Here is a 219,119-nt window from a genome sequence, read left to right as displayed (position 1 = left end):
CCCGTGGGAAAGGAGCCGGCTCGTCGCCCACGGCGCCGACATCGCTCTGCTCGACAGCGGTCGGGTGTGCGCGGCGATGCGCGGGGCGACGGAGACGGCGGACACGAAACGGGCCCAGGAACACCAGGCGGACCGCCGCCGCGCCGAGCGCGGAGCAGTGCTCGGCCCGCTCGATGCCGCCCTCCTGAGGTACACGGGCCGGTACGCGCACGGCGCGACGATCCCGAAGCGGTTGCCCGACGCCGTCGACGCAGCGCTGCTGCCCGAAGTCATGCGCGTGATCGCCACCGCCGAGCGGGCGTGCGCCGGAATGCGGATCGGCCGCGATCCGCGCCGGGGGAAGCGCGCCACGGACAGGAGCGACTGGGAGCGGATGGAGACGGCGGTCGGGACGGCCGTGCGCCGTGCGCACCCCGAGCTCGTCGACGACGGGGTGCGCACCGTGAGCATCCTGATGTGCTCGGAGGCCGCGAGCCGTGCCAGGAACGCACCCGTGGAGGACGACGAGGAGCCCGCGGGTCACCGCTGCGACCTCGGCGGGAGCGCGAGGAAGACGGCCCTGTCGTTCACCGACGACAAGGACGTCGAGAAGAAGTGGCGACAGGGCGGCCCGCGCGGCGCCGCCGCGGAGTTCTGGGAGTTCGTCGCCGATCGCGCAGGCTCCCACAACGAGGTGTTCACCATCGAGGACGAGGAGATGGGCGAAGGGATCCAGCTCCACTTCTACGCGGACTCCCTGGCCCGGATCACGACGCTGCGGGAGGGTGACGGGACGTCGGACCCGGAGTACCGGGTCGAGTACACCCTGGTCGACGGACTCGCCGGGTACCGGACCCTGGTGAGCGCCTTCACCCGCGGCGGTTGCGCCGCACTCGAACAGCACGGCCCCTGGATGTCGGACGTCGCCGAGTTCGAACGCGCCCGCCGCCGACGCCGCGGCGCCGGCTAGGCGGTCCCCTCCGGGCGGGGCGTGACCTCCCGCGTACAGGGAGCCCAGGAGCGGCGGGGCCCCTGCGCGGACGTCCTCCGGGGGCGCCCGTTACGTGGGAGGTAATCGACCCCGTCCCGGGTCGGCGGCACAGTGGGGGCATCGGGTTCCGGGGGCGCGCACTCGCCTCCGGGATCCGGCACCCCGCCCCGCGCGTCCGACTCCGATGGAGGCCCACCGCCATGTCCGCGACCCTGTTCGGCAACATCGCCCGTACCACCGTCCCGCAGACCGCCCTGCGCCGCTTCCTCGCGCTGGACGCGGTCGTCACCTCCGGGAACGGGCTGGCGTACGCGGCGTTCTCCACCCCGCTCGGCCGGCTGCTCGGCGTCGACGCGACGCTCCTGCTCGGCCTCGGGGTCTTCCTCCTCCTGTACGGCGCGGGCGTGGGCCTGCTCGCCTCCCGACCGCGCCCGGCGGCCTTCCCGGTGAAGGTCGTGATCGAGGCCAACTACGCCTGGGCGGTGCTCAGTCTCGTCGCGCTCTTCGTCGGCCCGGCCCCCACCGTCGCGGGTGCGGTGTGGATCCCGGCGCAGGCGTTGACCGTCGCCGCGTTCGCGCTGCTCCAGCAGCTGGCACTGCGCGCCTCGGGCTCAGGAGCCCGTTGAGCGCAGGTACTTCGCCGTCGCCGCGTCGGCCGGCAGGAGCGTTTCGATGGCCAACTCGGCGACGGTCACGTCCATCGGCGTGTTGAAGGTGGAGATGGACGACACGAAGGACAGGATCTCCCCGTCGTGTTCCAGCCGCAGCGGCAACGCGATGTAGGGGGTCGACTCCCGGGCCTCGGCGTCGCCGGGGCGGTCCGCCACCGGGTACGCGGAGACCTCGTCGTACAGGTCGCGCAGCGCGGGGGAGCGGGCCAGGGAGATCTGCCGCTCCATCTGCTCCAGCAGGTGACCCCGCCATTCGCGCAGGTTGTGGATCCGTCGGGCGAGGCCGTCCGGGTGCAGCGTGAGCCGCATGACGTTCAGCGGCGGGACGAGCAGGTGTTCCGGCATCCCGTCGAGGAGCATCATCACGGCCCGGTTCGCGGCGACGACGTCGTAGGTGGCGTCGACCACCAGTGCGGGGTACGGGTCGTAGGCCGTCATCAGCCGTTCCAGGCTCTCGCGGAGCACCTCCATGGCGGGGGCGTCCAGCGGGGTGTGCGCGTACCGGGGGGCGTAACCGGCCGCGACGAGCAGCGCGTTGCGGTCCCGGACCGGTACGTCGAGGTGCTCGGCCAGCCGCAGCACCATCTCCTCGCTCGGCCGGGACCGGCCGTTCTCCACGAAGCTGATGTGCCGTGACGAGGAGTCGGCCCGGCCCGCCAGTTCCAACTGGCTGATTCCGCGCCGCTCCCGCCAGGTCCGCAGCAGGTTTCCCACAGTCGCCGTCGTCATGGCTCCGACGGTAGCCGAGGACGGCTGCGGCGAGAGAGCCCCCGGGGACACGCACGCACCGCGCCGCGAAGGGGCCGCCGCGCACGGTGCTGTGCGAACCTTGACCCCACGTCACGGACGTACGACGGGCGTACCCGAGGGATGAGGAGCCGGTGCATGCCGAGTGAGCCGCTGTCGCAGAAGGAGATCGAGGACCGCCTGCGGGAACTTCCGGGCTGGGCCTTCGAGGACGACCGGATCGTCCGCACCTACCGGTTGGGCACGCACTTCGCGGCCAGTGCCCTGGTCGCGCACATCGCGGCCGTCCAGGACGAGTTGAACCACCACTCCGACCTCACCCTCGGCTACGACACCGTCCGGCTGTCGGTCAACAGCCACGACGCCGGCGGCGCCGTCACCGAGACCGACTTCGCGCTCGCCGAACGCGTCGAGACCCTCGCCCCGGCCCACGGCGCGCGCTGAGCCCTCCGCGGGGGCCGGGGGCCGGGGCCCGTTCCACTACACCGGCTCCAGCCGCCACCACTGGGACGGGGAGTCGGTGTCCTCCCCCTGGCGGGCCCGGCCCTCGTCGTCGGCCTCCAGGGGCAGCCCGCTGATGCAGGCGATCAGCGACACCACCCCCGGGTCGTCCAGGTGCTGCTCGACGAGCCACTCCTGGGCGCCGAAGGCGTTGGCCCACCACACCTGCACCCGCGCGCCGCTGTCGGTCGAGGCGTTGGCGACGTCCAGGCGCCGCTCGTTGTCCTCGCTCACCACATGGAAGATCCCGCCGCCGCTGTGCACGGGGGAGATCCGCCAGCGACGGGCGGGCGCGGGCGCGGGAGGCCCGTCGGGGCCGACCCGCACCCGCGAGGCGCCCTCCAACTGGAGCACCAGCCCGCTCTCGACGTTCCTGATCCGGTAGGTCCCGTCGGGAAGGTTCACGCCGGCGCCCTCAGACGTCGAAGACGGCCGGGTCCGGACCGATGCGACGGCCGGCCGCGGTCGCGCCCAGGGCGTCCAGCGCGGCGAGGTCGGCGGCGTCCAGCTCGAACCCGAAGACATCGAGGTTCTCCCGGATCCGGGAGGGGGTCACGGACTTCGGGATCACGACGTTGCCCAGCTGGAGGTGCCAGCGCAGCACCACCTGGGCGGCGGTGCGGCCGTGCCGGGCGGCGATCTCCGCGACCGCCGGCAGCGTCAGCAGCTCCTTGCCCTGGCCCAGCGGGGACCAGGCCTCGGTGACGATGCCCAGCTCCGCGTGCAGGGCGCGCAGCTCCTCCTGCGGGAACAGCGGGTGCAGCTCGATCTGGTTCACGGCGGGTACCAGGGCGCTCACCTCGCGGAGCCGCTCCAGATCCTGCGGACGGAAGTTCGACACGCCGACCGCCTTCGCGCGGCCGTCGGCGGCGATCTCCTCGAAGGTCTTCCAAATGGTGAGGAAGTCCTCGCGCATCGGGCGCGGCCAGTGGATCAGGTACAGGTCGACGTGGTCGACGGCCAGCTTGGAGAGCGATTCCTCGAACGCGCGCAGCACCGCGTCCCGGTCCCAGGTGTGCGACGGCCCGTTCCACAGTTTGGTGGTGACGAACAGCTCCGCGCGCGGTACCCCGGACGCGGCCAGCGCCCGCCCGGTACCGGCCTCGTTGCCGTATACGGCGGCCGTGTCGATGCTGCGGTAGCCCGCCTCCAGCGCGGTGCCGACGGCCTCCTGCGCCTCGGCGTCCGGGATCTGCCAGACGCCGTACCCGAGTCGGGGCATGAGCGTGCCGTTGTTGAGCTTGACGGTGGGGACCTGGTTCACGTCGGTCGATTCCCTCGGGTCGGTGCGGTCGGTGCGGTCGGTGCGGTCGGTGCGGTCGGTGCGGTCGTGGCCGCGCCGCGGTGTACGAGGGGCGACAACCGGCCCCCCGCACACCGTATTCCCGCCACCGGACGCGAGGCCCGCCGGCCGTCCGACCCGCGCGTCGTGTCACGTCGTACCGAGGTACGCCTCCCGCACCGCAGGGTTCGCACGCACCTCGGCCGGCGTCCCCTCCGCGAGGACCGCGCCGAGGTCCAGTGCGACGACCCGCGCGCACACGTCCATCACGAACGCCACGTTGTGCTCGACCAGCAGCACCGCGCAACCCTCCTCCTCCGCCAGGCGCCGCACCACCGCGGCGAGCTGCTCCCGTTCCGGCGCCGACATCCCGGACGCCGGCTCGTCGAGCAGCAACACCTTCGGCGGGTCGGCCACGGCACGGGCCAGTTCCGCCATCCGGGCCCGGCCGACGGGCAGCCCGCCGGCGTACTGGTCCCCGAGCGACCCGATCCCGCAGGACGCCAGGACCCGTTGCCCCCGCTCGCGCCGCTCCCGCTCCCGGCGGCGGCGCGCCGGGAGCGCCAACAGGTCGGCTCCGAGACCACCCCCGCCACCGCGCCACTCCTGTGCGACGAGCACGTTGTCCGCCACGCTGAGCTGCCCGAACAGCTGCTGGCGCTGGAACGTGCGCCGCATCCCGTGCCGGGCACGCCACACGGGGGAGCGGCGCGTGACGTCCGCCCCGTCGAGCAGGATCCGGCCGCGGTCGGGCCGCCGGATCCCGGACAGGACGTCGAACAGGGTCGTCTTCCCGGCCCCGTTCGGCCCGATCAGCCCGCACACCTCCCCGGCGCGGACCCCCACGTCCACGCCGGTCAGGGCCCTGACCCCGCCGAAGCGCACGTCGATCCCGCTCGCCTCCAGCACCCAGCCGCCGCTCATGGCACCATCCCCAGGTAGGCCTCGGTCAGCCGATCGGTCTCCACCTCGGCCCTGGGGCCGCACCAGGAGACCCGGCCCTGCGCGAGGTAGGCCACGGTGTCGGCGATCCCCAGGATCTCCGCCGCCTTCTCCTCGACCAGCAGCAACGCGGTACCGGCGTCCCGGATCTCCGTGAGGAGCCCGTACACCTCGTCCACCACGCGCGGCGCGAGGCCGAGCGAGGGCTCGTCCGCGATCAGCACCTGCGGCGGGCGCTCCAACAGCGGGGCGAGGGCCAGCATCTGCTGCTCCCCTCCCGACAGGGCCCCGGCCACCACCGCCCGGCGCTCCCCGAGTCGCGGGAAGCGGTCGTAGACGGCGGCCCGGGCGGCGGCCTCCGGGAGGTACAGGGCCAGGTTCTCCTCGATGGTGAGCGCGGGGAAGATGCCCCGCCCCTCCGGAGCCAGCAGCACCCCGGCCCGGGACCTGAGCACCGCCCCGTCCCCGGTGGCGTCCCGCCCGCCGACCAGGACCGTCCCCCCGGTGACGGGAAGCAGGCCGGCGGCGACCCGGCAGGCGGTGGACTTCCCGGCCCCGTTGGGCCCGAGCACCGCGAGGATCTCACCCCGACGGACCGTGAGCCCGACCCCGTGGAGGACGAGCCCTCCGTCGTACCCGGCGGTCACATCGAGCAGCTCCAGCGCGGGCACCGCCCGCGCACCAGCCCCGCCGCCTGCCGCCGCCCCGCGGCGTGCGTCGGCGGTCGTGCCGGGTGCCGCGCCGGTCCGCGCCCCGGGCCGGGTCCCCGGCCGACGGGCGGCCGGCACGGTCCCCGCCCCCGACGTCCCGCCGGCGGCCCCCGCCCCCGTCTCCGGCCCGGCCTTCGGCACGGTCCCGGCTCCCGGATCGGGCCCGGCCGTCGACGACGGAGCAGGCCCGGCCGGGACCCCGACGCCCGCGCTCGCAACGGCCGCCCGCCGGGCGCGGCGCACCGGAACGGCGGCGCAGTACCCGTCCGGATCGTTGGCGAGTGCCAGTCCCGCCAACCCGAACAGGATCACCGGAAGGTGCGCCGATTCCGTCACCCAGTCGGCCAGTACCCGCGGAGCCACGGCGAAGACCAGGCCCGCCACCACCGCGTACTGCGGCCGGCGGACCCCGGCCGCCACGACGACGGCGAGCCACACCAGCCCCGTCATGGCCGTGAAGTCGGTGGCCGTGATCCGGGTGTTGAACGAGGCGTACATGACGCCGCCGAAGCCCGCCAGTCCCGCCGACAGCATGAACAGCATCAGCTTCGTGCGCAGGACCGACACCCCGGACGCCATGGCCGCCGCGGGCGCCGACCGTACGGCGAGCATCGCCCGCCCCGACGGCGAATCGCGCAGCGCGCCCAGTGCGGCGGCCACGACGGCGGCCAGGACGACGAGCGCCACCCCGAAGGCCCGGTCGTCCGACAGGTCCAGCGGGCCGATCACCGGACGCGGGACGGACCAACCGGAGTCCCCGTTGCGCAGCCACCGCAACTGGAACAGCACCTGGTCGGCGAGGAAGGCCAGGGCCAGCGTGGCGAGCGCGAGGGAACGTCCGCCGAGCCGCAGCGCGGGCAGCGCGACCAGCGCCCCGAGCACGGCCGCCACGCAGGTGCCCACCGCCAGCGCCGCCACGAAGGGCCAGCCCCGGCTCATCAGGAGGCCCGCGACGAGCGCGGCCCCGGTGACGAAGGTGGCCTGGGCCAGCGAAACCATCGAGCCCAGCCCGGTCACCACGGTGAACGACATGAACACGAGCGCGATGGCCAGGCCCTGCGCGAGCAGCCCGGTCCAGAAGGGGGTCGTGACGGTGTAGAACGCCACGCACAGCAGGGCGGCGGCCACGGCCCACCCGCCCCACCGGCGCGTCCAGGACGCGCCCGCGAGGTGGTCCGGCGCCGGCACCTCGACGGCGGAGACCCCCGCGGCGCGGGCCCGTCGGGTCAGTACGAGCAGCCCCCCGAACAGGATCAGGAACGGTACCGCCGTGCGGAACCCGGTGATGCCCTCCGCGAAGGAGGCGTAGCCCGCGACCAGGTTCTGCAGGACGCCGAGCCCCAGCCCGCCCGCGAAGGCGAGCGGTACGGACGCGAACCGGCCGATGACGGCGGCGGTCGCCGACACGAACAGGAACAGGGTGAAGTCGTGGGCGGAGAGCCCCAACAGCGGGGTCGCCAGCACCCCGGCGAGGCCCGCCAGACCCGACGAGATCATCCACGCGATCGACGACAGCGGGTCGGCGCTGATGCCGCGCAGCTCGGTCAGCGAGCGGTTGTCGACGGCTGCCCGCAGCCGCAGGCCCAGGCGGGTGTGCCGCATCAGCACCCACAGGGCGACGGCCACCACGGCCGTGACGACCCAGGTGATCAGTTGGTCGGAGTCGACGCCGACGCCGTCCGCGAGCTGCCAGGACCTGGCCGGACTCGGGCCCACCCCGGGCAGCCCGAACTGGTTCTCGGCGGGCTCGACCGGCGCGCCCGCGTCGGCCAGCAGCTCCACCGTCCACAGTCCGGCGGCGGGCAGCGCCACGAGCAGTCCGATGGTCGCCACGATCTGGGCGGTCTCCCCGACTTTGGCGAGCCGCCGGAACATCAGCCGGTCCAGCCCCCAGCCGAGCCCGGGCGCCAGGACGCAGACCACCAGCAGCGCGGCGGGAACGGCCGGCCAGCCCAGCCCGGAGTGCAGCTCGTAGAAGGTGAGCGCGCACAGGTAGGCGGTCGCGCCGTGCGCGAAGTTGAACAGCCCGGACGCCGAGTACGACAGCACCAGCCCGGTGGCCAGCAGTGCGTACAGGGCGCCGGACACCAGGCCGCTCAGTACGAAGACGAGCAGGTCTTCCATCCCGCTGCCCCGGCCCTCAGGTGAAGGGGATCGGTTGGTGGCACTTGAACGGCACGGACACCTTGTACGTGCCGTCCTTCAGCTGTACGAGCGCCCCGCAGCCGAAGCTGTCCTTCTGCCCCTTCGGCTCCGACCGGTCGCCGACGAGGGTGCCGGTGTCGGAGAAGCCCTGCGCGGCGGCCTGGAACGAGGTGACGGTGAGGTCCTTCCCGGCCTTCTGCGCGATGGCCAGGAAGAGGTCGGCGGACATGTACCCGGTCAACATGTGCATGTTGAGGGGGACGTCCTGGCCGCCCGCCGCCGCCTTGATGTCCGCCTTGAACCGCGCCATGCCGGCGCTGTCCGACTCGAAGGGCTCGAACTGGAGCAACACGTGCACCCCGTCCAGGGCCTGCTTGGTGGCGTCCTTGGCGAGCAACCCCGGGTCGTAGTCCGTCGGGTCGGACAGCAGCCCCTTGTAGCCGCCGCGCTTGAGCGCGGTGAACAGGCCGATGTTGTTGGGGGTCTGCATGACGGAGACGACGGCGTCGGGGGCCTTGCCGCCGTTGCTGCCGAGGATGTCCTTGACGTACGCGGACCAGTCGCTGGGCACGGCGGTCGCCGGGACCGAGGCCTTGGCGTAGGACACTGTGAATCCGGCGCTGGTGAAGCCCTGCTGGAAGGTGCGGATGCCGAACTTCCCGGCGTCGCTGTCGTTCGCGATGATCGCCACGGACTTGCCCTGCTTGCCGCCGAGGACCTGGCCGATGCCCTCGGGCCAGGTCTGGTTGATGGTGCCGCCGGGGCTGGGGACCAGGCAGCCGTTGAACCCGTAGATGTGCTTGGGGCCGCAGAAGGACGGCAGGGTGCCCCAGCCGAAGGTGGGGACCTTCTCCTGTTCCAGGAAGTCCGCCCCGGAGAAGGTCACCGAGCTCATGGGGGAGACCGCGAAGACCTTGTCCTGCTGGACGAGTTTGCGGGCGGCGGCCAGGTTCTTGGCGGGGTCCTGGCCGTCGTCCTCGGCCCCGATGTAGTCGATCCGCCGGCCGTGGACGCCGCCCTCCGCGTTGGCCCGCAGGTAGCGGGCCTTGGCCCCGAGGTCGGTGTCCTTCTTGCTGTAGCCGCCGGCGCTCGTCATCGAGACGATCCCGCCCACTTTGATGGAATCGGCGCTCACCCCGCGAACGGTCGGATTTCCGCCGCCGGGCTTGCCCGGGTCGGTCCGGTCGGAGGCGGAGTTGCAGGCGGAGACGAGCGCGAGGGCGGCCGCCACTGCGGCCAGGGCGCGGATGGATCGAGGCATGGGTGGATCCCCCTCGGGTCGGAATCCCCGCATTCTGTGCGCGACCTGACGCACCGTCAATATCAATCACCAAGTAAAATGACGGACCGTCAGGTATGTCGTCCGGTACTCCCGTCACGCCGGGTACAGGCCCTCGACCTCCCGTGCGTACACCTTCTCGATCGCCCGGCGCTTCAGTTTCAGGGACGGGGTCAACAGCCCGCGCTCCTCCGTGAACTGCTCGGCCAGCACCCGGAAGGTCCGGATCCCCTCGGCCTGCGAGACCAGCGTGTTGGCCGCCACCACGGCCCGCCGCACCTCGGCCGCCAGCTCCGGATCCCCCACCACCTCGGTCGCCGTCAGTTGCGGCAGCCCCCGCAGCGACAACCAGTGCGCGACCCCCTCCATGTCCAGGGTCACCAGCGCCGCGATGTACGGCCGGTCGTTGCCCACCAGCACGCACTGCGACACCAGCGGATGCGAGCGCACCCGCTCCTCCAACGCGGTCGGCGCCACGCTCTTCCCGTTGGAGGTGACCAGGATCTCCTTCTTCCGGCCCGTGATGGTGAGGTACCCGTCCCGGTCGAGCCGGCCCAGGTCCCCGGTCGCCAGCCATCCGCCCCGCAGCACCTCCGCCGTCGCCCGCGGATCGTTCAGGTACCCGGAGAAGACGTGCCCGCCGTACAGCCACACCTCCCCGTCCTGCGCGATGTGGACCGAACTGCCCGGGATCGGCTGACCCACCGTCCCGTACTTCGTCGCCCCCGGCGGGTTCGCGGTCGCGGCCGCGGACGACTCCGTCAGGCCGTACCCCTCGAACACCCTGATCCCCGCGCCGTCGAAGAACAGCCCGAGCCGGCGCGACATCGCCGAGCCGCCCGACATCGCGTGCCGCACCCGGCCGCCCATGGCCTCCCGGACCTTCCCGTACACCAGCCTCTCGAACAACTGGTGCTCCATCCGCAGCCCCGCCGAGGGTCCCGACCCCGTCCCGAAGGCCTTCTCCTCCCGAGCCTCCGCGTACCGCACGGCCGTCTCCACCGCACGGTCGAACGGCCCGGCGCGTCCCTCCGACTCCGCCTTCCGGCGGGCCGCCGCGAACACCTTCTCGAAGACGTGCGGCACCCCCAGCACGAAGGTCGGCCGGAACGCGGCCAGGTCCGGCAGGAGCTCCGCCGCCGCCAACGCCGGCTGGTGCCCCAACTTCACCCGGGCCCGCACCGCAGCCACCTCGACCATCCGCCCGAAGACGTGCGCCAGCGGCAGGAACAACAGCGTCGACGGCTGCTCGCCCGGCCCCGCCCGGAACACCGGCTCCCAGCGCGCCACCATCGTGTCGGCCTCGTACATGAAGTTCGCGTGGGTGAGCACACAGCCCTTGGGTCTGCCCGTCGTCCCCGAGGTGTAGATGACCGTCGCCACGGCGTCCGGGGTGACGGCCCGCCGGTGCCGGTGCACCACGTCGTCGGCCACCGTGCGGCCGTCCGCCACCAGTTCCTCGACCGCGCCCGCGTCGAGCTGCCACAGGCGACGCAGCCCGGGCAGCCCCTCGATGCCCGATCCGACCGTCATCGCCTGGTCCTCGTCCTCCACCACGCACCCGACGCAGTCCGCGTCCTGGAGGATCCACTGGACCTGGTCCGCCGACGACGTCGGGTAGATCGGCACCGGCTGCGCCCCGATCGCCCACAGCGCGAAGTCGAACAACGTCCACTCGTAGCGCGTTCGGGACATCAGCGCGACCCGGTCCCCGAAGCGCATGCCCTGCGCGAGCAACCCCTTGGCCAGCGCGAGCACCTCCTCGGCCAACTCCCGCGAGGTCACGTCACACCACACCCCGCCCGCCTTGCGGCCGAGCACCACCCGGTCCGGGTCCTGCCCGGCGTACTCGAAGACCACGTCGGCCAGACCGCCGACCGGCACGCTCGTGACCACGGGTGGGACGGTGAACTCGCGCAACATCCCGCTCCTCTCCCTGGGGCGCCGCGACGCTACCCCACCGGACCCCGCGCCCGGCAGACCCCGGGAAACCTCCACAAGATCCCTACGGCCCGCCCGAGCCCCCGCCCGACGCCCCGGAAAACCGCTCCCGACCCGCTGCACACCACCTCGACCCCGCCGCCCCCGGCGAGGGCCCCGACGGCCGGTCCGCCGTCGGTCTAAGCCGGCCTGCTGAGGCGGTCCCCACCCGCGAGGACGGCGGCCGCCAGAGCCTCACCGGCCGGGGTCGGCCGCCGCCCCTGGAGCAGCGCGAACTCCACCGGCCCCAGCTCCGGCAGACCCCCCACCCGGGCCAGCCCGGGCGGGATCAACCCCTTGGCGTGCGCCATCACCCCCAACCCCGCGCGGGCCGCCGCGACGAGACCGCTCAGACTGCCGCTCGTACAGGCGATGCGCCAGGCCCGGCCCTCCCGCTCCAGCACCTCCAGCGCCCGGGCCCTGGTGATGCCCGGCGGAGGGAAGAGGATCAGCGGCACCGGACGCTCGGGATCCACCCGCAGCCCCTCCGCCCCGATCCACACCATCCGGTCCCGCCACACCAGCCGACCCCGCTCGTCCCCCGGTCCGCGCCGCTTGGCCAGCACCAGGTCCAGCCGCCCCGCGTCGAGCCGCTCGTGCAGCGTGCCCGACAGCTCCACCGACAGTTCCAGATCCACCTCGGGGTGCTCGTGCCGGAACCCCTCCAGGATCTCCGGCAGCCGGGTCAGGACGAAGTCCTCCGAGGCTCCGAACCGCAGCCGCCCGCGCAACCGGGTCCCCGTGAACCAGGCGGCCGCCCGCTCGTGCGCCTCCAGGATGGTCCGCGCGAACCCCAGCAGCGCCTCGCCGTCCTCCGTCAGCGCCACGCTGTGCGTGTCCCGGACGAAGAGCGCCCTCCCGGTGGCCCCCTCCAACCGCCGCACGTGCTGGCTGACCGTGGATTGCCGCACCCCGAGCCGGTCGGCGGCCTGCGTGAAGCTCAGCGTCTGGGCCACCGTGAGGAACGTACGCAACTGAACGGGGTCGTACATGCGGCCATGCTAGGGGCTGTCGTCAACAGCGCGTCGTCGCCCGGAGGGCGGCCCCGAGGCGTCGGGGCCGCTCGACCACGGTCATCGGATCACGTGATGACAGTCAGAGCAGTGTGCGGGTTTCGCGATGAGTAGGGATTCGCGACCATGGGCACGGGGCCCGCGCCGAATCCGACGCCGAGCCCCGCCGGCCCGGTCCGGCCCCGCCCGGACCACCCCCGACAGCAAGTGAGCCCCGCATGCGCCGCCCCCGACTGCCCTCCCGGCTCCCGCTGGACCCGTACATCCTCGCCCTGCTCGGGACGGTCGGCCTGGCCGCCCTGTTCCCCGCCCGGGGCGCGGCGGCCGGCGTCGCGAACGGAGCCGCGACCGGCGCGGTGGCCCTGCTCTTCTTCCTCTACGGAGCCCGCCTGTCGACCCGCGAGGCCGTCGAGGGGCTGCGCCACTGGAGGCTCCACCTCACCGTGCTGGCCGGCACCTTCGTCCTCTTCCCACTGCTCGGCCTGGCCGCCGGATTCCTCGTGCCCGGCCTGTTGACCCAACCCCTCTACAGCGGTCTGCTCTTCCTCTGCCTGGTCCCCTCGACCGTCCAGTCGTCCATCGCCTTCACCTCCATCGCACGCGGCAACGTCCCCGCCGCGATCTGCGCCGGATCCTTCTCCAGCCTCATCGGGATCGTCCTCACCCCCCTGCTCGCCGCCGCCCTGCTCGACAGCGGCTCGGGCGGGTTCTCCCTCGATTCCCTCCTGAAGATCGTCGTACAACTCCTGCTGCCGTTCCTCCTCGGCCAGCTCCTGCGCCCCTGGGTCGGAGGTTTCCTCGTCCGCCGTCGGCAGGTCCTCGGTTACGTCGACCGCGGCTCGATCCTGCTCGTCGTCTACGCCGCCTTCAGCGCGGGGATGGCGGCCGGGATCTGGCACCAGGTCAGCCTCCCGCGGCTCGGCGCGCTGATCCTCGTCGAGGCCGTGCTCCTCGCGGTGATGCTGCTGGTCACCTGGTACGGCTCCGAGCGCCTCGGGTTCGACCGCGAGGACCGCATCGCCATCCAGTTCGCCGGGTCGAAGAAGAGCCTCGCCGCCGGGCTGCCCATGGCCAGCGTCCTGTTCGGGGCCCAGGCCGGTCTCGCCGTACTGCCGTTGATGCTGTTCCACCAGATGCAGTTGATGGTCTGTGCGGTCCTGGCCCGACGACGCGCCCAGGACCCGGTGGCCGATGTCCCCGTCGATGTGGCGGAGGTCTCCCGCGCCGTCCAACACCCCGCCCCGCAGGGCCGGTAACGTGCATCGGTGACCTGGATACGCCCGCTCGCCGCCCACGCCCCACGCCCCTGCACCCTGGTGGTCTGCCGGGGTTGCTGCTGCGGGGACCCGCGCAAGAACCCGGGCTCCGACCACGCCGGCCAACTCGCCCGGCTGCGCGAGGCGGCCGACGCATCGGAGGGCCTGCTGGCCGTCCGGACGAGCGAGTGCCTCGGACCGTGCGCCCAGGCCAACGTCATCGTGGTCCAACCCACCACCGAGAACCGCCGCCGGGGCGCGCGCGCCGTCTGGTTCGGTTTCGCCCTGGACGACACCGCGACGGACGAGATCATCGCCTGGGCCGAGTCCGGCGGACCGGGCGCCACCCCGCTGCCGGCCACCCTCGACCTCCACCGGATCGACCCGCCGGAACCGAAGCCGGCCCCCACCTCGCGCCGCGGTCGCCGCCGTTAGGGTCCGCGACCATGCCCGTCGTCGCCCGGCGGGCACCGGCCCGCTACGCGTCCGGCAGGACGATCCGTTGCTCACCCGCGTACACGTTCATGTCCCGGCCCCGCAGGAAGCCCACCAGGGTCAGCCCCGATTCCAGGGCCAGGTCCACCGCCAACGAGGACGGCGCCGACACCGCCGCCAGCACGGGTATCCCCGCCATCACCGCCTTCTGCGCCAACTCGAAGGACGCCCGGCCCGAGACCAGCAGCACCGCCCCCGTCAGCGGCAGCCGGCCGGCCTGGGCGGCCCGTCCGACGATCTTGTCCACGGCGTTGTGCCTGCCCACGTCCTCCCGTACGTCGAGCAGCTCGCCCTCCGCCGAGAACAGCCCGGCCGCGTGCAGTCCGCCCGTCCGGTCGAAGACCTTCTGCGCCGCCCGCAACCGGCCCGGCAGTTCGGCGAGGACCTCCGGGGTGACCCGTACCGGATCGGCGGCGAGGTCGGGGAAGTGCGTCGCCGTGCGCACCGCGTCCAGGCCGGCCTTGCCGCACAGACCGCACGAGGAGGTCGTGTACACGTTCCGCTCCAGCGTGATGTCCGGCAGCGGCACTCCTGCCGTGAGCTGCACGTTGACCACGTTGTAGGTGTTGGAACCGTCCTCCGCGGCACCCTCGCAGTAGGTCACGGCCCTGACGTCCGAGGTGCGGGCGATCACGCCCTCGCTCACCAGGAAGCCGACGGCCAACGCGAAGTCGTCACCCGGCGTGCGCATGGTGATGGCCAGCGGTTTCCCGTTCAGCCGGATCTCCAGCGGCTCCTCCGCGACCAGCGTGTCCGGGCGGACCCCGATCACCCCGTCCCGGATCCGTACGACGCGGCGCCGCTCGGTCACCCGTCCCATGGCGTTCGACCACCCGTTCTGTCCTCGTCGTGCACCTGACGAGGACATTCTCGCGGATCTGCGGCGTACGGAGCCCCCGGCAGGAAGTTGCTCGGAATTCTCCAAACATCGGTGTGAGATTCCTGTCGGGTCACGCGCCCCTGTACCGACCGGTAGCAGGTCAAGCTGAGGAATCCTGACTTCCGTACAGAGGGGGACCCCGCCCATGACCGGTTCACGCGTGGTGGCGCTAGGGCACTACCAGCCCGCGAAAGTGCTCACCAACGAGGACCTCGCGGCCATGGTCGACACGAACGACGAGTGGATCCGGTCCCGGGTCGGCATCCGGACGCGTCACGTCGCCGGGCCGGAGGAACCGGTCGACGAGCTGGCCTACCAGGCCGCCGGGAAGGCGCTCGCGAACGCCGGACTGATCCCCGACGACATCGACCTCGTCCTGGTGGCCACCTCCACCGCCATCGACCGCTCGCCGAACATGGCCGCCCGCGTGGCCGCCAAGCTCGGCATGGGCGGCGGGCCGGCCGTCATGGACATCAACGTCGTCTGCTCGGGCTTCACGCACGCCCTTGCCACCGCCGACCACGCGATCCGCGCGGGCTCCGCCACCCGCGCCCTGGTCATCGGCGCCGACAAGATGACCGAGATCACCGACTACAACGACCGCGCCACCTGTGTGCTCACCGGTGACGGCGCCGGCGCTGCCGTCGTCGAGGCGTCCGAGGAGCCGGGCATCGGCCCAGTCCTGTGGGGTTCGGTACCGGAGATGGGTCACGCGGTGCGCATCGAGGGCACGCCCCCGGTCTTCGCACAGGAGGGCCAGTCCGTCTACCGCTGGACCACCAGCCAGCTGCCGCCGCTCGCCCGCAAGGTCTGCGAGAAGGCCGGGATCACCCCCGAGGAACTCGCCGGGGTCGTCCTCCACCAGGCCAACCTGCGGATCATCGAGCCCCTCGCCGCCCGGATCGGCGCCGTCAACGCCGTCGTCGCGCGTGACGTGGTCGACTCGGGGAACACCTCGGCGGCCAGCATCCCGATGGCCCTGTCGAAGCTCGTGGAACGCCGCGAGATCCCCGTCGGAGCCCCCGTCCTGCTGTTCGGCTTCGGCGGCAACCTCTCGTACGCGGGCCAGGTCATCCACTGCCCGTAGGAGCCGGCCGGCGGCACCCCTCCGTGTCCCGTCCCGACGTGGACCGGCCCGGGGCGCGACCGACCGCACCCCCTGCGCGAGACGCTCCGTCCCGCCACCCGGTGTCGGGCATGCGCGCAGGTCAGCGCGGCGTGGCGGAGGAGGGGCGCCCCGGATATGTGGTCGGAACCCCGCCGATCCTTTGCTATTGTTGTCCATGTCGCCGCGGGAAACCGGGGCCGACCACCTGGTCCGGGTGGCGGAATGGCAGACGCGCTAGCTTGAGGTGCTAGTGCCCTTTATCGGGCGTGGGGGTTCAAGTCCCCCCTCGGACACGAGCAAGAGCCCCACACGAAAGTGTGGGGCTCTTCTGCGTTCCCGGGCCTCCCCGTGTCGGGGAGGCCCGGGCGTCACATCCGCAGCACGACCAGGCCGTCGGGCGGCGGGAGGGTGCCCGGCACGACCTCGGTGAAGGTGCGGGGGAGCGAGAGGCGCGGACCGTCGGGGGTGCCGGGAGACGGGGCGTCGAACAGGTAGGCCGTCGCCGCTGCGGGGTCGCTGACCAGGTGGGGGCCGTCCGGGGTGGCCGTGGCGCAGGTGATGCGGGTCAGCGGGGTGCGGAACAGCCGGCCCAGGTGGCGCAGCGTCTCCGGGGTCATCCGGGTCGAGGGGGGCCCGGCGTCGGGAGCGGGGTCGGCGGGCGGGGCGTCCGGCGGGATGGCGCCCGACAGCAGCAGGGCCAACAGCACCGGGACGGCCTTGCGGCGCAGGGCCTCGGTCGCCGGGCGCAGGCGGTGGGCGTGGGCGGCGGGCAGGGACAGGGCGAGGCTGCCCGCCGAGTCGCCCGTGGCGATCGGAACGGCCGCGCAGACGACACCGGGGGAGTACTCGCGCAGGTCGAAGACGGGGGCACCCGGGGTGACCGCGTCGAGGGCGCTGAACAGGACCCGGCTGTCGGTGATGGTGCGCGGGGTGAGCCGGGCCGGTCGGTGACGGGCGACGTGGTCGGCTCGGCCGTCGTGGTCGAGCTGCGTCAGCAGGCACTTGCCGACCGCGCTGGCGTGCGCGGCCGCGCGGAAGTCGACCCACTCGCGCACCGGCGGAGCGCCCGGCCCGTCCGCCATCTGGGTGATGCGGACCTCGCCCTCGGCGTACCGGCTCAGGTAGACGGCGGCGCCCGCGCTGTCACGGGCCAGGGCCAGGGTGCGTTGGAGCTGCCCCGCCAGGCCCTGTCCGCCGGGGGTCGCGAGCCGGTCCAGGGCCGGTCCGCGCCCGTAGACCCCCACCCCCGGGCGGTAGGCGTACTCCTCCTCGCACAGCAGGGCGAGCAACGGGCCCAATTCCGCCTCGGCCAGGCCCGTCTCCCGGCTCAGCCGGCCGACCCGGACGCCGAGCGGGTGTCGCTCCAGGACGCGTACGACGGCCAGCGCGCGGAGCGCCTGCGCCATGGCCTCGCCGGTGTCGGCCCCGGGTGTCGATCCCCGTGCGGCGGACGTGAGAGAGGGGTGGCGCAGGGGTCCCGCGGCGGGGCGGGGTCGGGGGGCGCGCAGGGGAGGCGGCGGCAGGAACGCGGCCAGGACGGGCACCAGCCCGGGCTTCGGCAGCGGTACCGGGCCCAGGTCGGGATCGTCCGTCTGGTCGACGTAGCGCAGGACGGCGGCCTGGGCGCACAGCCGCACCTCGCGCAGCTCGCGGCGGCCACCCGGACGGAAGCCGCGCAGGGCCAGTTCACGCGCCCAGACCCGGGCGTCGTGGTGCTCGCCGCGCCGGGAGTGGTCGAGGAAGAGGCAGTAGGCGGCGGACGCGGTGCGCGCGGTGCCCGCGCCGGCCGCGAACTGCCACCAGAACCGGGATCCTTCGCGCAGGCCCGCCAGGTGCAGGAGGCAGCCGAAGACGACCGCGCCCGGCAGGTCGGTGTGTCGACGGTCGAGGAAGCGGCCGAGGTCGTGTTCCGCACGCGGATCGCAGACGACGCCGAGGCAGAGGGCCTTCAGGTCGCGGCGGGCCCGTTCGGCGTCGAGGGGGCAGTCGCGGGCGGGATCGCTCCAGCCGAAGGGGCGGCGCCGGACCCGGCCGACGGTCGCCACGACCCCCGGTACGAGGGGGACGCGCAGCAGCCGGGCCTCGGCGGCGCCCAGGTCGTAGTGCGGGTAGCGGTCGCGGACGCCGGCCCGGTCCAGGAACTCGGCCAGCGCGCGCGGGTTCCCGTCGCGGTCGTGGCCTTCCGGCGGCCTCATGATTCCGCGGCCGCGTCGAGCAGCCGGGCCAGCCGCCGGTGTGCCTGGCCGAGTTGCGAGCGGACGGTGGCCTCGTCGACGCCCATCACGTCGGCGGCCTCCCCGGGGGTGCACTGGAGTCCGTAGCGCAGCATCACGGTGTCCCGTTGTCGTTCCGCGAGGCGGGAGACGGCGGAGTAGAAGCGAATCGTGTCGGTGAGCACCTCGTACTGGTCGACGTGCGCTTCCTTCAGGGCGGCCTCGAAGGCGCTGATGTCCATCGGCTGGGGCTGTCCGAGCCGGGGATCGCGTCGACGCTGCCCGTCGACGATGCGCTGCTTGAGGACGGTCCAGGCGTAGGCGTCGAGACGGTCCATGTGGAGCATCCGGAGCCACTCGTTCATGATCGAGTCGAAGGTGGCGTCCACGGCGTCCTCCGCGGCGGCGTCGGAACCGAGCTGGAGGTACGCGAAACGCATGTACGCCGGCCGCCGGTTCGCGTGGAACGCCCAGTACGACAGGCGTGCGGTCGGATCCCACTGGCTCATCGGTGTCGGCTGCCGGCGCCGACTCGGCAGCCCCACGGCCCCACCGGACTCCTCCGGTCCGCCATCGTTCACCGTTCCCCACCTCATCCCCTGGTGCGGGGGACATCAGATCAGCGCGGGCGCACTCGGAGGGCGCAGAGAAGAAACCTGGAAATATTACGTTCGGTGATGATCGATTGTTGATCGACGTTGATCGTGCGGCGGCTTGACCAGCGCAGATGCATATGCCGGATGCGATCCCGGACCCGACGGGCCTCCAGCGGCACGTCCACGGCGTGTGACCATCCCAAGATTCACTCGTTTGTCTGAGCGTGGCCACCTCACAGCGATTCGGCTCCACCGCCGTCGAACAGGCCGAGGCGGTGCTCGTCGAGCACTACCCCCATCTGGTCCGCCTCGCGTACGTCACCCTCCCCGACTCCCTGGGGCGACACACCCGGGTACTCCTGGCACACCGGGTCGTGCAACGGGCCCTGCCCCGAGCCGGTGGTGGCCCCGACCCCGGCGGACCGGGCGGCCCCGACAGTCCGGGCGGCCCCCTGGGCGGCGTCCGGGTCCGGGTGCTGCGCGCGGCCCTCGCCCCCGCCGGGCGGGCGCGCGCCCTCCTCGTCCGGGTCGGATGGCCACCGGCGCCCCCCTTCGTCTGGGGACTGCGCCTCTGGCCCCCGGCGGGCGGCATCGACGAGGCGGCCCGGCTGCTCGTCGGCGCGCCCGCGCCGGTCCGGGCCGCCTTCGTCCTGAGCCGGCTGGACGGACTGCCCGAGGAGGCCGTCGTGCGGCTGCTCGGCGCGGCCGGCGCCCCCGACGCCGCCGACGGGCTCCGCGAAGCCCTGGGCGTACCCGTCGACGAGACGCTCCTGCGGACGCTGCGCACGACGGAATTCGACTCCAGCGTGGTCAGCACCCGACCCACCGACCTGCTGCGCCGCCGCCGCAGGGTCCGCGCCGGGTGGGCCGCCGTGGCGGCACTGGCCCTGACCGGTGGGGTCCTCGTCGCCCACGGAACTCCGGCCGGAGCCCCGACCGCACCCGCGGCGGGACCGGTCGCCGCCGGGGTGCTCGACCCCGCCCGACTGGTCAAGGTCCCCGCCGAGGCCTGGGCCGACACCGCCCGGGTCGACTTCACCGCCTGGCCCGCCCGCGGCGCCCGCACCGCCGACCGGTCCCTCCTCGCCCGGGCACTCGGCGCCTGGGCGGCCCGGCCCGGCGGCGTCACCGTCTCCGCGGCCCCGGGCACCGCCACCGACCCGCCGGCGCACCACCCCCACCTGCTGTACGCCGGGAACGTGCCGGGCGTCGACCCGGGGCAGGACGGGCGGGACCGGGCGGTGGTGCTGCTCCTCGACGGAGACCGCGTCGTCCGCTACACCGAAGCCGCGGCCGGCCCCCGCGGGCGGACCCTGGACTTCGCCCGCACCGACGAGGCCGGGGTCACCACCGCCGCGGCCCTCGCCCTCGGGACCAACACCGAAGGCCGGCCCGCGCGCTACCTGGTCGCCCCCTGGATCGCCACCGCCGGGACCCGCGACCTGCTCCGCCCCGGGGACGGCACCACCGCGCTGGCCGTCGGCGCCGACGGGGTCACGGCCCCGGCCGCGGTGCCCCGTACCGTCGGGAGCTGCGACACCTGGCCCGCGCTCGAACTGACCTCCTCCGCCCGGATCGTGGAGAAGCACTCCTTCGTCCTCGCCGACCTGGGCACGCCCACACCCGTCCACCTCACCTACACCCCGCTCCCCGACGGCCCCGGAGCCGTCGCCGCCCGCCAGCCCCGCGAGGCCACCGGCGCCGCCGCCCGAGCCGCCTGGGCACCCGTGGCCTGTCGGCTGCGGGAACTGCGCGGAGGCGGCGTACGGGCCGTCAACGTCTGGGACTTCGCCGCCTCCGAACTCCCCGACGGCGCCGGCCGGGCGGTGTGGACCTGCACCCGCGCCTCCGGATGGGCCGGACCGGGCGACGTCCTCGTCCAACTGCGGCTGCCCGCCGGGCCGCCGCAGGACGTCACGCGGGCCCGGTCCACGGCCGCCTGCGGACGCTTCGGCCAACACCTCCTCGCGGGCACCCGCTGGCGCTCACCGGCGGGCCGCTGGTACCTCCTCGCCGCCGGGAGCCGGGAGGTCGCCGGCATCACCGCGTCCGGCGCGGTCCGCGCGGAGGCGAACGGCCGCACCCTGACCGCCCCGGCCGCGGCGGAGGGCGCCCCCGTCTCCCTGACGGCCCGGCTCCTGAGCGGCGGTCGGATCACCGCACTCGACGGCGCCGGGGGCGGCCGGGACTGAGGCACCGGCGGCGGGCCGGACCGGATGCCGACGGCGGGCCCGACCGGGCGGTCCGACCGGGGCCGTCCGCCGGCGCCCCGGTCACGGCCGTCCGCCTCCCGGACGACGGTCGGTGGCTTGGTCCACCGCCTGTAGCATGGGCCCATCGCGAGGGCCGTGACGGAGAGGTCACGACCCTCGCTTTTGCGTTACGCCCACCCCGACAAAATGCGGCGCGTGCCCTTTCGGCGGTTCGATACGATGAACCCCATCACAATCCGTCACCGGCACATCGTCACCGCATGAACGAAATGGAGCATCCGAGGATGGCTCGACACCTGATCACCAGCGCGCTTCCCTACATCAACGGGATCAAGCACCTGGGCAACATGGTCGGGTCGATGCTTCCGGCGGATGTGTACTCCCGGTACCTCCGCCAGCGCGGCCACGACGTCCTGTACATCTGCGCCACCGACGAGCACGGCACGCCCGCCGAACTCGCCGCCAAGGAAGCCGGCATCTCCGTCGCCGACTTCTGCGCGCAGGCCCACGACGCCCAGAAGGCGGTCTACGACGGCTTCGCGCTGTCCTTCGACTACTTCGGCCGCAGCTCCTCCCAGCAGAACGCCGAGATCACGCAGCACTTCGCGCGGAAGCTCCAGGAGAACGGCTTCATCGAGGAGCGGGCGATCCGGCAGGTCTACTCTCCCGCCGACGAGCGCTTCCTGCCGGACCGCTACGTCGAGGGCACCTGCCCGCACTGCGGCTACGACAAGGCCCGCGGCGACCAGTGCGAGAACTGCACCCGCGTCCTGGACCCCACGGACCTGATCGAGCCCCGCTCGGCCATCTCCGGCTCCACCGACCTGGAGGTCCGCGAGACCAAGCACCTCTTCCTCCTGCAGTCGAAGCTCCAGGTCGAGGTGGAGGCCTGGGTCGCCGAGCACGAGGAGGAGTGGCCGCAGCTGGCGTCCTCCATCGCCCGCAAGTGGCTGACCGAGGGCCTGCACGACCGCGCGATCACCCGAGACCTCGACTGGGGCGTCCCCGTCCCGGCCGACACGTGGCCCGAACTGGCCGCCGACGGCAAGGTCTTCTACGTCTGGTTCGACGCCCCGATCGAGTACATCGCGGCCACCAAGGAGTGGGCGGACGCCGAACCGGCCGACCGCGACCACACGTCCTGGTGGTACGAGGCCGATGACGTGCGCTACACGCAGTTCATGGCCAAGGACAACGTCCCGTTCCACACGGTGATGTTCCCGGCCACCGAGCTGGGCACCCGCGAGCCGTGGAAGAAGGTCGACTACGTCAAGGCCTTCAACTGGCTGACGTACTACGGCGGCAAGTTCTCCACCTCGCAGAAGCGCGGCGTCTTCACGGACCAGGCCCTGGCCATCCTCCCGGCCGACTACTGGCGCTACTTCCTGATCGCCAACGCCCCCGAGTCCGACGACTCGTCCTTCACGTGGGAGCACTTCGCCGCCACGGTCAACAAGGACCTCGCCGATACCCTCGGCAACTTCGTCAACCGCGTCCTCTCCTTCTCCCGCAAACGCTTCGGCGACGACGTCCCCGCGGGCAACCAGGCCGGAGAGGCCGAGGCGAAGCTCGGCGGGCAGATCGCCGAACTGCTGGCCGAGTACGAGGGCCACATGGAAACCCTCCAGTACCGCAAGGCCGCCGCCGCGCTGCGCGCCCTGTGGTCGGCCGGCAACTCCTACCTGGAGGAGAAGGCCCCCTGGCTGGAGATCAAGACCGACCCGGAGGGCGCGGCGCTCACCCTGCGCACCGCGATGAACCTCATCCACCTCTACTCGGTGGTCTCCGAGCCCTTCATCCCCACCTCGGCGCACGCCATGCGCTCCGCCTTCTCCCTCGCCGACGACACCGCGACGTGGGTGACGCCGGAGCAGGCGAAGGCGCTGGACGCGGTACCGGCCGGAACCCCGTTCACCGTGCCGCCGGTGCTCTTCGCGAAGATCACCGAGGAGGACCTGGAGTCCTACCGCGAGCGCTTCGGCGGCGCCCCGGAGGCCTGAGGTCCCGGGGCCCGAGGGCCCCGCGCACGACCGCCCGGAGGGGCGCGTCCCGATACGGGACGCGCCCCTCCGGCGCGTCCGGACCACGGCGGGAGGTAGGGGAAACCCCACCACGAAGAGGCCACTTGGGCGTGCAGACCCGAAGGGGGCCGCGCGGCTGGAATGGACCCATGATCCCTTCCCGAACCGCCCGATGGACCGCCGGCTGGCTGCTCGCGGCCGGCTGGGCGTCCTCGTTCCCGCTGTTCTCCTCGCTCGGGCCGCACCGGCTGTGGGGCTGGTGCGCCGGCGCCGGATACCTCGTGGCCGCCGGTGCCACGCTCCTCGGCCGGCGCCGCGCGGCCCTCGGCGCGGCCCTCCTCGGGGCGGTCGCCGTACCACTGGTGTACCTGGTGCTGACGGGCCAGGGGCAATCCGAGGTCGGCGTGATCGAACGGGCGGGGCGGCTCCTGCTGCGGACCGGACGCGTCTACGCGGACCGGCCCGCCGGAGTCGAGGAGTACACCCCCTACCTCCCCGGCATGGCGCTCCTCGGTGTGCCCCGCGCCCTGCTGGACGGAGCCTTCGGCACCGGCGGGAGCTGGGCGGTGCGGCCGTTGGGCGACGCCCGGATCTGGTGCGCCGCCGTGCTGTTCGGTGCGTTGTGGGTCGGCCGCAGGCTCCTCGGCGGGACCCGCTCGCCCCTGCTGCCGGTCCTGGTGGCCTCGCCGGTGGTGGCGCTTCCGCTGGTGGTGAGCGGCGTCGACCTGCCGCTGGCGGGCCTGTGCTGCCTGGCGCTCGCCGCCGCCGGTTCCGGGCGGCCCGGGGCTTCCGGGCTGGCGCTCGCCGCGGCCTGCGCCCTCAAATGGACCGCGCTGCCCGCCGTCGCGGTGGCCGTCGCGCTGCTCGGCTCCCTCCGGGGTGCGCGGGCCGCCGTGCGCTGCGCGGCCGTCGCCGCGCTCGGCACGGCAGCCCTGGTACTGCCGGGCCTGCTGCTCCAGCCGGCGGAGATGTGGCGGCAGGTGTTCGCCTTCCCCACGGGCCGCGCCGACGTACCCACCCCGGCGAGCAGCCCGCTGCCCGGGCACCTGCTGGCCGGGGTCGGGCCCTGGGGCTGGTACCTGACGGTGGGCCTGTTGGCGCTCGGAGGACTGGCCGTCGCCGTCTCGCTGGTGGCGCGCCCGCCGCGTACGGTCGTATCCGCCGCCCACCGGCTCGCCCTCGGACTCACCCTGGCCTTCCTGTTGGCCCCGGCGAGCCGCTTCGGCTACCTGGCGCTGCCCGTCCTGCTGGTGGCCTGGGCCCGTTCCGTGGCCCCGGAGGCCGCGTCCCGCGTGGTGGCCCGCTCCCGGACACGGGTGGAGCCCGCCGAAGTGCGGTGAGGGCCCGCGGCGCCCCCGATCGGCGCGTCGGGCCGTTCCCGGCGGAACGGCTCAGGCGCCGGCGCGGTCGCGGAGGTGGGCGAGGACCGCCAGGACGCGACGGTTGCCCTCGGCGGGGTCCAGCTCCAACTTCGAGAAGATGCTTCCGGCGTGCTTGACCACCGACGCCTCCGTGATGAAGAGGCGCTCCGCGACCGTCTGGTTGTTGAGCCCCTCGGCGATCAGCGCCAGGACCTCCCGCTCGCGCGGGGTGAGCCGGCCCAGGGGCTGGTCCCGCGGGGCGGGGGCGAGCAGCACCCGGACCACCTCCGGATCGATGACCGTCTGCCCGGCGTGGACCCGCCGCAGGGCGTCGAGGAACTCGGTCACCTCGCCGACCCGGTCCTTCAACAGGTAGCCCAGCCCGGCCGCCGGACCGGCGGCGAACAGCTGGGTCGCGTACGCCGTCGCCACGTACTGGGACAGCACCAGCACCGGCAACGAGGAGTCCCGGGAGCGCAGTTCCAGCGCCGCCCGCAGTCCTTCGTCGCGCAGGCCGGGCGGCATCCGTACGTCGGTGACGACCACGTCCGGCCGCTCGGCCGCCACGGCCCGCAACAGCTCGGGGGCGTCGCCGACGGCCGCCAGGACCCGGTGGCCGCCCAGTGTCAGCAACTCCGACAACCCGGCCCGCAACAGCACCGAGTCCTCGGCGAGAATCACCCGGAGCACGGCACCTCCACCCGGAGCTCCGTCGGCCCGCCCTCCGGACTGGACACCATCAGCCTGCCCTGCAACATCGCCACCCTGTCCGCGAGACCCGCCAGGCCCGCCCCCGCGCCGGGATCCGCCCCGCCGCGGCCGTCGTCGCTGATGGTGAGGGTGAGCCGGCCGTCCTCGACCCTACCGGCGACATCCACGTGCGAGGCGCCACTGTGCTTCGCGGCGTTGGCGAGTGCTTCCGTGACGGTGAAGTAGGCGGTGGTCTCGACCGGTTCGGGCAGCCGGGGCACCGGCAGATCGACCGTCACCGGCACCGGATGGCGCAGGGCCACCTCGGCGACGGCCGCCGCCAGACCGTGGTCGGTCAACACCTGCGGGTGTATCCCCCTTACCAGGTCGCGCAGTTGCTCCAGGGCGAGCTTCGCCTCGCCGCGCCCACGGCTCACGAGTGCCGCCGCCGCGGCCGTTCCGGACACCCCGCGCAGTTCCATCTCGGCCAGCCCCAGCGTCATGCTGAGCGCGACCAGTTGCTGCTGCGCCCCGTCGTGCAGGTCCCGTTCGATCCGCCGCCGTTCCGCCTCGAAGGCGTCGACGAGGCGGACCCGGGAGCGCGTCAGCTCCAACACCCTGCCGTCCTCCGCGCGCGGTCCCAACAGCAACCGGGCGACCTTCACCTGCGCCCCGGCGAGCAGCGCGCCCGCGTACGCGGCGACGACGAGGCCCACCAGACCCACCGCGGTGCCGGCCAGCCCCTCGACGGGATCCGCCACCGCGCGGCCGGGTATCAGCATCACCGAGTCCGGGGCGATGGCCCACACGATGACGGGCGTGGCGACCAGGATCCAGGAGCCCGCCAGCAGCGTGATCACCCCGAAACCGGCCACACCGAAGAGGGGCCCCAGCAGCGCGGCGTATCCGAACTCCCGCCAGGTGGCGCGCTCCCGCAGCCGCGTCCGCAGCCAGGCGGGCGCGCCGGCCCCGCCCAGGGACGTGTGCGGATCCGCGACCCGGTCCGGATCGACCCAACGAAGTCGCCACCGCTCCAACGTGCCGAGCGGGACCGCGCCCGCCACGGCCGCCACCAGCAGCACCAGCCCGAGCCCGACCACGGACAACAGCACCCCGAGCCCCACCAGTGCCGCCAGTACCAGCAGCACCAGGTAGCCGAGCACGGCCCCGCTCCCGAGATACGCCCAGCAACGCCACGGCCACCACGACCCGAGGAACACGCGAGGTCGCCGCATCACGCCCCACACGGTGACGGGCGGGCCGCCGTCGCCCACGGAGGCCACTACGCGCGGACGGCCGCGTCGGGGACCGCCGCGGCCGGCAGGGGGGACGGCGCCCCGTGCCAGGAGACGGCCGGCGCGTCCCGGGCCCTCGTGCAGGCGACGAACGACAGGCAGTGCTCGGCGGTCAGGTCGCTCCGGTGTTGCAACGGGTCCACCTGCGCGGGCGTGACCTGCGGCGGGAACGGCACCACCCCGTCCGCGACGCCCACGACGGCCACGCAACGGAATTCGAGCCCCTTCATGGTGTGCATCGTCGCCACCCGCACCCCGCTCACCGACGGCCCGGTGGCGTCCTTCACGGCGACCGCGGCGATGCCGTCCCGCCGAAGCCGCCCGATCACCGCGTCGACCGGGGTGTTGAAGTGGGCGCACACCGCGATGTCGGACGGATTCACGTGATTCTCCAGCCCGTCGTACTCGTCGAATGACTCCTCCGAGATGGCGAGCCGGGGCATGGGACTCCTCTGTGCGGCGGTGTGGAGCGGGCTGGAGCAAGCCTACGTACACGACGGCGGTGCGGGCACGCGGCACCGGTGTCGGAGGAGACGCACGGTCTGTGGAACGAAGGGCTCTGGTGGGCACTGTGGTTCAGCCAGGACGTCCGTGACGCGCTTCGGCATGGCCTCCGCGCGGTGCCGATCGGCGGGGCACGCGCCGCCGGCGGGTGGCTCCCGCCCCTGGCTCACAGGGCGGCGCCCAGGGCGAGGAAGCCGCAGATCAGGGCGAAGAGGATCGCCAGCAGCGGCCAGACGAAGCGCAGGTACTTGTCGTAGCCGACCTTCGCGAGGGCGACGCCGCCGATGGTGACGGCCGTGGTCGGCACCCAGAGGTTCATCCAGCCGCTCGCCGCCTGCCATGCCGTCACCACGATCGCGCGGGACACGCCCGCGAAGTCGGCGAGCGGGGCCAGGATCGGCATCGCGAGGGTGGCGTGACCGGAGGTGGAGGGGATCAGGAAGGCCAGCGGCAGGTTGACCACGAAGACGATCACCGCGAAGAGGCTCGAAGAAGTCCCCTTCACCACGCCCTCGATGGAGTGCAGGACGGTATCGGTGATCTTCGAGTTGTTCATGATGACGGTGACGCCCCGCGCCAGCATGATGACGAGGGCGGGGGACATGAAGTCCGCCGCGCCCTGGATGATCGTGGAGCTGAGCCGCGCCTCGCCCATCCGCGCCACCACTCCCACGAGCACCGCCGCGCACAGGAAGAGCGCGGAGAGCTGCGGGAACGACCAGTCCAGTTCCCAGGACCAGGGTCGCGCGTCCGCCTTGCCGGTGAGCGCGCCGGACCACGGCACCACCGAGAAGATCATGAACGCGAAGACCAGGACGAGCAGTACGAGGACCGCCTTGTGCAGCCGTGACAGCGCGGGTTCCTCGGCGGAGTCGGCCGAGGCCTTCTGCATGCGGTCGCCCGGCAGGAACCCGCACAGGGACTTCGAGGGGTCCTTCCGGACGCGCCGCGCGTAGCGGATGACGTACAGGACCGTGACCGTGGTCAGCACCACCCACATCACGGAGCGCAGCAGGATCCCGTCGCCGAGGGAGATGCCGGCGGCCGAGGAGGCCACTCCGGTGGCGAACGGGTTGACGGTCGAGCACAGCACGCCGATGCCGGCGCCCAGGATCGAGGAACCGACGGCGACGAGCCGGTCGTAGCCGAGGGCCAGCATCATCGGCACCAACAGGCCGTAGAAGCCGAGGGTCTCCTCGGCGAAGCCTTCGACGGTGCCGAGGACGGAGAACACCACCATCACGGCGGCGATCAGCAGTGCGCCGCGGTCGCGCAACCGGTGGGCCAGGCGGGCGATGCCGCGGTCGAGGGCGCCGGTGGCGAAGACGACGGTGATGAAGGAGCCGATCGCCAGGACGAAGAGGAAGACGCCGGCGCTGCCGTACAGCGCGCCGGTGAAGCTCGGCCCGACCTCGCCGGTGGTGGTGTCCTGGATGCCGTAGAGGCCGTTGACGGGGGCCAGGAAGAGGTCGGTCAGCCGGTCGGTGAGGCTCCTGGTGTCGTCGACCCGGTGGTAGGTGCCGGAGACCGGGGCGCCGTCCTCGCCCCGGGCGTACTGTCCGGCCGGGACGAGGAACGCCAGCAGCCACACCGCCACCGTGACCAGGGCCAGGACGGTCAGGGCACTGGGGAAGGCGAACCGGCCGGTCGGGGCGGGCGGCTCGTCGGGGCCGGGCGCTTCCGCCGCGTGGGCCCCGTGCTCCGGTGCTGCCACCCGCCACCGTCCCTCCACCACCGTGCGATCCCGGCCGAGCTGCGGATCCGCTCCTCCGATCATGGGCGGGGCGGTCGGGAGCGGCGTGGTGTGGTGGGCCGGCAGGGTGAGGGGCGGACGGGAGGCGGATGGTCGGGAGGGGGCCGCGCGGGCCGCCTCCGGGTGACGAAGGGGCTCCGACGGCAGGGTCCGGGCCGCCCCGGAACGAACCTTCGGACAAAGATCTTGACCTGTCCGCCGCGTGTCGAACTCGCCCCTTGATCGTTTCTTCAGCCGTAACCCTCATGTGGCTGCCGATCGGGAGGACAGCGGTGACGGCTTGGCAGTACTTCGCCGGGGCGGGCCTGGTGGCCGCGCTGTGCCCCCTGCACGGTCACGTGGCCGTCGCGGGTGACGGCAACGGCCGCGGCGCCCGGGTCGACGTGTGCGTGCCCGGCGGGACGGTACGGCCCCCTACGGGTCGGCCGCGGCCCGCGGACCCGCCCGTCGTGCGGCCCCCGGCGCCGTCCCCGGTGACGCCCTCCCCCCGGGTCACGGTGTCGCCGTCGGGGCGGCCCACCGTCCACCATCCCGGCGTCGCCCCCGGCCTCCCCGCGCTCCCCGCCCCGGCGGTTCCGTCCGGCCCGCCCGGGGCCCCGGCGCCGGGCGACGACGCGAAGCCCGCCCCGGTTCCGCCGGCCGCCGCGGCGGAACCGGAGACCGCGTCGGCCGAAGCCCCCGCTCCGCCCGCGCCGGGAGCCGCCGCCGGCTTCGCCAGCGCCTTCCGCATGCGCCCGTACCACTCGGCGGCCTTGGAACGGCGCGGCCCGGACGGTCTCGGCACCATGACGCTCATGGCCGTCGTCACCACCCCCGCCGTGCTGGCGGCCGCCGCGTTGCGGCCCCGCTCCAAGGGCCGCGGCTAGGGCCTGTCGTCAAAGTCCCGTCTGCCTCGCGGGCGACGACGGGACTTTGACGACAGGCCCTCGCAGCCCCGCCACCCGCGCACCCCTCGTACCACCGCACCCACGAACGGGAGATCCCTCGTGTCCGAATGGCTGGTCCTGGCCATCGCCATGGCGCTCGTCTGCGCCCTCGTCCTCACCATCACCACGATCCGGCACCGTCGGGTCGCGGACGACGAGGACACCAGCGAAACCCCCGACGTGATCGAGTACATGACCATGATGGTCGGGGTGGTCTACGCGATCGTCCTGGGCCTGGCCATCGCCGGGGTCTGGGAGGCGCGCGGCGCTGCCGAGGACAGCGTGCGCCGCGAGGCCCAGTCCCTGTACGAGGTCACCCAGCGCGCGGACGTCTACCCGGCCGCCGTCCGCGACCGGATCCGCGGCGAGGTGGACGCGTACGTCTCCCACACCGTGGACGTCGACTGGCCGCTGCTGACGTCCGGAGAGGCGTCCTCCGCCGAGGGCGGCGTGCTCCTCGGCAAGCTGCGCACGGACGTCACCCACCAGAGCCCGGCCACCGAGCTCCAGGCACAGGCCTACCAGCCGCTGCTCGACCACATCGCGACCGCCGACGACGCCCGGCACTCGCGCACCCAGAGCTCCGGTTCCACCCTGCCCGGGGTGGTCTGGTTCGGGCTGCTGGTGGGCGGCATCGTCACCATCGGGTTGATCTTCACGCTGCAGATCCGCCGCTCCGGGCGCGAGTTGCTGCTGGCGGGCCTGTTCAGCGCGCTGATCGTGTTCCTGCTGTTCATGGTGTGGAGCTTCGACGCACCGTACGGGCGGGACGGGGTCGACTCCGCGGGCCCGTTCCAGGACCTGTTCCCGGCGGTGTCGGTGACGGCCTCCCACTGAACCGGGCCACGGCCGGGCAGACCCCTCGGGCGGGGGTCAGGTCCCCGGTACGGGCGTGCGCCGGCGGGCGGCGGCCACCAGCGGCGAATGCCGCAGCGCGTGCGAGATCCGTACGAGGTCGCGCGGCCCGTCGGCGACGATGAGCACGTGGTCCTCCGAGTCCGCGTCGGCGTCCCCCGGGCCGTCGGGATCGACGGCGCCGGCCCGGACGGCGGCCGCCACCATCGCGGCGTCGGCGATCGCGCGGGCCGTCGCCTCGTCCGCCCCGTCCGCCAGCGCGAGTTCGAGGACGTCCTCCCGTTGCCTGCGGTCGAAGCAGGGTCCGAGTCGCAGGAACCCGTCATGGATGTCGGACTCCCGCTGGATCACCCGGATCTCGGCGGGGGACCACCAGGACATCCGCACGGAGGGGGTCCCGCTGGGCGCGGTGCTCTGCACCTCGTGCCACAGCGCGCCGAGTCGCCGGTACCTCGCCCAGGTCGCCCAGTGGTCGGACGCCCGCTGGCACACCAGCGGTATCACGAAGCCCACGGCGCTGACCAGGGCTCCGGCCGAGGCCAGCGGCGGGGCGGCGTAGGTGCTCAGGGCGTCCAGGTTGTTGCCGGTCCAGCGGGCGATGACCGCCGCGAACTTGGTGGCGTCGTAGGTGATGCTGAAGGCGTAGCCGGACACGATCGTCACCAGGCCGGTCCGCAGCCAGCCGCGCACCTGGAGGGACCAGCGCCAGCACATCGCGACCATCGTCACGGCGGCCACGTTGTGGGCCAACAGGTACAGGGCGATCATCACGCGGATGTACGGGGTGTTCGCGTAGTGCGTGTCGAAGTCGCGCAGCCGTTCCTCGGGCACGTCGCCGAGCACGAACAGCACGATGATCGCCACGATCACGACGGAGTAGCCGGCGATCCAGCGGCGCGAGGTGCGCCGCGTCTCCTCCGGGGGACCGCCCCGCCAGTTGACGATCAGGATCAGGCAGGACGCGCTGAAGGCGGTGATCAGGCAGTACACCAGCGGCGCGGAGAGGTTCGGGATCCCCGTCCAGCGGTTGACGGCCGCGATGGTGGGCGGGGCTGCGAAGGTGAACACCGCTCCGGCGAGGACGAGCAGGACGCAGACGGACCGCAGGAGCGGATCACGCCAGTTGGCGCGCAGCGCCGGCAGCTTGAAGACGAGGGAGATCGCCATCGCGGCTGCCGGGATGTAGTAGTCCTGACCGTTCAACGGTGGTTCCTGTTCAACGTTCTTTCCTGTGCCCCCGGTAGCCGAGGGACGTCTCGATCCGACCCGCCAGCTCATCGCGTTGGGCAGGGGCCCGGTGCCCGGCGGCTCCGGCGAGCCAGGTGCGACACCGGCTGCCCAGGAGCAGGCCGAAGGTCTCCGCCTCCGTCTCCTCCTGGACGTCGGCGCGGGTGCGCGCGGCGACCCGGCGGACGGTCTCGCCGAGGTCGGCCTCGTCGGTGAGCATGCGGGCGGCCACGGCGGCGCCGTCGACGTGGTGGCTGCAGTGGCCGGCCTTCATGTGCCACAGCTCGTGGCCGAGGATCACCAGCTGGTGGTCGGGGGCGGTGCGTTCCTCGATGACCACCAGGTCGCGGTCCGCCATGTCGAGCCACAGGCCACTGGCCGTTCCCTGCGGGAAGGCGGCCATACGGAAGTCCACCCGGCGACCTCGGTGCCTGCTCATGCCCTCGCAGAGGGCGGCGTAGAGGTCGACGGGTTCCACGGGGGCGGTGAGCCTGATGCCGGCCACCAGCTCCCCGCACAACCGCCGCTGCGCTCTGCCTATGCTCACCGTTCTCCCCGTCGGCGTGGATCCGGATCAGGATTCAAGGATCAGATCCAGAGTTTCGACTGGGTCATGATTCGTTCGGTTTGACACTTTCGAGAAGCATGTCCAGCCATTCGGTCACCTTGTCCCGGTGCTTGTCACTGGGCAGTTGGGCGGCGCGCCAGGCGATGCCCCGTACTCCGTGGTCCTGCAGGAGTCTTGCCAGCGGATCGCCGGCCGAAGCGGCTTCGGCCGGTACGGTTTGCCGCTCGCGTCCGGCGAAGTCCTGGAGCAGTTGCTGCTCGGTGCGCTGGAGGGCGTCGGTGAGGGCGTCGGCGTCGTGGGCGGTGAGGAAGCCGGCGTGCACCCCGAAGAAGCGCTGGATCGCGTCACAGTGTTCCATCGTGGGCCGCCGGTCGCCGTTGATCAGTGCGCCGGCCTGCTGCCGGGACATGCCGGCGCCGTCCGCGATCTCCTGCTGGGTGTAGCGGCGGCCGTTGGGTTTGACGCGGGTGCGCCGGAGCAGGTCGAGCCGCTGGAGGAAACGGGCCTGGAGGTCGGGTTCGCCGGCGGGTCGGCCGTCGAGGAGGGTTTTGATCACGTCCGTCGGTACCCCGGACGCGTCCGACAACCGGCGCAGGTCGAAGACCTGGTTCAGGGTGCGGCCCATTTTGTTCGCGAGTTCGGCGACCCGCGTGACGGTCGCTGCCAGGGGCGCGTTGGCCACCGCGACGGGAGCCGGGAAGCCGTCTGTCACCAGTGGTTCTCCTAGATCGCGCGAGGTCAGTGGGCACGTGGTCGGCCTCAGGGAATCTATCCGGTCTGCCTCGGGAGAGCTAGAACTTGCCACAGCTGTGGCGGGAATGAGCTGTCGCCAGGCTGGAATTGCCACAATAGTTGACACTCGAATGAAGTCGGTAGCAGGATCGCCACACGTAAATGAAGATCCAGACCGTGAGGAGGGGGAGCTCTCGGTGCCACATCTCGCAGCGGTGGGCCCGTCTGATGGCCTCGTCCGAGCCGGTGAGGAACGCCTGGCGGGCGAAGAGTCCGCGCGTGGCGCAGTGCGGTCGGAACGGCGCAAGGAGATTTTGCGCCAGCGCCGTGAGGAACTCGGGCTGAGCCAGGAGGACCTCGCGTCGCGGCTGCGCATCAGCGTGCGCGCCTACGGAAACTGGGAGCGCGGACTCGTCAAGGAGTGGACGGACCGCAAGCTCCTCGCCCTGGCCGAGGCCCTGGAGATGAGCGAGAGGCAGTGCTTCTGGCTCTTCCGGGTCATGGTCGACCGGGATCCGCCGCCCACGTGGCGCGCGGCCGAGGAGAGCCGACTGCCCCAGGACCCGGCCCAGCGCGACTACCTGTGTGATTACGCGGCCCTGATGGAGGCCGTTCCCTACCCGAGTTTCCTGGTGGACCACAGATGGGACGTGGCGCTCACCAACTCCGCCTTCGACCAGCTGTTCCAGTCGGTGCGCCCGCACCCGACGGCCCTGCCGGACGACAACTTCCTGCGCTTCGTGCTGTTCCACCCGGACGCCGCGGCCGTGCTGGAGGACCACGAACCGGCCTGGTGCGTACCGCTGCTGGCCCAGTTCGCGACGGCCCTGTCGGCCGCTCCCGAGGACGACGGGCTGCGGAGCATCCGGCAGGAGGTGGCCCGTGACCCGTTCATGGAGGCCGCCTACCGCTACGGCGTCCCGCACTGGCTGAGCACCCACGGCGAGGCGGCGGCCGAACAGGACGGAGCGGTACGAACGGTCCGCCATCCCGACCCGGGATGGGGCGTGGTGCGCTGCCGCATGGTGGCGGAATCCAGCCGAATGTTGGACGCGATGGGCCTCACCCGCATCACCCTCGTGCTCTCGGCCCCGCAGGGCCTGCCCAGGGGACCCGTGCGCGGCGGGGGCGGTGTCCCGCAGCAGCAGGGGGCGCGGCTGCGGGCCGTGCCGTCGCTGGGGGACTGACCGGCCGGGGGCACGGGCCCTCGGCCACGGTGTCGCGGTGGGTACCGCCGTGTGGATGCCACGATCCGTGCCACGATCCGCGTCATGCGCGGATGTCACGGGCCGTGGCATCGTTCGTGTCCGGGGCCGCGGCACGGGCCGCGGGTTCCGATGGGTCGGGGGTTCCGGGGGGACCCACGGGTCCCCCCGGGGACCGGGCGGTTCCGACGGGTTCCGGCGGGTTCCGGTGGTGACGGCGAAAGGGCGGTAAGAGGCGTGCGGTTGACCATCCTCGGCGGGGGCGGATTCCGTGTTCCGCTCGTTTACGGAGCACTCCTCGGGGACCATGCCGAGGGCCGGGTGTCACACGTGACCCTGTACGACGAGGATCCCGACCGGCTCACCGCCATGGCCCGGGTGCTCGCCGGGCAGGCCGCCGGCGTCCCGGACGCCCCGACGGTCACCGCCACCCGGGACCTGGACGAGGCCCTGCGGGGGGCCGACTTCGTCTTCTCCGCCATCCGCGTCGGCGGCCTGGAAGGCCGGGCCGCGGACGAACGGGTGGCCCTGGCCGAGGGAGTGCTGGGTCAGGAGACGGTCGGCGCGGGGGGTGTCGCGTACGGCCTGCGGACCGTGCCGGTGGCCCGGGAGATCGCGCGCCGGATCGCCCGTACGGCGCCCGAGGCCTGGGTCATCAACTTCACCAACCCGGCCGGCGTGGTCACCGAGGCGATGGCCCGGGAACTGGGCGACCGGGTCATCGGCATCTGCGACTCGCCGGTCGGACTCGGCCGCCGGATCGCCCGGCTGCTCGGCGCCCGCCCGCAGGACGCCTGGATCGACTACGTCGGCCTCAACCACCTCGGCTGGGTGCGCGGCCTGCGAATCGCCGGTCGCGACGAACTGCCCCGGCTGCTGGCCGACACCGAGGCGCTGGAGTCCTTCGAGGAGGGCCGGCTGTTCGGGGCCGACTGGCTGCGCTCCCTCGGAGCGATCCCGAACGAGTACCTGCACTACTACTACTTCAACCGTGACACCGTACGGGCGTACCAGGAGGCCAAGCAGACGCGCGGTGCCTTCCTGCGCGACCAGCAGCGGGGCTTCTACGCCGAGGCGGGGCGCCCCGGGACGTCCCCCGGATCGGCGCTCTCGGCCTGGGACCGGACCCGGGCCGAACGGGAGGCCACGTACATGGCCGAGAACCGGGAGGCGGCCGGCGTCGGCGAGCGCGACGGGAGCGACCTGGAGTCCGGCGGCTACGAGAAGGTCGCCCTCGCCCTGATGCGGGCCATCGCCCGGGACGAACGCGCCACCTTGATCCTCAATGTCCGCAACCGGGGCACGCTGTCCGTCCTCGACGCGGAAGCGGTCATCGAGGTGCCGTGCCTCGTCGACGCGAACGGCGCCCACCCGGTCGCCGTCGCCCCGCTGCCCCTGCACGCGGTGGGCCTGGTGACCTCGGTCAAGGCGGTGGAACGGGAAGTGCTGGCCGCCGCGGAGAGCGGCTCGCGCGCGGACGCCGTCAAGGCCTTCGCCCTGCACCCGCTCGTCGACTCCGTGACCGTGGCCAGGAAGCTGCTCGACGGCTACGCGACGGAGCATCCCGGCCTCGCCCACCTGCGCTGATCCCGGACCGGGATCACCCGTACGGCCCCGTGCCGCATGCGGGACGGCGGGTGCGCTGTGAGAGTGCGAGAGTGACCACAGCCCCCGCCACGGCCGCCGCGCCCCCCGTGCTCGACCGGCGGCGGCGCAATGTCATCTTCGGCACGATCATGCTGGGTGTGCTGCTCGCCGCACTCGACCAGACGATCGTGGGCACCGCGCTGCCCACGATCGTGGCGGACCTCGGCGGCGGCGACCACATGTCGTGGGTGGTGACCGCCTACCTGCTCGCGGAGACCGTCTCGACGGTGCTGGTCGGCAAGTTCGGTGACGTCTTCGGCCGCAAACTGATCTTCCAGATCTCGGCGATCGTCTTCATCACCGGTTCCTTCCTGTGCGGCTTCGCGAGCAACATGACCCTCCTGATCCTGTGGCGAGGCGTCCAGGGCATCGGGGCCGGCGGTCTGATGGTCACCGCGATGGCGCTGATCGCCGATGTGGTGCCGCTGCGCGAACGGGGCAAGTACCAGGGCGCCATCGGCGCCGTCTTCGGCGTCGCCACGGTCATCGGGCCGCTGCTGGGCGGGCTGTTCACCGACTCCCTGAGCTGGCGCTGGTGCTTCTACGTCAACGTGCCCATCGCCATCCTCGTGGTGATCGCGGCCGCGCGGACCATCCCCTCGGTCCGGGCGTCCGGCAAGACCGTGATCGACTACCTCGGCATCGCGCTGGTCTCGGTCGGCGCGAGCGCCCTGATCCTCGCCACCAGCTGGGGCGGCAACGAGTACGCCTGGTCCTCCCCGATGATCATCGGCCTGTTCGCGGGCGGCGTCGTGGCCCTGGCCCTGTTCTGCCTCGTGGAGCTCCGCGCCCTGGAACCGATGCTCCCCATGAGGCTGTTCGGGAACCCGGTCTTCTCGATCTGCTCCGTCCTCAGCTTCGTCGTCGGTTTCGCGATGCTCGGCGCGATGACCTTCCTGCCGACCTACCTGCAGTACGTGGACGGGGACTCCGCCACCATCTCGGGCGTACGAACCCTGCCGATGGTCATCGGGCTGCTCATCGCCTCCATCTTCAGCGGCAACTTCGTCAGCAAGACCGGCCGCTACCGGATCTTCCCCATCGTCGGTTGCGCGGTGATGGGCCTGGGGCTGTACCTGCTGTCGATGATGGGGCCGGGCACCAGCGCCTGGCTGGCGTCCCTCTACATGTTCGTGCTGGGCACCGGGATCGGCCTGTGCATGCAGGTGCTGACCATCGTCGTGCAGAACACCGTCGACTACGCCGACCTGGGCACGGCCACCTCCGGCGTCACGTTCTTCCGGACGCTCGGCAGCGCCTTCGGGACCGCGGTGTTCGGCACCATCTACGCCAACACCCTGGCTCCCGCGCTGAAGACGGCCGTCGGCGAGGCGGCCCGCGGCACCGGGGAGGACCCGGCGCGCCTGGCGGCGGCGGCGCAGAGCCCGCAAGGCGTGCGCGGACTCGACCCGGACGCGGCCGGCCCGGTCATCGCGGCGTACGCGGACACCCTCCAGACGGTGTTCCTGTGGACGGTACCGGTGGCCGCGGTCGGCTTCGTGGTGGCGCTCTTCCTCAAGGAGGTCAAGCTGCGGGACTCGGCCCGGGCCGGATCGACCGACATGGGCGACGGCTTCGGTTCGCCCGCCACGGCCTCCGGGGACTCCGCCAAACTGTTGGAGTTGGCCGTCGGCAAGATCGTACGGAACATGGGCGCGAAGGACGCGCGCGGCATCGTGCACGCCTCCGACACCCGATTGGACATGGGCGGCGCGTGGGCGGTCATGCAGGTCGAACGGATGACCCGCACCATCGGCCACGCGAGCCTCGGCCTCATCGCGGGGCGACGCTCCGTACCGCCCGAGGTCCTGCTCCCGGTCTACGACCGGATGGTGGAGGAGGGCTACCTCACCCGCGACGGCCACTTCTTCTCCCTGACCCGGGCCGGTCAGCGGGAGGCCGACGTCATCTCCGAGGCGTGGGCGAAATGGCTCGGGGACCAGTTGGAGAAGGACCGCGGACGGCCGCGCAGTGCCGAACTGCGGGTGGCGGCCGACGCGATCGCGAAGCGACTGCTCGCGGAGGACCTGGCGGACGGCAACTTCGCACCACAGGTCGGGCGCCGGGCCTGAACCGGGCCTGAACCGGGCCTGAACCGGGCCTGAACCAGGTTCGAACCGGGCCTGAACCAGGTTCGAACCGGGGCTGAACCGGGGCTGAACCGGGGCAGAAGGGGTCGCTCCGCCACTGGGCCGGAACTCGTGTGCGAGGGGGCGGAACTCCAGGTGGTCGCCGGACGTCCTAAGGGGTGAGACGGTCACGGGGCGAGGGGGAACGGTCATGGCGATCACGCTGGCCGAGGAGATCATGTTGTTGTCCCTGGACGACGAGTCCGGGGTGGCGAGGCAGCGGCAGGCTGCGGGATGGGCCGTGGCGGGCGCCATCCTGCTCGAACTCGTCATGGCGGAGCGGGTGTCGGTGGAGGGCAAGTTCCTGACGCTCGCCGATCCCACCCCCACCGGCGAGAAACTGCTCGACGGCAGGCTGCTGTTGATACGGACCTGGTTGGGGAACCGGGATCGGCGCCGGGCCACGCAGTGGCTGACCAAGGACAGCACCAAGGCGGTGGGCGCCGCCCTGGAGAGCCTGGCGGCTCGGGGGCTGGTCGTCGAGGAGGTGCGAAAGTTCCTCGGGGTGTTCCCGCATCGACGCCATCCCGAGGTCGACGGATCCGTGGAGCGCGCCCTGCGGGAGCGGCTCGCCGCGGTCGTCCTGGAGGGCGCCGAGCCGGACGAGCGGACGGCGGGGCTGATCTCCCTGCTGCACTCGGCGAAACTGCACCGGTTGGCCTTCCCGGGAACGCCGGTCAGGACCGTGACTCCCAGGATGAAGGAGATAGCCGCGGGTCAGTGGGCCGCCGAGAGCGTCCGGATGGCCATCCGCGACATGCAGGCCGCGATGGTCGCGGCCACCGTCGCCACCGCCGCGGCCGCCACCGCCTGAGGGGCGGCGCGGGACGGGGACCCGGGCACGCCGGAGCCGCCGGGGGAAGGCCCTGCCCGGGTCGAGGGCCTTGGGCGGACTCAGGAACCGGCGGTCGGCGCGGCGCGGCAGGGGTACGAGGCGCCCTGTGGCCCAGGCGTGAGGTCGGGGCGCCAACTGTGCAGCACCGCGGCCGTGGGGGCGTAGAGCTCCGCGGGGATCCCGGCCGGGGCGAACCACCGCCAGCGGACGATCTTGTGGGGTTCGGTGACGCGGGGCGTCCCGGTGGCGGCGCGGGTCACGGCCGCCGCCGTCAGCCGGGTCACTCCGGATGCCGAGTCGATCCCGACGGAGAGCACTTCGACGTCCTCGGGTGCGGCTCGCAGGTCCGTCTCCTCGGCCAGTTCGCGGGCGGCTGCCTGCTCGAAGCCCTCCCCGGGATCGACCTTGCCGCCCGGGAGTTCCCAGCGGCCGTCGTGTGCCTGGCCGAGCAGGATCCGGTCATCGGCCCCGATCACGATCAATCCGACGCCGACCACGGCGTGGGGGCGGGGCGTGGCTCGCTCGGGGCGTTCGTTCCCGTCGGTCATGGTTCCATTTGCCGGTTCGGCAACGTGATTTGTCAAGCGCCACCGTCCGGGCACACCCTCACGGCCATGGACAACGTGAAGCGGGACGCATACGACGTGGCGATCGTGGGCGGCGGGGCCGCCGGCCTCGCCGGGGCGCTGACCCTGGCCCGGGCCCGCAGATCGGTGCTCGTGCTCGACTCCGGGACCCCGCGCAACGCCCCCGCCGCCCACATGCACGGCTACCTCGGGCAGGACGGGGAGAGCCCCGCCGCTCTGTTGGCCCGGGGTCGGGAGGAGGCCGCCCGGTACGGGGCGCGGTTCCGGTCCGGGCGCGCGGGGACCGCCGTCGCCGCCGACCGCGAACAGGACGCCGGCTTCCTGGTGCGCTGCGCGGACGGTTCGTCCGTCCGGGCGCGGCGGCTGCTCGTCGCGACGGGGCTGGTGGACGAACTGCCGGAGTTGCCCGGCCTGCGGGAGCGCTGGGGGCGGGACGTGCTGCACTGCCCGTACTGCCACGGCTGGGAGGTGCGGGACCAGCCCTTGGCGGTCCTCGCGACCGGTCCGCTCGCGGTGCACCAGGCGCTGCTGTGGCGGCAGTGGAGTCCCCGGGTGACCCTCGTCGCGCAGGGCCACGGGCCCGGCCCCGAGGACCTGGAGGCGATGGCCGCCCTGGGCATCGTCGTGGTCGAGGGGGAGGCGACGGGCCTGATCGTCGAGGGGGACCGGCTGACGGGGCTGGAACTGGCCGGCGGGGCCACGGTGGAGTGCCGGGCGCTGGTGGTGGCTCCGCGGTTCACCGCCCGTTCGGGGGTGCTCACCGGTCTGGGCCTGCCGACGACGACGCTGGAGCGCGACGGGGTGCCGATCGGCACGTGCGTCGAGTCCGAGCCGGCGACCGGAGCCACAGCCCTGCCGGGCGTGTGGGTCGCCGGGAACGTGACCTCCCCGGTGGAACAGGTGTCCGGTGCGGCTGCCCAGGGCGTCCGCGCGGCCGTCGCGATCAACGCCGACCTCGTCGGCGCGGGGACGCGCGACGCGGTCGCGGCGTGGCGGGCCGCTGCGGGGGCGGGCGTCCAGGACGGGGCCGCGGGCGCTGCGGGGCGGGCCGGCCGGTAGCCGTGCCCGGAGCGGAGGATTGACCGGGGCCGGGCCGAAAACGCGGCGATTCGGACAAGCGTGCGGGTTTCGTTCGAGGCTCGTCCGTGCAGGCTCTGGCGGTGTGATCGTCGTACGGTTCATCGGCCGCCAGGGGGACGCAATGGCACATGTGCTGGTCATCGGCGGAGGCATCGCGGGGCTGGCCACCGCGCTGCTGGCGGCGCGCCGGGGACACACCGCCGAGCTGTTCGAGCGGGACACCCGAGCCCCCGGCACCGCCCTCGACCGGGACTTCTTCCGTTGGCGGCGCCCCACCGTCCCGCAGGCGGCGCAACCGCACGTGCTGCTCGGCGCGGCACGCAAGGTGCTGCTCGACGAACTGCCCGACGTGCACGCCGAGATGCTCCGGCTCGGGGCGCGCGAGCGGCACGAACTGGACTGGTTCGACGCCCGCCCGCCCGCACTGCCCGGCGACGAGGACCTCGTCATGCTCCAGGCGCGCCGCATCGTGCTGGAGAGCGCCCTGGCCACGGCGCTGCGCGCCGAACAGGGCGTGGTGACCCGGTACGGGGAACCCGTGGAGGGACTCGTCACGGTCGGCGACGCCGGAACAGGGGCGGGGGACGGTTCCCGAACCGGACCCGCACCCGGACCGGGGGCCGCATCGGGATCGGGGATCCGGGTGACCGGGGTGACCGCGGGCGGCGGGGCCTACGCGGGTGACCTGGTCGTGGACGCGGCCGGGCGGCGCGGCGGCGTCGAACGCCTGCTGGCGGCGGCCGGCTGCCGGCCCGCCGCCGTCGAGCGGCACCGCACCGGGCTCGCGTACTTCTGCCGCTGGTACCGGCTGCCCGACGGCATGGAGGAGGGACCGCGCCGGCCGTGGACCGTGACGGGCGGATCCTTCGCGGGCTGCGCGGTCTTCCCCGCCGACAACAGGATCTTCGCCGTCACCCTGTTCGTGCACACCGACGACCCCAGCCGTGGCGCACTGCGCACCCCGGCCGTCTTCGACGCCGCAGCCCGCGCCTTCCCGCCCGGCGCCGCCTGGTTGGAGACGGGCGCCGAACCGCTGTCCGGCGTACTGGCCATGGCGAGCCTCGACAACCGGTGGAGCGCCCTGGCGGACGAGCGGGGCCCCGTGGTGAGCGGACTCGTCCCCGTCGGGGACGCCCTCACCCACACCAACCCGACCCTGGGGCAGGGGACCTCGCTGGCCCTGTGGGCCGCGCACCGGGTGGCCCGGTCGGCGCACCGGGATCCGGGAACGGCCCGGTTCGCCACCGACTACCACGACTGGGCCGTCCGTACGCTGAAGCCCTGGTTCGACTTCCAGGTCGTCGCCGACACGGCCATCGGGGAGCGCTTCGCGACCCGTGCGGGGCGTACGGGAACGGCGCGGGAGGTGTCCGCGTTGTTCGACTGCGCGCTGGAGGACCCGGAGGTGATGCGGGCGCGCGCGAAGGTCCGGCACCTGGCCGAACCCCCCGAACGGGCGTACGCGGACCCCCGGATCCGGGCCAGGGTGGCCCGGTGGCTGGCGGCCCGGCCGGACTACTCCCCGAACGCGGTGGGCCCGGACCGGGCGCGCTGGGAACGACTGACGGCGGTCTGAGGGCTACCGGGTGCGGGGTGTCCGGTGGAGGGATCGCCCCGGGGTGTCAGCCGCCGGCGCCCAGTACCTCGGCGAGGTCGTAGCCGATGACCTCCTCCAACTGGGCGTAGGTGCAGCTCTGCGGGGTCCGGTCCGGGCGCCAGCGGCGGAACTGGGCCGTGTGCCGGAAACGGTCGCCCTCCATGTGGTCGTACGCCACCTCGCAGACGCGCTCGGGGCGCAGCGGCACCCAGGAGAGGTCCTTCTTGCCGGTCCAGCGGCTCTGGGCGCCGGGCAGGCGGGCGCTCTCGTGCGCGGATTCCTCGGCCCACGCCGCCCAGGGATGGTCGTGCGGGTCGTCCATGCGCAGCGGGTCGAGTTCCTCGACCAGTTCGGCGCGGCGCTTCATGGGGAAGGCGGCGCAGACGCCCACGTGCTGGAGGGTTCCGTGCCGGTCGTGGAGCCCGAGGAGGAGCGATCCGATGATCGGACCGCTCTTGTGGAAACGGAAACCCGCGACGACCACGTCGGCCGTACGCTCGTGCTTGATCTTGAACATGAGGCGGGCATCGGGCCGGTACGGGAGATCGAGGGGCTTCGCGATCACCCCGTCCAGGCCGGCGCCCTCGAACTGCTCGAACCACTCCCGCGCGAGCGCGGGGTCGGTGGTCGCGGGCGCGAGGTGGACGGGGGGACGGGCGGTGGAGAGGACCTGGACGAGGGCGCTGCGGCGCTCGGCGAGCGGGGTGTCGAGGAGGGCGTCGTCGCCGAGGGCGAGCAGGTCGAAGGCGACGAAACTGGCGGGTGTCGTCCCGGCGAGGAGCTTCACGCGGGAGGCGGCGGGATGGATGCGTTCGGTCAGTCGATCGAAGTCGAGCCGCCCGTCGTGCACGATCACGATCTCGCCGTCCACCACGCAGCGATCCGGCAGGTTGTCCTGCAAGGCTGTCACCAGCTCGGGAAAGTACCTGGTCAGGCTCTTACCGGTGCGGCTGCCGATCTCGACCTCGGCGCCGTCGCGGTACACGACCGCCCGAAAGCCGTCCCATTTGGCCTCGTACTGCATGCCGGCCGGGATCGTGGACACGGACTTCGCGAGCATCGGCTTCACGGGGGGCATCACCGGGAGATCCATACCCAGGATTCTGCGGTGGTGCGTCCGGCTCCGCCCGGTATGCGCACCCGGCCGAGCCCGCCTACCGTGGCGCACATGGGTGCTGCCGGTGGTGCGATCGAGCTCGAAGCGGGCGGGCGGGCGGTACGACTGTCCAGTCCCGACAAGATCTACTTCCCCGAACGGGGACTCACCAAGAGGGACGTCGCCGAGTACTACCTGGCCGTCGCCGACGGCATCACGCGCGCCCTGCGCAACCGCCCCACGACCCTGGAACGCTTCCCGGAGGGGGTGGAGGGCGAGTCCTTCTTCCAGAAGCGCGCGCCCAAGAACCTGCCCGACTGGATCCCGACCGCCCACATCGCCTTCCCCAGCGGGCGCACGGCGGACGAGATCTGTCCGACCGAGCCCGCCGCTGTCCTGTGGGCCGCCAACCTGGGCTGCCTCACCTTCCACCCCTGGCCGGTGCGCCGCGACGACACCGACCGGCCCGACGAACTCCGCATCGACCTGGACCCCCAGCCCGGCACCGACTACCACCACGCGGTGGCCGCCGCCCACGAACTGCGTGCACTGCTGGAGGAACTGGGGCTGCGGGGCTGGCCCAAGACCTCGGGCGGGCGAGGCCTGCACGTGTTCGTGCCGATCGCACCCCGCTGGACGTTCACCGAGGTCCGGCGATGCGCCATCGCCCTGGGCAGGGAGTTGGAGCGGCGGATGCCGGGCAAGGTCACCACGGCCTGGTGGAAGGAGGAACGCGGCGAGCGCATCTTCGTGGACTACAACCAGACGGCGCGCGACCGGACGATCGCCTCCGCCTACTCGGTCCGTCCGCGCCCCCACGCCCCGGTCTCCGCACCGTTGCGCTGGGACGAGGTGGACGACGCCGAACCGCGCGACTTCGACATCGTGACGATGCCGGCCCGGTTCGCCGAACTCGGCGACCTGCACGCCGATATGGACGACCACGCCTTCTCGCTCGACACGATCCTGGAACTCGCCGACCGGCAGGAGCACGAGCACGGGCTCGGGGACATGCCCTACCCGCCGGACTACCCGAAGATGCCCGGCGAACCCAAGAGGGTCCAGCCGAGCCGAGCCAAACACCAGGACCCTCCGGGCGCCACCGACACCGACTAGGAGTCGGGTTCGGCGCCGGGGCGGGCGGCGCCCGATCCGTCCAGGGTCGGGGGCGGGGCGTCGGCGGACAATCCACGTGCACCGGTCCCTCACTTCGGGAAACACTGTGCTGATGAGCTCCGCCACCACCCCGACAGCACAGGAACGCGCCCTTCGCCACGTCGCCGGACTGGCATCGGGTCCTCCCGTGGACCCGAAGCTGCGGGTGACCCTCAACTTCCACCCGGACCGCCCTTGGCGGGGCCGGCCGATCCTGGACGCCCTGGCCGAGTCCGGTGTCTACCACTCGCAGTTCGTCACGGGGACCAGCAACGGCGGCCTGACCGCCCACGCCGGTGGCGACCGGTGGCGTTGGGAGAGCCGGATCTTCGACGGTGCCTACGACACCGCGAGCCCTCATGCGCGCCCCGTTTACGGTGCGTTGAACTTCCGGCACAAGCCGGTCGGCGGGGCGGCCCGCTTCGGGTCCGCCCACTTCCGCCTGTCGACCGAAGCGATGTCGCGGACCACGTTCTGCTACCCGGACAGCTTCCTGGAACCCTCGGATTTCGGGGTCGCGGCGCGCATGGGACTGCTCGGGATCGCCCTCGCGGACGAGCAGGACGAGCTCGACGACTACATCGAGGCCCAGGTCCACGGCCCGGTCCGGCCGCGCCACCATGCGGAGGCGCTTGTCCTGGACCCCTGCTACCGGGGAACGGAGGTGGAGGCCGCGGCCCTGCGCCTCGGCTGCCCGGTGGAGTGGCACCCCGGCTTTCGGCTCGGTGTGGACGAACTCCGACGTCACCCCGACTACCGCGGCCGGGAACACGTCGAGCTGGGAGCCCGGATCGCCGTCGACGGAGTGCTCGATCCCCGGATCATCGGCGACGCCGCACGGGCCGGCCGCCATGACCCCCAGGCGCTGAAGAAGGTGTGGCACTGCCTGGCGCGGTTCGGGGCGCCCGAGCGGCCCGCCGACGAACCGGTGGCCCCGACCATGCCGGAAGGTTCCGCACCCGACGGCGGCCGGTCGACCCGGGGCGGCGCCCGTGGCTGACGCACCTGCTCGTCCGCTGCTGTTCCTGGATGTCGACGGGCCGCTGATTCCCTTCGGCGGAACGGGCTACCGCACGTACCCGACGCCGTGGGAGGCATCCGGGAATCCGCTGCTCGCCCGGCTCGACCCCGCCATCGGGGCACGACTGTTGGCGCTCCCGTGTGATCCGGTGTGGGCCACGACATGGGGCGGGGAGGCCAACGAGACCGTCGCCCCCCTCCTGGGACTGCCCGAACTACCGGTGGTCGAATGGCCCGAGCCGCCGGGCGACGGGCATCGGGACGGGACGCACTGGAAGACCCGTCCGCTCATGGCCTGGGCGGGGAATCGCGCGTTCGCCTGGTTCGACGACGAGATCACCCCGGCCGACCGCGCCCGGGCGGCCGCCCACCATCCGCGGCCCACCCTCCTCCACCGGGTCGACCCCCGCACCGGCCTCACCGAAACCGACTTCGACGCCCTCACCCACTGGCTGACCCACCTCCCCGCGCCCTGACGCCACCGACCGGGTGGGCCGGCGCCGAGAGGGGCGCGACGAGGAGCCCGGTCACGCGGGGGCCGCCGCAGCCCGGCCCCCGCCGCCGAGGTCATGCCCCGCAGCCGGTCAGCCCGACAGGCGGTCGAGGGCCAGCGCGTGGGCGCGGGCGAGGGAGTCGGCAGCGGCGCAGGGAACGTCCGGCTGCACCCCGACGCCCTCCCAGTTCGTCCCGGAGACGGGGTTGACGGCGCGGCCGACGGGGATGGTGGCCTCCAGATGCGGGTGCACCGTGAAACCCTGGCACGGGTGCGCGCCGCCGCGGGTGCCCTCGCCGACGACCACGGCGCGGCCGAGCTGCTGGAGGTCGTAGGCCAGTTCTTCGGCGGCTGAGAAGGTGCTCTCGCCGGACAGCACGTACAACGGCTTGCTGCCGCCGAAGCGGGCGCCCGGAACATGCGGCGGGCTCCAGGACTGCTCGCTGTCGCGGCTCCGCCAGTGCATCGTGTTGAGGTGGGTGCGCTCGTCGAGGAGGTAGCCGCAGACGAAGGCGACCGTGTCCGGGTCGCCGCCCCGGTTGGTGCGGAGGTCGACGATCAGCGCCCGTGCGCGGGAGACCAGGGTGAGCGCGGCGCTGAGGGGTTCGGCGGCCCACGGCAGCGGAAACAGCATGGGTGCCAGCTCCAGCACGGCCACCTCCCCGTCGAGCAACTGCACCCGGGGCACACCGCCCAGCGTCGTGTCGAAGTCCCGGCGCATCGCTTCCAGGGAGGCCGCGCCCCGCTCCGGGGACACCGGTTCGGCGTGGTGCTTCAGCCTCAGGTGCCGGTCACCGTTGACGGACTGCAGATCCGCGGTGACCAACCGGGAGAGCTCCTCGGCGTCGTCGACGGCGTAGGCGCCCTCGGAGAGGCGTCGTTGCAGCAGGACGCCGAGCTGCTCGGCCGGCTCGGGGAAGACGTAGTGCTCGGTCAGGAGCCGGGTCGTCTCGTCGACGACCAGGGCCGGTACCAGCTCTGTTGAGGTGCTCATGGCAGGGAGTAGAGCACCGCTCTCGCTCGGACGTCAAAGGGTTTGGATGCCTTGTGGCATGTCTGATCAGCTCTTTCGTCCCGGGTGGGCGTCGACCCGACATGATCGGACGACTTGCGGGGGTTTCGGGGCCGCGAGTTTCAGGGCCGCGAACGGGGTGGCCCGGCGTGCGCACTTCGCTACGGCGGCGCCCGGTGTTCGCCCCTCAATAAACACGAACGATCGTGCTAACATTTTTTCATGGTCCTGCCGACGTCTGTCGGTGCCGCGAAGATCCGGAGGAGTGGGCATGCGTCCCATGGCTGCACTTGTGAGCGTCACCCTCGACATCGCCGCCAGGGTGGCCCCGGGACAAGCGGGGAAGGCCGCGTTCGCGCTGTTCATCCGCCCCCTCGGGCGACCTCCGCTGCGGCCCGAGGAGGTCGAGCCGATGGGGCGGGCCGAGAGGGGGTCGCTGACCGTCGACGGCGCGTCCGTCACCACGTACCGATGGGGCGACGGACCGCGCCCGGTGCTGTTGGTGCACGGCTGGTCCTCGCGCGCCTCGCGGTTCGCCGCCTTCGTGACGGCGCTCCGCGCCGAGGGGCACACCGTGGTGGCCTTCGACGCCCCCGGGCACGGGGAGTCCGGCGGTCGGGCCGCCTCGGTACGCGACTTCCGCGACATCATCCACGAACTGCACCGGGAACACGGCGAGTTCTCCGCCATCGTCGCCCACTCCATCGGGGTCCTGTCCAGCCTGTTCGCGCTGCGGGACGGCATCCGGGCTGAGCGCGTGGTCGGTATCGGGGGCGTCGCTCACTTCGACCCCGTCATCGAGGGGTTCCGTCGCTCCCTGCCCGCCGGGCCGGCCGTCGTACGGGCGCTGCGCGACCACATCGAACACCGGCTCTTCGCGGGAGTGCCGGACATCTGGCGCCGACTGGATGCCCGGGTGGACCCGGGCCCGGCTCCGGAACGCATCCTGCTCGTGCACGACATCGAGGACGACACGACCGCGCCCGCCCAGTCGCGGGCGCTCGCGGAGGCCTACGGGGAGCGAGCCCGGCTGATCGAGACCCATGGCCTCGGTCACCGACGCATCCTTCGCGACCCCGAAGTGGTCGCGGCGACGGCCGGGTTCCTCGCCGGGATGCGGACGGCCGCGGTCCACTGAGCCGCCCGGCCGCGTCGGGGGCCGGTCCCGTCGGGCCCCGGCGGCGACCGGTCCGCCGGTCCGTGGCAGGGGCCCCGGCCCGGCCGGCTCCGACGGTGGTCGCGTCAGGCGGCTCCGACAGCGGTGGGTGGCCGTTCCGGTAGTCCTTCCGGGGCGACCGCGGCGGCCCTCAGTCGATCGAGGATGCCCCGGGCGGCCCGCTCGTAGGCGGCGGAGTCCTCCAGCAACAGCGAGTGGGCGTTGGCCAGTTCCATCAACGCGATGATCTCGAAGGCCAATTGCGGCACCTCCGCCGCACCGAACGCATCACGGAACGCGCCCGCCAGCCGGGCCTCGTCCAGGACCCGTTCCACGTAACGCGTCCAGTCGGACCGCGCCTTGGCGATCTCGTCGCGGACCGGACCGGGCCGGGCGTCGAACTCGGCCGACACCGTGGCGAAGAAGCACCCGCCGGGAAAGACCCGCCCCGCCGAGTACGCGAGCCAGCGCTCGCACAGCAGCCAGGCCTTGGCGACGCCCGTGGGCTCCCGGTGCACCGGGCGCACGACGTGCTCCACGAACACGTCCACGGCGGCGCGGACGGTCGCGAGCTGGAGGTCCTCCTTCGAGCCGAACAGGGCGAACACCCCGCTCTTGCTCAACCCCAGATCGGTGGCGATCCTGCCCAGCGACAGGCCTTCGAGCCCGTCCACGGAGGCGACCCGCACGGTCCGATCGAGGACCGTCCGCCGCGTCTGGTTACCGCGCTCCACGCGCCCGTCTGCCATGCCCCCAGCTTACCGAACGCACGATCGTTCACTCTGTGCGGGCGCCGGAGCCGTGTGCCGGTGTTGATCGTGCGTTGATGAGACGTACATCGGAGGGAGCCAGCATCGGCGCATGTCGATGAACACCACCACCAGCACCACCCCTGCCTGGTACGCCCTGGCCCTGTGCGCCCAGACGGGCCCGAGCTTCTTCTTCCCCGAGCCCGGCTCCTCGCTGCGGGACGCGAAGCGGCTGTGCGGGGCGTGTGAGGGGAGGGCGGCCTGCCTGGAGTACGCCCTGACCAACGACGAGCGCTTCGGCGTCTGGGGTGGACTCTCGGAAGCGGAACGCCAGGCCCTGCGCCCGCGCGGCTGACGGGCCACCCCCGCTCGGGCGCCTGCCGCCGCACGACGAAGCCCCGGGGAGCGTGGCTCTCCCGGGGCTGTCGTCGTGGTCCGCCCGACGGGCGGGTGGTCCCGGTCAGCCCTTGCGGGCGGCCAGGCGGGCGGCGCGGGCGGCGAGGCGCTCGTCGAATTTGCGGGCCTCGCTGTCGAGCCCGTCCATGAACAGGCCGAGCTCCTCCTGGGCCTGCTGCCCCTCGGGGCCCAGACCGTCGATGCTCATGATCTTGAGGAAGCGGATCACGGGGCTCAGTACGTCGTCGTGGTGGATCCGCAGGTTGTAGACCCCGCCGATCGCCATCTGCGCGGCCATCCGCTCGAAGCCGGGCATGCCGTGACCGGGCATCCGGAAGCCGACGACCACGTCCCGCACGGCCTTCATCGTCAGGTCCGGGGCGATCTCGAAGGCCGCGCCCAGCAGGTTGCGGTAGAAGATCATGTGCAGGTTCTCGTCCTGCGCGATGCGGGCCAGCATCCGGTCGCAGACGGGGTCGCCGGACTGGTGACCGGTGTTGCGGTGCGAGATGCGGGTCGCGAGCTCCTGGAAGGCGACGTACGCGACGGAGTGCAGCATCGAGTGGCTGTTGTCGGACTCGAAGCCCTCCGACATGTGCTGCATGCGGAACGCTTCGAGCTTGTCCGGGTCCACGGCGCGCGAGGCCAGCAGGTAGTCGCGCATCACGATGCCGTGGCGACCCTCCTCGGCGGTCCAGCGGTGCACCCAGGTGCCCCAGGCGCCGTTCCGGCCGAAGAGCGTGGCGATCTCATGGTGGTAACTGGGGAGGTTGTCCTCGGTCAGCAGGTTGACGACCAGCGCGATCTTGCCGATGTCGGTGACCTTGGACTGCGCCGGGTCCCAGGCCTCGCCGTCCTCGAAGAAGCCGGGGAAGTTGCGGCCGTCGCTCCACGGGACGTACTCGTGGGGCATCCAGTCCTTGGTGACCTTCAGGTGGCGGTTGAGTTCCTTCTCGACCACCTCTTCCAGCGCGAACAGCAACTTGGCGTCGGTCCACGCCTCCGAGCTGCCGAGGTGGGGAGAGGTGATCGTCACGGGTACTCCTGGGTGCAAAGCGAATTACCTACGGTTCCGTAGCCTACGGAGTCGTAGGTTAAGCGCGACATCAAGGCGAGCCAAGCCCCAAAGGTCGGTACGCCCCGTTACATCCGGTTATTTACGCAGTTTGAAAGCGCGCCAAGTGGGTTTAATGGCTTGAGATTCACGCCGACAAGTGATCGCTGGCCTCCGGTCCTGGCGTAGGGAGTGCCCGACGGGGCGGCGGCCGAGGTGGTCGGAACGGGTCACGAAATACCGCGGGAAAAGATCATCTAGGCGTACAACCGGTGGCACCGGTGACCCCGATTGCGCTACGTTCGGTAGCGCGGATCTCACGCGGGGCGACCCCGGGCCGTACGGCTGTCTGCCCGCCACCGGCACTCACCGGTGCGCCCGGCCGGAGCCCGTGACGCGCACCGCTTCGCACCGCACCGCTCCGCGCACCGCACCGCCACCTCGTACGTACGACACCACCTCGTACGTACGACACCACTTCGCACCCGGAACCACCCCACCTGCGGCACCGCCGCACCCCCTGCGCACAGCACCGCACCACCCCGTGTACATCGCACCGAGGACATCACAAGTGGGAGCAGCACGATGACGGGCACCCTCCGCGGCCTGCGAGAGGTCCGCGACTTCCGGCCGGCTCCGCCCCTGGCCGAGAAGCTCGGCCATTCGGTGCGGCTGCCCGGCGGGCCCCGTGGCGCGGGCGCCGCCCGGGCGGCCGTACGGTCACTGCTGCTGCGGCACGGACTGGCCGAGCTGTGCGGCACCGCCGCCCTCGTCACCTCCGAGCTCGTTTCCTGCGCCGACCGGTTCACGCCCGGTCTGGACATGACGCTCACGGTGCACTGGCGGTTCGACGCCTTGCGGATCGTCCTCTACGACCAGCACCCCGCGCACTCCTCGCCGGAGGAGGGCGAGGAGTGCCGGCAGCTCCGCAGCCGCGCGATGTGGCTCCTGGCCCGGGCCGTGGAATCCGGCGACGGGGACTGGGGGCTCACCCCCGTACTGACCCCGCGCGGCGGCACCAAGTCCTGGGCACTGCTCTCCCGTTGAGGGGCTCCGGGCCCGGTCGAACCCGGCCCGGTCGAACCCCGGCCCCGTCGAACCCGGCCGGGGTGAGCCCGTCCGGGCCCGCCCGATCGGCCGGACCCGGACCGCCCCGGCGGTCAGTGCTCCCAGCGGGACTCCCTGACCTCCTCCGCGGTCGTCGACCGCAGCTCACCGTCGAGCAGCAGCCAGCGCGTGATGCCGATCGACTCCAGGAACGGCACGTCGTGGCTCGCCACCACCAGTGCGCCCTCGTACGACTCCAGGGCACCGGTGAGCTGTCGAACGCTCGCCAGGTCCAGGTTGTTCGTCGGCTCGTCCAGCATCAGGAGCTGAGGAGCAGGCTCCGCCAGCAGCAGGGCGGCGAGCGCCGCCCGGAAGCGTTCGCCGCCCGACAAGGTGCCCGCGGCCCTGTCCGCACGGCCCCCTCGGAAGAGGAAGTGCGCGAGCCGTGCCCGGATCACGTTGTTCGTGGCGTGCGGGGCGAACCGTGCCACGTTCTCCGCGACCGTCCTGGCGTCGTCCAGCACGTCGAGGCGCTGCGGCAGGTACCGCGTCGGGACGTGCGTGACCGCCTCACCGGAGGCGGGCGGGGCGAGCCCCGCGATCGTCCGCAGCAAGGTGGTCTTGCCGGACCCGTTGCCGCCGACCAGAGCGATCCGCTCCGGCCCGCGCAGCTCCCACGTGCCGCTCACGCGGGCCCCGTGGGGCAGGTGCAGATCGGTCAGGGTCAGCACCCGGCGCCCGGGCGGCACCTGGGTGGCGGGCAGCTCGATCCGGATCTCGTCGTCGTCGCGCACCGCCTCCACGGCCTGGTCCAACCGCTCCCGGGCCTCGGTCAGTTTCTCCGTGTGCATGATGCGGTGCTTGCCGGCCGATTCCTGGGCGGCCCGCTTGCGGGCACCCATGACGATCTTCGGCTCGCGCTTGTTCTCGTACATCTTCTGGCCGTACCGCTTGCGTCGGGCCAGCTTCATGTGGGCTTCGGAGAGTTCGCGCTTCTGACGCTGCACGTCGCCCTCCGCGACCCGGACCATCCGCTCGGCGGCCTCCTGTTCGGCGGCCAACAACGCCTCGTAGTCCGTGAAGTTGCCCCCGTACCACCGGACTTCGCCCTCCCGCAGATCGGCGATCTGGTCTACGCGGTCCAGCAGCTCACGGTCGTGGCTGACGAGCACCATCACCCCGGTCCACGATTCGACGGCCGCGTACAGGCGGCGTCGGGCCCGTAGGTCCAGGTTGTTGGTCGGTTCGTCGAGGAGCAGGACGTCGGGGCGGGCCAGCAGCAGGGCGGCCAGCCGCAGCAGGACGCCTTCTCCGCCGGACAGTTCACCGACGGTGCGGTCCAGGCCGATCCGGGCGAGACCGAGCTGGTCGAGGGTCGCCAGAGCGCGCTCCTCGACGTCCCAGTCGTCGCCGACCGCGGCGAAGTTCGCCTCGGTGGCCTCACCCGCCTCGATGGCGTGGAGGGCGGCGCGGGTGTCGCGGATGCCGAGGACCTCGTCCACCCGCGCCCCGGTGTCGAGGGTGACGTCCTGCGGTAGGTATCCGACCGATCCGGCGACGGAGATCTGGCCACCGGCGGCCCGCAGTTCACCCGCGATCAGTTTCAACAGGGTGGATTTGCCGCATCCGTTGAGGCCGATCAGGCCGGTGCGGCCGGGGCCGACGGCCCAGTGGAATCCGTCGAGGACGGGGGTTCCGTCGGGCCATTCGAAGGAGAGGTCGGAACAGGTGACATGGGTAGGGGCATGACTCATGGAGGCCTCCAGGTTGCGTGGATGGTGCGTGCAACGCGGGGAGACAGCCGACTGTCACGTGGTCGTGTCGGTGGTCGGTGTCTCGGACCTCAGACGAGCAATGTCCTACTCCGTTTCGGCGGCAATGGGGCGCTCATGACGCTACGGAAAGCCGCCGCCGGCCGCAATCGATTAAACGGCCGGGGGTCAGCGGGAGCCGCGCATCAGCTCGGCCAGGCCGTGGTCCATGTCGAGGTAGTGGTGCTCCAGACCCGACGGCACGAGCGCGGCGGCGCGGTCCAGGAACCGCTGGAGTTCGGCCGTCACCATCAGGACGATCGCCACCCCCTCGGCCGCGTGGAACTCGATCGTCGTCCGGTCCCCGTCGTACGGGCGCACGCGCACGTCGCCGCTGCCGGACGGCTGTCGGACACCGGCCGCCAGCAGCTCGCGGGCGAAGGTCCACGAGACCTCGACGCCTTCCAGGGTGGCGAGCGCGGGGAAGGCCATGCGGACGGCGAAGGGATCAGCCCGGTCGTAGCAGAGGGTGACGGGCACGGTCTCGACCTTCGGCGCGGTGGCGATCAGTCGGGCCTGCACGGCCTGCTCGATGACAGTGATCAAGGCTCGCTCCCTTGCGGCGGATCTGCTGCCGGCCTGTGGGGTGGAGTCCGGCAACCGGATAGACGCCGGAATCGGCACATCCGTGCATGCGGGATGACGTGAGCTGTGTCACCGATTGGCCGGATCTCGCCCGTGTGATCGCACAGAGTGACGGCACGTGGACGGTGGGCCAAGGATCGGCGGCCGGGCTCCCTGATCCCGGGCGCCCGGATTACGTCCGGTTCCCGCTCACTCCACGGGACCAAGGCCGCCCGGAGGTGCCACGGACGGCCCAGTGATGCGCCCTGGACGGAGATCGCGGGGTGCGTTAGCTTCCGGCGCCATGAGACTTCTGGGAGTTGGCATGTGCGCGGCAGCCCTCTTGGTGGGGGCGGTGGCCGCTCCGGTACAGGCGGACACCGGCGCCCCGGCGTCCGCCGGACCGGGCCTACGGGACCTCGGGTGGTCCGTGAAGGCCACCGACAAGGACTCCCGATTCCGCGGCCTGGCCGCGGTCGACCGGAGCACCGCCTGGGTCGCCGGATCGAAGGGCGTGGTGCTGCGCACGGTCGACGGCGGCCGCAGCTGGCGCGACGTGTCGCCGCCCGGGGCCGTCGCCGAGGGCCTGGAGCTGCGCGACATCGAGGCCTTCGACGCCCGCCGGGCGGTCGCCCTGTCCATCGGGGAGGGCGAGGCGTCCAGGGTGCTGCGGACCGAGGACGGCGGCGCCACCTGGACCGAGGCCTTCCGCAACCCCGATCCGCGGGCCTTCTACGACTGCCTGACCTTCTTCGACTCCCGGCACGGGCTGGCCATGAGCGACCCGGTGGACGGCAAGTTCCGCATCCTGGCCACCGATGACGGCGGCCGCAACTGGCGGGTCCTGCCGGACATCGGAATGCCGGCCGCGCTCCCCGGCGAGGCGGGGTTCGCGGCGAGCGGCCAGTGCCTGGTCTCCTCCGGCCCGCGCGACGTCTGGCTAGCCACCGGCGGCGGTGCGACGGCCCGCGTCCTGCACTCCGCGGACCGCGGCCGGACCTGGCGGGCCGCCGACGCCACGGTCCCCGCGGGCGACCCCGCGCGCGGGGTCTTCGCCCTCGCCTTCCGCGACCGTACGACGGGCCTCGCGGTCGGCGGCGACTACCGCACCGACCAGGCCTCGCCGCAGGCCGCCGCCCGCTCCGCCGACGGGGGTCGCGGCTGGCGCCGGGCCGCGACGCCGCCGCCCGGCTACCGGTCGGGTGTCACCTGGTACCCGTACGGGCGGTCCACCGCCCTCGCGGTCGGCCCCACCGGTACGGACGTCACCACCGACGCGGGCCGCACCTGGCGGGCGCTCGACGCCGGCTCCTTCGACACCGTCGACTGCGCGTCCGACGGCGGCTGCTGGGCCGCGGGGGAGAAGGGGCGGGTGGCCCGACTGGAGCGGCGCTGACGGCCCGTACCCCGTCCGCGGGCCGGTCCGTGAGATCGGGGCCGCGGGGCCGGTGAACACCTCCCTGCCAAGGCGGCGGGCCGCGGAGAACCCAGCGGCCGTGCGGAGGGGCGCGCCGTCGGAACCGGCGTGGAACCGGGCGGGCCCGCGCGGGTCGGGTCGGCCCGGTGCGCGGGTCCCGGCGGCGGTCAGGTCGCCGGGTTCTCGCGGACCGTGGCGAGGTCCGCCGAGGTCCTCGTGGCGAGGAACTCGGTGATCCGGTAGGCGCAGACACCGGAGACCGCGAAGGGGTCCCCGGACGCGATCTCCTCGATCTCGGCGCGCGAGACGCCGCCGGCCAGGATGACGCCGCCGTCGCGCGGCACCTTGCGGCCGGAGGCGAGGAAGACGCCGGCCGCGTAGTGGCCGTCCAACCAGGCGATGTGCGCGTCCATCTGCTCCTCGACGGCTTCGACGGGCGCGGTGTAGGTGAGCTCCATGACGAACATGATCGCCAGGCTACTCTCGGACCATCATGACGATTGTGAAGACCCCCGCCGACGAGGCCGAGGCCCGGGCGATACAGGACGAACTGCGCCATCGGGTCGTGCTCACCGAGACCGGCCCGCCACCCGGCGCGGGCCTGGTCGCCGGAGTGGACGTCGCATACGACGACGCGCGGGACCTCGTCGCGGCCGCGGCCGTCGTCCTGGACGCCGGCACCCTCGCGGTCGTGGCCGAGGCCACCGCCGTCGGACAGGTCAGCTTCCCGTACGTTCCCGGACTCCTCGCGTTCCGTGAACTGCCCACCGTGCTCGCCGCGCTGGAGTCCCTGCCCGTCACCCCCGACCTCGTGGTCTGCGACGGCTACGGCCTCGCCCATCCACGGGGCTTCGGACTCGCCTGTCACCTCGGCGTGGTCACCGGGCTGCCCAGCATGGGCGTCGCCAAGAACCCCTTCACCTTCACGTACGAGGAGCCGGGCGCCCGCCGCTCCGAGGCCGCCCCGCTGCTGGCGGCGGACGGAGCCGTGGTCGGCCGGGCCCTGCGCACCCAGGACGGGATCAAGCCCGTCTACGTGTCCGTCGGACACCGGGTCACGCTGGACAACGCCTGCGCCCACGCCCTGGCGCTGAGCCCCCGCTTCCGGATCCCGGAGACCACCCGGCACGCCGACTCGCTGTGCCGCCGCGCCCTGCGCGCCGCGACCGACTGACGGGCCGGCCGGAGCGGCGGACCGAACCGGCCGCCGCAGCCGCCCGACGGACCGCCCGACGGACCGGCCGAATGGTCGCCCGACGTGTCCGCCGACGGGCCGGCCCGTGTCGCGCCCCCGGCCCGGGCCGGCTCAGTCCTCCGCCGCCACCCGGAAACGGATCCCCGCCTTCTGCAGCCGGTCCAGCAGGGCGTCGCCCATCGCCACCGTGGTGGTCAGCTGACCGGCCGCCTCCGGCAGGGCGTCGTGGGCCAGGCACAGCGCGGACTCGGCCAGCATCTTCGCCGTCTCCCCGTAACCCGGGTCGCCGCCGGAGACCTCGGTGAACACCCGCCGCCCCCCGCCCTCCCCGACGAAGCGGACGGTGAACCAACTGCGCGCCCGCCGCTCCGCGTCCGGGCCGCTCCCCGGCTCCCAGCGGCCCATCAGCCACCGGCGGGCCGCCGGGACCTGCGCCAGCGCCGCCACCGCGCCCACGGCGGCCGTGCCGCCCACCGCGACCGGCAGGTGCCGCACCGCGGCGAAGTGCCGGTAGCGGAAGTCCGGCCCGTACCGGGCCAGCGCCGCCGCCGACCGGGCCACGACCGCCGGGTCGAGGGTGGGCAGCGGCAACGCCCAGGAGCCGGTCTCCCGACTGAACCGGGGCGCGCCCACGGGTCCCCGTACGCGCCGCCCCGGCAGCCGGTGCTCGTGCAGCCGGCGGGCCCGGGCCGCGGCCACGGTCTGCGGGCCCCGGCCCAGGGCGGTCAGCGCGGAGGCCAGGGTGCCGCCGGAGAACAGGGCGTTGGAGCGGACGAAGCCGTCCACCCGCAGCGGCACGCCCTCCGGCAGACGGTTCACGGTGAACCAGGCACCGAGGTCGGCGGGGATCGAGTCGAAGCCGCACGCGTGCACCAGCCGCGCCCCCGTTTCCCGGGCCCGCGCGTCGTGGGCCACGTACATCCGGTCGACGAACTCCGGCTCGCCGGTGAGGTCGACGTAGTCGGTGCCCGCCTCGGCGCACGCCTCGACCAGCTCCGCCCCGTACCAGACGTACGGGCCCACGGTCGTGGCCAGCACCCGGGTGGAGGCGGCCAGTTCGCGCAGGGCCGGGCCGTCGGAGGCGTCCGCCCGCAGCAATGGCAGGTCCGCGCAGGCCGGATTCAGGGCGGCGAGGCGCTCGCGCAGCCGTTCCAGCTTGCCGAGGTCGCGCCCCGCGAGTGCCCACCGGCAGTCGGTCGGGGCGTGCGCGGCGAGGTACTCGGCGGTCAGGGCTCCCACGAAGCCGGTCGCGCCGAAGAGTACGACGTCGTGGGCCCGTTGTGGACGGTCGTTCGGGACGTGCTCGTTCATGAACCGCTCCTCCCAGCTGGTATCGGTGGCTGAGGCTAGCGTGGGAACCGACTGTCCGTACGAGCAGGTGTGACCTGCGGTAAGTGGGAGGCGTCGATGAGGGCTGCGGTGCGCAGGTGGGAGGCGGTGCGGGAGTTCGCGCTGGGGCTGCCGGAGGCCGTGGAGGAGCACCCGTGGGGCCCCGAGGACGCGGTGGTGAAGGTCAACAGGAAGATCTTCGTCTTCCTGGGGAACACGGACGGCCCCGGCGCTCCCGGCGTGTCCGTGAAGCTCAAGGACGAGGCGCTGCACGGTCACGCGATGACGGCGCCGGGGGCGGAGCCCACGGGGTACGGGCTGGGTCGGGCCGGCTGGGTCTCGGTGCCGCTCGGGGAGAAGGGGGCGCCGACGGCCGAGGTGCTGTGCGAGTGGGTGGAGGAGAGCTACCGGACGGTCGCGCTCAAGCGGCACGTGAAGGAACTGGACGCGCGGATCGCGGAACGGGCCGGAGGCCAAAACGACTAAGCGCTTGCTCTTGTGCTGAGTGGAACACGTTCCTAGCATCGCTGGTGTTACATCGGTTGTGTCACACACTCGCACCAGGGACGCTGGGGGCTCGATGGCAGTGACGGGGTCAGGAACGGAACCGGGCGTGACGCCGGGCGCGGGCCCGATCGCGGAGCCCGAGGCGGGGCCGGGGGGCGGTCCGGCCGCCACCGGCGGCCCGCTCGCGGGCGTGCGCGTCGTCGAACTGGCGGGCATCGGCCCGGGCCCGTTCGCCGCCATGCTGCTGGCCGACCTGGGCGCGGACGTCGTGCGGGTGGACCGGCCCGGTGGCGGTGGCCTCGCGGTCGACCCGGCGTACGACGTCACCAACCGCAACAAGCGGTCCGTGCTGATCGACCTGAAGTCCGACGAGGGCCCCGCCCGGGTGTTGGACCTGGTCGAGCGCGCCGACGTGCTGATCGAGGGGTTCCGCCCCGGGGTCGCCGAGCGGCTCGGGGTCGGCCCCGCCGACTGCCACGCCCGCAACCCGGCCCTGGTCTACGGTCGGATGACGGGTTGGGGCCAGGAGGGGCCGCTCGCCCACACCGCCGGGCACGACATCGCGTACATCGCCGTCACCGGTGCCCTGGGCATGATCGGTCGCCCCGACGAACCCCCGGCCGTACCCGCCAACCTGGTCGGGGACTACGCGGGCGGCTCGCTCTACCTCGTCATCGGCGTCCTCGCGGCGCTCCGGCACGCCCGCACCCCCGGCGGAGCCGGCCAGGTGGTGGACGCCGCTATCGTCGACGGCACCGCCCACCTCACCGCGATGATCCACGGCATGGTCGCCGCGGGCGGCTGGCAGGACCGGCGCGGGGTCAACCTCCTCGACGGCGGCTGCCCCTTCTACGGCACCTACGAGACCTCCGACGGCGGCCACATGGCGGTCGGCGCGCTGGAGCAGCAGTTCTACGACACCTTCGTCGGCCTCCTCGGGCTCGGCGACCGGGCGCCCGCCCGCAAGGACCTCGCCCGCTGGGGCGAGTTGCGCGAGGCGGTCGCCGCCCGCTTCAAGTCCCGGACGCGCGCGGAGTGGACCGCGGTCTTCGAGGGCACCGACGCCTGCGTGGCCCCCGTGCTGTCCCTGCGCGAGGCGCCCCACCACCCGCACCTCGCCGCCCGCGGCACCTTCACCGACTTCGGCGGAATCACCCAACCCGCCCCCGCGCCCAGGTTCTCCGCCACCCCCACCGCCGTCACCTCGGGTCCGGCGCGGCCGGGCGCCGACACCGGGTCGGTGGCCGCCGACTGGGACGTACCGGGCCTGCTCGGGAAGGAATCCTGATGGAACTCTCGATGATGCTCGACTACGCGGGTGATCCGCGGCGGGCCGCCGACGGGGCCGCCGCGCTGGAGGCGGCCGGTCTCGACGCGCTGTGGGTCGCCGAGGCCTGGGGCTTCGACTCCCCGACGATCATGGGGTACCTGGCGGCGCGGACCGAGCGGATGAAGATCGGCTCGGCCATCGTCAACGTCTACTCCCGCACCCCGGCCCTCATCGCCCAGACGGCCGCCGGCCTCGACGCCCTCTCCGGCGGCCGGGCCCTGCTCGGCCTCGGGGCGTCGGGCCCGCAGGTGGTGGAGGGCTGGCACGGCAGGACGTACGACCGGCCGCTCGGCCGGACCCGGGAGACCGTCGAGCTGTGCCGGCGGATCTGGCGCCGCGAGACCATCGACCACCACGGCATCACCGACATGCCGCTGCCGCCCGAGAAGGGCGGCCGGCACGGCAAGCCGCTGAAGATCCTGACCCGGCCCGTCCGTGACCGGATCCCCGTGTACGTCGCCTCGCTCGGCCCGGCCAACGTGGCGATGACCGCCGAGATCGCCGACGGCTGGCTGCCGACCCTCTTCGTCCCGGAGAAGGCCGCGTCGGTCTGGGGCGGCCCGCTCGCCGAGGGCACGGCCCGGCGGGCGCCGGAGCTCGGCCCGCTGGAAACCGTGGCGGGAGGCCTGCTGGCCATCGGCGAGGACGCCGCCGCCGCGCGGGACCTCGCCCGCCCGCAGATCGCCCTGTACGTCGGGGGCATGGGCGCGCCCGGCAAGAACTTCTACAACGACCTCGCCGTCGCCTACGGGTACGGCGACGAGGCCCGCAGGATCCAGGAGCTGTACCTGTCGGGCCGCAAGCGCGACGCGGCCGCAGCCGTCCCGGACGAGTTCTGCGAGCTCATGACCCTGTGCGGACCCGAGGGCTACGTGCGCGACCGGATCGAGGCCTTCCGTGAGGCGGGCGTCACCATGCTCAACGTCACCCCCGTCGGCCCGGAGCCGGCCCGTCTGATCGAAACCGTCAAGAACTGGCTCTAGGAGGCCCCCTGATGAAGCGCCGGATCTTCGACGCCGACCACGAAGCGTTCCGCGGGACCGTCCGCACCTTCCTGGCCAAGGAGGTGCTGCCGCACTACGAGCAGTGGGAGAAGGACGGCATCGTCAGCCGCGAGGCCTGGCTGGCCGCGGGCCGTCAGGGGCTGCTGGGACTGGCGGTCCCGGAGGAGTACGGCGGCGGCGGCAACACCGACTTCCGCTACGCCGCCGTGATCGCCGAGGAGTTCACCCGGGCCGGGACCCCGGGGCTCGCCATCGGACTGCACAACGACATCATCGGCCCGTACCTGACCTCGCTGGCCACCGAGGAGCAGAAGCGCCGCTGGCTGCCCGGTTTCTGCTCCGGCGAGACCGTCACGGCCATCGCCATGACCGAGCCGGGCGCGGGCTCCGACCTCCAGGGCATCCGCACCACCGCCGAGGACCGGGGCGACCACTGGCTGCTGAACGGCTCCAAGACCTTCATTTCCAACGGCATCCTCGCCGACCTGGTCATCGTGGTCGCGAGGACGACCCCCGAGGGCGGCGCCCACGGGCTGTCCCTGCTGGTCGTCGAGCGCGGCGCCGAGGGCTTCGAGCGCGGCCGCAACCTCGACAAGATCGGCCAGAAGGCCCAGGACACCGCCGAGTTGTTCTTCCACGACGTCCGCGTCCCCAAGGAGAACCTGCTCGGCGAACCGAACGGCGCCTTCCTCCACCTGATGACCAACCTCGCGCAGGAGCGGATGGGCATCGCCATGGCCGGCATCGCCGCCGCCGAACACCTGCTGGAGATCACCCGCACGTACGTGAAGGAGCGGGAGGCCTTCGGTCGCCCCTTGTCCAAACTCCAGCACATCCGCTTCGAGATCGCGGAGATGGCCACCGAGTGCGCCGTCACCCGTGCCTTCCTCGACCGCTGCATCACCGACCACTCCAACGGCGAACTGGACCACGTCCACGCCTCCATGGCCAAGTGGTGGGCCACCGAACTCCAGAAGCGGGTGGCCGACCGCTGCCTGCAACTGCACGGCGGCTACGGCTACATGACCGAATACCGGGTCGCCCGGGCCTTCACCGACGGCCGCATCCAGACCATCTACGGCGGCACGACCGAGATCATGAAGGAGATCATCGGTCGTTCCCTGCTGGACTGAACCCTCCCCTTGGAAACCTCCGAAAGGCTTGACCAGTGAGCACCGAAGCTTACGTATACGACGCGATCCGCACCCCGCGCGGCCGCGGCAAGGCCAACGGCGCCCTGCACGGGACCAAGCCGATCGACCTGGTCGTCGGCCTCATCCACGCCCTGCGCGAACGCAACCCCGGCCTGGACCCGGCCACCATCGACGACATCGTCCTCGGTGTCGTCGGCCCCGTCGGCGACCAGGGCTCGGACATCGCCCGGATCGCGGCCATCGCCGCCGGACTGCCCGACACCGTGGCGGGCGTACAGGAGAACCGCTTCTGCGCCTCCGGCCTGGAAGCCGTCAACACGGCCGCCGCCAAGGTCCGCTCCGGCTGGGAGGACCTGGTCCTCGCGGGCGGCGTCGAGTCCATGTCCCGCGTCCCGATGGCCTCCGACGGCGGAGCCTGGTTCGCCGATCCGATGACCAACTGGGACACCGGCTTCGTCCCGCAGGGCATCGGAGCCGACCTGATCGCCACCATCGGCGGATTCTCCCGCCGCGACGTGGACGAGTACGCCGCGCTCTCCCAGGAACGCGCCGCCGCGGCCGTCAAGGCAGGACGCTTCGCGAAGTCCGTCGTCCCGGTCACCGACCGCAACGGCCTGGTCGTCCTCGACCACGACGAGTTCATCCGCCCCGGCACCACCGCCGACAGCCTGGCCAAGCTCAAGCCCTCCTTCGCCGACATCGGCGACCTCGGTGGCTTCGACGCCGTCGCGCTGCAGAAGTACCACTGGGTGGAGAAGATCGACCACGTCCACCACGCCGGCAACTCCTCCGGCATCGTCGACGGCGCCTCGCTCGTCGCCATCGGCTCCCGCGAGGCGGGGGAGAGGAACGGGCTGAGCCCGCGCGCCCGCATCGTGTCGGCCGCTGTGTCCGGCTCGGAGCCCACCATCATGCTCACCGGCCCCGCCCCCGCCACCCGCAAGGCCCTCGCCAAGGCCGGGCTCACCATCGACGACATCGACCTCATCGAGATCAACGAGGCCTTCGCCGGCGTCGTGCTGCGCTTCGTCGCGGACATGGGCGTCTCCCTCGACAAGGTCAACGTCAACGGCGGCGCCATCGCGCTCGGCCACCCGCTGGGCGCGACGGGCGCGATGATCCTCGGCACGGTCATCGACGAACTGGAGCGCCAGGACAAGCGCTACGGGCTCGTCACCCTGTGCGTCGGCGGCGGCATGGGCGTCGCCACCATCGTCGAACGCCTCTGACCCGTCCTGTACCCACGCCCCCCGGACCTCCCGAAACGAAAGCAGTGACCATGAGCGAGTCCACCACGATCCGCTGGGAACAGGACGAGACCGGCGTCGTCACCCTGATCCTCGACGACCCCGACCAGTCCGCCAACACCATGAACCAGGCCTTCAAGGACTCCATCGCCGCGATCGCCGACCGCGCCGAGGCCGAGAAGGACTCCATCCGCGGCATCATCTACACCTCCGCGAAGAAGACCTTCTTCGCGGGCGGCGACCTCAAGGACATGATCCGGCTGCGGCCCGAGGACGCACGGCTCGCCTTCGACACCGGCACCGAGATCAAGCGCTCGCTGCGCCGCATCGAAACCCTGGGCAAGCCCGTCGTCGCCGCGATCAACGGAGCGGCCCTCGGCGGTGGTTACGAGATCTGCCTCGCCTCCCACCACCGCGTCGCGCTCGACGCGCCCGGCTCCAGGATCGGTCTGCCCGAGGTCACCCTCGGCCTGCTGCCCGCCGGCGGCGGCGTCACCCGTACCGTCCGCCTCATGGGCATCGCCGACGCGCTGCTCAAGGTCCTGCTCCAGGGCACCCAGTACAACCCGGCCCGGGCCCTGGAGAACGGGCTGGTCCACGAACTGGCCGCCGACCGCGAGGAGATGCTGGCCAAGGCCCGCGCCTTCATCGACGCCAACCCGCAGTCGCAGCAGCCGTGGGACGTCCCCGGCTACAGGATCCCCGGCGGCACCCCGTCCAACCCGCGGTTCGCCGCCAACCTCCCGGCCTTCCCCGCCAACCTGAAGAAGCAGCTGAACGGCGCCCCGTACCCGGCGCCGCGCAACATCCTGGCCTGCGCCGTCGAAGGCTCCCAGGTGGACTTCGAGACCGCGCTGACCATCGAGGCCCGCTACTTCACCGAGCTGGTCACCGGGCAGACCGCCAAGAACATGATCCAGGCGTTCTTCTTCGACCTCCAGGCCGTCAACGCCGGCCGTAGCCGCCCCGACGGCGTCGAGCCCCGCGAGGTCCGTAAGGTCGCCGTCCTCGGCGCGGGCATGATGGGCGCCGGCATCGCCTACTCCTGCGCCCGCGCGGGCATCGACGTGGTGCTCAAGGACGTCACCCCGGAGGCCGCCGCCAAGGGCAAGGCGTACTCCGAGAAGCTCCTCGACAAGGCGCTCTCGCGGGGCCGCACCACCGAGGCCGAGCGCGCCGAACTCCTCGCCCGGATCACCCCCACCGCGGACCCCGCCGACCTGGCCGGCTGCGACGCCGTGATCGAGGCCGTCTTCGAGGACACCTCCCTCAAGCACAAGGTGTTCCAGGAGATCCAGGACGTCATCGCGCCCGACGCGCTGCTCTGCTCCAACACCTCGACCCTGCCGATCTCCGGACTCGCCGAAGGCGTCAAGCGGCCCGCCGACTTCATCGGCCTGCACTTCTTCTCGCCCGTCGACAAGATGCCCCTCGTCGAGATCATCAAGGGCGAGCGCACCGGCGACGAGGCCATCGCCCGCGCCTTCGACCTGGTCCGCCGGATCAACAAGACGCCGATCGTCGTCAACGACTCGCGCGGCTTCTTCACCTCGCGGGTCATCGGCCAGTTCATCAACGAGGGCGTCGCGATGGTCGGGGAGGGCATCGAGCCCGCCTCGATCGAGCAGGCCGCCGCCCAGGCCGGCTACCCGGCCAAGGTGCTCTCCCTGATGGACGAGCTCACCCTCACCCTCCCGCGCAAGATCCGCAACGAGACCCGCAAGGCCTTCGAGGCCGAGGGCCGCGCCTGGGCCGAGCACCCGGCCGACACCGTCATCGACCGGATGGTCGACGAGTTCTCCCGCCCCGGCCGCAGCGGCGGCGCGGGCTTCTACGAGTACGACGACGCCGGCAAGCGCGCCCGCATCTGGCCCGGCCTGCGCGAGCACTTCACCAAGGACGGGTACGAGATCCCCTTCGAGGACATGAAGGAGCGGATGCTGTTCTCCGAGGCCCTGGACACCGTCCGCTGCCTCGACGAGGGCGTGCTCACCTCGATCGCCGACGCCAACATCGGCTCCATCATGGGCATCGGCTTCCCCGCCTGGACCGGCGGCGTGATCCAGTACGTCAACGGCTACGAGGGCGGCCTGCCCGGCTTCGTCGCCCGCGCCCGCGAACTCGCCGAGAAGTACGGCGAGCGCTTCACCCCGCCCGCCTCCCTCGTGGCGAAGGCCGAACGCGGCGAGACGTACGCCGACTGAGCGCCGCCGGCGCGCACGGCCGTCCCCGTCCCGACCCCGGGACCGGGACGGCCGCCGGCGGGCCGGCCCAGGTCGTCTCCTCGGATCCTGCCGGGCGTCGCGGGCCCGGCAGGAGGCGGCCTACCGGGCGTCGCGCAGCACCGCGAAGGCGCCGCGCCGCTCGCCGCCGTCCGGGGCGGACCAGCGGGCCAGTACCTGCCCGCGCACGTCCTCCCCGGAGGCGGCCCCCGGACGCAGCACCCGGCTCAGGGTCAGGGTCACCGGCGCCCCCTGCGCCGCCGCGAGGACGGTGGCGTCGGCGCTCTCCGTCACCCGCGCCGGCGCGGCGGGGACGGCGGCGACGGTGCGCACCTCCACCGTCGGGTCGGGGGAGTCGCTCTCGCTCTGCGCCTGCGCCTCGACGCGGCCCGCCAACAGTGCGAACAACTGGGCGACCAGCACGGGATCGTGGGCCCCGTCGTAGACCCAGCGCTTGCCGAGCACGCCGTGCTCCAACGTCCCGATCAGGCCCGCTTCCCCGCCGTCGAGCGGGGCTCCGCGGTAGGTGAGCGGCGTCAGGTAGGCCGGCGCGGCGCCGTCGGCGCCGTCCGTGACGACCAGGAACTCGATGCCGACCTCGCCCTCGGGGTCGTCGAGCCGGAACCCGCCCGCCCTGGCGAGCTCCGGGGCGACCGCGGCGCCCCGGTACCAGGGCCGCGTCGGGAGCCAGGCGGCGAGGAGTTCGACCTTGGTCGGGGTCAGTGTGGTGTGGTGGATGACTGCCATGATCGCGAAACTACTCGGGCCACCGGGTCCGCGCGAGGGCCTTGTCCTCAGTCCGACCCGGGGGCGAACGCCGCGCGCAGCTCCTCCTTCAGGGACCGTTGGAAGGCCGTCACCAACGCCTGCACGACCATCGGCTGCATGTGCGCGGACAGCGCCTTCATCGACTCCACCCGCTCGGGATCGCTCTCGCCCTCGGTGAACGGCCCCCACACCTCGTCGCGGAACAGCGTCGTCAGCTGGTGCGCCGCCGTCCGCGCGTGCTCCAGCAGCAACGTCCGGGCCACCAGGATCGTCTCGTGGGCGATCGGCACGTCGAGGAGCGCCACCCCCAGCCGCAACAGGCCCGGATCGACGCGGAACCCGTCGCCCGAGGCGGCCACCACGTTCATCGCGGCCAGCCGGCGCAGGTCACCGTCCGTCAGGTCCCGGCCGGCCCGACGCTCCAGCTCGCCGCGCGACACCTCCTCGGCCGCGTCCGGGGCCCAGGTGGCCACCAAGGCCCGGTGGATGGCCAGGTCGTGCGCGCTCAGGTCGTCGGGCAGTGCGTCCAGGTAGCGCTGGATCGCGGACAGGGTCATGCCCTGGTGCTGCAACTCCTCGATCAGCGCCAGCCGGGACACGTGCTCCGGGCCGTAGTGCCCCACCCGACGGGGTCCGATCACGGGAGGGGGCAAAAGCCCGCGCGTGCTGTAGAACCGTACGGTGCGGACGGTGACGCCGGCCTTCGACGCCAGCTCGTCGACGGTGAGCATCGGCTCGGTTGCCCGGTCGGCCATCGTCTGCGCCTCGCTCTCTGCTCCACAGCTTGGGTTCAACAGTATTGCTGTCGCACCAACGATGTGAAACGGCCAGGAGCTGCCCATGACCACGAACCTGCGACTGCCCGGACAACCCGGGGAGATCACCCTCCCCGCCCTGCTCGCACGCAACGCCGCCGATCACGGCTCCCTCGCCGCGCTGTCCTGGCGCGAGGGCACGCAGTGGCGGACCCTCACCTGGAGCGAGGTCCGCCGCAAGGTCGCCGTCCTCGCCTCCGGGTACGCCGCCCTCGGCGTCGAGCGCGGCGAACACGTGCTGCTGATGATGGGCAACCGGCCCGAGCACTGGCTCACCGACCTCGCCCTCGTCCACCTCGGCGCCGTGCCCGTCACCGTGTACGGAACCTCCGCACCCGAACAGATAGCCCACATCGCCCGCCACAGCCGGGCCCGGCTGGCCGTCGTCGAGGGCGCACGCGAACTCGCCCGGTGGGAACCGCTGCTGGCCGACGCCTCCGTCCCCCTGGAACGCCTCGTGGTCGCCGAGGCCGCCCAGGCGGGCCCGCACCGCACCTACGGATCGCTGCACGCGAGCGGCGCCCGCCTGCACAGCGCCGACGCCTTCGAGAAGGCCTGGCGGGAGACCCGCCCCGAGGACCCGTTGACCGTCGTCTACACCTCCGGCACCACCGGGGACCCCAAGGGCGTACGCCTGACCCACCGCAACATCATGCTCCAGGCCGTCCGCCTCGACCGGAACACGGACCTGCCGGAGCACGCCGAGCACATCTGCTACCTGCCGTTCGCGCACATCGCGGAGCGGATCCTCGGCATCTACCTGCCGCTGCTGCGCGCCGCCCACGTCCGGCTCGTCGGCGACCCCACCGCCGTGGCGGCCGCCGTCCGCGAACTGCACCCCGTGCAGTTCTTCGGGGTGCCCCGGGTGTGGGAGAAGCTCGCCGCCGGAGTCCGGGCCGTCCTCGCCCAACTGCCGCAGGAGCAGCAGCGGGCCATCGACGAGGCGGGGGACCTGGCCCGGGCGCGGGCCGGCCACCGCGAACGCGGGGAGGACGCGCCGGCCGCGCTCGAAGCCTCGTACGCCGAGGCGCGCGAGCGGGTCCTGGAACCGCTGCTGCGCCTGGCCGGGCTGGACCGGCTCGTGTGGACGGCCAGCGCCACCGCGCCGATGCCGATCGACGTGGTGCGTTTCTGGGCGGGCTGGGGGATCACCATCATGGACGCCTGGGGGCTGACCGAGACTTCCGGCGTGTGCACCGTCAACAGCCCCGACGACTTCCGGCTGGGCTCGGTGGGCCGTCCCATCGAGGGGCTGGAACTGCGTGTCGCCGAGGACGGGGAGATCCTCACCCGGGGCGAGACCGTCTTCGCCGGCTACCTGCGGCCCGACGGATCGGTGGAGGACGCGTCCGACGCCGACGGCTGGTTCCCGACCGGGGACATCGGCCGGATCGACGCGGACGGCTTCCTGTGGCTGACCGACCGCAAGAAGGAACTGATCATCACCTCGAACGGGAAGAACGTGTCCCCGGCCCTGGTGGAGAACACCGTCAAGGAGCATCCGCTGATCGGCCAGGCCCTGGTGCACGGCGACGGCCGCTCCTACCTCGTCGCCCTGCTGGTCCTCGACCCCGAACTGGCGCCGGGCTGGGCCGCCGCCCGCGGGATCGACGCCCCTTCCCTCGACGCGCTCGCCGCCCACCCGGCCGTCCTGGACGAGGTCGCCCGCGCCGTTGAGGCCGCCAACGCCCGCCTCAACCGCACCGAGCAGATCAAACGGTTCCGGCTGCTCGCCGCGGAATGGGGGCCGGAGTCCGGTGAGCTGACGCCCTCGCTGAAGCTGCGCCGCCGTGTCGTCCGGGAGAAGTACGGAGCCCTGATCGAGGGGCTGTACGAGACGCCGTAGCCCGGACGGCCCACCCGGTGGGCGGGCCCCCGCCCACCGGGCGACCGTGGGGTAATGTCGACACGTTCTCCCGGGCCCCCGGGCCCGCCCATCGGGACGGGGTGACCGTCCGTGGGAGTGCTGCGTGACCATCCCGAACTGGCCCTGTTCCTGTGCCTGGCGGCCGGCTACCTCCTGGGCAAGCTGCGGGTCGGCCCGATCACGCTCGGCGGCATCTGCGGCACGCTGATCGTCTCGCTGCTGCTGGGCGCCTGGGCCCACATCGAGATCTCCGCCGACGTCAAGACGATCTTCTTCGCCCTGTTCATCTTCGCCCTCGGCTACCTGGCGGGCCCGCAGTTCTTCGCCAACCTCAACCGCAAGAGCATGCGCTTCTTCGCGCTCTGCCTCATCGAGCTGGTCTGCGTCCTCGGCCTCGCCTACCTGCTGGCGAAGGCCTTCGACCTGGACGTCGGCACCGCCTCCGGCATCCTGGCCGGCGCCGCCACCGAATCGGCCGTCGTCGGCACCGCCACCGAGGCCATCGCCAAACTGCCCGGCCTGACCGCGGAGCAGATCACCACCTACCAGGGCCACGTGGCCACCGCCTACACGGTCTGCTACCTCTTCGGCCTGGTCACCATCGTGATCTACACCAGCCAGATCATGCCGATGCTGCTGCGCGTCAACCTGCGCGACGCCTCCCGCGAGCTGTGGGAGCGGATGCGCGGGGGCGGGGCTGCCCTGGAGAGCGACGAGCGGGAGGCCCTGCCCGGCCTGGTCGGCCGGACCTACCTGGTCACGACCGCCGACGGCCGCACGGTCGGCGACCTGGAGGCCGGCTTCGGCGGCCGGGTCACCGTGGAGGCCGTCAAACGGGGCTCCAGGACGCTGACCCCGGCACCGGACCTCGCGCTCACCCTCTCCGACCTGGTCCTGATCGTCGGCCGCCGCTCGAACACCATCGAGGCGGGCCGCGCCATCGGCCCGGAGACCCCCGGCATCCCGGGCGTGGACACCCCGCTCGTCACCAGCCAGATCGCGGTGACCGACCGTTCCGTGTCCGGCAAGACCATCGACCGGATCGTCCACGAGCACCCCGAGTTCTCCCGCAGCGGCGTGTACGTCACCGACGTGCTCCGCGGCGACCAGAACCTGCCCGCCACCCCCGAGACGGTCATCGAACGCGGCGACGTCGTCACCCTCGTCGGTGCCCGCTCCGGCCTGAACAAGATCGTCGCGAAGATCGGGACCGTCGCGAAGAACGACTCCACCGACTTCGTCTACCTCGGACTCGGCATCGCCGCCGGCTCCCTCCTCGGTCAGGTCGTCGTCCGCTTCGGGGGCGTCCCGCTCTCGCTGGGCACCGGCGGCGGCTGCCTGGTCTCCGGACTGCTCTTCGGCTGGTTCCGGTCCCGCCGCCAGACCTTCGGCGCGTTCCCTCCCCAGGCCGCGACCACCATCAAGGACATGGGCCTCGCGGTGTTCATCGCCTGCACCGGCCTGACCTCCGGCCCGCAGGCCTGGCCGCTGCTCAAGGAGTACGGGGCGCTGCTGCCCTTCGCCGGGATCGCCATGGTCCTCGTACCGGCCACGCTCTCGCTCGTCATCGGCCGCAAGCTCCTGAAGATCGAGCCACCTCTGCTGATCGGAGCGATCGCGGGCCAGCAGTGCTCCACCCCGGCCATCACCTCCGTCACCCAGGTGGCGCAGAGCTCCGTACCGATGCTCGGCTACACGATCACCTACGCCCTGTCCAACTTCCTGCTGCCCCTGACCGGTCCGATCCTCGTCGGGATCCTCGGCGCCTGAGCCCCGTACACCAACGGATGGCACCCACATGATCGATTTCTTGAACCGGAACATCTTCCAGCCCCACCCCGAGCTGCTCGTCTTCCTCACGGTGGCCGTCGGGTTCCTCGCCGGCAAGCTCCGCTACAAGGCGATCGCCCTGGGCGCCGTGACGGGCTGCCTGATCGTGGGCCTGGTGTTCGGAGCGCAATTCAAGATCACCATCGACGGGACCGTGAAGAACCTCTTCTTCACGATGTTCCTCTTCGCACTCGGCTACAAGGTCGGTCCCCAGTTCTTCCGGGGCCTGAAGAAGGACGGCCTGCCCCAGGTCATCAACGCCGTCATCGTCTGCGTGACCGGCCTGCTGGTCTGCTGGGGGTTCGCCTCCTTCCTCGGTTACGGGCCGGGCCTCAGCGCCGGCCTGCTCGGCGGGGCGCTGACCCAGTCCGCCGTCATCGGTGTCGCACAGGACGCCATCGGCAACCTGCCGGGCCTGTCGGCCGACCAGGTCAAGGAGCAGGAGAACCTCGTCGCCGTCGGCTACGCGGTCACCTACCCGCTCGGCACCATCCTCTGCGCGATCCTGCTGGCCTCGATCCTGCCCCGGATCTACCGCCGGGACCTGGCCGCCGAGAGCGCCAGGCTCGCCGTCGAGATGGACGCGCCCGCCGACGACCCGGACCTGCACGAGGGGTACTACGAGGTCGTCCTGCGCGCCTACACCATGGTCATGCCGGACCTGGTGGGTCGCACCATCGAGGACTTCGAGCAGCAGCAGAAGGCGCTCGGCCGCCGCATCTACCTCACCCGGATCCGCCGCGACGGCGCGATCATCGACCACACCCAGCGGACCGCCCTGCGCGAGGGCGACGTGGTGGCGGTCTCCGCCCTGCGCGACTCCCTGGTGGCGTTCGACGCGCGCAGCCACATCGGCCCCGAGACCGACGACGTCGAGCTGTTGGGCTACCAGACCGAGACCCTGCACGTGGTGGTCTCCGAGAAGGCCCAGTTGGGCCGGACCATCGCCGAACTGCGTGCCGAACCGTTCATGGTCGGCGTGTACATCGACAAGCTGTACCGGGCGGGCGCCGAGTTCCCCTACCGGCTCAGCACCCCCGTCGAGCGCGGTGACACGGTGATCCTTTCGGGGCCGAAGCGCCTCGTGGACCCGGCCGGCGCCGCCCTCGGCAAACCGGTTCCGACGAGCTTCGCCACCGACATGATCTGGGTGGGCCTCGGCATCTTCCTCGGCGGCTGCCTCGGCATCCCCGCCCTCACGGCCGGCGGCGTACCGATCTCCCTGTCCACCTCGGGCGGCGCACTGATCATGGGCCTGGTGTTCGGCTGGATCCGGGGCAAGTACCCGACGTACGGGAACGTCCCGCCCGGAGCCCAGTGGTTCATGGACACCTTCGGACTCTGCCTCTTCGTCGCGGTCGTCGGCATCAACGCCGGGCCCAGCTTCACCAGCGGACTGGCCCTGGCCGGCTGGGGCCTGCTGATCTTCGGGGCCGTCGCCACGCTGATCCCGCTGCTCGTGGGCTTCCTCGTCGGCCACCACATCCAGAAGATCCGCTTCCCGATCCTGATGGGGGTCCTCGCGGGCGGCCAGACCACCACGGCCGCGATCGGCGCCGTGGTCGAACAGTCCAAGTCCCAGGTGCCGGTGCTCGGCTACACGATCCCCTACGCCATCAGCAATGTGCTGCTGACCATCTGGGGCGCCGTCATCGTCCTCCTCCACCACTGACCCCGCACCGGCCCGCGCGCCGTCCGACCGACGCGCCGTCCGACCCGTACCGCCGTCCGACCCGTACCGCCGTCAGAGCCGCACCGCCTACGTAAGGAACCACCGTGCCGGAGACCAGCTTCAGCCGCGAGGAGATCCAGTCCTTCGCCCAGCTCAGCCCCTTCGAGCTCAAGGACAAGTTCATCCAACTGGCCACGGCGGCCCAGGAGGGCAAGCCCGGCCAGAAGGAGACCACCGCCCGCGCCATGCTCAACGCGGGCCGCGGCAACCCCAACTGGATCGCCACCGGACCGCGCGAGGCGTTCTACGCGCTCGGCTACTTCGCCCTCGACGAGTCCCGTCGGGTCTGGACCGCCGACAACCTCGGCGGGATGCCGGAGAAGAAGGGCATCGGCGGTCGCTTCGAGTCCTGGGTGCGCCGTCACCCCGAACTCCCCGGCGTCGAGATGCTGTCCGCCTGCGTCCAGTACGCCCTCACGCGCTGGCCGTTCGACAAGGACGCGTTCATCCACGAGCTGACCGACGCGATCACCGGCGACAACTACCCGGTCCCGGACCGGATGCTGACCCACGCCGAGCACATCGTCCGCGGCTACGTCTCCGACGAGATGTTCGACGAGCGCCCGCCGCACGACACCCTCTCGCTCTTCGCGACCGAGGGCGGTACGGCAGCCATGTGCTACATCTTCGACTCCCTGATGAAGAACGGGATCCTCCACAAGGGCGACAGGATCGCCCTGCTGACCCCGGTGTTCACCCCGTACATCGAGATCCCCGAACTCGACACCTTCGAGTTCGACGTGGTCAACGTCTCCGCGAGCCTGTTCGCCGAGACCGGGGTGCGCCAGTGGCGCTACCCGGAGGAGGAAATCGCCAAGCTCGCCGACCCGTCCGTCAAACTCGTCTGCCTGGTCAACCCGAGCAACCCGCCGTCCCTCGCGCTCAGCGACCGGGTCACCGACCAGATCAAGGAGATCGTGGCCGGCCCCAACCCCAACCTGCTGATCGTCACCGACGACGTCTACGGCACCTTCGTACCCGGCTTCCGCTCCCTCGCGGCCGAACTCCCGCGCAACACGCTGCTCGTGTACTCGTACTCCAAGCACTACGGCTGCACGGGCTGGCGCCTCGGAGTCATCGGCCTGCACGACGACAACGTCATCGACGAGATGATCGCGGCGTTCCCCCAGGACCGGAAGGACCGCCTCGCCAAGCGGTACGGGACCCTGACCCTGGACCCGGGCTCCATCCGCTTCATCGACCGGTTGGTCGCCGACTCCCGGTCCGTCGCCCTCAACCACACCGCCGGCCTGTCGCTGCCGCAGCAGACGATGATGGTGCTCTTCTCCCTCTTCGACATGCTCGACGAGGGCCAGGCCTACAAGGCCCGCATCCGACAGATCGTCCACCGACGCCTCGACCTCCTCCTGGAGGGCGCCCAGATGAAGATCAGCGAGGACGACAAGCGGGCCGGCTACTACATCGAGCTGGACCTGCTCGCCGAGGCCGAACGGGTCCACGGCAAGGACTTCGCCGACTTCCTGGAGAAGAACTACGAACCGGTCGACCCGCTCTTCCGACTCGCCGAACAGACCTCCGTCGTCCTCCTCAACGGCGGCGGGTTCGACGGTCCCCAATGGTCGGTCCGGGTCTCCCTGGCCAACCTCGACGACCTCGACTACCTGAAGATCGGCCACCACCTGCGGGCGATCTTCAACGACTACGCCGAGGAATGGCAGCGCTCCAAGTCCGCCGGCTGACCGCCGGGGGTGCCCGCTCCCGGGCGGGCACCCGTACGGGTGCGGCCGGCCGGCGGCCGATCACCGGGTCGGGGCCCGACGTCTTCCACTCCCCAAGGGGGCACTCAGGGGTACGCGACTCTGGGGGAGGCAACGCCCCGACCGGCCGGCGGGGGGACTGCCGGTCGGTCGGGGCGGGCGGAGCGTCAGGCTGGGGTGTGAGCCTTCTCGGTGGAGCCACCGCCCTGGCACGCCAGGCACGGCTCGCTGTACACGACCTGCTGCTCACCGTCGACGAGGATCGTGCGCCGGATGCCGCGGCACGCGACGCACCCTCTCATCTCAGTGCGGCGACGCGGAACGTTGCCCTTGCGGCGCAGCTCCCGGAGGTGGTTGATGAGCGGTCCGTGATCAGGGCTCTCCCACGAGGTCATGACCGGTCAGCGTAGCTCAGTTCGGGTGGTCGTCGCGGCAGTTGCCGGAGCAGTCCGTATCGCCGCAGTTGCTGGAGTGCTCGCACTGCGCCGCGACCGGCATGCCCGTGAGTGGTCCCCGCCAGAGTGCGGCGTCGGTAGCGAAACCGGCCTTGGTGATGCGCCGTTGCGTACGGTCGAGGGCGCCCGGGTTGTGCCGGGTGTGGTCGGGCGGCTCCGGCATGTGGTGTACGAAGCGGCCGAGGTCGTGACACAGCTTCGCGTAGATCCTGGTGTGCAGGATGAGCGCGTGCCATCCCTCGTCCACGGTCCGGGACGGCCGCATGCCCCCTGGGAACCGGGCTGCGGCCGCGACGAATTTGATGGCTTCCAAGGTGATGCGTTCCGCGTCTGCCTGCGCGATGTCCGGGTTGTTGCTGCCGACCGTCGCGGCGACGGCCTCGAACTCGGCGCGGGTGATGAGGGTGCGGGGGTCCCGAACGGTGAGGGGCATGGTGCCTCCAGTGCTCATGGGGGCGGGGGTGTCCGGGCTGGTCCGGCAGAGGGGAGGTACGGGCGTGGACATGCGTCTCCCTTGGACGTGTGCAGGACAGTGCAGGAGTGGGGAACCCGGCCGCCGGTGACGGCGGAGCACCGGTGACCGGGAGTTCAGTGGCCGCGCTCGCGTTCGGCCGCGGTGACCGGCCGGCAGGCCGGGTCGGACTTCCGGTGCAGGATGATGTCCGGCCGGGCGCCGGATGGCGAGTGACGACGACAGTCTCGAAGTCGCTGTCAAGGGCGCGTTGGCAGCGTGCGCAGATCCGGCCCGCGGTCACGCCGGCTCCACGTTCGAGACGACGGTCGAGAACTCGCGGCCGGACGCGGGTCGAACGTACGCCAGGTCCACCCACCGATCGACGCCGGTGTCCGACACGTTCTCGTGGACGACAGCCATCAACACGCCCTCGACACCGGACGCGATGTCACGGACCCGTTTGCGCAGGAGGGCGTGCTCGACGTACTCGTACACCTCGGCCATCTGTCCGGCTCCCCAGCGTCGTCAGCGGATGGTGACACCAGCCTGACGGCCCGGGAAGCCGTGAACGCTCACAGAATTGTGAGTGCCTGCAAGCGTTAGAGCCCGATCCAGCGGGCCATGCCGCCCAGACCGTCCGGCGCCCGCCTCGACATGTGCACCAGCCCACGGATCGTGGTCCGCGTGCCCGGCAGGTGCCGAGTCTGCTCCGGCGCCACACGGCGGGCCTGCGCCAGGTACCGCAATGACGCCTTCGGCGAGCCGGCCTCCATCTCCACGAGCGCTCGATCCACCATGTAGCGGGCTCGTCGGGACGTCAGCATCGCGTCCGGCACGGTCAGCGCCCGCGCCTGCCCGAGGGCCGTGTCGAACTGCCTCATGGCGATGGACGCGCCCAGCTCGTGCAGCCGCACGTTCATCGCCCCGAACGACAGCCAGTGCACGTCTCCGGCCTCGCCGCCTACGCGGCCGGCCAGAACCCGGGCGGCTTCCAGGTGTGACTCCACTGCGGCCGCGTCGCCGTCCTTGGCGGCCACGGTGGCGAGGCCCAAGTGCAGCTGCCCGGTGACCGCAAGGGCCTCGCGGGTCGACCGCCCCTCCAGCAGAGCTTGACCCGCGATGATGAGGTGCGTGCTTGTCGAGCACCGCCACAGGGTGGCCCGCTTGTACCGCTGGACGGCCTCGACACACGGGTCCGAGGCATGGCCGGCGGCCCAGCCCATCCGGTCGAGGGCGACACGAGCAAGGTCGGGATGATCCAATTTCAGGGCGACGTCGTGCGCGGTCCGGTAGGCGGAGGCCAGGGCCCGCCAGGCCTCCGTCGACGGCGCGGCGTAGACGGTGTGCGTCAGCTCCAGGACCAGAGCGGGCAGGGCGCGGGCAGCAGCGCGCAAGTTGGTGGCACGAACCTGCCGGCACAGCGCGTCCGCCGCAGTCGCCAGCTCGCGCACCGGGCGGACTGCGGGGAGGTCGGCGTTCGGGCCGAGGTCGAATCGGTCGAGGGCTTCGCGGATGGGGGCGACCAGCGCGACCAGGCGGTCAGGCGGCAGCGACGTCACAGCGGGGGGTCCTACCAGATCGGACGCGTTCACCCCGATGGCCTGAGCCACGGCTGCCACGAGACCAGCCGAGGCGCGGCGGGCACCGCACTCGACCTGATTCAGGAGGCTGAGGCTGTACGGGATCCGGTCGGCCAGCTGTCGCTGCGTCAGGTGGTGCAGTCGCCGCTGCTCGCGGATCCGGGACCCGGTGTAGTCATCGTCAGGTAGAGGCACACTGGTCTCCGTCCAGGACTCGTCATCAAGGACGGTACCGCCGATCGCCCCGACTCCACCCGAATCGGAAGCGGTTGCGTAGGGTCGGGCGCATGACGACGAGGACCTTGTACCTGCTCTGCTCGGCGGCCCCGCCCGTCTTCGGCATCGCCGAAGTGGTCGAGGAGGCGCAGGCCCGCGGCTGGGACGTCTGCCTTGGGCTGACACCGGCTGCCGCCGAGTGGCTGGAGGACGACATCGACGCGTTGGCGACGTTGACCGGGCGCCCGGTCCGCTCGCGGTACAAGCGGCCCGGTCACCCGGACGTGTGGCCGCCGGCCGACGCGGTACTCGTCGCTCCGGCCACGATGAACACCATTAACTCGTGGGCTCTCGGCATCACGGGGACGTGGCTCGTGGGGTTCGTCGCCGAAGCGATTGGCAAGAGGATCCCGCTCACGGCCATGCCGTGCGTGAACAGTGCGTACGCCCAGCACCCGCAGTTTGAACCGTCGCTGAAGACGCTGCGTGAGGCAGGAGTTCAAGTGCTATTCGGCCCCGATGGGTTCGAGCCGAACGCTCCCGGCGAGAAGAAGTCCTTCCCGTGGGCCGTTGCGCTGGATGCCATTGAGGAGCATCGCGGATAGCCGGCCGGGCCCGGAACGCACGAAAGCGCCCCACCCCGTCGAGAAGGGGGCGCCGTGGGGGCGACGCGGTGCCCGCCCCCGTACGGGGGCGGGGTGGTCAGCGGCCGATGACCGGGTAGTGGTCGGAAAGGTTGTCGTACGTGTAGGAGGTGCCCCAGCTGGAGACCGTCCACGGCGTCGACTGCTCCTTGACGACGTTGTTCTCCCAGCCCGCCGGGCGGGCGTTGCCCTTGCGGTGGAGGACGTGGTCCAGGTCCTCGCGCGGGTCCGTCGGGTAGCGGTACCGCGCGATCGAGTTGAGCGCCGTGTCGAAGGAGTACGTGTGCCCCGTGCGGGTGTCCGCGCCGGCCAGGTCGGCGTCGGCCAGCATGGAGGCGTACTCCGGGGTCCGCGAGTCGACGTTCATGTCGCCCGCGACGATGACCTGTTCGGCCGCCGGGATGTTCTTCGCGTCGAGGAAGGCGTCGATCGCCTTGAACTGGCGGCTGCGCATCTGCGCCGCCTCGCCCGCGCCGCAACCCGGGTCGGTGGACTGGGCGTGCGTGCCGACCACGTGCACCTTGGCGCCGTTCACGTTCAGCACGACGTAGGCGAAGCCCTTGTTGGACCACCAGTCGGCGCCGCAGGCGTCCTTGTAGACCACCTGCTCCTTGCGGACGATCGGCCACTTGCTCAGGACGGTGACGCCGCCGTCCTCCGGCGTCGTCGCCGAGTAGGCGCCGCCGGTGGCGTCCCAGCCGCTCTTGCTGCGACCCACGACGGGCGTCTGGTAAGGGTACTTGGCGGCCGAGTTGGCCTTCAGCGCGTCCGACGCGGAGTTGTCGAAGGCCTCCTGGAGCACGACCACGTCGTGCCCCTGGTAGAAGGAGGCCTTGGGGATCTCGGCGGCCCGGTGGTCCTGACCCCAGTTCGGGTACAGGTTCTTGCTCATCAGGAACACGTTGTACGACAGGACGCTGAGCCGCGGGGCCGCGGCGCCCTCCGCGGCGGTCGCGGCCGGCGCGGTGGTGACGGTCAGGGCGCCGACGGCGACCGCCGCGACGGCCGTGGCGGCGGCGCGGCGCGAGCGGGGCGAGGTGTGCAGCATGAGGGTCTCCATCATTCCTGCGGGGGAAGTGCGGGGAAGATCGACGCCGTCATACAAGCAGCACCAGTTACCTCTGGGTAACACCCGTGCATCGACTTTCTGTCCGGAGCGAGACCGTTCGGGGCTCGCATACTTGTGTCATGGAGACGCCGCACCACGCACCACCGGCCGGGCCCCGCCCCGACCCCGAGCCCCCCGCCCCCGGTGGGGTGCTGTGGACCATCGCCGGGGACGTCCGCGCCCTGCTGATGCTGCCCGCCGCCTTCACCATGCAGGTCGCCCACCCCGCCATCGGGGCCGGAGTCGACGCGTACTCCGTCTTCCGCACCGACCCCTGGGGGCGCGGGGAACGCTCGCTGCGCTCCGTCCAGCTGTGGGTGTACGGCGGCGCCGGAGCCGCCGAGGAGGGGCGTCGGGTGCGCCGCCTGCACAAGGAGATCCAGGGGATCGACACCCGGGGCCGCCGCTACCACTCGCTCGACCCGGCCTGCTACTCCTGGGTCCACGCCACCGGCTTCCCCGTCTACCTCCACGCGGGGCGCTACCTGCTGCGCCGCTTCACCCCCGCCCAGGAGCGGCAGCTGTACCGGGAGTGGCTCCAGGTCGGCCGGATCCTCGGCATCCACGACCGGGACATGCCGCAGAGCATCGAGGAGTACTGGGTCTACTACCGCCGGATGCTGGCGCAGGAGATCGAGCCGACCGCGGTGGCGCGGGAACTGGTCGCCACCGACGTGGCCCTGCCCCGGCCCGAGGTCGGGTCGGCGCCGGTCCGGCTGCTGCTGCGGCTCACGTGGCCGCTGCTGCGCAAGGCGTTCCTGCACCTGCGGGCCTTCGTCAGCGTCGGCTACATGCCGCCCGAGGCGCGGGACGCCATCGGCCTGCGGTGGACCCCCGCCCAGGAACGCAGGCTCCGGCGGTTCAGCACCGCCGTGCGGCTCCTCGTGCCGCTGCTGCCCGAGCGCCTGCGCTATCTGCCGATCGCCCGCGCCGCACGGGCACGCCGGCGCGCCGGCGCCCGCTGAGGGGCGCCGGCGCACACGGGGCAGCGGCCGGAGCGATCAGTGGCCGTGCTTGTGGCCCTGCTCCTGGCCGTGGTCGTGGACCGTGTTCGTCGCGGCGATCTTCTTCCAGGACTTCGGCTCGACGGTCGGCCCGGCCGGGGCCTGGAGGGAGCGGGCCCCGGCCTTGGCGGCCGGCGGGGCGAAGGCCGGCTTGCCCGGGGTGTACAGCCAGGTCTCGAACAGCTGCGCCAGGGGCTTGTTGGAGACCTTCTCCGCGTAGCGGACGAAGTCGCCGACCTTGGCGTTGCCGTGGGCCCGCTCGGTCGGCCAGCCCTTGAGGATCCGGAAGAACTTCTCGTCGCCGATCTCGTTCCGAAGCGCCTGGAGCGCAATGGCCCCCCGGTCGTACACGGCGCCGTGGAACTGGTTCTCCGCACCCGGGTCACCCGGCTTGACCTGCCAGAACGGGTCCTCGGCGGGACGGGAGGCGTACGTCCAGTCGGCGAGCTCCTGCGCGGTGCCCTCGCCCTCCTTCTCCGACCACAGCCACTGGCTGTAGCGGGCGAAGCCCTCGTTGACCCAGATGTCCTTCCAGTTGTCGACGGAGACGCTGTCCCCGTACCACTGGTGGGCGATCTCGTGGACGACCACGGAGACGTTCGCCCCGTTCTGGAACTGGCGGGGCCCGTAGAACGGCCGGGTCTGGGTCTCCAGCGCGTAGCCCGCGTTCACGTTGGGGACGTAGCCGCCCAGCGCGTTGAACGGGTACGGGCCGAAGATCCCCTCCAGCCACTCCGCGACCTCACCGGTCCGCTCCACGCTGGCGCGCGCGGCGCCCGCGTTGTCGCCGAGGTCCTTGCTGTAGGCGTTGAGGATCGGCAGGCCGCTCGCCGTCCTGTCCGTGGTGATGTCGAACTTGCCGATGGCCAGGGTGGCCAGGTACGTGGCCTGCGGCTTGTTGGAGCGCCAGTTGAAGCGGGTCCAGCCGAGCTTCGAGCTCTGCGACTGGAGCACGCCGTTGCTGATCGCCTGGGTGCCGTCCGGGACGTTGACGGAGACGTCGAAGGTGGCCTTGTCCAGCGGGTGGTCGTTGCTCGGGAACCACCAGATCGCCGAGTCCGGCTCCTGCGCCGCCACGCCGCCGTCCGGGGTGCGCTGCCAGGCCGTCCAGCCGTCGACCTTGAACTCCGACGGCTTGCCCGCGTACTTGACGACGACCGAGGACTGCTTGCCCTTCGGCAGCGGCTGCGCGGGGGTCACCTCCAACTCCTGGGTGCCGGTCGCGGCGAACTTCGCCTTCACCCCGTTGACCCGGACCTCGCTCACCTTGAGGCCGAAGTCGAGGTTGAACCGGGACAGGTCCTGCTTGGCGGTGGTCAGCAGGGTGGCGGTGCCCTCCAGCAGGTCCGTCTTCGGCTGGTACTGCAGGCGCAGGTCGTAGTGGGAGACGTCGTAGCCGCCGTTCCCGCTGGCCGGGTAGTAGGGATCGCCGATACCCGGGGCGCCCGGACCCGCACTGGCCGCCGACGCCGGGATCACCAGCAGGAGGGAGGCGGCCAGGACGCTCGGGGCGATGACTTTGCGGTGCACGAAGAGCTCCAAGTGGTAGGGGAGACAGATCGGTTCAAGGTCTCGTCGGTCGACCGTATTCACCCGCGCCGTGCCACGTCATGTCCATGGCCCCTGCTGTCACACGATCGCCATTCGGCCGTCACACCCCGCTGAGCGGACGCGCCGGTCGGTGAGCGCGCCCCCGGTGGCGTGGGCACGGGCGCCCGCACGGGCCCGGCGGGCCCGGCGCACCGGGTACGGAGTCCCGTGCGCGGGCGCCGGGCGCCCCGCGCGCACCCCTCGGCCCGTCCCGCACCACCCGTACGAGAAAGGCCGGAAAGCTGCGGGCGCGGGACGCGGCGGAACGGACCGCGGGACGGATCCGCCCGGGCCGCGACACCTCCGGGCGGGCAGGGCCCGAGGGGTTCCCGCCGTCCGCCGCGGTCACCTGCCACAATTGGCAGCCTTCCACGCAAACGAAGGCAGGCGGGACCGCACAGTGACGATGTCCATCGAAGGCAGGATCGCCGAGGAGCTCGGCGTACGGGAACGGCAGGTCAAGGCCGCCGTCGAGCTGCTCGACGGCGGTTCCACCGTCCCGTTCATCGCGCGCTACCGCAAGGAGGCGACCGAGGAGCTCGACGACGCCCAGCTGCGCACCCTGGAGGAGCGGCTGCGGTACCTGCGCGAGCTGGAGGACCGGCGCGCGGCCATCCTCGAATCCGTACGGGAACAGGGCAGGCTCGACGAAGCCCTGGAGGCCCGGATCAACGCGGCCGACACCAAGGCCCGACTGGAGGACATCTACCTCCCGTTCAAGCCCAAGCGCCGCACCAAGGCCCAGATCGCCCGTGAGGCAGGCCTGGAGCCGCTCGCCGAGAGCCTGCTGGCCGATCCCTCGGTCGAGCCCGCCGCCGCCGCGGCCGCGTTCGTCGACGTGGACAAGGGCGTAGCCGATCCGGCCGCCGCGCTGGAGGGTGCCCGCGCCGTCCTCACCGAGAAGTTCGCCGAGGACGCCGACCTGATCGGCGAACTCCGCGAACGCATGTGGGGCCGCGGCCGGCTCGCCTCGAAGGTCCGCGAGGGCAAGGAGGAGGCCGGCGCCAAGTTCGCCGACTACTTCGACTTCGCCGAGCCGTTCACCGCGCTTCCCTCGCACCGCGTGCTCGCGATGCTGCGCGGCGAGAAGGAGGACGTCCTCGCCCTGGACCTGGAGCCGGAGGAGCCGTCCGAGGTGCCCGGGCCCTCCACGTACGAGGGAATGATCTCCCGCCGCTTCGGGGTCGCGGATCGCGGTCGCCCCGGCGACAAGTGGCTGGCCGACACCGTCCGCTGGGCCTGGCGCACCAAGGTCCAGGTGCACCTGGGCATCGACCTGCGGTCCCGGCTGCGCGCCGCCGCCGAGGACGAGGCCGTACGTGTCTTCGCGGCGAACCTGCGCGACCTGCTGCTCGCCGCCCCCGCCGGCACCCGTGCCACGCTCGGCCTCGACCCCGGCTTCCGCACGGGCGTCAAGGTGGCCGTCGTCGACGCGACCGGCAAGGTCGTCGCGACGGACGTCATCCACCCGCACGTGCCCGCCAACCGGTGGGACGAGTCCCTGGCCAAGCTGGCCCGCCTCGCGAAGGAGCACGCGGTCGAGCTCGTCGCCATCGGCAACGGCACGGCCTCCCGCGAGACCGACAAGCTCGCCGGCGACCTCATCGCCCGCCACCCCGAGCTGGGCCTGACCAAGGTGATGGTCTCGGAGGCGGGCGCCTCCGTGTACTCGGCCTCGGCCTTCGCCTCGCAGGAACTCCCCGGTATGGACGTGTCGTTGCGAGGCGCCGTCTCCATCGCCCGTCGGCTCCAGGACCCGCTGGCCGAGCTCGTCAAGATCGACCCCAAGTCGATCGGTGTGGGCCAGTACCAGCACGACCTGTCCGAGGTGAAGCTCTCCCGCTCCCTCGACGCGGTCGTCGAGGACTGTGTGAACGGCGTCGGAGTGGACGTCAACACCGCCTCCACGCCGTTGCTCTCCAGGGTGTCGGGCATCAGCGGCACCCTCGCCGAGAACATCGTCGCCCACCGCGACGCCAACGGCCCCTTCCGCAGCCGCAAGGGCCTCAAGGACGTGGCCCGCCTCGGACCGAAGGCGTACGAGCAGTGCGCCGGCTTCCTGCGGATCCGCGACGGGGACGACCCGCTCGACGCCTCGGCCGTGCACCCCGAGACGTACCCGGTGGTCCGGGCGATGGGGAAGACCGCCGGCGGTGACGTGGCCGCGCTGATCGGCAACACCGCCGTCCTGCGCTCCCTGCGGCCGGAGGAGTTCGTGACCGCGGCCTTCGGCCTGCCGACGGTCGGGGACATCCTGCGCGAGCTGGAGAAGCCGGGCCGCGACCCGCGCCCGGCCTTCAAGACGGCCACCTTCAAGGAAGGCGTCGAGAAGATCGGCGACCTGGCCCCCGGCATGATCCTGGAGGGCGTCGTCACGAACGTGGCCGCCTTCGGCGCCTTCATCGACATCGGCGTCCACCAGGACGGCCTGGCCCACGTCTCGGCCCTCTCGAAGACCTTCGTGAAGGACCCGCGGGACGTGGTCAAGCCGGGTGACATCGTCCGCGTGAAGGTCATGGACGTGGACATCCCGCGCAAGCGGATCGCACTGACCCTGCGCCTGGAGGACGAGGCCGGTGCCGAGCGCGGCGCCGGCGCGCCGAGGCAGCGCGAGGAACGCCGGGGCGGCGGCCGACCCCCGCAGCAGCGCGGCACGGCCGACCAGGGCAACGGCGGCCGGGCAGGCACCGGTCAGGACCGCCGGGGCGGCCAGGGTCAGGGCGGCCAGGGGCAGCGCGGCGGAACGGGACAGCGGCAGGGCGGCGGCTCCGGCGGCGGGCAGGGGAACCGGCGCGGCAACGCCCCGGCACCGGCCAACAGTGCCATGGCCGACGCCCTGCGCAAGGCCGGTCTCACCGGCCCCGACGGCCGCGGCAAGCGGAGCTGACGGCCGCCGCCGGCGGCCCCGACCGGTGCCCCGGGCGGCCGTGACGCCGCCGCGGCCCGGCTGCCGGGAATGGCCGGATAGGCACCCCGGTCGGGGGTGCGCCTTGCCAAGCCCCGAGCGGAATCGGTAGGGATGGTGGAACACCCCTTCGTCCTGTACGGACGGGTGTTCCGTCTTCCCCTCCGGGACCGCCCCCCGAGGCCGCCTCAAGGCACAGGACCCTATGCCGATGCCCCCGCACGCCTACCGACGCTGCCCGAGAAAGGGTTCGAAGAGGGACCACATGCCCCATGGGGATCTCAGCCTCCGCAAACGGTGCGAGTTGATTCTCGGCCATCTGGACCTGCCCCATCCGTTTTCACTCGACGGACTGTGCGCACGCGTCGCCGAACAGCGCGGCCGGCCCATCCGACTGCACCCGCTGCCCCCCGAGGCGGCCGAATCGGGTGTGTGCGGCCTGTGGGTGGGAACCGCGAGCGTCGACCACGTCTTCTACGAGGCCCGCACCACCCCCCTGCACCGGGAACACATCGTGCTCCACGAGCTCGGGCACATCCTCTTCGGCCACCACTCCCTCGACGGCGAGGACGCCGACGGCCCGGCGCCCGTGGTCCTGGGCCGCACCAACTACACCAGCCTCCAGGAACGGGAGGCTGAACTGCTCGCGAGCATGATCCGCACCCGTGTCCCCGGCCCCCGCCGACCGCGCCCGGCCGGCGCGCCCCGGGGCGCCCTCGCCCGGCTGGAGTCCGCCATGGGGTACGAGCGGGGTCCGCGCGATGGCGACTGACCTCGCCGCCCTCGGGGACTGGCTCGCCGTACCGAGCGTGGCCTGCCTGTGGGTCGCCGTCCTGCTGCGCGCCCCCGGAGCACTGCGCTCGCCGCAGCAGCGCGGACTGTGGCTCGCGGTGGCCACCGCGGCCGCCGCGATGACCCTCAACCTGCCCGAGGTCGTCGCCCACGCCATGAGCCGCGACCCCGGGTACGCGCACACCGTCGGCCTCGTCCGCAACCTCATCGGAGTCCTGTCCGCCGGCGCCGTGCTCTACTTCGTGGCCGCCGCCACCGGTGGACGCGTCCTCCAACGCGCCGCCCGGGCCGGAACACTGGTGTGGTCGGCCGCCCTCCTCGTCCTGGACGCCGCCGCGCCCGAGCACGCGAGCCACACCATCCCGCCCACCGGCGACCCGGTGCCCTCCCTCGCCTACTGGCTCGTCCTGATCTCCGCCCACCTGATCGCCAACACCGTCTGCGTGTCCGTCTGTCTGCGCTACGCCCGCCGGACGGAGAGCCGCGCCCTCGCCGCCGGACTGCGACTGTTCGGCCTCGGCACCGCCCTCGCCGGGCTGTTCTGGTTCGCGTACCTGCTGAAGGCCCTGTTCGGGAGCACCTGGGCGATGCCCGTCCTGCCGCTGCTGATGAACCTGCACGGGCTGCTGCGGGCCGCCGCGATCCTCGTGCCGACCCTGTGCACCCTGCGCCGCACCACCGCCGACGTCACCACCGCCTGGCGGCTGTGGCCGCTGTGGCGGGACCTCGTCGAGGCCGTCCCGCACGTGGTGCTCTCCCCGCCCCGCACCGGCCGGGTGCTGGAACTGCTGTGGCCGCCCCTCCCGCGCGGCCTGCTCGTCTACCGCAAGGTCATCGAGACCCGCGACGCGATCCTGGTGCTCGGCGAGTACGTGGACCGGGGCGTGCCCGAGCTCGCGCGCAGCCACGTCGCCGGGAGCGGGATCCCCGAACAACGACGGACGGCCGCCGCGCTGGCCTGCGTACTGAGACAGGCCCGGCAGGCGAAGCTCGCCGGACTGCCCGGCCGGCCGGGCACCGGATCCCTGGAACTACCGGCCGAGATCCGGACCTCGGCCGAGGGCGGGGACCTGGAGAGCGAGGCCGGGTTCCTGGTGGACGTCGCCCACGCCTGGGACGCGCCCGGCACCGCCGCGTTCACCGCGGCCCCGGCCGCCGGTACCCACGACAGCCCGAACCCGTAGGAAGTGGAGCAGTCTTGACCACCGTATTGATCACCGGAGCCAGCGCCGGACTCGGTGCGGCCTTCGCGCGCGGCTTCGCCGCCAAGGGGTGCGACCTGATCCTCGTCGCCCGAGACAAGGCCCGGCTGGAGTCCCTCGCCGCGGAGCTCGCCGGCGAGTTCGGCGCCGCCTGCGAGGTCCTGCCCGCCGACCTGCTGGACGCGCGGCAGTGCGCGGCCGTCGCCGAACGGCTCGCCGACCCGGGCCGGCCCGTCGACGTACTCGTCAACAACGCCGGATTCGGGCTGCCGGCGCCCTTCCCGTACAACCCCGTCGAGGACGAGGAGCGGATGCTCGACCTCCTCGTCAAGGTCCCGCTGCGGCTCACGCACGCCCTGCTGCCCGGCCTGCGCGCCCGCCGGCGCGGCGCCGTGCTCAACGTGGCCTCGGTCGCCGCGCTGCTGCCGACCGGGACGTACGGGGCCGCCAAGGCCTGGGTGACCGCCTTCAGCGAATCGCTGCGGGTCGACATGGAACCGTACGGGGTGCGCGTGCTCGCGGTGGTGCCGGGCTTCACCCGCACCGAGTTCCAGGAGCGCGCCGGCATGGACGTCAGCGCGCTGCGCGACGCCGTCTGGCTGGAGCCCGAGGCCGTCGTCGCCAAGGCCCTGCGCGATCTGGCCCGGCGCCGACCGGTGAGCATCACGGGCCGCCGCTACCAGGCGTACGCCCTCGCCGCCCGCCACCTGCCGCGCGGTTTCGTGGCCCGCAGGATGGCCCGCACCCGCCGGCCGCCCGTCGGATCCGACGCGTGAGCGGGTCCGTGGAGCGGGCCCGCGAGGCCCTGGCGTCGGGGGCGCCGCCCGCCGAGGTGTGCGCCGCACTCGCGGCCGACACGCACGACCTGCGGGGCGCGGCGCTCGCCGTGTGCGAGGCGCTCGGCATTCCGCGCACGGACGCCGAGAAGAGGCTGGGGGAGGGCGCCGATCCGGGGGCCGGGTTCGGCCCCGGAGCGGAGTCCTCCTTCGCCGGGTTCCTGGACCTCGCCGAACTCCTGGACCTCACCGGGACGTTCGACGTCCCGGTCACCCTGGACGAGCCCGGCGAGCACATCCGCGCACTCATGGGCCGTGCCTTCGGAGCGCTCGGCGGCGTGCCGAGCGGGGCGGCCCTCGGCATTCACCGGCGGCTGTACACCGGCCGCCTGCCCGAGGCGTACGCCGCCCTCGTGCGCCTACGGGTCCGAGAGCGCGGCGACCCGGTCCGGTACTGGACGACGCTCGCCTCGGTGGGCGAACTGCTCGCCGCGTGGCTGCCGCCCGACGACCGGGAGGCAGCCGAACGGGTGCGGGAAGCCCGTGAGCGCTGCGCCCGTGAGGCCGCCGCCGCTACAGCTCGGTGACCTTTCCGTCGACGACCTCCAGACGGCGGGTCACGTGCACCGCGTCCAGCATCCGGCGGTCGTGCGTGACCAGCAGCAGGGTGCCCTCATAGGCGTCCAGCGCCGCCTCCAACTGCTCGATCGCCGGCAGGTCGAGGTGGTTCGTCGGCTCGTCGAGCACGAGGAGGTTCACGCCGCGCCCCTGGAGCAGCGCCAGCGCCGCCCGGGTGCGTTCGCCGGGGGAGAGGGTCGCCGCGGTCCGCAGGACGTGCGCCGCCTTCAGGCCGAACTTGGCCAGCAGCGTCCGTACCTCCGCCGGCTCGGTGTCCGGGATCGCCGCGCAGAACGCCTCCAGCAACGGCTCGTCGCCGAGGAACAGCCCGCGGGCCTGGTCCACCTCACCGACCAGCACGCCGGAGCCGAGGGTCGCGGCGCCGGAGTCCGGCGCGAGCCGCCCCAGCAGGACCGCGAGGAGGGTGGACTTGCCGGCGCCGTTGGCCCCGGTGATCGCGACCCGGTCCGCCCAGTCGATCTGCAGGCTCGCGGGGCCGAACGCGAAGTCCCCGCGCCGCACGGCCGCCTCGCGCAGGGTGGCCACCACCGAACCGGAACGCGGGGCCGCGGCGATCTCCATCCGCAGCTCCCACTCCTTGCGGGGCTCCTCGACGACGTCCAGCCGCTCGATCGCGCGCTGCGTCTGGCGCGCCTTCGCGGCCTGCTTCTCGCTGGACTCGCCGCGCAGGTTCTTGCCGATCTTGTCGTTGTCGGAGGACTTGCGGCGGGCGTTGCGCACGCCCTTGTCCATCCAGTTGCGCTGCATCTGCGCGCGGCCTTCGAGGGCGGCCTTCTTGCCCGCGTACTCGTCGAACTCCTCGCGGGCGTGGCTCCGGGCCCGCTCGCGCTCCTCCAGGTACGAGTCGTAGCCACCGCCGTAGAGGTTGATCTGCTGCTGCGCCAGGTCGAGTTCGAGGACCTTGGTGACGGTCCGCGTGAGGAACTCGCGGTCGTGGCTGATCACGACGGTGCCCGCGCGCAGCCCCTTGACGAACTGCTCCAACCGCTCCAGACCGGCCAGGTCCAGGTCGTTGGTCGGCTCGTCCAGCAGGAACACGTCGTACCGGGACAGCAGCAGCGACGCCAGACCGGCACGGGCCGCCTGGCCACCGGACAGCGCCGTCATCGGCAGGTCCAGGCCCACGCCGAGGCCGAGCTCGCCCGCCACCTCCTCGGCCCGCTCGTCGAGGTCGGCGCCACCGAGGTTCAGCCACCGGTCGAGGGCGTCCGCGTACGCGTCGTCCGCGCCCGGGGTGCCGTCCACGAGCCCCTGGGTGGCGGCGTCCAGCTCGGCCTGCGCGGCGGCGACACCGGTACGGCGGGCGAGGAAGTCCCGGACCGACTCGCCGGGACGCCGATCGGGCTCCTGGGGCAGGTGCCCGACGGCGGCGCCGGGCGGGGAGAGCCGCAGCTCACCGGTCTCCGGAGCGTCCAACCCGGCGAGGAGCCGCAGCAGGGTCGACTTCCCGGCGCCGTTGACGCCGACGAGTCCGATGACGTCGCCGGGCGCGACGACGAGGTCGAGATCGGCGAAGAGCGTGCGCTCACCGTGCGCGGCGGTGAGCTTCTTGGCGACGAGGGTTGCAGTCATGATGCCCCGATCCTATCCGCGCCCGCGGGGGCCTCAGGTGCCGATCAGTCGGAGCCCCGCCCACAGGGCCGCGACGGCCGCGACCAGGCCCGCGGGGGTCGTGAGCAGCCCGAGCCGGGTGAACTCCCCGAGCCCGACGCGTTCGCCGTGCGCCTGCAGGATCCGCCGCCACAGCAGCGTGGCCAGCGAACCCGCGTACGTGAGGTTCGGGCCGATGTTGACCCCGATCAGCACGGCCAGCACCGGTCCGGCTCCGCCCGGGGCGGCCAGCGGCAGCAGCGCGAGCACCGCGGGCAGGTTGTTGATCAGGTTGGCGAGGAGGGCGGCCACACCGGCCACGGCGAGCAGCGCGGGCAGCGAGTCGCCGGCCGGCAGCACCCTCTCCAGACCGTCACCGAGGCCGTGGTCCACGACGGCCCGTACGACGACGCCCAGCGCGAGCACGAACACGCAGAAGGCGGGCGCGGCCGCCTTCACCAGTCGGACCGGCGTGGTCTCGCGCCGCCGCAGGGCCCGCACGGCCAGGGCCACCGCCCCGGCCAGCGCCGCCCAGGCGGGGCTCGCCCCCGCGAAGGAGGTCACGACGAAGCCGGCCAGCGTCAGGACCAGCACCGCGAGTGCGAAGCGCGGCATCGCCACCCGCTCCACGGCGTCCGGGGCGTGCTCGGGCGGGGACTTCAGATCGGTGCGGAAGAAGCGGCGGAACACCACGTACTCCACCCCGATCGCCACCGCCCACGGCAGGGCCATCAGCGCGGCGAACCGGGTGAAGGAGAGGCCGCTCGCGGCGAAGGCGAGCAGGTTGGTCAGGTTCGACACGGGCAGCAGTAGCGAGGCCGAGTTCGCCAGGTGCGCGGTGGCGAAGACGTACGGTCGCGGTCGCGCCCCGAGGTGGGCGGCCGTCGCCAGGACCACCGGCGTCAGCAGCACGACGGTGGCGTCCAGGCTCAGCGCGGCGGTGACCAGCGAGGCCACCACGAACACCGGGCCCAGCAGCGTTCCCGGCTCCCGCCCCGCCGACCGCCGGGCCACGGTCGCCCCGACGGCCCGGAACAGCCCCTCGTCGGCGCACAGCTGGGCGAGGACGAGGATCACCGCGAGGAACCCGACCACGGGCAGCAGCTCGCGCAGCTGCCCCCAGGCGTCGGCGGGGGAGACGACGCCGAGGGCGACGAGCAGCGCGGCGGCCGGCACCGCGGCAGCCGCCTCGGGCAGCCCGCGCGGGCGCAGCACGGCGAAGGCCAGCACACCGAGGAGGGCGGCGACCGACAGGGACTCGGCGAGGACGGTGTTCAGGGCGGGACTCCGGGACGGGGGCGGCCGGGATCCCGGGGGGACCTGCGGCGGGGCGTCCCGGAAGGATCGCACGGTCGACGGCATGGCCGGATGGGTGGGATGCCCGTCATTGCGGCCACCCGCCCGAGGTCACACCATGGAGGCATGCCGCTGCGAAACGTGCTGGTGGTCCTCTACGACGGGCTCCAGAGCCTGGACGTGACCGGTCCCGTCGAGGTGTTCAGCGGCGTCGACCGGTGCCCCGGGGAGGGCGGGTACGCGATCACCACGGTGTCCCCGGGCGGCGAGGCCGTCCGGACGAACAGCGGACTGACCCTGGTCCCGGACGGGGACCTGGAGAGCGCCCGGCCCGGCCCGGGCACCACCCTGCTGGTGCCCGGCGGGCAGTACTCGGCGCGCTTCGAGCCCCGGCTCACCGACTGGCTCCGCGCGTACGGGGGCGGGGCGGAGCGGCTCGTGGCGGTGTGCTCGGGCGGCCTGCTGCTCGCCGAGGCCGGGCTGCTCGACGGCAGGCGGGTCACCTCGCACTGGGACGTGTGCGAGCGGATGGCCCGGGACTACCCGGCGGTGAGGGTGGACCCGGACCCGATCTTCGTCCGCGACGGCCCCGTGGCGACCTCGGCGGGGGTGACCGCGGGGATCGACCTCGCACTCGCGCTCGTGGAGGAGGACTTCGGTCTGGACGTCGCCCTGCTCATCGCCCGGCACCTCGTGGTGTTCCTGCGCCGCCCCGGCACCCAGGCCCAGTTCAGTGCTCAGCTCGCCGCGCGGACGGCCCGCAGGGAGCCGCTGCGGGACGTCCAGCAGTGGATCACCGAGCATCCCGCGGAGGACCTCGGGGTGGAGGCGCTCGCCGCCCGCGCCGCCCTTTCACCGCGGCACTTCGCCCGGGCCTTCCGGGCGGAGACCGGGGTGACGCCGGGGCGTTACGTCGAGCGGGTCCGGGTGGAGCACGCCCGACGGCTCCTGGAGGACGGCCGGGACGGGGTGGCGCAGATATCCCCCGCGTGCGGCTACGGCACCCCCGAAGCTCTCCGCCGGGCGTTCGTCAGGGCCCTGGGACAACCCCCGGCCGAATACCGGCGCCGCTTCGGCCCGCAGGCCCACGACCGGTCCCCGAGCCCCTGACGCCCCCCGATCACCGAGCACCACGCAGTCACCGACAGCCCACAGCCCACAGCCCCCAGCCCGTAGCCCCCAGCCCGGACCCGGAACGGGTCGGCCCGATCACAGCTCCGGAGGAGCCATGCAGATCGCCGTACTGCTCTACGACCGCTTCACCGCACTCGACGCCATCGGCCCCTTCGAGACCCTGGGCCGGCTCGACGGCGCGGAGACCGTCTTCGTGTCCGAACGGCCCGGCCCGGTGCGGACCGACAGCGGTTCGCTCGCCCTCGTCGCGGACCGGGCCCTGGGCGAGGTGACCCGGCCCGACATCGTCGTCGTGCCCGGCGGACCGCACCCCGAGGTGGAGATGAAGAACCCGGTGGTCCTCGACTGGCTGCGCGGGGTCGACGCCACCACCACCTGGACCACCTCCGTCTGCACCGGCTCCCTGCTGTTGGGGGCCGCCGGCTTGCTCGACGGACGCCGGGCCACGAGCCACTGGCTCTACCTGGACCGGCTGACCCCCCTCGGCGCCGAGCCGACCGGGGAGCGGGTGGTCTACGACGGCAAGTACGTCACCGCCGCCGGCGTGTCGTCCGGCATCGACATGGGGCTCGGTCTGCTGGGCCGGATCGCCGGCGACACGTACGCGCAGACCGTCCAGCTGATGTGCGAGTACGATCCCCAGCCGCCGTACGATGCCGGCTCCCCGGACAAGGCGCCGGCCGAGATCGTCGCCCGGCTGCGCGGCTCTAATCCCCTGACGGCCGACTGAAGCTCGGCGCGCGGCGCTCCAGGAACGCGGCGACGCCCTCCGCGGCGTCGCCGCTCGCGGCGGCCCGCTCGGCCCAGTGGACGTCCCGGTCGGTGCGGCCGTCGACGAACTCCTTGGCCGCCGCCTGGGTCAGCCAGGACCGGGTGGTCAGGACGCGGGTGAACTCGGCGACCCGCTTGCCGAGTTCACCGGCGGGCAGCAGCTCGTTCAGGAAGCCGGCCCGCAGGGCCTGCTCGGCATCGATCAACTCGGCGGAGAACAGAAGGTACTTGGCCCAGGCCGGGCCGACCACCGAGGCGAGCCGCCGGGTGGAGGAGGCCGGATAGACGATGCCCAGCTTCGCCGGGGTCACCCCGAAGGACGCCCCCTGCTCGGCGAAGCGCAGGTCGCAGGCCGCCGCGAGCTGGCTCCCGCCGCCCACGCAGTACCCCCGGATCGCCGCGACCGTCGGCTTCGGGAAGGAGGCGAGGGCCTCCTCCGCCGCCACCGACAGGGCCTGGGGGTCATCGTCGCCGGTGAGCGAGGAGATGTCGGCGCCCGCGCAGAACGTGGCACCGGCCCCGGTCAGCACCAGCACGCGTACGGCCGGATCGGCGGCGAGCCCCGGCAACAGGTCGGGCAGGGCCCGCCACATCGATGCCGTCATGGCGTTCCGTTTGGCCGGGTGCGAGATGACGACGGTGGCCACCCCGTCGGCCACGGTGTGGGAGAGGGCTGCGTCCCGGGCTGCGTCCATGCGCCGGATGCTATCCGGGCCCGCCGATCCCGTGACCGACGGGGAGTCCGCTCCGGGGGTGCGGAACGCCGGGGGTGCGGAGGACGGGGTGCGGTAGGGCGGCACGTCTCCGCGCGCGGAGCGGACCGCCCCGGAGCGCGTGATCGGCGGGCTGGTCAGGGAGGACGAGGTGGCGGGCGGGCGGGTCGGACGCGGCGGACGGGACACGGGAGGCCGTCCGCGGAGCGCCCGAACCGGATCAGGAACGGTCCAACAACTGACTCTGTCATACGCCAGTGGTCAAAAAGTGTCCGATTGACGCTGACTTCTGGTCAGCGGTTCGGTCCGGACCAGGCTGTTCCCCACTCTGGACGCGTGGAGACGATCGAGCGCGAAGACGGGGGCCGGAAAATGACAGACAGCGGGAACGTCCCGCCAGCCGGGGGAGGTGAGGCGCCTGCTCCGGCGGACCCCCTCGCTTACGAGGGAGTGTGGCGCTTCACCGCGCCGGCGGTAGAAGAATCCGTTCCGCAGGCCCGCCGCGCGGTCCGTGACCTGCTCGGCCGGCAGGGGGTGCCGGCCCATCAGGACCTGGTGTACTCCCTGCTGCTGATCGTCTCCGAACTGGTGACGAACTCCGTGCGGCACGCGGCCCTGCTCTCCCCGGAGGTGGCCGTCGAGGTCGCGGTGGGGCGCGAGTGGGTGCGGGTGGCCGTCGAGGACAACCACCCGTACCGCCCCAAGGCGCTGGAGGCCGACTTCGGCCAGACCGGCGGCCGGGGCCTGCTCCTCGTCCGCGAGGTGACGCAGGAGGCCGGTGGGGTCTGCGACGTCGAGCACACCTCCACGGGCGGCAAGGTGATCTGGGCCGCGCTGCCGCTGACCGCCCCGCGGAACCCCACGCCCTGACCGGCCCGAACCGAACGACGGGCCGGCGACCCGCGACGTCCACCGCACGGACGTCACGCCGTCCGCGGCCGTACCGGCCCACGGGACGCGCCCGCCGGCTCGTGGACGTCCTACCAGCCCGCGTTGTCGCCGGTCAGCTCACGGATCGCGGGCCTCGCCGCGTCCAGCACGGTCATGAACCAGGCCGAGAACGGCACCTCGGCGTGCCGCTTCGCCAGTTCCTCGGCGGTGACGAACGCGGTGTCGCCGACCTCCTCCGGATCCGGCTCCGGTCCGGCCTGCGCGAGTCCCACGAACAGGTGGTTGTACTCCTGCTCGACCAGCCCGGACGCGGGGTCCGGATGGTTGTAGCGCACGGTCCCGGCCTCGGCGAGCAGCGACGGGGACAGCCCCAACTCCTCATGCGTCCGCCGGGCCGCGGCCGCGAACGGGGACTCGCCGGGGTAGGGGTGACCGCAACACGTGTTCGACCAGACGCCGGGGGAGTGGTACTTCCCGAGGGCCCGCTGTTGGAGCAACAGCCGGCCCTGCTCGTCGAAGAGGAACACGGAGAACGCCCGGTGCAGCAGGCCGGGGGCCTGGTGGGCGGACAACTTCTCCGCCGTACCGATGGTGTTGCCGGCTTCGTCGACCAGTTCGAGCATGATCGCTTCCGGAGTGCCGGCGCCGGGGAACCCGCTCTGCGCGGCGGTGGCTGGTGTGGTCGGCATACCCATCCTTCGCTTCGGACTTCGACCTTCAGTCTGCCGTACAAAACGGGCTCATCCCCACTTCGCGTGATCCACGCATGTCCGCCCCCCATCGCGTGATAGGTGAGGGGGGGCGGAGCATCAGCTCGTCACGCGCGGCGGATCAGACGCCGAACGGGGCGGGATAGCGGATGGTGCCGGCCGGGACCGGGACGCCGTCGTCCAGCACGAGCGCCATCATGGCCTCGTCCGGCACGTCGAAGGGCGCCCGGATCCCGAACCGCGACGCCGGCACGAAGCCGAATCGCGCGTAGTACTCGGGATGCCCGAGGACTAGGACCAACGCCTCCCCCCGCTCCCGGGCCGCCGCGAGCAAGGCCCGGACGACGCTGCTCCCGGCCCCCGAACGCTGCACCGCGGGATCGGCCGAGACCGGGGCGAGCGCGAGCGCCGGCACGCCGTCCACCTGGCAGCGGGTCAGCAGGGCGTGCGCCGCCACCGCCCCGTCGGGTGCCTCGGCGACGTACGAGAGCCCCGGCAGCCAGGACCCGTCGGCGCGCAGCGCGTCCACGAGGTCCGCCTCCGAGGGGCCCTCGAAGGCGGCCAGGTTGACGGCGCGTACGGCGGCCACGTCGGCCGGGGTCTCCGGCCGGGCCGGCCACCGCCCGTCGCCGCCGGCGGTCAGTGCCCGCAGGACGTAACCCGTGTACCCGTACTCGTGCCCGTGCCGCTCCCGTACGTCGAGTTCCTCGCGCACGGCGGCCAGCGCCACCCGCGCCGCGGCGGTCGTGGCCTCGGTGGTCCGCACGTGTTCGCCGAGCGGGCCGTAGTACTCGGCCCAGTCGGAGTCCGGTTGGGGGTGGACGCCCAGCACGCGGTACCCGGCCGCCTGGGCGGCGGCGAGGTTCCGGGCGGGGAGGCGCAGCGGGTACTGCGGGTCCCAGAAGGCCCGCGCCCCGGCGGACGGTCGCGCCGCGGTCCACTCGCACTCGCTCAGCACGAGAGTGCCGCCGGGTGCGAGCAGTCGCTTCCACAGCGCGAGTGCCCGGTCGAAGCCGATGACGTAGGCGGAACCCTCCGCCCACACGAGGTCGAACGAGCCGTCCTCGTAGGGGAGTGCGCCCATGTCGGCCTTGACGGCCCGGACGCGGTCGCCGAGTCCGCGGGCCGCGGCGGCGGTGCGGAGCTCGTCGAGGAACGGTTCGTGCAGATCGACGGCGGTCACCTCGGCGAGGCCCGCGCCGCCCGCTTCGGCGGCGAGCAGCAGGGCGCTGCGGCCGGGGCCGCAGCCGATGTCGAGGACGCGCGGCCGCTCGGGCAGCGGTCCGCACAGGGACAGCAACCGGCGGGTGGACGCGTCGGAGCCCGGGGACTGCCGGGGCAGACCGCGGTGCAACTCCATGAAGGCCGCGAAGACGGCCTCGTCGGAGGCGCCCGAAGGGACGGCGGGATCGGAGGCCGAGGAGGCCTCGGAAGAGGAACGGGTGTTACTGGTGTGGTCGGTCAACGTGAACCCTTGAAAAGGGGCTCCGGCCGACGGGGTCGATCGGTGCGATCAGACCCGGCCGGACGCCCGGAAGGAAGAGGGGATGTCCCGGAGTTCGCCGCGCATGGCTGCGACCACTACGACGGTCATCAACCCCACCTCTTTCCCGCTCGTGTGCCGACCAGATGTCCACGGACGCGTTTACACAAGTCGAACGCGTCTTCGTCCACCGTAACATCCGGCCGTAAACAGCTGATGAATGCCGGCTTCCATTCATCCGATAGCCTCTGCCGACGTGCCGCCGCCCCTCGCGGCGGCCGTCCCGTACGCGCTGCAAGGAGTGAGTTCGTCTGCCGACCGTCATCCTCACCGGCCCGCCGGTACCCGGATCGCCGCTTGCGGACGAGCTGCTGTCGCTCGGCTTCGACGTCCGCCCGGTCACCGGTCCCGAAGACGCCGCCGCGGCCCTGGCCGACGTACCGGCCGACCAGCGCGTGGCCGTCGTCGACAGCGCCTTCGTCGGGCACGTCCACGCCCTGCGCCTCGCACTGACCGACCCGCGCTTCGACGCCTGCGCGGTGACCGGCGCGCTCGCCGTGCGCGGCGCAGCCCGGGCAGCCCTCGACGAGGCCGTGGCCCTCGCGCCCGAGGCGCTGGGCACCGGGTCCTACCCCGACCGGCTCGCCGTCGCCGTCGAAGGCTCCGGCACCACGGTCCAGCGACCCGAACTCGGCACGCTCGTCGCCGCCGTCCCCGCCGGGGACGCGGAGCGAGCGAGCGCCACCGCGGCGGTCGCGGCCGTGGACGACGAGGCCGTCCGGTTGCGGACCGCCGTCAAGTCCCGCGACGGCTTCTTCACCACCTTCTTCATCAGCCCCTACTCGCGCTACATCGCCCGCTGGTGCGCGCGCCGCGGCCTCACCCCGAACCAGGTCACCACGGCCTCGCTGATCACCGCGCTGATCGCGGCGGGCTGCGCCGCGACCGGCGACCGCTGGGGCTACGTCGCGGCAGGTGTGCTGCTGCTCGTCTCCTTCGTCCTGGACTGCACCGACGGGCAGCTCGCCCGCTACTCGCTCCAGTACTCGACGATGGGCGCCTGGCTCGACGCGACCTTCGACCGCGCGAAGGAGTACGCCTTCTACGCGGGCCTCGCGCTCGGAGCGGCCAGGAACGGCGACGACGTCTGGGGCCTGGCCCTCGGTGCGATGGTCCTCATGACCTGCCGGCACGTCGTCGACTTCTCCTTCAACGAGGCGAACCACGACGCGACCGCCAACACGAGCCCCACCGCGGCCCTCTCCGGCCGGCTCGACAGCGTCGGCTGGACCGTCTGGGTCCGGCGGATGATCATCCTGCCGATCGGTGAGCGCTGGGCGATGATCGCGGTCCTGACCGCCGTCACCACCCCACGGATCGTCTTCTACGCGCTGCTCATCGGCTGCGCCTTCGGAGCCCTCTACACGACCGCCGGGCGGGTCCTGCGCTCCCTGACCCGCAAGGCGACCCGCACCGACCGGGCGGCGCGGGCCCTCGCGGACCTCGCCGACTCCGCGGTGCTCGCCTGGACCCGCGGCCCCAGGGGTCGGCGGCCCGACCGCGCCGCGGTGTGGTTGGCCGGCCTCGTGTCCCTGCTCATGGCCGGCGGCGCCGTCACCCGCGATTTCGGTGACCCGTGGTTGATCGGGACCGCGGCCCTCTACGTCCTCCTCGCCGGCGCGGCGGTGGAGCGGCCCCTGAAGGGCCCCCTCGACTGGCTGATCCCGCCGTTCTTCCGGTTCGCCGAGTACGTGACGGTGCTCGCCCTCGCCTGGAAGGCGGACGTCCCCGGGGCCCTTCCCGCCGCATTCGGACTGGTCGCGGCGGTCGCCTACCATCACTACGACACGGTCTACCGCATCCGCGGCGGCTCGGGCGCGCCCCCGTACTGGCTGGTGCGGACGACCGGCGGCCACGAGGGCCGGGTCCTGCTGACCGTGGTCCTGGCCACCGTCCTCGCCCGTGACGCGTTCCCCGTCGCGCTCACGGCCATGGCCGTGTTCGTGGCACTGGTGGTGCTCGTGGAGAGCATCCGCTTCTGGGTCTCCTCCGGAGCACCCGCCGTACATGACGAAGGAGAACCAGCATGATCGGCCTTGTACTCGCTGCCGGTGCCGGACGCCGTCTGCGTCCCTACACCGACACCCTGCCCAAGGCCCTCGTGCCCGTCGGCCCCGAGGGTCAGGAGGAGAGCCTGACGGTCCTCGACCTGACGCTCGGCAACTTCGCCGAGGTCGGCCTGACCGAGGTCGCGATCGTCGTCGGCTACCGCAAGGAGGCCGTGTACGAGCGCCGCGAGGCGCTGGAGGCCAAGTACGGCGTCAAGATCACGCTGATCGACAACGACAAGGCCGAGGAGTGGAACAACGCCTACTCCCTGTGGTGCGCACGTGACGTCATCAAGCAGGGCGTGATCCTCGCCAACGGTGACACCGTCCACCCCGTGTCGGTCGAGAAGACCCTGCTCGCCGCCCGCGGCGAGGGCCGGAGGATCATCCTCGCCCTCGACACGGTCAAGAGCCTGGCCGACGAGGAGATGAAGGTCGTCACCGCCGAGGGCGAGGGCGTGCGGAAGATCACGAAGCTGATGGACCCCGCCGACGCGACGGGCGAGTACATCGGCGTCACGCTGATCGAGCCGGAGGCCGCCGAGCAGCTGGCCGAGGCGCTGAGGACCACCTTCGAGCGCGACCCCGACCTCTACTACGAGGACGGCTACCAGCAGCTCGTGAACGACGGATTCACCATCGACGTCGCTCCCATCGGTGACGTCAAGTGGGTCGAGATCGACAACCACGACGACCTCGCCAAGGGCCGGACGATCGCATGCCAGTACTGACGCGGCTGATCCCCTCGCCCGTTGTCGTCGACATCAGCCGAGGGGCGATGGACGACCTGGCCGGCCTCCTCGCCGACCAGCGCATCTCCGCGTCCGGCAAACTCGCCATCGCGATCAGCGGGGGCTCCGGTCAGGCGCTGCGCGCCAAGCTGGAGCCCGTCCTGCCGCACGCCGACTGGTACCCGGTCGTCGACGGCACCATCGACTCCGCGGTCAAACTGGCCGACGACATAAAGGGCCGCCGCTACGACGCCGTCGTGGGCCTCGGCGGCGGCAAGATCATCGACGTGGCGAAGTACGCCGCCGCGCGGGTCGGCCTGCCCATGGTGGCCGTCGCCACCAACCTGTCGCACGACGGGATCTGCTCCCCGGTGTCCATCCTGGACAACGACAACGGACGCGGCTCCTACGGGGTGCCCACCCCGATCGCGATGGTCATCGACCTCGACGTGATCAAGGACGCCCCGGTGCGGTTCATCCGCGCGGGCATCGGCGACGCGATCTCCAACATCTCGGCCATCGCCGACTGGGAGCTCTCGCACGCGATCACCGGCGAGGCCGTCGACGGCCTCGCGGCCGCGATGGCCCGCACCGCCGGCGAGTCCGTCCTCCGCCACCCCGGCGGCTGCGGCGACGACGAGTTCCTCACCGTGCTCTCCGAGGCCCTCGTACTGTCCGGCATCGCCATGTCGATCAGCGGCGACAGCAGGCCCTCCTCCGGCGCCTGCCACGAGATCAGCCACGCCTTCGACCTGCTCTACCCGGGCCGCTCCGCGCTGCACGGCGAGCAGGTCGGCATCGGCGCCGCCTTCGCCATGCACCTGCGGGGGGCCGCCGAGAAGACCGGACTGTTCGTCGAGGTCCTGCGCGGCCACGGACTGCCCGTGCTGCCCGAGGAGATCGGGTTCAGCGTCGAGGAGTTCGTCGCGGCCGTCGAGTACGCCCCCCAGACCCGTCCGGGACGCTTCACCATCCTGGAACACCTCAACCTGTCCGCCGCCGAGATCAGGGACGCTTACTCCGACTATGCCAAGACCATCCGTAGCTGAACTCCGGCCCGTCGTTCACCCGGCGGGCGTGAAGGACCGGCGCAGCGGGGAGCACTGGGGCGGCCGCCTGTACATGCGCGAGATCTCCCTGCGCATCACCCGCCTGCTCGTCACCACCAAGGTCACGCCGAACCAGCTGACCTACGTGATGACCGTGGCCGGCGCCCTCGCCGCCCCGGCCCTGCTGGTGCCCGGCGTGTGGGGCGCCGTCCTCGGCGTGGTCATGGTCCAGCTGTACCTGCTGCTCGACTGCGTCGACGGCGAGGTCGCCCGCTGGAAGAAGCAGTACTCGCTGACCGGGGTGTACCTCGACCGGGTCGCCGCCTACCTGTGCGACGCGGCGGTCCTGGTCGGTTTCGGCCTGCGCGCCTCCGACCTGTGGGGCACCGGCCGCATCGACTGGCTGTGGGCCTTCCTGGGCACCCTCGCGGCGCTCGGCGCGATCCTGATCAAGGCCGAGACCGACCTGGTCGGCGTCGCCCGCCACCAGGTGGGCAAGCCGCCCGTCCAGGAGTCCGCCTCCGAGCCGCGTTCCTCCGGCATGGCCCTGGCCCGCCGGGCCGCGGCCGCGCTGAAGTTCCACCGCCTGGTCCTGGGCATCGAGGCCTCTCTGCTGATCCTGCTGCTGGCCGTGCTCGACCAGGTCCGGGGCGACCTGTTCTTCACCCGGCTCGGTGTCGCCGTCCTCGCCGGCATCGCCCTGCTGCAGACCGTGCTGCACCTGGTCTCCGTCCTCGCGTCGAGCAGGCTCCGGTGAGCGCCCCGCTGCGCGTCGGCGCGGTCGTCATCACCATGGGCAACCGCCCCGACGACCTCAAGGCCCTGATCGAGTCGGTCGCCCGGCAGGACGGCGACCCGGTCGAGGTCGTCGTCGTCGGGCAGGGCGTGGCCCTCACCGCGGAGACGGGCGTCCCCGAGGGCGTCCGCACCGTCGAGCTGCCCGAGAACCTGGGCATCCCCGGCGGCCGCAACGCGGGCATCGAGGCCTTCGGCCCCGCCGGCCGCGACGTCGACGTCCTGCTCTTCCTGGACGACGACGGGCTGCTGGAGCGCACCGACACCGCCGAGCTGTGCCGTCAGGCCTTCACCGAGGACCCCCGGCTCGGCATCGTCAGCTTCCGCATCGCCGACCCCGACACCGGCGCCACCCAGCGTCGGCACGTGCCCCGGCTGCGCGCCTCGGACCCGATGCGCTCCTCCCGCGTCACCACCTTCCTCGGCGGCGCGAACGCCGTCCGTACGAAGGTGTTCGCGCAGGTCGGAACCCTGCCGGGGGAGTTCTTCTACGCCCACGAGGAAACCGACCTGGCCTGGCGGGCCCTCGACGCCGGGTGGTCGATCGACTACCGGGCGGACATGGTTCTGCTGCACCCGACGACGGCCCCCTCCCGGCACGCGGTCTATCACCGTATGGTGGCCCGTAACCGGGTGTGGCTCGCCCGCCGGAACCTGCCGGCCCCGCTGGTCCCGGTCTACCTGGGCGTATGGCTCGCGCTGACGCTGGTGCGCAAGCCGTCGGCGCCCGCCCTCAAGGCCTGGTTCGGCGGCTTCAAGGAGGGCTGGACCACCCCCTGCGGTCCCAGACGTCCGATGAAGTGGCGTACCGTGTGGCGGCTGACCCGGCTCGGCCGACCGCCTGTCATCTGACAAGCCCGTGTCTGCGACGATGGGCCCGGTTCACGGGTCCTTCGTTCCAGCCCGATGCCCCTTCTGCCGCATCTTGAAGACGGAAAGTTTCGACTTGTGAGTGACACAACCCACGACGGCGCCATCGCCACGAGCAGGCCGGTGTCCGAAGACGCGGGACTGAGCCCCGAGGCGCTCGCCAGGAAGTACGGCCTGTCCGTGAGCGGGGCCCGTCCCCCTCTGGGCGCGTACGTCCGCGAGCTCTGGGGTCGGCGCCACTTCATCATGGCGTTCTCCCGGGCCAGGCTGGTCGCCCAGTACAGCCAGGCGAAGCTCGGCCAGGTCTGGCAGGTGGCGACCCCACTGCTGAACGCGGCCGTCTACTGGCTGATCTTCGGTCTGATCCTCGGCGCGGGCAAGGAGATGCCCAAGGGCGTCTACGTCCCGTTCCTGATGATGGGCATCTTCGTCTTCACCTTCACGCAGAGCTCGGTGATGGCGGGCGTGCGGGCGATCTCCGGCAACCTCGGCCTGGTGCGCGCCCTGCACTTCCCCCGGGCCGCGCTGCCGGTGTCCTTCTCGTTGCAGCAGCTCCAGCAGTTGCTGTACTCGATGGTGGTCGTCTTCGTGATCGCCGTGAGCTTCGGCAACTACCCGCGCCTCTCCTGGCTGCTGGTGATCCCGACGCTGGCGCTGCAGTTCGTCTTCAACACCGGCCTCGCCATGATCTTCGCGCGGATGGGCTCGAAGACCCCCGACCTCGCGCAGCTGATGCCGTTCGTGATGCGCACCTGGATGTACGCCTCGGGCGTGATGTTCCCGATCGGCATCTACCTCAAGGACCAGCCGCAGTGGATCAGCGACGTGCTGCTGTGGAACCCGGTCGCGATCTACATGGACCTCATCCGGTTCGCGCTGATCGACGACTACGGCGCGAGCAACCTGCCCCCGCACGTCTGGCTCTTCGCCGTGGGCTGGGCCGTGGTGATCGGCCTCGGCGGCTTCGTGTACTTCTGGAAGGCAGAGGAGCGTTACGGCCGTGGCTGAAAAGACCGACGGGCACGTCCCGACAGTGATCGCGGACGACGTCCACATCGTCTACCGGGTCAACACCGGCGGCGCCGGCAAGGGCGCGGCCACCGCCGCGCTCAGCAAGATCGTCCGACGGCGCAAGGGCGAGGCCCCCGGTGTGCGCCGGGTGCACGCGGTGCGCGGGGTCTCCTTCACCGCCTACCGCGGCGAGGCCATCGGCCTGATCGGCTCGAACGGCTCCGGCAAGTCCACCCTGCTCCGCGCCATCGCCGGGCTGCTGCCCTGCGAGTCCGGCAAGGTCTACACGGACGGCCAGCCGTCCCTGCTCGGCGTCAACGCCGCGCTGATGAACGACCTGACGGGCGAGCGCAACGTCGTTCTCGGCGGCCTCGCGATGGGCATGACCCGCGAGCAGATCAAGGAACGCTACGAGGACATCGTCGACTTCTCGGGGATCAACGAGAAGGGGGACTTCATCTCCCTTCCGATGCGCACCTACTCCTCGGGAATGGCGGCGCGCCTGCGCTTCTCGATCGCGGCCGCCAAGGACCACGACGTCCTGATGATCGACGAGGCGCTCGCCACCGGCGACCGGAAGTTCCAGGTCCGCTCCGAGGCGCGCATCCGTGAACTGCGGGAGAAGGCCGGCACGGTCTTCCTCGTGAGCCACAACAACAAGTCCATCCGCGACACCTGTAGCCGGGTGCTGTGGCTGGAGAAGGGCGAACTCCTGATGGACGGGCCCACCGAGGAAGTCGTCGCGGCGTACGAAAAGGCCACCGGCAGCCACTGACCGACCGGATCCTCGCAGGTTTCGGGCCCCTGCCGCTCCGTGCGGCGGGGGCCTCGCCGTGCGGGCGGCGCCGGGGCGCCGCCGGGAGCGGGGCGTATGCGGGACGCGGGCCGCGACGGAATTCGGGGCGGGGCGACATTCCCCGGTCCGGTGAATACCCGATAGGCCCTCGCGACGTTGTACAGCGTAAGCTGGACCAGTTCTCAATCGCGCCAAGAGGGGACGATTCCCCGCAGCCGAAACTCCCCGGGTACCCCGGGTAAACTCCGGCGGCGTGTCCGAAATAGGATGACTTGGGTCGGCAGTGTAGAACGGGAGATGTGACGGCAATGGCTACGGGAATTCTCCGGCCCCCAGGCACAGTGGCCGTCCCCGCCCCGGGCGGCGGGCGGTGACCCCCGGGCACGGCATCCGGCCCGGTGGCCCCGGAGCCCCCGACGGGACCCTCGACCCGCACGCGCGCGCGACCCTCGGCAAGGCGGCGGCGGAGAACTTCCCCGTCGCCCCCGCGTTCCTGCCGCGCGCCTGGCGCGACGGCCTGACGGCGGTCTACGGGTACGCGCGTCTCGTCGACGACATCGGTGACGGGGACCTCGCCCCGGGCGGCCGGGACGCCGTCCTCCTGGGCCTCGACCCGGCGGCCGCGGACGACCGCACCGCCTTGCTCGACGCCCTCGAAGTCGACCTCCTGCGCGTCTTCGGCGGCACCGACGGCCCCCCGCGCCACCCCCTCCTCGCGGCGCTCCCGCCCGTCGTGCGCGCCCACGGCCTCACCCCGGAGCCGTTCCTCGGTCTCATCGAGGCCAACCGCCAGGACCAGCGGGTCGCGCGCTACGAGACGTACGCGGACCTCCTGGCCTACTGCGAGCTCTCCGCGAACCCCGTCGGTCGCCTCGTCCTCTCCCTCACCGGCACGAGCACCCCCGAGCGCGTCCGCCTCTCCGACGCCGTGTGCACCGGCCTGCAGATCGTCGAGCACCTCCAGGACGTCCCCGAGGACCTCGGCCGCGACCGCGTGTACCTCCCCGCGCAGGACATGCGCCGCTTCCACGTCACCGAGGCCGACCTCAAAGCGCCGTCCGCCGGCGCGTCCGTCCGGGCCCTCATCGCCTTCGAGGCCGACCGCGCACGCGGACTCCTGGACGAGGGCCTCCCGCTCGTGGGCAGCGTCCACGGCCGGCTCCGGCTGCTGCTCGCGGGCTTCGTCGGAGGAGGGCGCGCCGCCCTGAGAGCGGTCTCGGACGCCGGGTTCGACGTACTTCCCGGACCGCCCAAGCCCACCCGGAGCGGCCTGCTCCGCGAGGTGGCCGCCGTCCTGCGCACAGCGCCGAGAAAGGGGTGAGCCCCAACGTGGAGGGCCCCACACACGCGTCCGTACCGTCCGCACCCGTCATCGCGGCCTACAGCTACTGCGAGGCCGTGACCGGGACGCAGGCACGCAACTTCGCCTACGGCATCCGCCTGCTGCCCACCGACAAGCGGCAGGCCATGTCCGCGCTGTACGCCTTCTCCCGGCGCGTCGACGACATCGGCGACGGCACGCTCCCGCCCGAGGCGAAGCTCGCCCGGCTGGAGGAGACCCGCGCGCTCCTCGGCCGCGTCCGCTCCGGCGGGATCGACGAGGACGACACCGACCCGGTCGCCGTCGCCCTCGCGCACGCCGCGCGCCGCTTCCCGATCCCGCTCGGCGGACTCGACGAACTCATCGACGGGGTCCTGATGGACGTCCGCGGTCAGGAGTACGAGACCTGGGACGACCTGAAGGTCTACTGCCGCTGCGTCGCCGGCGCCATCGGGCGGCTCTCCCTCGGCGTGTTCGGCACCGTGCGCACCACCGGCCCCGACGCGGCCCGCGCCGACGAGTACGCCGACGTCCTCGGCCTCGCCCTGCAACTCACCAACATCCTGCGCGACGTCCGCGAGGACGCCGCGAACGGGCGCACCTACCTGCCCGCCGAGGACCTCGCCAAGTTCGGCTGCTCCGAAGGCTTCGGCAGCGACCGGGCCCCCGCCGGCTCCGACTTCGCCGGACTCGTCCACCACGAAGTCCGGCGCGCCCGCGCCCTGTTCGTCGAGGGCTACCGGCTGCTGCCGCTCCTCGACCGGCGCAGCGGCGCCTGCGTGGCCGCCATGGCCGGGATCTACCGCCGCCTCCTCGACCGCATCGAGCGCGAGCCCGAGGCGGTCCTGCGCGGCCGCGTCTCGCTGCCGACCCACGAGAAGGCGTACGTCGCCGTGCGCGGTCTGTCGGGCCTCGACGCGCGCACCATCTCCCGCCAGAGCACGCGGAGGCGGATCTGATGCACCGCACCACGGACCCCGGCGCCGCCGGCGACCGCGCAACCCCCCGGGCCGCCGTCGCGTCCTACCCGTCGGGCTCCGCCGGACGGGCCCCCGCGCCGGCGCGCCCGGCAGGGCACCGCATCGCGGGGGAGAGGTCATGAGCGGCAGCGACCGGCACGGCGACGACCGCGCCGTCGTCGTGGGCGGCGGCCTCGCCGGGGTCACCGCCGCCCTCGAACTCGCCGACGCCGGACTGCGGGTCACCCTGCTCGAAGGGCGCCCGCGACTCGGCGGCCTCGCCTTCTCCTTCAAACGCGGCGACCTGACCGTCGACAACGGCCAACACGTCTACCTGCGCTGCTGCACCGCCTACCGGTGGTTCCTCGACCGCGTCGACGGCGCCGACCTGGCACCGCTCCAGAACCGGCTCGACGTCCCCGTCCTCGACGTCGCCCACCCGCGCGGCCCCCGCCTCGGCCGGCTGCGCCGCAGCGCCCTGCCCGTACCCCTCCACCTGGCCGGGGCACTGGCCCGCTACCCGCACCTCTCCCTCGCCGAGCGGGCCTCCGTCGGGCGCGCCGCCCTCGCGCTGCGCCGGCTCGACCCCGCCGACCCGGCCCTCGACGGCCTCGACTTCGCCACCTGGCTCCGCCGCCACGGCCAGTCCCCGCGCACCATCGAGGCGTTGTGGGACCTCGTCGGCATCGCCACGCTCAACGCCACCGCCGAACAGTCCTCGCTCGGCCTGGCCGCCATGGTCTTCAAGACCGGGCTGCTCTCCGAGAACGGCGCCGCCGACATCGGCTGGGCCAAGGTCCCGCTCGGTGACCTCCACGACACGCTCGCCCGCAAGGCGCTCGACAGGGCCGGCGTGACGACCGGACTGCGCACCCGCGTCACGGCCCTCTCCCGTACCGCGGAGGGAGCCTGGCGGGTCGACACCGAGGACGGGACCTTCGACGCGGGCACCGTCGTCCTCGCCGTCCCCCAGCGCGAGGCGCACGCCCTGCTGCCCGCGGGGGCCCTGCCCGACCCGGACAAGCTCCTCGACATCGGCACCGCGCCCATCCTCAACGTCCACGTCGTCTACGACCGCAAGGTGCTCAAGCAGCCCTTCTTCGCCGCCCTCGGCTCGCCCGTCCAGTGGGTCTTCGACCGCACCGACGCCTCCGGCCTCACCGACGGCGGCCAGTACCTGGCCCTGTCCCAGTCGGTCGCCCAGGACGACATCGAGGAGCCCGTCTCGGTCCTGCGCGCCAAGTACCTGCCGGAGCTGGAACGGCTGTTGCCCGCCGCGCGCGGATCGAAGGTACGGGACTTCTTCGTCACCCGGGAACGGACCGCGACCTTCGCCCCCACGCCAGGGGTCGGCCGACTGCGCCCCGGCCCCCGGACCGACACGCCGGGACTCCACCTCGCCGGAGCGTGGACCGCGACCGGTTGGCCCGCGACCATGGAGGGCGCGGTGCGCAGCGGCCTCGGCGCGGCACACACCGCACTCGCCGCGCTCGGGCGTCCCGGCGAACACCCGCTGCAGGAGGCGGTATGACGACCGGCACCAGCACCACCGCCACAGGCACAGCACGAACAGCACGTACAGGAACCAGAGGAGAGCCAGTGAACCCGGGGAACCCGGCTGTCGAGAACACGGCTGCCAGTGTGGGCACGGCCGGAGGGGGCCTGGAGAAGGCGGACACGCTCGCGCTCCTGGAACGCGGCCGCACGCTGTCGACCCCCGTGCTCCGCGCCGCAGTGGACCGGCTCGCGGCGCCCATGGACACCGTCGCCGCCTACCACTTCGGCTGGATCGACGCCGACGGCAACGCGGCCGACGGCGACGGCGGCAAGGCCGTCCGTCCCGCGCTCGCCCTGCTCTCCGCCGAAGCCGCGGGCGCCGCGGCCGAGGTCGGGATCCCCGGCGCCGTCGCCGTGGAACTCGTCCACAACTTCTCGCTGCTGCACGACGACCTGATGGACGGCGACGAGCAGCGCCGCCACCGCGACACGGTGTGGAAGGTGCACGGCCCGGCCCTGGCCATCCTCGTCGGCGACGCCCTCTTCGCGCTGGCCAACGAGGTCCTGCTGGAGCTGGGCACCGTCGAGGCCGGCCGGGCGGCACGACGCCTGACCACCGCCAGCCGCAAGCTCATCGACGGCCAGGCCCAGGACATCTCCTACGAGCACCGCGAGCGCGTCAGCGTCGAGGAGTGCCTGGAGATGGAGGGCAACAAGACGGGCGCGCTCCTCGCCTGCGCGGTCTCCATCGGCGCCGTCCTCGGTGGCGCCGACGACCGCACCGCCGACAAGCTGGAGGAGTACGGCTACCACCTCGGCCTCGCCTTCCAGGCGGTCGACGACCTCCTCGGCATCTGGGGCGACCCGGAGTCCACCGGCAAGCAGACCTGGAGCGACCTGCGCCAGCGCAAGAAGTCCCTGCCCGTCGTCGCCGCCCTCGCGGCCGGCGGACCCGCCTGCGAGGAGCTCGGCCGACTCCTCACCGCCGACGCCAAGAGCAACGACTTCGAGAACTTCTCCGAGGAGGAGTTCGCGGCCCGTGCCGCCCTCATCGAAGCCGCGGGCGGACGCCGGTGGACCGCGGACGAGGCCCACCGCCAGCACGCCATCGCCATCCGCGCGCTGGACGACGTCGACATGCCGCAGCGGGTGCGCGACCAGCTCGTCGCCCTCGCCGACTTCGTCGTCGTACGCAAGAGGTGATCGCCACCCGACAGCGGATATCGCGCTAGTCGCCGGCCGGCGCCGCACCTGGTGGGAGCGCACGGTCGACGGCATACCCCAGCACAGCAGACGACACTGCAGACTGCACGGAGGGGAAGCCATGACAGCGACGACCGACGGCGGCGGTGCGATGGCCGGCGGCGCCGAACCGCGACACGACGGCGGCCCGGCACCGGCCGGCGCCGCCCGGACGGCCGCCGGGCCCACCGGGCCCGGCGCACCGCCCGACCGGCGCACGCCCGGACTCCTGCGCGGAGTCCGGGAGGCGACCGACCGGGCCACCCGCAACCTGCTGGAACGCCAGGACCCGGCGGGCTGGTGGAAGGGCGACCTGGAGACCAACGTCACCATGGACGCCGAGGACCTGCTGCTGCGCCAGTTCCTCGGTATCCGCGACGAGGCCACCACCATGGCGGCCGCCCTCTTCATCCGGGGCGAACAGCGCGACGACGGCACCTGGGCCACCTTCCACGGCGGTCCCCCCGAACTCTCCGCCACCATCGAGGCGTACGTCGCCCTGCGTCTCGCCGGGGACGCGCCCGACGCCCCCCACATGTCGCGCGCCTCGGCCTGGATCCGCGCCCACGGAGGCATCGCCGCCGCCCGGGTCTTCACCCGGATCTGGCTGGCGCTCTTCGGCTGGTGGAAGTGGGAGAACCTCCCCGAACTCCCGCCCGAACTGCTGTTCCTGCCCTCCTGGGTGCCGCTCAACATCTACGACTTCGGTTGTTGGGCCCGCCAGACCATCGTTCCCCTCACCGTGGTCTCGGCGCTGCGCCCCGTCCGGCCGGCCCCCTTCGTCCTGGACGAACTCCACACCGACGCCCGCAACCCCTGCCCGGCCGTCCCCACGGCCCCGCTGACCAGCTGGGACGGGGTCTTCCAGCGCATGGACAGGGCCCTGCACGTCTACCGCCGGTTCGCCCCGAAGGTCGTGCGCAGGGCCGCGATGGCCAGCGCCGGCCGGTGGATCGTCGAACGGCAGGAGAACGACGGCTGCTGGGGCGGGATCCAACCGCCCGCCGTGTACTCCGTCATCGCCCTGCACCTGCTGGGCTACGACCTCGGGCACCCGGTGATGCGGGCCGGACTGGAGTCGCTCGACCGGTTCGCCGTGTGGCGCGAGGACGGCGCCCGCATGATCGAGGCCTGCCAGTCCCCGGTCTGGGACACCTGCCTGGCCGCCATCGCCCTCGCCGACGCGGGCGTCCGCCCCGACCATCCGGCGCTCGTCAAGGCCGCGGACTGGATGGTCGGGGAGGAGATCCGGCGCACCGGCGACTGGGCCGTCCGTAGACCCGGACTGGCCCCGGGCGGCTGGGCGTTCGAGTTCCACAACGACAACTACCCCGACATCGACGACACCGCCGAGGTGGTCCTGGCCCTGCGCCGGATCAACCATCCCGACCCGGTGAAGGTGGAGGCGGCCATCGCCCGCGGCGTGTCCTGGAACCTCGGCATGCAGTCGAGGAACGGCGCCTGGGGAGCCTTCGACGCCGACAACACCCGCACCCTCCCCAACCGGCTGCCCTTCTGCGACTTCGGCGAGGTCATCGACCCCCCGTCCGCCGACGTCACCGCCCACGTGGTGGAGATGCTGGCCGTCGAGGGCCGCTCCGCCGACCCCCGTACCCGGCGCGGCATCGCCTGGCTGCTCGCGGAACAGGAGCCGGACGGCGGTTGGTTCGGCCGCTGGGGCACCAACTACGTGTACGGCACCGGGTCGGTCCTGCCGGCCCTCGCCGCAGCGGGGATCCCCCCGTCCCACCCCGCCGTCCGGCGGGCCGTGCGCTGGCTGGAGTCCGTACAGAACGAGGACGGCGGATGGGGCGAGGACCAGCGCTCCTACCAGGACCGTTCCTGGGCGGGTAGGGGGGAGTCCACCCCCTCGCAGACCGCCTGGGCCCTGATGGCGCTGCTGTCGGCCGGGGAACGTGACGGTCGGGCCGCCGAACGGGGCCTCGCCCACCTGGTGAACACCCAGCACGCCGACGGCAGCTGGGACGAGCCGTACTTCACCGGCACCGGCTTCCCCTGGGACTTCTCCATCAACTACCACCTGTACCGGCAGGTGTTCCCGCTCACCGCCCTCGGTCGCTACCTCCACGGCGAGCCCTTCGGCCCCGACGGACGCCGGCCCACCGCGGCCCCGGCCCTCACCGAGGAGTCCTGATGGCCGGCCCCGGAACCCGGCCCCCGCCGGCGCCGCTCCTGATCGCCTGCGCGCTGCGCATCGAGCGGGCGGCCCTGCGCAGCGCCGCCCGTCCGGCGGGCGCCACCGCCGCGGTGCTGCGCACGGGCATGGGGCCGCGCGCCGCCGAACGCGCCGTGGCCCGCGCGCTGGAGCGACCCGGGATGGCGGGGGCCGCCGTCCTCGCCACCGGGTTCTGCGCCGGACTGGTTCCCGGCATGCACCCCGGCGACCTGGTCGTCGCCGACGAGACCCGGGACCCGCGCGGGACCGTCCCGTGCACCGGAACCCGGCTGCTCGCCGAGGCCCTGGCCCTGGCTCTCCCCGGCCGGACCGTGCACACCGGGGCGCTGACCGGGTCCGACCACGTCGTCCGTGGCCAGGAGCGCGCCCGGCTGCGCGCCACCGGCGCCGTCGCGGTCGACATGGAGTCGGCGGCCACCCTGTGGACCGCCACCCGGGGCGCCCGAACCCCTGCGGGGGAGGGACGCCCCGTTGCGGCCGTCCGGGTGATCGTGGACGCTCCTGAGCACGAGCTCGTCCGCATCGGCACCGTCCGCGGTGGAATATCGGCGTTCCGTGTACTGCGTGCCCTACTGCCCGCGTTCCATGAATGGCACCGTTCTTCGCTGCTCCCCAGGAGGTGAGCCAGATGGCCATGCCACTGCGCCAGTCCATCAGGGTCGGGACCTATCTTCTCGAACAGAAGCTCCGCAAGCGGGAGAAGTTCCCGCTGATCGTGGAACTGGAGCCGCTCTACGCCTGCAACCTGGCCTGCGAGGGGTGCGGGAAGATCCAGCATCCGGCGGGGGTCCTCAAGCAGCGCATGCCGGTGGCCCAGGCCGTCGGCGCCGTGCTGGAGTCCGGCGCCCCCATGGTGTCCATCGCGGGCGGCGAGCCCCTGATGCACCCGCAGATCCATGAGATCGTCCGGCAGCTGGTGGCCAAGCGGAAGTATGTCTTCCTCTGCACCAACGCGATGCTGCTCCGCAAGAAGATCGAGAAGTTCACCCCGTCCCCCTATTTCGCCTTCGCCGTTCACATCGACGGGCTGCGCGAACGGCACGACGAATCGGTGGCCAAGGAAGGCGTCTTCGACGAGGCGGTCGCGGCCATCAAGGAGGCGAAGCGACGCGGTTTCCGGGTGACGACGAACTCCACCTTCTTCAACACCGACACCCCGCAGACCATCATCGAGGTCCTGAACTACCTCAATGACGACCTCCGGGTGGACGAGATGATGATCTCGCCCGCCTACGCCTACGAAAAGGCGCCCGACCAGGAACACTTCCTGGGCGTCGAACAGACCCGCGAACTCTTCAAAAAGGCCTTCGCGGGCGGGAACCGGCGGCGCTGGCGGCTCAACCACTCGCCGCTCTTCCTCGATTTCCTGGAGGGCAAGGCCGATTTCCCCTGCACCGCCTGGGCCATTCCGAATTACTCCCTCTTCGGCTGGCAGCGCCCCTGCTACCTGATGAGCGACGGCTACGTGCCCACGTACCGCGAACTGATCGAGGACACCGACTGGAACAAGTACGGCCGCGGCAAGGACCCGCGCTGCGCGAACTGCATGGCGCACTGCGGCTACGAGCCGACCGCCGTCCTCGCCACCATGGGTTCCCTCAAGGAATCCCTGCGCGCGGCCAGGGAGACCATCGGCAGCAACCGGGCCACCTCGTCATGACCGCCGGCCAGGGGGGCGGCCGGGGCTTCGACCTGGCCGCCCTGCTCGCCGAGCGCGGGGACGAACGCTACGAGCTCCACTCCCGCCACCTGAACCACCAGCTGCCCCGGATGCTGCACACCATCGGCTTCGACAAGGTCTACGTACGGGCCGAGGGCGCACACTTCTGGGACGCCGAGGGCAACGACCACCTCGACATGCTGGCCGGATTCGGGGTCATGGGCCTGGGCCGGCACCACCCCGTCGTCCGCAAGGCCCTGCACGACGTCCTGGACGCCCAGCTCGCCGACCTGACCCGCTTCGACTGCCCGCCGCTACCGGGACTGCTCGCGGAGAAGCTCCTCTCCCACAGCCCCCACCTGGACCGGGTCTTCTTCGGCAACAGCGGCACCGAGGCGGTGGAGACCGCCCTGAAGTTCGCCCGGTACGCCACCGGCCGCCCCAGGATCCTCTACTGCGACCACGCCTTCCACGGGCTCACCACCGGCTCGCTGTCGGTCAACGGCGAAGCCGGCTTCCGGGACGGCTTCGCACCGCTGCTCCCCGACACGCGCATCGCGCTCGGCGACCTGGACGCCCTGGAACGCGAACTGCGGCGGGGCGACGTGGCCGCCTTCGTGGTGGAGCCGATCCAGGGCAAGGGCGTGCTCGCCGCGCCCCCCGGATTCCTGCGCGCGGCGCAGGAACTCCTCCACCGGCACAAGGCCCTGCTCATCGCGGACGAGGTGCAGACCGGCCTCGGCCGCACCGGCGATTTCTACGCGTACCAGCACGAACCCGGCGTCGAACCCGACCTGGTGTGCGTGGCGAAGGCCCTGTCGGGCGGCTACGTCCCGGTCGGCGCGACCCTGGGCAAGGACTGGATCTTCCAGCGCGTGTACTCGTCCATGGACCGGGTCCTCGTCCACTCGGCGAGCTTCGGCTCCAACGCGCAGGCGATGGCAGCCGGCCTGGCGGTGCTGAGCGTCATGGAGGACGAGGAGGTGACGGCCAATGCCCGTGCCATGGGCGACCTGCTGCGCGGTCGGCTCGCCGCGCTCGTCGACGAGTACGAGCTGCTGCACGAGGTGCGGGGGCGCGGGCTGATGATCGGCATCGAGTTCGGCCGGCCGTCCTCGTTGGGCCTGCGCAGCCGCTGGGCGATGCTCCAGGCCGCACGCAAGGGGCTGTTCGCCCAGATGGTCGTGGTGCCGCTGCTGCGCAAGCACCGGATCCTCACCCAGGTCTCCGGGGACCATCTGGAGGTCATCAAGCTCATCCCGCCGCTGATCGTCGACGAACGGGACGTGGACCGCTTCGTCGGGGCCTTCCGCGAGGTCATGGACGAGGCGCACGGCGGGGGCTCGCTGATGTGGGACTTCGGGCGGACACTGGTGAAGCAGGCCGTCGGCAACCGCTGACGGCCCGCCGGCCCCAGGGCCTGTCGTCGAACTCCCGTCTGCCTCCGGGCGACGACGGGACTTCGACGACAGGCCCTACGCCTCCAGCAGTCGGTCCCGCAGCCGGACCAGGGTCTCGGGTGCGAGTCCGAGACCCTCGGCGAGGTACCGGTCCACTTCGCCCCATTCCTCCTCGATGGTGGCGTACGCCGCCTCCAGGTAGGCGGCTCGCGCGTCGAAGAGGGGGGCCAACAGCTCCGCCACCTCGGCCGGACGGGGCTCGACCGCCTCCGTGGTGCGGCGCATCCGGTAGCGGCGGTGCGGGGCGTTCGACTCCAGGTAGTCCGCGACGATGGCGTCCCGTTCGACGCCGAGCGCGAGCAGCGTGACCGCGATCGACAGCCCGGCCCGGTCCTTGCCCGCCGCGCAGTGCATCAGAGCCGGCACGCTGTCCTCGGCCAGCGCGTGCACCACCCGGCTGTGTTCGGCGGTCCGGGTGCGGATCATCGTGCGGTACGAGGCGGTCATGCGCTCGGCCGCCCGGCCCTCTCCGAGGGCGGTGCGCAGCTGGGCCAGGTCGCCCTCGCGGACCATCTTCCAGAACTCCTTCCCGGCGGCCGGGTCGGACAACGGGATGTTCACGTAGCGCACACCGGGGAGTTCCACGTCCGGCCCCTCCAGGGCGTGGTCGGCGCGGTTGCGGAAGTCGAAGACGGTGTGCAGGCCGAGCGAGGAGAGGAACTGTGCTCCGGTTTCGGTGGCATGCGCCAGATGTCCGCTTCGGAACAGTCGTCCGTACCTGACCTTCCGTCCGTCGGTGGTCGGCAGGCCGCCCACGTCACGGAAATTGCGCACTCCCGTCAGCTCCGGTTCGGGTTCGGGCAGCGGCGGAAGGGGTGGGGTTATCCGCTGGGTCACGTGTGGTCCTCCGCATCGTCCTGAGGTGTCCGAATTACGCCGGTTGAGAGCAACTTGCCATGGGGAGAGGCGAGATCGCGCCAGGCTCCGTGAGCCAGATCATACGGTGACCGTCCGTGCCCGCTCGCGAAATCAGAATTCCCACGCCAGGACGGTTGTTGCTGGTGCGGAATGGACACAGGGTGACCGGAATTCCCTCGCTCGCCCAAACCTGTGATTGCGTCAGGGAATGCGTGGCTTGTTGCCCGTGGGCCGACTCGATTACCTTCACGACCGATCCGGGTGGACAGCCTAATCCTGCCGCCGCCCGGGAACCGCACCCGACCATCGACGCGCGCGGCAGGAGCGGGGGAACCAGGTAGGCCGCCGGACCGGAGCTTTCTCCGGGACGGCTCGGGGTGAAGCCGCACGCGTCCCGGACGCGGTCGGCCGGACATCTCCAGTCCGAACCCGACAGCTCACCTCGCAGGCGACGGAGAGGAATTCGCCATGCCCGGTAAGGGTAAGCACCGCCGCCCGAAGTCCAGTTCCATATCCCGCGGTCTCACCGTGGCCGGCACCGGGGGCGCCGCCCTCGCGCTGCCGCTGATCGGAGCCGCGGGCGCCCACGCCGCCACCCCCGCGGCGGCCCCGGCCACCGCACCCGCGCAGGCGCCGCAGGCCCTGCCGGCGCCCAGGGCGGTCGTCGTCACGCCGACCGCGACACCCACCGCGCCCGCCGCGGTCTACACGGTGGTGTCCGGCGACTACCTCTCGAAGATCGCCGCCGAGCGGAACATCACCGGCGGCTGGGAGCAGCTCTACGCCGACAACCGGGACGCCGTCGGGAACGACCCCTCCCTGATCCACCCCGGCCTCAAGCTGACCCTCGGTGCCCCCGGCACGGCGGGCGAGCCGGCCCCCGCCAAGAAGCAGCCGGCGCCCGGCGCCGCCACCCCGAACTCCGCCTCCGAGTCGGACTCCGGCGCCCGCTCCGACCGCTCCGAGCGGTCCTCCAGCCGACCTGAGGCCTCCGACGAGCGTTCCTCCGCCCCGACTGCGGCGCCCAGGAAGGCCGCGCCCGCGCAGAAGCCCGCCGGGTCCGGCCAGGCCGCGCCCTCCACCCCGTCGAGCCCCTCCAAGGCCGGCGGATTCGTGGCCCCGGTCGCCGGCGGAGTCTCCACCGCCTACCGCATGGGCGGCAGCATGTGGTCCTCCGGTTACCACACCGGCGTCGACTTCATGGCGAGCACCGGAACCACCGTCAAGGCCGTCGGCGCCGGCACCGTGGTCTCCGCGGGCTGGGGCGGCTCGTACGGCAACGAGGTCGTCATCAAGCACGCCGACGGCAAGTACTCCCAGTACGCGCACCTCTCCTCGCTGTCCGTCTCGGCCGGCCAGACCGTCACCGGCGGCCAGCGCGTGGGCCTCTCCGGCGCCACCGGGAACGTGACCGGCCCGCACCTCCACTTCGAGATCCGCACGGGTCCGTCCTACGGCTCGGACATCGACCCGCTGGCCTACCTCCGCTCCAAGGGCGTCAGCCTCTGACGGCACCCGCCGTCGGACACGGACACGCGTGAGGCCGGGACCCGAGGGGGGTCCCGGCCTCACGTGTACTTATTCCTTATCCCCCGCGTGGTACAGATCACGGTCCGTCAACCCCTCATTACGTTGGCGTAGGTTGGTTGCGACGGTGAAGGATGTGTTCCCGTGGCAGCGACGACGACGACACTCAAGACCATCGGCTCGTACGCGGCGATCGGGGACAGCTTCACCGAAGGCGTGGGAGACCCGGGACCCGGGGATTCCTATCTTGGCTGGGCGGACCGCCTCGCCGTGCTCCTCGCCGATCAGCGCGACGAACATGACTTCCGGTACGCGAATCTGGCCGTGCGGGGGAAGCTCCTCGACCAGATCGTGGCCGACCAGGTCCCGAGGGCCCGGGCCCTCGCACCCGACCTGGTGACCTTCTGCGCGGGCGGGAACGACATCATCCGCCCCGGCAGCGACCCGGACGACGTGGCGGAACGCTTCGAGGCGGCCGTGGCCGACCTCACGGGCGCCGTGGGCCTCGTCATGATCACCACCGGCTTCGACACCCGGGGCGTACCGGTCCTGAGGCACCTCCGGGGCAAGGTCGCCACGTACAGCGCGCACGTGCGCTCCATCGCCGACCGCTACGACTGCCCGGTGCTCGACCTCTGGTCGCTGCGTTCGGTGCAGGACCGGCGGGCCTGGGACGGCGACCGGCTGCACCTGTCGCCCGAGGGCCACACCCGCGTCGCGCTCCGCGCGGCGCAGGTGCTGGGCTACGGGATCCCGGCCGATCCCGACCAGCCGTGGCCGCCCACGCCGCCGCGCGGTTCGGTGGACGTGACCCGCGACAACATCCAGTGGGCGCGGGAACACCTCGTCCCGTGGATCGGACGCCGGCTGCGGGGCGAGTCCTCCGGCGACCACGTCGCCGCGAAGCGCCCCGACCTGCTGCCCCTCTAGGACCTGTCGTCGAACTCCCGTCTGCCTCGCGGTGTCCGGCACGCACTCCCGCACCGGACACCGCGAGGCCGCCCTCCGGGCGACGACGGGACTTTGACGACAGGCCCTCAGCTTGACGTTTGACGTCGGGTGTTGAACGTGGCCAGGGTTTGGTGCCGTGGTTCTCTTGATCGGGCCACGTCGGCTGTGGTGGTGTGCGGCCCTGGTACTTGAGCAGCTCGCGTGCGGTAGATGCACCGTGAGGCCGGCAGGGTGTCCCCGGCCGTCCATGTGTCCTCGCGAGTCCGGCGGGACGGAGTCACCGAGGTGGGTGATGAGCGTCGATCCGGCCGAACGGGGCACGAAGCGGCCGATTACTTTCTGTTCCGATACGACTCCCTTGGGTAGCGTCGCGCGAGCGCAAGATCATTGATCTGAGGGAGTTCGATGAACGAGAACACGGTGGACCCGGTCCTGGGACAGCTGCTGACGAACCTGGCCGCTGCGCCGGCGACGGCGGGCAAGTTCGACTCCTGGGTCGGAGGAGGCTCGAACGAGCCGCTGAGCGCGGAGGAGGTGACCGCGGTCGCTCCTACGGGCATGCTATCGGCGCTCGCCGAGCTGGCGGAGGTCGGGGAGGCGGAGGTCGCGGCCTCGCTCGCCGAGGAGATCCCCGCGCTGGTGGACGCGATTCCCGCCGAGACGATCGAGGCGTTCCGGGCAGCCGCACTGATCGCCAACCTGACCCCCGAGGAGGAGGCAGCGGCCGAGCAGATCGTGGCCGAGGTGCGGACCCTGGCTGCGGCCCTGCCGCAGAGCGGGTCCTGGCTCGGCTCTGGGCCCAACGAACCGCTCACCGAGGAGCAGGTGGTCGCGGCCTTGGGCGAGGAGAAGATCGCGGAGGCCGTCGCCGCGCGTGGGTTGGAGCGGGCCGAGGTCGTCGCGGAGCTGGCACGCACGCTGCCCGTCTTCATCGATGCGGTCTCACCGCTCGGCTGGGTCGACATCGACCTCCTGCGGTTCGTCCTCGCCCAGGACGGCGTGAACGTGGCCGCCCCGGCGTCCCCGTAGCGGCACGCGCCGCCCGACACCCGTACAAACCACCGACTGGGGACGATCACGTGCTGACGCTCAACACCAACATCATGTCGCTCACCACGCAGAACTATCTGAACATCACGGGCTCCACCATGGGGGTCGCCGCCGAACGGCTCGCCTCCGGCAAGCGCATCAACTCCTCCAAGGACGCCGCCGCCGGGCTCGCCATCTCCGACCGGATGACCACGCAGATCAACGGATCCGTCCAGACGTCCCGCAACAGCAACGACGCGATCTCCCTCGCGCAGACCACCGAGGGCGCGCTCAAGGAGGTCACCAGCAACCTCCAGCGCATCCGCATGCTCACGGTCCAGGCCGCCGGCGGCATCTACGCCGTCACCGACCGCCGCGCCATCCAGCAAGAGGTCGCCCAGCGGTTGGAGGCCATCGACACCATCTCGTCGCAGACCCAGTTCAACGGCATCAAAGTGCTGGCGAAGAATACCAGCATGAACTTCCGGACCGGCGCCAACGACGGCGACATCATCGCCGTCGCCATGAAGATGCTCAACGTGAACACGCTCGGCCTGGAGTCCTACAACCTGTCCAAGACCATCGCCTTCACCGACGAGAAGGACCCGAACAAGATCACCTACAAGGGCGGGGATGGTAAAACCGTGTCGGTCGCGAAGGCGGACGTCGCGGACCTCGACACGAAGTTCCTCGTCGACCCGCTGTCCATGATTGATTCCGCCCTGGTCGAGGTGACCAGCCTCCGCTCGATCCTCGGGGCCGTCCAAAACCGCTTCGAATCCAACATCCGCACCCAGGACACCGGCGTGGTGAACCTCAGCGCCGCCCGGGAACGCATCGAAGCCACCGACTACGCCATGGAAACCGCCAACTACACCCAGGCCAGCATCCTCCAGCAGGCCGGAATCTCCGTCCTGGCCCAGGTCAACTCCCAGCCGAAGAACATCCTGCCCCTCCTCCAACAACTCGGCTGAGCCCCACGTGACCGGGGCCTGATCCTGCAGGGAGAGGTCGGCGCGGTGGGTGGAGGCCGGATCGTGGAACGGGTCGAGCACGGGGTTCAACGAGACGCATTCACCGCGGTGACGGAGTTTCGCACCGAGCTGTACGCCTGCCCGCTGTCCCGGGGTGACGCACTCTTCGAGCTGTGCGACGCCCTGTTGTGTACCGACGGCCCGGTCCGCACCCTCGTGGACCTGGCCCTCGCACCCGAACATCGACGCGGGCACGGCGCCTTGTACGCCGGGTTGAACCGGGGCCGGATCGACGTGGCCCGGCTCCGGCGGGCGCTGGTCGGGGTGCCGTTGCCCCGGGCCGCCGACGGGCGTCTGGTCCTCGCGGTGGACGTGTCGCCGTGGTTGAGGCCGGACGCCAACACGTGCTCGGACCGGTCGTTCTGTCACACCTTCGGCCGGGGCCTGGGCAAGCACCAGATGGTGCCCGGGTGGCCGTACTCGATCGTCGCCGCGCTGGAGAGCGGACGCACTTCCTGGACCGCGCTCCTCGACGCGATGCACCTGGAGCCCGGCGCCGACCTCGCGGCCGTCACCGCCGCCCAAGTCCGCGAGGTCATCGAACGCCTCATCGCCGCCGGCCAGTGGCAGCGGGGTGAACCGGACGTCCTCGTCGTCCTCGACGCCGGCTACGACGCGCCCCGGATCGCGCACCTCCTGGCGGACATGCCGATCGAGGTGTTGGGCCGGCTCCGCTCGGACCGGGTGATGCGCAAGCCCGTCCCGGACCCGTGGATCTGCCCGCCGCAGGGCGGGCGTCCGCCCCAGCACGGCGGCGAGTTCGTGTTCGGCGACCCAGCCACCTGGGGCGAGGAGGCGGCGGTCACCTCCACGAGCACGGAGCGATACGGAGCCGCGACCGCGCAGGCGTGGGACCGACTCCACCCCCGGCTCACGCGCAGGGCCGCGTGGGGGGATCACGAGGGGCCGTTGCCGATCATCGAGGGCACGGTGATCCGGTTGACGGTGGCGAAGCTCCCGAGCGGCGGGGTGAACAAGCCGGTCTGGTTGTGGTGGTCGGGGACCGGGGCCGCCCCGGGGGACGTCGACCGGTGTTGGCAGGCGTTCCTGCGCAGGTTCGACGTCGAGCACACGTTCCGGCTGCTCAAGCAGACGTTCGGGTGGACCCGGCCCAAGCTCCGTGACTCCGCCGCGGCCGACCGTTGGACCTGGCTCGTCCTGGCTGCACACGCGCAACTCCGTCTCGCCCGCCCACTGGCCGCCGACCTCCGCCGACCGTGGGAACGACCGGCCACGCCGAACAGGCTCACCCCGGCCCGAGCCCGCCGGGGGTTCAGGAACCTACGGGCGAAGACGGGCACACCGGCCCGTGCACCCAAACCCACCCGGCCCGGCCCCGGCCGCCCCCTCGGCTCGAAGAACCGAGAACGCGCGACCCGCTACGACGTCGGACGCGTCCTCGCCACCGGCAAACCCCACCAACGACCCACCCACCACCAAATCGGCACCAAGCCCCGACGAACTGGATAAACGTCAAGCTCAGGGCACCCGGGAGCCGGATGAGCGCCGGTTCCGCCCGGCGGGTTCCCGCCGGGCGGAATCCTCACGGGCCGGTACGCGTTGGGATGGGCGTGCATGTACTAGCGTGCCACCTCGAACCGCACCCTCTTGAGGAGGCGCCTTGACCGGCTCCCTTCCCCTGCGTCCCAGGCTGCGCGCCCTGCGCTCCGAAGCCTTCGGGGCGGACCCCTCCGGCGCGCGGCTGGAGCGGATCCAGCGCTCGCCGAACTTCGCGGACGGCGTGTTCCAGAACCCGGTGAAGGGCAGGACCAGGCCCTCCGGGTCGATGGCCGAGTTCGCCCGGGTCTACTTCCACAAGGAACAGCGGATCCGCCGCCGCCCCGCCGCACCGATCCCGGTCTATCCGACCACCCTGGCCGAACTGGCGAAACCGCCGGTCAGCGGCCTGCGCGTGACCTGGATGGGTCATTCCAGCGTGCTCGTGGAGATCGACGGACGACGGGTCCTCTTCGACCCCGTCTGGGGAGAGCGGTGCTCCCCCTACCCGTTCGCGGGGCCCAAGCGGCTGCACCCGGTGCCCGTGCCGCTGGCCTCCCTGGGCGAGGTCGACGTCGTGGTGATCTCCCACGACCACTACGACCACCTCGACCTGCCCACGATCAAGGCGCTGGCCGGCACGGACACCGTGTTCGCCGTCCCGCTGGGCGTCGGCGCGCACCTGGAACGCTGGGGCGTACCCGCCTCACGGCTGCGCGAGCTGGACTGGAACGAGGCCACCGAGGTCGCCGGCCTCACCCTCACGGCCACCCCGGCACAGCACTTCTGCGGCCGTGGCCTGCGCAACCAGCAGTTCACCCTGTGGGCCTCCTGGGTCGTCGCGGGGGAGGAGCACCGGGTGTTCCACAGCGGGGACACCGGATACTTCCCCGGCTTCAAGGACATCGGCGCCGCCCACGGCCCCTTCGACGCGACGATGATCCAGATCGGCGCCTACTCGGAGTACTGGCCGAAGAACCACGAGGACCGCACCCCGGACCCCGGCCCGTGGCCCGACATCCACATGACTCCCGACGAGGGCATCCGGGCCCACCTCGACCTTCAGGGCGGCGCGGCGCACGGCGTGCTCCTGCCGATCCACTGGGGCACCTTCAACCTCGCCCCGCACCCGTGGTCCGATCCGGCCGAACGCACCGTGATCGCGGCCCGCAACGTCGGCCAGGCCGTGGCCATGCCCAAGCCGGGCGAGCCCTTCGAGCCCGCCGGCAGGATCCCCGGTGACCCGTGGTGGCAGCCCATCGCGGCCCCCGGGTTCGCCTGGGACCGGTGGGTGAACTACCGCGACGAGGCCGGCGTGCCCGCCGGGCACGGGGCGGTCGAGCCCGACGCCGGACTCGACCTGGTGGGGGAGCCCTGATCGCCCTGGCGATGTGACGGCCCCGGCACGCGCAGGTGACGCCGGCCCGGGGCGGCCCGGCCCCGGGCGGGCCCGGGCCCCCCGCTCCGCCGTAGCCCCCGAGGAGGTGCCGGGAAGGCGGAACAGCGGGGACGGCCGGCGCGCCCCCCGGGCACGGGCGCACACCCTCCCGGCGCATTCGGGCTGTCGTGCGAGCGTTCCACCGGGAGCGGGAAGCACCCCGGTGAAGTTGCCCAACTCGGCGTCCGGGGTGGGAGCGTGCGGTCTAGCGTGGGTATCCGGTGATCAACACCGGGCCCCGGGAACCGACTGGGGGCCGGGCCCCACGTACCGAGGACGCCGATGTCCGGACCCCGCCCCGCCCGCCACTCCCCGTCGAGACACGCCGCCGGGCCCCGCCGGCAGACACGCCCCCAGCTGATCCGCGCCGCCGTGCTGCCCACCCTCGCCGCCGCGCTCAGCGGCGCCGCGGCGGTGCTCTTCACGCTCCAACTCGGCGGTGGCGCCGGCGCCCGGGACGCCCGGCTGTGGCCGGTGCTCGCGGGCTGCGCCCTGCTGGTCGTCGGGGCCCTGGCCGCGGCGCTGCTCGGTGCCCAGCGCGCCGCGAAGGGCGTACGGGACCGCTGCGAGGCGCTGCGGCGCTCCAGTGTCCGGGGCCGCCAGGAGCTGCGGACGGACGCCGAACGCCTGGAACGCGGCGAGACGCCGCCCCGTCCCGTACGAGGAGGCCCGAGCGGGCCGCCCGCGGCGCCGGATCCGGCCGGCGTCGACGAGTTCTGGCTGCTGGCCCAGGAACTGCGCGGCGCCCGCGAGCAGGCCCGGACGACCCTCGTACGGCTCGCCACGCCGGCCGCGCCGACCGATAGCGACCGCAAGGTCGAGGTCTTCGTCAACCTCGCGCGCCGGCTCCAGTCGCTCGTGCACCGCGAGATCGCCCTGCTCGACGGCCTGGAGGACACCGTCGAGGACCCGGACCTGCTCAGGGAACTCTTCCACGTCGACCACCTCGCCACCCGGATCCGCCGACACGCCGAGAACCTCGCCGTACTCGGCGGGGCCGCCTCCCGGCGGCAGTGGACCCGGCCGATCGACCTCGGCGAGGTGCTGCGCTCCTCCGTGGCGGAGGTCGAGCAGTACACCCGGGTCAAGGTCGTCCCCCCGGCGGGCGGCACCGTCCGCGGCCACGCCGTCGCCGACGTGGTCCACCTGCTGGCCGAACTCGTCGAGAACGCCACGGTGTTCTCCGCCCCCGACACCGACGTGGTCGTCCGGGCCGAGCGGGTCACCTCCGGGATCGCGGTCGAGGTCGAGGACCGCGGCCTGGGCATGCCCCCCGAGGAGCAGCACCGGATGAACGCTCTGCTCGGCGATCCCGACCAGGTCGGCGTCCGGCACCTGCTCGCCGACGGACGGATCGGCCTGTTCGTGGTCTCGGCGCTGGCCCGGCGGCACGGGATCGCCGTGGAGCTCAAGTCCAACATCTATGGCGGGGTGCTCGCCGTGCTCGTCCTGCCCCAGGGCCTGCTGGGCGCGGAGGCCCCGAACGCCGCCGACCTGGCGGCCGGCTCCCGGGCCACCTCGTGGGGCGCCGGCGCGGGGGGCGTCCCGCCGCTGGAGCCCGTACGGGTCACCGTGCCCGGCCCCTGGCAGGCGGAACGCGCGTCGGACGAATCGGAGCGGCCCCGGACGCCGCCCCAGCGGGTGCCCGGCGGGGGACGGGCACCGACGCCGGGACACGGACCGGGACACGGACCGGGATACGGGCACGGAGCGGGACCGGTCCCCGGGGCCTCGGCACCGACGCCCGGGGCGTCCTGCACCGGAGCGGCACCCGAGGAGGCGACGCTCGCACCCGCAACCCGCGCGGGCACGGACCGGCCGTCCCTGCCCCGACGCCGCGGCCGGCAGCACCCGGTACCCGAGCCGCGCGAGGCCCCCGCGCCCCGGCCCGCGGCGTGGACGGAGCAGCCCGTGCACGACCCGGGACTGATGGCCGCCTTCCAACGGGGCTTCGGCCTCGCACAGTCGGAGCCCGCGGAGCGGCAGGCATGAGCCCCGCGACGCCCCCGACCCCCCACCTCGGCAAGGAGACCCCCATGGTCGGCGAAGCGGCGTCGAGGCCGAGCAGCCTCTCGGACCTCGACTGGCTGCTCGGCGGCCTGGTGCGACGGGTCCCGTACACGCGCAGCGCGCTGCTGCTCACCGCGGACGGCCTGGCCGCCTGCGCGCACGGTCTCGACGCCGACGGCGCCGACCACATGGCCGCACTGGCCTCCGGCCTGTACTCGCTGGGCCGCAGCGCCGGATCCCACTTCGCGCAGGGCGCGGAGGTCCGGCAGGTGGTGGTCGAACTGGACACGGCGCTGATCTTCGTCTCGGCCGCCGGATCCGGGACCTGCCTCGCCGTCCTCGCGGACCGCGACGCCGACGCCGGGGTCCTCGGCTACGAGATGGCCATGCTGGTCAAGAGCGTACGGCCGTGCCTGGACGCCCCGCCGCGCCGGCCCGCCGTCGGGACGGAACGATGAGTGCCCGCGCGACGGCGTGCGGCCCCGGGACGCGGTCGGACGCGCCCTGGCTGGACGACTCCGCGGGTCGGGTGACGCGCCCGTACACCGCGAGCGGAGGCCGCACCCGGCCGGGTGCGGCGCTCGACCTGCTGTCGCCGGTCACCGCGACCGGCGTACGGCCGAGGGTCCCGCTCGGTCCCGAGCACGCCCTCGCGCTGCGGGTCTGCGCGGGCTCCGCGGCGGTGACGGTCGCCGACGTCGCCGCGCAACTGCGGCTCCCGGCCCTGGTGGTGAAGGTACTGCTGTCCGACCTGATGGAACACGGGGCCGTCAGCGCGCGGGCGCCCCGCGTCCCGGTACCGGAACCCGCCTTCGCGGCGGCCGACGACCTGACCCTGCTGGAGGCGGTGCTCGACGGCCTGCGCAGATGACCGTGACACCCGGGACCGCCCCCGTGGGCGCGGTCGCCCGGACCGGCCCCGGCCGGTCCGCCGACCGGGCGGCCGCGCACGCGCACCCGGCACCACCCACACGTCACCGGACTCGGGGGAACCGCCATCACGTCCTACGAATCGACCGGCCACCTGCTCCTCACCCCGGTGGACCGGGAGGCGCCGGCGCGGGCCGCCCGGTTGTTGGAGATGGGCCTGGGGCAACGGGCCGACGCGGAGCTCGACGCCTTCGCCCGGCACGTCGCGCAGACCCTGGAGGCCCCGCACGCCGGGGTCAACTTCGTCGGCGAGGAACGGCAGTTCTTCGCCGGACTGCACCACGACCCGGACGTCGCCGCCGGCGGCTACCCGGCGCGCGTGCTCACCCGGGACCACGGCTGGTGCCCGCACGTGGTGGTGCGGCGCAGGGCGCTGGTCCTTGAGGACGTACGGGACTTCGCGCGGTTCGCGGTCAACCCCGTCGTCGACGGGAGCGGCGTCCGGACCTACCTGGGCGCACCGCTGACCGATCGGCGGGGCATCGTGCTCGGCACGGTCTGCGCCGTGGACCTGGTGCCGCGCCTGTGGGGGAACCCGGGCCTGGCCGCGGTGAAGGCCCTGGCCGCGGAGCTCCTGGAACTCCTGCACGCCCGGGAGGACCGCCCGCCCGGCGGGGCGAACCGATGGAACGAGCAACCGGGCCAGACCGGGGAACGAGGCACAACGGCACCGAGGTGATGAACGAAAGGGGGCGCCGGCATGGCCACGACGGCGCAGGACGTCAGGACGATCGCGTTGTCGCTGCCGGAGAGCAGCGAGAAGCTCGCCTGGGGCATGCCGACCTTTCGGGTGGGCGGCAGGATCTTCGTCTCCCTCGCGGACGACACCTCCATCGGGGTGAAGTGCCCCAAGGAGGACCGGGCCGAGCTCATCACGGCGGAGCCGGAGAAGTTCTTCCTCCGCGAGGGCCACGACGACAACTACGCGTGGCTGCGGGTCCGGCTCGCCGCCGTGACGGACACCGGGGAGTTGCGCGGGATCCTGGTCGACTCATGGCGGCAGGCGGCCCCGAAGAGGCTGGCCGCCGCCCACCCGGAGCTGGGCGGCGGCTGACGGAGCCCCCGGCGCTCAGCGGAGGAAATCGGTGATCCGCCGGCGCAGCGAGCCGGCGTCCAGGCCGTGCGCGGCGACGTGCTCGTCCATCGTCCCGTACCGGCGGAGCTCGGCCCGCCCGACCCCGAGCGGCAGGATCCGGTGCGGGACGTCCAGCAGGGCGGCCCCGGCCGCAGCCGCGGAGGTGCCCGCCAGGTAGGGCTCGACCAGCACCACGTCCGCCCCGGCCCGCTCCACGGCGGCGCGCAGGGCCGCGTCGTCGAAGGGCCGGACCGTGGCGGCGTACAGGACGGTGACGTCCATCCCCGCGGTCGCGGCGAGGACCTCGTCGAGCAGCGGTCCGACGGCGACGACCACGCCGGCACGCCCCTCCCGCACGGTCCGCCAGCGCAGGCCGTCCAGCGGGTACGGGGCGCTGTTCGACTGCTGGGACAGCCGGACGTACACCTTGTCGTCCCCGGCGCCGCCCGCGTGCCTCAGCAGCGCCTCCGCCTCGTCCGGATGCCCGGGCACGTGCACGGTCCAGCCGTCGAGGGTGTCCAGCAGGGCCACGTCCCCCGGTGCCATGTGGGTGAACCCGCCGGCGGGCCAGTCGTAGCTACCGGCGGAGCTGACCAGCACGCCGCCCGTGCCCTGGTGCCCGAAGTCCAGCTTGATCTGCTCGAAGGGCCGCTCCACGAGGAAACTGGCGAAGGTGTGCACGATCGGCCGCAGCCCCGTCAGGGCCAACCCGCCTCCCACCCCGATCAACAGTTGCTCCCTGATGCCCACGTTGATCACCCGGTCGGGATGCCGCAGTTGCGCCGGGCGGAACCCGTCCATGGTGATCTCGGCGAGCACCAGCGCGAGTCGCGGGTCCTCCTCCAGCAACTGCGACGTGACCGAGATGAACCGTTCCCGCATGGTGTCCATGACGTCCCCTCCCTCAGAACTTCTTCTCGACGCGGGCGACGACGGCGTGCGGTCGACCCGGATGCGGTGCGGTGAAGGCGGCGTGCAGCGCCGCGTGGTCCCGTCCGTCGACGGTCACCGCCGACCAGCCCGCGGCCTCGAAGCGGGACGCGATCCCCCCGGGCCAGCCGTGGGTCGCCGAATCGTTGTCGATCACCACCGTGTGCAGCCGCTCCAGCCCCGCCGAGCCGGCGTACGCGATGGCCTCGTGATTGCTGCCCTCGTCGAGTTCTGCGTCCCCGATCAGCACCCACACGGTCGGGTCGTCCAGCCCCTGCGCCCGCAGCCCCAGCGCGCTGCCGACGGCCAGGGGCAGCCCGTGCCCCAGTGAGCCGCTGCCGATCTCCACACCGGGGACCAGCGTCCGGTCCGGATGGTGCCCCAGCGGCGAGTCGTAGGAACCGAAACCGCCCAGCCAGTCGACGGGGAAGAACCCCTTGGAGGCGAGCACGGCGTAGTACGCCATCGGCCCGTGCCCCTTGGAGAGGAGGAACCGGTCGCGCGCCGGATCCTCGACGCGGTCTGGCCCGACGCGCAGCACCCGGTCGTACAGCACCCACAGCACGTCGAGCGTGGAGGTGGCGGCGGGCCCGTGCTTCTCAGCCCCTGTCATGAGCGCGATGAGCGCGCCCAGGTCCTCATGGCGGAACACGTGGTCCGCGGCTGCCTGTGTCATATGGGAACCGTGCAACCTCAAGCAAACTTGAGGTCAAGCCCATGTGTCGGTCGACCACGCCGAATCCGGCCATGTCGCAAAAGGTACGCGCGAGCACCCCGCGAAGTGCGGTATTGTTCTCCTGCCAGTTCAACCAGGGGAAACCCCAGGTCAACGGGCATCGGGACGTGGCGCAGCTTGGTAGCGCACTTGACTGGGGGTCAAGGGGTCGCAGGTTCAAATCCTGTCGTCCCGACAGTGATGTCGGACATTTCCGAAGCTCAGGGCCATCTTTTGATGGCCCTGACGCATTTCCGGGCCCGGTGGCTCGCCCCGGCGCGGGGCGGCGGTCCGATCCCAAGTCGCCCTCGTGGGAGGTTCGGTGCTCCTCGTGACCGCGTCCGCCACACGAGTGGCCGCACGCTAAACTTCCGCCACATGACCAGCACGGACGCCGCCGCCAGATTCCTTGAGAATCCGTACATTCTGGACCTTTTCGCCGGTCCGGGTGGCCTCGACATCGCCGCGCACATGCTGGAGGTGCCGTCGCTCGGGATCGAGTGGGACAAGGACGCCTGCGAGACGCGGTACAGGGCAGGGCTCCGGACCTGGCACGCGGACGTCAGCGCGGTGCGTCGGGAGCGGTTCGAGGACCTGCCCCCGGAACTGAACGTGTTGGCCGGCGGTCCGCCGTGCCAGACCTACTCGGTGGCCGGCGGCGGCGCGGGACGCAAGGCGCTGGACGAGGTGAAGCAGGTCATCCACGCGCTGGTGAGCGGAGTTCCCGAGGAGGAGATCGACGCCCGGCTGAAGGAGCTGGGCGGCGACCCCAGGACGGCTCTGGTCCTGGAGCCCCTCCGGTACGCGATCGCGGCCCTCGGCTCCCGGAACCGGGAGGGGCGGCCGTTCGACGTGATCGTCCTGGAGCAGGTGCCGGCGGTCAAGGCCCTGTGGGAGGTCTACCGGGAAGCCCTGGAAGCGGGCCTGCCCCACCCCGACGGAACCAGGGTCCTGTACAAGGTCGCCAAGGTCGAGACCCTGCCCACCGAGGCGTACGGCGTCCCCCAGACCCGCCGCCGCACCATCCTGATCGCGCGGCTCGAAGGGCACGGGACCCCTCCGCTTCCCCGTGCCACCCACCACACGTACACCCCGCAGAGGCCGCGGCGCGGTGGCCCCGACGACGCGACGGCGGCGGTTCCGGACGTCCGGGACCAGGTGTCGACGGCGGCGGGCGGCGGCGAGCGGCCGTTGCGGCCCTGGGTCTCGATGGGTGAGGTCCTCACGGCGGGGGACGGGTGCCCCGGTGGCCGGAAACCGCCCTTCGAGATCGTGTCGAACTACGGCAGCGGCGGCGACCCGAAGAAGCGCGGCATCCGCACGGACCGGCAGCCGTCGTTCACGGTGACGGGCAAGGTCTCCCGCAACGCCGTCCGACACCCGAACGGCACCCCGCACACGCCGGACCGGCTGCGCATCTCCGAGGCCGGTGTCCTCCAGACCTTCCCGCCCAACTACCCCTGGTCGGGCGGCGACAAGTCGCAGCAGGTCGGCAACGCGGTGCCGCCGCTCTTCGGCATGCACGTGCTCGCGGCCGCCCTGGCCCTCCCGCTGCCGCCGGAGGAACGGCTGCGGGAGAGCTGGCCCGAGGCGGCCGACGAGGACCGGGCGACCCTCCGCAAGGAGGGCTGCGGGTCCCCGGACGGCTGTGGCCCCACCTGCCCGAAGCCCGAGGGTCAGTCCTCCGCCGGGGCGTCCGCGAAGAGGTCGGAGAAGTAGTCCACCAGGGTGTTCACGGAGCTGTCCGGCGCGGGCTCCTCGTCCGGGCCGGACGGCAGCTCGTTGCGCGACACCTGGCGGGCGTCCTGCGCCGCGTCGATCCAGTCGAGCAGCGGACGGGACTCCCGCTCGGCGTCGGGGGCGATCACGTCGTACATCAGGGTCGCGGCTGAGGCGTTGACCGCGCCGACCAGGGCGTTGACCTCACGACCGGTGGTGACCACGCCCTTCGCGACGAGCCGGACGATGGCCTGGGCGGTGGGCCGGTGGTTGACCACGGCCATTCGCAGGGCGGTGTTGAAGATGTCCTGATTGCCGCAGGCCGTCACCGCGGGCGCGTAGTCACCGCCGTCGCGGAAGAGTTCGGCCGCCCACCAGAGGCGGGCGAAGGCCTGCTTGTGGTACTGGCCGCGGAAGCGTTCCGTCGCCACCTTGGCGACCTTGCCGTCCTTGGGTTCGGGCAGGTGCCGCCAGACCACGTAGTCGGGGGCGACGCCGAGGGCCAGGTAGTTCCAGAAGCCGGGGTCGGAGGCCTCCCTGCGGGTGATCCGCAGGGCGGCGTGCAGGCGCGGGGCGAGCCAGGCGTCGGCCCGGGTCGCCTTGAGCCCCTGAACCCGGCAGTAGGCCATGGCGTCCTCGGCGAGGTCCCGTATCGGGAGCAGCTCGCCGCGCCGGTCGGAGTGCGGCAGCGGTTCCGTGACCTGGTTGAGCCTGATGCTCGGTACGTCCTCGCCGCCGGTGAGCAGGCCTTCGGTGAGGAAGTCGGAGGCCTCGGCGTTGGGCAGCAGCGCGAGTCGTTCCGGCAGGAAGCCGGGCCGGTCGATCATGCGTCGTCCCCCTGAGTGAGTCGTTCCAGGTCGCGGATGGTGGTCGAGAGCGTCCGGGGGAGGCCCGCGCGGCGCGAGGCGGCGAAGTGGATCCGCGCCTGGAGCTCCCCCCACCCGGTGGAGGAGGTGCCCGTACGGGCCGCGTGCACCTCGCGCAGGGCGTGCTCCGGGCCGCGGTCGGAGTACACGTCGGGCAGCATCTCCCGGAGCACCTCGCCCTGCCAGCCGTGCGGGAAGAGCGGGGTGCCGTCCTCCTCGACCTCCAACTCGCCGACCGCGGAATGGAAGACGGCCGTCCACACGTCGGAGCACATCTGCGCGAGGAGGAGTTCCCGGACGGTCTTCTCCGCCCCGTTGCCGCCGTCCGCGCCGATCAGGTCACCGAGCCCGTCGAAGTCGGTGTTGACGCGCACGACGGGGATCCGCCCCGTCGTGTCGATGACCCAGGGGGAGTCCTTGTAGCGCTGGAGCCGGCCGGCTCCCGAGGCGAACCCGACCATCCTGACGTCCAGTTCGCGGGCGAGGGACGGCGCGGCCTCGATGACGTCGACGAACCACGGTGCGTCGGAGGTGGCGATCACCCGACCGCGGACACCGTCGACGGTGGCGACGACGTGGACGTCGAGCGAGGCCCGGTCGAGCAGGTCGCAGCGGTGCAGGTACAGCTCCGCGGTCCGCTCGCGGCCGTCGTCGGGGCCCGGGGAGAACTCCACGGTCGTACGCGTGTTGGTGGCGCGCTCCGTGAGCACGGCGACGACCGCGACGTCCTGCCACGGCCCGTCGGGTTGTACGGCCTTGGCCGGGAGGCCGACGGAGAGGCGCAGCCGGGCCCGGGCCCAGTCGGGGCGGTCCTCGTCGGGGCCCAGGGCCACGACGCGCTCGACCGCGGAGACGTACTTGCTCTCGACCTCCTCCCAGGGCTCGCCCTCGGTCTTGATCGCGGCGCTGTCGACGCGCCAGGACACGTTGCCGCTGAGCCGCCGGTAGGGGTAGACCTTCACGCCTGCTCCCCCTTTCCGGTGCGGAGTTCGACGATGAGCCCGGTGAGTTGGGCGCGGACCGGGTGGCGGGCCTCGTCGGTCACGCCCCGGAAGACGGCCCTGCGGATGCCGGGGGTCAGGTGCAGGGCACCGTCGACGACCTCGCAGCCGCTGACGGCGACGAGTTCCTTCCAGTGCGCGCCGGGGCGGGGGCCCGAGCGCACGTCGAACTTGGCGACCGGGGTGACGGGGCGGTCCGTGTCGACGCCCGAGGACACCCGGAGGTCGACGGTGATCGACCAGGCTCCGGTCTCGTCGATCAGGGCGTCCACGTTGTCGAGCTCGGGCAGGACGGCGGTCCCCGTGGGGCGTGGTTTCTTCGCGGCGCCGCCGACCTTGAGCCGCCCGGCGATCTTGGCCTCGCCGCCGCTGCGGCGCTTGGCCCGGGGTACGGCGACCAGCTCGCGCACCGTGTTGTTGGCGGCCGTGGTCAGGGCGGTGATGCGGCGGTGGGCGGAGGGCGAGTAGGCGAGTCGGAGTTCCTCGGTCTGGCCCCACTTGTTGTGCTCTGGCGGCTCGGACGCGCGGAGGAACTCCTCGGCGTGCTCGGCGCCGGGGGCGTCCGGTCCCGCCGCGCGGCCGGTGAGGAGCACGGCCTGGAAGGCGTTCGTGCCGATCGGAACGTTGGTGACGGCACTGTCCTTGATGGTCATGCGGTTGCCCCGCATGGAGACCAGCCGGTTGGGGCGGCCGTCGGCGTCCTCGGCGTGGGTGACCAGCAGCACGGCCTCGTGGGGCACGCCGCCGCGGACCTGACCCCCGTGCAGGGGCACGTTCAGCTGGACGGTGGCGCGGGCCACCTGGCCGGGCGCGGTGAGGCGTTCGACGGTGTCGCCCTCCAGGAAGGCGCGCAGCGCGCGGGTGCGGGAGGGTTGGGTGACGACCGGATCCACCCGTTCCTCGGCGATGACGACCTCACCGTTGCGGCAGCCGCGCACGGATGCCTCCAGGTGCGGCTTGTGGGCGCCGCTCCCGGTCATCGCGGCCCAGAAGTTGCGGCCGAGGGCCTCGACGAGACGGGCGTGCATGCGGTGCAGGGAGTCGCCGTCCTCGGTGCCCGCCTCGTCGTCGGCGCCGCCGGTGACGGGTGCCAGACTGGCGACGTCGTGGGCGCCGACGACGAGGAAGGACGTGCCGGGGGCGGCGCTCTCCCGGGTGAGGTGGAGCTGTTCGACGGTCTCCTCGTCGGCCCACCACGAGCGCGCCACGTCGGCGGCCCTGGCGTCCGGGTCCGGACGGCCGAACCAGGCCGGGCCCGCGAACTCCTCGCCCTCGACCTCGCGCCAGGGCAGGTCGAGCCGGCCGATCACGCGGCGCTCGGTGCGCCCCTCGTGCGGTGCGGAGAGGGTGGAGTTGATCAGTACGAGGCCGAGCCGACTGCCGGCCCAGAGCGTGGCCTTGCCCAGGCCGTAGGAGCCACCGGCTCCGGCGTCCTTCTTGTGGCTGTCGAGCTGTCGGCGCACGACGGCGGCGAAGAGCCCGTTGTCGTAGTCGCCGCCGGTCAGACCGGTGGCGTTGTAGTCGTCGACGCGCAGCAGCAACAGCCGGTCGTGCTGGTACATGTCGCGCAGTCCGGCCGAGACGGTCCGGGAGACCTTGCCCTGTTTGACGCTGTCGCCGGTGAGCGCCTCGTAGTGGGGGAGCAGCGATTCCCAGTCGATGGCCTCGCGGAAGCGGGCGAGGGCCTCGCCGGTCAGTTCGTGCAGGGTGTAGCGGACGCGGACGGGTTCGGCCGGGTCGAGGCGGGCGTCGAGGCTGTTCTGGGTGGCCTCGCGGGCCAGGACGGAGACATCGGCCTCGAAGGCGAACGCCGCCGCGTTGCCGTACTCGCGGCCACCGTCGCGGTGACCGGGCCGGTGGTACCAGGAGACGGGCAGCCCGGCCTGGGCATCGGTGCTGCGGGTGTGGATGGTTTCCAGGTCCGTCCGCAGGATCTCGGCGATGCGCCGGATGGCGTCGTCACGCGGGACGGAGCGGCCGACGATCCACGCCGAGACGGCGGCCCGGCTCATCCGCAGCTCGTCCGCCAGCTCGGTCTGGCTCATCCTGGCGTTCTTGAGCTGGCGTGCCAGCCAGGGGCCGAACTCCTCAGCCGCCCTCACGTGCCACCTGCTTCCACTTGATCCACTGGGTGGACGTCACGGTACCGCACGGCTGTTGACGGTGAGTCGGCTTGTCAATTTCTCTTTGACAGGCGGGGTGATCGGCCCGGTCGGGCTCTGTCGGCCCGTGTGGAAAGGGAGTTGGGGGCTGTCCGGTTCGCGGGGGAGTGCCCTGAACGCGGGCGGTGTCGCGAGGTGTGCGCCGCGGGATGAACGCCCCTTGCCCAACGGCGTGGCGACATGCTTGAGTTGATCTCGAATACCCCGGGAATGCCCGGTTCAATCCTCTTCTCCTTGGGCACAGTTGTGCCCTCCTCGCCCCCGGTCGCGATCCGGACCCGACCGCAACCGGATCAGCCGCCAGCGCGTCGCCATCTTTGTGTTTCCCGCGCACTTTGCCTGTTGAAAGCACCGACCGCTCTCCTCACCCGTCCACCCCTTCGTCCTGAAGTGGAACCATTCGTGGCCGATTCGCAGTCCCCCGTGATCCGCACCGTCACCGAACAGTCCCTTCGCGTTCTGGAGACCTACCGCGTCGATCCGGGCCTGATTCCCGAGCACGCCAACGGCGAGCGCCGCATCACCCAGGGCGGCTACGGGGACCGCCAGCTGTTCGAGCTGGTCCAGAACGCCGCCGACGAGATCCGTGACGAGCCCGGAGGTCGGATCCACGTCGTCCTCACCGACCGGCACCTCTACTGCGCCAACCAGGGCAACCCGGTGACCGCCGAGGGCGCGGAGACCATCCTGCGCATGAGCATGTCCCGCAAGCGCGGTGGTCAGATCGGCCGGTTCGGCGTGGGCGTCAAGTCGGTCCTGGTGGTCACCGACACCCCCGAGTTCTTCAGCCGGACCGGCAGCTTCGGCTTCGACCGGACCTGGTCGTACGCGCAGATCCACGGCGTTCCCGGGGTGCGCGAGCAGTTGGGCGAGAGGTTCGAGGCCCCCGTGCTGCGCATGGCCCGCGAGCTGGACGTGGACGCAGAACGCCTCGACGACCAGGTGCTGGACGAACTCCTGGGATGGGCCACCACGGTGGTCCGGCTGCCGCTGCTGGACGGCGCCGTCGACCACCTCGGCAAGGACATGCACGGCCACCGAGCGAGGACGAGTCACGAGAGCCGGGAGGAGTTCCCGGCCGGCTTCCACCTGTTCTCCCCGCACGTCGGTCAGGTCACCCTGGAGGACCGCCGCCCCCGCCCGATCGCCCGCCGGACCCTGCGCGGCGAACAGGACGGGAGCCGACGCGCGATCCACGAGGAGCGCACCGGCAGGCCGCCCGTCGACTCAAGGTGGCGGGTCTTCACCCGGACCCACGAGCCGACCGCCGCCGCCCGCCGCGACGCCGGTGAACTGCACGACCGCCTCTCCATCGACGTGGCCTGGGCGGTGCCCGAGTACCGTCGCGACGAGCGCTCCGGTCTGTTCAGCGCCGCCGACGCCCGTGGCCGCGGCAGGTTCTGGTCCTTCTTCCCGACCAAGTACGAGATGACCCTCAGCGGCATCCTCAACGGCGCGTGGAAGACCAACGAGGACCGGCAGAACCTGCTGGACTCCTCGCCCTTCAACACCGAGATGATCCAGGTCGCCGCACGGCTCGTGGTCGCCTCCCTGCCGGAGCTGGCCCCCGCCGAGGATCCCGGCGCGTACCTCCCGCTGCTGCCGGGCCGCGCCAAGGGGGCCGAGGTGATCAGCTGGGCCGACCGGTTGCTCACCGAGCAGATCTGGGCCGCCGCCGCGGTCAACCCGTCCCTGCCGGACCAGGACGGAGTGCTGCGCACCCCGGGGGAGTTGAACATCCACCCCGACCTGGGGCCGGACAACACCGCGCAGACCCGTTGGCTGCGCGACTGGCACTCCTACGCCGGCCGCCCCCGGAACTGGGCGCATCCCTCGGTCGAGGCGACCGACCTGCGATCGGGCAAGATCCAGCACGTTCTCGCCGCGGCGGGACAGCCGCGGGCCTCGGTCCGCGCATGGCTGGAGGCACTGGTGTCCGACGGCTCGGCGGCGGCGTCGGAGACGGCCATCCGGATCGTCGCCGACATGGTCGAATCCAAGGCCGCCTGCGCCGCCGCGGCGTGCACGGCCCGGATCGTCCTCACCGAGGAGGAGGGCCTCGTCGCCCCCGTCCGCGGCAAGGTGTTCCGACGCACCGGGGAGGACGGCCTGCCGGAGTCGTTGGTCTACGTGGACCGCGCGCTGTCCGAGGACCCGTCGCTGTCGTCCGCGCTGACCGTCCTGGGCATCCAGGAGGCCGACGTCCGCGGCCGCTTCCTGAGCGTCCTGGACCAGGGCCTCGGTTCCTACGGCCCGCAGGAATGGCAGCGGTTCTGGGACCTGTTCCACCAGGCGGGCACCCTCGCCGTGGGACACGAGGTGATCGGCCGGGTACCCGACGCGATGCGGACCCTCAGGGTGCGCACCGCCGACGGCCGGTTCCACCCCATGCGCGACTGCATGCTGCCGGGCGCAGTCGTCACCGCGGCCGGCGACCCCTCGATCGCGGTGGACATGGGCTTCCACTCCGACGACACGGGCTTCTTCCGCGAGGTGGGGCTGCGCGAACGCCCGAGTGCCGGCCACCGCCCGGAGGGCGAGGACTGGTTCGAGGAGTACCGGGAGGCCATGCACGCGGCGTACTGCCGCAAGCTCGACAACCGGGCGAACCGTCCGACCCTGGCCCGCACCAAGGTCGAGGGGACGGCCGTCGGCGGCCCCCTGCACCTCCTTTCCCGGCTCTCCGAGGAGGCCCGCGCCGCGTTCCTGCGGGTGCTGCCCGACGACGGGGTGATCGAGAACTGGACGCTGCAGATCGGTGCGCAGGTCGCCACCCGGCAGCAGGCCCCGTCCCCGATCCGGTGGATGCTGTCCCGGCACGGCAGGGTCGAGACCTCACAGGGCGTCAAGCCGCTCAAGGAAGCCGTGGGCCCCCAGCTCTCGGCCTACCGCGACGTGCTCCCGGTGACGACGCTCAGCGTCGAGAAGGCCCGGAAACTGCGCCTCGCGGACAGTGTGGAGAAGGTCCGCTCCGAGCAGTGGCAACAACTCCTGGGCAAGCTCCAGGCCAGCGAGGACGACGCCTTCGTCGGATCCACCTACGCCCTGCTGACCCGCCTGGAGATCGACTTCCCCGAGGGATCACTGACCCGCTGCCGGGTCGGCGCCGCCTGGGACACCCGGGAGGACGGCGAGATCGCCGTCGCCGCGAACCCGGAGGAGTACCGCTCACTGCGCGCCGAGCGGGTCCCGGCGCTGCTGATGCCGGACGAGGGCTCCGCCGACCTCATGGTCGAACAGTGGGGCATGCTCCGCCACGACGACGTCGTCAGCCGCGAGACCCGTCACGAGTCGAGCGTGGCCGCGGTCCCGCTGTCCGAGGAGTTCCCGACGCTGCGCCAGCGGATGGGAGCCTCCGTCGGCACCTACTCCCTGCTGCGCTGCTCCACCCTGGAGGAGGTCGTCCGCACCCCGAACGGCGCCCGCCCGAGGTCCCTGGAGAGCGCCCGCCAAGGCAATGTGATCAAGGTTCTGGATGCGCTGGACCGGCTCGGGGCGCTCCGGGCCGTCGACCGCGAGATCGGCCTGCGGCTGGGCGAGGCCGGGTGCCGCGCGGTGCTGGAGGCGCAGGTCCGCCAGGAACAGGACGAGAAGGTGCGGTCCGCCTTCAAGGCGATCCGCGACGCCTCGGACGTGACGGCCAAGCTGGAGCTGCTGATCGGTGCGGAGGCCCTGCGCGACCGGCTGCCCGCCGGGCTGATGGAGGCCGAGACCCAGGAGCTGGGCGGGGAACCCACCGGGCGCCGGACGGCGCAGCTCGCGTTCAACGCCCACGGTGACACCGTGCTCAAGACCCACGCCCGCGATATCCAGGAGCGCTTCCCGACCGCCCCGTCGTCCTACACCGGCGGCTCGGCGGCCGTCTCCTTCGTCGCGGACCTCGGCCTGCCGGCACCCTTCGCCGGCCACCGGGCCCCGACCCTCGACCAGAGCCTGGCGGTGGAGGGCCCCCGCGATTTCCCGCGCCTGCACGACTATCAGGAACGACTCGCCCTCAACATCTTCGAGATGCTCGACCGGCTGGCACCGCAGCGCGCCATGCTGTCGCTGCCCACCGGCGCCGGCAAGACGCGCGTCACGGCGGAGGCAGTCATCCGCTGGGTGAAGCAGGCCGGTGAACTCAAGGGCCCGATCCTGTGGATCGCGCAGACCGAGGAGCTGTGCGAACAGGCGGTGCAGAGCTGGCAGTTCGTCTGGAGCAAGGCCGGCGCCCGAACCCGACTGACGATCAACCGGCTCTGGACCTCCAACGAGGCGGCCTCCGTCACCGACGGGCCGCAGCTCGTGGTGGCCACCGACGCCAAACTCCAGTCGTGCCTGGACAACGACCGGTACGGCTGGCTGCGCGCCGCGGCGCTGGTCGTCGTCGACGAGGCGCACGTGGCGACCGGCCCGCGCTACACCGAGATCCTGGCCCTGCTCGGCCTGACCCAGCACCGGACCGAGCGACACCTGCTCGGCCTCACCGCCACCCCGTTCCGCGGCCACAACGAGGAGGAGACCGCCCGCCTGGTCAACCGGTTCGGCGCGCGCCGGCTGGACGAGGGCGTCTTCCCCTCCGGCGACCCCTACCGGCACCTCCAGGAGCTGGGCGTGCTGGCGCAGGTCGAACACCGCGAACTGAAGGGCGGAACGATCGAGTTGAGCCGGGAGGAGCGGCAGAGCACCGAACAGTTCAGCCTGCTGTCCAAGGCCGCCGAACAGCGCCTGGCCGACGACCACGACCGCAGCCGCCGCATCGTCTCGGAGATCGCGGACATGCCCGCGGACTGGCCGGTACTGGTCTTCGCCACCTCGGTGGAACACGCCAAATACCTGGCCGCCCGTCTGAAGGACCGGGGGATCTCCGCGTCCTCCGTGGACTCCACCACCTCCGACAACGACCGACGGGCCCGCGTCCGCGAGTTCCGCGACGGCAGCGTACGGGTGCTCACCAACTACGGAGTCCTCACCCAGGGGTTCGACGCCCCCGCCACCCGCGCGGTGGTCGTCGCCCGCCCCGTCTACAGCCCGAACGTCTACCAGCAGATGATCGGCCGGGGCCTGCGCGGCCCGCGCAACGGCGGCAAGGACACCTGCCTGATCCTCAACGTCCGCGACAACATCCGGAACTTCGACACCAACCTCGCCTTCACCAAGTTCGAACACCTGTGGAGCAAGAAGTGACCTTCCCTCCCGAGGACGGTCCGGTCCTCACCCCGGAGCAGCGGGCCGTCGTGGAGCAGCCCTGGGACGCCCGCCTCCTCGTCACCGCCGGAGCGGGCGCGGGCAAGACCCACACGCTGGTGCGCCGCATGGACGCACTCGTGGGCCACGACGACCCCGACGAGGCCCTCGAAGCCGGTGACCTGCTGGTCCTCAGCTTCTCCCGGGCGGCCGTCCGGGAACTGCGGGACCGGATCGCCCGCCACGGCGAGCACGCCCGACGGGTGCGGGTGCAGACCTTCGACTCCTGGGCGTACTCCCTGTTGGCGCAGGCCGACCCGGACGGCGAGTGGGCGGCGCTCTCCTTCGACGATCGGATACGGGCGGCCACCGGCGCGATCGAGAAGGGCGCCCTTGAGGCAGTGGAGTCCGGCCCACCCGCCCACGTGATCGTCGACGAGGTGCAGGACCTCGTGGGAGCGCGCCGGGAGATGGTCGAGTCGCTCCTGGACCGCCTCCAGGACTCCTGCGGGTTCACCCTGGTCGGCGACAGCGCCCAGGCGATCTACGACTTCCAGATCGAGGACCCCGACGAGTACGCCGACCGCGCCGACCTCTTCCTGCGCTGGGTGCGCGCCTCGTACGCCGAGGACCTGGTGGAACTGCGACTGACGCGCAACTTCAGGGCCGTCACCCCCGAAGCCCGCACCGCACTCCCGCTCGGCCACGCGCTCCAGGGCATCGGCAGCGCCCCCGAGGGCGCCGACGACGCCGCCGAACGGCTCCACGGCGAGCTCCGCGCGCTGCTGCTCGAACTCCCCGACCTGGGGCCCCTCGACGACTCGTTCACCCTGGACTCACTGCGGTCCTACCCCGGCACCTGCGCGATCCTGACCCGCGACAACCGGCAGGCACTGGTCGTCTCGGAATCCCTGCACACCCGGGACGTACCGCACGCCCTGCGCCGCTCCCTCCAGGACCGACCCGTGCCGTACTGGGCCGCCGAACTGCTGCGCCGCACGGCCGCCGCCACCCTGAACGAGACCCAACTGCGCGAGCTGCTGGCCGGGATGCCGCTGCCCGAGGGAACCGACCCAGACCGGGCCTGGCGGGCCCTGCGGGTCGCGGCACGCGGCACCGGCCGGGGCACGCTCGACGTGGCACGGCTGCGCGGGCTGGTGGCGGAGCGCCGCTTCCCCGACGAGCTCGCCGACCCGGAACCGGCCCGACTGGTCGTCTCCACGGTGCACCGCTCCAAGGGCCTGGAGTTCGACCGGGTGGTGCTGCTCACCCCGCCCACCATGACCGAGCTGCGCCGCCGCACCACAGACCTCGACGTGCCCGCCGAGACGCGCGCCCTCTACGTGGCGATGACACGGGCCCGGGAGGACCTGTACCGGGTCGCCCCGCCCGGGACCGCCACGGTACTCAAGCACAAGCCGACCGGCCGCTGGTACCGCGGCGTCCCGAACCAGCAGCACAAGTGGCGGCGCGACGGCGTCGAGGTACGGGCCGCGGACGTGTCCGCCGTCGAACCCGCCGACGCCCCGAACGACGCCGTCGACGCCCAGAGGTACCTGCTGGAGCGGGTACGGCCGGGGGACGCCGTCACGTTGCGGCGGCGCGACGACCTTCCGATGGGCCCGCGGCAGAGCCCCCGGTACGCGCTGCTGCACGAGGGACGGGAGATCGGGGACGCCTCCGAGGGCTTCCGGAGCGACCTGTACTCGACCCTGAGGGTCGCCGCCACCTGGGAGATCCGCTGGCCCGAGGAGATCTGCGGCCTGCGGATCGACTGCCTTGAGTCGGTCGCGGGCAGCACCGCCGCCGGGGCCAACGCGGGTCTGGGCACCCACGGGGTGTGGATCGCCCCGCGCATCAGTGGAATCGGATGGTTCCGGCGGCCCGCCGGAACCCGTGAGGAGTGGCGATGACCATCCACGCAGGGCGGCACGCCGCGCACTACGAGGTCCGCGAGGACCTCGTGGCCCGGCTCCGCAGGGAACTGCTGGGCCCCGACGGCCACGACCGCGCCGAGGACCGCGTCGAAGTGCTGGAGCAGGACGCCCCGATCACCCGCTACCCCATGGGCGTGCTCTTCCCCCGCCCCGCGGACGCCGCCGCCGAGCTCCGCCTCCGGGAGGACGCGGCCGAGGAGGACGGCCTGGACGAGGAACCCGTCACCGGGGCGGACCGCCTCGACGAAGCCGCGCCGGCCGTCGAACGGCCCCAGGCGGGTGACCGGCGGCCGTCCACCGTGGGGTTGACCTTCGCGGTCGACCTCGCCGTGTGCCGGGAGATCGTGGTCTCGGCGCGCGCCGCCGCCTACGAACCGCAGGACGCCGACGGCCGCACCGTATCGGCCCGTCGCAGCGAGGCCCGCACCACCTCCGACCAGCGCGAACGCTGGCGCCGGGTGGAGCTGGACCTGCCCGACACCTCCGTCGACGTCACACACCCGGGGCGCGGGGCGTCACGCGACCTGATGGACGGCACGGCCCGGCTCGAAGTCCACGTGCGCCGCGCGGTGGAGCACACCGGCACCGTCACCGTCACCGTCACCCTGGTCAACGTCCAGAAGGTCGGCGAGCGGGAACTCCAGGACGCCTTCGCCCTGTTCCAGACCGGGCTGACGGTCCGCGCCGCCAACGGGTCGAGCGCGTTCGTGGAGCGTCCCGTCACCCTGTCCGCCGTCGACGCGGAACTGGAGACCAGCCGGCTCCTGCACCGCCACGCACCCACCTTCGCCACCGGCCACGGCTGCGCGGCGGTGTGGGACTGGGCCCCGCCCCCGGTCGGTGTCACCGATGTGGAGCGCGCGGGCGTGCCCGAGGTGCGCACCGAGTTCGTCCCCACGCACGAGGTACTGCTCACCGACTCCAACCCGGAGATCGACGACCGGGCCCTCACCATGCTGGGCCTCGCCGAGGCCCCCGACCGCGAGGTGATCGCCGCCCTCGAAGGGCTGGCCGCGGGATACGAGCGGTGGATCGCGCGCAAGCACGCCGAAGCCGCGGCGCTGACCGGAACCCCGTACGAGGAGGCCGCGTCCGCCCAGGTCACGTCCTGCGAGCAGGCCCTGGAACGGCTCCGGGAGGGCATCGCGCTCCTGCGCGACAAGCCCGACCTGATGCGGGCGTTCCGATTGGCGAACCGGGCGATGGCCACCCAACGGGCCCGCAGCGCATGGGTCAAGCAGGGCCGGGGCGGCGAACCGGACCTGGCCTCGGCGCGCTGGCGCCCCTTCCAGATCGCCTTCGTCCTGCTGTGCCTGGCCGGGGTGGACGACCCGACCCACCCCGACCGGGGCGTGTCCGACCTCCTGTGGTTCCCCACCGGTGGCGGCAAGACCGAGGCGTACCTGGGGCTGATCGCACTCACCACCTTCCTGCGGCGCACGCGCCTCGGCGCGGCCGGAGCGGGCGTCACCGTACTGATGCGGTACACGCTGCGGCTGCTCACCCTCCAGCAGTTCGAGCGCGCCGCGATCCTGATCTGCGCCATGGAACGGATGCGCCGCGAGAACCCCGGGGAACTGGGCCACGAGGAGATCTCCGTCGGCATGTGGGTGGGCCGCTCCGCCACCCCGAACACCCTGGAGGTGGCCGCCGCGCAACTGGCGGCGGCCCGCTCCGGCAAGGTCCTCCAGAAGGAGAACCCGGTCCAACTGCACGCCTGCCCCTGGTGCGGGACGGCCCTCGACGCCCACCACTACGCCGCCGACCGGGAGGCCGTCCGGATGCACGTCCGCTGCCCCGGCACGGGCTGCGCGTTCGCCGACGGACTGCCCGTCCACCTCGTCGACGAGACCGTCTACCACGCCCGCCCCACCCTGGTCATCGCCACCGTCGACAAGTTCGCCTCGATGCCGTGGCGCGCGCAGACCGCAGCCCTCTTCAACCGTGACCGGGAGGACGCCACTCCGCCCCCCGAGCTGATCGTCCAGGACGAACTGCATCTGATCTCCGGCCCGTTGGGCACGATGACCGGGCTGTACGAGACGGCCGTCGACCTGCTCGCCGACCGACCCAAGGTGATCGCCTCCACCGCGACCATCCGCCGCGCCGCCGAACAGGGCATGGCCCTGTTCTCCCGGGACGTACGCCAGTTCCCGCCCGCCGGCCTCGACTCCCGCGACTCCTGGTTCGCCGTGGAGACCTCCGCCCGCGACAAGGCGTCCCGCCGCTACGTGGGCCTGCTCGCCCCCGGCACCAGCCAGTCCACCCTGCTGATCCGCACCTACGCCACCCTGCTCCACCAGGCGATGCGCACCGACACCACCGAAGAGGTGCGTGACGCGTACTGGACGCTCGTCGGCTACTTCAACAGCCTGCGCCTGCTGTCCGCCGCCGAACTCCAGGTCCACGACGACGTCGTGGACCACCTGGAGCACCTGGCCGATCGCGACGGCTGCGGAGCCCGCGCCGTCGCCAACCACTCCGAGCTGACCAGCCGGGTCGACGCCAGCGACATCCCGACCCGGCTCAAGCAGATCGAGCGCCGGCTCCCCGGCGTCGACGTGGTGGACGTCCTCCTGGCCACCAACATGATCGCCGTCGGCGTCGACGTGGACAGGCTCGGACTGATGGCCGTCATGGGGCAGCCGCAGACCACCGCCGAGTACATCCAGGCCACCAGCCGGGTGGGGCGTGCGCACCCCGGCCTGGTGGCAGTGATGCTCAACGCCGGCCGCTCCCGAGACCGTTCCCACTACGAGAACTTCCGGCACTTCCACTCCGCCCTCTACCGTGAGGTCGAGTCCACCTCGGTGACGCCCTTCTCGGCCCGAGCCCGCGACCGCGGCCTGCACGCGGTGATCGTCGCCCTGGCCCGCATCCTCATCCCCGCCGCCCGGGCCGACGACGCCGCGGGGGACATCGACCTCTTCGTCGACGAACTGCGCGAAAGGGTCCGTCCCCGGATCCTCGAACGGGTCGCCCGGATCTCCCCCGACAGGACCGCGGCCAATGAGGTCACCCACGTGGCCGACGCCTTCGACGAGTTCGTCGACTGGTGGTGCGCCGAGGCCGAGGCCCACGGCGGCCTCCACTACGAACCGAAGCGCGGCCGCAACGCCCCCTCCCTGCTCAAGCCCTACAACGACGCCCTGGAGGACGTCGAGGCGTGGGAGACCCTGTGGTCCCTGCGCGACGTCGACGCCGAGACCGCCCTGTTCATGGAGGCATCCCGATGACCCCGCCCCCGTCCCGCAGCCGGCGCCGCGCCGACGGTTCCGCCGGCCCGGCCCGCAGCCTGCCCCGTCGGGGCGCCGTCCGCCGTGCCCAGGCCATCACCACCTACGGGGTCGGATCACTGATCGCGGTGGAACAGGAGTCGTTCATCGTCTCCGGCATCGACTCCGCCGAGGAGTACTGGCCCCGCGACGAGGCCCCCGTGATCCACGAGCCGCGCCTCGCCCGGGTGCTGGGCGTCCGCAGGTTCCGCCTCCCGCCCGCCTCCGGCGACGACAGCCGCGACGGCGTCCGCGTGCGCAGGTTCCCGCTGTGGCACCACTGCCCGGAGTGCCATGCCCTGGACCACGTAAGGAAGTTCAACTCGCCGCCCGGACGCAACGAGTGCGCCGAGTGCTCCGAGCCCTTGGTGCCGTCCCGGTTCGTGGTGGCCTGCGAGGACGGGCACCTCGCCGACTTCCCGTACTGGAAGTGGCTGCACCGGGGCCGGCGCGGCGACGACCGCACCGGATTCTGCGGGGGCCGGATGACCCTCATGTCCTCGGGCCGCACCTCCTCGCTCCGATCGGTCGTCCTCTCCTGCTCCTGCGGGGTGGCGGAAGTGTCGATGGAGGGATCCTTCCGACGCGGCGCCCTCAAGGACCTGAACATCCGCTGCGAGGGCAAGCGCCCCTGGCTGGCGAACGCCCCGGACCTGCCCTGCCCCCGGACGCCCCGGACCCTCCAGCGGGGCTCCTCCGCGGTGTGGCAACCGGTGCTCCGCTCGGCCCTGTCGATTCCGCCGTGGAGCGACACCCGGGCGCACGCCCTGGACAAGCACTGGGACAAGCTCCGGACCTGCTCCTCCCTCGCCGAGGTCGAGATCCACCTGAAATACATTTTCGACGGGTCCCCGCCCCCGGTGACCCCCGAGGAGGTCATGACGCTGCTCGCCGCCATGGAGGCCGAGGACACCACCGGCGACGACGATCCCGGCGTCGACCAGGAGCAGCGCTACCGCGCCCTGCGCGACCTGGAGTACGCCCGGCTGTGCGAAGGCCACCCGGAGGAATCCGGCCACCGCGGCGAACAGTTCGTCTGCGAGCGCCCGACCGGCGACGCGGAGCTGCCGGCCGACCTGGGCCTGGTCACCCCGATGCTGGTGAAGAAGCTCCGCGAGGTCCGCGCGCTCAAGGCCTTCACCCGCGTCATCGACCCCGAGACCTCCTCCGAGGGCCACGAGGCCGAGCTGTCCCTCACCCCCACCGACTGGCTGCCCGCCATGGAGGTCCACGGCGAAGGGGTCTTCCTCCGGCTCGACGAGGACAGGATCGACGCCTGGGCCGCACGGCCCGCCGTCGCCGAACGCGTGGAACGGATCCGGCACCGGCACCAGCGGGTCCTCACCGAACGGGCCTCGGACCCCACCCGGGTCCCGATCTCCCCCGCCACCCCGCGCATGGCCCTGCTGCACACCTTCGCGCACGTCATGATCGACGAATGGAGCCTGGACTCCGGCTACCCGTCCGCCTCGCTCCGCGAGCGCGTCTACGCGGGCGACGACATGGCCGGCGTCCTGATCTACACGGCCACCAGCGACTCCGCCGGAAGCCTCGGCGGTCTCGTCGCCCAGGGCGAGACCGACCGCCTCGCCCAGGCGGTGCGCTCGGCTGTCCACCGCGCCGAATGGTGCTCGGCCGACCCGCTGTGCGTCGAGACCGAGACCTCGGGTGCGGGCGGCACCAACCTGGCCGCCTGCCATGCCTGCGTGATGCTCCCGGAGACCAGCTGCGAGTACAACAACGGCCTGCTCGACCGGGCGCTCCTCGTCGGTACCCCGGAGGACCCGTCGATCGGATTCTTCTCCCACCTGCTCGACCGGTGACCGCCGCGCCCTGCCCCCTGAGGTCCCCCGGCGGGTGACGCCGGACGCGGGAGGGGGTGGCCGACGGGCGATCGCCGGTGCGGACGCGGCCGGTTCGGGGACCGGCCGCGTCCGCCCGCGGAGGGGGTCAGCCGGTGCCGAGGAGGGACTTCATCCGGGCGATCTCGGCGCTCTGGGAGCCGATGATGGACCCGGCCATTTCCTTGGCCGGCCCGTGGGCGCCCCCGGCCTGCTCGGTCCGGGCCATGGCCACGGCGCCCTCGTGGTGCTTGACCATCAGCTCCAGGAACGCCTTGTCGAACGCGGCGCCGGAACTCTTCGCCAGGCCGTCCATCTCCTCCGTCGTCATCATCCCGGCCATGTCGTGCCCACCGTGCCCGGAGCCCTCGGCGGGAACCTGCTCGCCCCAGGCGGTCAGCCAACCCGACAACGTCCTGATCTCCGGGTCCTGGGCCTTCTCGATCTCCTCGGCGAGCTTCTTCACCTCGGCCGCACCCGCGCGGGTCGGCGCGAGCCGGGCCATCTCCAGGGCCTGTCGGTGGTGGGGGATCATCCCCAGGGCGAAGGCCGTGTCGGCGGCGTTGTGCTCGCCCTTGCCGGCGGCGGAACCGGCTCCGGCGGACCCGGAGGGAGTCGCGGAGGCCGTGGGGGTGGAGCCGTGGCCGGTGTGGGCCGGGTCGCCGTCCCCACCGCCGCAGGCGGTGAGGGCGAGGGCCGCGGCCGAGGCGGCGACGACGACGGACGTACGGCGGAACAGCGAACGTCGAGCGGTCATGGTGGTGCTCCTGTGCTGCGGCACGCGCGCGGGGGCGTGCTCGGTCGATGGGGGGCTCACGGGGCAGGGGCACCGGCCACCGGGGCGGTCGTCGAGGACGACCGGGTCGTCGCGGGACGACACGACCCGGGGCCGGGCATGCCGGAGCCGCCCTATACGCGCAGGAGTTGGAGTTCGCTCAGTGAGGGAGGGGCGCGCCCGCAGGCCGTCGCCCCCATGAGGACGCCGAACGGGTCGGCCGCGGCGGCGGTGGCCCCGCCCGGTGTGACGGCGGGCTCGGGCAGGACCGGCGCGCCGCTGGTGCCGGGGGCGGCGCAGGTGGCGTCCGCGTGCTCTGCGTGACCGCCGCGGCCGTCCTGCGGAGCACCGGCGTGGACGCACGCGCACGGGTCGGCCGCCACGTCCGCCGTCGGGGTGTCGTGCCCGGAGTCCCCGGAATGCCCCGGGGCCGGTGCGTGGCCCGGGGCGTGGGCGGCCACCGCGAGGGGGGCCGGACCCAGGCCGTGCATGGCGACGAGACCGGTCAGCAGCGCCAGGACGAGCAGCAGGGAGGCGCGCGGACCGGAGGCACCCTCCGCTCGCCCCGCCCACGTACGCATGTCGGCATCGTAAGCGGCGCGCCCGGGCGGCGCGACGCCGGGTCGGGGCGCCGGGGTGCGTTGCCCACCGCCCGTCAGCCCGGATGCACGCGCCGCCCGTCGTGGAGCTCCAGCGGGCCGGTGCCGTCGGCGAGGGCGTCGAGGCAGGCCTTGATCTGACGGCGCAGCGAGCCCTTGACGAGGCCCCGCAACTCCTTGCGGCGTACGGTCCGCCAGCGCACGAGCTCGTCGGGCGGCAGCCTGATCCCGGCGAGTTCGTCGGCGTCGAGGACGCCACCGTCGTAGAGGAACCGGATCCGGGCCGGGTAGCCGGGGCGGTGGGCCCAGTTGACGCCGAGGAGACGGCCGGGGGCACGGTCCAGGCCGATCTCCTCGCGGACCTCCCGCGCGGCCGCCGCCCGGGGGGTTTCGCCGAGGTCGCTGTCGACGCCGCCGCCGGGGAGCAGCCAACGGCCCGGGGCCCCGTAGCCGGGTTGGACGAGCAGGATGCGGCCGGCCCCGTCGGTGAACAGGACGTTCGCCGCGGTGAGGGCCTTGGGGCGGGACGCGCGGTGCCCGGCCGCGTCGAACCTGCCCGCGTGCTCCAGGGCGGCGCGGTCGGCCGGGTCGAGGCCCGCGGGGGAGCCCGGCTGGGGCACCCCGTCGGCCAGGTGCGCGAGGGAGCCGGAGTACAGGGCGGCCAGCGCGGCGCGCACCCGGGGCGCGAGCCGGGCGGGGAGCCGGGCGGCGGCCTCCTCTGCGGTCAGCCAGTCGGCCCGGGTCCCCTCGCCGTCCGCGGAGCAGAGGGCATCGGCCTCGGCGCCGGTGAGCGGGCCGACGAGGTGCACGTGTGCGACGAGGGAACGGCCCGAGGCCCCCGGCGGACAGGAATCGACGGCGAGCAACCGGCCCACCGGGACCGTGAGGCCCACCTCCTCCTTCAACTCCCGGGCCAGCCCCTGTTCCGGGGTTTCGGTGTCCTCGACGGCGCCGCCGGGCAGTTCGAGGTGGTCCGGGCCGCCTTCGTGAAAGGTCGTCAGCACGAGGACCCTGCCGCGGGGGTCCAGGACGACGCCGGTGGCGGTCAGGAGGGGCGAGGGCCGGTCCGCGTGGGGAGCGCACACGGACTCGGACGAACGCCGGGGCGCCGGGGAGGGGTCCTGACGCGAGGACGGGCGGTGGTGCACGGCTGCTGCTCCTGGGGTCGCGCGGGGCGCGGTCGGTCCGCGCGTCGGTACAGCACCAGTACCTACCGCATCCGCGCCGCGGCGCCGCCGGCGGCCGGCCGGGTGTCCCGGATCGACCCCGGGCGGACCGCAGCGGTGAGGTTCGCGGCGGGCGGTACGGGCCGGCCTCAGGCCCGGGCGAGCAGCATCCCGCCCATCGTGACCATCGTCGCGGCGACCAGCCCGTCCAGTACCCGCCATGCGCTCGGTCGGGAGAGCGGGCGGCTGAGGAGTCGGGAGCCGTAGCCGAGCGCACCGAACCAGGTCAGGCTGGCCAGCACCGCGCCGGTACCGAACGCCCACCGCAGGTCGCCGCGCTCCGCAGCCAGGGAGCCGACCAGGAGCACGGTGTCCAGGTAGACGTGCGGGTTGAGCCAGGTCATGGCCAGGCAGGTCAGCACCGCCGCGCGGGCCGACCCGGTGGCGGCGCCGCCACCCGTGCCGAGGGCCGCGTCGGGGTCGGGGCGCAGCACCCGGCGGGCGGCGAGCAGTCCGTAGCAGATCAGGAAGGCGCCGCCGGCGATCCCGACCGCCGTCAGGGCGGCCGGCCAGGCGGTGACGAAAGCCCCGACCCCGGCCACGCCCAGGGCGATCAGCAGGGCGTCCGACACGGCGCAGATGGCGACGACGGGGAACACGGCGTGCCGCCGGGCGCCTTGGCGCAGGACGAAGGCGTTCTGCGCGCCGATGGCCACGATGAGGGAGAGGCCGGTGCCGAAGCCGGCCAGGGCTGCTGTGGTGATGCCGTGGTTCATGTGATCGACGGTAGGCAGCGGCGCGGCGTCAGTACAGCTAAAGATTTTTACGTACCCTTAGCGTTCGTGATGGATGAACTTCCCCTCGAACAGGTACGGACACTCCTCGCGGTGGTCGACGAGGGCACCTTCGACGCGGCGGCCACGGCCCTGCACGTGACGCCGTCCGCCGTCAGCCAGCGCGTGAAGGCCCTCGAACAGCGCACCGGCCGCGTCCTGCTCATGCGGACGAAGCCCGTGCGCCCCACCGAGTCGGGCGAAGTGGTCATCCGGTTCGCCCGGCAGCTGGCCCGGCTGGAACGCGACGCCCGCACCGAACTGGGGATGGGCAGGGCCGACGGCCAGGGCCCGATCCGGCTGCCGATCGCGGTCAACGCGGACTCGCTGGCCACCTGGTTCCTGCCCGCGCTGACCCGGGTGCCGCAGGATCCGCCGGTCTGCTTCGAGCTGTACCGGGAGGACGAGGCACACACGACGGCACTGCTTCGGGAGGGACAGGTGATGGCCGCCGTCACCTCCTCGCCCGACCCGGTCGCGGGCTGCACCGTGCGGACCCTGGGCCTGGCCCGCTATCTCCCCGTGGCGAGCCCCGCCTTCGTCGCCCGACACCTGACGGGCGAGCGGGCCCGGGACCTCGGCGCGGCGCCGGTGATCGTCTTCGACCGGCGCGACGAGCTCCAGGACGGCTACGTCCGCGCCCTCACGGGGGGCCTCGCCGGGGCCTCGCCCGCACGGCACCAGATCCCGACCTCGGAGGGGTTTCGCGACGCGGTGGTCGCCGGGCTCGGCTGGGGCCTGGTCCCCGAGCCGCAGGCCCTGCCCCTGCTGGGGACGGGCGCGCTGGTGCCGCTGGAACCGGCGCCGCCGTTGGACGTCCCGCTGTACTGGCAACAATGGAAGCTGGACTCCCCGGCGCTGGCCGCGGTCGCGGCGATCGTCGCGCAGGCCGCCCTGGAATCCCTGCACCCGCCGGACGCCGCGAGGCCGCCCTCCGGGAGACGACGGGACTTTGACGACAGGCCCTAGGCTTCCGGCATGGAGTCCTACACGATCGGTCAGGCGGCCCGGCTGCTGGGCGTCAGCGTCGACACCGCCCGCCGGTGGGCCGACGCCGACCGGTTCCCCACCCGGCGCGAGGGAAGCCGGCGGATGGTGGACGGGCCGGACCTGGCCGCGTTCTGCGTGGAAGCCGCGCGGGAGGGCACGGAGGGCGACGAGGCCCCGTCCAGCTCGGTGCGCAACTCCTTCCCCGGCATCGTCACCGGCGTACTGCTCGGCACGGTCGACGCGCAGGTCGAGATCCAGGCCGGACCGCACCGGATCGTATCCCTCCTCACCCGGGAGGCGGTCGAGGAGCTGGGCCTGGAGGTGGGCGCCCGGGCCACCGCCCGGGTCAAGTCCACCAGCGTCTTCGTGGACCGCGGCTGACCGACGTGCCGCCGACCGGCGCGTGGCGCCGGATGCGGGGCGCCGGACGCGGGGCGGCGCCGGGTCCGGCCGCGACGGTGGCAGACTGGCCGCTGATCCGCCGAAGGGGAGTACGCCGTTGTCCATGTTCAGCAGCCTGCGCCGGGCCGTGCGCCGCGGCTACCGGCGGGCCGTCGACCTCAGCCACCCCGCCCGCTCCCCGCTCGGCAGCGCCGTCGTCAACTGCGTGGTCTACCTCGACGGCATCCGTCAGGAAGGCTGTGCGGAGGCCGACGAGGCCCTGCGTCGGGTCCGCAAGGCGGGCGAGGGATTCGTGTGGATCGGCCTCCACGAGCCCTCCCAGGAGGAGCTCGCCGGGCTCGCCGTTCTCTTCGGTCTGCACCCGCTCGCCGTCGAGGACGCCGTCAACGCGCACCAGCGGCCCAAGGTGGAGCGCTACGACGACACCCTCTTCGCCGTCTTCAAGACCGTCCGTTACGTCGAGCACGAGGAACTGACGGCGACCAGCGAGGTCGTCGAGACCGGCGAGATGATGGCCTTCGTCGGACCGGACTTCGTCATCACCATCCGGCACGGCGGTCGGGGCACCCTCGGCCCCGTCCGTGAAGCGCTCGAAGCGGAGCCGGAGCAGTTGGCGAAGGGACCGGCGGCCGTGCTCCACGCCATGGCGGACCACGTCGTCGACGACTACGTGGCCGTCACGGACGCGGTGCAGAGCGACATGGACGCCGTGGAGACGGCGGTGTTCAGCGAGCACGGCGGCCGGGGCGACGCCGGCCGGATCTACCAGCTCAAGCGCGAACTCCTCGAACTGCGGCGGGCGGTGGCCCCGCTGGGCCGGCCGCTCGAACAACTGGCCACGCAGCCGATACCGGTCATCCCGCCGGAGATCCGCGCCTACTTCCGTGACGTGGCCGACCACCTGACGCGCGCCACCGAGCAGATCGGCGCCTACGACGGCCTCCTGGACTCCATCCTCCAGGCGCACCTCGCGCAGGTGACGGTCGCCCAGAACGAGGACATGCGCAAGATCACCGCCTGGGCGGCGATCGTCGCCGTCCCCACCATGGTCTGCGGGGTCTACGGCATGAACTTCGACCACATGCCCGAGCTGCGCTGGACCTACGGCTACCCGCTGGTCCTCGGGGTCATGGCCGTCGCCTGCTTCGTCATCCACCGCGGTTTCCGCCGCAACGGCTGGCTCTGACGGAGCCGCCCGCCCCCGAACGGAGGGCGGGCCCCCGAGACCCGCCCCGCGGCCGGGGGCCCGCTCAACGGCCCAGGGCCAGCAGCATCAGCGGCGGGCTGGTCGGCTGCGCCGAGCCGCCCGACGGCTCCAGGGTCAGGCCGACCGCCGTCGCCCGCCCCACGGGGCCCGTCAACACGGCCGCGCCGTCCGCGCGGACCAGCCCGGCCGGCCGCATCACCGACCCGTCGGCGAACCACAGCTGGTACGTCCGACCCGCCGGAGCGGCGGGCAGCCCGGAACTGACGAAGGCAGCCCGGTCGCGCGACGCGGACACCACCACCTTCCCCGTCATGCCGGAACCGGGGCGGGTGGTCACCGTGCGGGCGTCCGGGGCGGAGAGCACCGAGGTCAGGTCCTGGAGGGCGATCGCCGTCCGCTGCGCCTGCTCGTGTTCGCGCAGCGCCGCCCCGCCGAGGGCCAGGGCCCCCGCCAGGCAGGCCGCGAGGGCCAGCGGCAGGGCCCGGCGGCGCAGCGCCACGATGCTCCGCCGCGCCGGGGGTTGCTGGCGCACCCCGTCGATGCGGGCGAGGACCGTTCGCCGCATCCCGGGCGGGGCGGGCAGGGCGACCGCGGAACCGAGCCGGGCCGCCGTCGCCGAGAACTCCCGTACGTCCTGGGTGCACAGGGCGCAACGATCCAGGTGCCGTTCGAAGGCGTCCCGCTCGCCGGGGTCGAGCGCGTTCAGGGCGTAGGCCCCGGAGAGCGCGTGGAGCTGTTCCGCGTCGATGCCGGTGCGGCTCATGCCGTGACCCCCATGCAGTCGCGCAGCCGGATCAGTCCGTCGCGCAGCCGAGTCTTGACCGTGGGCAGCGGGGTGTTCAGCCTCTCGGCGACCTCCCGGTAGGTCAGTCCGCCGTAATAGGCCAGGTCGACGGCCTGCCGCTGGAGGTCGGTCAGGCCGCGCACGCAGCGCCGTACCTGCTCGCTCTCCAGCCGGGTCTCCACCTGTTCGCTGACCTCGTCGTACGGGCGGGCGTGCTCGCGCGAGGCGGTGTCCTGTTCGCGGGCCGTCGCGGCCTGCGCGGAACGCACCCGGTCCACGGCACGGCGGTGCGCGATCGTCAGCACCCAGGTCATGACGCCGCCCTTGTCCGCCCGGTAGCGCGGGGCCTGCCGCCAGACCTCGATCAACACCTCCTGGGCCACCTCCTCGGACTGCGCCCGGTCCCGCAGCACCTTGACGACGATGCCGTGCACGGGGCCCGCGATCACGTCGTACAGCGCGGCGAAGGCGTCCTGGTCACCGCGCGCGACGAGCTCCATCAGGGCCGGGAGGTCGGGGGCGGACCGTTCCTGCGGGGCGCCGAAGGGGATGGACTGCCTCACGCCCCTCCCCTCCGCCCGTGCCGTGCGGGGCGCGGTCGCGTACGGGTCATGGCGGGTCCTCCGGGTGGGTGACGGCGGCGGTCATGAGGACTTCGGAGCCGGGACGCGTGCGGATTGGTTTCCTCCGCAGATGGTTCGCGGGGGGTGTCGGCGTCTCCCGATATCTGGTAGGAAAGTTTCCTAACGGAATCGGAAAGCCTCAACCCCCTTACGGAGGCCCTGTGTTCACCCCTCACCGCAAGACGATGACGATCGGCGCCCTGCTCGGCGCGGCCCTGCTCGCGGCCCCGGTCGCGGCGCACGCCACCGCGACCCCGGCGCCCGCGCACGCCCCCGCGACGGCCGCGACGGCCGCCGCCACGGGGCTCGACGACCCGGCGAAGAAGGACATCGCCATGCGGATCGTCTCCAGCGCCGAGAACTCCTCACTGGACTGGCGGGCCCAGTACAAGTACATCGAGGACATAGGCGACGGGCGCGGCTACACCGCCGGGATCATCGGCTTCTGCTCCGGCACCGGCGACATGCTCGACCTCGTCGAGTACTACACCCGGGTCAAGCCGGGCAACGTGCTCGCCAAGTACCTGCCGGCCCTGCGCGACGTCGACGGCAGCGACTCGCACGCGGGCCTCGACCCCGACTTCACCAGGGACTGGGCCAGGGCGGCGCAGGACGCCGAGTTCCAGAAGGCTCAGGACCACGAACGCGACCGGGTCTACTTCAACCCGTCGGTCAAGCAGGGCAAGGCGGACGGCGTGGGAACCCTGGGCCAGTTCATCTACTACGACGCCATCGTCATGCACGGGGACGGTACCGACTCCACCGGCTTCAGCAACATCCGCAAGCGTGCCCTCACCAAGGCCAAGCCCCCGGCCCAGGGCGGCAACGAGACGACCTGGCTCAACGCCTTCCTCGACGCCCGTGTGTGGGCGATGAAGCAGGAGGAGGCGCACAGCGACACCAGTCGCGTCGACACCGCCCAGCGGGTCTTCCTGAAGAAGGGCAACCTGAACCTCGACACCCCGCTCGTCTGGAAGGTCTACGGAGACACCTTCCGCATCGGCTGAGCCGCCACCCGAGCCACCTCCGCACCACCCGCCCCGACCGACGAAGGTTGTCCCAACTGCCTTCGAAACCAAGGGCGGTGGCCTATTTTTGCTCCCCGGAAGTGGCTTGGGTGCGTCGCCCCGAGGGCATAAATCCGGCCCGGCCCCATCCGGTGGGCGGGGCCGTCGATGCCGTCCTCAGGGGGGACTCGTGAACTACTACGTCGACGTCATCAAGCGCTACGCGGACTTCAACGGCCGATCGCGCCGCCAGGAATACTGGATGTTCGTCCTGTGCACCATCCCGGTCGTCATCGTCCTGACGGTCATCGACTTCGCCCTGGGCAGCTACCCGGTCATCACCTGGATCTACACCCTGGCCGTGTTCCTTCCCACGCTGGGCCTCAGCGTCCGGCGGCTGCACGACACCGGCAGGTCCGGATGGTGGTACCTGGTCGGCCTGATCCCGTTCGTCGGCTGGATCTGGATGATCGTCCTCATGGCCACCGAGGGTGACGCCGGACCGAACGTGTACGGCGCGAGCCCCAAGCAGATCCACGCCTGAAAGACCCGCTCTCCCGGCGTCGCCGCCGACCGATCACGGTCGCCGGCGACGCCTTCGACGTTCCACAGCCGGTCCGCAGCCGCTCCGCAACCGTTGCGCCCCGTTCCGTCCGAAGGTGATGCGCGTCTCGTCCGACTTGGGGCAGGGGGCTGTCCGGGCCGGCCCGATCACGAGATATCTTGATGTCGAGCAATGTTGCAGACGAGAGACGCAGACTGTGGAGCGGAGCATCCGGTGACTGACTCGACCATCATCTACACGCACACTGACGAGGCCCCGGCCCTCGCGACGTATTCCTTCCTGCCTGTGATCCAGGCGTACGCGTCGACGGCCGGTGTGAATGTCGAGACCCGTGACATCTCCCTGGCCGGTCGGATCATCGCCAGCTTCCCCGAGCACCTTGAGGAGAGCCAGCGGATCGCCGACGCCCTCGCCGAGCTCGGCGAACTGGCGAAGACCCCCGAAGCCAACATCATCAAGCTTCCCAACATCTCGGCCTCGATCCCGCAGCTGAAGGCCGCGGTCGCCGAGCTCCAGGGCCAGGGCTACGCACTTCCGAACTACCCGGACGACCCGAAGACCGACGAGGAGCGCGAGATCCGCGCCCGCTACGACAAGGTCAAGGGAAGCGCCGTCAACCCGGTCCTGCGCGAGGGCAACTCCGACCGCCGCGCCCCCGCCTCGGTGAAGAACTACGCCAAGGCCCACCCGCACCGCATGGGCGCCTGGACCTCCGAGTCGAAGACGAACGTCGCCACCATGGGCGCGAACGACTTCCGCTCCACCGAGAAGTCCACCGTGATCTCCGAGGCCGGCACCCTGCGCATCGAGCACGTCGCCGCCGACGGCACCACCACCGTGCTGCGCGAGTCCGTACCGGTCCTCGCCGGTGAGGTCGTGGACGCGTCCGTCCTGCACGTCGACGCCCTGCGCACCTTCCTCAACGACCAGATCGAGCGTGCCAAGGCCGAGGACGTCCTGTTCTCCGTGCACCTCAAGGCCACGATGATGAAGGTCTCCGACCCGATCATCTTCGGTCACGTGGTCCGCGCCTTCCTCCCGAAGACCTTCGCGCGCTACGGCGAGACCCTCGCCGCCGCCGGCCTGTCCCCGAACGACGGCCTCGGCGCCGTCCTGAACGGCCTGGCCGCCCTGCCCGACGGCGACGCGATCAAGGCCTCGATCGACGCCGAGATCGCCGAGGGCCCGGCCCTCGCCATGGTCGACTCCGACAAGGGCATCACGAACCTGCACGTCCCGTCCGACGTCATCGTCGACGCCTCGATGCCGGCCATGATCCGCACCTCCGGCCACATGTGGGGCCCGGACGGCGCCGAGGCCGACACCCTCGCCGTCCTGCCGGACAGCAGCTACGCCGGCGTCTACCAGGTCGTCGTCGACGACTGCCGCGCCAACGGCGCCTACGACCCGTCCACGATGGGCTCGGTGCCGAACGTCGGCCTCATGGCCCAGAAGGCCGAGGAGTACGGCAGCCACGACAAGACCTTCGAGATCGCCGCCGCGGGCACCGTCCGCCTCGTCGACGCCGCCGGCAACACGGTCCTGGAGCAGGACGTCGCCAAGGGCGACATCTTCCGCGCCTGCCAGACCAAGGACGCGCCGATCCAGGACTGGGTCAAGCTCGCCGTCACCCGCGCCCGCGCCACCGGCGTCCCGGCCGTCTTCTGGCTGGACGAGGGCCGCGCCCACGACGCGCAGCTGATCGCCAAGGTCAGGACGTACCTCGCCGACCACGACACCGACGGACTCACCATCGAGATCCTGTCCCCGGTCGAGGCCACCGCGTACTCCCTGGAGCGCATCCGCCGCGGCGAGGACACCATCTCCGTCACCGGCAACGTGCTGCGCGACTACCTGACCGACCTCTTCCCGATCCTGGAGCTGGGCACCAGCGCCAAGATGCTGTCGGTCGTCCCGCTGATGAACGGCGGCGGACTCTTCGAGACCGGCGCCGGCGGCTCCGCCCCGAAGCACGTCCAGCAGCTCGTCAAGGAGAACTACCTCCGCTGGGACTCCCTCGGTGAGTTCCTCGCGCTGGCCGTCTCCTTCGAGCACCTCGCGACCACCACCGGCAACGCCCGCGCCCAGGTGCTGGCCGACACCCTGGACCGCGCCACCGGCACCTTCCTCAACGAGGACAAGTCGCCGAGCCGCAAGCTGGGCGGCATCGACAACCGCGGCAGCCACTTCTACCTCGCCCTGTACTGGGCGCAGGAGCTGGCCAAGCAGACCGACGACGCCGAGCTGGCCGCCGCGTTCGGCGCCCTCGCCAAGACGCTGGCCGAGCAGGAGCAGACCATCGTCGACGAGCTCATCGCCGTCCAGGGCTCCCCGGCCGACATCGGCGGGTACTTCCAGCCCGACGCCGCCAAGGCCGCGTCGATCATGCGGCCGTCCGCGACCCTGAACCAGGCGCTCTCGATCCTGGGCTGAGTCCGGATCCCGGTCCACCCCGGGACCCCGCACACGGAACCGCCCCGGCCGGCATCACGCCCGGCCGGGGCGGACCCGTACCCGGGGCGGACCCGTACCCGCGGCGTCCCGCAAACCCGGTTGTGGACCGGCGGGCCCTGCGGCTAGTAAGACCGGATGATCCGAGGAAAGCTGACCGGGTTGCGCGCCCGGCTCCCCGAAGACGTACCCGTGCTCCACGCGGAGCTCCACGAGGACGTCGCCACCCGCTCGCGCGCCGACTCCCGGCCCTGGCGTCCGCTGAGCGCCGCCGGCGGGCACTCCCCGTACGCACCGGCCGCCGCCACCGACGACGCGGCGGTCTTCTCCGTCGTCGACCTGGCCTCCGGCGAACTCGCGGGCGACGCCCTTCTGTGGGGCATCGACACCCACAACCGCGGCGCGCACCTCGGGATCTCGCTGCGCCCGGGCTGCCGCGGCCGGGGCTTCGGCGTCGAGGTCGTGCAGTTGCTGTGCCATTACGGGTTCACCGTGCGCGGACTCCACCGGCTCCAGGTCGACACCCTCGCCGACAACACGGCGATGATCGGCGCCGCCCTGCGGGCCGGCTTCGTCCTGGAGGGCAGGCTACGACGCTCCGCGTGGGTGAGCGGTGCCTTCGTCGACGAGGTGGTCCTCGGGCTGCCGTCCGAGGAGTGGCGGCCGGAGCCCTGGCAACGGTGACATCCGACGGGGAACCGGTGGCCCCGGCTGCGGATCGCGGACCGGCGCCCCGCGCCACCCGGTCCGAGGCATCGAGGCACCCCCTGCCCGCGACTCAGGCCGTCATGGACCCCGCCACCCGGAAGCCGATGTTGCCGGAGGAGCTGTCGGGGGTGTTGCGGGTGCGGGCGGCGACCCGGTACCGGTTGCAGTACGAGTCGTGGCACATGTGGGAGCCGCCCCTCATCGACCGCTCCGGGCCCGCCGGAGCGAACAGGTCGGCGCACCACTCCCACACGTTGCCGACCGTGTTGTAGAGGCCGTACCCGTTGGGCCGGAAGGACTTGGCCGGCGCGGTCCCCGCGTAGCCGTCCGCCCGGGTGTTGTGCCGTGGGAAGTCACCGTTCCAGATGTTGCACATGTACCGTCCGGCCGGGCGGAGTTCGTCCCCCCAGGGGTAGCGGCGCCGCTCCAGGCCACCGCGTGCCGCGTACTCCCACTCCGTCTCCGTGGGCAGCCGGGTCCCGGACCAGGCACAGTACGCCTGGGCGTCGTTCCAGGACACGTGCACGACCGGGTGGTCCTGGCGGGAGGCGAAGGACGTGCCGGGCCCTTCCGGACGGCGCCAGTCGGCTCCGGACACCGCCCGCCACCACGGGGTTCCCGCCACCGCCGGGGAAATCGCCGCGAGTTCGGCGTCGAGGAAACCGGCGAAGACGAAGCTGAAGCCGAAGGACTCCGCTTCCGTGACGTGCCCGGTGGCCTTCACGAACGAGGCGAACTGCGCGTTGGTGACGGTGGTCGGGGCGATGCGGAACGCCCCGACCACCGCCTCCCGGACGGGCCCCTCGCCGTCGGCCGGGAAGCCGTCCGGGTCCTCGGTCCCCATCAGGAAGTGCCCGCCGGGGAGGTCGACGAGACCGCGCCCGGCCCGCCCGGCGGCCGGTTCCGTGCCCGGCCGCGGCCGCGACGGAGCGGGCGCGGTCATGGGCCCGGCGGTTTCCCGGACGGGGCTGCAGCAGGGCTTCGGTGTCATGCGGGTGATCTCCCTGAACGGTTCGTGCGTCTTCGTGCGGCTTCGGATGGCGCGCCCTGCTCCGCCTCGGACCCGGCGCGCCATCCGGCCCGCGGCGGAGCCGGGCGTCAGACGGTGGCCGGGCACCGCCTGACGCCCGACACCCGCGTCAGGCGGCGCGGTCGGCGGCCAACCGGGCCGCCAGGGCCGGTATGCCGAGTGCCTGCTCCTGCTGCGGGGTGGCCTGGTGCAGCAGGTTCCGCAACTGGTGGGGGTCGGCGGCCAGGTCGTAGTACTCGCGGAAGGTGACCTGGCCGGTGCCGGACACCGCACCCGTGGCGTCGGTGTGCAGGTCGTAGTACTCGGTGTACTGCTACCGAGCACCCTCCCCAGCATCGGCGATCACGCTCGGTGGTGTCAGAATGCCTCTGAACAGCTGTGATTGAGTGTCCTTGAGTGAGATTGAGCTTCCTTGAGTGAGACATCTGGCTCTCCCCGACCACTCCCCACTCCCCAGATTCTCCCCAGCCGCCCCCCGAGAAGTGGCGCCTAGTGGCCCGAGGGGCCCGGCTCGTAGCGTAGTCCGGCCCGCGCCGCCGCCCGCAGGCGTTCCGCCTCCATGTGCAGTACGCACTGTCGGCATCCGCGAATGTCGGCTTCGCGGCCCGCCCGTGGGTGGAGGGTTTCGAGGTGCGCCGTCTCCACCGAGCCACGGGTCGGGTGGCGGAAGCAGGTGCCCGCTTGCCACTCGTAAAGGGCGAGGATGTCCTCGGGGTCCATGGCTAAGCCTCCTGTCGGTTCCAGGACGCCTATCGGTCGGTCGATCGGCGTTGATCGAAAAAAGCTTCAATTCTGCTGCTGACAAGTTGATCTTGTTCGGCTGACCTGGGCTGGTGTCAGCAGAACAAGATCAGTGGATTCGCGATGCCCAGAAGGTCGTGGGCGATCGCATCCGCGTAGCCCGGATTCACGAGGGGCTGACACAGGAACGCCTGGCCGAGCTGGCCGGAGTGGACCGGTCGACCATCCAGCGCCTTGAGCGAGGCACGACGGACGCAAAGATCAGCCATCTCTTGCGCATCGCCGCCGTCCTTCGCGTCTCGGTGAAGAGCCTGCTACCGCCAAACGCGTAGGGCAGCTTTCCGGCCACTCACCGCGATTGCCCCAGTCTGCCTGCCCCATGCACGCGTCGGTAGGGGGCCCGTAGATATATGCGTTCGCATCCTGTGTGCGACCTGCGGGAATGTCACCAACCGTCAGGCCCTACCCACTGGTTGACGACTGTTCGCTCGAACATACGTCTGAAACTTTGTTGAAGCGAACGCCTATTCACGGCGGCTGGTACCCGCCCCTCCCCGAGCCGCCGCATGGGGGAGGGGCGGGAGCTATGGGGTGGGGGCGAGCTCGATGTTGTCCACGGCCGTGGACCACTCGATGCCGCGGGCGTCCCGGATGTACGCGAGTCGGCGCGAAGGCGGGCTTTCGGAGGCGAACCCGGAAGGGTCGACGACCACGGCCATCAGCAGGCCGGTCTGGCCGCAGGCGATGTCGCGGACGTGCTTGCCGGTCCATGGGTGGGACTGGTGGCCGAAGCTGTCGGCCCGGGGGGTGCGGGGTTCCACGGCGGTCTCCCTGCCGGTGTCAGCGGGTGGTGGGGATCAGCGTGGCCGCATTGCGGACCGATGGCGAGGACATGGAGAGGACTCTTCCAGGCCGTAAAGCGGACGTCTGAGGTCTCGTCCGGGTGATACGTGGCCTGCTGTCGGCCAGGCTGCGAGACTGGCCACCGCCCCTACGACATACGGAGGTTGGGATGTCCCGACCGCTAGGCAACGCACGCCTCAGGGCGGCACGTCAGGCCGCCGGGTACCGGTCGCAGCAGGATCTCGCCGACGCCCTGACCGCCCGCGGCATGAGCGTAAGCGCCCGGCAGGTCCGCCGCTGGGAGTCCGCCGACCCGCCGCTGCCGTACACGGACCAACAGCGGGTGCTCGTGGACCTGCTGAACGTGGCGGCCATCGAGGATCTCGGCTTCACCGTGGCAACGCAGGCGCCGGACGCGGGCCGCACTCTGCGTACCCCGCCGGCGGCGCCGATGACGGTACCCAACGCCGTGCAGCCGCCGAGCGCGGCCTCGGCTTTCGCCGCGGTGACGCGCGCCCACCGTCGCCTGTACTGGACGGTCGCACCGGGCACCCTGCACCCGTCCGTGGTCGCTCACGCCGGCCTGGGGGCCGCACTGCTGCCTGCGACGTCGGGTGTGATTCGCCGGACGGTCGCGTCGGCGCTCGCCGAGTCGTGGCTGCTCGCGGGGAGGATCGAGTTCTTCGACCTGACCGAGCCGGCACGGGCCCGGGAGACGTGGCTGCGTGCGCTGCAGGCGGCCGGTGATGCCGACGACGCGCTGCTCGGGGCCGCGATCCTCGCGCACACCGCGTTCGTCCCCGGCTGGGCGGGCGACCGGGCGGGGGCGTCTGAGCGGATGTCGATGGCCCGAACCTCGGCCCGGCGTGGCCCGGCGTCCGCCGAGCTGCTGGCCTGGCTGGACGCGGTCGAGGCGGAGTGCGAGACCCGCTGCGGGAACACGCGGGCCGCCCTGAACCTGATCGGGCACGGCGAGGACATCCTGGCGGCGGGCGGGGATCACCCGTCTCCCGAGTGGATGGACTGGTTCAGCACCGTCCGCCTCGCCGCGTTCAAGGGGAACACCCAGCTGAGGGCGGGGCATCTGCCGCAGGCACGCGAGACCCTGTCCGGCGTGCTGCGGGATCTCCCGGCGGATGCCGACAAGCAGAGGACGGTCGTCCTCGGCGACCTGGCCGCGGTCGAGGTGGCCGCGAGTCAGCCCGAGGCCGCCTGCGACTACGCGGTCCAGGCCCTCGACCTGCTGGAAACCCACTGGTACGCGACCGGCATGGAACGGGTTCGGGCGGTGCGGCGGGAGCTCGCCCCGTGGCAGGGCGAGCCGTGTGTCCGCGCGCTGGATGACCGCCTGCACAGCTGGGGTGCGATGCTCAGCGCTCTCGCGAATTGACGTCGCTGATCAGTGCGGGAAGTTCGAGGAGGCTGTCGACTCGGAAGGTCGGCAGCTTCTTCGCTTCCTCGGTGTCCCACTGGATGGTCGCCCAAGGGCCGCGGCGGATGAGCGCGGTCGGCATGCCGGCGGCAACGGCCGGGCGGAGGTCGTTGTCGATGCGGTCGCCGACGTAGAGGATCTCGTCGTTGTCGAACGGTACGACCGCGGCGACCCGCTCGAAGAATGCAGGGTCGGGCTTGCTGGCGCCCCAGTCGTCGGAGGTACCGATCAGGTCGACGTCGCCGGTGAAGAGGCCGCGGAGAATGCCGCCCGCGCGGACCGTCTGGTTGCCGGCGATGCCGAGCCACAGGCCGTCAGCCCGGAGCTTGGCCAGTGCGGGCCGGACGTCCGGGTACAGGTCGGATTCGTCGAAGTGCTCGGGCTTCCCTGCGGCGGCGCGGGCTTCCCGCTCGGCGGTCAGGTCGAAGCCGGGCTTGAAGGGCTGGAACACCTCGCGGTAGTCCCGGCCCTGGGCGATGACGGCCCCGAACATCGCAGCGAAGGTATGGCGGGGGACGCCCAGCCAGTCCGCCCAAGTCCCGTACTCGCGGGTCTCGTCGACCAGGCATTCACCGACGTCAAAGACAACAGCTCGAATCATGCGCTGATCCTACGAGGCCGCCGCCGCGAATGGCTGTGCTGTGTCAGACCTGCGGTCTACCATCGACGCATGATCCGACCCGCCGATGTGATCAATGCGGAGATTCGCGCGCTGTGGGTCCAGGGCGTGCTGTTGACCGAGGACCGGGACCGCTACCTGCGTCTCATCGTGGAGTGGGCGGAGGCGGTACGCGGCGAGCAGCAGCTCGCCGCTTAGGATCCGGTCCGTGGCTATCGAACCCCCTGACGAACTCGTCCAGCTCCAGCGTGCCTCCGACGCTGCACATGCCGCCGTGCTGGAGGCGCCGACCCCCGAGGCGTGGCAGGTGTGGCGGGATCGTGCCGCCGAGGCGCAGGCTGCGGTGACCGTGTGGGCGACGGAGACCGGGACGCCGCGGAACCAGGTCGAGGCGGCGGTGAAGAAGGCCGTCCGACACCCGGAGGCCTGACAGCATTCCGCCCCGGCCGACGCATCACGACCGGGGCGGTACACAGCCGGCCAGCCGCATCCCCGCGTACTAGAGCCGGATTGATGTGTTCATTCTCGCGGACGCCACTGACAATGACCTGCGCCGATCGGCGTAGACTCGAACACGTGTCCGACTTGCCGCCCGACCTGCCCCGCCTCCGCACCCTGGAGACATGGCTCGCCATGAGCCTGGCCCGGGTCCGCGAACAGATCGGCGCCGAGGAGGCCCGCCTCGCCGAGGTCGCCGCCCGGCAGCCGCTTCCACCGCCGGCGGAGTGGGAGCTGGAGCTCGACCTCGGTCAACGGCCTGCCCGGGTGCACGTCGGCGGCTGCCGGATGGGCGGCAAGGGTTTCCGGCGGCGGCCCCTGGACCGCGGCACCGCTCTGCGCGCGCTCGCGGAACTGGAGGCGTGTCCGTACTGCCGACCCGACTCGGCTCTCGGGGTGCTGGACTGACCGCGGCCCCGCACGCTGGAGGGATGGACCACGCGCCGATCCTCGTCCACCGCATCAGCCCGTCGGGCGGCCGGCGGGTCGTGATCCGCATCGACGGAATCGACACCGTCCTCGGCATCGCCCACTCCGACCGCGACCTGATCGAGTTCCTACGGCGGATCGAAATCCCCGACCCCGACGAGCTGGTCCTCGGGGACTCGGAGGTCATCGCCTGGCAGGGCGGGCGGGCGCACGTATATAGGGAGCGGGCCGACGAGACGTGACAACGCCCGCCCCCGCTGGATGCGGAAGCGGGCGTCAGGGCTAGGCGGCGGCGCGCTTCTCCCAACCGTCAACCACCATGTCGATGCCGCCGGCGGTGGCGTAGGCGACCGGGAAGTTGAACCCGTTCGTCGTCTCTTGCTTGACGACGAAGGCGCCCGAGTCCTGGAACGGCTTGCGCGGCAGGTTGCGGTTCCCGCCGAACTTCGACGTCTGCTTCCGGAACCAGCCCACGTCGACCATCCACCCGGTGAGGGTGCGCACGTTCGTGTGGAGGAGGTCGGCGAGCTCGGTCATGCCGCAGAGCCCCTCAGCGTTCAGGAACTCGTCCCACTTACCAGCCTTCGGGGCGAGCACTTTGTTCTCGGCGGCTAGGGCCTTGTTCTCCCGGACCTTGCCGAGGAGTTCGATGAGCGCTTCCTCGTAGTCCTGCGGGAGCGCGGGCGGTGCCGATTGGGCTGCCACCTCGGCCTTCCGTGTCTGGACTGCGAAGTAGGTCTGCGCGGCTGCCACTTCCGGCTTCCGGGGATCGCCGTTCATGGCGATCATGTAGGCGCCATAGCGGGTGAGCTTGTAGTCGAACCGCTGAGTGTCGGGCGCGTTTCCGCTGGTCACCACGGGTTCGCGGCGCCGCGAAACGTGCAGCTCCGCCTTCTGGCCGCTGTTGCGTATCGCGGCCACGGCGCGTTCGACCGAGTCTGCGAACCGCTCCCAGCGCAGGTAGCCGAGCAGGGGCTGCAGGTCGCGAGCCAGCCAGTACTCGCCGGTGGCATCCTCGCGGCGGATCTGATCGAACGGGCTGGACCCTGCCGTGGCACCGGTCGGCTCGGGCAGGTTACTGTTGGGGTGAGACACAGGAGTGGAGCCTCCTTGATCCATGACCCTCGGCGGACCCTACATCCGCGCGGGGGTCGATCTCTGTCCGCCTTCGATACGAAGGTGGCTGTGTGTCCATCAGATTACCAACGTGGAGCGCGCGACGCGGGAATGCGACGGGCGGGGACACTGAACCACCCAGCTCAACCCCCTTGGAATCCATGCCGGAAGCATCCCCAGAATGTTGGTTGCTGCTGGTACGTATCAGTAGGTGTTGACTCGGGCGGCGCGGCAAGTGGTCGACGTCACAGCGAGATTGTGGGCCGTTGAACGCAAGAGGCCCGGCCCGTTCCCACGCCTCGACCGCCGCCCGGAAGGACAATCGGCTGGGGATACATGCTCTGCTGTAGGTGCTGGGAGCACTGGGAATGCTCGGCTAGGACGATTACGCTGCGGCCGGCAGGCTTGCGTCCACAGTCGCCCTCCCGGCGGGCCGTGGTCAGCTGATTCGCACTCACTGACGGCCTCGCGATCACTCTCGCACCTTCTGGCGCCGTGGAGGGCGGCTGGCTAGCGCCAAGACGCCAAGAGCCCCCACCCGAAGGTGGGGGCTCTCGGCAAGAAGAATGCTGTGCGTCTCGGCAAGCCGACCCTTGATGAGATCCACCGCCCGCGTCGACGACGCCCAGCAAAACGAACATGGCACGCGGCACCGACAGGCGTCAGGTGGCTTCTACCGGCAGCGCGTCGACCTCGTCCGCCGGCAGCCTCACGCCGTACTCCTCGGCCGCCCAGCTACTGAACCGCCAGCGGGCGATCAGTCGCAGCTGCTCGCGATCCTCCTCGCTCACGCCATCCCAGCATTGCCGCGGGTACGGCATCGAGACACGGCACAGCTGGCCGGCGACGGTGGCAGTGACGGTCAGGCTGACGGTGTCGGACATGCGCTGCTCCTCGGGGGCGGGGCTCCAGTGTGACAGGGCGGTCAGGCACAACCCCAGACCTACAACGAGCGGCCTTGTGGGTCTGGGGTGGTGGATGAAGGCAGCGCATAACGTTCCCTTAAGCGCCAGGATTTGAGGGCTCTTCGGGCCCCTCGGATGGCGTTGCCCGCCGACCGGTGGTCCGGCCCTCTGCGATCTGCTGCGCCCGCGCCCGGCTGATCCCGATCACCTTGCCGACTTCGGCGTGGCTGTGGCCGTCAGCCCGCAGCTCCAGGACCGCGTCTTGCCGTAGCTGTCGCAGCCACTTCTGCAATTCGGGCACGGCGTTGAGTGCGGCACCGACTTCCCGGGCGCGCTCGCCAGGGTCCTCGTTGTCCGCGAGGTGCTTGAGGGCCTCGAAGGGCGTCGGGGGCGTCGTCATGAAATGAAGTGTAAGGGGTGGGGTTGCAAATGTAAGGGCTACCCCCTACATTGGAGATATCGAGATGCCCACCAAGGGAGTTCAGATGCCTCGCACGATCAGCTGGCCGACCCGCGAACAGTGGCAGGCGGAAGCCGAGCGGTCCGAGCGAACCAGCTGCTTCGCTCGCAACCGGGTCAGCTCCGACCCTGCCGAGTGGCTGGACGCAAACCAGCTCACCGAAGGGCGAGCAGTCGCTGCCAAGCTCGTCCGCGCCACGAGGATCGCCCTCGGTAAGGCCGGCCTCGCCGGCGAGCGCCCCAGCCTCAACCAGTGGTACCGGGACGCGGCCGACGAGGATGCCACTGTCGACGACCTCGCCTCCGGCTGGTTCCACGTGGCGCGCTACGCCCGCACCGTTCAGGTCACGCCGGAAGCCGCCGACCGGCTCGCCGTTCTCGCTGAGGCCCTACGTTCCGCCCGGGATGCCGCAGCCGAGTCCGCCGAGGAAGCGGCTGTGGCCAAGGCCCTCGTAACGCGAGCCAGCGACGAAGGCTGGGCGAAGGAGCTGGAACGTCGGGCCAGGGTAGAACGCGGTCCCCAGATCACCACGATCACCGTTCACGAGGACGGCAGCAGCACCGTAAGTGAGCCCGTCCCGTTCCAACCCCCGTGGCGCAACTACTAGGTCGAGGAGACTGCAATGAGTTCCTTCCGTGTCGGCCAACATGTTCGGACCACCATGGATGGCAGCCCGGCTTGGCCTGGCGGCTTCCACGCGACCGCAGGAACGCTCGGCGTAGTCACCGGGCTGCCCGACCAGGATGGTGGGGACTACTACGTTCAGCTAGTCGGCGATCCGTCCGGCGTCGCTGACGCCTACTCCGCAGACGGCCTCACCGCCGCGCAGTGACGGGAGACCCGATGCCCACCACCCCCAACCTGCCCACCCCGAGCCACGGGGTGGGCATTGCCCTGCCCGGCTCGGACCTGTTCGAGACGGTCCGCCGCAAGCTCATCGACGACCTCGGCACGGTCCAGGTCGAACGCCGCGGGCAGGAGCGGATCTACCGGCCGCGCGCTGAGCTCCTCGCCGAGGCGGTCACCAGCGAGACGTTCGTGATGATGATGGACTGGCTGTCGTCCACCCGGCGCGGCTCCGTGAACACGAAGCGGACCTACGCCGACGACATCCGCCGCGTCTGGGCCGCCTACGCCCAAGAGCTCGGACACGAGCGGTTCTTCCTCGGCTGCTTCAACGCCGACCACATCCGAGCCTGGCGCATCCGTATGGAGGCGAACGAGGCCAGCCCGAAGAGCATCGGCCGCTACCTCAACGCCCTCTCCTCTCTGCACGTGTACGCCGCAGAGAAGATGGAGCTCCCCCGGAACCCCGTCACCCAGGACGACCGGCCCAAGTTCGACAAGGGCAACACGTCCACCAGTACGCCCGTGCTGGAGCTGGAGGAGATCCAGGCCGTGGCCGCACAGGCGACGAACGAGTTCGACCTGCTCATCGTCATGCTGCTGTACACGCTCGCCGGCCGCGTCGGCGAGATGTGCGCCGCCGACATAGACGCCAGGGTCGAGCGCGGGCGCCGTTCTTTCGTCGACCTCACCCGCAAGGAGGCAAAGGAGCGGCTGCTACCCCTGCCGCTCACGGTCGCCGAACTCCTCGACACCCACACCGAAGGCCGCGAGGACGGGCCGCTGCTACTCGACTCCGAAGGCCGCCGACTGGACCGGCACGACGTCGCACGCCTGCTCGCCCGGCTCGGCCGCAAGGCCAAGGTACTGCCCGGCCGCAGCCTCACGCCGCACGTCCTGCGAGCCAGTCGGATCACGCACATGCTCGACGCCGAGGTCCCCCTCGCCGAGGTCCAGGCGTTCGCCGACCACGACAACCCAGCCACGACCGTCGCGTACTGGAGCAGGCGGAACAAGGGCCAGCGGAACGCTGCGCACGTGGATGCCGGTGAGGCAGTGTTCGCCGACGTGGTGCCGCAGTTCAGGCGCTGACCAGGCGATATGGCATCTTATCGAGGTCGCAGTACGGGAGTTGGCACAGCAAAACGCCCCCACCGCGCGAGGCGGTGGGGGCTGCTCAGACTCCAGTTCGGTTGTACTCCTCTACCAGTGGGTGCGGGTCCGGCGGCCGACCCGGCTGCGTTTTCGCCCACCGGTACAGCTCGTCGACGGTCCAGCTGAATCCGCGGAGTAGGGACTCCAGCCGGTAGACCCGGCCTCGCAGCGATCCGTTCTCCTCGTCGACCCTTGTGACGGTGGCCTCCAGGACGGCCAAGTTCGCGGCCTGCTGGACGGGGGCTGCGGCAGCTCGGGCCGCGGCCTCGTTCGCCTGGGCTGTCGCCCGCTGCGCATCCGCCGTCACCTGCGCCGCCCGAATCGTGGCGCGAGCCACGAACCATCCGCCTCCCCCGAGCACCCCGCCGACTGCGCCCACCACGCCCGTCCACTCGCCGACATTCATCCGCCCTCAGCTCTCCGGGCCTTGCGCCGGGCGGCCGGTACTTCGTACTCGGGCACCGTGCTGGCCCACAGGATCACCCCCACGTGGGAGGTGAGGTACCAAACGGCGACCCAGGCGCCGCGCGAGTACTCCCCGCCGATGACGGCGAAGAGGTAAGCGATCGCCCACACGGCCGGCGGAACCAGTGCGGCGATGAACCCCCAGCGGTCGCGTCCGATCTTCAGGAACGCGGATGCTGTGGTAATGAGGCCTGCGGTGATCCACAGCCACGCCCAGTGCTGGATGTCGCACAGGCGGGTGAGGAGCTGCAGGCCCTGTGTGCCGGGCGGGTCCACGATGAACGACACGCCCCAGCAGGTCTTGCCGATGCCCAGGATCAGCAGGAAGACGCCGCGGCGGCCCAGGAGGCGCTGGGCCCGCCGGACCGCACGGCACTGCACCTATGCCTCCTGCGGTGCGCGCGGCTGGATGGGGCTGCCTTCTTCGAGCGGAGTTGACGGTACCGGTGCGGTGATCTGCGTCCGCTGGTACAGGGCGAGACCGGCCGCGAGGGTGGCCATGACGAGGGCCTGCTTCTCCGCCTCCCACTTCAGCCCGAGGCCAACGAAGAGGGACATGCCGGCTTGCGCCGCCTGCATGAGTGCCGCGGCCCACGCGCCGGCCTTCGCCATGATGGCGAGGATGAGGCCGACGATGGCTGCCGCCAGGGTGTTGATCGCGGTCTGCGTGCCCGCCGACACGTGCCACTGGTAGCCAATGAGGCTGACCGCGGCGGCGATGAAGCCGAGGATGAGAGCGGGCTCGCGTCCGAAGATCTTCATGGGTGACTCCTTCAGCCGATGACGGTGAAGCCATGGGCGGCGCCCAGGCGGGTCAGGGAAGCCTTGCCGGGAATGCCGTCCGCAGCCGCTCCGGTGTAGCCGCAGCGCTTCTGCCAGGCGCGGTAGGCCTGGATCGTCGACGTCCCGAAGTGCCCGTCAACCAGGGTCTCGGCCAGCAGACCCTCGGCGCGGAGCGCCGCCTCGACGGCACGGACACCGGCGTAGGACACCGGCGTTCCGGACTTCGGCGGGTCCGCTGCCGCGGCGGCGATGAGTCGGGACAGGTCCACGACCGGCTTCTCCGGAGGCGGGACTGCTCCCGGGCGGGGCGCGCCCTTCCGCACCCACGCGTACAGGGCGTCTCCGGGGCATGAGGTCGCGTGGCCATCGCGGTGGCCGAGGATTTCGTCGCCCGCTTCGCCTTCTGCGCGGAGCCATTCGATGGCATCGCGGATGCCGTTCAGCTGTGCGTCCGTCGGTGTCGACAGGCCGCCACCGGGGACCCCGAGGAGCGCGCACACCGCGTAGTGGCTGTCGTTGAGGGCCTTGGTGCCGTTCGCTCCGGTACGCCGGTTCGGGCCGCGGCCCTCGTAGACGGTGCCGTGTTCGCAGACGAGGGCGTTGTAGGCAATGTCGCTGTAGTTCTCGGCGGTGTTGGCGAGGTGCGACGCCCGGATGGCGCGAACGTAGTCGTCGCACAGGTCGTGGCGGCGGCTGGGGTAGGAGGTGCCGAGGTAGTGGACCTTCGTGCCGCGCGTCTTCGCTATGGACGCGGCGGCCGAGGTCGCCGGCAGGCCGTACTGGGATCTCCTGACGAGGTCCATGGGATTCTCCTGACTGTGGTTAGGCGACGCGCCGGAGCTTGATCCAGCTACCGGCGCGCATGATCGATGCGGTGGCGTTACTGACCCGCTGAGCCCAGTTGAGCTGCAGCGTCCCGGCAACGCTCGACGTCACGACGGTGCCGGAGAGAGTGGCCGTCATGACCGTCGTGTTCTCGGCAGCGGCGCCACCCAACGGGAAGAAGGTGCTGCCGATGGACTGCCGGTCGACGACCATCCCGGCGGAGATGCCAGTCGTGCCGTCCTGTGTCTGGGCGTGTCCAATCCAGTCCATCGTTGTGGCGGAGGGACCAGTCCAGCCGATCTTGATGTCCGTATCGCTACGGGCGCTGTACAGCAGGAATCCGCGCATCGCGTAGACGGCATCGGCCTCGACCGGCAGCAACAGTTCGAGATCATTCACATTGGTGGTACTTGATGTGACCGACTGGTCCGCCGCTTTCTTGACGTAGGGCTCAAGGGTGCTGTTGAGCAGGGCGGCGGTGATCCGGGAGCCTGCTCGGATCGTCGGGTACAGGGGCATGTGGCCTCCTCAGAGCGCCAGAATCGGGGGAATGGCCAGCCGGACATCGGAGCCTGCGGACTGGGCCTTGACGACACCGTTGACGCTGCGGGTGACGGTGAACCGCTGCGGCGACTCGACCGTCCAGTCGTCGAAGCGGACCTCAGGGTTGGTGTTCGTGTTACCGGTCAGGCCGACTGCCGACAGGCCGACCTGCCCGGCGGAGATGGTGCTGGAGGTGACAGTGCGGTCGATCGTCCAGTGGCCGGGCTCGGTACCGCCGTTCGGCCAGACCCGCGCCAGCACCCTGTCGCCGACGACCCGGACCCGGGCCTGGATGATGGTGCCGCCCGAGTAGGTCAGGCCGGTGGACACGCTCGACCCGATCGCGGTGCCGCCGCGGGCGACGGTCAGCGTGACCCCGCCAGCGGTCGTGAACTCGATACGGAGTCGGTAGTTGTCGGCCGAGCCCGTGTAACGGGTGGTGACGATGGCCGCGAGGGATCCACCCGTCGCCGTGGCGGACACCGATACGGCGACGCGGATGTCGCAGTCCTGGCACGACTCGGCCACGATCTGGTGCCGGAGGGTCGTGGTCGGCGAGGCCAGGGTGACGACACCGCGGTTGGAGGCGACCGACCGGTCCGAGTTGTTGCCGCCGGACAGCGTGTAGGTGTGGCTGTCGGAGGCGGTTCCCCAGCCGCCAGCACCGACCGTGCGGTTGAAGTTGTCGGCGGCCAGGCTGGTTGCCGCCGAGGCGGTGACGACCTCGCCGCCCACGCGCAGGTTCATGGGGAAGTCGGCGGGCAGCTGGGTCCAGATCGGGAGTGTGGCCTCGCCGTGGACGGTGGCGACGACCAGTGTTGTCGCCGAGTTGGTGGCCGCAGCGCCGAGCACGGACCCGTCGGTGTCCGCGCGCGCGTTCCCGTCGTCGGCTATCGCAATGGTGTACGGGGATGCCGGCGACGTGTTGAACGTGATCTTTCGTTCGTAGTTCCCGAGGATCTCCGTCGACCCCTGCGCGAGTTGGTCGATCGCGTCGGGCCCGAGCCAGGCAGGCGGGTTGATGATCTGCATTCGCTGGCCGAGGTCCAGCCTGCCGACCTCGGCCACCAGGCTCGTGTCGGCTGCGATCCGCGGGTTGGACAGATCCACGGTGATGCCCGCGAACCGGTTCTCATCCACGGTGCCCAGATGCGCGTACCAGCCGGCGATGTCCTCCAGCGGAGCATCCGTTTCCGCAGCTGTCGTGACCGGGAACGCGTAGGTACCGATCGTGTCGACTGCGAGCGGCCCCTCGGTGACGACGGCACGGGCCGAGGACCCCGAGGGACGACTGGCCGTGACGTCGTTGTGGGTGAGGCGCTCGTCGTCCGACACGTTGAGTTCGTCGGCCAGCTCGGCCGCGTCGTAGTCGAGTGTGCAGGCGACGGGCTGGTTGCAGAGCGCGGCCAGAGTCCGGAAGCCGAGGCCGGACATGGACCGCGGCTCGTACAGCAGGCCGCCGTCCGTCATGACAGCCTCGTTGATCAGGTTCAGGAGCGAGTTGACGCGCTGCGGTCCCAGCGGAGGTGTGCTGTCGAGATCACCGCTGCCCCTGAAGCCGATGCCCTCCTCCTGGCAAAGTCGCTCGATGCGTCGACCTGCCCGTTCGCCTTTGTAGCCGAGCAGCAGCTCCTGGAGAATGTCGACGTCAGCCGTGACGGCGTCGTGCACCGAGACTTGACCCATGCCCGCGTCGCCTACGTCGCGGTTCGGTGCAATCTCCACAGCGGTGACCACGCCCAACGTGCGGCTGGTGGCAATGTCCTCCTCGCCGCCGCCGGTGATCGCGTCCGGATCCACGACCTGGAAGCCGTAGACGACGTCCGCACCGTCCTGCTCCAGCCGGACGGTGAATGCACGGTTGCGGCCATCGAACAGGAGCAGCGCGGTGCCGCCCGTGGAGACGAGGCTGCCCGCGGCGTCGTAGACGTACATGGTGACGCTGCCGGAAGTCGCGGTTGTGTAGACGACGTCGAAGCGTCGTGCGGTGCCGGTGGTGTGGATCCGCGCGAGGACGGCGCCGTTCGTGAGCGGGCTGGCCGGGAAGCCGACGAGGAAGCGGACCTCGGCGGCTCCCGTGGCCGTGTACCGCGGTACGGCTCCTGACCAGGTGCTGCCGTTGACGACGGGGATGGGCGCGGAACAGGCGAACTCGGAGAACGACGCGTAGTTCGGCGTGCCGAACACGCTCATGGGGCGGCCCGCGTTGGTGGCCGAGGCCATCTGTGTGGACGCCGTGCCGTCCTCGCACGGCCAGTAGGCGATCGGCGGCCGGCCGGCCAGTTTCGTCAGGGACCGGCGCAGGGTCGAGTCGAGGGAGCGGGCGCCTTGGCTGAGGCGGCGCAGGACGCCGGCCGCTTCGATCGGGACCCAGATGTCGGAGCCGGTGGAGTCCCACTTCGAGGGCCAGCCGGGTACCTCGCCGTGCATGCGGTAGTCGCGGTCGTCGATGACGGCACCGGCGGCCAGCGTCCACGTGTTCAAGGCTGCGTCCGTGAACGACGTGGTCCCGGCCGCCTTGCCGGAGAAAACCGGGTTGGCCACCGCCGTGCCGCTGATGCCCGACCGCAGTTCGAATGCGTGGATCTGCCCTTCAGGCCCGTGCACGGGGACGGTGATGACGGCGCTGGGCACGTACACGGTCAGGTCCGCGACCGTGCCCAGCTCCAGCGGGGAGGTGATGCTGTCGAAGATCGCGGTGGTGCCCGCAGTTGTGACAGCGGTACCGAGCTGAGTCCACGATCCGCTGATCGTGTCCGCGTAGTAGAAAGTGGCCGTCTTCCCGGACGCCCCGTTGTTGACGTCGAGCGTGACCCGCAAGGCCTGCCGCCCCGAGGCGGGCACCGGCACCCGCGTCGTCGACTCGACACTGATCAGGCCGGCAGACGTACCGTCCGAGGACCACGAGAACGCGAGCAGGCCCTCGGGGCTGAGCTGCAAAGCCCACGAGCGCTGATTGCCGGTTCGGATGTACTTCCCGGCCAGGTTCTGCCCGGCCTGCCAACTGTCGAGGCTGACGTCGATACGCACATCAATGTCCCCCGTGATGCCCAGGGGCGGCGCGTCCGGGCAGGACGCCTCACCCAGGCTGCCGGACGGGATCGACATGTAGGACGCGGCAGCAGGCAGGCTGATCCGCAGCGGCGTATTACGGGTCAGCAGTCCGTAGTAGGGGCTGAGGGGATTGCGGCGGGAGAACCGGCCGTCACGGTTGTTGATCGACATCCGGGCCGTGGTGCGCTCCACGCCAGCAGCCTCGTCGGACCGGCCACGGCGAATGGAGACCAGACCGTCACGGCGCTGAATGTACTGGGTGATGTCCGTCCAGACACCGCCGAGCTGGATCTCGATGCGCTGGGGCAGCACGCTGTAGGGGAAGGCCATCAGGCACCCGCCTGTCCGAGGGCGGCCTGGACATTGCCGCCGCGGTTGAAGATCGCGTTGCGCAGCGGGTCGAAGATGACCTCGGTCACCGTCTGGCCGTCCATCTGCAGCACGATGGTGATCGGCCCGCCTCCGCTGCCAGCCATGCCGTCGGCGATCCGACGGCTGTCACTGTTCGACCGCACGCGGGAGCCGGGAGCCAGGTCGACCAGCTCGGGGCCCTGCTCGCCAACCAGCGTCATCCGGGACCGGGGGCCACCACCAGCCGCGCCGATGACGCCACCGTGGGCCTGTGCCTGCCCGCCGTGGTGCTGGGACCGGAACTCCTGGTAGATCGTCCGCACGTAGACGGTGCGGTCGTGCAGCCGGCCGAGAGAGTTCCGCGCCTGCGAGATCTTGTTCTCCAGGTCCGAAATGTTCGCGAGGATCTCCGCACGCCGGGAGTTCGGCACCGTGGCCAGCTGCCGCTTCGCTGAGTCCAGCTTGGCCTGCAGCTCCTGCATGTCGCCGCGCAGGTACGCGGTCTTGTCCGGCGTCCGCAGGATCTGATCCGCGAGAGACTTGGCCTGCGCCTCGGTCAGACCCATCTGCTGGGCGCTCGCGATGAGGCTGGCGCGCCCACGCTCGTAGATGCCGCTGACCGTCTCCCAGGACGAGCCGTTGTCCCGCGCCGACGCCGTAGCCCCATCGGTCTTCGCGGCCAGATCCTGCAGCGCGGAGGCAGCCGTCCGCGCCTTCTCCTGGTTCAGGTCCAAGGTTCCATTGACCATGTGAAGCTGACCGGCGTTCTCCGCCGCGGCCTTCGCGGCGGCGTCGATGGCCGCCTCGAATCCGATCATCCCGCCCAAGGCTTCCCGGTTCACGTCATTCAGGGCCTGGATGGACTGGCGGAGGCCATCGGTTGACTGCTTCTGCGCGTCGAGCTTCTGCTGCACCGCGAGAGCCTGCTCACCGAACAAGCCCATGGACTCGGCGGCGATCCTCTGGTCCGTCTCCAAAGACTTGACGGCGTCCCCGTACTGCGGGAGCAGACCCCGCACTTCCTCAAGGGTGTGCCCCTGCGCGAGTGCCGCCTCGGCGATCCGATCGAAGGAGGCGGCGGCCAGGTCGGCGTGCCCGGACGTCGCCAGGTTGGTCAGTGCGCCGTCGAGCGCCTTGAAGTCGTCCTGCAGGGCGCGCAGGCTCTCGCCGCCCTTGCGCATCTCGGTGAACTTCGTGCCCAGCCAGTTCCCGATGTCGTCCAGGACGGGGATCCGGAACCCGAACGCACCCTTGGCGGCCTCGCCGGCCTTCTGGGCCTCGACTCCGATCTGCCCGATTTTTTTCACCAGGCCGTCGACATCGCCGAAGCTCTTCTGCAGCTCGCCGGTGAACTTGCCGGTGTTCGCCAGCTCCTTCAGCGCGGACGTCAGCTTGTTCACGTCCGGCGGCGCGCCGCGAGCCTTCTCCGCGAGCTTGTCGATAGCGATGGCGCCCACGGTGAGGACAGCAAGCGCGGTGCCGGCCACCGCCATCGCCGACATACTGGCGGCCGTCGCGCGAAGGGTCGTTGCGACACCCGCCGCACGCATGATCGCGAAGTAGGCACCCAGGCGGGCCACCACCCCCGAGGTGACCACGGCGCCCACAGCACCGGCCGCCATCCCGAACAGCTTCAGGGCTGCAGCGGTCTGGATGAAGACCGCCAAGGCGTCCGGCGGGATCGCGGCCACCAGCTTGGACAGCGCGTTCACCACGGTGAGGATCGACAGACCCGCACCGGACAGGCTCTCGATCAGCGTGGCAATGGCCCGGCCGAGGTTCTTGAGGGTCTCGCCGACCACCGGGCCGGACTCGCGGACGTAGGAGAGGAACCGCTGGAACTCGGTGTTGCTGCCCAGGCCAGACATCTTGCGGCCGAAGTCGATGATCCCGTCGACGGCCTGGTGCAGGATCCGCGTCGAGAAGTCCCCGAACTTGACCATGAACTCGTCGAAGCCCTTGCTTTGTACGCCGACGGCCAGCTTGTTGAGGAGTCGGTCGAACTCGCCGGTGACGCCCTTCACTACCGGCGACAGCGTTGGCAGCAGGGCGCCCAGAATCGCGAAGCTCTTCGTGGCCACTGGCAGCGTGTCGGCTGCGAGTGCCTGGTTCCACTCCTTGTACTGGGCCTTCATCACCCCGAGCGCAGCTGCGGCCTTCCGGACCTCGGGGCCGGCCTTCTCCAGCTCGCGCAGCCACGCCGCCTCGGCCTTGAGGGCCTTCTCGGACGTCTTGCCGTTCTCCTCGACCTGCTTCGCGTAGGCCTTCTGCGCTTCGCCGATCTTCCCGATGGCGAGGATCTGCGGGAGGAGCGCGGCGCCGAACGCGCCCATGGCCACAGCGGCGGCACCGAGGGCGGGCACGATCGGTGTCACCGCAGCCGCGATCGGGATGAGCGCCGGCGCGAGCGCGAGCGCGGCCAGCATGAGCTTCCGTGTCCCGTTCGACGCGCCCCCGGCCGACGTGCTGAACGAGCCGAGGCTGCCGCGCAGACCGGACAGGCTGCCGCCCACGCGGGTCGCAGCGTCGGCCAGGTCGTGCATGTCGATGCGCAGGGTCCGGGACCGGTTCGACAGGTCGTTCAGCCGGTCGAGCGCCGGGCCGGCGCGGGTGGTGAAGGTGCGGAGTGCGTTGTTGACGAGGGCCGAGCTGTCGCGGAGCTCCCGCATGGCGACACCTGCGGCTTCCGCGCGACGGCGCAGGTCCCGCAAAGCGTCCCCCGCTGCCGTGGCTGCCACGGCCAGCGCGGTGAGTGCCGCTGCCGTGAGCGCCGATTTCGCGGCCAGCTGGTCCAGCTCGCGGCCGGCGGCGGACGCGCGAGTCTGAAGGGCCTGCATGGCGGTCGCTGCGGTGGAGATGGCCGTCAGGTTCCCGGTGAAGGTGACGGCCAGCCGGACCGGCGACAGTGCCTTGAGGCGGGCCAACCCAGCGGAGACGGCTGCCAGGCCGGGCCCCGTGCGGTCGTCGAGAGACACGGCGATCGAAGCGCTCGTGGATTTCAGGGCGGTAATCGCCGCATGGATCGCGGCGAGACCGGGCCCGGTACGGTCATCGAGCGAGACCGCGATGCTCGCCGCGGTCGCCCGCAGCGCGTCGATGCGGGCGGCGATGGCAGCGATGCCGGTACTTGCCCGGTCATCGAGGGAGACCACTACCTGGGCGGCTGCCGCCTTCATGGCATCCACAGCAGCAGTGATCGCGGCAAGACCTGACGTCACCCGGTCGTCGACCGAGACTGTCACTTCGGCTGCGGAGGCCTTGAGTTTCTCGACCGCACGCTCGATGCGGGACAGATCGTCGCTGGCCTGGTCGTCGACCTGCACCTGGAGCCGGGTCGGGCTGCTGGCCGTGAGCCTGTCCAGGGCGGCCTTGACGGACGCGATGGTCTCCTCGGCGTCCGTGCTGATCTTCAGTTCGAGGTTGTCCGCAAGGTTGGCGCGCAGTCGGGTGACTGCCCGGTCGGCCTTGTCGGCGCTGGACTCCAGCCGCTCCAGCGACTGCTTGACCGCAGCAAGGCCGGCGCCGGACTCGTTGGAGACGCGGACCTTGATCTCGATGTCGTTACCCATCCTCCGCGCCCCCTTCCGGTGTGCCGAGCTTTTCGATCTTCATTAGGCGGATCAGGTCCACCGGCTCCTCGTAGAGGGCACTCGGCAGAACGTGAAACTCGCGGCACAGCCGCAGTACGAACTCGGCGTGGACTAGCTCGCGAGGCTTTCGGACAGGGGTGCCATCGGCAGCGATGCCTCCAGGGACAGCTCGCCATCGGGCGAGGTCTGCTCCAAAGGGGCTGCCACCTTGGTCAGGCCGTCGAGCCAGGCGTTGAGGACGGCCAGCATGAGGTCCTGGTCCTGGTCGAGAACGGCCTCCATCGTTGTGGGGATCGGCGCGCCGTCCTCGTCCTCCAGGTTCCAGCTGATCAGCTTGTCGGCCATGCTGCGGAGCTGGTCGCCCACGTGACGGATGGTCGTGGCGTCAGCACCGATGCCGGTGATCTCCATCCACTCGCCCAACTTGAGCCGGCGAAGGACGGCCTCGAAGCCGTGGTAGTCGTGGCCCTCCTCGAACGTCACGGTGATACGCGGCATCTTGTGCTTGTAGCCCATGCGAGCCCCCTTGCAGTGGTGGTGTTGGGTCAGGACCAGGTCGGGACGGTGCCGTCGGACAGGACGCCGGGCACGGCGAACGTCAGCTCACCGGAGTCCGCGCGTGTGAGCGGGTAGTCGGTGAACAGGCACTCGTTGGCGAGGGTCTGACCGCTGACAGCAAGCGTCACGGTGCGGGCGACGGACGTGCTCGGCACGGTCTTGAAGACGGCGTGGCTCTGGTTGGCGGCGTCGTTGAAGACACCGTTGAGGGTGATCGAGAAGTCGGCCAGGAGCAGCAGACGCTCCATCGCGGACTTGTCGATGCCGGTGACGTCCTGCACGGCTCGCGGGGTCGCGAACTGCAGGTTCGTGATGTCGTTCTTGATCGCCTGCGGGGTACCCGTCGCGTCGTCGACGCTGCAGGTGGTCCATCCGAGGCCTGATTCCTTGGCCATGGCCTATCCCTTCTGCTGCTGGTCGGCGATCCGGAGCTGGTGCTCGCCGAAGTCCTCGACCCAGTCACTGGGTCGCTGATGTACACGGACCTGGCCGGACGGATTGCCCCGCCAGTCCCCATGCCGCATCCCGTAGATCTCGGGGCGGGTCTTGTGCTCGGCAAAGCACCGCTGCCCCGAGTCGAATCGGAAGACGGTCAGGCCCGCCGCCGATCGGAGCTCGCGGTACGTCCGCCCCGACTTGGAGCGGATGTACGCCGCTTGCTGCCGGCCGAGCTCGGTGGTCTCGTCCAGGCTGGTCTCCCAGCCCGACAGCCACGCCGCGCAGTCGACCTGCTGGCAGGCCGCGCGCACCAGGACGTCGGGCCGCTGCGTGATGCTGTACGTCTGGTACGCCTGCACCGCGTGAAGCGGAGCGATGCGGTTGATGGGTCGATCCACTGGAGCCCCCTGGCTAGAACGTGGTCGCAACGGGGTTGCGGTTGACGGACACGGCGAACACCGCGTTGGAGAACGTGCCGGTCGTAACGACCCGCAAGTACCGCTCGACCGTGAGGTTGGAGGCAGTGGCGATCCGCTGGCTGGTGACGCCGGTTGCCGCGGTGAAGCCGCCTCCGGTCACGTCCGCCCAGGCGTCTCCGGCCCCGTTGTCGCCGGACTCCTGGAGCTTGACGGTGACCGAGGTCCCGGTGAAGGCGAACACGTGCAGGTAGGCCTGCAGGCCGAAGGTCGTCGAGCCGGTCCCGAAGTCCACCGACGTACCGTTCGTGGCCGTGCTGTCGGTGCGCTTCCCGGCGGTCATGGACGTGCCCCATTCGAGGCCGTACCCATTGCCCTGGTTGCCACCGGAGAAGGTGAAGGCTCCGTCGTCGCCCCGGTTTCCGTCGTGGTTGAGCTGCTTCGCAACGATGTTCGCGGACGCCCCGCCGAGGGCAGTACCCCGGAAGTACGACATGACCACGTCGGTAGTGGGGAGAGCCGACAGCCGCAGGTGCGCGCGCCCGACCCCCGGATTGAAGAACGTCGTGATGTCCATGTGGCCGTCGCGAAGACCGCCGATCCGCTCGAAGGCGCTCTTGTCGATGCCGGTCACATCGAGCAGGGCCGGGCCGCCCGCGATCGAGTTAACGGCGCCGATGTCACCGGACAGGTCGTAGCCCGCGATGTACAGCGCATCGCCAAGACCGGACTGCTTTGCCATTAGGCCACCTGCTCCCAGAGGTCGTTGACGATGAGGGGAAGTTGGATGGTCATCACGCGGAACAGCGCGCCGGACTGCTGTACGTAGCCGGCTCGCACGGTGAGTGCGGGCCCGTGGGCGCCGAGGACGTCGACGTGCCGGATCAGCCCGTCGAGTGAGTAGTCGCCGATGTAGGCGGCGCAGAGCTCATCCACCGCGCTGATCATGTTCGGGTCGACGGCGTCGACCGGCTCGGACTGCGTCGACGAGTAGATCCGCACGTTGAAGACCAGGCTCGCCGATGTCGACGCCAGCCCCGAGGACCGGATCGCCTGAACGGTGTCGGCCCACACGGCGGCGGTCAGCCCGTGGGACGGCGTGTTCGACGGCTCATGCCCGTTGACCTGCTCGAAGTGGCCGATGGACATGGCGTGCGAGACGACCGCGTCGAGGATCCCGGTGATGTTCAGCATCAGGTCACCTCATCCTCGGCAGGTAGCGGTCGAGGAGCCGCTGAGCCATCTCGGGCGCGACCTGCCGCAGCAAGGCCTTCGTGCGCTTCCAATGCCAGTAGCCGGGGAAGATCGTGACGGGGCTGTTGCGGGAGCCGACGCCCTCCAGCCACGGCCCGTACACGACCCCCGAGTCGTGGACCCGGGACACGTCGGCCGACGCGCGTTCGGTCAGGACGTGCGACTCGTAATAGCCCGTCGGGTGTCGGAAGGCCATGCCCATCAGCAGCAGGACATGCTCCTCGGCGAACTCGGCGATGTTCTCCCGGGCCTCGTTGGTGTAGTCGTCGATCTCCTGGGCGACCCGGCCGTCGAAGAGCGGGCCGTCCATGCGGATCTCGATGTCGGCCATCAGACCCCCCTCAGGCGGGCTTTACGCCCGTGGGACTCGTAGACCTGCGCGCGTAGGGCCTGGATTCCGCGCAGGTCCCGGGTCCTCTCGTTGCCGGTCTCGCCGGCGCGGAGGACTGTCGAGTAGGCCGCCTGTTCCTGCGTCAGGGAGCTGATCGCCTCGCCGATGACCAGGGTCTGGACGGGGGCGGGCGGGTCCCACCGGTACAGGGGTGCGGCCGTGCTGTGGCTGGCGGCGGTGGTGCCGAGGACGCCGCGGCTGACGGTCAGGGTGCGGGAGGCGTAGACGTCTGCACCCGTCGCGTGCGCGGCGAGTACGGAGCCGTCCCAGCCGCGCTTGACGATCAGGTTGTTGCCCGCGATGTCGATGATCAGCATGCGTTCGGCGTCGACGAGGATGGTCTCGCCCGTCGCGAAGCCTGCCGCGGAGGCGACGGGCACGGTGGCCGCGGCAGCCTTGCTGTCGAGGTCGGCGCCCAGGTTCTCGCCGGTGTCGGTCATGCTGCGGCTGGTGACCGCGATCCGTTCGGAGTCGATCCGGAGGACGCTGCCGACGCCCAGCTGTGCGGACCCGGGGCCGTCGACTGTCAGCGTTGACGCCGTGGCATTGACGCTGACGGCAGCAATGCCGACCTCGGACTCGTCGTCGGAGTAGCCCCACAGGCCGGTGATGGCTATGTCGCGCTGCGAGGTCTGCCCGCCGCCGAACGCGGCATTGCTGCCGCGGTCCAGCTCAAGCCGGTTGTACGGCGGACCGTAGGCCGCGGGCTCCAGGAGTACGTCGCCGGCGCCTATGGCGACGCCGCCCGAAGTAACCGCGCTGACCGAGATCAGCTCGTTGCCGTCCAGCCACAGCCGGCTGGCACCCGCGCCCTGCGAGTTCGGCCAGTCGAAGAACTTCGTGGCAATGGTCGGGGCGAACGCGCGGTGACAGAGACGCTCCGCGTTCCGGGAGGCCGCCTCGATGCCGCGGTCGATCTGACCTGCGTTGCGGGCGGTCTCCTTGCTGTCGAGGGCCCGCATGACGTCCTCGCGGGTGGCGTACCAGATGCCCATGTCAGCTCACCCCGTACCACTGGCTGGCCCACCCGGTGTTGATGGTGTTCGTCGTCTGGTTGGCGAGCGTGAGACTGGCGGGCAGGCTGGTCTGCCCGGTGAGCATGCTGGAGTAGCGGAGCGCCGGGGCTGCCAGGCCGGCGTTCACGCTGATACCGGCGCCGGAAGCCTTGAAGTGGAGGCTGTTCGTTGTCCAGGTGCCGTTCATGAGCATGGCGATGTAGTAGGCGCCGGGTATCGCGTCGAACGGCGCCGCCAACGGGAAGGGCTTGGCGATGGCGCCGGTCATGTACATCGCCGAGATATCGGCGGTGACGCCTCGAAGAGTGCCCGCCTGGTCGTAGACGCCCAGGTAGTTGTTCTCCAGGGTGGCGCCGGTGTCGATCCCGGAGAGGCCGAGCCACACGTTCGACCAGGTGATTCGCCGCCGAATCCAGATCTTGACGAGCGTGACCCGGCCGCCGACACCACCAACGGACTGCGCGGTCACGTGCCCGGCCATCGACGGGTCGTATGTCCAGGCCAGAAGTCCCTGCTCGGACGGCAGGTCGTGATCCATGAGGAGGTTCGACCGCGCCTCCGCCTTGCTACTGAGAGTTCCCATTCCCGCCCCCTCAGCCGATCCGTCGCAGGCGCAGCCAAGAGCCCTGCTTGATGGTGGTCGGGGTAGCCGACGACGCTGCCTGCGCCCACTGCAGGGTCAGCGCGCCAGCGGTGTCGCCGACGGTCAGGTTGCCGTGCGGCAGGACGAACAGGCCTGCGGCGACGACGCCCATGCTTGTCGTTGATCCGAACGCGAACCGGGTGAGACGGATGCTGCCGGTTCCGTCGGCCGTGGACAGGGTCACCCCGACCGGCGTCCAGCCGCCCGAACTGCCTGAGGGTGCGGCCAGGGTGAGAACGATGTCGCCGGCAGGGTCCGCGGTCAGTTCGAGGCTGGCCTCGATGGCGTACACGCCGTGGGCGGCTACCGGCACGGTGAGGTGGTCGTCGTCCTGAAGGGTCGTCGATGAGGTGATCGGTTCGTCCGCTGGCTTGTAGGCGGAGCGGGTGCTGCCTACGTAGTCGGTGTCGAGGCCGAGACGGGCGCGGCCTTCGGCGGCGGAGTTGAGGGTACTCATCGGGTTCACCTCCTCAGGACTGCTGGGCGGGCGGGTCAGGACTTGTCAGATGTGGCTGCCGTCGGGTCGCCATCCGTCCCACGGGCAGAAGAGCTGTCCGTCGGGGCCTTCTTCGAGCGGCTCGCCGTCTTGCGGGCAGGCGAGGGGCTTGCGTTCTCGCTCGGCTCGGTGTTCGGCTCGGGCGTCTCGGACGATTCCGAGGAGCTGGTCCCAGGAGATGACGCACCTCCCTTGTTGTCGGGGGCCGGTGCCGCGCTCGCGGGGGGCTCAGCGGCACCGGCTGTCTCGGTCTGGGGCTCGTCGCCCCAACTGCCGCTCACGGCAATGGTCGGGCCGCCGTGGCGTGTGATCTTCGGCATGGGTTCTCCCTGCTCAACGTGGTCGGTGGACTGGCAGTGCGGGCAGCGCGGAGCGTCGACCGAGTAGACGGTCGAGCACTCCGTGCACACCCAGCCGGCCACTGCTAGGCCGCCGTCACGGTGGCGCCGTCATCGAGCGGCACGTAGGTCAGCGACCATTCGACGGAGCCGGTGTTGGTGGCTGCCGTGTTGAGGCCGATGGCACCCGGCGCGACGATGACCGCGTTGCGAAGGGTGGAGACGCCGCCGCCCGTGCTCTTGACCATGGCGTCGCCGGCGAGGCCGGTGATGGAGAGCAGGCCGCCTGCGGCAAGGCCGTTGGACTCGACCGTGCCGGACAGGTCGTTGACCGCGCCGGAGCCCGACGGAGTCGCGACGAGCTTGATGGCGTTGGCCTGCGCCTGGATGTTGGTGGTGACCCGGCCGACGATGCCGGTTACGAGCACTCGGCCGCCGGTCACGGTGAACAGGCTGCCGGTCGTCGAGGCGGGCAGGGCCGCGGTGGCCCGGTCGACCTTCGATCCGAGGAGGAGGGTCCGCAGCTGGGACCCTGCGATCAGGACGCTCATGAGGTCACCGACCGCAGGTTCTCCGGCTTGCGCTTGGTGTTCAGGTCGCGCGGCAGGATCACGAAGCTACCGGCGGAGTGGGAGCAGGTGATGTGGGTGAAGCCGTCGGACAGCTGGGAGGCTTCGACCTCGGCGACGAGGAGGCCGCCGGTTCCGGCGGTGACGGTGGCGGCTGCGGCCTGGGTGACCTTGGTCCACACGCCGGAGTTCTGCCGGTAGTACTTGGTGAAGATCGGAAGGTTCTGGGCGCCGGTACCGGCGGCATCCTGCGCTTCCTGGATCGTCGCGTTCCCGGAGGTCGCGCCGATCAGGATGATCGTGGCTCCGCCGGCGTCCTTGAGGCCGAACGCGGTGGCTGCGGTGGTGGCTGAGGTGGCTGCGTTGAACAGCCGTCCGAGGGCGTCCATGTCGTGTTGCCTTCCTGGTGGGGGTTGATTGCCACTTCGGAGCGAGCCGGGGCGGGGGTGTCAGTGCCCGCCCCGGCCGGCTACGTCATGCGCGGGTTGCGACCTTGACGAACGGGCTCAGGGTGTTGGAGCCCTTCCGCGGGGTGACTGCGGTCTTGAGCCACGGGGTGCCGTCGACGCGCTCGATGACGCGCATGGCGGTCTTGTCGTTGCCGAACTTGTAGTCGGAGCTGGTGCTCATCTGCATGGCCTGCCGGTCACCGATGAGGTAGTAGCCGAAGTCGACGAAGTTGATGTCGCCGGCGGTACCGATGCCGGGCACCTTCTCGGTGAAGATCACGGGGCGGCCGAGGATCCGCACGGGCGGTGCGCCTTCGCCGCCGCCGTCGCCGATCCACACGGCGGATCCGCCGGTGCCGACGGACAGGGCCATCGTCATCAGCTCGGGCAGGGTGTCGATGTTCGCCACCCAGACGGCCTTGGAGAGCGACGAGGGCAGCATGCGCGAGTAGGCCTTGACGATGTTCTCCCACAGGAGCGTCGCGGCGCTCTGGTTGGACTCCTTGGCCACCGATACGGCTGCCGAGGCGTTGAGGAAGCCGGTCGGCTGGCCGACACCGTTGCCTTCGGTGAACGCGATGTCCTCGAACCAGGCCAGCGCCTCGGGGTAGCTCTCGCTCATGAACTGCTGGAGCGTGGCCAGACTGTCCTGGAACAGCTCGTTGGGGATCTCGCTATACAGCGTCAGCTTCTTCGCCTGCAGTTCGATCCGGCCGAAGGTCGGGCTGGAGTCGGTGAGGGTTCCGCCCTCCTCGGTCCAGTAGCCCATGATGCCGCCGTGGACGGTGCTGGCGTTCGACGTGGAGTCGACTGTCGGGTACGGCACCATCAGCGTCTCCATGGGGACGACGCGGGCGCGGGACCGGACGAGCGACTGCTCCATCGGGACGCGGAGCAGGTCGGAGCGCAGGGTCTCCGGGATCAGGAACCCGCCGTCGGAGGGGACGTTGGAGCTGAACGAGTTCTGGATCTTCTTGATCTCGGCGCGGGCGGTGAACGCCTCCTGGGTGTTCGTGCCGTCCCAGACCGTGGTCATGAAGTCGGTCCAGTTGCTGAACGACTTGTCGAGACCGGCGCCGGGGGCCGTCGCGTTGTAGTACTTGTTCCGGACCGGCGTGGACTCGGGTGCCAGGTTGAGACGGTTGATGCCGTCGATCTGGTCGCCGCGGAGGCAGTTCGCGAAGGCCTTCTGTGTCTCCTCGCGGACCTGCTGGGCGATCGAGTCGTCGCTGCGGGTCTGATTCTTGGCGTACTCCAGGATGTAGTTCTGGAGGGTCTCGGGAGACTTGACGATCTCCCGGAGGCTGGCGGTGTCGCCGAGGGCCTCGGTCAGTTCGTCCGCGGTGCGCGCGACGGTGGTCATGATTGCCTCCTCAGGCGGGGGTGCTCGTCGCCGCGCTGGACGACGTCAGGTGTGCGACGAGGCCGGCCCACGGGTCGGGGGCAGGCTGGGTGAGGTGCGCGGTCAGGGACGCCCAGCAGTCCAGTTCGGGCTCGGCAGGCTCAGGCGTCGGCTCCTGCTCGACTTCAGCCGCGGCAGCCGGTTCCGGCGGGGCCTCTTCCGCGACAGGCGCGATGCTGGCGACGACGGGCGCGGGGGCCTGCTCTCGTCCGGCGTAGGCGAAGACGGACAGGTCCCAGCGTGCGGTGACCTTCTCCGGCTCGGCGGGTTCGCCCTTGCGGCTGGCCGTCTCGACCTCGTCGGCCAGTCCGGCGTCGACCGCTTCCTGCGCCGTGTACCAGGTCTCGGCCTGCATGCGCTCGCGCCACTGCTCGGGGGTGCCTCCGGCCCGGTCGGCGTAGATGGTGGCGATGTTGTCGGACTGGCGGTCGAGGAGCTCTGCCATCTGCGCCATGTCCCGGGCGTTGCCCATGCACAGCCCCGAGCCCTCGTGGATCATCATTTGGCTGCCGGACTGCATGACGATCCGGTCGCCGGCCTGTGCGATGACGGAGGCGATGGACGCTGCGAGCGCGGACACCTGCACGGTGATCGTGGCGGGGTGGGTACGCAACGCGTTGTAGATCGCGATGCCCTCGAAGATCTCCCCGCCAGGGCTGCTGAGGTTGACGGTGATCTCCGAGGCGGTCACCTGAGCCAGCTCCCGCTGGAAGGCCGCGGCGTTCACGCCCCAGAAGCCGATCTCGTCGAAGATGTCGACGACCACCGGCCCCCCGGCCTGGTTGGTGATCCGGTACCAGTCGCGGCGCTCCACCACAGCCGACGCCTGCAGGTTCACCCCAGGACGCGTGACAACGTTGTCAGTCTCCGTCGACGCACGCATGCCAGCACCGAGGAGCTCACGGACAGCACCCTGCGACAGGGCGGACGAGTTGAACAGACGGCGTGGGAGAGGGCCCAGCCTGCGCACGACAGACTCCGCAACTCCCCGCGAGTTACCGCTCATGATGCACCACCCCGGCATATGCGTCACTCCTCGCCCTCGCGGGCCTTGCCACGCTTGACCACGCGGCACCGGCAGTCGTTGCCGAACTTGGCGCCCTCGCAGCCGATGTAGCCGCTGCCGCCCGGGTAGTCCTTGTAGGCCTCGGCCCGGTTGCGGTACGTGCGGCCCTGGTTCTCGCGGCAGGGCTCGCAGGTGTTGTCGTCGTCCTCGCCGATGACCTCCCACCGCTGGGCGGCGTCCAGGTCGGGCACGTTCAGCAGGGCGTCGAACCCGGGGCCGAGTGGCAGAGCGTTGGCCGGCGGTTCCGCCTCGGGGGCAGGGGCCTTGGGGGCGGGAGCGGTGGGGACGTCGAAGCCGAGCATCGGCAGGATCGTCGGCGCCAGCAGCGGCGCCCTGGTCACCAACTTGATGAGCAGTTCGCGATCCTGGTCCGCACCCGGCTGCCCGAAGGCAATCTGCGGCAGGTCCAGGGCGGCAAGGACTTCCGGCCCGTATGCTCCGGCCTCGATCAACTCCCTGGCTGCGGTGGCCTTCGCGGTCAGCTCGCGCGCCGCCAGGTCGCGGTCGTCGGCCACCGGGTTCTCGTAGTCGAACTCCAGGCCCGAGGCGGCAGCGCCGAACATGGGCAGCAGGTCGTGGTTCAGGGCGGCCTTGATGCGCTCCAGGCGGGGCACGGTCAGCATCTCCGCGAACCAGGTCGAGGACGCCTCGGCGGTGGCCCGGTTGACGTCGGCGACCTCGCCGAGCGCGAACGCCGGGATTCCGAAAGCCTCACGGATCACGTCGCGGGAGACGCTGCGCAGCTCGGCGAACTGCATGTCCCGCTGCGTGAACTTGCGGTCCACCCACTTGCCGTGTTCTAGGATCGCCACCCTGTGGGCGTTGGCGACGCCACGGTGCTGCTCGTTCCACCGGGCCCGAAGCTCGTCGAACTCGTGGTCGGCCAGGTGCTGCGGGACTTCGATGATGCCGCCGGGCTCAGCGCTGTTGAGGAAGAAGTTGCGGTTCCATTCGGCGCTGTACCGGGTGGCGTCCAGGTCCGTGAGGATCGACTGGACCGGCCCCATGCCCCGGTACGGGTCGAGGGGGTTCGGCATGCGCAGGAAGATGACCTGATCCAGCTCCAGGGCTATCTGCTGGCCGTCGGGCCCTTGGTACATGTAGCCGCGCAGGAACGTCTCCGGGTCCGGGATGGGGGTGATCCGGTCCGGGCGGACGGGCCACATCTCCAGCGGGATCGGGGACGCCTTGTGCCGGGCGACGATCCACCAGCCTTCGCCCGTCAGGTCGATGTGCTGCTGGCTGGCCTCGACGAACTCCTGCCGCGGCATGAACGGGTTCGGCTTGTTCCACAGGTCGAGGGCGGCGTGTGAGGTGACCTCGGTGCGGTCCTCGTCGCGGCCGGACGCGGCCTTTCGCCACAGCTTCCAGTTGACCTGCGAGGTGGCGTTGCTCGTCCTGTTGACGATGGAAAAGAGGGTGCCGACGGACTGCATGGCGGCCATCTGTGCCTGCTGGTCGCGGCGGGCGCCGAAGCCGAGCGCGTAGGACTGGGCGCGACTGGCGAACGGGACGGGTGTGGCGGTGACGCCGGCGGCGCGGTTGAGGATGGCGCCGAGGATGGTCCTCCCCACCGGTCACCACCTCCTACCGCTCGGGCTCCTCGGGGCCGCCGTAGTAGCGCCATTCGAGTAGCCATGCCGTGAGCCCGGCCGCGATCACGCCGGCCGGGGCATAGACCATGCCTATGCCAACTGCCAGCAGCATAGAACCAGCCAATGACAAGATGATCGGCATAATCCCATTCAGGCGCCTCGCCGCAGTCCTGCTCACAGCCACCTCACGCGCGTTCGGCCCGACGAGTAGAAGGCGAGCAGGAGGGCGTCGGCGTTGTCGGGTGATCGGCCGAGCCGTTTGATGATCTCGTCCTTGGGCTCAACCCGGATTCTGCCCTGGGGGTCCGTGTCCCACCTTGGCTCCAGCATCTGCGCGACCGCGGCGTCGGCATTCTCGGCGCGGGACAGGTCCCACCCCTGGCGTTCGGACAGGCCGCGGCCGATCTCCCACCAGATCTCGGCGCGTAGGTTGGCGTACTTGTCGGGCTTGCTGGCCTTGGTGGCGACGTTCACGGCCTGGATGTGGGCCTGGTGTTCGCCTCGGGAGGCGGCGTTGCGGAGTTCGCCAATGACGCCGAAGCCGACACCGATGCTGTCGATCTTGACGGCGGTGGCGCCCGTGGCTTTGATCGCGTCGATGATGAGCGGGGCGATCTTCTCCGGGCGGTCCGTGTGCGCCCTCCACTCCCGGCCGGCCCGGATGCCGCGACGCTCACGGATGACCGTCTCGTCGCCGCCGCCACCCACGTCGACCCCCAGCTCGACGGGTTCGACGGGGTCGGTTCGGGCTGTCGCGCGTTCGATCCGACACTGGGCAAGGTCAGATGCGCGGACCACCTGGTTCGGTGCGTCGGAGCTGAACTCGCCCAAGACCTTGCTGCGGTAGAGCGGATTGTCCTCGCCCCACTCGCGGGCCTTCTCCTCCACCCACTCCCGACCGACCAGGGCGTGCGTCAGCTCCTCCGGCACCTCCTCGCCGGTCAGGTTCGGCGACTCGAACGCGGAGATGCCGATGACATGCCAGCCCGAGCCGGGCGTGCAGACCTTCCGGAAGTGGCTCGCCGGGTTGTCGGGGTTCCCGATGGCGAGGATCCGGCAGTCGATGTTCGTCGTCAGGGCGTCGGCTGCGACCCACAGCTGGCCGGGGATGCCGCAGGCCTCGTCGAGGATGACGAGGACGTAGCGGGCGTGGATGCCCTGGAAAGCCGACTCGTCGTGGTCGGCGGGCTTGCGGCCGAACGCGACGAGCTCGTCGTCGAGGTGCCATTCGGTTTGGTTCACGCGGCCGGCGAGCTTGCCCGCCTTGTGGACGCGGCGAATGTATCGCCAGAGGATCGCGCGGACCTGCGCATAGGTCGGCGCCGACGTGACCACGAAGGCCGTGCCGGGCGGGTGCGAGTCCAGCCACCACGACGCGACCAGGCTGGCCGTGTGGGACTTGCCGACACCGTGACAGGACCGCACCGCGGTACGCCGGTTCGCCACGACCGACGTCATGATCTCCCGCTGCTTCGACCAGACGACCTGCTTGAGTCGCTCACGCACCCAGCCGACCGGATCATGCTGGTAGCGGGCCGTGCGGGTGACGAGGTCGCGGCGGTCGATCGCCGACTTGAGCTGGTCCCGGAGTGCGCGCAGTTGGGCTGTGTCGCCGGCCCGGACGAGGAGGGCGATCTTCTGGCGGATGCCGTCGAGGTCAGGCGCCGTCGTCATCAGCGGCAGCCTCGGGCTCGGCTGGAGCCTCGGGCTCGGCGAGGCGGTCGAGAAGCGCGCCGATCTCCGCACCCAGGTTCTCGGCGTCGATCGACAGCTTGGTCGCCGTGTCCAGGCCGAGGAGCTTGGCCCGCCGCTCCTGGATACGGAGGAGCCGGTCGATCGCCGCAAGGACAGGGCCACCGTCGGGCAGCGGCTTGTCGTGCAGGCTGACGACCCGGCCCTGCGACACAGTCCAGTGCTCGGCCTCCATGACGGCCAGCGCCGCCCGCCACATGGCATCCAGGCGTTCGAGCTCCATCGCCCGTACTTCGTCGCCGGCTTCCTGCACGGTGTCCTGCAGGACTCGGGACACGGCGTGGTGGGCGACGCCCTTGCTGGAGTAGCCGACCTCGTCGGCGATCTGCTGGTAGCTCCAGCCTCGGGAGCGGAGACGGGCGGCTTCGGCTGCCTTCTGGGCAGCGTCGAGGGTGGCGACGTACTTGCCCTTGCGGTCGTGTACTTGGTGCTTCTCCGGCATGCCGCCCCTCCTGTCCTGATCGTCAGGATGGCATGGGGTGCGGACAAGCCGGGCGGTGCTAGTCGTTGTCGCTGGGGTCGTAGTCGTCTTCCCAGCGGTCCCAGCGTCGGTCTTCCTGGGCGAGTTCCCAGCTGGTGGGTTCCCAGGCGGGGAGGGGTTCGGGGTTGGCGTCGGGGGCGAGGTTGTTCACGGCTCCTCCTAGGCGGCGAGCTGGTCGGCGAGCTGTGCGATGCGGGTGGCGATGGGGGCGTCGATCGGGTAGACGACGGTGACGGTCGCGATGCCTTGCGGCTCGGGGCGCTTTGCCGGGGTGGTCTCGTCGCGGACGGGGCGGGTGACCGTGTAGGCGGTGCGGTGGACCGTGTAGGTCTGGATTCGGTCGAGGCGGAAGTGGCGGGGTTCGCCGGTCTCGCGGTCCATGGCGGCGATGAGGATGTCGCCGGCGGCGCTGACGGTGATGTCGTAGATCTCGATGGTGCGGATGGTCTCGGTGTCGTCGGCCTTGGTGTAGGTGATGGTGATGGGCTGCTGCTTGTCGAGGGCGGTGATGAGGCGGACGAGGGTCTGGTGCTGGGTCTCGTTGGCGGTGTGCTTCATCGGTGCCCCCTGGATCGCTTGGCGTCTATTTTCTAGACACGTGAAGCATCGCAGAGTCCGCGCCATCCTGTCTATGGATTAGACGAAACTCGTCTAGGAATCAGACGGTGGACGTGGGACCATAGGCTCATGACCGACTGGGAAAAGCAGCTGCACCGAAAGGCGGCGGCCGTAGACCGCGCCAAGGAAGCGCTCGACGAGGACATCGCCTCCGCCCGCCTTGATGGCAAGACCTTCCGGGAGATCGGGACATGGGCCGGCGTCAACCATGAGCGAGCCCGCACCATCGCCATCCGCATCAACGGCGACTCCCGGACCCGCGCCGAACGAGAGGCAGCTCAGTGACCGAGGCTCTCGTGCCCTTCCTCCGCGCCCGCCTCGACGAGGACGAGCAGACTGCTCGCGCGGCTACTGCGGGTCCCTGGCGCGATCACGGCGGGTACGTCACCGACGCCGGCCCGCTGGTTCAGGTGACGGACTACGGCACCCAGGATGAGGAGGGTGGCGGACCGCAGGGGCGCGCCGACTCCGCCCACATCGCCCGCCATGATCCGGCCCGCGTCCTCGCCGAGGTCGACGCCAAGCGGCAGGCCATCGCGCACTACGAGCGGATCCAGCAACACGTGAAGCGAAGCGACGGCGGAGACGACTACCTGTTCGCCGAGGGTGCGGTGCACCGGCAGCTGGAGTTCATGGCCCTGCCCTACGCCGGCCATCCCGACTATCGCGCCGAGTGGGCGCCCGTTCAGGCGTAGCCCCACCGGTTCCCCAACCACGTGACCCCCATCCCCGGCATGATGCGGGCATGGGGGTCACGGTCATGGTGCGGGCGGGCACGGAGGTGGAGTGCCAGCGGGCGTTGGACGTTCTGTGCGTGGCGTTGGGCGCGCGGCCGGCGTTGCTGCCGACAGATCGTCTGGGCCGCGGTTGGATCGCGCGTGCGGTGCTCATGCCGCAGGCCCCCGCGGTGGGCGAGGGCCTGCCGGTCGAACGGTAGGTCAGGCGAGCATCCGCAGGATCGGGCCTGGCCCGGACTGGCTGTCGTTCCAGCCGCCTGGGCTGAGGGCGTCGGGGGCCTGCTGTCGGATCCGTTCCCAGATCACCTCGCACGCCTGGTCGGCGAGCGGACCTTCTCCGCCGGCTGCGGCCCGGATGGCGCCGATGAGGCAGTACCCGATCCCTGCGTGGCCGGGGTAGCGGGTGATCCAGCCGTGGGCGGTGATCAGGCGGGCCGCCTCGACGAACACCTCGTCGACGGTGGCCGGTCGGGCGGCGGCGGGGGTCGGGTCGACGAGGATCTCGGGGATCTCAATCGGCGCGGTACGGACGTCGAGGGCGACGCCGGCCCCGTCGAGGCGGTCGTCCATGGTCAGGGCCGTCAGGGTGAGGCGTTCGTCGAGGCTGAGCGCGGCAGCCTGTGCGGCGGGGCAGGTGCGGGTGGCGATCACCAGCGTCGCCGAGCTTCGCGGCCGAGACGCTCCATCTCCTCGATGCCGTCGTAAAACTCGCTCTTGAACTCCTGGCCGCGGCCGATGCCGTAGAGGCCTTCGTCGCGGCAGTCGGGTCCGGGGTCGGAGATGTGGGGGATGCCTCGGGGCTGGCTGTCGTGGATGGTTCCGTCGCCCAGGCTGAACAGGCCGGTGATGTTGGTGGTGGCGCTCTTGTCGAAGATCCAGTGTCCGAGGATGGGGTGCCGGCCGGTGCAGGTGTGGGAGGTCCAGACCTGGCGGTGGTTCCACAGGGCGGATCGTCCGGCGTAGGTGGGGGTCTGGACGATGTAGACGGTCTTGCCCTTGGCGAGCCAGCGGTTGAGGTCCTTCTCGTCGCCGCGCCGGCGGCTGGTCCAGGTCTTGCTCATGGCGGTCTCCTTGATGGTTTGTGGTGGTTTGCGGGGCGGACGTAGTCCTAGTTTGCGGAGGTTTGTCCGCCGGACGGGTAGGCGGACGCGGGGCGGACAGGTCGGATGATGTCCGGGGGCCGTCCGCCCTTTGTCCGGGGTGCATACCGGGATGAACTGGGGTGTGTCCGGGGGTTGTCCGGGGTCCTACAGGGCCTTCAGGGCCTCTTCGAGGCAGGCTCGGTCGTAGCCGCGGACGCGCTTGCCGGCGATGGCGACCTTCTCGGGCCGGACGACCCCGGCGGCGCGAAGCTCGTCGGCCAGAAGCTCCGGCTTTACCCCGGCGGCGCCTGCGAGGTCGTCGAGCTGGGCCGCATCTTGGCCGTTCAGGGCGCGCAGGCAGCCGGTGATCAGCAGCCGGTACTCTCCGGCCTTCTGGGCGTGCGCCTCGCGTCGGGCGGCGTCGCCGGTGAGCGTGCCCGCGTTGATCCGCAACTGCTGGCCGCGCTCGCAGATCTTGACGAAGTCGGGCAGGTCGATCACGTCGCCGCGGAGTGTGCGGTAGCCGTCCTCGGCGCCCTCCTCCAGGACGAAGACGCCCTTGGAGCTTTCGAGGAGGGCGTGCGGGGATGCGCCGGCGGCAACGGCCATGTCGCCGAGGATCATCTCGGAGCTTTCGCGGCTCTTGGTTCGGAAGCTGGCTCGCTTCACGCAGACCTCGCGGAGCTCGGTGGGGACGCTGTTGGAGTCGGGTCGTTGGGTGATGTAGACGCCCATGCCGAGTACGTAGCGTGCGGCTCGGTTGAAGCGGCCGAAGAGGTCGACGAGGAGCGGCTTCGCGGAGACGAGGCGGGGGTTCTCGGAGTCGTCGTCGGGCAGGGGCATCTTGGTTACGGCGGCTCCTCCGAGGAGTTCCTGAAGTTCCTCGACGAGGACGATGACCGGCCCCATGCCGTTGGCGGCGAGCTCGGGCGTGATCTTCCCCTCGGGTACGTGGTGGGGTTCCTGCTCGAAGAGGCGCTCCAGTTCGTCGCCGCGGGCCTGCATGTCCTCGATGACGGTGTTCATCTCGGTGAAGATCTCGCGGATGGTGTCGGGGTCGGAGCCGGCGATGTAGCGGTGGGCGATCTTCTTGAGGGGTGCCCAGTCGGGCCCTTTCTTGCCGGTGATGACGATGATGCGGACGGTCGGGTCGAGGGCCGCGGCGGCGGCGATGAGGCGGGCGAGGTAGGTCTTGCCGTAGTCCTGGAGGCCGCCGATGAGGATGGATGACCAGACCAGGTTCAGGGTCTGGCGGTCTTGGCGGGCGTCGGCTCCCAGCGGGATGCCGTCTCGCCAGAAGTGCCAGTTGGGGGCGTCGATCAGGGGGCTGTAGATCTTGGGGCCGCTGAATGGGTTGGCTTCGTCGCCAACCCACAGGGTGACCATGCCCTCGTGTCCCCCCTCGGAGGTGTCGGGCTTGAGTTCGATCTGGCTGGCCTTCTTGCGGAGCGCGCCGGCGAGGTTGCCGGCCTTGGCGGTGGCTTTGGTGGCGGGCATGCCTTCGGGGAGTTCGATGGTGGCGGTCCAGCCGGGTCCGTCCTGGCGGATCCCGCCGATGATGCGGGTTTCGGCGCGTTCGGTGGCGGTGATGATGTCGGCCTTGACGAGCGCGGAGAGCAGGGCCTCCTCGCCGGCCGTACCCGTGGCCGACTCTGCGGTGGCCAGCCGGCCGGGCGCGGACTCAACGGTCGAGGGCTCGCCTCCGGAGCCCTTCCAGACGCCGTAGAGGTAGGCGCCGAGTCCTGCGGCAAGGTCGACCCAGAGTCCGCCGGTGATCGTGCCGACCGCAAGGCCGGTTGTTCCGGCCACGGTCCAGCCGCCGGTGACGCCGGCGTGGATCAGGCGGTGGCGCCTGTACTCGGACCGGCGTTCTCGGACGAGTGCTTTCAGCTCCTGCTGCTTGGCGGCCGGGGCTTCGCGGAGTTCCGCGCGGGCGGTGCCGATCATGTCGGGGTAGTCGTCGTGGTAGCGGTCGAGCCAGTGGGCGGCGAGCCGGCCGTAGCCGCGGCGGGCGAGCGGGGCGTACCCGCTGTTCGCCTTCACGTGATCCACGGCGGCCCCCAGCCAGGCGGGGCGGCCGACCTTCTCGACGGCCGTGGCCTTCTCGACGACAACGCCTGCGAGGGGAGCGGCCGGCGGGTCGGGGACGACGGTCAGGTGCGGGTGCTGGGCGGCGGTCGACATGGTCGGTCTCCTCTCTCGGTGGGCTGACTTACTTCTGCTCGTCGTTTACGGCGTCACGGATGCGCTTGGCGTATCCCCACCGCCGGCCGATGGCCTTGGCCACTGCGGGCGTTGAGAAGGAGTCGCCGGGCAGTGCCTGCCGGAGACGCCTGGCGGCTTCCAGATCTGCCTCGGCAAGGGGCTCCGCCGGCTTCCCTTCAGGCGACCGTCGAGGAGGCTTGTTCTCAATGCCCCCAAGGGCTGTGGGGGTCTGAGGTGGCCGCTTGGGGCCGCGCTTCGCGGAGCTGGCGCCGGGGTCGTCGTCCCCCTTCGACTCGCCGCTCAGGAGCGAGTCGAGGAAGGTGTCCAGTCCTGCGGCCATGGCTGCTTCGTCGGCGCCGGAGCGTGCTTTCGTGGTGGCGGCCTGCGCCTTGCCGCGGTTCTCGTACACCTCGGCGTACATGCCGAGCGGGGCGCCCTTGATGTCCGTCCACGCGTCGGCCCATGCGTCCTCTGCCGTGACGGTCTCGAACGTGTTCGCCAGGATGATCTCCCGGGCTCGGGCGGCCACGTCCTTGTAGGCCTTCGCCCGATCCTTGCCGTGCCTGGCGCGCGCCCTGTCCTTGGCCCGCTCCTCCTTGGTGCGGCGAGAGGTGCCGTGGCGGCCGATGGATCGCATCTCCCAGTAGCCGGTGCCGGCGAGGGAGACGATGAATAGAACCGCGGCTGGCCAGTAGGCGCGCTCGCCGTCGATCTCCATGGTCCAGCCGTGGGCAGCGTTGATGCCTGCGGCGATCAGCGCACAGGTCCACATCGCTACGCGGAACGGTCCTGCGGGTCGGCCGTCCTTGGCGGCGCGGACCGTCATCACCGTGGCGGCAGCGGCGCCGAGTTCGAGGACCAGGGCGACCATCAGGGGCAGACCGCCGAAGATCTTGCCGAATCCGGCATCGGTCAGGGCGTCGACCTGGAAGGTGATTGCGGCGATCATCCCGACAGCCATGATCGGAAGGACCATCGCCGTGTCGGCGTCGGTGTCGAGCCAGCCCGAGACCAATGCCCGGCGGTCGGCCCACTTCTTCGCGCGCTCGGCCTTGCGGCGCTTGGCCTCGGCAGCTTCGTCGCGGCGCCGCTTCGCCGTCAGGTCGAGCTGGGTCTGCGCGTCGATGCGGGCTTGCTCGCGTTCCGCCTGGCGGTCCAGTCGGTCCTGCTCTCGGTCGGCCGCCTTGTTCTGGCGCTTCTGGTTGTAGAAGTCGGCCAGGTCGCTACTCACGATGATCTCCCTTTCGGGTGGTGGGGGTCAGGCGGTGGGGTGTCGCTGCGGCGGACCGGTTCGAAGGGGGCGGGGCCAGACGCGGTGCCCATCGAGTCCGACTTCGACGGCGACGGCCGCGATGATCGCGAGGCCGACGACGATCCGGTCCCAGGCGGACCAGTCGAGGCCGAGGAGTGAGGCGATGCCGATGAAGAGCAGGAAGACGCGGGCTTTCGCGGCGGCTGCGACGGCGGCGGTCATGACCAGCTCCACGGCTCGCCGGCGCGGGCGGCCTGTTCGGCGGCGGTTGCGAACTCGGCGGCGTCCGCCGCGGCGTCGGCCGACATCTTCGGGTGGGCCGCTGCCTTACGGAGGGCGGCGGCGATCTTCAGGGCTTCGTTGGGGCCGATGAGTTCGTCGTCCGACATGCGCTTGCCGTTGAACATGTAGGCGACTGCCTGCCATTCGGCTGCCGGAAGTACGTAGGCGAGGTGGTGTCCGAGGGCGGCGATTGCGCTCGCCGACCGGTAGATCTGGCCGAACCGATTCGTTCCGTGGGAGATGTTGATGCCCATGGCTGATGGACCCTTCTGCGGGTTGGCGGGGTGGTGGTGCTGGCCGGATTTCCAGGCCGGCCGTGCGAGACGGCCAGCGAGGGCTACAGGTCAGCGGATCTGGCGGGCGAGGTACTCCAGGCCGGTGGCTTCACGTTCGTCCTGGCTGACGCGGCGGTTCGCCTTCCAGACGTTGCGGATCTTCTGCTTCTCGATGCCGAAGTTGTGCCGCACGCCGCTGAGTACTTCGTTGCGCTTGCCGGGCCGGCCGAACTGGACGGCGTGTGCAAGCTCGTGGACCACGGTCTGGTCGAGTTCAATCCGGTCGGCCCGGTAATGGGCGTCAGCGTTGATGACGATGAGCACACCTTCCGGGCTGACGGTGGTGGTCCCCATCCAGTCGGTGGGCGGCCTGCCGGGAGGGAGGCGGTCGGTTCCCAGAGCAGCCTGGTAGTTCTCGACCAGGGCCTGGGGGCTGTACTTCTCGCGGGCCACGATGATCCGGGTGGGCGGAATCCGCTCCCGCATCCGCTGCTGCACGAGGCGGGCGGCCTGGTCGGCGATCTCCTGCACGCGGTCGAGCAATGGCCTGTACTGGCGGTGTAACCGGTAGCCGGTGACGTCCATCAGGCGGCTTCCTGGCCGTTGAGGCGGATCGCTTCGAGCTGGTCGACGAGGCCCGAGCTGTTGTGGTGGTCGTAGTCGGCGGCAACGGCGAGGAGGCGGGTCTGGCCGAGCAGGTCACCGGTGCGGAGGGCGGTCAGGTACTGGCGGATGAGGTGCGTTTCGAGCATGGGATTCTCCGATGGGCAAGCGGGCGGGGTCAGGAGCGGCACTGGCGGGCGTGGGTCTGGGCCCAGTCGCGCATCTGCTGTTCGGCGGCGGGCCCCTTGGAGCCGTTCGCCATTCGGCATCCGTGGCAGCCGGCGACGATGTTGGCGGGACTGTGCGGGTTCGGGCGGACATCGACCGCGGAACCCTGGGCGGTGCGGTACTGGGCGATGAGACGTGCAGACATGACGGTCCTTCCGTTGGTCAGGCGGGAGGGGTTCTAGCGGTGGGTGTGCGGCCGGGCGCCGGTGGCGGAGCCGAGCTGGTCACGTTGGGCGCCGGCGGATTCGGCACGCTGGGCCTGGGCCTGCTGGTAATCGCCGCTGCAGGTCTGGGCGGTCGCGGGCTGGTCGATGATGCTGTGCTGCTGTTCGCCCATCACTGCACCGCCTCGTCGATGATCCGCAGGATCTGCTCCAGGGCGATCTCAAGCCGGCCGATGGTCAAGCACAGGTCGCGGTCGCTTGCGGTGCCGAGGGACAGCTCGTGCGAGTGGGTCAGGACGGTGCGGGCGTGGTCGATGGTTGCGCGCTCGCAGGCGGTGAGTGCGGCGGCCATCAGGCGGCGCTCGGCGTGATCCGGCCGAGGAGTTCGCGGCGGAGGCTGGCGGCCGTGCCCGTGTTGCCGGCTGCGTCGGCGAGGGCGACAGCCTGCTCGGCGTGCCGGATGGCCTGGGCGCGGCGGACGCGGCGGAGCGACTCGTCCATGAACGGGTCGGAGTCCACGGCGATCAGACGCCGGGCCGGGGAGGGGTGATCGATACCAACGCGCAGGTCGGTAGAGTTCTGCGTAGCCATCAGGGTTAGCTCCTGTTGGTCAGGCCCTGGCGCGTGGGAGTGGAGTCCCTGTGCTGGGGCCGTTTTGTTTTCGGTTGTGGCGTGCCGGTGGAGCGGCACAGGCGTCCCGTTCGAACCGGTGGAGCGGTCCGAGTGGCACTCCACTAACGTAGCGCCTTCTCTGGACCGTGGCAATCCACTGTGGGACGATTCCTGCATGCCAGCCGGAATCCACCTCAAGAGGGCCCGCACATACCGCCCCGAACCCGACGTGTACGAGAAGGCCAAAGCCGCCGTGGCCGAGGTCGACTCCGACATGAACGCGCACATCAACGCGTTCCTGCTCTGGCTAGTCCACGAAACTGACGAGCTGCCGGCACGGCCTCCCAAGAGACTCGCGGCCTGAGGTGTGATCTGCATGCTCCAAGTCAATCGCCGGGGTGATTGACCGGCGAGCGGCTGCCGTACAGCAGCCGCACAGGAGACGATCAGTGGCCGTACAGGACGCGGGACACGGGCCGCCGGGAGGCGCGATTGTGGACGTCATCACCTGGACCGGAGAGCTGGCCTGCCACCTGCAGGCCGCCCACCGGATGACCCGCGAGGAGTTCGCCGGCAGGCTCGGCGTCCACCCGCAGACCGTCGCCGGCTGGCATGCGCGTCCAGGGATCGTGCCTCGGCCTGACATGCAGGCCGCCCTCGACACCCTCTACGAAAAGGCCCTGGCACCTGTGCGCTTACGCTTCGCTCGACTCGCTCAGCCGCCCGTCGACACTGCGGCCCAGGCTCTCCGCGTGGCCGTGGCGGTCGTGACCCGGCCCGGCGAGGTGCTGCTCGTCTGCAGTCGCCGCGGCGACACGCTGGCTTGGCAGTTCCCCGCTGGCATTGTGAAGCCCGGTCGATCCGCCGAGGCGGTGGCTGTCGCCGAGACTCACGCCGAGACTGGCGTGCATGCTGCCGTGCGCGGGCATCTGGGCAGCCGTGTCCATCCTCTGACTGGGGCGCTTTGTGACTACTACCTGGCCGAGCATCTGACGGGCGAGGCCTCGAATCTGGATGCTGTTGAGAACGCGGCCGTTCAGTGGGTGCCGCGCGGTGACGTGGCCCGCTTCATTCCGACCGACACGATCTATCCGCCGATCCTGGCCGCACTGGAGGCAGCTGCATGACTGAGACGACGACCGAGCGGGGCATCTCCGCCGCGATCATCGTGGACGGTGATCGAGTACTGATGATCCGTCGCCGCGTGGCAGAGGGCGAACTGATGTGGCAGTTCCCTGCTGGCGGCATTGAGCTCGGGGAGACCGCAGAGCAGGCCGCGGTACGCGAGACCCTGGAGGAGACTGGCCTGACGGTGCGAGCGGACCGGCTGCTCGGTGAGCGCGTGCATCCGAAGACCGGCCGGCTCATGGCCTATGCGGCGTGCACGCTGGTTGAGGGTGAGGCGATCGTCGGGGACGCGGAGGAGATCGCCGAGGTGGCATGGGTCGGCCACGGTGAGATCGAGCAGCACGTTCCGTATGGGCTCTTCGGTCCGGTGCAGGCCTACCTGGATGAGGCTCTGCAGCGTTGACCTGGATGCACGAATGCCCCCGACCTCTAGAGGCGGGGGCATCGGCATGTCAGGGGCTGGGTGTGGATTGGAGCATCTTGTCCTCGTCGAAGCGGCCGTCCTTGTCGGTCCAGCCGAGGTCGTCGAGGGATCCGCTGACGCTGATGAGCGTGTAGTCGGAGTCGGTGAGGGGCTCGCATGCCTTGGGGCGGGTGGGGCTGGGTTCGGTGCGGGCCTTGATCGCTTTGACGCATTCCTCGACGGATTCGTCATAGCTTTGGCCGCAGCCGGCGAGGAGCAGGAGGGCGATGGGGATGGTGGCGTAGGTGCGGGGGTTCATGGGTCCGCAGCGTGGCGGACCCTGCGCGCGGGCGGGATGTCTGTTGCCGGGTTGTGACCCTGCGTCCATTCCTCGGCGGGTCAGATGGTGGGGAGGTCGAGCTCCAGACGGAGGCGCTGGATCCGTTCCGGTGGCCAGCATCGATGCCGAGACCGGGCTGCAGCCGCCTGCATGGCCGGCTCGCTGGACTGGTCTGCGGCTGCGAGAAGGCGGAGCCAGGCGGCGTCGACCCAGATGGGGCCGCCGTGGTAGCAGTGCAGGTTGACCTTGCGGTGTTTGCTGGTGGGGCAGGCGATTTCGACGACGGCCCCGGAGTGGCGACTGACGGCGAGGTCGCAGTTCGGGTGGGTTTCGAAGCCTGCCGCTATCCGCTGCTCGGCTTCCTCGGGAGTGCGGCATTCCCCTTCGACGGTGGCGGGGTCATGGGAGAGGCAGAGGATGTAGTACGTGCTGCTCACGGCCGCGCCTTCCAGTTCGGTCCGCGGAGTGCGGCGGGTACGTCGGAGGCGGGGGTCAGGAGCGCGTCGAACACGCGGCCGGCGTTGTCGAGCACCTCGGCCCAGTGGGTCGCCATCTGATCGGCTTCCGTGCAGCTATAGCCGGGGTGTTCGATGTGTCGGCGCTCCGGGCAGAGGGGCCGCAGCTCAGCGATCTTCCGGACCTCAATGCGCTGTTCGAGGATTCGGGTGGCCGCCTCGGGGTCGGGGCAGTCGATGCGGGAGCAGGTGATGTAGTTGCCGTCGGCGAGGAACAGGCTTGCGCCGCGGCAGGCGGGGCAACGGCCTTGGACGTCACGGAGGGGTCGGGCTTCTCGCGCGTGCCGGTCCATGACCTGCAGGCGGTCGATCACTTTCGCCTGCTGGTCGATCTGCTGCTGAAGGATGCGCTCGGATTCGCGGCCGGCAGCGGCGTCCTTGCGCGCCCGGTCGCGTTGTTCGTCGAGGAGGGTCTGGATCCGGATGGCCCGCCGCTGTGCCTGCTCGTACTGCTCGGTGGTGGGTCCGACGGTGGGCTTGAGGGTCCACCGCATGTCGCCGTGGTCGGCGCAGCTGCCCTGATGTCCGGGGCGGAGGACGCATTCGAGCCAGCCGCCGGTCGGGCCGTCGATGAGTTCGCCGCACCGTTCGGCGGGGCTGGCGGCCAGCGCGAGAACGGCGTCGACCACGGCTTCCTTCGCTGCTGCGGGAAGCCAGTACCCGCCGGCGTTGAGGGCTCGGGCGGCGGCGCCGATGGCCCGGTCGCGGAGGTCGTCGGGGGTCATCGGCTGCTCCCGTCGGTCCTGCTGTTTCGGATGGCCGCGCAGGAGCGGGAGTGGATCCAGCCCTCCTGCACGTCGGGTTCCTGGTCAAGGGATCCGCAGTCGCACGCCGCCTCGTAGGGCTGGTTGGTGCTGCGGATCGCGTCGGCGACGGCGAGGAGTGCGGCTGCGATGGCGAGGTTGGAGCGTGCGGTGACGATGCCGATCAGGGTTTCGGCGGGCACGGTTCGCCCGTCGGTGATCTTGTTCAGGTTGCGGTGGTTCTCGTTGAGGATCTTGATGAGGGCGTTGTCGTAGGAATGGCGGGCGGTCACAGGTACTCCTCGGGTGCTTTGATCGTGGTGATGCGGATGTCGTCGCCGCCGGGGATCCAGGTCCGTCCGCTACCAGCAGCTCGTCCGGCTTCGGGTTCGATGCGGCGTTCGCGAAGCGTTCGGAGTCGGGTGGCTGCATCGGTACGGGGCCGGCGGGGTGGGGCGGTGTCGCAGGGCTCGATGTCCCAGCCGGGCAGGAACAGGGGCTGCTGGGTGGCGGTCATGCTGCGGTCCAGACGCGGACGGGGATCCCGGCTCGGCGGGCGAGGGCGACGGTGTGGGAGGCGCCGCGACTGCCGTTGCGGATGAACGCGAGGCAGACGTCCGCGCCCGCGTCGACCATGGCCCGGTTGCGAATCGGGCCGGCGGCCTTGCCGTGGGTGGCCCAGTCGGCGCGGTGGACGTCGATGTCGACCATGGCGGTGAATGCCCACTGGTAGGCGATGCGGTCGGCGCCTCGGGGGCAGTCGCCGACTACGAGCCAGGGGTCGCGGTCCTTCGGCGCGGAGTTGAGGGCCTCGTCGAGGGCGTTGTAGATCACGTCGTGGTCGGGCCAGATGCGGGATCCGGTGACGAGAATGCGGTAGGGCGCGGGCTGCTGGCTCATGCTCCGGCCCCCTCGGCGGCGCGGCGGGCTCGGCCTGCTCGGACGGCTTCGGCTTCGCCCACGGACAGGGTCGTCGTGTAGCAGTCGTCGCCGTTCGTGGGGTGGACCCCGTCGTCGTCGGGGAGGCCGCACATGCAGGGGCTCATCCGGGGGCCGCCGCGCTGCTGGCGGGCGATCTCGCGGAGCCCGGCAACGATCTCCTCGACGCGGTCCAGCGGGATGTCTACGACGACGAGGCTGAACTCGGGGCTGATCGCGGACAGCATCACCATTCGCTCGCCGCGTTCGGTGGCCGGTTCGAACTGGAGGCGGGCCTTGCCTGGGTCGGTGTACTCGAAGCGGGTCATGGTGCTGCTCCTGGTGTGCGGGGTGGGGGCCGGCCTGCGGGGTGGCAGGCCGGCCGGGGCGGGGGTCAGGCGGGCGGAGCGCAGTCGTCGTGACGGTCGCAACGGCAGGAACCGCACGCGGCGCACAGCTCGTCGGGTTCGGTGTCGCAGTGGCCACAGCCGCCGAGGAGAGCGGTCTCCAGGTCGTGGGCGGCGAGCATGCGGTCGAGGGCGTTCATGGGTTTCTCCAGGCTCGTGGTCGGCTAGTAAGCGGCGGTGCCCCAGCGGCAGCCGGTGCACATCCAGACGGGGAAGTCCCGTTCGGAGTCGCCGTAGTCGAGGTCGAAGGTGTCGGCTCCGCACTCGGGGCATTCATCGGGTGCGGGCTGCTGAGGGACGAAGGGTCCGGCCATCAGGCGACCTCGTAGTTGGCGGTCAGCGCCCAGCCGGCTGCCTCGTACTTCGGGATGGTGTGGGTGAGGATCTCTTCGCGGCAGCAGCTGTAGGACTCGCCATCGCCGCCGTGGACGTGGATGGATTCGAGGTCCTTCCACAGTTCGATCGTGAGGTCCTCGCTGTCGCGGGTCATGATCCAAACCTCGTGTACGTGGTCATCGCTGTCGGTCATGTGGGTCTCCTGGTGGATGCTGGTGGGGTGGCCGCCCCTCGGTTCGAACGAGGGGCAGTTGTTGCGGCGGATCGTCCTGGTGGCCCTGTGGGGGCCTGTCGCGGGTGCGGTGCGACTCGGGGGCGCGGGGCGGCTGTTCGGGGCTCCTGCGGCCCGTCAGGCGGCTTCTCGGGCCTCGAATGCGGGTGGCGCTGCGAGCGTCCGCTCTATGAGCGCAACGGGCAGGGTGTCGTCGCCGCGACGTCGGGCTGCTGCTGCGAGCAATCCGAGCGCCCGCATCCGTCGGACCGGTCGGGTGGCGGGTCGGGCGTACAGGGCGGCAAGACCGGCGCGGAGCCGGTCGGCTTCGGCAGAGGAGAGTGGTCCGCGTTCGGCGCGGTCGACGAGGTTCTCCAGCTGCAGCCGGGTCGGTCTGGTCATCAGCAGAACTCCAGCGGCTCGTCAGCTTCGGCCGCCTGCTCCATGGCGTCAGCCAGGATGAGGCCCGCTTCCCTGTCGTGCAGCGCCTCTCCGGCTGGCCAGATGGCATCGATGGCGACGCGAAGGCGTGGCGCGATCTGCCGGCATTCGGAGGGGCTCAGCTCGCCGTCGCAGTCGGAGTGATTCAGGAGCGGCTTGAGGTCGCTGGTGATGGTGGACCAGGCCTGCTGGCCGCCGAAGCCCTGCATGCTGCTGAGGGCGAAGCCTTCGTGTGCGGCGAGGGACCGGCGGAAGCGGGCGAATCCACTGTAGGACCAGTGCGCGTCGCCGTGACTGAAGTCGATTCCCATCGGGGTTCTCCGTTCGTGAGAGTCTTGGGCTGCGGACGGCCCCGCTTTCCTCGGGGCCGTCCGTCCTGCTGTTCAGGCGTCGGCGGCTTCGGCGTCGTGGTCGTCGGCGGGGTGCTGGCGGTGGGCCCACCAGCCGCCGGTGGGGCAGTCGATCCACTCGATCTCGGTTCGGCAGTGCCGGCAGATCTCGGGGGTGGTGAGCACGAGCCGCTTGTCGAAGCCGCCGCGTTCCTGGTGCTTGCGGATGCGGGCGGCTTCGAGGTCGTCGAGGGTCCAGCCGTTGAGGCGGGTGATGGCGTGGACCACTTCGAGGACGTCGGCGAGTTCGCCCAGGAGTTCCTCGTCACTGGCGGCCTCGGAGACTTCGAGGGCTTCCTCGTCGAGCTTGTCGAGAAGGAGGCAGACCGTCTCGTTGGTGCCAGCGGCGTGGATCTGGAGCTGCTGGCCGTTGGCTGCGGCGATCTCGGGGATGCGGTCGCGGATCAGCTTGATCATCGGCGTGCCTTTCGGGGTCGGGCGGGGATGGGCTGGTGCCATTCGGTGCCGTCGAGGGCTTCCTGAAGGGTGGTGCGGTGGTGGCGCTGCTGCTCGGGCGTCCAGGCGGAGGGTGTCGGCTGGGGCTGCCGGCGGGTGGTGCGGATGGCGGCGGCGAGGGTGGCGAGTCGGGCCTGCTGCTCGGCCGTCGAGGCGGTCACCGGTCGGCCTCGGTGAGCAGGGCGGCGCGGATGTGGCGAAGCGCGACGCGTGTGTTCGCCGAGTTGCTGTCGTGGATTCCGGCGACCTCGGCCGCGATGCGGTCGCACTCGGCGAGGGCCTTGTTGATGCGCTTCTGGGCGGTGAGGTAGGCATGCCAGCGGCGGAAGGTCCTCATGCGGCGGTTCCTCCGGCTTCGATTCGGCGGGTGGGGTGGATGTCTCCGAGGGGGCTCCCGTCGGCCTTGCGGCATTCGGTGCCGGGTGCGACTTGGCAGGTGGGGCAGACGGCGGTGGCGGTGGCGTGGGCGGCGAGTCGTGCGGGGCAGGGGGCGGTCTTCGTGTGGCGGCCGGAGATGGTGGTGCAGCGGGCCTTCTCCGCGGCGCCGCAGTGGGGGCAGCGGTGGTCGTAGGCGGGATGCCGGGCGGTACGGCGGAGGTTGGCGGGCATCGGGGCGGAACGGGGCCGGGTCATCGGCGGCCGTCCTTCCAGCAGTCGGGGCAGATGTCGCGGCCACCGGGCCGCTGGTGCCAGTCCTCGTTGTGGCGGCGAACCTCGCTGACGGTTCGGTCGCCGGGGCGGCCTTGCGCCTCGGCGACGCAGTGGACGGATCCGTCGCAGCGGATGACCGGGTAGCTGGCGGCGGTCATGCGGTCTCCTGTTCGGGTTCGACGATCTCGGCGTCGGGGATGTCGGCCAGGGCGACCCGGGAGGCCTCCTTGCCCGCTGCTTCGGCTGCGGCGTCGTGGCCGGCGGGCAACGGCTGCCCTGTGGCAAGCGCGACCCGGATGGGGTGCGGCTCGCGCATGGGTTCGCCGAGCGGGAAGCGTTCGCTGGAGCCGGGCTTCTTGCACGGACGACCTCGGGCGGCCTTGCAGCGGGGGCAGACGATCCCGAGCGGGCCCGGCCGGCGGACGGAATCCAGCTCGGGGTTCGGCTGCTTCGGGATCTTCCGCGTGACGCCTGCCATCAGCTGCTTCATGGGCCGGGGCTTCAGTTCGAGGCCGTCAGCAGCTTTGGTCCGCTGTGCCCGAAGGGCTGCCAGGTAGGCAACGACGTCGTCGGGATCGGCGTCGGGAATTTCAGCGGGGAGACCGGGACCCTGGAAGACATCGGCGGTGTTAGCGCGGACGGTCTTCACGCCGTTGCGAATATCGGCGGGCATGATCCACCGGGTCTCGCTGGAGTAGTACTCGGCAACGGCCTGTCGGGCGGCCTCGTAGTTGATGTCGGCGAGGACTGTCTGCCAGGCGAGAACGTCGGCCTTGCCTACGGTGCGCCGGTCGAAGGCGGCGCAGAAGGCAAGAAGTTCAGCGGTTTGGGCGGGGGTCACTGGGCGGGTCCTTCCTCAAGGGCGCGAAACTCCGCGGCAAGGGCGAGGGCTTCGTTGACGCGCTGGTCCGTGGTGGATGGGCGCCGGTTCGCGGCGAGGGAGACGACGTTGCTGTCGCTGCTGGCGGGCGAGGAGGCTTCGAGGGATTCCCAGCCGGCGAGCCAGGCGCTCGCGCTGCCGGGGGCACCCCGGAAGCGGGCGTTGTTGACGGCCATGGCGACCATGGCCTCGACTCCCACCTGGTCCCGAACCTGCTTTGCGCGTTCGATCTGAGAGGCCTGAAGGTTCCAACTGACGCCGCCGATGCCTGCGTCGGCGATGCCGCGCTTGAGGTCGCCGAGGGTGTCCCAGGAGCGGATCTCTGGCCGCTCGCTGCTGCTTGCAGCCCCACTACTTCCGAAGGAAGTAGTGGGTACAGGCGTGGTAGTGGCATGGGCAGCCGCAGCACCTTCAGCAGGCGTGCGCTGTGACAGACCCTCTTGACCTGGGGTGGAGTCCTCAAAGTGGGGTTCATTTCGCGCGCGATCTGAACTCATTTGAGAAGAAGTTGCAGACTGAATGTTGTTTTGTTTGCGCTCAGAATCGGCGCGCTTTTTGCCCTCGCGGCTCTTCGCGGCCCGGTCCACGGCGTTCTTCTTGTTGGCCTCGTGTTGAGCCTTGGTGACGTTCCGGCCCCCCTCGAAGAAGTCGTGGATGACGTAGCCGTCGGCGGGCTGTGGGCACCGCTTGCAGTCGTGGCCGGCGTCGTGCCACAGCTCGGCTTCGAGGAGCTTGCGGATCTGTGCCGGGGTTCCGCCGAACGGCTTGATGACGGCTTTGGGGACGAAGCCCTCAAGGAGGTGCTGGGCCGAGTAGGAGCCGCACCTCAGCCAGAGACCGAGGGCAGCGTTCCCGGCCCGAATGAACTTCGGGTGGGAGTGCGCCGAGTCGTCGATCTTGAACCAGGGCATCCGACGTCTTCTCTCTGGCTGGTGCGGGTGGTGGTGCCGCGGTCAGGCGGCGGTGACGGCGGCCGGCTGCGGCATGGGGATGCCGGTCGCGGCGGACACGATGTGCGCGGCCAGCAGCGGCGGGACGGCGTTGCCGACCTGGAGGAATCGCTTGGTCTTGGAGCCCTGCCACGGGTAGTCCGGGCGGAAGGACTGCAGGACGGCTGCCTCGGCCTCGGTGATCCGGACGGCCTCGTCGTTGTCGCTGACCCAGGAGACGTCGTTGCACCGGGCGCCGAAGAAGAGCGTGGCGGCCGGCTGGTTCATGGACCTGCGGGCGGCGTTCTTCTGGGTGTTGTTGCGGAGGGACCAGGAGCGGGTCTTCTCGGTGAGCGCCCAGGACGGCCGGTCGGCGCTGAACTCGTTACCGCCGGGGGTGCGTCGTTCGCCCCGGGTGTTCACGGTCTGGCCGGCTGCCCAGCCGAGGGCGTCGGCCATGGACACCCAGCCGGGCAGGCAGTCGCCGAACAGGTCGTGCGCCGGATCCTCGGCGTGCGTGGGGGCCGGAGCGGTGACGGGCCGTTCCCGGGAGGCGATGAGGATGGCCCGCTTGCGGGTTTGCGGGACGCCGTAGTCGGCGGCGTTGAGGGTGCCGGTCCAGACGCTGTAGCCCCAGCTGCGGAGGTACTCGGCGTACTGCTTCCACAGGGTGAGGACGGCGGGTACTTCTTCGAGGCACACCCATTCGGGGCGGAGGTCGGCGATCCAGCGCATGGGCTCGGCGGCGAGGATTGAACGCTCGTCCAGGCAGGCGGCCTTCAGCTCGTCGCGGGTGTCCCGTCCGTGGGCCAAGTCGTGGACGGCTTGGTGGACGAGCGGCTGGTCGATGAGACCGAGTTGCTTGCCGGCGCCGGACCAGGCCTGGCAGGGCGGCGATCCGACCTGCTTGCTGACACGGCCCTTGAACGGGGCGGTGGGGTAGGCGGCGATGTCGGTCTGGATGGTGAGGTGTCCGGCGGCGGCCCGGGTGCGGCAGGCGGCGGTGTCGCATTCGAGGCCGATGTCGTAGAGACCGAGGAGGCGGAGGCCTTCGGACCAGCCGCCGGGGCCCGCGAAGCCGTCGACGACGGCGTCTTCGAGAATGAAGTCGGGCATCAGGCGGCGTCCTTCTCGGCGGTCTTCTGGCGGTGGTAGGAGATGGCGTGCTGGAGGGCGTCCTTGGTGACGCCGAGCCGTTCGGCGATCTGCGCGCGTTCGTAGCCTTGGGCTTCGAGCTCGGCGGCGTTCTCGGCGAGGGCCACGTAGCGGGGCGTCTGTACTACGGCCGGCTGGTAGTCCGGGTTGTCGAACTCGTCGTCGTCCCACCAGGCGGGGCCAAGGAAGCCGGAGGCTGCGGCCTGACGTCGCCTGCGTGTGGCGACCCAAGGCGTGACCCCGTGGTTTTCCGCGGTACCGACGGATGCCCACGCGTAGACGTCCCGGACGGCCCGAGCGAGCCGAGCGGTGATCTTCGGGGCGCTGCCGATGCGTTCGAGGGTGGCCACGTTGACGTAGTCGATGTGTTGGTGGATGGCCTTGATGGTCCAGCCGATGGCAGCGAGGGCCTGCATCCGTCGGGTTGATCCGAGGGAGTCGATCAGTGCGCCGTCGGGGTAGTCATCGAGCGTCGGGCGGAATGCGAGCAGAGCCTTCGCGCTTTCGGGACGGATCCGGCGCCCCGGCGGGTAGCCGCTCTTTCCGTAGACCAGGTGATCAATTGAGGCCACGGTGACGCCAGTCTTCTCGGACAGCGTTTTGATCGCGAGTCCCTGACGACGTAGAGCAAGCACGTGCTGGCGGACCGGTTCGGCGTCGACGAAGGGTTGCCACTGGCCGTAGCCGATGAGGCGGCGACGGCGGCGCATCCAGCGTGCGGTCGCTGCTCGGGTGGCCGGGGTACTGGGAGTGGTCATCGGTCTTCCTCCGTCCGCTGGTTCGGGATGTCGTGGGGGGTGGCGTTCCAGATGGCGAGGCAGGTGGTGAGGTCGCGTGCGGCGCGGGCCTTGGCCAGCTCGGCGCGGACTTCGGTCTCGGTACGGCGGGCGGTGGTGGTGCGCTGCCAGCGCCGGCTGTCGTGGGTGGCGCCGTAGCAGGCCCAGGCGAGGAGGAGGCCCGCAGCGGCGGTGAGGGCCAGCCAGACCAGGTGCGGGTTCATGCGGCCTGCTCCCGTCGGCCAGCTGCGGCGATCAGGGTGGCCGTCCCGCGCCACTTCCGGACGGCCGACTTGTCGCGGGTCTGGCCGTAGCCTGCGGTCCGGGTTATGCCGTCGCGGTGGCAGGCTGCGGCGAACCGGCCCCAGTCGTGGTCGGGGTCCGGGGGGATCGGAAGGTTGAACTCCTTTTCGATCTCCCAGAACATGAACGTCCTGCCGGACTCGGCGATCGTGATGACGGTGGGGCGGACCAGGTCGGCCCACGTCTCGTAGTCGTCGATGCGCTGGCGGGTGCGGCTGACGGGGATGCTGCCGTCGAGGGCGGGCTGTACGGGGTTCATGAGGCTTCTCCGTCGGCGAAGAGGGAGGGCTGAGGGTTGTTGTGGCCGCCGCGGTCGCGCCACTGCTGGGCGTACCGGTCGGCGTCGCCCGCGCATTCCTGCCGGGCGTGGAAGACGGCGCTGCCGTCGGACAGGTCGGGGCGCCACAGGTTCGGGCCGGGGAAGCGTTGGGCCTTCTGCCGTCCGGTGATGGCCTCGCCGCAGCCGAGGCAGGCGCCGGCGGGGATCTCCATGAGGACTTCGGCCTTGGCCATGGCCTTGTCGGCTTCGTCCTCGGCGATCTCGTGCCGGCAGGGCGGGAGTTCTCCGCAGGCGACACAGACCGCGTAGTGCTCGGGGAGGACCTTCCAGCTGTAGTGGGCCGCAGCCTGGATGTGAATCGGCTTCGACTTCGGGTCCGAGGCGGGGACGATCACGATGGCGAAGTCGCCGACCAGGTCAGCGGGACGCTCGGCAACCTCGACGATGATCCAGGGCTGCCGCTCGAAGACGATGATCACGCCGGGGGCGAGCTGGACGTACCTGCTGGCGTTGATCTTGTCCCAGATGCGGTCGCGGTACCGCCGGGCAGCCGACGACGCCTCGCCGATGCGGGCCACGCTGCGAAGCGGGTGCATGCCGCCGCGCATCGTCTTCGTGCGGGGGATCCAGTGCTGACTCATGGCGTTCTCCCTCCGGTGTGGTTCTCTGGGGTGGGGCCGCTGCCGATTGAGGCGACAGCGGCCCCGAGTGCTGCTAGGGGACGGGGCGGGCGCAGGCCTCGCAGAGGCCGGCGTCGGTGAACGGGCCGTCGATGCCCGTGCAGCGGGAGCAGCGGAGCGGCTCCGCGGTCAGCTCGGGCAGGGCGATCCCGGCGAGCTGGCCTTTCCGCCAGGCCGCCATGACGTCCGACGGACCGGTCGCGGTCATTCGGACGGAGTGGCCGCGGGCTCGGGCCGGCGCGATGGCGACCCCGGGCACGGTGTGGATGACGCCCGTCTCCGGATCCGCCCACTCGTTGCTGTTGGCGGCCGTCATCTGGGAAAGCAGCTTGTTGCGGAAGCTCCCACGGACTTCGGCGACGAATCGGCGTTCGATCTCGGTGTCGTAGTTCGCCATCACCCACGCCTTGAAGGCGGCTTCGTCGATGACCTTGGCTTCAGCGCTGCCCTTGGTCAGACTGATGGTGGCGATCTTCGTACCGTCGGGAAGGCTCGCCGCGATCTGCTGCGTTCCCGACTCGCGAACTGCCTCGTCGAGGAGCTTCTGAACCTCCTTCCTCTTCAGCTTGTAGCTGGCGTCGATCACGTCCAGGAGCGTCTTCAGGTACGCCTCCTGCGCTGCCGCATCCTTGAGGCTCATGCGCCCGCCCCCGCCATCAGGTCGAAGGCCTGCTTGAACTCTGCGACCGTGCCCTGCTCGATCGGGTGCCCGAAGGACTGCACGAACTGAGCAGGCAGCCCTTCGGCGAAGCCGATCTCTGCCGCCTTGTCCTGCATGGCCGTGAGGGCGGCGACCCTGTCCTGCGGGTCGTCCTGCTGGACGGGCCGGCGGGACGATGTCGGCTGTTGCGGGACGGCGTTGGGGCGGGGGGTCTCCCATTGGTCGCCGTCGGCGTACCGATTGCGCTGGACGCGCCCCTCGTCGGACGGCGGGTTCTCGGGGTGGTGACGGTCGCCGTCGTCGATGCTGCGGGCATCGATCGGGATCATCAGTACCTGCAGAAGCAGGTACTTGAGGGCGGCGGACATGGCCTTGTTGGTGGCCTTGTCGGCGGTGTCGGATGCCTCGCCGGGAACGGATGCCTCGATGAAGTCACCGGACGGGCCGTAGATCCGGTACCGCATGGTGAGGAAGACGGCGGTCATCTTCTCGCCGCGGCGTTCACTGCGGAGGTCTGCGACCGAGGGGATGATGAAGACGCCGTGGGTTCGCATCGGGCCGGCGACGGCGCTCATGAGGTCGTCGATGCCACGGAAGTTGTACCGCTGGTGCTGGTTCACCTGGTCCTTGCCGACAGGCAGGGTGTCCCGCATGACGAGGGCAAGGGCCTGGAAGATGTCCGGCTGGGCGGTGACCGGCGGTGCCTGCTCGGGTGCGATGGCGGTCATGCCGCACTCTCCGTGGACTCGGTGCGGGCGGTCTGCTCAAGGTCGATGTAGGCGCGTTCGGCGCCGTCTTCGCGGGCGGGCAGGCCGCGGTGAACGCGGACGATCCGGAGGCCGCTGGTGGCGAGGGCGGTGGCGAGCTGGTCGATGTCGGCGGTGTCGCCGATCGCTCGGAGTTGGAGTTTCACCGTGTGCTCCTGGGTGATTGGGGTGTGCTGGGCCGCGGGCGGGCGGTGGTCGCCCGTCCGGGGCTGTGGTTGGGTCGTCCGCCGCTGGCCTGTGGTCATCCGGCGGCGGACGGGTTCAGAGGAGGCCGGCTTCAGCGGCGGCGGACAGCCGCATTGGCACGTAGGCGGCCGGGTTGGTGCTGGCAGTCGGCAGGACCGGGATCGGCTGCGTCTCGGTCACCGCCGCATGCAGGTGCAGGCTGCTGGAGGACGCCGTGTTGGCGAGGGCCGCCTTCAGTGCGGCGATCTCGGCGTCCCGGACTTCGAGCTGTCGCGCGGCCTCGGCCGCCCGGAGCTCTGCATCCCCGAGCTGGCTGGCCTTCGCGTTCGCCGTGTCCCTGGCGTCCGTGGCCTCGGTCAGCCGGCGGCGGAGTTCAGCGTTCGCCGCCGACGACTTGGCCAGCCGGTGCTCAAGCAGCGTCAGCCGGTCGAACACCCGATGCCGGCCGCCAGGGCGGGCTATGTCGAGGAGGCTCATGCCGGGACCGCCTTCTCGTCGAAGTCGAGGGCCCCGAGCAGGCCGTTCAGCTGCCGGGTTCGTTCAGCCAACTGCTCGGCCAACTCCCCGTTCTGGCGCTCGGCGATCTCCAGCATGGTGCGAAGCTCGACGACCTCAGCCGCAGCCTCCGGACCGGCCAGCAGCCCCTTCGCATCCAAGGCGACCGCGATCGTCGCCGGGATCCGGTTCTTGCCCATGGCCGCGCAGATCACCTGCGACGCAGCCCCGATGGCCTTCGTGTTCACGCCGCTTCCTCCCAGTTCGTGGCCCGCTGCCGGGCAAGGTGCATGTCGAGGAGGTACTCGTGGACCACCACCGGCGACCACGTGCCCTGCGGACCGAACAGGTCCCGGTACTGCTGATCCACGTCCGCGTAGGCGGCTGTCAGCACGTCCCCGAGGCGGGGCTCCACCGGGGCGCTCACGGCTGGCCTCCGGCGATCGGGTTCGGGCGGACGAGGAGCGGCGGGACCGCCGGGTCGAAGAGCTGGTGCCGCTGTTCGGCCAGCAGGCAGGCGCGCTCGTGGTCCGCGGCCTTGCGCTTCTGGGCCAGCAGGTGCAGGTCGGCATCCAGCTGGGCGAGCGGGGTGACCGGGCGGGCGAGGTCGGGGAGGAGTTCAGCCACGGGACTCACCGGCCAGTGAACCGATCGCGGGAGCAGCGGCGACCCAGTACTGGGTCCATGCGAACCGCGGCCGGCCTTCGCGGCGCCTCATCAGCCGCCAGGAGTCGGTGCCGTACTCGTCCCAGCGGAACTCGCCGTCCGAGGAGTACTCGGACTCCCGGGAAAAGGCTGCGGACTGTGCCGCGGCGAGGGTGTCGGCGGAGGCCAGGGGGTGGTCGCCCATCATGACGATGAAGGCCGTGGGGTTGGTGGGAGCCGGATCACCGGCGATGATGTGGTTCACGGGTCCTCTTCTCCTTGCAGTCACTTGCAGGTGAGGGGTGGATCGGGAGGCCTCGGCCGGCGGTTTCTGCCAGGTCACCGGCGGTCGGGGCCGCATAGCCGCTAAGCGGCAGAGGCGACGGGCTTGCGGTTCGTGCGACCCTGGCTGTGGAGCCAGGCATCCAGCACTGTCAGCTCGTAGGCGAGCTTGCGGCCCACCGGGTACGACTTCGGCCCGTAACCGGTCTGGCGCCACTTGTAGAGCGTCGTCAGGGCGATTCCGATGTAGGTAGCAGCCTGGTCGGACCAGAGACTGCCCTCCGGCGGAGCGACGTACTTACGCGGGCGGTACTTCACTATTCACTCCAGTCGTGGGTGATTCCGTGGACGAATCGTCCCCGTTTGGGGACGGTGAGGGTGCGAAAAGGACCAGCAGTGCCACGCCGACGGCCTCCGCGATGGAGTGTGCGTCGTCCACGGATGCTGTTCTCTGCCGTCCGGTGAGGAGTCCGCCTATCAGTCCGGCCGTACACCCGGCGGCTTGCGCCAGGGTTCGAACGGAGTAGGGGGCCCCGCTCCCGGGGTGGTCCATGACCCATCTGAGGATGCTCCGGTCGCGTATCGCGTAGCGGCGGCTCAATGGATCTCCAGTGAGATGGAGTTGCTTTGACTGAGATGAGCTAACCATACTCGGGACGCTCTGTCCACAAATCAGGACGGCCGGATCTGGAGTTTTGGCAAAGAACCCGGCTAGGTAGCATGGGTCTGTAGACGATTCGTCTGTAATCCGGGATGGTTGCACTGCCTGACCTGCGTCTTTCTCGGTCGAAATGGGCAGCAGTGGAGACGGTCGACTTGAACGTGGATGGAGAGGGTGACGACATGACGGTGCCTGCAGCCGCCGCAGACTTCGATGCGGGCGGTTCCGCCGACCCCGCCGGCGCCCTGTCGCGCCTGATCCTCGGGGCGCTGGACGAGGGCCTCTCCTATCAGCAGCTCGCCGATCGCGCCGTCGACCCCAAGGGTGCCGCCACGGTCTCCAAGCAGTACCTGCAGAAGCTCGCCAAGACTCCGCCGGCCAGTCCGCCCAACCCGGCGCAGCTCCGTGCCATCGCTGTCGCCCTGCGCAAGTCGGAGCGGCGCGTCAAGGAGGCCGCGGCCGAGCAGTGGCTGGAGTATGAAGCCCTGGAGCTTTCCGGCTACGACGAAGACGTCCGGATCATCGTCGGGCACCTCGCCGGCAAGTCGAAGGCCGAGATCCGCCAGTGGCGAGCCATGATGGAAGCCGCGGAGCAAGCCAATCGCGAAGACTGACAACTCGTCAGTAGATTCGCATCACGGTCAAGAGAGCGCATACATCTTCGCTTCAACCAATTGTGGTCGATCCCGGGCAGTCGTAGTCTTCACCCACCGTGCACATCTGGTCGCACAGGCACCAGGGGTGCAGACCTCGGGGAGGACGCATGCTGCAAGTCACCTATGAACTCGCGGACTTGGGACACGGCATGCCGGTCGAGGTGAGAGAAACGCGAGGGACCATTCGCGTGCGCATCGACCGGCAGGCGACCCTTGAGGAACTCGTGGCCGCCCTCAACCCGGTCGTCAGTGAACTTCTGGCGGGCGGCCAATGGTTCCAGCTGTGGAAGGGTGAGATCGTCACCATCGACTCGCCCCAGGATCCGCGCGACGGAGGCACCATTGCCCGGCTACATCGAGGACCGTTGGTACAAGAAGGGCCCCGCCGATCCGAGGACGGGCAAGCCCACGCGGGTTGATACCGACCGGCACGGCAAGGGCAAGCGATGGCGAGTGGCAGGGATTCCCGGCGTTCGCGACCGCAGCTTCGAGAAACTCGAAGGCCCCGAGGGCGCCAAGAAGTGGCTCAAGGACTCGGCGACCGACACGAACCGCGGGATGTTCTACGACCCGCGCGACGGCAACATGCTCCTGGAGGAGTACGTCACCGAGTATTGGTGGCCCAACCTTCGACTGCCGCCGACCACCAAGAACAGTATGAAGCCGCGCGTCTTCCGGCACATCGTGCGCCACGTGGGCCATCTCCCGCTGAACCGGATCGGGCACGATGAGATCCGTTCCTGGCTGACGCGCGTCGAGAAGGACATCGACGTCAACACCGTCCGCACCACCTGGCGGCACTTCTCGTCCATCATGCAGGCCGCGCACAAGGCCAAACGGATCGCCGACAACCCGTTCAGGGACGCCGATCTGAACGCTCCGGCTCCCACGAAGTCGAAGGCGAAAGCCTGGCCCATTGAGCGAACCGCCGCTGTGCGGGAGGAACTGGGGGAGCGGTACGGCATTCTCGTCGACCTCGCCGTGGGCGCCGGTCTCCGGCAGGGCGAGTGCTTCGGGTTCTGTCCGGACGACATCGACGGCGACGAGATCAGCGTGACGCGACAGGTCGTGCTCGTCGGGCATCGGCCGGCGTTCGCGCCGCCCAAGGGCAACAAGACGCGGACCGCGCCATGCCCGCCCGAACTCGCCGCGGCCGTCGAGCGGTACGGCAAGGCGTTCCCCACGGTGGAGGTGACGTTGCCGTGGATCGATCCGACGCGGCCCAACTTGGAGTGGGAGAAGCGGCCGAAGCGGACAGTACGTCTACTAGTAACTACCCCCACGACGTCGGGGGCCAACGGTGGCGCGCTCACGCGGATGACGTTCGACGACCACCAGTGGAAGCCGGCGCTGGTTCGGGCCGGGGTCATCGCGGAGCCCGAGAAGGAGATGGTGCAGGGGAAGGGGAAGAGGCCCTGGCAGCGTGTCATCTGGGCCATGCCGCGCGAGGACGGGTTTCACGTCACCCGCCACACCTTCGCCTCCGTGGTGCTGGCTGCTGGCGAGACCATCACGCAGCTGGCAGCATGGATGGGGCACAGCGATCCCGCGTTCACGTTGCGGACCTACGTGCACTTCATGCCGAAGTCCGGCAAGAAGGCGATGGTTGCGCTGGGTAGCTGGATGGCAGCCCCGAAGGCGGAATCGGTTCCTGAGGACCCCTCTTAGTAAGTGGATCTCCCCAGATTCCGCCCAGACCTAGAACGAGAAGGGCCCTGACCTAAGTTATCCCAGGTCAGGGCCCATTCGGTTGGGAATCTGTCGTAGTACTCGGTGTACTGCTTGTCCTTGGCCACGTACGAGGCCCAGGTCTTCGGCCCGGTCCCGCCCGTGCCCTGCTTCCACCACTGGACCAGCAGGTGGTCGCGGGAGGCGGTGCCGAGCAGGGACTGGCCGTCCTGTCCGGCGGGCCGCGGGATCCCGGCGGCGTCGAGGAGGGTCGGCGCGATGTCGATGTTGGCGACGATCCGGCCGTCGGTGGTTCCGGAGCCGAGCCCGCCGGCCGGCCACGACAGGTAGAACGGCACTTCGTGGGCGGGGGAGTAGGGCACCGACTTCTTCAGCCAGCCGTGATCGGCCCACGTGTAGCCGTTGTCACCGGTGAAGACGACGAGGGTGTTCTCCAACTGCCCCGTCGCGGCCAGGCGGGCACGGATCGCCTCGACGGCGTCGTCCACGGACAGCAGACTCCGCAGCTGGCGCGTGCGCAGCTCCCGCGCGTCGTCGAGGGTGCCCGTGGCGTTGCGGATGTACGCCGGCTTGTCCGAGCGGTCCGCCTCCGGGACGGAGGGGCGGCCGTTCCACGCGGGCACGGGCGTTTCGGCGTACTTGGGAGCCGGCACGTTCGGCGCGTGCGAGGCGTACGGGGTGACGTACGCGAACCAGGGCCGGTTGTCGGTGGACGCCCTGTCGATGAAGTCGAGGGTCCGGTTCTTGACGATGTTGGTGGTGTAGCCGTCGATCCGCTGCACGGTTCCGTCGACGTTCCAGCGGGCGTCGTTGTAGCCGGGTTGGAGCAGGGCCCACTCCTCGAAATGCGGCGGATTGTCCTCCAGCGCCCAGGAGTTGAGATACTTGCCGAACAGCCCGGTGCGGTATCCGGCCTGCTTCAGGTGGCGCTGAACGGTTGTGGACTGGTCGAGGCTGTGCGAGGCCGCGTTGTTGCGGACGCCGTGATGGTGTGCGTGCTTTCCGGAGAACACGGACGAGCGCGAGGGCGCGCACAGCGGGGTCGCCGAGTGGCCGTCGGTGAAGGTGACGCCCCGGCCGCCGAGCCAGGCGATGGTCTTCGGGAGGGCCCACTCGGTGTGCTTGGGATGGTCGTCGGTGACGATCAGCAGGATGTTCGGCCGGGCGGCCGACGTCCCGGAACCGGTCGGTGCGGCCTGCGCGAGGCCGGCGGGAGCCGCCGCGGTGGCGGCGACGGCGGCGGCGCCGGCGAGGAAGCCGCGCCGGCCGACCGCGCCGGCGCGGGGCGTGCTGGGGTGCTCGCTCACGAGGGTCTCCTGTACGTGCGGGGGCGGGATGACGTACGTACCGGGTTTCGGAGCGGGCCGAAGCCGCGCCGAAACCCGCAGGTCAGACCCTAGGAGTCGAGGTCGCCGCACTCAATGGACCCCGCATGTCGGTGCCGTGGCAGTGCTGTGGCGGCAGTGTGGCGCGGGTGTACCGCGCGGGTGAAGGCCGTACCGGCGGGGTGGACGCCGGGCCCGCGGTCCCGTCAGAGCCGGTGCACCCGGCCCTGGCCGACGGCGAGCGGGTACCGTCCGGCGGCCAGTACCCGCAGTCCGGGCGCGACGTCGAGCAGGGCGCGGAGCCACATCAGGGTCCGCGGGGCCAGCCGGTCGCAGTCGTCCAGGACGAGGAGCATGTCCCGCTCCGCGAGCCATGAGGCGGCGTTCGCCGTGCCGCACGGCAGGAAGGGCATCCCGGGCAGGCAACCCAGCGCGTCGACGAGTTCGCGGACGCTGCCGTCGTGCCGGACGGCGATGACGGCGGTCCCGTCGCAGAAGTTCGACGCGAGTCTCAGGGCGATGTCCCGGACCAGCAGGCTGCGCGGTTGGCGGAACCGTCCCGTGACGGTGAGGACCCGCCCCCGGCGCACGGCGGTGAGCAGGCCGGACAGCTCGGTGGACGTGGTCGGCAGCAGTGTTCCGGCGGATCCGGCCATGCCGGACGCCCTGGATTCCCCCATCGGCACGATGCCCCCCATTGCATGCGTGACCAGGTGCGGCCACAGGGATGCTTCGAGCCGCATGCCGACGATTATCCGCCAATTCCACTGCATCACCAGGGGAATGTCGCATTCCGTCGAAGGTGTGTGCGGAGCCCGGCGCGGGTTCCGTGGGGGAGGGAGTCCCCGAACCGCCGTGGCTCCACCCGCGGTTCGTACGTGCCCGCGGTCGGCAGGATGGTGGAGTGCCCGTAGACGGCCGCCGGCAGGCCCGCGGGCGTCGCCCGGTCGCCGCCACCGGCAGGTCCGGACCACCGGCCGGACCATGCGGGGGACCCTCGCCCCACCGACTGCCCTGCCGCGGTGCAAAGCGTTGCGGACGCGTGCCCGCGACCCCGCCCGGGCGCCACCGCGCGGGCGTGCCAAGTCCCCCGGAGCCGGGCGTGCATGAGCCCCGGCAAAGCGGTCGGCGTAGTTCCCGTGGTCCCGGTGACGTACGTACGGAGCCCCGGCTTCAGGGGAACGGTTGTCCGGGCGACGGGAATCGGCTCTACTGCTGAGCAACCCCGTCGGCGGGGCATATTCCAGGGAGGGCCCACCATGAGAGCGGACCGGCGAGCCGACCGGCGCACGGACGGGCGGCCACGACCCTCAGGGCACCGTCGGCGCCGCGGCGGGCGGGGCCTCAAGGCCCTCCTGGCCCTGCTGCTGTCCGCCTTCTTCCTCGTCGGCGTCTGCGCCGCGACCGGCATCGCCTGGGATCCCTTCGCGGCGGGCGCCACCGAGCAGGACGCGGCGCCCGACATCCACGTGCCCTGGTCCACCGGGCCGGACGGCCCGGCCGCCCCCGAGGCCTCCGCCACGCCCGAGCCCGAGCGCACCGAACCCCGCGACGACGCCGCGCCGGGCACCACACCACCCGCCGGTGACGGGGGACAGGCCGGCGCGGCCGACGCGCGTCCCCCCGGCGCCCTCCCCTTCGACCTGCCGCAGCCGGCCGCGCTGCGCACCGGCGCCGCGGGCCGCAAGCTGGTGTTCGCCCACTACTTCACCCCGTACCCGCTCTCCCTGGACAACGCGAGCGCCGACGGCGACTACTACACGCGCAACTACCTGAACCCGGA

At 71.6% G+C, this 219,119-nt stretch carries 234 protein-coding genes, 2 tRNA genes, 2 pseudogenes and 1 riboswitch (2 of these 239 running past the window's edge); of the genes and pseudogenes, 104 read left to right on the top strand and 134 right to left on the bottom strand.

Features of this window, described 5'->3' with window-relative positions:
* Positions 1-949: the 3' portion of a DUF6357 family protein gene (locus ACZ58N_RS15035; protein WP_471159099.1), read on the top strand. Its footprint begins 317 nt before the window's first position; 949 of the gene's 1,266 nt are visible here — the last part of the coding sequence; the start codon falls outside the window, past its left edge; it ends in the stop codon at positions 947-949.
* 221 nt (positions 950-1,170) lie between these two features.
* On the top strand, positions 1,171-1,596 hold the full coding sequence (locus ACZ58N_RS15030) for a hypothetical protein (RefSeq protein ID WP_471159097.1): 426 nt from the start codon (positions 1,171-1,173) through the stop codon (positions 1,594-1,596).
* Here the strand turns inward: ACZ58N_RS15030 and ACZ58N_RS15025 are convergent.
* Complete coding sequence (locus ACZ58N_RS15025; protein ID WP_471159095.1) at positions 1,582-2,370, bottom strand: helix-turn-helix domain-containing protein; 789 nt, start codon at positions 2,368-2,370, stop codon at positions 1,582-1,584. The genes ACZ58N_RS15030 and ACZ58N_RS15025 overlap by 15 nt on opposite strands.
* 156 nt (positions 2,371-2,526) lie before the next feature.
* On the opposite strand from ACZ58N_RS15025, the gene ACZ58N_RS15020 reads away from it, so the two are divergent.
* Entirely contained in the window at positions 2,527-2,832 is a 306-nt protein-coding gene (locus ACZ58N_RS15020) for a 4a-hydroxytetrahydrobiopterin dehydratase (RefSeq protein ID WP_471159093.1), read from the top strand.
* A gap of 36 nt (positions 2,833-2,868) precedes the next feature.
* Here the strand turns inward: ACZ58N_RS15020 and ACZ58N_RS15015 are convergent, their stop codons facing one another.
* From ACZ58N_RS15015 to ACZ58N_RS14985, 7 genes are all read right to left on the bottom strand, one after another.
* Positions 2,869-3,294: an RICIN domain-containing protein gene (locus ACZ58N_RS15015; RefSeq protein WP_471159091.1), complete on the bottom strand. Its 426-nt coding sequence runs from the start codon at positions 3,292-3,294 to the stop codon at positions 2,869-2,871.
* Positions 3,295-3,304: 10 nt separating this feature from the next.
* Positions 3,305-4,153 (bottom strand): aldo/keto reductase, encoded by an 849-nt coding sequence (locus ACZ58N_RS15010; RefSeq protein ID WP_471159089.1) that lies wholly within the window; start codon positions 4,151-4,153, stop codon positions 3,305-3,307.
* Positions 4,154-4,321: 168 nt separating this feature from the next.
* On the bottom strand, positions 4,322-5,095 hold the full coding sequence (locus tag ACZ58N_RS15005; RefSeq protein WP_471159087.1) for an ABC transporter ATP-binding protein: 774 nt from the start codon (positions 5,093-5,095) through the stop codon (positions 4,322-4,324).
* Positions 5,092-7,947, bottom strand: coding sequence for an ABC transporter permease subunit (locus tag ACZ58N_RS15000; RefSeq protein WP_471159086.1), 2,856 nt, complete (start codon positions 7,945-7,947; stop codon positions 5,092-5,094). Before ACZ58N_RS15000 ends, ACZ58N_RS15005 begins: the two co-directional genes overlap by 4 nt.
* 16 nt (positions 7,948-7,963) lie before the next feature.
* Positions 7,964-9,229 carry an ABC transporter substrate-binding protein gene (locus ACZ58N_RS14995; RefSeq protein WP_471159084.1) on the bottom strand — a complete coding sequence of 422 codons (1,266 nt, stop codon included), beginning with the start codon at positions 9,227-9,229 and terminating at the stop codon, positions 7,964-7,966.
* 114 nt (positions 9,230-9,343) lie between these two features.
* On the bottom strand, positions 9,344-11,167 hold the full coding sequence (locus ACZ58N_RS14990) for an AMP-dependent synthetase/ligase (protein ID WP_471159254.1): 1,824 nt from the start codon (positions 11,165-11,167) through the stop codon (positions 9,344-9,346).
* 200 nt (positions 11,168-11,367) lie between these two features.
* Positions 11,368-12,219, bottom strand: a complete 852-nt coding sequence (locus tag ACZ58N_RS14985; RefSeq protein ID WP_471159082.1) for a LysR substrate-binding domain-containing protein — start codon at positions 12,217-12,219, stop codon at positions 11,368-11,370.
* A 239-nt stretch (positions 12,220-12,458) separates the two neighbouring features.
* On the opposite strand from ACZ58N_RS14985, the gene ACZ58N_RS14980 reads away from it, so the two are divergent.
* Both ACZ58N_RS14980 and ACZ58N_RS14975 read left to right on the top strand, forming a co-directional pair.
* On the top strand, positions 12,459-13,496 hold the full coding sequence (locus ACZ58N_RS14980) for a bile acid:sodium symporter family protein (protein ID WP_471159080.1): 1,038 nt from the start codon (positions 12,459-12,461) through the stop codon (positions 13,494-13,496).
* A 9-nt stretch (positions 13,497-13,505) separates the two neighbouring features.
* On the top strand, positions 13,506-13,931 hold the full coding sequence (locus tag ACZ58N_RS14975; RefSeq protein WP_471159078.1) for a (2Fe-2S) ferredoxin domain-containing protein: 426 nt from the start codon (positions 13,506-13,508) through the stop codon (positions 13,929-13,931).
* A 43-nt stretch (positions 13,932-13,974) separates the two neighbouring features.
* Here ACZ58N_RS14975 and fdhD read toward each other — a convergent pair whose 3' ends face one another.
* Positions 13,975-14,811, bottom strand: a complete 837-nt coding sequence (fdhD, locus tag ACZ58N_RS14970) for a formate dehydrogenase accessory sulfurtransferase FdhD (RefSeq protein ID WP_471159076.1) — start codon at positions 14,809-14,811, stop codon at positions 13,975-13,977.
* Positions 14,812-15,016: 205 nt separating this feature from the next.
* Between fdhD and ACZ58N_RS14965 the strand changes: the two genes are divergently transcribed.
* Together ACZ58N_RS14965 and ACZ58N_RS14960 are read left to right on the top strand one after the other, a co-directional pair.
* Positions 15,017-15,958, top strand: a complete 942-nt coding sequence (locus ACZ58N_RS14965) for a beta-ketoacyl-ACP synthase III (protein WP_471159074.1) — start codon at positions 15,017-15,019, stop codon at positions 15,956-15,958.
* A gap of 229 nt (positions 15,959-16,187) precedes the next feature.
* A tRNA-Leu gene (locus tag ACZ58N_RS14960) sits at positions 16,188-16,272 on the top strand.
* 393 nt (positions 16,273-16,665) lie between these two features.
* Here the strand turns inward: ACZ58N_RS14960 and ACZ58N_RS14955 are convergent.
* From ACZ58N_RS14955 to ACZ58N_RS14945, 3 genes and pseudogenes are all read right to left on the bottom strand, one after another.
* Positions 16,666-17,385, bottom strand: a pseudogene (locus ACZ58N_RS14955) (IclR family transcriptional regulator domain-containing protein); the annotation flags it as partial.
* 785 nt (positions 17,386-18,170) lie between these two features.
* Positions 18,171-18,773: a sigma-70 family RNA polymerase sigma factor gene (locus tag ACZ58N_RS14950; RefSeq protein WP_471159073.1), complete on the bottom strand. Its 603-nt coding sequence runs from the start codon at positions 18,771-18,773 to the stop codon at positions 18,171-18,173.
* Positions 18,774-18,811: 38 nt separating this feature from the next.
* Entirely contained in the window at positions 18,812-18,973 is a 162-nt protein-coding gene (locus ACZ58N_RS14945; protein WP_471159071.1) for a hypothetical protein, read from the bottom strand.
* A gap of 39 nt (positions 18,974-19,012) precedes the next feature.
* Here ACZ58N_RS14945 and ACZ58N_RS14940 point away from each other — a divergent pair, with 39 nt between their 5' ends.
* From ACZ58N_RS14940 to ACZ58N_RS14930, 3 genes are all read left to right on the top strand, one after another.
* On the top strand, positions 19,013-20,980 hold the full coding sequence (locus ACZ58N_RS14940; RefSeq protein ID WP_471159069.1) for a hypothetical protein: 1,968 nt from the start codon (positions 19,013-19,015) through the stop codon (positions 20,978-20,980).
* A gap of 305 nt (positions 20,981-21,285) precedes the next feature.
* Positions 21,286-23,001 (top strand): methionine--tRNA ligase, encoded by a 1,716-nt coding sequence (gene metG / locus ACZ58N_RS14935; protein ID WP_471159252.1) that lies wholly within the window; start codon positions 21,286-21,288, stop codon positions 22,999-23,001.
* A gap of 170 nt (positions 23,002-23,171) precedes the next feature.
* Positions 23,172-24,362 (top strand): glycosyltransferase 87 family protein, encoded by a 1,191-nt coding sequence (locus ACZ58N_RS14930; protein WP_471159067.1) that lies wholly within the window; start codon positions 23,172-23,174, stop codon positions 24,360-24,362.
* 51 nt (positions 24,363-24,413) lie between these two features.
* Here the strand turns inward: ACZ58N_RS14930 and ACZ58N_RS14925 are convergent, their stop codons facing one another.
* The 4 genes and pseudogenes from ACZ58N_RS14925 to ACZ58N_RS14910 form a co-directional block, all read right to left on the bottom strand.
* Positions 24,414-25,073, bottom strand: coding sequence for a response regulator transcription factor (locus ACZ58N_RS14925; protein ID WP_471159066.1), 660 nt, complete (start codon positions 25,071-25,073; stop codon positions 24,414-24,416).
* On the bottom strand, positions 25,061-26,308 hold the full coding sequence (locus ACZ58N_RS14920) for a sensor histidine kinase (RefSeq protein WP_471159250.1): 1,248 nt from the start codon (positions 26,306-26,308) through the stop codon (positions 25,061-25,063). The genes ACZ58N_RS14925 and ACZ58N_RS14920 overlap by 13 nt, the downstream gene beginning before the upstream one ends.
* Positions 26,309-26,355: 47 nt before the next feature.
* Positions 26,356-26,751, bottom strand: a pseudogene (locus ACZ58N_RS14915) (3'-5' exonuclease); the annotation flags it as partial.
* A 287-nt stretch (positions 26,752-27,038) separates the two neighbouring features.
* On the bottom strand, positions 27,039-28,649 hold the full coding sequence (locus ACZ58N_RS14910) for a YfcC family protein (RefSeq protein WP_471159065.1): 1,611 nt from the start codon (positions 28,647-28,649) through the stop codon (positions 27,039-27,041).
* Positions 28,650-28,897: 248 nt separating this feature from the next.
* On the opposite strand from ACZ58N_RS14910, the gene ACZ58N_RS14905 reads away from it, so the two are divergent.
* Entirely contained in the window at positions 28,898-29,491 is a 594-nt protein-coding gene (locus ACZ58N_RS14905) for a hypothetical protein (protein ID WP_471159064.1), read from the top strand.
* A 120-nt stretch (positions 29,492-29,611) separates the two neighbouring features.
* Entirely contained in the window at positions 29,612-30,388 is a 777-nt protein-coding gene (locus ACZ58N_RS14900) for a bestrophin-like domain (RefSeq protein WP_471159063.1), read from the top strand.
* A gap of 36 nt (positions 30,389-30,424) precedes the next feature.
* On the opposite strand, the gene ACZ58N_RS14895 is transcribed toward ACZ58N_RS14900, so the two are convergent.
* From ACZ58N_RS14895 to ACZ58N_RS14885, 3 genes are all read right to left on the bottom strand, one after another.
* A complete protein-coding gene (locus ACZ58N_RS14895; protein WP_471159062.1) occupies positions 30,425-31,609 on the bottom strand; it encodes an MAB_1171c family putative transporter in 1,185 nt (394 codons plus the stop codon).
* Positions 31,610-31,622: 13 nt separating this feature from the next.
* The gene (locus ACZ58N_RS14890; RefSeq protein ID WP_281206047.1) at positions 31,623-32,180 is read right to left on the bottom strand and encodes a toxin-antitoxin system, toxin component; all 558 of its coding nucleotides are present in this window, start codon (positions 32,178-32,180) and stop codon (positions 31,623-31,625) included.
* Between the two features lie 64 nt (positions 32,181-32,244).
* Positions 32,245-32,913 (bottom strand): helix-turn-helix domain-containing protein, encoded by a 669-nt coding sequence (locus ACZ58N_RS14885; protein WP_319190695.1) that lies wholly within the window; start codon positions 32,911-32,913, stop codon positions 32,245-32,247.
* Between the two features lie 334 nt (positions 32,914-33,247).
* On the opposite strand from ACZ58N_RS14885, the gene ACZ58N_RS14880 reads away from it, so the two are divergent.
* The 4 genes from ACZ58N_RS14880 to ACZ58N_RS14865 all read left to right on the top strand — a co-directional run bounded on the left by ACZ58N_RS14880 (position 33,248) and on the right by ACZ58N_RS14865 (position 38,728).
* Entirely contained in the window at positions 33,248-34,120 is an 873-nt protein-coding gene (locus ACZ58N_RS14880) for a helix-turn-helix domain-containing protein (RefSeq protein ID WP_471159061.1), read from the top strand.
* Positions 34,121-34,375: 255 nt separating this feature from the next.
* Positions 34,376-35,725, top strand: a complete 1,350-nt coding sequence (locus ACZ58N_RS14875; protein ID WP_471159060.1) for a 6-phospho-beta-glucosidase — start codon at positions 34,376-34,378, stop codon at positions 35,723-35,725.
* 71 nt (positions 35,726-35,796) lie between these two features.
* Positions 35,797-37,857, top strand: a complete 2,061-nt coding sequence (locus ACZ58N_RS14870) for an MDR family MFS transporter (RefSeq protein WP_471159058.1) — start codon at positions 35,797-35,799, stop codon at positions 37,855-37,857.
* A gap of 208 nt (positions 37,858-38,065) precedes the next feature.
* Entirely contained in the window at positions 38,066-38,728 is a 663-nt protein-coding gene (locus tag ACZ58N_RS14865; RefSeq protein ID WP_471159056.1) for a GOLPH3/VPS74 family protein, read from the top strand.
* Between the two features lie 80 nt (positions 38,729-38,808).
* Here the strand turns inward: ACZ58N_RS14865 and ACZ58N_RS14860 are convergent, their stop codons facing one another.
* A complete protein-coding gene (locus tag ACZ58N_RS14860; protein ID WP_471159054.1) occupies positions 38,809-39,297 on the bottom strand; it encodes a nucleotide triphosphate diphosphatase NUDT15 in 489 nt (162 codons plus the stop codon).
* A gap of 66 nt (positions 39,298-39,363) precedes the next feature.
* On the opposite strand from ACZ58N_RS14860, the gene ACZ58N_RS14855 reads away from it, so the two are divergent.
* Positions 39,364-40,395: an NAD(P)/FAD-dependent oxidoreductase gene (locus ACZ58N_RS14855; protein ID WP_471159053.1), complete on the top strand. Its 1,032-nt coding sequence runs from the start codon at positions 39,364-39,366 to the stop codon at positions 40,393-40,395.
* A gap of 142 nt (positions 40,396-40,537) precedes the next feature.
* Positions 40,538-41,992: an FAD-dependent oxidoreductase gene (locus ACZ58N_RS14850; RefSeq protein ID WP_471159051.1), complete on the top strand. Its 1,455-nt coding sequence runs from the start codon at positions 40,538-40,540 to the stop codon at positions 41,990-41,992.
* A gap of 46 nt (positions 41,993-42,038) precedes the next feature.
* Here the strand turns inward: ACZ58N_RS14850 and ACZ58N_RS14845 are convergent, their stop codons facing one another.
* Entirely contained in the window at positions 42,039-43,106 is a 1,068-nt protein-coding gene (locus ACZ58N_RS14845; protein WP_471159049.1) for an ATP-dependent DNA ligase, read from the bottom strand.
* A 75-nt stretch (positions 43,107-43,181) separates the two neighbouring features.
* Here ACZ58N_RS14845 and ligD point away from each other — a divergent pair, with 75 nt between their 5' ends.
* From ligD to ACZ58N_RS14830, 3 genes are all read left to right on the top strand, one after another.
* Positions 43,182-44,225 carry a non-homologous end-joining DNA ligase gene (gene ligD / locus ACZ58N_RS14840; RefSeq protein ID WP_471159047.1) on the top strand — a complete coding sequence of 348 codons (1,044 nt, stop codon included), beginning with the start codon at positions 43,182-43,184 and terminating at the stop codon, positions 44,223-44,225.
* A gap of 112 nt (positions 44,226-44,337) precedes the next feature.
* Positions 44,338-45,264, top strand: a complete 927-nt coding sequence (locus tag ACZ58N_RS14835; protein ID WP_471159045.1) for a DUF3626 domain-containing protein — start codon at positions 44,338-44,340, stop codon at positions 45,262-45,264.
* Positions 45,257-45,760: an HAD domain-containing protein gene (locus tag ACZ58N_RS14830; protein WP_471159043.1), complete on the top strand. Its 504-nt coding sequence runs from the start codon at positions 45,257-45,259 to the stop codon at positions 45,758-45,760. Before ACZ58N_RS14835 ends, ACZ58N_RS14830 begins: the two co-directional genes overlap by 8 nt.
* 108 nt (positions 45,761-45,868) lie before the next feature.
* Here the strand turns inward: ACZ58N_RS14830 and ACZ58N_RS14825 are convergent, their stop codons facing one another.
* Complete coding sequence (locus ACZ58N_RS14825) at positions 45,869-46,771, bottom strand: S41 family peptidase (protein ID WP_471159041.1); 903 nt, start codon at positions 46,769-46,771, stop codon at positions 45,869-45,871.
* A gap of 298 nt (positions 46,772-47,069) precedes the next feature.
* On the opposite strand from ACZ58N_RS14825, the gene ACZ58N_RS14820 reads away from it, so the two are divergent.
* Entirely contained in the window at positions 47,070-47,927 is an 858-nt protein-coding gene (locus ACZ58N_RS14820) for an alpha/beta hydrolase (protein ID WP_471159039.1), read from the top strand.
* Between the two features lie 104 nt (positions 47,928-48,031).
* On the opposite strand, the gene ACZ58N_RS14815 is transcribed toward ACZ58N_RS14820, so the two are convergent.
* Positions 48,032-48,694 carry a TetR/AcrR family transcriptional regulator gene (locus tag ACZ58N_RS14815; RefSeq protein WP_471159037.1) on the bottom strand — a complete coding sequence of 221 codons (663 nt, stop codon included), beginning with the start codon at positions 48,692-48,694 and terminating at the stop codon, positions 48,032-48,034.
* 112 nt (positions 48,695-48,806) lie between these two features.
* Between ACZ58N_RS14815 and ACZ58N_RS14810 the strand changes: the two genes are divergently transcribed.
* Positions 48,807-49,049: a WhiB family transcriptional regulator gene (locus ACZ58N_RS14810; protein ID WP_471159035.1), complete on the top strand. Its 243-nt coding sequence runs from the start codon at positions 48,807-48,809 to the stop codon at positions 49,047-49,049.
* 105 nt (positions 49,050-49,154) lie between these two features.
* Here the strand turns inward: ACZ58N_RS14810 and ACZ58N_RS14805 are convergent, their stop codons facing one another.
* Positions 49,155-50,126, bottom strand: a complete 972-nt coding sequence (locus tag ACZ58N_RS14805) for an acyl-ACP desaturase (protein WP_471159033.1) — start codon at positions 50,124-50,126, stop codon at positions 49,155-49,157.
* Positions 50,127-50,729: 603 nt separating this feature from the next.
* On the opposite strand from ACZ58N_RS14805, the gene ACZ58N_RS14800 reads away from it, so the two are divergent.
* The gene (locus ACZ58N_RS14800; RefSeq protein WP_471159031.1) at positions 50,730-51,191 is read left to right on the top strand and encodes an ATP-binding protein; all 462 of its coding nucleotides are present in this window, start codon (positions 50,730-50,732) and stop codon (positions 51,189-51,191) included.
* 113 nt (positions 51,192-51,304) lie between these two features.
* On the opposite strand, the gene ACZ58N_RS14795 is transcribed toward ACZ58N_RS14800, so the two are convergent.
* Positions 51,305-52,945 (bottom strand): ABC-F family ATP-binding cassette domain-containing protein, encoded by a 1,641-nt coding sequence (locus tag ACZ58N_RS14795; RefSeq protein ID WP_471159029.1) that lies wholly within the window; start codon positions 52,943-52,945, stop codon positions 51,305-51,307.
* A 186-nt stretch (positions 52,946-53,131) separates the two neighbouring features.
* Complete coding sequence (gene ssgD, locus ACZ58N_RS14790; protein WP_453433274.1) at positions 53,132-53,548, bottom strand: spore wall synthesis regulator SsgD; 417 nt, start codon at positions 53,546-53,548, stop codon at positions 53,132-53,134.
* A gap of 322 nt (positions 53,549-53,870) precedes the next feature.
* Here ssgD and ACZ58N_RS14785 point away from each other — a divergent pair, with 322 nt between their 5' ends.
* Positions 53,871-54,962: a WD40/YVTN/BNR-like repeat-containing protein gene (locus ACZ58N_RS14785; RefSeq protein WP_471159027.1), complete on the top strand. Its 1,092-nt coding sequence runs from the start codon at positions 53,871-53,873 to the stop codon at positions 54,960-54,962.
* Positions 54,963-55,150: 188 nt separating this feature from the next.
* Here the strand turns inward: ACZ58N_RS14785 and ACZ58N_RS14780 are convergent, their stop codons facing one another.
* Complete coding sequence (locus tag ACZ58N_RS14780; RefSeq protein WP_471159025.1) at positions 55,151-55,450, bottom strand: YciI family protein; 300 nt, start codon at positions 55,448-55,450, stop codon at positions 55,151-55,153.
* Between the two features lie 26 nt (positions 55,451-55,476).
* Between ACZ58N_RS14780 and ACZ58N_RS14775 the strand changes: the two genes are divergently transcribed.
* Positions 55,477-56,157 carry an endonuclease V gene (locus tag ACZ58N_RS14775; RefSeq protein WP_471159023.1) on the top strand — a complete coding sequence of 227 codons (681 nt, stop codon included), beginning with the start codon at positions 55,477-55,479 and terminating at the stop codon, positions 56,155-56,157.
* Between the two features lie 132 nt (positions 56,158-56,289).
* Here the strand turns inward: ACZ58N_RS14775 and ACZ58N_RS14770 are convergent, their stop codons facing one another.
* A complete protein-coding gene (locus ACZ58N_RS14770; protein WP_471159021.1) occupies positions 56,290-57,489 on the bottom strand; it encodes a saccharopine dehydrogenase family protein in 1,200 nt (399 codons plus the stop codon).
* Positions 57,490-57,585: 96 nt separating this feature from the next.
* Between ACZ58N_RS14770 and ACZ58N_RS14765 the strand changes: the two genes are divergently transcribed.
* The 6 genes from ACZ58N_RS14765 to ACZ58N_RS14740 all read left to right on the top strand — a co-directional run bounded on the left by ACZ58N_RS14765 (position 57,586) and on the right by ACZ58N_RS14740 (position 64,953).
* Complete coding sequence (locus ACZ58N_RS14765; protein WP_471159019.1) at positions 57,586-57,993, top strand: MmcQ/YjbR family DNA-binding protein; 408 nt, start codon at positions 57,586-57,588, stop codon at positions 57,991-57,993.
* Between the two features lie 148 nt (positions 57,994-58,141).
* Positions 58,142-59,302 carry a CaiB/BaiF CoA transferase family protein gene (locus tag ACZ58N_RS14760; protein WP_471159247.1) on the top strand — a complete coding sequence of 387 codons (1,161 nt, stop codon included), beginning with the start codon at positions 58,142-58,144 and terminating at the stop codon, positions 59,300-59,302.
* A complete protein-coding gene (locus tag ACZ58N_RS14755) occupies positions 59,302-60,327 on the top strand; it encodes an LLM class F420-dependent oxidoreductase (RefSeq protein WP_471159017.1) in 1,026 nt (341 codons plus the stop codon). The genes ACZ58N_RS14760 and ACZ58N_RS14755 overlap by 1 nt, the downstream gene beginning before the upstream one ends.
* 11 nt (positions 60,328-60,338) lie before the next feature.
* Complete coding sequence (locus ACZ58N_RS14750) at positions 60,339-61,481, top strand: acyl-CoA dehydrogenase family protein (protein ID WP_471159015.1); 1,143 nt, start codon at positions 60,339-60,341, stop codon at positions 61,479-61,481.
* A 35-nt stretch (positions 61,482-61,516) separates the two neighbouring features.
* Positions 61,517-62,731, top strand: coding sequence for an acetyl-CoA C-acetyltransferase (locus tag ACZ58N_RS14745; protein WP_471159013.1), 1,215 nt, complete (start codon positions 61,517-61,519; stop codon positions 62,729-62,731).
* A 50-nt stretch (positions 62,732-62,781) separates the two neighbouring features.
* On the top strand, positions 62,782-64,953 hold the full coding sequence (locus ACZ58N_RS14740; RefSeq protein WP_471159011.1) for a 3-hydroxyacyl-CoA dehydrogenase NAD-binding domain-containing protein: 2,172 nt from the start codon (positions 62,782-62,784) through the stop codon (positions 64,951-64,953).
* 120 nt (positions 64,954-65,073) lie between these two features.
* Here the strand turns inward: ACZ58N_RS14740 and ACZ58N_RS14735 are convergent, their stop codons facing one another.
* Positions 65,074-65,718 (bottom strand): maltokinase N-terminal cap-like domain-containing protein, encoded by a 645-nt coding sequence (locus ACZ58N_RS14735; RefSeq protein WP_471159009.1) that lies wholly within the window; start codon positions 65,716-65,718, stop codon positions 65,074-65,076.
* Positions 65,719-65,765: 47 nt separating this feature from the next.
* Positions 65,766-66,494 (bottom strand): MerR family transcriptional regulator, encoded by a 729-nt coding sequence (locus ACZ58N_RS14730; RefSeq protein ID WP_471159007.1) that lies wholly within the window; start codon positions 66,492-66,494, stop codon positions 65,766-65,768.
* Positions 66,495-66,579: 85 nt separating this feature from the next.
* On the opposite strand from ACZ58N_RS14730, the gene ACZ58N_RS14725 reads away from it, so the two are divergent.
* The 4 genes from ACZ58N_RS14725 (at position 66,580) to ACZ58N_RS14710 (ending at position 73,683) form a co-directional block, all read left to right on the top strand.
* The gene (locus tag ACZ58N_RS14725; RefSeq protein WP_471159005.1) at positions 66,580-68,400 is read left to right on the top strand and encodes an AMP-dependent synthetase/ligase; all 1,821 of its coding nucleotides are present in this window, start codon (positions 66,580-66,582) and stop codon (positions 68,398-68,400) included.
* Between the two features lie 111 nt (positions 68,401-68,511).
* Positions 68,512-70,191, top strand: a complete 1,680-nt coding sequence (gene aspT, locus ACZ58N_RS14720) for an aspartate-alanine antiporter (RefSeq protein ID WP_471159003.1) — start codon at positions 68,512-68,514, stop codon at positions 70,189-70,191.
* A 28-nt stretch (positions 70,192-70,219) separates the two neighbouring features.
* The gene (gene aspT, locus ACZ58N_RS14715; protein WP_471159001.1) at positions 70,220-71,923 is read left to right on the top strand and encodes an aspartate-alanine antiporter; all 1,704 of its coding nucleotides are present in this window, start codon (positions 70,220-70,222) and stop codon (positions 71,921-71,923) included.
* 104 nt (positions 71,924-72,027) lie between these two features.
* Positions 72,028-73,683, top strand: a complete 1,656-nt coding sequence (locus ACZ58N_RS14710) for a bifunctional aspartate transaminase/aspartate 4-decarboxylase (RefSeq protein WP_471158999.1) — start codon at positions 72,028-72,030, stop codon at positions 73,681-73,683.
* Positions 73,684-73,868: 185 nt separating this feature from the next.
* On the opposite strand, the gene ACZ58N_RS14705 is transcribed toward ACZ58N_RS14710, so the two are convergent.
* From ACZ58N_RS14705 to ACZ58N_RS14690, 4 genes are all read right to left on the bottom strand, one after another.
* Positions 73,869-74,096, bottom strand: coding sequence for a hypothetical protein (locus ACZ58N_RS14705; RefSeq protein WP_471158997.1), 228 nt, complete (start codon positions 74,094-74,096; stop codon positions 73,869-73,871).
* 16 nt (positions 74,097-74,112) lie between these two features.
* Positions 74,113-74,589 carry a glycine-rich domain-containing protein gene (locus ACZ58N_RS14700; protein WP_471158995.1) on the bottom strand — a complete coding sequence of 159 codons (477 nt, stop codon included), beginning with the start codon at positions 74,587-74,589 and terminating at the stop codon, positions 74,113-74,115.
* A 318-nt stretch (positions 74,590-74,907) separates the two neighbouring features.
* Positions 74,908-75,114, bottom strand: a complete 207-nt coding sequence (locus ACZ58N_RS14695) for a hypothetical protein (protein ID WP_471158994.1) — start codon at positions 75,112-75,114, stop codon at positions 74,908-74,910.
* A gap of 95 nt (positions 75,115-75,209) precedes the next feature.
* Positions 75,210-76,385 carry a helix-turn-helix domain-containing protein gene (locus ACZ58N_RS14690; protein WP_471158992.1) on the bottom strand — a complete coding sequence of 392 codons (1,176 nt, stop codon included), beginning with the start codon at positions 76,383-76,385 and terminating at the stop codon, positions 75,210-75,212.
* A gap of 92 nt (positions 76,386-76,477) precedes the next feature.
* Here ACZ58N_RS14690 and ACZ58N_RS14685 point away from each other — a divergent pair, with 92 nt between their 5' ends.
* Positions 76,478-77,011: a flavoprotein gene (locus ACZ58N_RS14685; protein ID WP_471158990.1), complete on the top strand. Its 534-nt coding sequence runs from the start codon at positions 76,478-76,480 to the stop codon at positions 77,009-77,011.
* Positions 77,012-77,108: 97 nt separating this feature from the next.
* On the opposite strand, the gene sph is transcribed toward ACZ58N_RS14685, so the two are convergent.
* Positions 77,109-78,098 (bottom strand): sphingomyelin phosphodiesterase, encoded by a 990-nt coding sequence (sph, locus tag ACZ58N_RS14680; protein ID WP_471158988.1) that lies wholly within the window; start codon positions 78,096-78,098, stop codon positions 77,109-77,111.
* Between the two features lie 140 nt (positions 78,099-78,238).
* Between sph and ACZ58N_RS14675 the strand changes: the two genes are divergently transcribed.
* Complete coding sequence (locus tag ACZ58N_RS14675; protein WP_471158986.1) at positions 78,239-79,123, top strand: oxygenase MpaB family protein; 885 nt, start codon at positions 78,239-78,241, stop codon at positions 79,121-79,123.
* A 36-nt stretch (positions 79,124-79,159) separates the two neighbouring features.
* On the opposite strand, the gene ACZ58N_RS14670 is transcribed toward ACZ58N_RS14675, so the two are convergent.
* Positions 79,160-80,692: a M1 family metallopeptidase gene (locus ACZ58N_RS14670; protein ID WP_471158984.1), complete on the bottom strand. Its 1,533-nt coding sequence runs from the start codon at positions 80,690-80,692 to the stop codon at positions 79,160-79,162.
* Between the two features lie 460 nt (positions 80,693-81,152).
* On the opposite strand from ACZ58N_RS14670, the gene ACZ58N_RS14665 reads away from it, so the two are divergent.
* From ACZ58N_RS14665 to ACZ58N_RS14645, 5 genes are all read left to right on the top strand, one after another.
* Positions 81,153-83,639, top strand: coding sequence for a Tex family protein (locus tag ACZ58N_RS14665; RefSeq protein ID WP_471158982.1), 2,487 nt, complete (start codon positions 81,153-81,155; stop codon positions 83,637-83,639).
* A gap of 283 nt (positions 83,640-83,922) precedes the next feature.
* Positions 83,923-84,429, top strand: a complete 507-nt coding sequence (locus tag ACZ58N_RS14660; protein ID WP_471158980.1) for a M78 family metallopeptidase domain-containing protein — start codon at positions 83,923-83,925, stop codon at positions 84,427-84,429.
* The gene (locus ACZ58N_RS14655) at positions 84,419-85,633 is read left to right on the top strand and encodes an MAB_1171c family putative transporter (RefSeq protein WP_471158978.1); all 1,215 of its coding nucleotides are present in this window, start codon (positions 84,419-84,421) and stop codon (positions 85,631-85,633) included. Before ACZ58N_RS14660 ends, ACZ58N_RS14655 begins: the two co-directional genes overlap by 11 nt.
* 14 nt (positions 85,634-85,647) lie before the next feature.
* Positions 85,648-86,427 carry an SDR family NAD(P)-dependent oxidoreductase gene (locus ACZ58N_RS14650; protein WP_471158976.1) on the top strand — a complete coding sequence of 260 codons (780 nt, stop codon included), beginning with the start codon at positions 85,648-85,650 and terminating at the stop codon, positions 86,425-86,427.
* Positions 86,424-87,014, top strand: coding sequence for a hypothetical protein (locus ACZ58N_RS14645; protein WP_471158974.1), 591 nt, complete (start codon positions 86,424-86,426; stop codon positions 87,012-87,014). The genes ACZ58N_RS14650 and ACZ58N_RS14645 overlap by 4 nt, the downstream gene beginning before the upstream one ends.
* Here the strand turns inward: ACZ58N_RS14645 and ACZ58N_RS14640 are convergent.
* Together ACZ58N_RS14640 and ACZ58N_RS14635 are read right to left on the bottom strand one after the other, a co-directional pair.
* The gene (locus tag ACZ58N_RS14640; protein ID WP_471158972.1) at positions 87,001-88,638 is read right to left on the bottom strand and encodes an ABC-F family ATP-binding cassette domain-containing protein; all 1,638 of its coding nucleotides are present in this window, start codon (positions 88,636-88,638) and stop codon (positions 87,001-87,003) included. The genes ACZ58N_RS14645 and ACZ58N_RS14640 overlap by 14 nt on opposite strands.
* A 33-nt stretch (positions 88,639-88,671) precedes the next feature.
* On the bottom strand, positions 88,672-90,018 hold the full coding sequence (locus tag ACZ58N_RS14635; RefSeq protein ID WP_471158970.1) for an SLC13 family permease: 1,347 nt from the start codon (positions 90,016-90,018) through the stop codon (positions 88,672-88,674).
* Between the two features lie 60 nt (positions 90,019-90,078).
* Between ACZ58N_RS14635 and ACZ58N_RS14630 the strand changes: the two genes are divergently transcribed.
* Positions 90,079-91,062, top strand: coding sequence for a GlxA family transcriptional regulator (locus ACZ58N_RS14630; RefSeq protein WP_471158968.1), 984 nt, complete (start codon positions 90,079-90,081; stop codon positions 91,060-91,062).
* Positions 91,063-91,180: 118 nt separating this feature from the next.
* Positions 91,181-91,816, top strand: a complete 636-nt coding sequence (locus ACZ58N_RS14625) for a DJ-1/PfpI family protein (protein ID WP_471158966.1) — start codon at positions 91,181-91,183, stop codon at positions 91,814-91,816.
* On the opposite strand, the gene ACZ58N_RS14620 is transcribed toward ACZ58N_RS14625, so the two are convergent.
* Positions 91,794-92,552, bottom strand: coding sequence for an enoyl-CoA hydratase/isomerase family protein (locus ACZ58N_RS14620; protein ID WP_471158964.1), 759 nt, complete (start codon positions 92,550-92,552; stop codon positions 91,794-91,796). The two genes, ACZ58N_RS14625 and ACZ58N_RS14620, sit on opposite strands and share 23 nt — an antisense overlap.
* A 390-nt stretch (positions 92,553-92,942) precedes the next feature.
* Between ACZ58N_RS14620 and ACZ58N_RS14615 the strand changes: the two genes are divergently transcribed.
* A complete protein-coding gene (locus ACZ58N_RS14615; RefSeq protein ID WP_471158962.1) occupies positions 92,943-93,440 on the top strand; it encodes an ATP-binding protein in 498 nt (165 codons plus the stop codon).
* A gap of 110 nt (positions 93,441-93,550) precedes the next feature.
* Here the strand turns inward: ACZ58N_RS14615 and idi are convergent, their stop codons facing one another.
* Entirely contained in the window at positions 93,551-94,150 is a 600-nt protein-coding gene (idi, locus tag ACZ58N_RS14610; RefSeq protein ID WP_471158960.1) for an isopentenyl-diphosphate Delta-isomerase, read from the bottom strand.
* Between the two features lie 142 nt (positions 94,151-94,292).
* Entirely contained in the window at positions 94,293-95,531 is a 1,239-nt protein-coding gene (locus tag ACZ58N_RS14605) for a GNAT family N-acetyltransferase (protein ID WP_471159245.1), read from the bottom strand.
* Between the two features lie 434 nt (positions 95,532-95,965).
* Here ACZ58N_RS14605 and ACZ58N_RS14600 point away from each other — a divergent pair, with 434 nt between their 5' ends.
* The 15 genes from ACZ58N_RS14600 (at position 95,966) to ACZ58N_RS14530 (ending at position 113,290) form a co-directional block, all read left to right on the top strand.
* Entirely contained in the window at positions 95,966-97,744 is a 1,779-nt protein-coding gene (locus ACZ58N_RS14600) for a DUF5941 domain-containing protein (RefSeq protein ID WP_471159243.1), read from the top strand.
* A complete protein-coding gene (locus ACZ58N_RS14595) occupies positions 97,741-98,493 on the top strand; it encodes a phosphocholine cytidylyltransferase family protein (protein WP_471158958.1) in 753 nt (250 codons plus the stop codon). Before ACZ58N_RS14600 ends, ACZ58N_RS14595 begins: the two co-directional genes overlap by 4 nt.
* Positions 98,481-99,542: an iron-containing alcohol dehydrogenase family protein gene (locus ACZ58N_RS14590; RefSeq protein WP_471158956.1), complete on the top strand. Its 1,062-nt coding sequence runs from the start codon at positions 98,481-98,483 to the stop codon at positions 99,540-99,542. The genes ACZ58N_RS14595 and ACZ58N_RS14590 overlap by 13 nt, the downstream gene beginning before the upstream one ends.
* Positions 99,520-100,299, top strand: coding sequence for a CDP-alcohol phosphatidyltransferase family protein (locus tag ACZ58N_RS14585; RefSeq protein ID WP_471158954.1), 780 nt, complete (start codon positions 99,520-99,522; stop codon positions 100,297-100,299). Before ACZ58N_RS14590 ends, ACZ58N_RS14585 begins: the two co-directional genes overlap by 23 nt.
* A gap of 35 nt (positions 100,300-100,334) precedes the next feature.
* The gene (locus ACZ58N_RS14580) at positions 100,335-101,189 is read left to right on the top strand and encodes a glycosyltransferase family 2 protein (RefSeq protein WP_471159241.1); all 855 of its coding nucleotides are present in this window, start codon (positions 100,335-100,337) and stop codon (positions 101,187-101,189) included.
* Positions 101,190-101,285: 96 nt separating this feature from the next.
* Entirely contained in the window at positions 101,286-102,215 is a 930-nt protein-coding gene (locus ACZ58N_RS14575) for an ABC transporter permease (RefSeq protein ID WP_471158952.1), read from the top strand.
* Positions 102,208-102,993 carry an ABC transporter ATP-binding protein gene (locus ACZ58N_RS14570; protein WP_471158950.1) on the top strand — a complete coding sequence of 262 codons (786 nt, stop codon included), beginning with the start codon at positions 102,208-102,210 and terminating at the stop codon, positions 102,991-102,993. The genes ACZ58N_RS14575 and ACZ58N_RS14570 overlap by 8 nt, the downstream gene beginning before the upstream one ends.
* A gap of 409 nt (positions 102,994-103,402) precedes the next feature.
* The gene (hpnC, locus tag ACZ58N_RS14565) at positions 103,403-104,335 is read left to right on the top strand and encodes a squalene synthase HpnC (protein WP_471159238.1); all 933 of its coding nucleotides are present in this window, start codon (positions 103,403-103,405) and stop codon (positions 104,333-104,335) included.
* Positions 104,332-105,294, top strand: coding sequence for a presqualene diphosphate synthase HpnD (hpnD, locus tag ACZ58N_RS14560; RefSeq protein WP_471158948.1), 963 nt, complete (start codon positions 104,332-104,334; stop codon positions 105,292-105,294). Before hpnC ends, hpnD begins: the two co-directional genes overlap by 4 nt.
* Positions 105,295-105,433: 139 nt before the next feature.
* Complete coding sequence (gene hpnE / locus ACZ58N_RS14555) at positions 105,434-106,825, top strand: hydroxysqualene dehydroxylase HpnE (RefSeq protein WP_471158946.1); 1,392 nt, start codon at positions 105,434-105,436, stop codon at positions 106,823-106,825.
* 68 nt (positions 106,826-106,893) lie between these two features.
* A complete protein-coding gene (locus ACZ58N_RS14550; RefSeq protein WP_471158944.1) occupies positions 106,894-107,994 on the top strand; it encodes a polyprenyl synthetase family protein in 1,101 nt (366 codons plus the stop codon).
* A 121-nt stretch (positions 107,995-108,115) separates the two neighbouring features.
* A complete protein-coding gene (shc, locus tag ACZ58N_RS14545) occupies positions 108,116-110,188 on the top strand; it encodes a squalene--hopene cyclase (protein ID WP_471158942.1) in 2,073 nt (690 codons plus the stop codon).
* On the top strand, positions 110,188-110,853 hold the full coding sequence (locus ACZ58N_RS14540; protein WP_471158940.1) for a phosphorylase family protein: 666 nt from the start codon (positions 110,188-110,190) through the stop codon (positions 110,851-110,853). Before shc ends, ACZ58N_RS14540 begins: the two co-directional genes overlap by 1 nt.
* Positions 110,854-110,858: 5 nt before the next feature.
* On the top strand, positions 110,859-111,890 hold the full coding sequence (hpnH, locus tag ACZ58N_RS14535; RefSeq protein WP_471158938.1) for an adenosyl-hopene transferase HpnH: 1,032 nt from the start codon (positions 110,859-110,861) through the stop codon (positions 111,888-111,890).
* Complete coding sequence (locus ACZ58N_RS14530; RefSeq protein WP_471158936.1) at positions 111,887-113,290, top strand: aspartate aminotransferase family protein; 1,404 nt, start codon at positions 111,887-111,889, stop codon at positions 113,288-113,290. The genes hpnH and ACZ58N_RS14530 overlap by 4 nt, the downstream gene beginning before the upstream one ends.
* 75 nt (positions 113,291-113,365) lie before the next feature.
* On the opposite strand, the gene ACZ58N_RS14525 is transcribed toward ACZ58N_RS14530, so the two are convergent.
* On the bottom strand, positions 113,366-114,175 hold the full coding sequence (locus ACZ58N_RS14525; RefSeq protein WP_471159236.1) for a tyrosine-protein phosphatase: 810 nt from the start codon (positions 114,173-114,175) through the stop codon (positions 113,366-113,368).
* A 330-nt stretch (positions 114,176-114,505) separates the two neighbouring features.
* Positions 114,506-114,672, top strand: a riboswitch (cyclic di-AMP (ydaO/yuaA leader).
* A gap of 4 nt (positions 114,673-114,676) precedes the next feature.
* On the opposite strand from ACZ58N_RS14525, the gene ACZ58N_RS14520 reads away from it, so the two are divergent.
* The 11 genes from ACZ58N_RS14520 (at position 114,677) to ACZ58N_RS14470 (ending at position 125,678) form a co-directional block, all read left to right on the top strand.
* A complete protein-coding gene (locus ACZ58N_RS14520; RefSeq protein ID WP_471158934.1) occupies positions 114,677-115,717 on the top strand; it encodes a peptidoglycan DD-metalloendopeptidase family protein in 1,041 nt (346 codons plus the stop codon).
* Between the two features lie 162 nt (positions 115,718-115,879).
* A complete protein-coding gene (locus ACZ58N_RS14515) occupies positions 115,880-116,665 on the top strand; it encodes an SGNH/GDSL hydrolase family protein (RefSeq protein ID WP_471158932.1) in 786 nt (261 codons plus the stop codon).
* A gap of 426 nt (positions 116,666-117,091) precedes the next feature.
* Positions 117,092-117,715, top strand: coding sequence for a YidB family protein (locus ACZ58N_RS14510; protein WP_471158930.1), 624 nt, complete (start codon positions 117,092-117,094; stop codon positions 117,713-117,715).
* A gap of 50 nt (positions 117,716-117,765) precedes the next feature.
* Positions 117,766-118,689 carry a flagellin N-terminal helical domain-containing protein gene (locus tag ACZ58N_RS14505; RefSeq protein ID WP_471158928.1) on the top strand — a complete coding sequence of 308 codons (924 nt, stop codon included), beginning with the start codon at positions 117,766-117,768 and terminating at the stop codon, positions 118,687-118,689.
* A 63-nt stretch (positions 118,690-118,752) separates the two neighbouring features.
* Positions 118,753-120,219 carry an NF041680 family putative transposase gene (locus ACZ58N_RS14500; protein WP_471158926.1) on the top strand — a complete coding sequence of 489 codons (1,467 nt, stop codon included), beginning with the start codon at positions 118,753-118,755 and terminating at the stop codon, positions 120,217-120,219.
* 151 nt (positions 120,220-120,370) lie between these two features.
* Entirely contained in the window at positions 120,371-121,624 is a 1,254-nt protein-coding gene (locus ACZ58N_RS14495) for an MBL fold metallo-hydrolase (protein WP_471158924.1), read from the top strand.
* 342 nt (positions 121,625-121,966) lie between these two features.
* Positions 121,967-123,676, top strand: a complete 1,710-nt coding sequence (locus ACZ58N_RS14490) for a sensor histidine kinase (protein WP_471158922.1) — start codon at positions 121,967-121,969, stop codon at positions 123,674-123,676.
* A gap of 44 nt (positions 123,677-123,720) precedes the next feature.
* Complete coding sequence (locus ACZ58N_RS14485; RefSeq protein WP_471159233.1) at positions 123,721-124,152, top strand: roadblock/LC7 domain-containing protein; 432 nt, start codon at positions 123,721-123,723, stop codon at positions 124,150-124,152.
* Complete coding sequence (locus ACZ58N_RS14480; protein ID WP_471158920.1) at positions 124,149-124,565, top strand: DUF742 domain-containing protein; 417 nt, start codon at positions 124,149-124,151, stop codon at positions 124,563-124,565. The genes ACZ58N_RS14485 and ACZ58N_RS14480 overlap by 4 nt, the downstream gene beginning before the upstream one ends.
* 126 nt (positions 124,566-124,691) lie before the next feature.
* Positions 124,692-125,303: a GAF domain-containing protein gene (locus ACZ58N_RS14475; protein WP_471159231.1), complete on the top strand. Its 612-nt coding sequence runs from the start codon at positions 124,692-124,694 to the stop codon at positions 125,301-125,303.
* Positions 125,304-125,324: 21 nt separating this feature from the next.
* Entirely contained in the window at positions 125,325-125,678 is a 354-nt protein-coding gene (locus ACZ58N_RS14470) for an MmcQ/YjbR family DNA-binding protein (RefSeq protein WP_471158918.1), read from the top strand.
* A gap of 15 nt (positions 125,679-125,693) precedes the next feature.
* Here ACZ58N_RS14470 and ACZ58N_RS14465 read toward each other — a convergent pair whose 3' ends face one another.
* Both ACZ58N_RS14465 and ACZ58N_RS14460 read right to left on the bottom strand, forming a co-directional pair.
* On the bottom strand, positions 125,694-126,590 hold the full coding sequence (locus ACZ58N_RS14465; RefSeq protein ID WP_471158916.1) for a transketolase family protein: 897 nt from the start codon (positions 126,588-126,590) through the stop codon (positions 125,694-125,696).
* Between the two features lie 13 nt (positions 126,591-126,603).
* Positions 126,604-127,305 (bottom strand): transketolase, encoded by a 702-nt coding sequence (locus ACZ58N_RS14460; protein ID WP_471158914.1) that lies wholly within the window; start codon positions 127,303-127,305, stop codon positions 126,604-126,606.
* A 161-nt stretch (positions 127,306-127,466) separates the two neighbouring features.
* Here ACZ58N_RS14460 and ACZ58N_RS14455 point away from each other — a divergent pair.
* Both ACZ58N_RS14455 and ACZ58N_RS14450 read left to right on the top strand, forming a co-directional pair.
* Positions 127,467-127,540: transfer RNA gene (locus ACZ58N_RS14455), tRNA-Pro, on the top strand.
* Positions 127,541-127,722: 182 nt separating this feature from the next.
* Positions 127,723-129,063: a DNA cytosine methyltransferase gene (locus ACZ58N_RS14450; protein ID WP_471158912.1), complete on the top strand. Its 1,341-nt coding sequence runs from the start codon at positions 127,723-127,725 to the stop codon at positions 129,061-129,063.
* On the opposite strand, the gene ACZ58N_RS14445 is transcribed toward ACZ58N_RS14450, so the two are convergent.
* Genes ACZ58N_RS14445 through ACZ58N_RS14435 form a run of 3 tightly spaced genes read right to left on the bottom strand, consistent with a single transcriptional unit; the run spans position 129,021 to position 133,032 of the window.
* Positions 129,021-129,890: a DUF6339 family protein gene (locus ACZ58N_RS14445; RefSeq protein ID WP_471158910.1), complete on the bottom strand. Its 870-nt coding sequence runs from the start codon at positions 129,888-129,890 to the stop codon at positions 129,021-129,023. The two genes, ACZ58N_RS14450 and ACZ58N_RS14445, sit on opposite strands and share 43 nt — an antisense overlap.
* Entirely contained in the window at positions 129,887-130,891 is a 1,005-nt protein-coding gene (locus ACZ58N_RS14440) for a hypothetical protein (protein WP_471158908.1), read from the bottom strand. The genes ACZ58N_RS14445 and ACZ58N_RS14440 overlap by 4 nt, the downstream gene beginning before the upstream one ends.
* A complete protein-coding gene (locus ACZ58N_RS14435) occupies positions 130,888-133,032 on the bottom strand; it encodes a helix-turn-helix domain-containing protein (protein WP_471158906.1) in 2,145 nt (714 codons plus the stop codon). Before ACZ58N_RS14435 ends, ACZ58N_RS14440 begins: the two co-directional genes overlap by 4 nt.
* A 462-nt stretch (positions 133,033-133,494) precedes the next feature.
* Here ACZ58N_RS14435 and ACZ58N_RS14430 point away from each other — a divergent pair, with 462 nt between their 5' ends.
* Genes ACZ58N_RS14430 through drmB form a run of 4 tightly spaced genes read left to right on the top strand, consistent with a single transcriptional unit; the run spans position 133,495 to position 145,293 of the window.
* Positions 133,495-138,258, top strand: coding sequence for a DEAD/DEAH box helicase (locus tag ACZ58N_RS14430; protein ID WP_471158904.1), 4,764 nt, complete (start codon positions 133,495-133,497; stop codon positions 138,256-138,258).
* Positions 138,255-140,171, top strand: a complete 1,917-nt coding sequence (locus ACZ58N_RS14425; RefSeq protein ID WP_471158902.1) for a UvrD-helicase domain-containing protein — start codon at positions 138,255-138,257, stop codon at positions 140,169-140,171. The genes ACZ58N_RS14430 and ACZ58N_RS14425 overlap by 4 nt, the downstream gene beginning before the upstream one ends.
* Positions 140,168-143,431 (top strand): helicase-related protein, encoded by a 3,264-nt coding sequence (locus ACZ58N_RS14420; protein ID WP_471158900.1) that lies wholly within the window; start codon positions 140,168-140,170, stop codon positions 143,429-143,431. The genes ACZ58N_RS14425 and ACZ58N_RS14420 overlap by 4 nt, the downstream gene beginning before the upstream one ends.
* Positions 143,428-145,293 (top strand): DrmB family protein, encoded by a 1,866-nt coding sequence (drmB, locus tag ACZ58N_RS14415; protein WP_471158898.1) that lies wholly within the window; start codon positions 143,428-143,430, stop codon positions 145,291-145,293. The genes ACZ58N_RS14420 and drmB overlap by 4 nt, the downstream gene beginning before the upstream one ends.
* A 127-nt stretch (positions 145,294-145,420) precedes the next feature.
* Here drmB and ACZ58N_RS14410 read toward each other — a convergent pair whose 3' ends face one another.
* The 4 genes from ACZ58N_RS14410 to ACZ58N_RS14395 all read right to left on the bottom strand — a co-directional run bounded on the left by ACZ58N_RS14410 (position 145,421) and on the right by ACZ58N_RS14395 (position 148,627).
* Complete coding sequence (locus ACZ58N_RS14410) at positions 145,421-146,068, bottom strand: DUF305 domain-containing protein (protein WP_471158896.1); 648 nt, start codon at positions 146,066-146,068, stop codon at positions 145,421-145,423.
* Between the two features lie 152 nt (positions 146,069-146,220).
* Positions 146,221-146,667: a DUF6153 family protein gene (locus ACZ58N_RS14405; RefSeq protein WP_471158894.1), complete on the bottom strand. Its 447-nt coding sequence runs from the start codon at positions 146,665-146,667 to the stop codon at positions 146,221-146,223.
* A 74-nt stretch (positions 146,668-146,741) separates the two neighbouring features.
* Positions 146,742-147,833 carry an NUDIX hydrolase gene (locus ACZ58N_RS14400; protein ID WP_471158892.1) on the bottom strand — a complete coding sequence of 364 codons (1,092 nt, stop codon included), beginning with the start codon at positions 147,831-147,833 and terminating at the stop codon, positions 146,742-146,744.
* Positions 147,834-148,000: 167 nt separating this feature from the next.
* Complete coding sequence (locus ACZ58N_RS14395) at positions 148,001-148,627, bottom strand: LysE/ArgO family amino acid transporter (RefSeq protein ID WP_471158890.1); 627 nt, start codon at positions 148,625-148,627, stop codon at positions 148,001-148,003.
* Positions 148,628-148,696: 69 nt separating this feature from the next.
* Here ACZ58N_RS14395 and ACZ58N_RS14390 point away from each other — a divergent pair, with 69 nt between their 5' ends.
* The 3 genes from ACZ58N_RS14390 (at position 148,697) to corA (ending at position 151,262) form a co-directional block, all read left to right on the top strand.
* Entirely contained in the window at positions 148,697-149,653 is a 957-nt protein-coding gene (locus ACZ58N_RS14390; RefSeq protein ID WP_471159229.1) for a LysR family transcriptional regulator ArgP, read from the top strand.
* 9 nt (positions 149,654-149,662) lie between these two features.
* Complete coding sequence (locus ACZ58N_RS14385) at positions 149,663-150,055, top strand: TOBE domain-containing protein (RefSeq protein WP_471158888.1); 393 nt, start codon at positions 149,663-149,665, stop codon at positions 150,053-150,055.
* A gap of 124 nt (positions 150,056-150,179) precedes the next feature.
* Positions 150,180-151,262 (top strand): magnesium/cobalt transporter CorA, encoded by a 1,083-nt coding sequence (gene corA / locus ACZ58N_RS14380; RefSeq protein ID WP_471158886.1) that lies wholly within the window; start codon positions 150,180-150,182, stop codon positions 151,260-151,262.
* Positions 151,263-151,326: 64 nt separating this feature from the next.
* On the opposite strand, the gene ACZ58N_RS14375 is transcribed toward corA, so the two are convergent.
* Both ACZ58N_RS14375 and sigK read right to left on the bottom strand, forming a co-directional pair.
* Positions 151,327-152,046, bottom strand: a complete 720-nt coding sequence (locus ACZ58N_RS14375) for an anti-sigma factor (RefSeq protein WP_471158884.1) — start codon at positions 152,044-152,046, stop codon at positions 151,327-151,329.
* Positions 152,043-152,630: an ECF RNA polymerase sigma factor SigK gene (gene sigK / locus ACZ58N_RS14370; RefSeq protein ID WP_471158882.1), complete on the bottom strand. Its 588-nt coding sequence runs from the start codon at positions 152,628-152,630 to the stop codon at positions 152,043-152,045. The genes ACZ58N_RS14375 and sigK overlap by 4 nt, the downstream gene beginning before the upstream one ends.
* A 245-nt stretch (positions 152,631-152,875) precedes the next feature.
* Here sigK and ACZ58N_RS14365 point away from each other — a divergent pair, with 245 nt between their 5' ends.
* From ACZ58N_RS14365 to ACZ58N_RS14350, 4 genes are all read left to right on the top strand, one after another.
* Positions 152,876-153,697, top strand: a complete 822-nt coding sequence (locus tag ACZ58N_RS14365; protein ID WP_471159227.1) for a chitosanase — start codon at positions 152,876-152,878, stop codon at positions 153,695-153,697.
* Positions 153,698-153,887: 190 nt separating this feature from the next.
* The gene (locus ACZ58N_RS14360; protein ID WP_389702336.1) at positions 153,888-154,241 is read left to right on the top strand and encodes a DUF805 domain-containing protein; all 354 of its coding nucleotides are present in this window, start codon (positions 153,888-153,890) and stop codon (positions 154,239-154,241) included.
* A gap of 234 nt (positions 154,242-154,475) precedes the next feature.
* Positions 154,476-156,695: an NADP-dependent isocitrate dehydrogenase gene (locus tag ACZ58N_RS14355; protein WP_471158880.1), complete on the top strand. Its 2,220-nt coding sequence runs from the start codon at positions 154,476-154,478 to the stop codon at positions 156,693-156,695.
* Between the two features lie 156 nt (positions 156,696-156,851).
* Positions 156,852-157,397 carry a GNAT family N-acetyltransferase gene (locus tag ACZ58N_RS14350; protein WP_471158878.1) on the top strand — a complete coding sequence of 182 codons (546 nt, stop codon included), beginning with the start codon at positions 156,852-156,854 and terminating at the stop codon, positions 157,395-157,397.
* 94 nt (positions 157,398-157,491) lie between these two features.
* On the opposite strand, the gene ACZ58N_RS14345 is transcribed toward ACZ58N_RS14350, so the two are convergent.
* The 3 genes from ACZ58N_RS14345 to ACZ58N_RS14335 form a co-directional block, all read right to left on the bottom strand.
* Complete coding sequence (locus ACZ58N_RS14345; RefSeq protein WP_471158876.1) at positions 157,492-158,412, bottom strand: formylglycine-generating enzyme family protein; 921 nt, start codon at positions 158,410-158,412, stop codon at positions 157,492-157,494.
* Positions 158,413-158,560: 148 nt separating this feature from the next.
* Positions 158,561-158,719, bottom strand: a complete 159-nt coding sequence (locus ACZ58N_RS14340; protein ID WP_471158874.1) for a hypothetical protein — start codon at positions 158,717-158,719, stop codon at positions 158,561-158,563.
* Between the two features lie 221 nt (positions 158,720-158,940).
* The gene (locus tag ACZ58N_RS14335) at positions 158,941-159,171 is read right to left on the bottom strand and encodes a hypothetical protein (RefSeq protein WP_471158873.1); all 231 of its coding nucleotides are present in this window, start codon (positions 159,169-159,171) and stop codon (positions 158,941-158,943) included.
* Positions 159,172-159,284: 113 nt separating this feature from the next.
* On the opposite strand from ACZ58N_RS14335, the gene ACZ58N_RS14330 reads away from it, so the two are divergent.
* The gene (locus ACZ58N_RS14330) at positions 159,285-159,524 is read left to right on the top strand and encodes a helix-turn-helix transcriptional regulator (RefSeq protein WP_471158871.1); all 240 of its coding nucleotides are present in this window, start codon (positions 159,285-159,287) and stop codon (positions 159,522-159,524) included.
* A 252-nt stretch (positions 159,525-159,776) separates the two neighbouring features.
* Here ACZ58N_RS14330 and ACZ58N_RS14325 read toward each other — a convergent pair whose 3' ends face one another.
* Entirely contained in the window at positions 159,777-160,013 is a 237-nt protein-coding gene (locus ACZ58N_RS14325) for a hypothetical protein (protein ID WP_471158869.1), read from the bottom strand.
* A 191-nt stretch (positions 160,014-160,204) separates the two neighbouring features.
* Between ACZ58N_RS14325 and ACZ58N_RS14320 the strand changes: the two genes are divergently transcribed.
* On the top strand, positions 160,205-161,425 hold the full coding sequence (locus ACZ58N_RS14320) for a transcriptional regulator (RefSeq protein WP_471158868.1): 1,221 nt from the start codon (positions 160,205-160,207) through the stop codon (positions 161,423-161,425).
* On the opposite strand, the gene ACZ58N_RS14315 is transcribed toward ACZ58N_RS14320, so the two are convergent.
* Positions 161,406-162,068 (bottom strand): HAD family hydrolase, encoded by a 663-nt coding sequence (locus ACZ58N_RS14315; RefSeq protein ID WP_471158866.1) that lies wholly within the window; start codon positions 162,066-162,068, stop codon positions 161,406-161,408. The two genes, ACZ58N_RS14320 and ACZ58N_RS14315, sit on opposite strands and share 20 nt — an antisense overlap.
* Before the next feature lie 69 nt (positions 162,069-162,137).
* Between ACZ58N_RS14315 and ACZ58N_RS14310 the strand changes: the two genes are divergently transcribed.
* From ACZ58N_RS14310 to ACZ58N_RS14295, 4 genes are all read left to right on the top strand, one after another.
* Positions 162,138-162,284 (top strand): hypothetical protein, encoded by a 147-nt coding sequence (locus ACZ58N_RS14310; RefSeq protein WP_471158864.1) that lies wholly within the window; start codon positions 162,138-162,140, stop codon positions 162,282-162,284.
* A 10-nt stretch (positions 162,285-162,294) separates the two neighbouring features.
* A complete protein-coding gene (locus ACZ58N_RS14305) occupies positions 162,295-162,516 on the top strand; it encodes a hypothetical protein (protein ID WP_471158862.1) in 222 nt (73 codons plus the stop codon).
* Between the two features lie 146 nt (positions 162,517-162,662).
* Complete coding sequence (locus ACZ58N_RS14300) at positions 162,663-162,992, top strand: DUF6233 domain-containing protein (RefSeq protein ID WP_471158860.1); 330 nt, start codon at positions 162,663-162,665, stop codon at positions 162,990-162,992.
* 23 nt (positions 162,993-163,015) lie between these two features.
* Entirely contained in the window at positions 163,016-163,255 is a 240-nt protein-coding gene (locus ACZ58N_RS14295; protein WP_471158859.1) for a hypothetical protein, read from the top strand.
* A gap of 40 nt (positions 163,256-163,295) precedes the next feature.
* Here ACZ58N_RS14295 and ACZ58N_RS14290 read toward each other — a convergent pair whose 3' ends face one another.
* From ACZ58N_RS14290 to ACZ58N_RS14280, 3 genes are all read right to left on the bottom strand, one after another.
* Positions 163,296-164,108, bottom strand: coding sequence for a phage antirepressor KilAC domain-containing protein (locus tag ACZ58N_RS14290; RefSeq protein WP_471158857.1), 813 nt, complete (start codon positions 164,106-164,108; stop codon positions 163,296-163,298).
* 683 nt (positions 164,109-164,791) lie between these two features.
* Entirely contained in the window at positions 164,792-165,013 is a 222-nt protein-coding gene (locus ACZ58N_RS14285) for a hypothetical protein (protein WP_471158855.1), read from the bottom strand.
* A 118-nt stretch (positions 165,014-165,131) separates the two neighbouring features.
* The gene (locus ACZ58N_RS14280; RefSeq protein ID WP_471158853.1) at positions 165,132-165,434 is read right to left on the bottom strand and encodes an RNA polymerase sigma factor sigma-70 region 4 domain-containing protein; all 303 of its coding nucleotides are present in this window, start codon (positions 165,432-165,434) and stop codon (positions 165,132-165,134) included.
* An 85-nt stretch (positions 165,435-165,519) separates the two neighbouring features.
* Here ACZ58N_RS14280 and ACZ58N_RS14275 point away from each other — a divergent pair, with 85 nt between their 5' ends.
* From ACZ58N_RS14275 to ACZ58N_RS14265, 3 genes are read left to right on the top strand one after another with little or no spacing between them, the layout of a single operon-like run.
* Positions 165,520-166,101: a hypothetical protein gene (locus ACZ58N_RS14275; RefSeq protein WP_471158851.1), complete on the top strand. Its 582-nt coding sequence runs from the start codon at positions 165,520-165,522 to the stop codon at positions 166,099-166,101.
* Between the two features lie 15 nt (positions 166,102-166,116).
* A complete protein-coding gene (locus ACZ58N_RS14270; protein WP_471158849.1) occupies positions 166,117-166,326 on the top strand; it encodes a hypothetical protein in 210 nt (69 codons plus the stop codon).
* 11 nt (positions 166,327-166,337) lie between these two features.
* Complete coding sequence (locus ACZ58N_RS14265; RefSeq protein WP_471158847.1) at positions 166,338-167,432, top strand: tyrosine-type recombinase/integrase; 1,095 nt, start codon at positions 166,338-166,340, stop codon at positions 167,430-167,432.
* Between the two features lie 85 nt (positions 167,433-167,517).
* On the opposite strand, the gene ACZ58N_RS14260 is transcribed toward ACZ58N_RS14265, so the two are convergent.
* From ACZ58N_RS14260 to ACZ58N_RS14135, 26 genes are all read right to left on the bottom strand, one after another.
* Positions 167,518-167,832 carry a hypothetical protein gene (locus ACZ58N_RS14260; RefSeq protein WP_471158845.1) on the bottom strand — a complete coding sequence of 105 codons (315 nt, stop codon included), beginning with the start codon at positions 167,830-167,832 and terminating at the stop codon, positions 167,518-167,520.
* Between the two features lie 65 nt (positions 167,833-167,897).
* Positions 167,898-168,341 carry a hypothetical protein gene (locus tag ACZ58N_RS14255; RefSeq protein ID WP_471158843.1) on the bottom strand — a complete coding sequence of 148 codons (444 nt, stop codon included), beginning with the start codon at positions 168,339-168,341 and terminating at the stop codon, positions 167,898-167,900.
* Positions 168,342-168,722 (bottom strand): hypothetical protein, encoded by a 381-nt coding sequence (locus ACZ58N_RS14250; protein WP_471158842.1) that lies wholly within the window; start codon positions 168,720-168,722, stop codon positions 168,342-168,344.
* 11 nt (positions 168,723-168,733) lie between these two features.
* The gene (locus ACZ58N_RS14245; RefSeq protein ID WP_471158840.1) at positions 168,734-169,546 is read right to left on the bottom strand and encodes an N-acetylmuramoyl-L-alanine amidase; all 813 of its coding nucleotides are present in this window, start codon (positions 169,544-169,546) and stop codon (positions 168,734-168,736) included.
* Positions 169,547-169,565: 19 nt separating this feature from the next.
* Entirely contained in the window at positions 169,566-170,087 is a 522-nt protein-coding gene (locus tag ACZ58N_RS14240) for a hypothetical protein (protein WP_471158838.1), read from the bottom strand.
* A 9-nt stretch (positions 170,088-170,096) separates the two neighbouring features.
* Positions 170,097-173,495, bottom strand: a complete 3,399-nt coding sequence (locus ACZ58N_RS14235; RefSeq protein ID WP_471158836.1) for a hypothetical protein — start codon at positions 173,493-173,495, stop codon at positions 170,097-170,099.
* Positions 173,495-177,085, bottom strand: coding sequence for a hypothetical protein (locus tag ACZ58N_RS14230; RefSeq protein WP_471158834.1), 3,591 nt, complete (start codon positions 177,083-177,085; stop codon positions 173,495-173,497). The genes ACZ58N_RS14235 and ACZ58N_RS14230 overlap by 1 nt, the downstream gene beginning before the upstream one ends.
* Before the next feature lie 132 nt (positions 177,086-177,217).
* Positions 177,218-177,622 (bottom strand): hypothetical protein, encoded by a 405-nt coding sequence (locus ACZ58N_RS14225; RefSeq protein ID WP_471158832.1) that lies wholly within the window; start codon positions 177,620-177,622, stop codon positions 177,218-177,220.
* Between the two features lie 29 nt (positions 177,623-177,651).
* A complete protein-coding gene (locus tag ACZ58N_RS14220; RefSeq protein ID WP_471158830.1) occupies positions 177,652-178,059 on the bottom strand; it encodes a hypothetical protein in 408 nt (135 codons plus the stop codon).
* A 3-nt stretch (positions 178,060-178,062) separates the two neighbouring features.
* On the bottom strand, positions 178,063-178,500 hold the full coding sequence (locus ACZ58N_RS14215; RefSeq protein WP_471158828.1) for a hypothetical protein: 438 nt from the start codon (positions 178,498-178,500) through the stop codon (positions 178,063-178,065).
* A 13-nt stretch (positions 178,501-178,513) separates the two neighbouring features.
* Positions 178,514-179,260, bottom strand: a complete 747-nt coding sequence (locus ACZ58N_RS14210) for a hypothetical protein (RefSeq protein WP_471158827.1) — start codon at positions 179,258-179,260, stop codon at positions 178,514-178,516.
* Positions 179,260-179,712, bottom strand: coding sequence for a hypothetical protein (locus ACZ58N_RS14205; RefSeq protein WP_471158825.1), 453 nt, complete (start codon positions 179,710-179,712; stop codon positions 179,260-179,262). The genes ACZ58N_RS14210 and ACZ58N_RS14205 overlap by 1 nt, the downstream gene beginning before the upstream one ends.
* 4 nt (positions 179,713-179,716) lie before the next feature.
* The gene (locus tag ACZ58N_RS14200) at positions 179,717-180,103 is read right to left on the bottom strand and encodes a hypothetical protein (RefSeq protein ID WP_471158823.1); all 387 of its coding nucleotides are present in this window, start codon (positions 180,101-180,103) and stop codon (positions 179,717-179,719) included.
* Positions 180,103-181,158 carry a hypothetical protein gene (locus tag ACZ58N_RS14195; RefSeq protein ID WP_471158821.1) on the bottom strand — a complete coding sequence of 352 codons (1,056 nt, stop codon included), beginning with the start codon at positions 181,156-181,158 and terminating at the stop codon, positions 180,103-180,105. The genes ACZ58N_RS14200 and ACZ58N_RS14195 overlap by 1 nt, the downstream gene beginning before the upstream one ends.
* Position 181,159: 1 nt before the next feature.
* The gene (locus ACZ58N_RS14190; protein WP_471158819.1) at positions 181,160-181,762 is read right to left on the bottom strand and encodes a hypothetical protein; all 603 of its coding nucleotides are present in this window, start codon (positions 181,760-181,762) and stop codon (positions 181,160-181,162) included.
* 10 nt (positions 181,763-181,772) lie between these two features.
* Entirely contained in the window at positions 181,773-182,279 is a 507-nt protein-coding gene (locus ACZ58N_RS14185) for a hypothetical protein (RefSeq protein WP_471158817.1), read from the bottom strand.
* A 463-nt stretch (positions 182,280-182,742) separates the two neighbouring features.
* The gene (locus tag ACZ58N_RS14180) at positions 182,743-183,207 is read right to left on the bottom strand and encodes a hypothetical protein (RefSeq protein WP_471158815.1); all 465 of its coding nucleotides are present in this window, start codon (positions 183,205-183,207) and stop codon (positions 182,743-182,745) included.
* Positions 183,204-183,614: a hypothetical protein gene (locus ACZ58N_RS14175; protein ID WP_471158813.1), complete on the bottom strand. Its 411-nt coding sequence runs from the start codon at positions 183,612-183,614 to the stop codon at positions 183,204-183,206. Before ACZ58N_RS14175 ends, ACZ58N_RS14180 begins: the two co-directional genes overlap by 4 nt.
* 85 nt (positions 183,615-183,699) lie before the next feature.
* Positions 183,700-185,037, bottom strand: a complete 1,338-nt coding sequence (locus ACZ58N_RS14170; RefSeq protein ID WP_471158811.1) for a phage major capsid protein — start codon at positions 185,035-185,037, stop codon at positions 183,700-183,702.
* Positions 185,038-185,047: 10 nt separating this feature from the next.
* Positions 185,048-185,914: a head maturation protease, ClpP-related gene (locus tag ACZ58N_RS14165; protein WP_471158809.1), complete on the bottom strand. Its 867-nt coding sequence runs from the start codon at positions 185,912-185,914 to the stop codon at positions 185,048-185,050.
* Between the two features lie 191 nt (positions 185,915-186,105).
* Positions 186,106-187,716 carry a phage portal protein gene (locus ACZ58N_RS14160; RefSeq protein ID WP_471158807.1) on the bottom strand — a complete coding sequence of 537 codons (1,611 nt, stop codon included), beginning with the start codon at positions 187,714-187,716 and terminating at the stop codon, positions 186,106-186,108.
* A 13-nt stretch (positions 187,717-187,729) separates the two neighbouring features.
* Positions 187,730-187,879, bottom strand: coding sequence for a hypothetical protein (locus ACZ58N_RS14155; RefSeq protein ID WP_471158805.1), 150 nt, complete (start codon positions 187,877-187,879; stop codon positions 187,730-187,732).
* Between the two features lie 32 nt (positions 187,880-187,911).
* Positions 187,912-189,411 (bottom strand): hypothetical protein, encoded by a 1,500-nt coding sequence (locus tag ACZ58N_RS14150; RefSeq protein WP_471158803.1) that lies wholly within the window; start codon positions 189,409-189,411, stop codon positions 187,912-187,914.
* The gene (locus ACZ58N_RS14145; RefSeq protein WP_471158801.1) at positions 189,395-189,931 is read right to left on the bottom strand and encodes a hypothetical protein; all 537 of its coding nucleotides are present in this window, start codon (positions 189,929-189,931) and stop codon (positions 189,395-189,397) included. Before ACZ58N_RS14145 ends, ACZ58N_RS14150 begins: the two co-directional genes overlap by 17 nt.
* Positions 189,932-189,989: 58 nt before the next feature.
* Entirely contained in the window at positions 189,990-190,121 is a 132-nt protein-coding gene (locus ACZ58N_RS14140) for a hypothetical protein (protein WP_471158799.1), read from the bottom strand.
* 8 nt (positions 190,122-190,129) lie between these two features.
* On the bottom strand, positions 190,130-190,528 hold the full coding sequence (locus tag ACZ58N_RS14135) for a WYL domain-containing protein (RefSeq protein WP_471158797.1): 399 nt from the start codon (positions 190,526-190,528) through the stop codon (positions 190,130-190,132).
* A 129-nt stretch (positions 190,529-190,657) separates the two neighbouring features.
* On the opposite strand from ACZ58N_RS14135, the gene ACZ58N_RS14130 reads away from it, so the two are divergent.
* From ACZ58N_RS14130 to ACZ58N_RS14120, 3 genes are read left to right on the top strand one after another with little or no spacing between them, the layout of a single operon-like run.
* Complete coding sequence (locus tag ACZ58N_RS14130) at positions 190,658-190,873, top strand: hypothetical protein (protein WP_471158795.1); 216 nt, start codon at positions 190,658-190,660, stop codon at positions 190,871-190,873.
* Positions 190,870-191,283 carry a DUF6221 family protein gene (locus ACZ58N_RS14125; protein WP_471158793.1) on the top strand — a complete coding sequence of 138 codons (414 nt, stop codon included), beginning with the start codon at positions 190,870-190,872 and terminating at the stop codon, positions 191,281-191,283. The genes ACZ58N_RS14130 and ACZ58N_RS14125 overlap by 4 nt, the downstream gene beginning before the upstream one ends.
* A 50-nt stretch (positions 191,284-191,333) precedes the next feature.
* Positions 191,334-191,525 carry a hypothetical protein gene (locus ACZ58N_RS14120; RefSeq protein WP_471158791.1) on the top strand — a complete coding sequence of 64 codons (192 nt, stop codon included), beginning with the start codon at positions 191,334-191,336 and terminating at the stop codon, positions 191,523-191,525.
* 1 nt (position 191,526) lies between these two features.
* Here ACZ58N_RS14120 and ACZ58N_RS14115 read toward each other — a convergent pair whose 3' ends face one another.
* The 12 genes from ACZ58N_RS14115 to ACZ58N_RS14060 all read right to left on the bottom strand — a co-directional run bounded on the left by ACZ58N_RS14115 (position 191,527) and on the right by ACZ58N_RS14060 (position 198,007).
* On the bottom strand, positions 191,527-191,976 hold the full coding sequence (locus tag ACZ58N_RS14115) for a DUF6197 family protein (RefSeq protein WP_471158789.1): 450 nt from the start codon (positions 191,974-191,976) through the stop codon (positions 191,527-191,529).
* On the bottom strand, positions 191,973-192,386 hold the full coding sequence (locus tag ACZ58N_RS14110) for a hypothetical protein (RefSeq protein WP_471158787.1): 414 nt from the start codon (positions 192,384-192,386) through the stop codon (positions 191,973-191,975). Before ACZ58N_RS14110 ends, ACZ58N_RS14115 begins: the two co-directional genes overlap by 4 nt.
* Positions 192,387-192,572: 186 nt before the next feature.
* Positions 192,573-194,591: a hypothetical protein gene (locus ACZ58N_RS14105; protein WP_471158786.1), complete on the bottom strand. Its 2,019-nt coding sequence runs from the start codon at positions 194,589-194,591 to the stop codon at positions 192,573-192,575.
* Between the two features lie 28 nt (positions 194,592-194,619).
* A complete protein-coding gene (locus tag ACZ58N_RS14100; protein WP_471158784.1) occupies positions 194,620-195,843 on the bottom strand; it encodes a hypothetical protein in 1,224 nt (407 codons plus the stop codon).
* Between the two features lie 27 nt (positions 195,844-195,870).
* Entirely contained in the window at positions 195,871-196,086 is a 216-nt protein-coding gene (locus ACZ58N_RS14095; RefSeq protein ID WP_471158782.1) for a hypothetical protein, read from the bottom strand.
* Positions 196,083-196,400, bottom strand: a complete 318-nt coding sequence (locus tag ACZ58N_RS14090) for a DUF7739 domain-containing protein (RefSeq protein WP_471158780.1) — start codon at positions 196,398-196,400, stop codon at positions 196,083-196,085. Before ACZ58N_RS14090 ends, ACZ58N_RS14095 begins: the two co-directional genes overlap by 4 nt.
* A gap of 90 nt (positions 196,401-196,490) precedes the next feature.
* Entirely contained in the window at positions 196,491-197,006 is a 516-nt protein-coding gene (locus tag ACZ58N_RS14085) for a hypothetical protein (RefSeq protein WP_471158778.1), read from the bottom strand.
* The gene (locus ACZ58N_RS14080) at positions 197,006-197,173 is read right to left on the bottom strand and encodes a hypothetical protein (RefSeq protein WP_471158776.1); all 168 of its coding nucleotides are present in this window, start codon (positions 197,171-197,173) and stop codon (positions 197,006-197,008) included. Before ACZ58N_RS14080 ends, ACZ58N_RS14085 begins: the two co-directional genes overlap by 1 nt.
* Positions 197,174-197,202: 29 nt before the next feature.
* The gene (locus ACZ58N_RS14075; RefSeq protein WP_471158774.1) at positions 197,203-197,397 is read right to left on the bottom strand and encodes a hypothetical protein; all 195 of its coding nucleotides are present in this window, start codon (positions 197,395-197,397) and stop codon (positions 197,203-197,205) included.
* Positions 197,398-197,430: 33 nt separating this feature from the next.
* Complete coding sequence (locus ACZ58N_RS14070; RefSeq protein ID WP_471158772.1) at positions 197,431-197,589, bottom strand: hypothetical protein; 159 nt, start codon at positions 197,587-197,589, stop codon at positions 197,431-197,433.
* A complete protein-coding gene (locus ACZ58N_RS14065; protein WP_471158770.1) occupies positions 197,589-197,768 on the bottom strand; it encodes a hypothetical protein in 180 nt (59 codons plus the stop codon). The genes ACZ58N_RS14070 and ACZ58N_RS14065 overlap by 1 nt, the downstream gene beginning before the upstream one ends.
* Positions 197,768-198,007: a hypothetical protein gene (locus ACZ58N_RS14060; protein WP_471158768.1), complete on the bottom strand. Its 240-nt coding sequence runs from the start codon at positions 198,005-198,007 to the stop codon at positions 197,768-197,770. Before ACZ58N_RS14060 ends, ACZ58N_RS14065 begins: the two co-directional genes overlap by 1 nt.
* 196 nt (positions 198,008-198,203) lie before the next feature.
* Between ACZ58N_RS14060 and ACZ58N_RS14055 the strand changes: the two genes are divergently transcribed.
* The 3 genes from ACZ58N_RS14055 to ACZ58N_RS14045 all read left to right on the top strand — a co-directional run bounded on the left by ACZ58N_RS14055 (position 198,204) and on the right by ACZ58N_RS14045 (position 199,559).
* Positions 198,204-198,392, top strand: coding sequence for a hypothetical protein (locus tag ACZ58N_RS14055; RefSeq protein WP_471158766.1), 189 nt, complete (start codon positions 198,204-198,206; stop codon positions 198,390-198,392).
* 130 nt (positions 198,393-198,522) lie between these two features.
* Positions 198,523-199,155: an NUDIX hydrolase gene (locus ACZ58N_RS14050; protein WP_471158764.1), complete on the top strand. Its 633-nt coding sequence runs from the start codon at positions 198,523-198,525 to the stop codon at positions 199,153-199,155.
* Positions 199,152-199,559 (top strand): NUDIX hydrolase, encoded by a 408-nt coding sequence (locus ACZ58N_RS14045; protein ID WP_471158762.1) that lies wholly within the window; start codon positions 199,152-199,154, stop codon positions 199,557-199,559. The genes ACZ58N_RS14050 and ACZ58N_RS14045 overlap by 4 nt, the downstream gene beginning before the upstream one ends.
* A 49-nt stretch (positions 199,560-199,608) precedes the next feature.
* Here ACZ58N_RS14045 and ACZ58N_RS14040 read toward each other — a convergent pair whose 3' ends face one another.
* The 33 genes from ACZ58N_RS14040 to ACZ58N_RS13880 form a co-directional block, all read right to left on the bottom strand.
* Positions 199,609-199,878, bottom strand: coding sequence for a hypothetical protein (locus ACZ58N_RS14040; RefSeq protein WP_471158760.1), 270 nt, complete (start codon positions 199,876-199,878; stop codon positions 199,609-199,611).
* Positions 199,879-199,958: 80 nt separating this feature from the next.
* The gene (locus ACZ58N_RS14035) at positions 199,959-200,336 is read right to left on the bottom strand and encodes a hypothetical protein (protein ID WP_471158758.1); all 378 of its coding nucleotides are present in this window, start codon (positions 200,334-200,336) and stop codon (positions 199,959-199,961) included.
* On the bottom strand, positions 200,333-201,139 hold the full coding sequence (locus ACZ58N_RS14030) for a DUF6085 family protein (RefSeq protein ID WP_471158756.1): 807 nt from the start codon (positions 201,137-201,139) through the stop codon (positions 200,333-200,335). The genes ACZ58N_RS14035 and ACZ58N_RS14030 overlap by 4 nt, the downstream gene beginning before the upstream one ends.
* Positions 201,136-201,450: a hypothetical protein gene (locus tag ACZ58N_RS14025; RefSeq protein WP_471158754.1), complete on the bottom strand. Its 315-nt coding sequence runs from the start codon at positions 201,448-201,450 to the stop codon at positions 201,136-201,138. The genes ACZ58N_RS14030 and ACZ58N_RS14025 overlap by 4 nt, the downstream gene beginning before the upstream one ends.
* Entirely contained in the window at positions 201,447-201,674 is a 228-nt protein-coding gene (locus ACZ58N_RS14020; protein WP_471158752.1) for a hypothetical protein, read from the bottom strand. The genes ACZ58N_RS14025 and ACZ58N_RS14020 overlap by 4 nt, the downstream gene beginning before the upstream one ends.
* The gene (locus ACZ58N_RS14015) at positions 201,671-202,057 is read right to left on the bottom strand and encodes an SLOG family protein (RefSeq protein ID WP_471158750.1); all 387 of its coding nucleotides are present in this window, start codon (positions 202,055-202,057) and stop codon (positions 201,671-201,673) included. The genes ACZ58N_RS14020 and ACZ58N_RS14015 overlap by 4 nt, the downstream gene beginning before the upstream one ends.
* The gene (locus ACZ58N_RS14010) at positions 202,054-202,404 is read right to left on the bottom strand and encodes a hypothetical protein (RefSeq protein WP_471158748.1); all 351 of its coding nucleotides are present in this window, start codon (positions 202,402-202,404) and stop codon (positions 202,054-202,056) included. The genes ACZ58N_RS14015 and ACZ58N_RS14010 overlap by 4 nt, the downstream gene beginning before the upstream one ends.
* A gap of 65 nt (positions 202,405-202,469) precedes the next feature.
* On the bottom strand, positions 202,470-202,622 hold the full coding sequence (locus ACZ58N_RS14005) for a hypothetical protein (RefSeq protein WP_471158747.1): 153 nt from the start codon (positions 202,620-202,622) through the stop codon (positions 202,470-202,472).
* Positions 202,623-202,646: 24 nt separating this feature from the next.
* On the bottom strand, positions 202,647-202,796 hold the full coding sequence (locus ACZ58N_RS14000) for a hypothetical protein (protein ID WP_471158745.1): 150 nt from the start codon (positions 202,794-202,796) through the stop codon (positions 202,647-202,649).
* Positions 202,796-203,011, bottom strand: coding sequence for a hypothetical protein (locus ACZ58N_RS13995; protein ID WP_471158743.1), 216 nt, complete (start codon positions 203,009-203,011; stop codon positions 202,796-202,798). The genes ACZ58N_RS14000 and ACZ58N_RS13995 overlap by 1 nt, the downstream gene beginning before the upstream one ends.
* Positions 203,012-203,167: 156 nt before the next feature.
* A complete protein-coding gene (locus tag ACZ58N_RS13990) occupies positions 203,168-203,431 on the bottom strand; it encodes a hypothetical protein (protein ID WP_471158741.1) in 264 nt (87 codons plus the stop codon).
* Positions 203,431-203,781 (bottom strand): hypothetical protein, encoded by a 351-nt coding sequence (locus ACZ58N_RS13985; RefSeq protein ID WP_471158739.1) that lies wholly within the window; start codon positions 203,779-203,781, stop codon positions 203,431-203,433. The genes ACZ58N_RS13990 and ACZ58N_RS13985 overlap by 1 nt, the downstream gene beginning before the upstream one ends.
* 72 nt (positions 203,782-203,853) lie before the next feature.
* Positions 203,854-204,276: a pyrophosphohydrolase domain-containing protein gene (locus ACZ58N_RS13980; protein WP_471158737.1), complete on the bottom strand. Its 423-nt coding sequence runs from the start codon at positions 204,274-204,276 to the stop codon at positions 203,854-203,856.
* Positions 204,273-204,476, bottom strand: a complete 204-nt coding sequence (locus ACZ58N_RS13975) for a hypothetical protein (RefSeq protein ID WP_471158735.1) — start codon at positions 204,474-204,476, stop codon at positions 204,273-204,275. The genes ACZ58N_RS13980 and ACZ58N_RS13975 overlap by 4 nt, the downstream gene beginning before the upstream one ends.
* The gene (locus ACZ58N_RS13970) at positions 204,473-204,652 is read right to left on the bottom strand and encodes a hypothetical protein (protein ID WP_471158733.1); all 180 of its coding nucleotides are present in this window, start codon (positions 204,650-204,652) and stop codon (positions 204,473-204,475) included. The genes ACZ58N_RS13975 and ACZ58N_RS13970 overlap by 4 nt, the downstream gene beginning before the upstream one ends.
* Complete coding sequence (locus tag ACZ58N_RS13965) at positions 204,649-204,948, bottom strand: zinc finger domain-containing protein (RefSeq protein ID WP_471158732.1); 300 nt, start codon at positions 204,946-204,948, stop codon at positions 204,649-204,651. The genes ACZ58N_RS13970 and ACZ58N_RS13965 overlap by 4 nt, the downstream gene beginning before the upstream one ends.
* A complete protein-coding gene (locus ACZ58N_RS13960; RefSeq protein WP_471158730.1) occupies positions 204,945-205,124 on the bottom strand; it encodes a hypothetical protein in 180 nt (59 codons plus the stop codon). Before ACZ58N_RS13960 ends, ACZ58N_RS13965 begins: the two co-directional genes overlap by 4 nt.
* Positions 205,121-205,807 (bottom strand): zinc finger domain-containing protein, encoded by a 687-nt coding sequence (locus tag ACZ58N_RS13955; protein WP_471158728.1) that lies wholly within the window; start codon positions 205,805-205,807, stop codon positions 205,121-205,123. The genes ACZ58N_RS13960 and ACZ58N_RS13955 overlap by 4 nt, the downstream gene beginning before the upstream one ends.
* The gene (locus ACZ58N_RS13950) at positions 205,804-206,757 is read right to left on the bottom strand and encodes a hypothetical protein (protein WP_471158726.1); all 954 of its coding nucleotides are present in this window, start codon (positions 206,755-206,757) and stop codon (positions 205,804-205,806) included. Before ACZ58N_RS13950 ends, ACZ58N_RS13955 begins: the two co-directional genes overlap by 4 nt.
* Positions 206,758-206,799: 42 nt before the next feature.
* Complete coding sequence (locus tag ACZ58N_RS13945) at positions 206,800-207,891, bottom strand: DNA cytosine methyltransferase (RefSeq protein ID WP_471158724.1); 1,092 nt, start codon at positions 207,889-207,891, stop codon at positions 206,800-206,802.
* On the bottom strand, positions 207,891-208,688 hold the full coding sequence (locus tag ACZ58N_RS13940; RefSeq protein ID WP_471158722.1) for a hypothetical protein: 798 nt from the start codon (positions 208,686-208,688) through the stop codon (positions 207,891-207,893). The genes ACZ58N_RS13945 and ACZ58N_RS13940 overlap by 1 nt, the downstream gene beginning before the upstream one ends.
* Complete coding sequence (locus tag ACZ58N_RS13935) at positions 208,685-208,930, bottom strand: hypothetical protein (protein WP_471158721.1); 246 nt, start codon at positions 208,928-208,930, stop codon at positions 208,685-208,687. Before ACZ58N_RS13935 ends, ACZ58N_RS13940 begins: the two co-directional genes overlap by 4 nt.
* A complete protein-coding gene (locus tag ACZ58N_RS13930; RefSeq protein WP_471158719.1) occupies positions 208,927-209,268 on the bottom strand; it encodes a hypothetical protein in 342 nt (113 codons plus the stop codon). Before ACZ58N_RS13930 ends, ACZ58N_RS13935 begins: the two co-directional genes overlap by 4 nt.
* Positions 209,265-209,930, bottom strand: coding sequence for a hypothetical protein (locus ACZ58N_RS13925; protein ID WP_471158717.1), 666 nt, complete (start codon positions 209,928-209,930; stop codon positions 209,265-209,267). Before ACZ58N_RS13925 ends, ACZ58N_RS13930 begins: the two co-directional genes overlap by 4 nt.
* A 73-nt stretch (positions 209,931-210,003) precedes the next feature.
* Positions 210,004-210,609 (bottom strand): hypothetical protein, encoded by a 606-nt coding sequence (locus ACZ58N_RS13920; protein ID WP_471158715.1) that lies wholly within the window; start codon positions 210,607-210,609, stop codon positions 210,004-210,006.
* Positions 210,606-211,358 carry an ERF family protein gene (locus tag ACZ58N_RS13915; protein ID WP_471158713.1) on the bottom strand — a complete coding sequence of 251 codons (753 nt, stop codon included), beginning with the start codon at positions 211,356-211,358 and terminating at the stop codon, positions 210,606-210,608. Before ACZ58N_RS13915 ends, ACZ58N_RS13920 begins: the two co-directional genes overlap by 4 nt.
* On the bottom strand, positions 211,355-211,543 hold the full coding sequence (locus ACZ58N_RS13910; protein WP_471158711.1) for a hypothetical protein: 189 nt from the start codon (positions 211,541-211,543) through the stop codon (positions 211,355-211,357). The genes ACZ58N_RS13915 and ACZ58N_RS13910 overlap by 4 nt, the downstream gene beginning before the upstream one ends.
* 115 nt (positions 211,544-211,658) lie before the next feature.
* Entirely contained in the window at positions 211,659-212,060 is a 402-nt protein-coding gene (locus ACZ58N_RS13905) for a hypothetical protein (protein WP_471158709.1), read from the bottom strand.
* Entirely contained in the window at positions 212,057-212,326 is a 270-nt protein-coding gene (locus ACZ58N_RS13900; protein WP_471158707.1) for a hypothetical protein, read from the bottom strand. Before ACZ58N_RS13900 ends, ACZ58N_RS13905 begins: the two co-directional genes overlap by 4 nt.
* On the bottom strand, positions 212,323-212,505 hold the full coding sequence (locus ACZ58N_RS13895) for a hypothetical protein (RefSeq protein WP_471158705.1): 183 nt from the start codon (positions 212,503-212,505) through the stop codon (positions 212,323-212,325). The genes ACZ58N_RS13900 and ACZ58N_RS13895 overlap by 4 nt, the downstream gene beginning before the upstream one ends.
* Positions 212,502-212,705, bottom strand: coding sequence for a hypothetical protein (locus tag ACZ58N_RS13890; protein ID WP_471158703.1), 204 nt, complete (start codon positions 212,703-212,705; stop codon positions 212,502-212,504). Before ACZ58N_RS13890 ends, ACZ58N_RS13895 begins: the two co-directional genes overlap by 4 nt.
* On the bottom strand, positions 212,698-212,988 hold the full coding sequence (locus tag ACZ58N_RS13885) for a hypothetical protein (RefSeq protein WP_471158701.1): 291 nt from the start codon (positions 212,986-212,988) through the stop codon (positions 212,698-212,700). Before ACZ58N_RS13885 ends, ACZ58N_RS13890 begins: the two co-directional genes overlap by 8 nt.
* Before the next feature lie 101 nt (positions 212,989-213,089).
* A complete protein-coding gene (locus ACZ58N_RS13880; protein ID WP_471158699.1) occupies positions 213,090-213,323 on the bottom strand; it encodes a helix-turn-helix transcriptional regulator in 234 nt (77 codons plus the stop codon).
* 483 nt (positions 213,324-213,806) lie between these two features.
* On the opposite strand from ACZ58N_RS13880, the gene ACZ58N_RS13875 reads away from it, so the two are divergent.
* The 3 genes from ACZ58N_RS13875 to ACZ58N_RS13865 all read left to right on the top strand — a co-directional run bounded on the left by ACZ58N_RS13875 (position 213,807) and on the right by ACZ58N_RS13865 (position 215,990).
* A complete protein-coding gene (locus ACZ58N_RS13875) occupies positions 213,807-214,280 on the top strand; it encodes a hypothetical protein (protein WP_471158697.1) in 474 nt (157 codons plus the stop codon).
* 149 nt (positions 214,281-214,429) lie between these two features.
* On the top strand, positions 214,430-214,741 hold the full coding sequence (locus ACZ58N_RS13870) for a hypothetical protein (RefSeq protein ID WP_471158695.1): 312 nt from the start codon (positions 214,430-214,432) through the stop codon (positions 214,739-214,741).
* Complete coding sequence (locus ACZ58N_RS13865; RefSeq protein WP_471158693.1) at positions 214,665-215,990, top strand: tyrosine-type recombinase/integrase; 1,326 nt, start codon at positions 214,665-214,667, stop codon at positions 215,988-215,990. The genes ACZ58N_RS13870 and ACZ58N_RS13865 overlap by 77 nt, the downstream gene beginning before the upstream one ends.
* On the opposite strand, the gene ACZ58N_RS13860 is transcribed toward ACZ58N_RS13865, so the two are convergent.
* Together ACZ58N_RS13860 and ACZ58N_RS13855 are read right to left on the bottom strand one after the other, a co-directional pair.
* Complete coding sequence (locus ACZ58N_RS13860) at positions 215,987-217,318, bottom strand: sulfatase family protein (protein WP_471158691.1); 1,332 nt, start codon at positions 217,316-217,318, stop codon at positions 215,987-215,989. The two genes, ACZ58N_RS13865 and ACZ58N_RS13860, sit on opposite strands and share 4 nt — an antisense overlap.
* 224 nt (positions 217,319-217,542) lie before the next feature.
* The gene (locus ACZ58N_RS13855; RefSeq protein ID WP_471158689.1) at positions 217,543-218,079 is read right to left on the bottom strand and encodes a hypothetical protein; all 537 of its coding nucleotides are present in this window, start codon (positions 218,077-218,079) and stop codon (positions 217,543-217,545) included.
* 516 nt (positions 218,080-218,595) lie between these two features.
* Between ACZ58N_RS13855 and ACZ58N_RS13850 the strand changes: the two genes are divergently transcribed.
* Positions 218,596-219,119: the start of a glycoside hydrolase family 71 protein gene (locus tag ACZ58N_RS13850; RefSeq protein ID WP_471158687.1), read on the top strand. 1,204 nt of this gene lie beyond the right edge of the window; only the first 524 of its 1,728 coding nucleotides appear in the window; it begins with the start codon at positions 218,596-218,598; its stop codon lies beyond the right edge, outside the window.

Source organism: Streptomyces sp. NPDC040432 (genome assembly GCF_055595445.1).
This window is presented reverse-complemented; position numbering and strand designations above follow the sequence as displayed.

Excerpts from the sequence above, each read along its gene's own strand:
- ACZ58N_RS14345 (WP_471158876.1), bottom strand. The coding sequence starts at position 158,412 with ATGACACCGAAGCCCTGCTGCAGCCCCGTCCGGGAAACCGCCGGGCCC.
- ACZ58N_RS14385 (WP_471158888.1), top strand. The coding sequence starts at position 149,663 with ATGGAGTCCTACACGATCGGTCAGGCGGCCCGGCTGCTGGGCGTCAGC.
- ACZ58N_RS14615 (WP_471158962.1), top strand. The coding sequence starts at position 92,943 with ATGACAGACAGCGGGAACGTCCCGCCAGCCGGGGGAGGTGAGGCGCCT.
- ACZ58N_RS13915 (WP_471158713.1), bottom strand. The coding sequence starts at position 211,358 with ATGACCGCCATCGCACCCGAGCAGGCACCGCCGGTCACCGCCCAGCCG.
- ACZ58N_RS13870 (WP_471158695.1), top strand. The coding sequence starts at position 214,430 with ATGCTGCAAGTCACCTATGAACTCGCGGACTTGGGACACGGCATGCCG.
- ACZ58N_RS14150 (WP_471158803.1), bottom strand. The coding sequence starts at position 189,411 with ATGACGACGGCGCCTGACCTCGACGGCATCCGCCAGAAGATCGCCCTC.
- ACZ58N_RS14120 (WP_471158791.1), top strand. The coding sequence starts at position 191,334 with ATGGGGGTCACGGTCATGGTGCGGGCGGGCACGGAGGTGGAGTGCCAG.
- ACZ58N_RS14180 (WP_471158815.1), bottom strand. The coding sequence starts at position 183,207 with ATGAGCGTCCTGATCGCAGGGTCCCAGCTGCGGACCCTCCTCCTCGGA.
- ACZ58N_RS14930 (WP_471159067.1), top strand. The coding sequence starts at position 23,172 with ATGATCCCTTCCCGAACCGCCCGATGGACCGCCGGCTGGCTGCTCGCG.
- ACZ58N_RS14685 (WP_471158990.1), top strand. The coding sequence starts at position 76,478 with ATGACGACGAGGACCTTGTACCTGCTCTGCTCGGCGGCCCCGCCCGTC.
- ACZ58N_RS14135 (WP_471158797.1), bottom strand. The coding sequence starts at position 190,528 with ATGAAGCACACCGCCAACGAGACCCAGCACCAGACCCTCGTCCGCCTC.
- ACZ58N_RS14275 (WP_471158851.1), top strand. The coding sequence starts at position 165,520 with ATGCCTCGCACGATCAGCTGGCCGACCCGCGAACAGTGGCAGGCGGAA.
- ACZ58N_RS13920 (WP_471158715.1), bottom strand. The coding sequence starts at position 210,609 with ATGAGCCTCAAGGATGCGGCAGCGCAGGAGGCGTACCTGAAGACGCTC.
- ACZ58N_RS15025 (WP_471159095.1), bottom strand. The coding sequence starts at position 2,370 with ATGACGACGGCGACTGTGGGAAACCTGCTGCGGACCTGGCGGGAGCGG.
- ACZ58N_RS13995 (WP_471158743.1), bottom strand. The coding sequence starts at position 203,011 with ATGACCGACAGCGATGACCACGTACACGAGGTTTGGATCATGACCCGC.
- ACZ58N_RS14200 (WP_471158823.1), bottom strand. The coding sequence starts at position 180,103 with ATGGCCGACATCGAGATCCGCATGGACGGCCCGCTCTTCGACGGCCGG.
- ACZ58N_RS14030 (WP_471158756.1), bottom strand. The coding sequence starts at position 201,139 with ATGACCCCCGACGACCTCCGCGACCGGGCCATCGGCGCCGCCGCCCGA.
- ACZ58N_RS14855 (WP_471159053.1), top strand. The coding sequence starts at position 39,364 with ATGGACAACGTGAAGCGGGACGCATACGACGTGGCGATCGTGGGCGGC.
- ACZ58N_RS14630 (WP_471158968.1), top strand. The coding sequence starts at position 90,079 with ATGCCGCTGCGAAACGTGCTGGTGGTCCTCTACGACGGGCTCCAGAGC.
- ACZ58N_RS14350 (WP_471158878.1), top strand. The coding sequence starts at position 156,852 with ATGATCCGAGGAAAGCTGACCGGGTTGCGCGCCCGGCTCCCCGAAGAC.
- ACZ58N_RS14295 (WP_471158859.1), top strand. The coding sequence starts at position 163,016 with ATGGACCACGCGCCGATCCTCGTCCACCGCATCAGCCCGTCGGGCGGC.
- ACZ58N_RS13950 (WP_471158726.1), bottom strand. The coding sequence starts at position 206,757 with ATGCCCTGGTTCAAGATCGACGACTCGGCGCACTCCCACCCGAAGTTC.
- ACZ58N_RS13905 (WP_471158709.1), bottom strand. The coding sequence starts at position 212,060 with ATGAGCCTCCTCGACATAGCCCGCCCTGGCGGCCGGCATCGGGTGTTC.
- ACZ58N_RS14655 (WP_471158978.1), top strand. The coding sequence starts at position 84,419 with ATGGCGACTGACCTCGCCGCCCTCGGGGACTGGCTCGCCGTACCGAGC.
- ACZ58N_RS13925 (WP_471158717.1), bottom strand. The coding sequence starts at position 209,930 with ATGAGTCAGCACTGGATCCCCCGCACGAAGACGATGCGCGGCGGCATG.
- ACZ58N_RS14795 (WP_471159029.1), bottom strand. The coding sequence starts at position 52,945 with ATGAGTCATGCCCCTACCCATGTCACCTGTTCCGACCTCTCCTTCGAA.
- ACZ58N_RS14465 (WP_471158916.1), bottom strand. The coding sequence starts at position 126,590 with ATGGACACCATGCGGGAACGGTTCATCTCGGTCACGTCGCAGTTGCTG.
- ACZ58N_RS14995 (WP_471159084.1), bottom strand. The coding sequence starts at position 9,229 with ATGCCTCGATCCATCCGCGCCCTGGCCGCAGTGGCGGCCGCCCTCGCG.
- ACZ58N_RS14770 (WP_471159021.1), bottom strand. The coding sequence starts at position 57,489 with ATGAACGAGCACGTCCCGAACGACCGTCCACAACGGGCCCACGACGTC.
- ACZ58N_RS14675 (WP_471158986.1), top strand. The coding sequence starts at position 78,239 with ATGGAGACGCCGCACCACGCACCACCGGCCGGGCCCCGCCCCGACCCC.
- ACZ58N_RS14595 (WP_471158958.1), top strand. The coding sequence starts at position 97,741 with ATGATCGGCCTTGTACTCGCTGCCGGTGCCGGACGCCGTCTGCGTCCC.
- ACZ58N_RS14175 (WP_471158813.1), bottom strand. The coding sequence starts at position 183,614 with ATGGACGCCCTCGGACGGCTGTTCAACGCAGCCACCTCAGCCACCACC.
- ACZ58N_RS14725 (WP_471159005.1), top strand. The coding sequence starts at position 66,580 with ATGACCACGAACCTGCGACTGCCCGGACAACCCGGGGAGATCACCCTC.
- ACZ58N_RS14005 (WP_471158747.1), bottom strand. The coding sequence starts at position 202,622 with ATGAACGCCCTCGACCGCATGCTCGCCGCCCACGACCTGGAGACCGCT.
- ACZ58N_RS14130 (WP_471158795.1), top strand. The coding sequence starts at position 190,658 with ATGACCGACTGGGAAAAGCAGCTGCACCGAAAGGCGGCGGCCGTAGAC.
- ACZ58N_RS14985 (WP_471159082.1), bottom strand. The coding sequence starts at position 12,219 with ATGTACGACCCCGTTCAGTTGCGTACGTTCCTCACGGTGGCCCAGACG.
- ACZ58N_RS14765 (WP_471159019.1), top strand. The coding sequence starts at position 57,586 with ATGAGGGCTGCGGTGCGCAGGTGGGAGGCGGTGCGGGAGTTCGCGCTG.
- ACZ58N_RS14420 (WP_471158900.1), top strand. The coding sequence starts at position 140,168 with ATGACCATCCACGCAGGGCGGCACGCCGCGCACTACGAGGTCCGCGAG.
- ACZ58N_RS14285 (WP_471158855.1), bottom strand. The coding sequence starts at position 165,013 with ATGTCCGACACCGTCAGCCTGACCGTCACTGCCACCGTCGCCGGCCAG.
- ACZ58N_RS14835 (WP_471159045.1), top strand. The coding sequence starts at position 44,338 with ATGAGCTCCGCCACCACCCCGACAGCACAGGAACGCGCCCTTCGCCAC.
- ACZ58N_RS14590 (WP_471158956.1), top strand. The coding sequence starts at position 98,481 with ATGCCAGTACTGACGCGGCTGATCCCCTCGCCCGTTGTCGTCGACATC.
- idi (WP_471158960.1), bottom strand. The coding sequence starts at position 94,150 with ATGCCGACCACACCAGCCACCGCCGCGCAGAGCGGGTTCCCCGGCGCC.
- ACZ58N_RS13960 (WP_471158730.1), bottom strand. The coding sequence starts at position 205,124 with ATGACCGCCGCCAGCTACCCGGTCATCCGCTGCGACGGATCCGTCCAC.
- ACZ58N_RS14470 (WP_471158918.1), top strand. The coding sequence starts at position 125,325 with ATGGCCACGACGGCGCAGGACGTCAGGACGATCGCGTTGTCGCTGCCG.
- ACZ58N_RS14085 (WP_471158778.1), bottom strand. The coding sequence starts at position 197,006 with ATGGACGTCACCGGCTACCGGTTACACCGCCAGTACAGGCCATTGCTC.
- ACZ58N_RS14480 (WP_471158920.1), top strand. The coding sequence starts at position 124,149 with ATGAGTGCCCGCGCGACGGCGTGCGGCCCCGGGACGCGGTCGGACGCG.
- ACZ58N_RS15000 (WP_471159086.1), bottom strand. The coding sequence starts at position 7,947 with ATGGAAGACCTGCTCGTCTTCGTACTGAGCGGCCTGGTGTCCGGCGCC.
- ACZ58N_RS13930 (WP_471158719.1), bottom strand. The coding sequence starts at position 209,268 with ATGAACCCCGTACAGCCCGCCCTCGACGGCAGCATCCCCGTCAGCCGC.
- ACZ58N_RS15005 (WP_471159087.1), bottom strand. The coding sequence starts at position 5,095 with ATGAGCGGCGGCTGGGTGCTGGAGGCGAGCGGGATCGACGTGCGCTTC.
- ACZ58N_RS14490 (WP_471158922.1), top strand. The coding sequence starts at position 121,967 with ATGTCCGGACCCCGCCCCGCCCGCCACTCCCCGTCGAGACACGCCGCC.
- ACZ58N_RS14090 (WP_471158780.1), bottom strand. The coding sequence starts at position 196,400 with ATGGGCATCAACATCTCCCACGGAACGAATCGGTTCGGCCAGATCTAC.
- ACZ58N_RS14205 (WP_471158825.1), bottom strand. The coding sequence starts at position 179,712 with ATGCTGAACATCACCGGGATCCTCGACGCGGTCGTCTCGCACGCCATG.
- ACZ58N_RS14980 (WP_471159080.1), top strand. The coding sequence starts at position 12,459 with ATGCGCCGCCCCCGACTGCCCTCCCGGCTCCCGCTGGACCCGTACATC.
- ACZ58N_RS14755 (WP_471159017.1), top strand. The coding sequence starts at position 59,302 with ATGGAACTCTCGATGATGCTCGACTACGCGGGTGATCCGCGGCGGGCC.
- ACZ58N_RS14320 (WP_471158868.1), top strand. The coding sequence starts at position 160,205 with ATGTCCCGACCGCTAGGCAACGCACGCCTCAGGGCGGCACGTCAGGCC.
- ACZ58N_RS14310 (WP_471158864.1), top strand. The coding sequence starts at position 162,138 with ATGATCCGACCCGCCGATGTGATCAATGCGGAGATTCGCGCGCTGTGG.
- ACZ58N_RS14195 (WP_471158821.1), bottom strand. The coding sequence starts at position 181,158 with ATGGGCATCTGGTACGCCACCCGCGAGGACGTCATGCGGGCCCTCGAC.
- ACZ58N_RS14055 (WP_471158766.1), top strand. The coding sequence starts at position 198,204 with ATGCCAGCCGGAATCCACCTCAAGAGGGCCCGCACATACCGCCCCGAA.
- ACZ58N_RS14170 (WP_471158811.1), bottom strand. The coding sequence starts at position 185,037 with ATGACCACCGTCGCGCGCACCGCGGACGAACTGACCGAGGCCCTCGGC.
- ACZ58N_RS14780 (WP_471159025.1), bottom strand. The coding sequence starts at position 55,450 with ATGTTCGTCATGGAGCTCACCTACACCGCGCCCGTCGAAGCCGTCGAG.
- ACZ58N_RS15030 (WP_471159097.1), top strand. The coding sequence starts at position 1,171 with ATGTCCGCGACCCTGTTCGGCAACATCGCCCGTACCACCGTCCCGCAG.
- ACZ58N_RS13980 (WP_471158737.1), bottom strand. The coding sequence starts at position 204,276 with ATGATCAAGCTGATCCGCGACCGCATCCCCGAGATCGCCGCAGCCAAC.
- ACZ58N_RS14105 (WP_471158786.1), bottom strand. The coding sequence starts at position 194,591 with ATGTCGACCGCCGCCCAGCACCCGCACCTGACCGTCGTCCCCGACCCG.
- ACZ58N_RS14730 (WP_471159007.1), bottom strand. The coding sequence starts at position 66,494 with ATGGCCGACCGGGCAACCGAGCCGATGCTCACCGTCGACGAGCTGGCG.
- ACZ58N_RS14460 (WP_471158914.1), bottom strand. The coding sequence starts at position 127,305 with ATGACACAGGCAGCCGCGGACCACGTGTTCCGCCATGAGGACCTGGGC.
- ACZ58N_RS14015 (WP_471158750.1), bottom strand. The coding sequence starts at position 202,057 with ATGAGCCAGCAGCCCGCGCCCTACCGCATTCTCGTCACCGGATCCCGC.
- aspT (WP_471159001.1), top strand. The coding sequence starts at position 70,220 with ATGATCGATTTCTTGAACCGGAACATCTTCCAGCCCCACCCCGAGCTG.
- ACZ58N_RS14390 (WP_471159229.1), top strand. The coding sequence starts at position 148,697 with ATGGATGAACTTCCCCTCGAACAGGTACGGACACTCCTCGCGGTGGTC.
- ACZ58N_RS14580 (WP_471159241.1), top strand. The coding sequence starts at position 100,335 with ATGGGCAACCGCCCCGACGACCTCAAGGCCCTGATCGAGTCGGTCGCC.
- ACZ58N_RS14735 (WP_471159009.1), bottom strand. The coding sequence starts at position 65,718 with ATGGCAGTCATCCACCACACCACACTGACCCCGACCAAGGTCGAACTC.
- ACZ58N_RS14280 (WP_471158853.1), bottom strand. The coding sequence starts at position 165,434 with ATGACGACGCCCCCGACGCCCTTCGAGGCCCTCAAGCACCTCGCGGAC.
- hpnH (WP_471158938.1), top strand. The coding sequence starts at position 110,859 with ATGGCCATGCCACTGCGCCAGTCCATCAGGGTCGGGACCTATCTTCTC.
- ACZ58N_RS14845 (WP_471159049.1), bottom strand. The coding sequence starts at position 43,106 with ATGGATCTCCCGGTGATGCCCCCCGTGAAGCCGATGCTCGCGAAGTCC.
- ACZ58N_RS13855 (WP_471158689.1), bottom strand. The coding sequence starts at position 218,079 with ATGCGGCTCGAAGCATCCCTGTGGCCGCACCTGGTCACGCATGCAATG.
- ACZ58N_RS13985 (WP_471158739.1), bottom strand. The coding sequence starts at position 203,781 with ATGGGAATCGACTTCAGTCACGGCGACGCGCACTGGTCCTACAGTGGA.
- ACZ58N_RS14375 (WP_471158884.1), bottom strand. The coding sequence starts at position 152,046 with ATGAGCCGCACCGGCATCGACGCGGAACAGCTCCACGCGCTCTCCGGG.
- ACZ58N_RS14240 (WP_471158838.1), bottom strand. The coding sequence starts at position 170,087 with ATGCCCCTGTACCCGACGATCCGAGCAGGCTCCCGGATCACCGCCGCC.
- corA (WP_471158886.1), top strand. The coding sequence starts at position 150,180 with ATGTTCAGCAGCCTGCGCCGGGCCGTGCGCCGCGGCTACCGGCGGGCC.
- ACZ58N_RS14750 (WP_471159015.1), top strand. The coding sequence starts at position 60,339 with ATGAAGCGCCGGATCTTCGACGCCGACCACGAAGCGTTCCGCGGGACC.
- ACZ58N_RS14605 (WP_471159245.1), bottom strand. The coding sequence starts at position 95,531 with ATGGAGTTGCACCGCGGTCTGCCCCGGCAGTCCCCGGGCTCCGACGCG.
- ACZ58N_RS13970 (WP_471158733.1), bottom strand. The coding sequence starts at position 204,652 with ATGAGGACCTTCCGCCGCTGGCATGCCTACCTCACCGCCCAGAAGCGC.
- ACZ58N_RS15020 (WP_471159093.1), top strand. The coding sequence starts at position 2,527 with ATGCCGAGTGAGCCGCTGTCGCAGAAGGAGATCGAGGACCGCCTGCGG.
- ACZ58N_RS14230 (WP_471158834.1), bottom strand. The coding sequence starts at position 177,085 with ATGGGTAACGACATCGAGATCAAGGTCCGCGTCTCCAACGAGTCCGGC.
- ACZ58N_RS13965 (WP_471158732.1), bottom strand. The coding sequence starts at position 204,948 with ATGACCCGGCCCCGTTCCGCCCCGATGCCCGCCAACCTCCGCCGTACC.
- ACZ58N_RS14070 (WP_471158772.1), bottom strand. The coding sequence starts at position 197,589 with ATGGGCGAACAGCAGCACAGCATCATCGACCAGCCCGCGACCGCCCAG.
- ACZ58N_RS14395 (WP_471158890.1), bottom strand. The coding sequence starts at position 148,627 with ATGAACCACGGCATCACCACAGCAGCCCTGGCCGGCTTCGGCACCGGC.
- ACZ58N_RS14080 (WP_471158776.1), bottom strand. The coding sequence starts at position 197,173 with ATGCTCGAAACGCACCTCATCCGCCAGTACCTGACCGCCCTCCGCACC.
- ACZ58N_RS14910 (WP_471159065.1), bottom strand. The coding sequence starts at position 28,649 with ATGATCGGAGGAGCGGATCCGCAGCTCGGCCGGGATCGCACGGTGGTG.
- ACZ58N_RS14530 (WP_471158936.1), top strand. The coding sequence starts at position 111,887 with ATGACCGCCGGCCAGGGGGGCGGCCGGGGCTTCGACCTGGCCGCCCTG.
- ACZ58N_RS14820 (WP_471159039.1), top strand. The coding sequence starts at position 47,070 with ATGGCTGCACTTGTGAGCGTCACCCTCGACATCGCCGCCAGGGTGGCC.
- ACZ58N_RS14235 (WP_471158836.1), bottom strand. The coding sequence starts at position 173,495 with ATGGCCTTCCCCTACAGCGTGCTGCCCCAGCGCATCGAGATCCAGCTC.
- ACZ58N_RS14785 (WP_471159027.1), top strand. The coding sequence starts at position 53,871 with ATGAGACTTCTGGGAGTTGGCATGTGCGCGGCAGCCCTCTTGGTGGGG.
- ACZ58N_RS14705 (WP_471158997.1), bottom strand. The coding sequence starts at position 74,096 with ATGACCTCGTGGGAGAGCCCTGATCACGGACCGCTCATCAACCACCTC.
- ligD (WP_471159047.1), top strand. The coding sequence starts at position 43,182 with ATGGGTGCTGCCGGTGGTGCGATCGAGCTCGAAGCGGGCGGGCGGGCG.
- sph (WP_471158988.1), bottom strand. The coding sequence starts at position 78,098 with ATGCTGCACACCTCGCCCCGCTCGCGCCGCGCCGCCGCCACGGCCGTC.
- drmB (WP_471158898.1), top strand. The coding sequence starts at position 143,428 with ATGACCCCGCCCCCGTCCCGCAGCCGGCGCCGCGCCGACGGTTCCGCC.
- ACZ58N_RS13990 (WP_471158741.1), bottom strand. The coding sequence starts at position 203,431 with ATGACCAGACCGACCCGGCTGCAGCTGGAGAACCTCGTCGACCGCGCC.
- ACZ58N_RS13940 (WP_471158722.1), bottom strand. The coding sequence starts at position 208,688 with ATGACCACTCCCAGTACCCCGGCCACCCGAGCAGCGACCGCACGCTGG.
- ACZ58N_RS14585 (WP_471158954.1), top strand. The coding sequence starts at position 99,520 with ATGCCAAGACCATCCGTAGCTGAACTCCGGCCCGTCGTTCACCCGGCG.
- ACZ58N_RS14155 (WP_471158805.1), bottom strand. The coding sequence starts at position 187,879 with ATGCCGATCATCTTGTCATTGGCTGGTTCTATGCTGCTGGCAGTTGGC.
- ACZ58N_RS14865 (WP_471159056.1), top strand. The coding sequence starts at position 38,066 with ATGGCGATCACGCTGGCCGAGGAGATCATGTTGTTGTCCCTGGACGAC.
- ACZ58N_RS14485 (WP_471159233.1), top strand. The coding sequence starts at position 123,721 with ATGGTCGGCGAAGCGGCGTCGAGGCCGAGCAGCCTCTCGGACCTCGAC.
- ACZ58N_RS14095 (WP_471158782.1), bottom strand. The coding sequence starts at position 196,086 with ATGACCGCCGCCGTCGCAGCCGCCGCGAAAGCCCGCGTCTTCCTGCTC.
- ACZ58N_RS14220 (WP_471158830.1), bottom strand. The coding sequence starts at position 178,059 with ATGGCCAAGGAATCAGGCCTCGGATGGACCACCTGCAGCGTCGACGAC.
- ACZ58N_RS14265 (WP_471158847.1), top strand. The coding sequence starts at position 166,338 with ATGCCCACCACCCCCAACCTGCCCACCCCGAGCCACGGGGTGGGCATT.
- ACZ58N_RS14335 (WP_471158873.1), bottom strand. The coding sequence starts at position 159,171 with ATGGACCCCGAGGACATCCTCGCCCTTTACGAGTGGCAAGCGGGCACC.
- ACZ58N_RS14625 (WP_471158966.1), top strand. The coding sequence starts at position 91,181 with ATGCAGATCGCCGTACTGCTCTACGACCGCTTCACCGCACTCGACGCC.
- ACZ58N_RS14860 (WP_471159054.1), bottom strand. The coding sequence starts at position 39,297 with ATGACCGACGGGAACGAACGCCCCGAGCGAGCCACGCCCCGCCCCCAC.
- ACZ58N_RS14635 (WP_471158970.1), bottom strand. The coding sequence starts at position 90,018 with ATGCCGTCGACCGTGCGATCCTTCCGGGACGCCCCGCCGCAGGTCCCC.
- ACZ58N_RS14020 (WP_471158752.1), bottom strand. The coding sequence starts at position 201,674 with ATGACCGCCACCCAGCAGCCCCTGTTCCTGCCCGGCTGGGACATCGAG.
- ACZ58N_RS14775 (WP_471159023.1), top strand. The coding sequence starts at position 55,477 with ATGACGATTGTGAAGACCCCCGCCGACGAGGCCGAGGCCCGGGCGATA.
- ACZ58N_RS14045 (WP_471158762.1), top strand. The coding sequence starts at position 199,152 with ATGACTGAGACGACGACCGAGCGGGGCATCTCCGCCGCGATCATCGTG.
- ACZ58N_RS14225 (WP_471158832.1), bottom strand. The coding sequence starts at position 177,622 with ATGGGCTACAAGCACAAGATGCCGCGTATCACCGTGACGTTCGAGGAG.
- ACZ58N_RS14040 (WP_471158760.1), bottom strand. The coding sequence starts at position 199,878 with ATGAACCCCCGCACCTACGCCACCATCCCCATCGCCCTCCTGCTCCTC.
- ACZ58N_RS13935 (WP_471158721.1), bottom strand. The coding sequence starts at position 208,930 with ATGAACCCGCACCTGGTCTGGCTGGCCCTCACCGCCGCTGCGGGCCTC.
- ACZ58N_RS14695 (WP_471158994.1), bottom strand. The coding sequence starts at position 75,114 with ATGGCCGAGGTGTACGAGTACGTCGAGCACGCCCTCCTGCGCAAACGG.
- ACZ58N_RS14110 (WP_471158787.1), bottom strand. The coding sequence starts at position 192,386 with ATGAGCAAGACCTGGACCAGCCGCCGGCGCGGCGACGAGAAGGACCTC.
- ACZ58N_RS13945 (WP_471158724.1), bottom strand. The coding sequence starts at position 207,891 with ATGCCCGACTTCATTCTCGAAGACGCCGTCGTCGACGGCTTCGCGGGC.
- ACZ58N_RS14740 (WP_471159011.1), top strand. The coding sequence starts at position 62,782 with ATGAGCGAGTCCACCACGATCCGCTGGGAACAGGACGAGACCGGCGTC.
- ACZ58N_RS14450 (WP_471158912.1), top strand. The coding sequence starts at position 127,723 with ATGACCAGCACGGACGCCGCCGCCAGATTCCTTGAGAATCCGTACATT.
- ACZ58N_RS14410 (WP_471158896.1), bottom strand. The coding sequence starts at position 146,068 with ATGACCGCTCGACGTTCGCTGTTCCGCCGTACGTCCGTCGTCGTCGCC.
- ACZ58N_RS14920 (WP_471159250.1), bottom strand. The coding sequence starts at position 26,308 with ATGCGGCGACCTCGCGTGTTCCTCGGGTCGTGGTGGCCGTGGCGTTGC.
- fdhD (WP_471159076.1), bottom strand. The coding sequence starts at position 14,811 with ATGGGACGGGTGACCGAGCGGCGCCGCGTCGTACGGATCCGGGACGGG.
- ACZ58N_RS14620 (WP_471158964.1), bottom strand. The coding sequence starts at position 92,552 with ATGGACGCAGCCCGGGACGCAGCCCTCTCCCACACCGTGGCCGACGGG.
- ACZ58N_RS14010 (WP_471158748.1), bottom strand. The coding sequence starts at position 202,404 with ATGACCCGCTTCGAGTACACCGACCCAGGCAAGGCCCGCCTCCAGTTC.
- ACZ58N_RS14405 (WP_471158894.1), bottom strand. The coding sequence starts at position 146,667 with ATGCGTACGTGGGCGGGGCGAGCGGAGGGTGCCTCCGGTCCGCGCGCC.
- ACZ58N_RS14640 (WP_471158972.1), bottom strand. The coding sequence starts at position 88,638 with ATGACTGCAACCCTCGTCGCCAAGAAGCTCACCGCCGCGCACGGTGAG.
- hpnE (WP_471158946.1), top strand. The coding sequence starts at position 105,434 with ATGAGCGGCAGCGACCGGCACGGCGACGACCGCGCCGTCGTCGTGGGC.
- ACZ58N_RS14700 (WP_471158995.1), bottom strand. The coding sequence starts at position 74,589 with ATGCCCCTCACCGTTCGGGACCCCCGCACCCTCATCACCCGCGCCGAG.
- ACZ58N_RS14815 (WP_471159037.1), bottom strand. The coding sequence starts at position 48,694 with ATGGCAGACGGGCGCGTGGAGCGCGGTAACCAGACGCGGCGGACGGTC.
- ACZ58N_RS14245 (WP_471158840.1), bottom strand. The coding sequence starts at position 169,546 with ATGGACCTCGTCAGGAGATCCCAGTACGGCCTGCCGGCGACCTCGGCC.
- ACZ58N_RS14800 (WP_471159031.1), top strand. The coding sequence starts at position 50,730 with ATGACGGGCACCCTCCGCGGCCTGCGAGAGGTCCGCGACTTCCGGCCG.
- ACZ58N_RS14250 (WP_471158842.1), bottom strand. The coding sequence starts at position 168,722 with ATGAAGATCTTCGGACGCGAGCCCGCTCTCATCCTCGGCTTCATCGCC.
- ACZ58N_RS14365 (WP_471159227.1), top strand. The coding sequence starts at position 152,876 with ATGACGATCGGCGCCCTGCTCGGCGCGGCCCTGCTCGCGGCCCCGGTC.
- ACZ58N_RS14810 (WP_471159035.1), top strand. The coding sequence starts at position 48,807 with ATGTCGATGAACACCACCACCAGCACCACCCCTGCCTGGTACGCCCTG.
- metG (WP_471159252.1), top strand. The coding sequence starts at position 21,286 with ATGGCTCGACACCTGATCACCAGCGCGCTTCCCTACATCAACGGGATC.
- ACZ58N_RS14185 (WP_471158817.1), bottom strand. The coding sequence starts at position 182,279 with ATGAGTACCCTCAACTCCGCCGCCGAAGGCCGCGCCCGTCTCGGCCTC.
- ACZ58N_RS14065 (WP_471158770.1), bottom strand. The coding sequence starts at position 197,768 with ATGGCCGCCGCACTCACCGCCTGCGAGCGCGCAACCATCGACCACGCC.
- ACZ58N_RS14210 (WP_471158827.1), bottom strand. The coding sequence starts at position 179,260 with ATGGCAAAGCAGTCCGGTCTTGGCGATGCGCTGTACATCGCGGGCTAC.
- ACZ58N_RS14075 (WP_471158774.1), bottom strand. The coding sequence starts at position 197,397 with ATGTCTGCACGTCTCATCGCCCAGTACCGCACCGCCCAGGGTTCCGCG.
- ACZ58N_RS14965 (WP_471159074.1), top strand. The coding sequence starts at position 15,017 with ATGACCGGTTCACGCGTGGTGGCGCTAGGGCACTACCAGCCCGCGAAA.
- ACZ58N_RS14540 (WP_471158940.1), top strand. The coding sequence starts at position 110,188 with ATGGCCGGCCCCGGAACCCGGCCCCCGCCGGCGCCGCTCCTGATCGCC.
- ACZ58N_RS14060 (WP_471158768.1), bottom strand. The coding sequence starts at position 198,007 with ATGGCTACGCAGAACTCTACCGACCTGCGCGTTGGTATCGATCACCCC.
- ACZ58N_RS14270 (WP_471158849.1), top strand. The coding sequence starts at position 166,117 with ATGAGTTCCTTCCGTGTCGGCCAACATGTTCGGACCACCATGGATGGC.
- ACZ58N_RS14145 (WP_471158801.1), bottom strand. The coding sequence starts at position 189,931 with ATGCCGGAGAAGCACCAAGTACACGACCGCAAGGGCAAGTACGTCGCC.
- ACZ58N_RS14510 (WP_471158930.1), top strand. The coding sequence starts at position 117,092 with ATGAACGAGAACACGGTGGACCCGGTCCTGGGACAGCTGCTGACGAAC.
- ACZ58N_RS14660 (WP_471158980.1), top strand. The coding sequence starts at position 83,923 with ATGCCCCATGGGGATCTCAGCCTCCGCAAACGGTGCGAGTTGATTCTC.
- ACZ58N_RS14000 (WP_471158745.1), bottom strand. The coding sequence starts at position 202,796 with ATGGCCGGACCCTTCGTCCCTCAGCAGCCCGCACCCGATGAATGCCCC.
- ACZ58N_RS14520 (WP_471158934.1), top strand. The coding sequence starts at position 114,677 with ATGCCCGGTAAGGGTAAGCACCGCCGCCCGAAGTCCAGTTCCATATCC.
- shc (WP_471158942.1), top strand. The coding sequence starts at position 108,116 with ATGACAGCGACGACCGACGGCGGCGGTGCGATGGCCGGCGGCGCCGAA.
- ACZ58N_RS14825 (WP_471159041.1), bottom strand. The coding sequence starts at position 46,771 with ATGAGCACCTCAACAGAGCTGGTACCGGCCCTGGTCGTCGACGAGACG.
- ACZ58N_RS14190 (WP_471158819.1), bottom strand. The coding sequence starts at position 181,762 with ATGGGAACTCTCAGTAGCAAGGCGGAGGCGCGGTCGAACCTCCTCATG.
- ACZ58N_RS14315 (WP_471158866.1), bottom strand. The coding sequence starts at position 162,068 with ATGATTCGAGCTGTTGTCTTTGACGTCGGTGAATGCCTGGTCGACGAG.
- ACZ58N_RS14850 (WP_471159051.1), top strand. The coding sequence starts at position 40,538 with ATGGCACATGTGCTGGTCATCGGCGGAGGCATCGCGGGGCTGGCCACC.
- ACZ58N_RS14445 (WP_471158910.1), bottom strand. The coding sequence starts at position 129,890 with ATGATCGACCGGCCCGGCTTCCTGCCGGAACGACTCGCGCTGCTGCCC.